This is a genomic window from Lysinibacillus sp. IITD104 (assembly GCF_036698265.2).
Lineage (GTDB): Bacteria > Bacillota > Bacilli > Bacillales_A > Planococcaceae > Lysinibacillus > Lysinibacillus boronitolerans.
The window spans coordinates 1,644,219-1,851,816 of sequence record NZ_JBAHYH020000001.1; the positions used below are offsets into that span (position 1 = coordinate 1,644,219).

Below are 207,598 nucleotides of genomic sequence, written 5' to 3' on the forward strand. Positions count from 1 at the left end.
AAAGCTTTCTCAGACCATGAGCCTGATAATACATAGCTAGCTTTTTGCTCAGTTGTTAAGAAGTTCATAGGCACCATTGTAAACTGAAGGCTTGCTCCACCCTGTAAGAATAGTACCTCATAGTTTTCTGGAATAGCATAAAGTTTTTTTAATAAAGTAATAGCTTCATTATGTACTTCATCGAAAATGGCACTTCGGTGACTCATTTCCATAATGGACATACCTGAATCACGGAAGTTTACTAATTGCTGTTGAGCATTTTCTAATACTTCTTGTGGTAGAGCAGATGGACCTGCGTTGAAATTGTATGCACGTTGTGTCAAAGTGGTACACTCCTTGTTTGGTTAATAACAGAACTTTACTGGATTATAACCTAATTTTCAAGAGAAAAAATAAAATTCTTAATATTTGAGCAGAATGGCGACAGGCTCGCAACAAAATGTACACATTTAAGCAGGTATTTTTCATTAAAAACGAACAAACAGAAGGATATTTTTGAAATTAAGTTATATTTTCCGTATATTAAATATTTTTCATTGCAATAAAAATGATATTGTTCGTGTTTTTGCTTGCAAATTTTTCCTTGGTAGAAGCGTGAAACGGACAGGCTAAAGCAAAACTATCCAATCGATTGTTAGAGAAAGTTCCTTATTACTTTACGAGAGGTAAGCAAGTTTTTGTATAATATTATTAAGAAAAGAAAAAGAGGTGTTCAGGATGTTTACTGTAGAGAAAGCTTGTTTAGTAGTTGTAGATGTGCAAGGAAAGTTAGCAACAATTGTTGATGACAGTGAAACGGTAATTGAAAATGTAGCAAAGCTAGTACAAGCGATGAAGGCACTCGAAGTACCTATTTTGTGGCTAGAACAAAATCCAAGTCGATTAGGCGGAACGGCACTTGATATTGCACAGCATTTACAAGGGCAACCTATTGCCAAAATGGCCTTTAGTGCGTGCCAAGAAGAGGCATTTGTAGAAGCGATGAAGGAAAATGGACGTTCTCAATTCATTGTCACAGGTATCGAAACACATATTTGTGTGTATCAAACGGCTAGACAACTGAAAGAACAAGGATTTGAAGTAGAGGTTGTTGTAGACGCCGTATCTTCTCGAACAAAGGCAAATAAAGAAATTGGGCTTACGAAGATGAATGCCCTTGGTATTTATCCAACTAGCACCGAAATGATCTTGTATGAGCTATTACAACGTGCAGATCATGAACATTTTAAAACCATTTTGAAGCTTGTTAAATAACGCAAATTAAAATTGAAACAATTGGTATGTTTATTCCATTCATTGTAATAACAATTTTGCTTTCAATAGAAATGTATAAAAATATATTGATTTTATATAAAAAATAGTAGATGTTTGATGGGTCAATAGACCTTTTTCGAGCATCTTTTTTTATTAAATCTGCATAAAGCGTGACATTACTCATATAAAAACTTAGCCATTCTAAATGTTGTATACTATAATAAAAAACCGGGATTCATTATAGGGAAATAACTATTAATGAGGATGATGACGATGATAAAAAATGTTAGATGGTGGCTGTTAATCGTGAGTGTAGTTTTTCTTTCAATCAGTTGTACAGGTAAAGAAGTAAAAGTAGAAAAAGATCCTCTTTCATCAACGGAACAATTTGTTATTGAAGATTTACTGAATGATAAGGGACTATTAAGGACAGATTTAACAAACCAAAAGGACATATTTTTATCAGAGTCGGTAGGGTTATGGTTGGCGTATTTATTAGAAAAAGATGATCAGGTTCGTTTTAATGAGCAGATAAATGTTATGAAATCATACTTTTTAGCAAATGATTTTATTGTCTGGCGTATAGAGGGGACTAGAAAGGCTTCTGTTAATGCATTAATTGATGATTTGCGAATCATTCGTGTTTTACTGTCAGCAGGTGAAAAGTGGCAGGATGCAACTTACTTACAATTGGGTAAAAAAATTGGAGAAAACTTAGTTCGGTATGGAATGAATAAAGAACTGTTTGTTGACTTTGTCGATGTTGACAGTCATGACAAAGCCAATACGCTAACGATTAGCTATATCATGCCTTCAGCTTTTCATGAGATGGAAGAAAACGGTCTTTTATCCCAACAGCAAGTCCAACATCAGTTAGCTATTATACAAAATGTGCCACGAGCTAACGCAGGGTTTTTTCCAAAATATTATGATATTACCACTGAAAAATATGTATTTGACAAAGAACTACACATGATTGATCAATTATATACAGCTTATCATCTTGCCTCTATCGATGGGGACACTGCAGTATTTAAAGACTGGCTATTAAACCTTCTGAAAAGAGACAATAAATTATATGGTCGTTATAATCCTCAAACGAATCAACCAACTGTTGACTATGAGTCACCAGCTGTTTACGCCATGGCAGCGCGATATATGCTTGCAATAGACGAACAGAAAATAGCACAGGAGTTTATTGAGAAAATGGAAAACTTAAAGGACCCTACAACAGGTTATGTTGATAAAAGGTCAACGCATAGTTTTGATAATTTGCTACCACTATTAGCCGAAAGGGAGGTAAAAAATGCACACAACAATGACTAGAAATAGAGCTATTTTTGTCTATGGAACCATCCTTATTTTACTCTTACAAATACCTACTTATTTTTTATTGCGTTTGGATGCTGACCTCATACATCTGAGCAGCTTATCTCACAAGGGTTTTTACCTGAGGCAATTGGCCAATATGTGTTTATAACCAAAAATTTCTGGCAGCTTAAAGAGCCTTTATTATGGATTCATTCATTAGAAAATACTTCTGTAAAAGGTGACTTTTATACTTACTTGAAGGAGACGAATTCACAGGCAGACGCTGCGATTGAAACAAAAGAAGGGCAATTTGTTGTAGCCGTAAATCAAAATGCTGATAAGGAAGATGGGAAAGTAGCGAAAAAAGGCGACATATCCTATGTTTTAATTGCAGAATTTGTTGGGCTCATCCTTGTCATCGCAGTCATATTGTTTATCATCCTTCGTAAACGAAAGAAAAATCAACTGAAACAATAAAAGCAAAGTCGCGAATGTGCGACTTTGCTTTTTTATGCAGGCATGTCCGTTGGTGTTGGTTTTGCATAGCCCTCTTTATACGTGTCATCAATGAACTGACGAATTTCTTTTAAGCTCTTGCCTTCTTTGTGCAGTTGTGCCGATTGGACAGCAATCTCTAAGCACACTAAACAGCGTGTCCCATGATCATCCCAAACAATCGAACCATCCTCACGTTTTTCCTGAATAAAGCAATTTAAATTACTTTTATGGCCAGCAGATTCACCACAGCCGCAGTAGCACGGCATCCATTCAAGAATCTCTGTCGATTGTCCAGCTATTTGATAGACCAAGCGAATATTTTCTTGTTTGCCCTCTAAAAAGGTCGGTAGGACATCAGCAGAAGCCGTTTCTTCTTGGATATCACCAGATGCCTCCGCATGGTCATGGCCTTCATGTGAAGCATCATTTGCTTTAGGAGTGGTTTCAGCACTGTTCTTATTTTCTCCACAAGCACTTAATAACAGTAACGCCAATACAACAAAAATAGTAATCGATTTCTTCAAAAATAGCGCCTCCTACATGTTTACAATGCTTCCATTATAACATCGTTTTCTTAAACATTTACAGGCACAACGTTGAAAATCAGTGAAATATATCTAATCCACGTGTTTTGTTCATGAAATGTTCCATTTTCTCGCTCAATAATTTTTTTAAGAAGAATCCGAACAGGATAAAAATGAACCAGAAACCTAATAGGAAGATGAGGTCCATCCAGACAGTTGACCAGATAATTCCACCGACTGCTTCACGCATCATTTCAATCGCATACGTAAAAGGTAAAAATGGATTGATTAGTTGGAAGAACCTTGGTAATAACTCGACAGGATAGGTTCCACCAGAACCTGCAATTTGTAACACAAGCATCACAATCGCTAATGCTTTTCCTACATTACCGAAAACGGCTACGAGTGTATAGACAACTGTTACAAATACGAGACTAATGAAAAGTCCAAATAAGATAAAGTAGGCAGGTGCTTGAATGGAGCCGTCTACTAAGAAAATATCTCCAATGGTAATAATAAGGGTTTGAATAAATGAAAAAGTTGCAAAGGTTAAGAGTCGACCAAAGTAAATTTCTCGAATACTATATGGCGTATCTCCATGAAGATTCACAGATAATAATGAAATTAATAATAGACAGCCTACCCAAATAGATAGTACTGTGTAAAACGGTGTCATGGCTGTTCCGTAGTTCGCAATAGGGAATACGCGATGTTCCTTCAATTTAATAGGCTCCTCAAAGAAATCACGTTCGGCATTGACATCATTTTTTAGTAATTGCACAATCTCTGCTATATCTGCTTCTTCTTCTAATGTTCGTAGCTTATTCGCTAATTCTTTGATTTTAGCACTTAAAGTTGGAAATTCAGTTTGTATCTTTTGAATAGCATGATTCGCTGTTCCTAGCGTGTTTTTGGCCTGTGTCAATTTATCTGTTGCCTGAGGTATGAATTGTTTTACCTTTGTCAGCATGGCAGAAGCGTTAGTTAAAGTTTGTTTCGCGCTCGATAGGGTGGAACGAATTTGTGGCTCTAGACTTTCGTTATAGTAGGATAAGAATTTTTGTAAGTTAGCTGTAGCATTTTGTGCGATTTGTTGTATAGCTGTAATATCCTGCTTAATGACATCTTTATCAATGGGCTTTAATTGATCCATTTTATTTAGTAAATCGTCATGTAGAGTCTGTAATTGTTGTAATGAGTTAAGCGCATTTGACGTTGAATCAATGAAGTTTGGAGGATGCTCCAAGGCTTCGCGAATGGCTGTAAGCTGTTCAATGATTGGCTGATTCGCTTCCGCATTACTTTCCTGCAAAGAACCGATAATGGTTGTTAAAGAGTCTTCTAATTGCTTACGAGTCGAAGCATCTGCCTGAATTAATTTTTGCAGTGCCTCCAGCGTCTGAATACTATTGGTTATGCTGTCTTTGGAAGTAGACAATTGATTTTTAAGTGCCTCTTTCGTTTGTGTAATAGAGGCAGGGTCAAAATTTATGCTATTGAGCTTATTGATGATATCTGTAAAATGTTGGGCAATATTTTGGACAGTTGTGACATCCTTTTTGATGACAGGAGATAGTTCATTAAATAAAGCATCTGCTTCATTCACTAAATGTAAACCCTTCTGAATGGTTGTTAAACCATCTGTTGTTAGTTGTTCCACCTGGGGAACTTGTGTCAGCGCCTGATTAAGTAATTGATTTGCCTCTTTTCCTTGAGTAGAGGCTTGAGTTAAAAATGAATTAATATCAGGTAAATGTTGTTCTATAGTAAAAACATAATTTTCGAATTTGCGGAAATCAGGAATGTCACGTTCCATTTCTAGGCCAATTGTGTTAAAAATAGAAAAAAGTGTCCCATTGACGGTCGATACAAATTCATTGGAAACTTGCTGTGTAAGTACGCTCGCTCCTTTACTTGTAATTTTAGGGGCTATAGGATTCTTTTTTTCGTTTACATAATAATCAATATGCGCCTTCGTTGGTTGATCGGTAAGAATGGATGTTAGTTTTTGCGAAAAATCATTTGGAATGACAATGACTGCAAAGTAATCACCATTTTTCAAATGCTCCTTAGCTTCCTTTTCCGTCTGTAGCACCCAAGTAAAGCTTTTATTCGTACGTAAAGTCTCAATAACCTCATTCCCGACATTAATTGCTTCATCTCTTACGGTGGTTCCCGTATCTTCATTGACAATTGCGATTTTCATATTAGAGGTGTGGGCGTAAGGGTCCATAGAGGCATAAATATTTAGCCAGGCATAAAGAGAAGGAAGAAAAATTAGTCCACCTATAATAACAGCTACGACCCAGTTTGTAACAATATTACGGATATCTTTTGTATAAATTTGAAAAACATGCTGGAACGAGTTTTTCATCATAATCACCCCACATTCAAATTTGCATGAACTCTCATTATGTATGTTCCCAAATATACTTAAAATTATGTTATAAATGTGAAATATCTTCATTTAAAGGCGAATTAGTTTACTAGGTTTTCAAAACAATTTATAATCAATCGCGAATGCACTAAAACTAGGGCTTTTAGTGTAAAAAAGGAGGTCACTGCTTTAGTGAAAAAACTATTAATTATTGGTTCAGTGATTGTTGTTTTATTTGCAGCAATTATTGTGCTTACCAACATCTCAAACAAAAGTAAATTAGAAAGCGCAAACAATCCTTATGGCGATAAAAAGCTAAAACAAGAAACAATTGATCAATTGGATGATGAAAACTATCAAAACATTATGTTACCAGACGAACTAGAAGCTAAAATTAAAGCGGGCGAACCGGTTAATGCTTACTTCTTCAGTCCAATCTGTGTACACTGTCAAGCATTTACACCAGTATTAATGCCAATTGCCGATGAGCTTGGTGTTGATATTGCTCAATTGAATGTCTATGAATACGATGATCTATGGGAAAAATATAATATTAAGGCAACACCAACATTCATTCGTTTCGAAGATGGTAAAGAAGTAAGTCGTTTTGTAGGAGCTCAAAAAGAAGAAGATTTACGAACGTTCTTAAATACAGTTGTGTTAAATAAATAGAAAAGGAAGAGACTGTGTCAAAATTATTTAGATACAGTCTCTTTTGTTTTTGTGGTGTATACTAAAAATACTGAATAGTTGTACACTGGAGGAATTCTGAATGTCAATGGATGATTATTTTTATAATGGTGAACTGATGAAATGCTATGAATTAGCGAAGCAGGTGAAAAACGAAGAGGACAAAGTATTGGCACAAAAATATATTCGATTATTAGAAGAATATGAATATGATCGTTATCCAAAGCCAACTGCTCATATCGAAGTACAGCATGTGGAACGAGCTGATGAAAGCTATCCAGAATCAGATCTAGTTGTAGAAATACGAGCAATAAAAGATGAAAAGGCATTTGCGAAGCGTATTCAGCAATTGGAGGAAGTCGCAAAAACTGGAGCATCAGCTGACAAAGCGCAATCCTTTTTTACACAAGGAGAGCTGTTCTTATTCGCACATCATTACAATGAAAGTGTTCACTGCTTTCAGCAAGCAGTAAAGGAAAACCCAAATAAGGCTGTCTACTGGGGGATAACAGGGCAGACGATGCACCGCTTTGGCTGGATGCCATTTGATGCCCTCGGTTATTTGGAGCAAGCGATTCAGCTAGATCCAACAAATCCTCGTTGGAAATGGAATAGAGCCCTCGTACTTATTCAATTGGCAAAAGATTTGCAAATGGCTCCATTTATAGCGAATGCTGCACTGACATTGGAGGATGCGCTAGCTTCTTGTGGTGAAGAGCAAAAATCGTTGAAAGCTGCTATTCAAAATACAATCGACAATATGGATAGCTATGTTTTCTCATAAGATAATTGGATGTCTCCAAAGTATATGGAGTCATCCTTTTTACTTAAAAATCTAGTGAGCGAGGTTCGTTGCCATATTTCACAATCATGGTATGATAAGAAAGAAATTGATTTGTTGATATAAAGGACGGATTTTTTATGGCACAAGAAGTGGCAAATAAGTTTATAGAAAACGTATGTAACCATTTAGTTCGCAATATGAATATTACAAAAGTGGAAGAGCATTTTAAGGAAACGATTGCCATGCAGCGACAATCAGCTTCAACATCTGTAGACTTTTGGGACATGTTGATGATTAATATGCTCTATTTTACTGAGAATGAACAGGCTTGGGAGCAAGAATTTCTAAAAATGCTTCGAGCTAAAGAGTGGCTAAAGCCATCAGCTCTTGAAGAGGAATTATTAATGCATCAGATGCGAATTCGTCAACAAGTAGCAGAGCAATCGGATGCTGCAAAGGATTTATTCCATCAGCAATATGAGTCAGAAGAGATGACAGAGGAAGCGATTATTTATGATTATGCCTATAGCTCTGCTGGGCATTCCATGCGCATGGATTTATTAACCGTGCTTGTTTCCACGCCAGAGCAATCAAAAATACTCTTTGACGCAGACCCTCAAGAAACGATACGAATTGTTAATGGCTATATTGCCTACCATACAGATGGATTAATTAATAGAACAAAATTATACTGATTTTGTTACGAAGCTTTACACGAAAGGAATTTGATTGAATGAATACACCATTTACTTTTAACCATACACAACCAACAAATATGGACCCTACGAAGAAATACCCCGCTATTTTTTTGCTTCATGGCATGGGCAGTAATGAGGATGATTTACCACAATTAGTGCAGGATTTTCAAGAGCAATGTCATATATTTAGTTTACGAGGGCCAATTACGCAACATCCTGGCTATGCTTTTTTTACCATTCAAGACGTAGGGCAACCAGATCGCGCTATCTTCGATAAAGTGTTGGTAGCCTTGCAACGATTTATATTAGAGGCCATCGATGAATATCAAATTGATCCTCATAAAGTATTTGTTTTAGGCTTTAGCCAAGGCGCGGTTTTAGCACAATCACTTGCCTTTGTCATGGGGAATTTAGTGACAGGGATTGTTGCATTAAGTGGGTATATGCCAAAGTTTGTGACAGAGGAATATGCTATTCGCTCTGTAGAACATTTACATGCTTTTATATCGCACGGCGATTATGATTATGTAATACCTTCTCAATGGGGTATGGAAAGTAAAGAGATCTTTGAACAATTTGGTGCTAAGGTGACCTTTAAGCAATACCCAGATGGACATGGTGTAACACCTGACAATCTTCGTGATCTAGTGGCATTTTTAGCCCAGCAACTACAGGAAGAAATTCAATAAAAGGAAATCCGAGGCAAAAATTTGTCTCGGTTTTTTTGGGTACTGTAATATGACCTATTATCAAATTATTTTTCTCCAATAGTGATTGGAAGAATCGAGGCAAGAAGGTTCAATTTCACGTCAGTCGGTGGTATCATAGAAGATGTTGTGAATGAGCGTGCTTGTTAGATAAAACATGTACTTTATGTGAAAAGAGAGACAGAACAGATCTAAAAGGGGTAAAATAATAATTTGATGTGCTAGATGCAAATTTTGTCGCTTTCTATCGATGGAAGCGTGTAGAAATTATGGAGAAAAGGAATTAAGCTGAATGGAACAAAATCTGAAAACGGAGCATAAACCACTAGCCTCCGAAAAAACAAGAGGGAAGTTATCACGTTCTTCTATTTTAGCGCAAACCGTCAAAACAGGGATTATCAAATCCAATTTAATACCTATGTGGGCTGGTTTAACGCTAGGCATGTACAAAAATAAAATGACGTTTGTAGACAATATACCTGAAATCATTTTTTCAACAATCGGTTCCGCCCTTGTCATTGGAGCTGCAGGGGCCTTTAATAATGTCTATGATCGTGATATTGATGCGATTATGCCTCGTACACAAAGCCGACCAACTGTAACAGGTGAAATGTCAGCGAAATCGACTTTATCATTAGCTGTCGTAATGTTAATTATTGGAGTAGCTGTGTTGGCACTTGCGTCACCTTTAGCAGCGGCATTTGGTTTATTAGGGGTATTCCTATATGTAGTCCCATATACAATGTGGACAAAGCGTCGTACGATTTATAATACAGAAATCGGTAGTATAAGTGGTGCGGTACCACCATTAATCGGTTGGTCTGCTGTATCTACAGATATTACACACCCAGCGATACTTGGATTATTTTTTGTGATGGTCATTTGGCAAATGCCACATTTCTATGCGATTGCTATTCGCAAACGTGTAGACTATGAAGCAGCCAGTGTGCCTATGCTACCAGTTATCAAAGGGATGCGTCGAACGTATTATCAAACCAACTTCTATTTAATACTATTGATTCTATCAAGCTTCTTATTTGGCTCGTTAAGTGTAGGGATCATGCTTGTGGCATTAATCTTAAGCGTTGCTTGGCTGGTGATGAGTATTTATGGCTATCATAGTAATACAGATCAAGTAAAATGGGCTACCAAAATGTTTGTTTTTTCACTATTCCATATGACGATACTATTCTCAACAGTCATTGTGTACTCTCTCGTAGGAGTTATCTTTAAGCTTTATTAATTATAATGACGAAAATAAAACCAACAAGTTTACTCGTTACTTGTTGGTTTTTTATTTTCGACTGAAACGATTTGACGACTTGGCCACTCGAATGCATGTAACTGTCCACCAAACACTGCTCCACCGTCAATGCCAATAATATTATTTTCTCCGAAATAAACACGATAATCAGTTGGATTATGATGTAGGTTAAAGGTAGGGGTATGGCCGAAGATTATTGTTTTTTCCCCTTGATAGCCTGCGTGAAATTCCTCGCGAATCCAAAGTAAGCGCATGGGGTCAGTTTCGGCTATTGTAACACCTGGTACAACGCCACCATGAACGAAAATAGCATCTTCTAATTCAATATATATTTCAAACGTCTCGAGTAACTGTAAATGTTCTTCGAGCTTAGGGAGCGTTTTAATAAAGCTAGGCAGAGTATTACTTTCGATAGCTTCCTCAAAGTCTTCCAATTGATAGCCATAGCTTGCTAATGTTGCCTCACCACCACAAAGCCCTACCCAATGGTTCCATGGTTTTGCAAGACCTGAACGGCATGCATTGAGCATGATCGCCTCATGATTACCTAGCAAAACGCGTGCACCCTTTGCCTGTAGTTCACTCACTAAATTTAACACACCACTAGAAGAGGGCCCTCTATCAATATAATCACCAAGAAGAAAAAGCTGGTCGTTCATTGGGTCATAGTTTACTTTTAATAATAATTCTTCCAGTAGCCCTAATTCTCCATGTATGTCACTAATTGCTAGTATTCGGTTCATTTACGAGCATCCTTTCTAATAGTACAGCTTTACCCTTAAGTATAGAGAATTATTCTACAAATTTCGACTTTTCCAGCTTCTTCTGGCCTTTTTCATAGGACTTTGAAAGAAACAATTCTCATACTACTCTTTTTATCATATGATAGGTGATTTTATATCTATATTCATTTGTCTAGAGAGGATGACTTATGAGAGGAAGGGAAAGGGAAACACAGCAGAAGCAAATAGCAATGCTCCTACTGTTTGATTGAAAGATTATAGCTGTAGTTTTTCCCATGCTTGCTTTGCTATTTGTTCATCAAATGTTGAAATGAGGCGAAAATTATTGCTGTCTAATATGCGATAATGCTGACTGATGACGTTTTGCTGTAGCCGAAAACCACCATATTCCTGAATGTTTTTCCACCATATGTATCCACCCATTGTTTTCTCTTTTGGCTGCAATGTTCCATTATTCGCGATTAAATCCACAACCTCTAATGGATCACCACCAAGTTCATGCTGTAATATCGTACTGTCTCGGCACAATGTGCAAACTGTAACAGTGGTTGTCCAGCCAGCTAGTATACGGCCTTTTTCAATTTGGACAAGTGTTTTTTTTGATAATCCTAGTAAATCACTCATTTGATCCTGTGTGAAAGCTTTTTCTGTACGGATTAATTTCAGCTTTTCTGAAACGAGTGTGATTAATTGTTCACGATTCATCCTAACACCCCTTATTTTCAGATTGTTAAGTTCCATTATACATGAAAGTAAAGAAGCGTGTTTTTCTTTCAACTTGGGAAAGGGAAGAGATCGTCGTGTAAAATTGAAACAGACTGCCCATAGTGGACAGTCTGTTCCATGTTAGATTTCATATTTTTTCGTATCAGAGATCACCCTGAAGTGGATGCCTTTAATCTGAGCGCTTACTTTATGGCGAAGTGTATCAATATCCACAAGCTCCTCTTTATTTTTAACACACACAGCAATCTCTTGTAATAGCTTTGTAAATGATTCTTTAAATAGAGAGCGCATATTATCGAAATCTAAACTACGAAAACTCCCATCAATATCGAAAGCTTCAACTGAATTTAATTGCTTGGAAGCTCCTGCAAAACGATCATCGTAGACTGTGTAATTTTCATCTGTGACCACGATAATAAATAGAACTTCCCCCGTGATTGTTTTTAACTCAATATTTGTTTTGTGTTTTTTTACATCAGTAATAATGTGAATACCATCTGAATGATATAGCTTAAATAATGTCATGTATATGGCCCCCTGCAACTAAAATCATTTTTCTCTATCATTATATAGTGAAATGGCTAATAATGGAATAAGGTTTCTTGCCTTTACGATTGAACCTCTGTTTGGAGAGGTAGACTTTTTCGAAGAGGACGAACCTCGATATAATGAATTTGATGACCTTGCTGCTCATAGATGCTAAAGATATAGGAGCCCAGCTCAATATTTTTTGATGCTTTAATACCGTTATTCACAGTTAAGAACCAACCACCTAATGTTTCCACTTCCTCAGCATCTAGTGTAATGTTTAATAGATTTTCCACATCTTCCACAAGCATTTTTGCATTTAATAAATAATGATGATCTGTAATTTTTCGAATATCCGCAATTTCATCATCATCAAATTCATCTCGTATTTCACCAACAATTTCTTCTAAAATATCTTCAACCGTTACAAGACCAGATGTACCACCATATTCATCCATTAGGATGGCCATATGGATTCGTTCCTTTTGCATGCGTACAAGTAATTCTTGAATTGGAATTGTTTCAATTACTCGAATGACAGGATTAATGAAATCTTCTAGAACTAAAGAGTCGTCTGTAAGTTGTTCAAGTAAACCGTGCGTTAATAGTTCTTTCGCATTGATGAAACCTAGTATATTATCTCGGTCCCCATCATAGATCGGGTAACGCGTATATTTTTCAGCAGCGATGTAATGAATAATGTTTGTAAAAGATTCATTTTGTTCAATTCCAACAATTTCTGTTCGGGGAACCATGATTTCACGAGCAATACGTTCGTCAAATTCAAAGACGTTATTGACATATTTGAGCTCAGATTTATTGATTTCACCACTTTTAAAGCTTTCAGACAGTAATAATCGCAATTCTTCCTCTGTATGAGATAGCTCATGTTCGCTAGCAGGTTTCATACCGAATATGCCAACTAACACGCGTGCAGAACCGTTCAAGAACCAAATAAATGGATACATGATCTTATAGAAAAACATAATCGGTTTTGCGAAAAGAAGTGTAATGGATTCAGCTTTTTGAATGGCAGCTGTTTTTGGGGCTAATTCGCCGACCACTACATGTAAAAACGTAGCGATGGCAAAGGCTGTTCCAATTGTAAAAATCGTCATATATTTATCAGAAATGCCGATCATCTCGAATAGCGGGTGAAGCATAAATTCAAAAGTTTTTTCACCAACCATCCCGATACCAAGAGCGGTTACAGTAATTCCTAATTGACAGGCTGATAAGTATTCGTCTAAGTGTTGAACAACATGTTTAGCAGCAATTGCTTTTTTATTGCCTTCAGCCACCAGCTGATCGAGTCTTGAGGAACGTACTTTTACAATGGCAAATTCTGTTGCCACGAAAAAGCCTGTTAAAGCTAATAAAATGGTAAAAATCGATAGGTTTATTATGGTCTCCAAATAGTCGTTCTGTAAAAACAGAACGTCACCTCCTAATTATGAATGAGTAATAATAAGGATTGCATTAATGCAATACTTTCGGGTGAAACATTTTTCTTAATCGTTTCAATTTTTTTATCATCTTGCTTGTTCATTTGTGCTAGCAGAGATGTAACATCATGCTCTAAATCTTGCATTTTTAAACGAAGCACCTGTACATCGATTTCTTCATAGGGTGTGATGTTTAACTCATGTTGGATTTGTACAAGTGAAAGCCCTTGTTGTTTGCGCTGTTCAATAAATTGAAGCCGTTTAATCATGGCTGGATCATAGTAGCGATAATTTGCTGCAGAACGTTCTGCATCTAGCAAACCAATATTTGTATAGTAATCGATTGTTCGTTTAGTAATGCCTGTTTTTTCTGCAAGCTCGCCAATTTTTAATTTTTCTGTCCCAATGCAAACACCTCCAAACCATCACGTGATACTTTGATTATAACGTGATGGTTTTAGTTTATTCAAATGATAGCCTTTGATATTTCGAAATGATAAGAATTTTTTCAAAAAAAAGAACGTTTCTGCCATTAATTAAATGGTAGAGACGTTCCTAGGTTTACGGAAGTAAATAAGTATCATATAGGTGATGGAGTGCTTCCTCACCATTTTTTTGTAAGAGAATTTCTTCATTATATGTAAGTGTTATGCTCGTTTGCTCGCTATCAATTTTGTCGTCAATTATTTTACAGGTAATAGTCACAAAGCCTGATTCAGCAAGCTTTTCTTTCATGTCTTCACGCCACGCCTGATCAGAAAATAGTGGGGGCTGCCAAGTACCTCTCACATGTAGCTCATTTTTTTCGGGGTCATAATCCCAGCGTATGTCACGTAAAATAGTTTTAAATAGGTCATTAACCGTAAACGACGTATCTTTATAGTTAATGTCTAGAGCACGTATTGCATGGACATCTCGGCTAACTGCACTTGCTGCGGAATTAGCAGCTGAATTGATGCCTGAAGCAGCATCTTTAATTTCGGAAAATCGATCACCACAGCCAGAAAGTAGCGCGCAGATGCATGTGATACAAGCAATCTTTGTCATCCATTTCACAAGTAGTCCCTCCAGTCTAGTAAGTTGTTATTACTATCTTATCGAAAAGAAAAATACGAAGAAAGGGCATGAAGGCGGCAGATTGTGACGGTTTTGCAACGATGCGACCTCCACTTGATTGTTCGGCATTTGGGAAGTATAGAAGTCTGAAAATTTAGTAAAATATTAAGAGAAGGGGAGCGGTTTGTGGTGAAAATTAATGATGAAATGCTTGATCGATTAGGAACATATTTTGTATATCATGCTGTTTATGATAATTATGGCATTACGTTTGAAAACTTTGTGGAGCGTTGGCTACGAGGCATACTTGACATATAGCGAGCTGGACTTTAAAAACTCCTGGAAACAGGAGTTTTTATCTATAAAAAAGACATTTATTAACCTTGTTTAGATACTTTATTCTTGATGACTGATGCAATATTACTTTCTATCTAAAGGGGATGAAGTATATGAAGAAAATTCTCGCACTGTCCAAACAAAAAATTTAACGATAGAAACAGCTCCAAAAATGGAACAGGCAAAGACATCTGATAAACCTACGATTCAAATTTAATAAACAAGCACTCGATGCCATCTTACAGCATATCGTTGATACTGTAGGGCAAAGTGACAACTGCCTCTTATTTAATTCAAAAGGGAAACAGTAGAGGTAGTACGAGCCATAGAAAACATGACAGCTGTAAGCGAACAGTCCTCACCAGGAACACAGGAGCTATTGGCAACGATGGAGCAGCGAAACATCGCGGTTCATAACATCAATAGCAAGACCCACAATGAGCAGCTATGACCGACTCTTTACAGGCAGCACTAGCTAAATTTCAATAGTAAATTAAAAGAGCTGTAGGGAAGGTGAAGTTTCCATCCAACCTTGCCTACAGCTCTTCTACTTATTTAAAAAATTGTGTAATAAATTGATTTGCTTCCTGCCAGTTATAGACCCTTACAACATTATTAGGAACGGCAAGCCGATTGTAAGGTGTATCAAATAATACAACAGGTATTTTTAACTCCTCTGCCAGCATCACTGCATTATCATGCTTATCCTCAAAAAAAGCTTCTACATGATGTTTTTTTGCAGCGGCTAGTTTATCATGGCTGCCGAGAAGCTCGATATGGTCGTACGGTATAGCTTGCGATTTAAACCAATTGACTGTGATGTCTGCTACATTTTCACCTCGTGCAGAAATATAATACAGCTCAAAGTTATTTTTCCAAGCGGTTAGAATATTTTTTGCATCTTTTGCGACCTCAGAGACCTCGTACATGTAAGGTTCATTTTCCTTAAACCAAGTATTAAAGGCACTTCGGTCAATAGGGTGTGGAAATGCAGATAAGAAATCATATTCACAAACATCATCCAGCGTAATATTTACATTGTATTGTTTATTAATATGTGGAATGAGTGTACTTGGACATGTCACAGTCCCATCAATATCAATACCAAAGCGGGGCTTTTTCATGCTAGCACCTCCTTAGGCATTCGCTTTTTGAGCTTCTTCCGCTGCACGTTTTTCTTCCATTTCTGCTGCTAATTTATCAATTTCTTTCTTCAGTTCTTCTACCATTGTTTCTTCTGGCACTTTACGAACTGTTTTCCCCTTCATAAATAACAATCCTTCACCACGAGCACCAGCAATCCCGATATCAGCCTCACGTGCTTCTCCAGGACCGTTTACTGCACAGCCTAGAACAGCTACTTTTAACGGTACATTTAATTTTGAAATATATTCTTCTACTTCATTGGCGATAGAAATCAAATCAATTTCAATGCGTCCACATGTTGGGCAAGAAATCAGTGTGGCCATATTAGAAGCTAGACCAAAGGATTTTAATAATTCTCGTGCTACTTTAATCTCCTCTACAGGGTCAGCAGAAAGGGAGATACGTAATGTGTTTCCAATACCTTTTGAGAGGATAGCTCCAAGACCTGCTGCTGATTTTACAGTACCAGCAAATAATGTCCCTGATTCTGTAATCCCTAAATGGAGCGGATAATTAAAGGCTTTGGCCGCTTTTTCATAGGCTTCAATGGCAAGATTAACGTCAGATGCCTTCATTGACACGATAATATCGTGGAAGTCCAAGTCTTCCAAAATCTTAATGTGGTGTAGAGCAGATTCTACCATCCCATCAGCTGTAGGATAGCCGTATTTTTCTAAAATATGACGCTCTAATGAACCGGCATTTACACCAATACGAATTGGTATACCTTTCGCTTTGGCTGCATTAACAACAGCTTCCACTTTTTCTTTACGACCAATATTACCTGGATTAATACGTACTTTATCAATACCATTTTCAATGGCTTTTAATGCTAATCTATAATCAAAATGAATATCAGCTACTAATGGAATATGAATACGTTTTTTGATTTCGGCAATCGCGTCCGCTGCGCGTTCATCTGGTACAGCAACACGAACAATTTGACAGCCCGCTTCCTCAAGACGAAGAATTTCTGCAACTGTTGCTTCTACATCATGTGTTTTGGTTGTACACATACTTTGAATGAATAATTCATTACTACCACCAATTGTTAAGTTACCGACACGCACAGGGCGTGTATTTGAACGGTGACAAATTTCACTCATTAACTTTCTCTCCTTTTCGGGCCTCTATTTTCAGCCGTCACTGTCATTTATTTTAGCAGTGTAAGAAAATAAGGACAAGGAAGAAACGCTAACTTTTCATTTTCCGCATTTGTTTTCAAGTTCAAATGAGAGAGGAAGCTTGATATTTTCACCTGGAACTAGTGCTTGTAATTGTAAGTGTGGGTTTAAGTTGTAAAAAAGTTGTAAGCGTTCTGGAAAGGTCATGGGAACTTTAGCAGGGTGTAGGGCAAATAAACTATGAATGGTATCTCCTTCAATCGTTTGTACGGTAATATAATTTGGCTCACGTTGTTTTTCACAAAGTCCGTTTTCTGAGCTCTTTGTGGATAAAGCCGCAAGTGGGATGGACCCTTCTGTTAAATCTACTTTGACGACAAAGGCAATTACGATGATGATCGTAGTTAAAATGAATGCTCGCAAAAAATCCCCTCCTTTTCTACACTATATTGAGAAGAGAGGGGATTCATGCACATTATTTTATATTTGGTTGTTTTGGATATTTTGTAAAGGCCACAATTAATAGAGTAATGGTTAAAAATAAAGATAGTACAGTGATAACAGTACTGTTAACGGGCAAATAGTCTGCTAGCATCGAAAGTAACGTAGCCCAAGTGATAGCAAAGGTAGTTGTTCTCCAGATGTGGCGATATTCACCACGACGCTTCATCGCTTTCAAGATAAATAAACCTGCTAAAGCATAAAGGGCAATTTGTGCAAAAATAAGCATTGTTGTCACAACGAAAAGCATTAGGAAAGTGAAAGGGTACAAGAGCCATTTAATGCCCTCTATGTAATCAGTTAAACCAGTTAAACTATCCATATCAAATGTATCAACTGACATACCTGCTGCAAAACGACCTAAAGAGAATACGGACACAATGGTAATCAGTAGAAAAGTATATTGAATAACCTTTCCAATAGGTAACAAACGATAGGCTGCTAGTTTTTTAGGATGTATAAGACTATCAATAAAAAGCTGTGAGTGTTTCATGCTATATCTCCTCCAATCGATATTTTAACATGTTCAAAGAGGACAAGATATGAAAGAAGTATAAATGAGGAGGGTCGTGATGTTAAAATGTTAACATTATGTAAAGAAGTTAAAGGATTTCTTTACTTTTTGTTTGGAATCATTTAATGATTAGAACAGTAGTAGAGATGTAGGAATTGGAGCGAAAACAATTGACAATAGATTGGCAAAGCATTCTCTTTCAGTTTTTAGGTGGGTTAGGGGTCTTTTTATTTTCCATTAAATTCATGGGGGATGGGCTTCAAAAGTCAGCGGATGATCGGCTACGCGAATGGTTAAATCGCTTTACCACAAACCCAATTATGGGTGTCCTGGTAGGTATATTTGTAACGATTTGCATACAATCAAGTTCTGCCACAACAGTCATCACTGTAGGGTTAGTGAGTGCTGGCTTTTTAACATTGCGTCAAGCAATCGGCGTCATTATGGGGGCAAATATCGGTACAACTATTACAGCATTTATTATTGGTATTAATATTGGACTCTATTTTTACCCTTTATTGGCAATTGGTGCGGCCTGTTTATTTTTCTTAAAGAAAGCAACGTATCAACATATTGGTCAGATTCTATTTGGCTTTGGCGGTTTATTTTTAGGGCTAGAGTTGATGAGTGCTAGTATGCAGGCGTTACACCAGCTTGCAGATTTTGCATCGTTAACGCTTCATTTAAGTAATCAGCCGATATTAGGCATATTTTTAGGAACCATTTTCACCTTACTTGTACAAAGCTCTACTGCAACAGTGGGGGTGCTGCAAGGTTTATATGCAGAACAGTTAATTGGTTTAAATAGTGCCTTACCGATTTTGTTTGGTGAAAATATTGGCACGACCATTACAGCTGTTTTAGCTTCTCTTGGAGCTTCTATTTACGCTAAGCGAGCAGCAGCGGCTCATGTACTATTTAATGTGATTGGGACGATTATTTTCATGTTATTGTTTACACCGTTTATGCAATATGTACAGTGGATCAGTGGCGTATTTCATTTGGAGCCTCGCATGCAAATAGCCATTGCTCATGGCTCATTCAATGTATTTAATATGATGATTCAACTGCCCTTTATTGCTGGACTCGCAGCATTGGTTACAAAGCTACTTCCAGGACATGATGGCAATATCAATGTAACAACAAAGCATTTAGATCCATCATTCATTGATTCCTCTCCTGCCATTGCGCTGGGGCAAGCTAAAGAAGAAGTATTACGAATGGGTGAACATGCATTGCGAGGGTTGGAAGAAACGTTTTTATATATGAAATCTGGAGAGGCACAGCATATTCCAACGGTGCTACAGCTAGAAGTCGGGCTTAATCATCTAGACAATGAAATTACTGATTACTTAGTAATGGTGTCTAAGCAGCCTCTTTCTCGTGCAGACTCAGTAAGACATCATACTTTATTAACAAATGTAAGAGACTTTGAACGAATTGGAGATCATTTTGAAAATATATTAGAGCTTTTACAGTATAAGGATCACCACGAGGTTAGCTTAAGTAAATCAGCGCGACAGGACTTGATAGGGATGTTTAGTTTAGCCATTGAGGCAGTACGTAAAAGTATAGAAGCATTAGATACGGCAAGTTTAAGCTTAGCTCAAGAAGTAACAGAGCTAGAAAGCCTGATTGATGATATGGAAGATAAACTACGTCAAAAGCATATTGCACGATTAAATACGAATGAGTGTAGTGGGGCTGCTGGGATTGTTTATATGGATATTGTGAGCAACCTAGAACGGATAGGAGACCATGCAGTAAATATTGCAGATTCTATTTTAGGTATTCGTCATTAATGAAACTTTTCACTTTGTTATTCCGTATGAAAGGCAATGCACGTTAAAAGGAGAGAAACTTTATGGAAGTTGTTGGCTGGATCTTAGTGATTGCCTGCTTTATTATTTCATTTGTTGGTTTAGTGTATCCAATCATTCCTGGTGTACTGTTTTTAGTTGGTGGATTTTTGCTCTATGGCTTATTTTTCTCATTCGCAGAGTTAAGCTGGTGGTTCTGGATTATTGAAATATTATTTGTCGTGCTGTTATTTGGTGCGGACACACTGGCAAATGCATTTGGTATAAAAAAATTTGGTGGCTCCACCGCAGGAATGTGGGGAAGTACCATTGGCTTATTATTCGGTCCATTTGTCATCCCTGTGGCTGGGATTTTAATTGGCCCATTTTTAGGGGCAGTGATCGCTGAATTAATTGTAGAGAAGCGAACATTTAGCGAGGCTGTGAAAAGTGGCGTAGGCTCATTAGTAGGCTTTTTAACTTCTACTATTGCAAAGGCTGTCATTCAAATCGTGATGATTATTGTATTTTTTATCGCCATTTAATGTCTCATTTTTAAGGTTTAGCGTAAGGGATGAAAGGGTAAGATAGTAAACGTATCGGTATTTCGGTCAAAAGGCTGAAATCTTCAAATTGAAGTATTTTTCGTTGAATGGTTTGACCAATTTTGATAATCTAAGGATGTACTAATTATTTCTTATTTTAGGGAGGAACTTAACAATGGCTTACGAATTACCACAATTAACTTACGCTTATGACGCATTAGAACCACATATCGATGCAAAAACAATGGAAATTCACCATTCTAAACACCACAATACTTATGTAACAAACTTAAACGCAGCAGTAGAAGGTACTGAGTTTGCAGAAAAAGACATCAACGACTTAATCGCAAATCTAGATGCTCTTCCAGCTGACAAACAAACTGCTGTACGCAACAACGGTGGCGGACATGCTAACCATACATTATTCTGGGAAGTAATCGCTCCAGGCGGTTCAAATACACCTGTTGGTGAAGTAGCAAAAGCAATCGATGCTAAATTCGGTTCTTTCGATGCTTTCAAAGAAGAATTTGCTAAAGCTGCTACAACTCGCTTCGGTTCAGGTTGGGCTTGGTTAATCGTTGATGGTGACTCAGTTGCTGTTACGTCTACTCCAAACCAAGACTCTCCAGTAATGGAAGGCAAAACACCAGTTTTAGGCTTAGATGTATGGGAACATGCATACTACCTAAACTATCAAAACCGTCGTCCAGATTACATCGGTGCATTCTGGAACGTAGTAAACTGGGATGTAGTAGAAGCTAAATTCCAAGCTGCAAAATAATAACGAATACTTGGCTATGCCTAAAGTGAGCAATCACGGAGGCATAGCCTTTTTTTATTGGATAAAACAGCAAATTAAGGGATGTGAGCTAGAGATTTATGGATAGAGAAGCCGAAATATATGGAGAGCATAAAATAGGGCAACCTTTCTACATAAAGTACCGTCAAATAAATGATGTTTTACATAAGAAATCGTAAGTGCGTGCTTTTCTGTCATACCGTCGAATGGTATACTAGGTATCGTGTATTGAAATGATCAGAAGATGAGGAGGGGAATACATATGCGCAAAGCACCCGGGAAAAATCGCGCGGCGAGTGTTAAAGCAAAACATCATTCTAATTTAACATTTCGTATGAATATCCTTTTCTTTGCAATATTTATCGTATTTTCAATGTTAATTTTTAGACTTGGCTATATGCAGATCGTCAAAGGGGAAGATTATGTACGTGATTTAGAACGTAAAGAAGAGGTACCTGTTAATACAAGTGTGCCAAGGGGACGTATGTATGATCGATACGGGCGTATTTTAGTAGATAATCACCCAGAGAATGCCATTACGTATACGAAGATGCAAACAACCACAACAGAGGAAATGCTTGATATCGCGAAAAAGCTGGCACAATTAATTGAACAGCCAACAAAGCGTGTCACATTGCGTGATAAACAGGATTTTTGGATACTACAAAATCACGATGCTGCCTATGAAAAGATCACCAAGGCAGAAGAGGATAAAATCCGAGCACAAGAAAATATTACAACAAGCCAAATCAATGCAGAGATTGATAAACTGGTACGCGAACGTATAACAAATGATGAACTTTTACAATTAACAGAGGCAGATTTAGAGGTATTAGCGATTTATCGTGAGATGGTATCTGGCTATAATCTATCTCCTCAAATCATTAAAAGTGAGAATGTATCAGCAGATGAATTTGCACGTGTATCTGAGCGTTTAACTGAACTACCAGGTGTTAATACAACAACAGACTGGAAACGCGTCAAATTATCGTCTTTATCTATTCTTGGCCGCACAACGGTTCCAACAAAAGGGATACCGAAAGAGAAGCTCAATTATTATTTAGCACGTGACTACTCGCGTAATGACCGTGTAGGAGAAAGTTACATTGAAGCACAATATGAAGAATTACTACAAGGTCAAAAAACCGTTGTTAAAAACATTACCAATAAAAAAGGCCAGGTAGTCGACACAGTAACAACCTATGAAGGGGAGCCGGGTAAAGACTTAATCCTATCATTGGATAGTGAGTTGCAAGCTGCAACGGATAAGATTGTAGAAGAAGAACTGCTTAATTTAAAGGCACTTCCTGGATCGTACTTATTAGATCGAGCCTTTTTAATTATGATGGACCCGAATACTGGGGACATCTTATCTATGGTTGGTAAGAAAATAGAAAAAGATCCTGACACAGGAAAAAATATGATCGTTGACTATGCTTATGGGTCATTTACAACGGCTTATGAAGCAGGTTCATCCGTTAAAGCAGCGACAGTTCTTACAGGTTACAATCAAGGTGTAATTTCGATGGGTACTTCAATGGGAGATGAGCCGATTATATTAGCTGGCACGGATCCGAAAACGTCTATTTTTAACAGGGGTGGATATATCCCGATGAATGACTTGTTGGCATTAGAACGTTCTTCCAACTCCTATATGTTTAAAATTGCGTTGCTGCTTAATGGAACACCTTATAGTTATGGTATGCCATTACGCTTAAAGGACGATACGTTCTCAAAAATGCGTAATAATTATGCGCAATTTGGTTTAGGTGTGAAAACAGGCATTGATTTACCAAATGAATTTAGCGGAGTGCGTGGTCCATCAGGTCCAACAATGGGTGGTAAAACACTTGACTTGGCGATTGGTCAGTATGATACGTATACACCACTTCAACTTGCGCAATATATTTCAACAGTTGCCAATGGTGGCTATCGTATTCAGCCACATGTTGTAAAAGAGGTTCGTGACCCATCGCAGGATGGCAAACAATTAGGCCAATTAGTGACAGAAGTAGGACCAACTATTTTAAATCAAATTGATAATCCAAAAGAGGAAATCGATTATGTAAAAAAAGGATTGCGTCGAGTATATACTGGTAATCAAGGTACAGCAAGAGCTCAATTTGCGGATACTCCATATACAGCTGCTGGGAAAACTGGTACTGCAGAGGTAGTATACTATGGTCCACTACGTGAATACTTTGGTACAAACACGATTAACTTAACGCATGTTGGTTTTGCACCATATGAAAATCCTGAAATTGCCTATGCAGTTGTGATCCCATGGGTTAATACAAATTTAGCTCCACACTACTATCAAAATAATGTCATCGCTAGACGTTCTTTAGATAATTACTTTGAATTAAAAGCAAAATACCAAGCTGAAAAAGTGACAGATAGTAATGTAAAACAGCCAATTTTACCAGCGATTACAGAAGAAAAAATTGGTGAGGATGAACAGGAATAAAGGGCATGGGGTATGCTCTAATACAAAAAACAGATTTGGAAAATTTATTTTCCAAATCTGTTTTTATTTTAACCTTTTCAAGACGAATCATTAATTTTAAATGATGGGCTAATTCATTAACTATAAAAACAACAAGGGTTGCTGAGATGAGGGGCGTATACAGAAAAAGATGACGCTCTACTTTTTTAGTAGTCTTCATTATTTCTATATTGATAGCATGGTCGACTTATCGTTCTTCAGTGTATTGAAGAATCTTTAAATGTAGCGGGAAAGACATTGTGCATAATTCAGAGGGACTTGTCAAAATTGATGAACTCAATCAGTCAGTTGCGAAATTTAAACTGAACTATGTAGTGAAAGGGGCGTTTGCATAGCAAAACGCCCCTTTAAGATATTAAGTGCCTTTATGCGGATAATTGCTGAATGGCTAATTCAAATTGCTCTCTTGGTTTTACCCCATAAAGTTCTATATTGTTATAGAAATAAGAAGCTAGCATAAAATCAATCGCCTCTTGAAGTGTGTAGTCCCGATGTTCCATTACTAATGATAAATATGTTTTAAAATAATCAGCATTTTGTACTTTTGCATGTTTCATGACAAAGGTCAAACTCTCCTTATCATTAAAATAAATATTTCCTGACACAATTGCTTATTATAACACCTTTCTAATAGGAAGCAAGTTTCTACAATTGTAAATGCATCTTTACAATCGTTTACAAAGCATTACATTCCTTTACATCTCTTTTACGAACCGTTTATACGACTTCAACATTCAGTCATTATAGTAAAGATTGTAAGACAAATAACTATAAAACAGTTCATGACGGAGGCAAATGAGATGAAAAAGTGGAAGTACTTAACGATGACAGCAGTAATGGGTTCTGCATTAATGCTAGGTGCATGTGGTAGCGATTCTGCACAAAACGGAAACAATGCAGAAACGAACGCACCAGCAAGCTCAGGACAAGAAGCTGCTGATGAAAAGCTACAAGGGGCTGTAGCTGGAGATGGCTCATCAACAGTAGCACCAATCATTGAGGCAGTTGTTGAAGAGTATGCAGGTACACAACCAGATGTCAAAGTATCAGTGGGGGTTTCTGGTACTGGTGGTGGTTTTGAAAAATTCATCGCAGGTGAAACAGACTTTTCAAATGCATCTCGTAATATAAAAGATGAAGAGAAAAAGAAATTAGAAGAAGCGGGCATTGATTTTACAGAGTTAGCTTTAGCATATGACGGATTATCAGTAGTAGTGAATCCAGAAAATGATTGGGCGAAGGATTTAACTGTAGAACAACTACAAAAAATTTGGATTGAAGATGGGAAAGAGAAAAAATGGTCTGATATTGATCCATCTTGGCCAGATGAAAAAATCGTTTACTATTCACCAGGTACTGATTCAGGCACATACGACTACTTTGATGAAGTGATTTTAGATGGAGCAGATCTAGTAAGCTCAGCAACATTATCAGAGGATGATAATATGCTAGTGCAAGGTGTGGCTGGTGATAAAAACGCTATCGGTTTCTTCGGTTATGCTTACTACCTTGAAAATAAAGATAAATTAAATATTGTAAAAATAAATGGCGTAGAGCCAACAAGTGAAACAATTGAAGGTGGCGAATATAAACCACTTTCACGTCCACTATTCACATACGTGAAAAATAGTGCGATGAAGGACAATGAGGCAGCATACGACTTCATTAAATTTACACTTGAAAACGCAGGTGATATGGCTGAAGCAGTTGGCTATGTTCGTTTACCTGAAGAAAAATATACTGAAGGCTTAAAAACTTTAGAAGGCTTAAAATAAGAAGACATGCATAGAGGGAAAGAGATGTATGCTCTTTCCCTCACTTATTTGAAAGGAGCTCCCAATGGTTTCTCAAAAGGAAGATAAGACATCATCTGTGCAGCAATTAATTGCAAATTCGCGCAATCAAAAAACGAAGAAAATAGTGGAAAAAGCCATGCCAGCTCTATTATTTTCTGCAGCTATTATTTCGATATTAACAACATTTGGCATTGTTTTCACCCTTATTTTTGAAACGTTTGAATTCTTTAAACGTGTGTCGATTACGGATTTCCTTTTCGGTACAAAATGGTTACCATTTTCAGGTAACGAACCGTTGTTTGGGATATTGCCATTAATCGCTGGTACATTAAAAGTGACACTTATTGCAGTTGTAGTAGCTGTACCATTTGGAATAGCTTCAGCTATCTATTTAAGTGAATATGCAAGTGAGAAGACAAGACGTACAGTGAAACCAATTTTAGAGGTATTAGCAGGTGTGCCAACAATTGTTTATGGCTTCTTTGCCTTAACATTTGTCACACCAGTTTTACAAGAAATTGTACCTGGACTCAAACTATTTAATGCCTTAAGTCCTGGTATTGTTGTAGGAATTATGATTTTACCAATGATTACATCTCTTTCAGAAGATGCCATGTCATCAGTACCAAATAGTATGCGTGAAGGAGCTTTAGCTCTAGGTGCGACGAAATTTGAGGTAGCAATCAAAGTAGTACTACCCGCTGCACTTTCAGGGATTGTGGCTTCTGTTGTGTTAGCTATTTCCCGGGCAATTGGAGAAACAATGATTGTATCACTAGCAGGTGGTTCGACACCGAAATTTGACCTCAGTGTGACAGACTCTATTCAAACAATGACTGCATACATTGTACAGGTTTCAACTGGTGATGCGGGCTATGGTACAACTATTTATTACTCTATTTATTCAGTAGGATTCACACTATTTATCTTTACACTAGTAATGAATTTACTTGCTCATTATATTTCGAAACGCTTCAGGGAGGTTTACTAGCATGCGCTATATGGATGACACGGTCGTCATGAAACGAATGACAAAGCGTATTACAGCAAATAAAGTTTGGAAAACCCTATTTTTCTTAGCTACTACATTTGCACTTGTTACTCTAGCTGTTTTACTGTACCGCATTGTGACACAGGGAATTGATTACTTAAACATCGATTTCTTGACGAATTTTGCATCACGATTTGCGGATAAGGCAGGTATCAAAGCTGCTTTAATCGGTTCGCTTTGGTTAATGGCAGTTGTGGCACCCGTATCGATTATTTTAGGTGTAGGTACTGCGATTTATTTAGAAGAGTATGCTAAGAAAAATAAAATCAATGACTTTATTCGTATGAATATATCGAATCTAGCAGGTGTTCCTTCCATTGTTTTTGGATTACTTGGATTAACAATTTTCGTACGTATGATGGGTCTAGGAAAAAGTATTTTAGCAGCTGGTTTTACAATGAGTTTGTTAATTTTACCTGTTATCATTGTAGCGGCTCAAGAGGCCATTCGTGCAGTGCCAAATGAACAACGTGAAGCTTCGTATGGCATGGGTGCAACGAAATGGCAAACGATTTTGCGTGTTGTCTTACCAGCAGCAATTCCAGGTATTTTAACAGGAAGTATTTTAGCCTTGTCTCGTGCCATCGGAGAAACAGCTCCACTAGTTGTAATCGGAATTCCAGTTATCCTGCAGTTTTTACCGAATGGTTTATTGAGTCAATTTACAGCACTACCGATGCAAATCTATGATTGGGCAAAACGACCACAAGAAGCCTTTCAGTATGTAGCAGCAGCAGGTATTTTAGTGCTTATGACAGTGCTGTTATTGATGAATTCTATTGCCATATATATTCGAAATAAATTCCAAAAACGTTATTAATGAGGTGACCTTATGGTACTAGATTTTAAAGAGGAAAAAACAATTGTCAAACGGAATCAAACAACGACGAAGTCTATAACAGATGTGGCGAAAAATATTGTCTACGATACACGAAATTTAAACCTATGGTATGGTGATCACCATGGCTTAAAAGATGTTAATTTAAGCATCTATGAAAATGAAGTAACGGCGATTATTGGGCCATCTGGCTGTGGGAAATCTACGTATCTAAAAACATTAAACCGCATGGTTGAACTTGTACCAATCGTTCGTACATCAGGAGAAATTTTATATCGTGAGCGTAATATTTTAGATAAAAACTATACGGTAGAGGAATTAAGAACACGTGTGGGAATGGTGTTCCAAAAGCCAAACCCATTCCCAAAATCTATTTATGATAACATTGCCTACGGACCAAGAATTCATGGTATTAAAAATAAAAAAATTCTAGATGAAATTGTGGAGAAATCACTAAGAGGGGCAGCCATTTGGGATGAGGTAAAAGATCGTTTGAATCAAAATGCCTACGGATTATCAGGTGGTCAGCAACAACGTATTTGTATTGCACGCTGCTTAGCGATTGAGCCTGATGTCATCTTAATGGATGAGCCAACATCTGCCTTAGACCCGATTTCTACGTTGAAAGTGGAAGAGCTTGTACAAGAACTGAAAAAGGATTATTCGATTGTCATTGTGACACATAATATGCAGCAAGCGGCACGTATTTCTGATCGTACAGCATTCTTCCTAAGTGGAGAGGTTGTCGAGTACGATAAAACGGATGTTATTTTCCAAACACCAGCAGATCAACGTACAGAAGACTATATTTCAGGACGTTTCGGCTAAGGAGGGCAATGAATGATCGTACGTGAACGTTTTGAACAAGAGTTAAAAGAGGTACAGGGGCAATTTCTTGCAATTGCCAACAGTAGTATCATAGCTTTAAAAACAGCGTTTGAAGCATTGGTGGAGCAGGATTTAGAAAAGGCCTTAAAAATTTTAGAAGACGATTTAATCATTAATCGGCTTGAAGAAGAAATTAATGACCATGTAATCTTAATGATTGCCAAGCAACAACCAGTGGCAACGGATTTACGCCGTCTCATGGTTCTTGTAAAGGCAGCATCGGATATGGAAAGAGTAGGCGACTATGCGGTTAATATAGCTAAAGAAGCAATTCGAATTGGCAAAGAACCGATGATTTTTCCTATAACGAATCTCCAAACCATGTGCAATAAAACAGTAGAAATGCTAGAAAGTATCATGAAGGCCTTTACTGAGGAAGATACGGTACGTGCTAAAGAGATTGCAGAATTAGATGATTATGTGGACGATTTATACGGGGCAACGATTACACTTTTACTTCGTGCTGGGGTAGAAAACCCATCCCATATTTCACAGATTACGCACCTAACATTTATTTGCCGCTATTTAGAACGTTCTGCTGATCATGCAACAAATATTGCAGAGCATCTATTTTACTTAGTAAAAGGCAAACATTATGAGTTAAATAATTAAGAGAGAAGAGCTGTTTTTTAGCTCTTTTTTTCATTTGCATAAAAATATTCCCTGAAGGAGCAACATTGTCTTTTGTTGTAGCGTCTTTATAGCGAGCGTTTTTGTATTGTCAAAAAAAAAATTTGGTTATACTATAGACATTATCCAAAAAATGTGGTGCTTAGGAGGTGCTGCTATATGAATGATGCAATGGAAACCCTCATCAAGCAATTTGACAAGCAGTTGACAATAGAACAACTTGACTATTTACGTTTTCTCTATGAAAACCTGCATATAGAGGAGTTAAGTGAAGGGGAACAACATTATTTTATCGATTATTTTTTCAAGAGTGAGCCATTACGAAATATGGCAGCATTTGCTCTAGAATTGACAGATATAATGCATGAAATCCAAGAGAATATCCCTGCAATTGAGCAGGCTGAACGCCTAGCAAACGGCAAAGAGCAACGCCAGTACTATGAACGAAAATGGTCAGAGCTCAGACGTCAAAAGCTCAAGCAACAGACAACAAAAAGCGGAAATATTTACTATGTACCCTTTCATGATTATCAACAAGACCCTGGTCCGATGATTATTTGTTTAGAACAAACGACAGGCATGGCTGCTTATTCTGAAATTTGTAAAAGTATGATTTTAGCGTTATTTATGAGTGCACATCGAGAAGGCCGTGATTTATATATCGTACCGTATGATCGACAAATTCATGTCCACTACCGCTTTGAAAATGGTCATTTAAATTTAGCTGATTTTAAAAGTTTTATCGAATATAAGGCAAAGGGAGAGGCAGCCATTTTACCTGTTTTACAGTTTGTGAAAGCATTGTTACAGGAAAATCAACTAGGCACAGAGGCAGATGTCATTATTTTTACAGAAGGAACACCTATTGATGGGCAGCATCTCGTTGGCAAGCAAGCTAAAAGTATGCTAAAGGAAATGAAGCAAAAATATCATGCTGAATTTTCGGTGATTGCCATGCATGAACATAATTTTAATAAACAGCAATTTTGGTTTGCTAGCAAGGCTTTTTTTGCAGATGATGCCATACAATAACAAAAAGGGGCTAACCATTACTGAAGGTCGGCTCCTTTTTGCTGGCGATACATAGGTAGTTAAAGGAGAAATACATGGATTCATTACATTGGTTATTACCTAAATTTACAGTCCCAACTTGGTTAGATGGCTTAATTGCCATCATTATTTGTTTAGTCGGGTGGCTTATTCAACGTTTCATTATCAAAAAAATTATTCATCGTGTCGTAATATTTTTAAAAGATCGTCAGCGCAATTTTCAGGCAAATGTCCTTGCGCAATTTAGTAAAGCAATTGGCTATGCCTTTATGACGACGGTCATTGTGCTAAGCTTATCTTATTTAATAAAAGTTCCTTTATTTACGCAGCCATCAACAAAGAATTTTGTATTGTCTATTATGGTGTTTTTTGCTTTTAAAGGAATTTATGATGTGTTAAATTTTTATACGAAACAACCATTTGAATTAACGAGCGAAGAGGATCAGAATGTTTTATTACCGTTTTTCCTACGAATCGGTAAAGTACTTATCATGATTTTTGCTATGTTTACCATTGCTTCCTTTTGGGATTTTAATCTGAATGGCTTTTTAACAGGCATCGGTTTAACCGGAGTAGCGATTGCCTTTGGGATTCGCGATACACTAGCGCATGTATTTGGTGGTATGTCCGTAGCCTTAGATAATCCATTCCAAATAGGAGATTGGATCGCGACAGAGGATCAAAAAATTGAAGGAACGATTGAGGATATCAATTTAAGAAGTACCTTAATTCAAACAGGAGACAAAGGGCTTGTGTATGTACCGAACTCCTATTTAGTGAATCGTCCACTGTATAATTTATCTAAACGAGAAAAACGGAAATGTGAGCAATTTTTATATGTCACTGCCGATAATGACGAGGACGATCTACGCAGCGCTTTAACGGCTATTCATAAGGAAATTTATTTACATGCTAAAACAGAGAAAGACATGATTCATGTATTTATAGATGAATTTCATCATGATTCGTATCGCGTGCTTGTTCGATTCTTTGTTGCGACAAATGATACCGCTGTTATGCTGGAAGTGCGGCAGGATATTTTATTTGCCATTCGTCAAATAATGGGGGAGTTATCGATTACGTTAGCTAGCCATCATGAAGATGAAAATCTACGAAAGAAATAAATTGAATTGTAAGATACTTTGCTTTACAATATTACCAAGAAATCAGCTTTGATGAAGAGTAGTAGCTAGTACAATTTGTCATAGAGAGCTAGTGGTTGGTGGAAACTAGTACAAATGTTTAGTGAATGGACTTCGGAGCTCTAATCCTGAAAACAGTATGGATTAGCGGATGCCTACGTTATAAGGCTTAAAGAGGGTCTTCATATCAGAAGACCAATGAAGGTGGCACCACGGCTTTTCCGTCCTTTTGTGATGGAAAGGCCTTTTTATATTTTTATCTTTAGACAGCAAATGTTTTAGCTGAATGAAGAGAAAGACTTTGGCAGATCACTGTTGCTAAAGATAGATAAGGTGTAGAAGAGCAGAGCTTAGAGAAGGAGAGAAGAGTATGACAGTTGAGCTTAGAAAGTATGCTATGAAAGTATTGCAGGGGGATATGATGACCCCAATCTCTGTGTATCAATCACTTAAAGGGCAGCATAAAATGTTGTTCGAATCATCAGCGAAACATGAGGAAAGTGGGCGCTATTCCTTTATCGCCATCAATCCAGTGGCTGAGATAAAAGGAAATAACGAAGAATTCGTTTTCTCAAAAGGAGCAGAAAATGACAAGGTTAAAGGCAATGTGCTTGATCGATTAAAAGCCATAATACCCTTTCATGAAGAAAACTATCCTTTTGCTTTCTTTGGAGGAGCCATAGGTTTCTTTGGCTATGAAACGGCATTTTACACAGAAAAAATTGGTGACTATTTACAGGATGATTTAGCGATGCCTGATGTTCATGTTTTTTTCTATGATACATTTATTGTTTTTGATCATGTAACACAGGAAATTACACTAGCTTCAATTGACCTATTTCAGGAGGGACGTTCCTTAGTGGAGATGGAAGCTGCTATTGCGACAATGGAGCAACAGCTTTGTGCAGGTACGACCTTTGAGGCATTAAAGGTGGATGAGCTACAGTTTAAGCCAATGATTTCAAAGGAGCGGTTCGTGACCTTAGTAGAACGTGCAAAGCGGCATATTTTACGAGGTGATATTTTCCAAATTGTGTTATCGCAACGCTTTTCAGCACCGTTTACAGGTTCGCCCTTCTCACTTTATCGTCAATTACGCACATCCAATCCGTCACCCTATATGTTCTATATGGATTATGGAGACTATGTTATTTTAGGAACATCCCCAGAAAGTCTTGTAAAAGTAAGAAATCGAAAAGTGACAACCAACCCAATAGCAGGGACAAAGCCACGTGGCACGACAACAGAACAGGATGAAGCAATCGCAAATGCCTTGTTAGAAGATAGCAAGGAAATAGCTGAGCACCGTATGTTAGTGGATTTAGGTCGTAATGATCTTGGACGTATTGCTAAAGTCGGTTCCGTCAAGCTAGTCAAATACATGAATATTGAGCGCTATAAATATGTGATGCATATGGTGTCTGAGGTTATTGCCGAATTACGAGATGACCTCCATGTACTGGATGTACTTCGCGCTTGTTTACCTGCTGGTACAGTATCAGGGGCACCTAAAATACGCGCCATGCAATTGATTAATGAATTAGAACCAGTAAAACGTGGGGTGTATGCGGGAGCAGTAGGTTATATTTCGACAACTGGTGATATGGACTTGGCCCTCGCGATTCGCACGATGCTCATCAAAGATCAAAAGGCACATGTGCAGGCAGGAGCAGGTATTGTTTACGATTCGATTCCATTGTCAGAATATGAAGAAACGCTGAATAAGGCCCGTGCCCTATTGGAGGTAAAAAAATGATTTTATTAATTGATAACTACGATTCTTTTACCTATAATTTATTTCAACAAATCAGTATGCTTGGAAAAAGCGTCAAGGTTGTGCGAAATGATGCCATTACTATAGAAGAAATTCAAAAATTATCGCCAGAAGCCATTATTTTATCACCAGGACCAGGAACGCCAGATGACGCAGGTATAACGATAGAGGTCATCAAGGAACTCTATCAAAAATTCCCTATTTTAGGTATTTGTCTTGGACATCAATCTATAGGGCAGGCTTTTGGCGCAAATATTGTGCAAGCCACAAACATTATGCATGGAAAGCTGTCCCCATTACAATATGAGAAAACTGGTTTATTTGCCCAATTAGATGGAGATATCGAGGTTATGCGGTATCATTCACTTATTATTGAAGAGCAAACATTACACAAGGATTTTAAGATACTTGCAACATCGGGTGATGACGGGGAGATTATGGCCATTCAACATAAAGATTATCCTCTCTATGGGCTGCAGTTTCACCCCGAATCAATCGGTACAAAAGAAGGCAGTAGTATGATGCAAGCCTTCCTAGAAAGTATAGCGTAATAAAAAAGCTGTCGCCTAATATAATGGGCGACAGCTTTGTAAGTTATTGTTTCTTGCCTGTAATTAAATTAGCTATTTCTTCTAAAGTCATGGAAGAATGGACCTCATAGGAGCCGATTTGTAAGCTTCTCGCATATTTAGGATTAGCGAGTAGTAACTCCATTTCCACACTATTGGTAATAATGCCACCGTCTTCAAGCTTTTGTGCCACACTATACGGTGTGATACCACTATAGATTTGCAGTGACATCGTTGTAACATTCGTATTCGTTTCTTCACCAGCTTGTTCAGTTGCATCTGTCGTAGAAGTTTTTTCAGTCGTATGTACTTGCTTTAATTGATCCTTTAACGAGGCAATTTCTTGATTGGCCTTCTTTAGCTTGTTTTGTAGTGCTTCTACCTGTTGTTGATTGGAAAATTCCTTGGTAGGAAGACCGATATTTACATCGAAGCGACTTGCGAGTGCGAGTAATGCCCCAACAAGAAAAATAGCTATGCCAAATGCACGAATGGCAGACTTATTCATCAATCAACGCCCCCCGTTTGCAATCACTTGCCGAACTTGCTCTTCTGTTAAATTTGAGCGTATGCTAATATCTGCTACAGAAAGACCCTGTTTATTTAATTCCAGTACCTGACTAATGATGATTTGATGAATCGGTTTTGCTGGTGCTGTTGTTTGTCCAACTTTTGAAGCCTGTGCAGCCTGTTGAACAGCCTGCATGACTTGGTGCACTTTAGGATCTTGACCTTTTGGAGGTATACTTGTTTTTGATTTCACTTGGAACTCGGGCTCTAGTAAAAGTTCTTCCTCGACAATCTTAAGGCGACGCTTTAAATTATTCGTTTCTTGGAAAATGGAGATAGATAATTCTTCGACATCTTGTTCGATTTTTTTCGAGCTATTTTTGAAAAAGAACGAAATAATAATCAGTAAAATGCCAATACTCATTAATACGATGGATAAATCCAATAGTTTCACCTCAATGTAGTATGTAATTATAAGATATTTTACCATATGCAAACTTAATATGAAATGAAGGTAGATTTTTTTTCAGTTTATGTTATAATAGGTTAGTCGTATAAATCATGCTCAAATTTAAATTCTTGATATAGAGTGGGAGGGTTAATGATGCGCGTAAATATTACTTTAGCTTGCACAGATTGCGGCGAACGTAACTACATTTCTAAAAAGAACAAGCGTAACAATCCAGAGCGTCTTGAACTTAAAAAATATTGCTCTCGCGAGAAGAAATACACTCTTCACCGTGAAACTAAGTAATCGCTCATTAAGCCAAAACCACAAGTGGTTTTGGCTTTCTACATTTTATGAAATCATTCGATGAAACGATTCCAAGAGGATATGAAGTTTTCCGATAGAGGAGGTAGCCTAAATGGATAAAACAACCTTACGAAACACGGTACGTCAAGCCCTTGCAACTATGACGGATGAAGACTATCATCATCAATCATTAGCTGTGTTAAAAAAGGTGCTACAGGAACCATATATAATAGAAGCAAAAACAATTGGCATGACTATTTCAAATATGCCAGAAGTCGACACAATTCTTTTAATTGAGGAATTATGGAAACTAGGTAAAAAGGTCGCAGTTCCTAAGTGTCACCCGAAAACAAGAGAAATGTCATTTTACGTCATTGAATCATTTTCACAGCTTGAAACTGTATATATGCATTTGCGTGAGCCCATTCCAGCAATATGTGAGTTTGTTGACGCAAATGAGATGGATATCATTGTTGTACCAGGCGTTGTTTTTGATCCATACGGTTATCGAATCGGCTATGGCGGTGGTTATTATGACCGCTATGTATTAAACTATAATAAGGGTAAGCTAATGTCGCTGCTCTTTGATGAGCAAATCATTGATTGTGTTCCTACTGAAGCACATGATTGCCCAGTAGATATCATGGTGACGCCCACAAAACGTATTGACTGTGTTGCACAACGAGGAGCGAATGAAAATGGATAAAATGCTAGATATTTATGAACTCTTGAAAACATATGGGACCTATATTTATACACGTGATCCAATTGGCGATTTGATGTTGATGGAGGATGAAATACGTGAGCTCTATAAAGCGAATGTACTAGATATAAAAGATTATCAAATGGCCTTGCTACTTATTCGACAAGAAACAACAAGACTTCGTATGGAAGAGCATAAAAAGTAATGTTTGAAATATAATGTAATTGGGTATTGTAAAATTAATGTAACATGTATGTAATATTCTGAAAAACAGTGGGTTTCCGCTGTTTTTATGTTTTTACGAAACTTTTTACAATGCAAAACGTATATATAGATATCTGGTGCATAGAAAGAGCAAAGAGAAAAAATTTTCCATAAGATATGTGTTGATTATCTGTTAAAAAAGGATTAATATATATTTTGTTTCCGTAACAAAATGTAAATAATTATTATTTTTTTGTAAGGAAGTAGGGAGGATGTTAGGAATGAAATCAATAAAGTGGCCTAAACATTCATTTATGATACTAGCAATTATAGCAACTTGGATCAAAACGGTCATTGTTTACCACACAAGCTTTGAAATGAAAATTGAAAATGCAATGCAACAGTTTATTTTATTTATTAATCCATTAAGCTTCTTGCTATTTACGTATGGTTTATCACTATTCTTTAAATCAGCAAAAGCTAGAAATCGTTATCTGATTACAGTCAGCGTTATTTTATCCATAGTTTTATACGGAAATGTAGCGTTCTATCGATTCTACAATGATTTTATTACGCTACCAGTATTATTCCAAACAAGTAACTTTAGTGACTTAGGAACATCAGTAGCAGCCATTGTTGAGCCTTGGGATGTATTATATTTCGTTGATGTCGTTATCTTAATCTTAGCGAATAAATTTTTACCGAGAATGAAAGATGCATTTAAAGTGAATATTGAATTCCGTCGTGCATTTTTTGTGCTTGCAATAGCAATGACATTCTTAAATTTAGGATTAGCAGAAACGGAGCGTCCACAATTACTAACACGTAGTTTTGACCGCGAATTATTAGTAAAAAACATTGGTACGTACAATTACCACTTGTATGACATTTATATTCAATCTAAATCATCTGCACAACGTGCGTTAGCCGATGGTAGTGAGCTAGTAGAAGTAAACAACTATATACGCTCTAATCAGGCTGCTGTGAATCCAGAGATGTTTGGCAAATATAAAGGTCGTAACCTAATTGTTGTGTCAATGGAGTCATTACAAAACTTTGTCATCAATAATGACATGAATGGTCATGAGATTACGCCATTCTTAAACTCTTTAACAAAAGATAAAGATACGTATTATTTCAGTAACTTCTATCACCAAACAGGTTTAGGAAAAACATCTGACTCTGAGTTTATTGTTGAAAACTCATTGTTTGGCTTAGGTCGAGGTGCTGTATTCTTCACGCATGGTGGAAATACGTATAATTCAATGGCTGAACGCCTTGGAGAAAATGGTTACTTTACAAATGTCATGCACCCTAATAATAAATCATTCTGGAATCGTGACATGATGTACCAATCGTTAAAAATTAATAAATTCTACGATATAGATTCATATACTGTGGAAGAGGGGCAAGCTGTAAACTGGGGAATGAAAGATGTTCCATTCTTAGAGCAATCAGCTGCTTTAATGAAAGATATGCCACAGCCATTCTACTCTAGACTTATTACATTAACGAACCATTATCCATTTACATTGGACCCAGAAGATATTATGATTCCTGAATATGATTCAAATTCAGGTACATTAAATCGTTACTTCCAAACAGTACGCTACATGGATGAAGCTTTAAAAGACTTCTTCCAACAGTTAAAAGATCAAGGTGTCTATGATAACTCTATTATCGTGATGTATGGGGATCACTATGGTATTTCTGAGAACCATAATAAAGCAATGGCACAATATTTAGGAAAAGATCAAATTACACCAATGGATAATGCAATGCTTCAAGAAGTACCTTTATTCATCCACATCCCAGGAGCTGGCGATGGAAAAGAAATGACTGAGATTTCAGGACAAATGGATTTACGTCCAACGATCTTACATCTTCTTGGCGTTGAAACGTCCAAAGATATGCAAATGGGTGCAGATTTATTCTCTCCAGAGCATGAGGACTTTGTAGTCTTCCGTGATGGACGCTTTATTACAGATAAATACGTCTATGCTGGTGAAGCTTGCTATGACAAAGCAACTGGCGAAGAAATAGATGTTGAGCCATGTCAGCCTTATGCTGATCGTGCCACTATGGAGCTAGAAAACTCCGATGCCATCATCAATGGAGACTTACTTCGCTTCTATGACGAAAAAACAGGTAATTTAAAGCAGGATTCAGTAAAATAATCAAAGAGAGATCTCGTGTAGAGATCTCTCTTTTTATATTGCAGATAAAAAGGAATTAGTCACATGCAACCATTTATAAAATTTATTTGTGAATCTTATGCTTAAGAAAACACCCTTCACAATGTTACTACGCTAGGCAAGTGAAAACACTTTATTGACCTTTCTCTATTGACAAAGAAAAAGAGATGATTATAATAAGTGTAAATATCTGCATAACGAAGATTTGTTTTTCGCATTTCGGAGTATAAGAGTGAAAGGCATCGAAAAGAACGAGTAACTTTAATGGAACTGACAGAGAGTAGCCGGTTGTTGAGAGGCGAAAGGGATATTAAAGTGAATACATCTTGGAGCTGCGTACCGAAACTTAAGTAGGCTACGACGGGGTTGCATCCGTAATCATTGCAGAAGTATCGCTACGGCTGTACTTGTTGAGGAGGGCTATGTGAATAGCTCTCGAAAAAAGGTGGTAACACGTTTATCTACGTCCTTTAGGAATTTCCTAAAGGCGTTTTTTTTATGCCTTTTAAGCAGTGGATTTAGATAAAAGTTAGTAAAGCCTTGTCAACAGTCAGTACCTCATGAACTCTTATAGAGCTTGCAATATTAATATTTAATATTACAAGGAGATGTTTCGTATGTTTTTAACACCAAAGGAGCAAATAGCAATTATCAAGAAAGGCGCTAGCAAGATCGTAGATGAGCAGGATTTACTTGGAAAATTAGAGCGATCGTATAAGGAACAGCTGCCTTTAACGATTAAGCTAGGGCTCGATCCGTCCGCACCAGATATTCATTTAGGTCATGCTGTTGTTCTACGAAAAATCAAGCAAATGCAAGATTTAGGCCATCAAGCAGTTATTGTGATCGGTGATTTTACAGGACGAATTGGCGATCCTACAGGTAAAGCAAAGGGGCGAACAGCCTTAAACGACGATACAGTAAAGAAAAACGCCCAAACATATTGTGAGCAAATTTTTAAAGTGTTAGATATAAACAAGACAACGGTTCGTTTTAATAGTGAATGGTTAGCAAAACTGTCCTTTGAAGAAGTCATCAAGCTAGCAGCCACAACATCTGTTGCTCGACTTTTAGAGCGCGAGGATTTTCAGAAACGTTACCAACAGCACATACCAATTGGCATACATGAGTTTTTCTACCCACTTATGCAAGCGTATGATTCGGTAGAGCTTGAGGCAGATATAGAGTTAGGTGGAACGGATCAGACGTTCAATATTCTAATGGGGCGCACCTTACAAAAGCATCGAGGATTAGAAAAACAAATTGCTATTTTTATGCCCCTACTAGAGGGATTAGATGGCATTGAAAAAATGAGTAAGAGCTTAGGTAATTATATTGGTATCAATGAAGCACCTGAGATTATGTTTAAAAAAGTGATGGAAATACCAGATACTTTAATTATCAAATATTTCGAATTAGCAACAGATGAGCATCCACTAAAAGTGCAGGCTATTAAAGAGAGACTACAAAGGGGAGAGAATCCCCGCGATTTGAAATTTCTATTAGCAGAAATTATAACGACTTTATATCATGGACCTACAGCAATGGAGGAAGCAAGAGCTTATTTTGAAGCAGCATTTCAAAGAAAGGAAATACCCAAAAACATTCCCATACTGCTCTTAGAAATTGATAAGGAAAGAATAATGGATATCATTCCACAACTAGTGGAAATAGGTTTTATTCATAGTAAGAGTGAGTTTTTGCGGTTAATCAAGCAAAATGGAGTCTCCTTGAATGGAGAAAAGATAGCGATGGATGATTTATCACAAGTATTAATGAATAATGATGTCCTACAATTGGGCAAGAAACGATTTCTTCAACTCAATAAGTAATAACAAACAAAAAAAGAGCAATCTCCGAGGAGACTGCTCTTTTTTTGTCTGAATTTTAGTGTAATTTTGGTGGGTAACCGCTGTGAACAATCGTCATGATGACGAACCATCCGAATACAGCAGCACTTAATAAGTTGAAAACAACGCTTAATAGGTTCTTTTCTTTAATTGCTTGGAATGTACCAACTACAGCTAAAATCGCTACTAGACCAAAAATAACCATTAATAAGTTCATTAAAAATAGACACTCCTTTCGACATCAGAAAATGAATGTCGCAAACAATATTCCTCCTTAATTGTAAACGTTCTACTTGTTTTTGTCGAGGACTAAAATACTGCAAACTATGAACATTTATCGTCAAATTGTGGCAAAGTCTGTATAATAGGAAGTTGAGGTGATAACTATGATGAACGTACGAAGTTATTCTCTTGGTCCCGTCCAAACGAATTGCTATATCGTATCGAATAAAGAAAAAGAATGTATCGTATTTGATCCAGGCGAGGAAGCGGAGCGTCTCATTAAAACAATCCGTAGCAACGGCTTAAAACCTCTTGCTATCTTTTTAACACATGCCCATTTTGATCATATAGGGGCAGTGGATGCAGTGCGTGAGGTATTTGATGTGCCTGTATGGATTCATGAAAAGGAAGTTAGTTGGCTAGCGGATCCAACGAAGAATGGCTCTAGTAAATATGCTGCATTACCAGATTATAGGGTAGCTGCACCAGCACAAGACACAATCATCAAAAAAGAACAGCAATTTGAAATGAGTAATTTTGTTTTTCAAGCCGTTTTTACACCAGGGCATTCACCTGGGAGTATTTCCTATATCTTTGAAAAGGACGGTTTTGCCATCGTTGGAGACACATTATTTGAACAGGGTGTAGGACGTACAGATCTATTAGGTGGATCAACCAAAATCTTATTGGAATCTATCCATAATAAACTGTTGACATTACCTGAGGATACTATTATTTATCCTGGACACGGTAATTATACTACTGTAGGCGCAGAAATGGAGACAAATCCTTTTTTAAATGGATTTTAAAATTTGACTAATAAACTGTTTTAGCACATAAAAAAGCGTATCTCACCGAAAGTGAGATACGCGATTTTGTTTGTATTAATGACCGCCACCAGGTACGTGAATGAATGTTGTATAGTACGTGAAGCCAGCGAAGAATACAGTTAAATATGCTCCGAAAATGTACATGTACATACGTTCTGAAAGGTTTAAGAAGCCTAATAATAAGAATAAACCTGTATTACCTAAGAATAATAGCGATACCTCGTTCATACCTCCAAGGTAGAACATAACGGCAAAAATACCTGTCCAGAATGCCATAACTTTATACATATTATCCATGAAATTTCCCCTCCTTTTGCCCACGACACAATAATCTCTTACTCATTATAAATGATATGAAAGGTGTCTGTAAACTGGAACTTCTCCATGTTTGTGACAAACAAATGGATTTTTAATCTAGCTATCGATTTCTGTCACGTTTATTTCATATTTACATAAATCGCAATTATGTATCATACTTTCCATTTGCACAAATTCATTGTTCGTAAACAATGCATCTAATTGCCCTTTTAAATAGGATTCATGTAATGAACAAACAATTTCAGAATAGGATGTCAGTTGCTCCTGGAATGGACAATTGAAAATGGAGAAGATTACTTTTTTTCCATGCTCAGTTTGTTGAATTTGTGGAATATAGCCAATTAATGCGGCATTGTCCGTTAATAGCTGAAGTTTTTCATCGAAGGAAAGAGAATTACTTAATGTCAATTCAGCACTCATATAATTTTTCATTTGCTGGTAGCCGTCTTGGTAGCTAATTTCCTGGCACTTTGTTAATGCAGATGGACCAAAGTCTTCAATTAATTGAATCGTCCATTTTAATAAACGATCTTCCTCACGTCTTGGAAAAGTGAGAGATACACCCTTTTCTGAAGCTTTATAAACACGTCCAGGTCTGCCACCTTTACCTGTTTTTACATAGTCAGCTGTAATAATGTTTATTTCTGAAAGCTTCGTTAAATGAAGTCGAGCAACGTTTGGATGGATACCGAATTTATCAGCAATATGTTGCACAGTAACTGTTTTTTTCTCTTGCAATATGTACTCATAAATAGAGTATCTTGTTTCATCGGCTAGTGTACTAGTAATTTTTAATGGATGGATCATGAGCTTCACCTCTTTAAATTATTATAAAAATTATGTTCGTCTACCAAGTGTTAGGAAAATAATCATGTTGATACTATTATATTGTATTATTGAAAAAGATACAGTTCATTTCGGCATAAATATTAATTTTTTCATGTATTTATATTCTTTTTTAGTGGAAAATTGCACTTTATCCACATTTTTATAGCAAAAAACATTATTGGTGGAAAATTATCTTATAAATTTTTATTTTCTGAAAAGGGCTTTTCTCGTGGCGAGTTCCTCCTTATACTAGGAAATAACGAATAGAGCGGTCCTATTCGAATGAACTAAAAGAGAGGTGCATATATGCAGAGTTTTGAAACAGTTGTCGAACAAAAATGTGAGCAACTTTTACTAAAGGCCTATCATTTTGGAGCATCCGATTTATTGCTGGTTCCAGGAAACATAAAGTATCGGATCTATTTTCGGAAATATGATAAACTTCTCCACGCGGGTGAGCTACAAAATGAACTTGCAGAAAGAATGATCTCTTATTATAAATTTCTTGCTCAATTAGATATTAGTGAGCGTCGTAAACCTCAAAGCGGCGCGTTTCAAAAAGCAATGGAGCAAAATTCATATTCGTTTCGAGTATCCACACTGCCTTCTGCATTTTTAAAAGAAAGCTTAATTATTCGTTTACTTCTCCAAAATCATGCATTTCCACTAACTTCCCTAAGCTTTTCCAAAAGCGCTGCTCACCAACTCATGGAGCTAGTACAAAACAGACAAGGTCTTCTATTTTTTACGGGAGCAACAGGCTCTGGCAAGTCTACTTCACTTTATTCCCTAATCCACTACTGTTCCACAGAATTGAATCGACATGTGATTTCTTTAGAAGATCCTGTAGAAAACAGCCAAGCGAATTTACTTCAAATTCAAGTAAACGAGCGAGCGGGCGTTACATATGCTACAGGACTAAAAGCCATTTTACGTCATTCACCTGATGTCATTATGATTGGTGAAATTCGCGATAAAGAAACAGCGAATATTGCCATCCAAGCCTCCCTAACAGGGCACTTAGTAGTCTCCACTATTCATGCAAAAGACTCCATTAATTGTCTCTATCGTTTAATGGATTTAGGTGTGTCGATAGATGAGCTTCGTCAAACGGTTATCGGCATAGTTGCCCAAATGCTTGTTCAGACTTCAGGTCTACATGAAGAACGTCGAGCTGTCTATGAAATATTACATGATGATCATCTATCAAGAGCCATCACCGCCATTCAGGATAAGGGAAATTACAAACTTCCTTATGACTTAACATTAAGGGGGCAAAAAGATTTAGTGGAGAGCCTATATGCAGTTACAAACATACATCGATAAAATTGTTCTTTTTTACAATCGGGCTACGAAATGGCGGGTAAAGGAGCAAGCTCAGCTTTTCAATCGATTATGTGTGTTAATGCAGGAAGGATATTTATTTCCACAAGCTATTTCCATGCTACTACCTCATCATATCGAAGCTCATGAGGACATACAGCTGCAAATTGATGAAAAGCTCAGACAAGGAGTAGGTGTTGCAGAGATATTTGAAATCTTACAGCTAGGGAATCATTATTTAATGGCAATTAAGGTGGCAGAAAACAATGGTCATATGATAGAAGCGTTTAAAGGTGTGGCTAAGCAGATAACAGTAAGTGAAAAGACTAAGAAAAAGCTAATCAAGCTGCTGATCTACCCTGTCACACTGATGTTCTTTTTATTGTTGTTATTTTTTGTGTTTCGTACATTTTTTTTACCGAACATTGAAAGAATGGTCGTCAGTCGTACCTCTGAAACAGAAGAGACAAGTATTGCATTGTCCAATATGTTATTACATGTCCCAGATGTAGTCATCTTGACCATGTTCATAGTAATAGGCAGCTTAATCATTTTTCGATTCTATCTCAAACGACAAGCTGTTGCGCATCAACTAACAATTTTATTAAAAATCCCCTTTATACAGCGCTATTTTAGGCTGGCATTGACAAGGCAGTTTGCTGCTTATTTAGGCAGCTTACTACAAAGTGGATTTTCATTACAAGCAAGCCTTCAGCTATTAGAGGAACAGCAGCTACAACCATTTCTCCAAGTTCTTTCACAGCGTATAAAAGAAAGAGTCATCTTTGGAGAATCACTGACACAGGCGGTAACGATAATGGCCGTTTTTCAAAAAGATTTTCCAATGTTCGTTGAGCATGGCGAGCACAGCGGATATTTAGGAAAAGAATTAGTATTGTATAGTGATTTATTAATGGAAAAGCAGGAGCAGCTTTTACAAAAAATATTAGCTTTTGTGCAGCCTAGCTTCTTTATCCTTATAGCTGCTTGTATAATAGCAGCTTATATCAGTTTATTATTACCCATCTATCACATGATTGAATTAGTTTAGGAGGTAAATGATGAAACGTATCAACCAACAAGCTGGTTTTACTTTAATAGAGATGCTTATAGTTTTGCTAATTATATCTATCCTCATTTTAATTACAATCCCAAATGTTACAAAACATTTCGCCACAATAGATAAGAAAGGCTGTACGGCTTATATATCCATGGTGCAAGGTCAAGTAGAGGCTTATCGTGTAGATAATATGGCCTATCCTACCTTAGATGATTTAGTGGCAAAAGGCTATTTAAAGGAAAATGAAACAACCTGCCCCAATAAAGAAGAAATAGTGATTACTAATGAGGGAGAGGTACGTCCAGCCAATGTCAACTTGGAAACAGGTACGGATAGCTAATGAATGTTCATAAAAATGGTGGTTTTACAATTCTTGAAATGCTGATTGTCTTATTTCTTGTTATGAGTTTAACAGCGATTGTTAGTAAATTTTCATTGAAAATAGCAGAAACCAAGGAAATAGAACGATTTTTTACGCAATTACAACTCGATATTCAATATATTCAAACCTATAGTATGAGCCAACGGCAATATATAGCCCTGAAGGTGGAAGGTTCAACAAATCGTTATAGTATTCAAAAAGATTTTTTTACCCATTTATATGAACGCTCTTTTCCGAAGGGGGTTGAATTTTTGCCCGCAGAGAGTTCCATTCAAACACTTGTCTATAATTACAGCGGCAATGTGATGTCCGCTGGTACTATGGCGTTTAAAACTCCACAGGGTAAGAAAAAAGTAATCATAACATTAGGGCGAGGGAGAGCTAGGATTGAATGAGTCAGGCTATTCTTTTGTAGAAACTATTTTAGGTGTGGGGATTTTAATGATACTTTGTACCTCGTTAATTCCCATTACCTATACGATGAAAACAAATCTTGCTAATAAAAAAATGGAGCTAGTTGCAGCTGAAACAGCATATGAAGGTTTAAAACAGTATCTTGCGATTCAAGTAACAGAGGGCACTCGGACCATTGAACAGGTTGCTTATCACTGGATAGTTGATGAACAACAAGTTTGTGTCGAATTTCAAAATTTACAGGAGCCACGCCAAAAATGTATCCAAGTGACAGGTGAAGTACATGAATGAGAAGGGCTATACATTAATAGAAGCTATGTTTCAATTAGTTGTTTTTGTGCTTATTTCTCATTTTTTTGTCCTTATCATGCTGTGGTTTGCTGAAATGAGATTCACTATGCTAACAGATGAACAAACAAAGTGGGAACTATTTGTTTCTGATTTAAATCTCTCTCTAAAAGATATTTCCACCTTTTCCGTTCGAGACGATCAAAAAAGAATGACTTTCCAAACAGCCGATACGCTCCATCATATTGATTGCTACTCGAATATTATTCGTGAGCAGGTAAAGGGTGGACATGTTCCCATGCTAATAGGAATCAATAAATGCCAATTTAGCTATTCCGAAAATAAGCTGACGGTGGCTGTAAAAATGACTAGTGGTATTCAAAAGGAGCGAACCTTTTATGTGCCAATTATTGAAAAATGACAGAGGGGCTATTTTTTTGATCGCAATTGCATTATTATTTTTTGTAACTACTTTTGTTCTTGCGTATTATATGTCTTATGAAATGCAGTATCGAACATATGATGGGCTAGAAAAATTGAATGTTCGAGCTACGATAAATTTATTGGGACAAATTTTGTCAGACAGTGTAGAATCGTAGTTATAAGAAGGTGAATCGAATTGCGAAAAATATATTTAGTTGGTTTTATGGGTAGTGGAAAAAGTGCGTTAGGAAGACGCTTAAGCTATTTATTGAAGATGCCATATTATGATATGGATCATGAGATTGTGCGACAGCAGGGGATGACAATTCCACAGATTTTTGAAAAATACGGTGAGGCCCACTTTCGAGAAATAGAAACAGAATTTTTGAAAAATTTTAGGGACGAGGCTTGTATTATTTCGACTGGTGGTGGCGTTGCCATCAATGCTGAAAATCGAAAAATTATGAGACGCAGTGGACTGGTATTTTTTTTAGATGCGTCGTTTGAGGATATTTATAAACGAGTTCAGCATGATCCAAATAGACCCATTGTACAGAGCTCTACAAAGGAGGAGCTAGAAGGTCTGTATCACTACAGAAGGAAGTTTTACCGTGATGCAGGTCATATTCAGGTACTGACAGAAGGTAGGACGATTCGCCAAATTCTAGAGTATTTAGTATTTCAAGTGAAAAGGTTGAAAAACGAACGATAATCATTTTTTGTTTCTTTAATGTTCGTCTTTTATTATCTTTTAAAAAATGATTGCCTTTCCAATGCATTTAATGTTAGGATATAGACAAATAAGTAACTAAATGTTCATTGAATACTAAATAGTACCAAGATTTATCTTGGGCGGATGATTGTGCGGGGAGAGAGCGTGGAGACGCCACCGAAGGAGCAAGTAGCAATGGGCTATGAATCTCTCAGGTAAAAGGACTCGTACAAGACGCAACTCTGGAGAGAGCTGTAGTATAACAATAACAGCCACCAAAGGGGAAAGCCGACTGATTGGCAATAGTGAAGCTTGCGAGCCAGTCTGGTGTAACTTTCAGGTGCAAGGACAGAGAATCCCGAAAAGGGGTTCGTCTGTCTTTTTTTATGTCTATAGCCTGTTTTATGCGATTGACTGTAGGAATACAAAAAGCAGACGAACTACTACCAGTAAAAATGTAACTAACAATAAGGGGGCAAAAAAGAATGGCGAATGAATTAAAACGTACACCTCTATTTGAAGAATACGCGAAATATGGTGCAAAAACAGTTGACTTCGGTGGATGGGAATTACCAGTTCAATTCTCTTCTATTAAAGAAGAACACGATGCAGTGCGTAATCGTGCAGGCTTATTTGATGTATCACATATGGGAGAGATTTTAGTAACTGGTCCCGATGCATTAGATTTTTTACAAAATCTGTTATCAAATGATGTCTCAAAAATTGTCGACGGTCAAGCGCAGTACACGGCAATGTGCTATGAAGATGGTGGCGTTGTTGATGATTTATTAACATATAAATTAGCTGACAATCACTATTTATTATGTGTCAATGCAGCTAACATTGAAAAAGACTATGATTGGATGATGGAAAATCAGCATCAATATGATGTGACGATTGATAACCAATCGGATGCCTACGCACAAATTGCTCTGCAAGGACCATTAGCAGAAGAAGTTCTTCAATCCCTTACTTCAACTGATGTAAGTGCCATTAAATTTTTCCGCTTCCAAGAGAATGTTGAGGTTGCAGGACATAAAGTATTAGTTTCTCGCAGTGGCTATACAGGAGAAGATGGCTTTGAATTATATGGCGCTCCAGAAGACATCAAAGCGCTTTGGGGGAAAATTTTAGAGGCAGGTCAAGAAAAAGGTGTTGTTCCAGCTGGACTAGGATGTCGTGATACACTTCGTTTTGAAGCGGGGCTACCACTATATGGTCAAGAGCTATCAGCAACAATTTCTCCACTGGAGGCTGGTATTGGCTTCGCTGTGAAATTAAATAAAGAAGACTTCATTGGTCATGAAGCGTTAGTAGCTCAAAAGGAAAATGGATTACCACGCAAACTTGTAGGCATTGAAATGATTGATAAAGGCATTCCACGCCATGGCTACAAAGTGTTTAAGGATGGTCAAGAAATCGGTGAAGTGACAACTGGTACACAGCTTCCTTCATCTAAACGTAATGTTGGTCACGCATTAATTGACAGTCAATTCGCAACAATCGGAACTGAGCTAGAAATCGAAATTCGCGGTAAACACTTAAAGGTAATAACAGTAGAAACACCGTTTTACAAGCGTTCAAAATAATAGTTGAAAAGAGGGACCTACATTTATGAAACATCGTTATTTACCTATGACGGAGCAAGATCAAAAAGAAATGTTAGACGTAATCGGTGTATCCTCAGTCGATGAGTTATTTGAGGATATTCCTGAGAAAGTCCGTTTTAAAGGCCTTTATGATATTAAAGAAGCTAAATCAGAATCTGCTTTATTAAAAGAATTAACGGCACTTGCTGCTAAAAATAAGGATACAAATGCCAATGTATCATTTTTAGGCGCAGGTGTTTATAACCACTATAAACCAGTGATCGTAGACCATGTTATTTCTCGTTCAGAGTTCTATACGGCTTATACACCATATCAGCCTGAGATTTCACAAGGTGAGCTACAAGCCATCTTTGAATTCCAAACGATGATTGCCGAGCTAACGGGTATGGATCTTGCAAACTCTTCTATGTATGACGGTGGTACAGCTTTAGCAGAGGCAGGTATGCTGGCAGCTGGTCATACGCGTCGCAAGAAAATTTTAGTGTCTGAAGCAGTGCACCCAGAATATCGCGATGTTGTTGCTACATATGCCTACGGTCAATCCATTGAGATTGTGACTATCCCGCAAAAAGATGGTGTGACAGATGTGGATGCATTAAAAGAGTTGATCGATGACAACACAGCAGCTGTTATTGCACAATATCCAAACTTCTTCGGCCAAGTGGAAGACATCCAAGTGATCGGGGATATTGCACATGCTGCAAAAAGCTTACTTGTTGTATCTTCTAACCCACTTGCATTAGGAATCTTAACGCCTCCTGGCAAGCTTGGCGCTGATATTTGTGTAGGTGATGCGCAAGTATTCGGTATTTCTGAAGCCTTCGGTGGCCCACACTGTGGTTTCTTTGCAGTAACAACAAAATTAATGCGTAAGGTCCCAGGACGTCTTGTTGGTGAAACTGTTGATGGTGAAGGCCGTCGTGGTTACGTTTTAACACTACAAGCACGTGAACAACATATCCGTCGTGATAAGGCAACTTCAAATATTTGCTCAAACCAAGCACTTCTTGCACTTGCAGCTTCTGTAGCGATGACAGCTCTAGGAAAACAAGGTATCCGTGAAATGGCTACTCAAAATATTGCGAAAACACGTTATGCAAAAAATGCCTTTGAAGCAGCAGGCTTTACAGTAGCATTCCAAGGTGCACACTTTAACGAAATCGTTGTGAAAACGAATAAATGTGTGAAGGAAATCAATAAAGGCTTAATCGAAAAGGGTATTATCGGTGGCTATCCTTTAGGTCAAAATTATGACTCTCTTAAAAATCATGTGCTAATCGCAGTAACTGAATTACGCACGAAGGAAGAAATTGATGCACTTGTTGCAGAAATGGGGGCTCTTAATGCATAACGAAAATCAATCACTCATTTTTGAAATTTCAAAAGAAGGTCGCGTTGGCTACAGTTTAGAAGCACTAGATGTGCCTGAAGTAGACCTAGCAGATTTATTACCTGCAAACCTAGTACGTTCAGAGGCAGCAGAACTACCTGAAGTATCTGAGCTTGATATTATGCGTCATTATACAGCACTTTCTCGTAGAAACCATGGGGTAGACTCGGGCTTCTATCCGCTTGGCTCTTGTACGATGAAATATAATCCGAAAATTAACGAAACAGTTGCACGTCTTTCAGGCTTTGCAAATGTTCACCCATTACAGGATGAATCAACAGTCCAAGGGGCAATGGAACTTCTTTATGATCTTCAAACGTCTTTAGTAGAAATTACAGGGATGGATGAAGTTACATTACAACCAGCAGCAGGTGCTCATGGTGAATGGACAGCGTTAATGATGATTCGTGCCTTCCATGAAGCAAATGGTGAAGGTCACCGTAACAAAGTAATCGTGCCTGACTCAGCTCACGGTACAAACCCAGCCTCAGCGACAGTAGCGGGCTTTGAAACAATCACTGTCAAATCGGATGAAAATGGCTTAGTTGATATCGAAGACCTTCGCAAAGTAGTAGGTTCTGATACAGCAGCACTCATGTTAACTAACCCGAATACACTAGGGTTATTTGAAGAAAACATTATCGAAATGGCAGAGCTAATTCATTCTGTAGGCGGTAAAGTGTACTATGATGGTGCGAACCTCAATGCTGTAATGAGTAAAGCACGTCCTGGCGATATGGGCTTTGACTGTGTGCATTTAAATCTACACAAAACATTTACAGGCCCACATGGTGGCGGTGGTCCAGGTTCTGGTCCAGTAGGTGTAAAAGCAGATTTAATTCCATTCCTACCAAAACCAGTATTAGTAAGAACTGAAGAAGGCACATACCACTTTGACTACGATCGTCCACAATCAATTGGACGCGTAAAACCTTACTATGGTAACTTTGGTATCAATGTTCGTGCTTATACGTATATTCGTACAATGGGTCCAGATGGCTTAAAAGCTGTTACAGAATATGCTGTATTAAACGCCAACTATATGATGCGTCGCTTAGAGCCATTCTACGATCTACCATATAACCGTCACTGTAAACATGAATTTGTCTTATCAGGTCGTCGTCAGAAGAAGCTAGGCGTTCGTACATTAGATATCGCAAAACGTTTGTTAGACTTTGGCTACCATCCACCAACAACATACTTCCCATTAAATGTGGAAGAGGCGTTAATGATCGAGCCAACTGAAACAGAATCTAAAGAAACATTAGATGCATTCTGTGATGTAATGATTCAAATTGCGAAAGAAGCAGAAGAAAATCCATCAATCGTTCAAGAAGCACCTCATACAACAGTCGTATCTCGTCTAGACGAAACACGCGCTGCTCGTACACCAGTGCTTCGTTATCAAAAAGCATAGTCTACAAAACCGTTCACGTTTAGGTGAGCGGTTTTTTTTGCACCTTAAATTACAGGCTAAACGAATCTTCAGTTGATTATGAAAATCTGAGTATCTTACAAGAGAAGTGCCAAGTAATGCAAACTTAAAAGTTGATGGAAGTTTCGTTGATAAGTATATAAGATTGGTGTTAAAAGACTCTGATCTTGATTTATTTCCATTAAACGATTTAAACTGGGTAGATACCTGTTTTGTTCAGAAAAATTTAAATCTGTGAAAAACTCCATCTTAAAGGGATTCAATTTAAGGACTTAGAGTTAGTGCCTAATTATCTACAATCGAAGTATAATTAATAAAATCTTTGCACCTTATTAAGCACAAAAATATGATAGGTTGGTTCTATTAAGGGGGTTAAAGTGGTGGAAGAAGATATCAAGTTTAGTAATAGTCTATTATACTATAAATGTGATAATATTGAATTTTTAAAAGGTTATGGACAATTATATACAGAATTTGATGATGGCGTTGCAACTAGGCAGATCAACATAATAAATAATGATATATATAGTTCTTCATCATTGCACGATTGGAACGAAGATATGGGATTTTTATTGTATGACGGACATATCGATAGTTTAGATTTAAGCGAGAGTGTACCTATTACTCAATTAGAATTTGAGAATAAATGGCAGGAAGGGATTGTAGCTAACAAATCCCACATAAACTACTTAAAGGGTGATGCTTCTCTTCCTTTCGAAGAACATACACTCATCATTCATGTTGTTAATATTTTAGGAAAATGGGGAAAAGGCTTTGTTTTATCTTTATCAAAGCAATTCCCTTTTGCCAAAAATGAATATATAAAATGGTCGAAGGATAAAGAAACTTTTGGGTTAGGAGAAGTTCAGTTTGTATGTGTAGACCAGCAGAAAGCTACTTTTGTTGCTAATATGCTCGCACAACACGGTGTGAGGAAAAATGATAAAGATCGTACAACCTATACTGATTATGATGCACTTCGTTTATGTTTAAGAAAAGTTGCGAGATTTGCATTAAAAAATAGATTATCGATACAGATGCCTAAAATTGGTTCAGGTTTAGCTGGAGGAGATTGGGAAGAGATTGAAAAAATAATAAATGAGGAATTGATTTATTATAAAATTAAATGTACTGTTTTTGAATTGTGATAAATTAAATAAAAGTTAGGGGTGGCATCAATGGTAGATACAAAATTGAGGGAGCGTGTGTTTGACACTTTATACGGTGGGATTATCGGTGATCTAATGGGCGTACCAGTCGAATTTAAACAAAGAGGAACTTTCCATGTGCAAGATGTGATGGGGTATGGTACTTACAATCAACCACCTGGTACTTGGTCTGACGATACTTCGCTAACTCTCTGCCTGGTCGAAAACATTATTGAAAATGGTAATACCAAAACATTGATGAACAAATTTGTGCAATACATGGAGCATGGCTATCTTACACCATTTGGCGAAATGTTTGATATTGGAATTACTACAGCGGAAGCCGTTTCCAACTATAAAAAAGGTGTTCCGCCAGCACAATGTGGTAAAACGGGCGAGTTTGATAATGGCAATGGTACGTTAATGAGGATAGCTCCTTTAGTATTCGTGGTCATGCATGAGTTAGATTTTGCTAAAAGAAAAGAATTAGTACATCAATATACAGAGATTACTCATGGTCATCCGCGTTCCATAGTAGGATCCGTTATTTACATTGAGCTATTATTAAGCTTATACCGAAATAATTCACTAGAAGTGGCCTTAAAAGAGGTTTTTGACTTACTGCAAAATCATTTACAACATGAAATGAAAGCGGAGTTAAATGCTTACACACGGATTTTTCATGAAAACTTTTTCAATACGCCTGAAGACGAGATTCAATCAAGCGGCTATATTGTTCATTCATTAGAGGCGGCCATTTGGTGTGTAGGTAATTCTACAACATTTAAAGACGCCATTCTGAAGGCAGTTAATTTAGGAGAAGATACGGACACAGTTGCAGCGATTACAGGATCGATAGCGGGTATGTATAAACAGTTGGATGAAATTCCAGAAGAATGGTTGGGTAAAATTGTCAATAAACAAAAGGTAGATGACTTAATCCTAGCATTTTATGAATTTTGTACAGCCCAGATGTGAAAAAAATATAGAGGAAAGGACGGTGACGAAATGTTACCTATACATAATAGCTATACGGCATATCCTCCAGCAACAGATCGCCAAATTTTACACATAGAAAATAAGTTGAATTGCCAACTTCCGAGTGCGTATATACTTGTATTAAAGGAAAGTAACGGTTTATCGTTTACGAATGGTGTGTTCATTTATGGCACGGAGGAAATTGTAGAAAGAAACGAGACTTGGGAAGTGGCGGAATATGCAAAAGGCTATATTGCTATTGGGGATGATAGTGGAGGAATGATCTTTTTAATGGCGATAAAGGCAGAGGATTTTCGTGTTTTTGCAGTAGATAGTGGAGATATGACCCCGGAGCATGCAACATTGATTACTTCTGATTTAAGCAAGTGGCTACAAGAAGGATGCCAATATGAGTAAGAGATATAAATGAAAAGCTTCTTCCTACTATAAGGAAGAGGCTTTTCATTTGATTTTTATGTCTACTCTTGGAGAAAAATAATTGAAAATAAAGCAAAATTATTACGTATTCTATTATTTTTTGAATTTTTTAGAAAATAATGTTGAATTATTGGAGAGTGGTAGTATAATGAAAATATAGTTACATATATGGTTAATAATTCCTTTATAGAAGGATTTATTGGTAATTTATAGTGACTATAAAATTACAAAATGAAGAAATGAGGCGATTTAATGATTAACATGATTCAATATTTAGAGCAAAATCCGACGTTGGTGACATTGTTAAAAGAAAAAAAAGCTTCTCTCATTGGTGTAACAGCATTAGAGCAAAAGGCAATTTTGGATTCGTTTGATGAAGATTTCTGTTCTCAAAGTTTAATTTGGTACTAAAATATTTTATAAATAAACCTATATGGATAGCTATAAGTTTATATTTATTTATTGGTTTATATTTAATTAATGTAACTTATAGCTCTCCTTCAATAAATATTGAAATTCAAGAAGAAGACGGCCAATGGTTCGTAAAGAAGCCATATTTTAAAAAATGGGCAGATAATCATCAAATAATGCTAGGGGATATTGTTTTAGAAGTTAATGGTACGCACACAGAAAATGTTTCTAATCTAAAATATGATTCTGTGATTAGAGCAGCAAATGAATTAGTAATAAAAAAGCCAGATGGCCAGATATTTGTGGTGAAAATAAGGCATTTAGATATTCCTCAACAATTCTATTATGTGTTAGTTATTCCTTCTTGTTATTTTCTACTCACTTTATTTATTACTTTATATATTAAATACAAACAAAAAAATTCTAACTTAATTAAATTACTTATTTTATTTATCCTTACTGTTTCTTTGGCATATGTTAGTAGCGGTGCTTCAAGCCGATTAGATCCTATTGGAATAATAGTAAATAGAAGCAGTATGTTGTTATGTTTAGTAATTTTAATACATTTTTTAAAAGAGTACTTTTATTTTTTGAATCTCAAATGGATATTTTTTGAAAATGTAAAAATACTTTATTTAATTCCTATATCTGCTGTTATACTTAGTTTTTTTAGTATAATAATTCCATATACACATTACTACCATTCTTATATTGTACTTGGTATTTTCTTTCTACTCTTGGTGAGCTTATTAACTATTATGATAGTGGGGTATCTAAAATATAAAATACCTCAACTAAAAGTTCTATTGAGTAGTGTTTTTATACCATTTTTGCCTTTTCTTTTTATGTACGCTTTACCTGTAATCGTATTTAATAGGTATATACTTTCTGCAGAAATTTGTTCTCTATTCTTAATGCTTATTCCTTTTAGTTTTATCTTTACACAACTCACTGAACGTATATTTGATATGGAGTATTTTATTTCACGATTACGATATTACTTCAATTTCTCATTTGGATTTACTATGTGGTTGTTAATAGGCCTATATTTGCTCACTGATCTTTCAATTACGCGCATGACGGAGATTTTCTTTTTTGCCTTTCTGTCGTTATTGGCGTTGTTCTACATTAAAGAGCGGATTGATTATCGTAAGCGGAAAATTTTATTTTCTACAAAAGGCGACTACATCCACCGCTTGTATACGACCGTTGAGAGTATTGGTAGAGTGGTGAAGATTGAGGATTTATTGGAGAAATTTGTACAGGAGGTTGTGGTTCAGCTTGAAATGGAAAGTGTGTATGTGCTCACTTACGATTTTCAAACACATCAAGTTACCTTAACAAATAAATCCAAAGAATATACACAGCATCAAATAGATGAGGTGCTAGTCGAACGCTTAGGCTTAGGGGATATTAAAAAGACAGATCATTTCTATATCGCCTTTATTCATCAGGATGTGAACTATAAACGGATCCTTGTTGTGGACCATAATAAAACAATTTATCTCAAGGATGAGGAGCTGCTATGGCTAGAATTATTGCTGCTCTATTTAAATAATTTTATCGAAAACACAAAAATGGTTGAGGAGCTTTTAAATCAGTTAAAACATATGAAAGAGGCCGATAATCGACAGCTACCATGGCTCAATAAATTACTCTGGCTACGGTTCGAGGAAGAAAAATATCAGTTAGCACAGGAACTTCATGATACGATTTTGCAAGAACAACTGCACATTGCAAGGGAAATGGATGTCCTCATGCATACCAAAGAAAAAGAGGAGATCCCATCTAAACTTATGAAGCTTCATGAACATATGATTATCTCACTGAATGACTTGAGGGGCTACTGCGAAAACTTAAAGCCACCTCTATTAGATACATTGGGCTTAAATGCAGCCCTTGAAAAATTAATCCAAAAAATTCATAAACGAGCTAATTTTGTTTTGATATATACGATTGACCGCCTCTATTTAGAGGATGAGCGTTTAAATTTAATGATTTATCGACTGTTCCAAGAATTATTAAACAATGCGTTAAAACATTCCTATGCTAATACAGTTGAAATCCATTTACTGGGTACTGAAGAGGGGTTCCAAATTTTGTATAACGATGATGGTGTAGGCTGTAATATAGATGATATTCTACTTGCTGATTCGATGGGCATACAAGGAATGCAGGAACGAGTTCAAGCTTTTAATGGAAAATTCGCATTAGATAGCAAAGTAGGAGAAGGGATGACGATTCGTATCCAAGTAAGTGAAACCCAACATACGAATCCCTATACCTATAAGACCCTGACCCGACCAACTTATATGATACGAGGATAACCAGATGAAGCGGAAGCATAAGTGCATACATTTTTTTAACACCTTTTAATCTCTTCGTAGATGCTACGAATGTGGATTAGAAGGCTTTTGTTTGAAATTGAGTTTATTTATATATATGAATAAATCAAAAATAATAAAATATTATCAAAAGTATATTATTTGATAAATAGTAAATCAGGAAGAAATACACTTTTTGGAGTATTTATCTAATATTCAAGGAAATTATGGCCATATGACCGATATAATTCATGAGAAGGATTGAGGAGGTCAATAGATTTGAATAAAAAATTATTTTTAACAGCAGCAGCCATTCCTGTTACACTTATTGTTCCCACTGTAGCAAGTGCGGCTGAAACAGTTTCAGTCACGGGAGATAATATTGTTAACGCAACATTAAAAGTGGATAAATTACCGAATGATACAATTGTCAATGCTTATCAATGGTATTATCTAGAGGAAATTACCGGTGAAGAGGGATCAACAAATAAGCCGATTTCTGGTGCAACATCTATTTCCTTAAAAGTACCCGTTGAAGCAGCTGGAAAAAGCATTTTTGTGGAAGCAACGACGACAGACGGTAAAAAATTTAAAAGTGAACCGCGCACTATTCAGCCATTAGAGCTTGATATCACCATTCCAACGTTAGAGGGTCAATCTGCTGGCTTTGTAGCACCTGGAGAAACAGTGAAAGTAGCTGGAATTACTGTAACTGATAAGAATGGTGCAAAATTGCAAAGTGATCAAATTACATATAGTTATCAATGGTTTTATAAATTAGGTGATAACTCCTTCACTATCATAGAGGGAGCTTCAGGTAGTACATATACGATTCCGAAGGATGCCATTGAAAAGGATATTAAGAATATTGCTGTCACAGTCAAAGCAAAAGTTGGTCTTTCTTTTGCAGAATCTAAACTATCGGATACCATCACTGTCTCTAAAGAACCCACTGATACTTTAACGAAAGAGATTAAAGATTTACTGGTCAATGATAATAAATACAATGTATCAAGCTTTGCAGAATTTGGTGCTAAAGTTGCGGAACTAGAAAAAAACTATCAATCTTTATCAACAGCGGCTAAAGGTAATGTGTCTAATTATGATGTCTTAAAGCGAGCACTTGCTGATGTTGAATTAATAACTAAGTTAAATGAAAAATGGAGCAAAATAGAGACTAGTAATGAAAAAGAAATAAAGGAACTAGAAGAGGCTTATAATAAGCTAGATCTGTTACAGCGTAGCTTAGATGTAGATGAGACCTTATATACGGGCATTAAAAACCTATTAAAAGAGCCAAATGATCTTGAAGAGATAAAAGAAGTGCGAAGACTCAATCAAGCTATTATTAATTTATTATCTTATGAGCATTCCCTTGTGAAATATGTTGCTTCTGATATTGATTCCTTACAAGAGGCAGTGAAGACAATCGAAGCAGATATTGAGAAATTATCACAAAGCTATCGAGCTGCTGTTCAAAATCAAGCAATTTTGACTGAGGCTAAATCAGATATTAAAAAGGTCGAGCAATTAATTAAATCATTTGATAAATTAGCTACAAATCTTACACCTAATAAGCAAGTGACAACTGCTAAATCTATTCGAACAGCCTATGAAAAATTGACGTATAAACAATTAAAATTAGTGCCAGATGTGTATGTGCAGCGTTTGACTACTGCAGAACGTGCAGAAGAAAGCCAAATTATAAATCTAAATAATGTCATAGATAGCTATATTGGTGATGATGTTTATCCATTCGATCCGTCTGCTAGTTCATGGCAAAGTCATGTCAATAATGTCAATCAAATAATCAAGGAATACAAGAGCTTAACGAAAGCCTCAGCAGCACAAATTATTGGCTACGATAATCTTGTTACCTTACAGAAAGATTTAAAAGCAGCTGAAAAAGTAATTAAAGATATGGATGCCTATCAAAAGTTATCTGCAACAACTGGTGTAACGGAAAGTAAACTTAATTCAAGCTATACAAGTACTTTAAAAGCTTATAATAATCTTACAAATTTACAGCAATCCCTTGTATATAATGCTGATGAATTTTTACTTAACACGCCAAAGATTTCAGTTGATGGCAATGGTAAAGTGCCTACTGATAAAGCAGCAGCAGAGGCGTTAAAGGCGGATATCGCCAAATTAGCGGATGTGACGAAATATTCATTCAATCAATTAGAAACCGCTGTTAATACAGCTTCAGAATCCTATAAAAAATTGTCTTCAGCTGCAAGAAAATACGTGACAAATTATTATTTATTAACAGCAGCAAATAAGGATATTACAGGTGTAAAATCATTCTATAAAAAAATACAGACCGCTAGAGAAGAAACAGATGCTGCAAAAAAGGCAAAAAAAATTGAAACAGTGCAAAAAGCTTATGCGAAATTACCTGCGAATCAGCAGCATTTAGCAAAAGAACAATATGAAGCTTTATTAAAAAATCAAAATATCGATGAAAATGCATCGAAAATTACACAGCTAAATAATGATATTGCCACAATTGTTTCCAATAATCACTATGTCGTAACAATTGAAAGTATTAAAAATCTTTCTACACAATATAGTAGCCTTAGTTCAAGTGAGAAAAAACTGATTACGAACTATGATATTTTAAAAACTGCGCTTGCAGACGTGAAAAAAGTGGAAAGCTTTATGAAGACCTATGAGAAATCCTTTGCTTCAAATCCAAGCACAGTGATCAAGGCATATGAAAAGCTTACATCGAAACAAGTGAGTCTAATTGATGCAGGAACTAGACAATTGATTATTGATAAGCAAAAAGGACAACAGCAAACGAATGAAAATGCGTTGTCGCTAATTGAATCCATCAATTCACTCCTTGTAAAAGGTGAATATATCGATGGTTTACAGGAAAAAGTAAGTGAAATCCGTAAAGCCTATGATGCTTTGAGTGACGCTGATAAAAAGGTTGTTAAAAATTATTCGAAGCTTACACAAGCAGAAGGTGACTTGAAAAAGGTTGAAGAGGTGCATGCTATATACGAACCAGCAGGGAGTAGCAATGATACAGCACGTAAAGCATGGCAAACTGCCTTTGGAAAGCTCTCTAAAAGATTAGAGTTACTCTATACAAACATGTACCCAACTGAGCAATAATATGACTTCCAGATGGCCTCGAACAGTTTTCGGGGCTTTTCTTTATCCAAAAAATTTGTCTAGTAATTTGATTGTCCGCTATACTAGGTATAACAAGGGAAGAAATATTTTACATAAGATTGAAGTTTCACAAAGAAGGTAGGAACAAAAGATGTATAAAATAGGTGTTGTTGGACCCATTCAATCCGTTGAAAGAATCATTGCCTTAGCACGTGAAATCGAACAGGATATGGAATTTATTCCGTATATATATGAAGTGGCGACAGAAACAAAGCATCTTGTGGAGACACATAATCAGGCTGTCGATTTCTGGCTGTTTTCTGGTTACATACCCTATAAGCTTGCTAGTCAAACGAATGTATCCAAAGATAAATTGACCCATATTATTTTTTCCGAAGCGGCTATTTATCGGGGGTTTTTAGAGCAGTCCTATCAGCAAAAAAAATTTATAGAAAATGTTAGTATCGATATTATTCCTTCGCCTTCTCAAATGGCTTCAGAAAGTCTTGCGGAGATTCAGCATAATGTCCATCATATGTATCTAAAAGAATTTGATGTGGCGATTGATCCACAAGAGCTATTTGATTTCCACTATCGTCTTTGGCAGAAGGGCAAAATTGATTTTGCGATTACTTGTTATCCTTCTGTTGATGAAGAGCTGAAGAAACGTGGTGTGCCATCTTATTGGGTTTCCCCGACAAAAACAGAAATTTATCATATGGTTCAGCTTTTTACTGAAAAAATCAAAACGTCCTATTATAAAGAAACGCAAATTGGTGCAGTCATGCTTGAAATAAAGGACTTCGATTCATTAAAAGAGCGCATGAAGCAAGGCTATCGTATTCAATATTTAGAGTTGCGTACAAAGGAAAATCTACTACAGCTCTGTGAACAGATTGATGGTTCTCTTATTGAAGAGGGGAATGGCAAATATACCATCTTTAGTACAAGAGGTGCGATTGAAGGACAAATACGATTTTTACAAGAAAAAATGTATCAGTTGTCGATTGAAATGGAGGCAAAGGTGACAGCAGGTATTGGTTTTGCTCAAACAGTGTTCAATGCTGAGTTACATGCCCACCGAGGACTAAGACAGACGAAGGAAAATGAGGCTATTGATATCGTAATGATACAGGATGATGGCACCATTATTGAATCGGTAGGGAATGTAGAAGAGCTATCCTATTCCTACCGAGCTGAAGACCCTTATATTTTAGAAAAACTAAAAAAAGGGAATATTAGTATTAAAACCTATATGAAAATCCATGCACTTGTACAAAAAATGCACTGGAAGCATTTTACGACAAAGGATTTAGCGACACAGCTGCAAATGAGTGAAAGAAATGCCCAACGAATCGTGGCAGATTTATGTAATGTAGATTTAGCGAGAATTTGTGGAGAAGAGTTGCAGCATACTCGAGGCAGACCGATAAAAATGTACCAACTTGTCTAAAAAATTATAAAAATGTCCCATGCCAATAAGTGGTGTGGGACATTTTTTTTTCTGCTATTTCTTAGAAGAATCTCTTTTTAAAAATACAGATAAATCAATGTTTTCATCGGTTTATTAGGTAAATAATATGGATTTGCGAACACGACTATTTATTAGAAATTTTCAAAAAAATATTGTCTTTTTATTGAACTTTGATTATTATACGAATATATAACGAAAATGTCGGTATATAAGAGGGGATTTGTTGGGGGGCATTGATAATCAAGTAAAGTCATGGCAATTAAGAAGGATTTTTATATATGGGAGGGATATGAATGACAACAAATGAAGTAACGAAGAAATCTAGAAATGTCATCCTTGCGCTTTTATTTTTAGGCTGGTCTTTAGGGAATTTGGATCGCTATATTATGAACTATGCAGTGGTTTCGATTACAGGGGATTTGCAGCTGGATGCATCTTCTACGGGTATTATTTTAAGCGCTTTCTTTTTAGGCTATGCCATTATGCAAATACCAGGTGGCTGGCTTGCGGATAAATTTGGCGCAAAACGAGTTTTATTAATGGCTGTTATCATGTGGTCTATTTTTACGGGCCTAACGGCTATTGCTTGGTCTTTAACAGCAATGATTGTGATTCGCTTCTTATTTGGCATTGGCGAGGGTGGTTTCCAGCCATCAAGCTCTAAAATTATTGCTACGATCTTCCCGAAAGAGGAAAGAGGCAGAGCGATGTCCATCATGCTTACTTCTGGTGGGATTGTTTCACTCATCGTCCCTTTGCTAGCTGCTTATTTATTAGGAACGATTGGCTGGCGCATGATGTTTATCATCATTGGGGCAATTGGAGCAATAATTGCCTTTTTATATTGGAAATACATTCAACTCCCGCAAGATGAGGCAGCTACAGTTGGAACAGAAGATACTTCGAACAAAGTGAATTTTAAAGAGTTATTGAAAACACCCCTAATGTGGAATTTAATCATTGCTTATTTCTGTATTTATGCAGTGAACTGGGGATTAGTTTCTTGGATTCCAACTTATCTTCAAAAAAACAGAGGCTTGGATTTAATGTCCATTGGTTGGGCACAAACAATACCTGCCATCACAACGATTATTGGTGTATACGGTAGTGGCTATATCATTGATAAGCTACCTAAAGGTATGGAGAAAGTGTTAGGCTCCATCTCCTGTGCAGTCATCGGTCTTTTATTGTATTTAATGTTTACTGCCAAAACAGTGACGTTATTTATTGGTTACCAAACAGTCGTTTCGATCTTTATCGCGTTCGTCATTACATTATTACCTGTTATTGTACTCAAGAAGCTACCTTCTTCTATCACAGGTTCTGCAATGGGGATTGCCAATACAGGTGGACAATTAGCAGGGTTTGTTACGCCAATGGCGATTGGATTTATGGTTGATGCCTTTAATGGCTCCTTTGATGCAGCCTTTTGGATGTTAATTGGCTTTGCGCTTATCTGTATTGTGTCGCTTGTCACACTAAACGACCAAAAAGGAACACTGTTAAAAGCATAATGAAATGGGAGGAACAAGAATGAGTTATCATGAAAAAATTTCGGCGTTAATTGAAGCAAAAAAGCAAGCTACGGTGGCATTAAGCGATGCGATTTGGGCTGTGCCTGAGCTTCATTTTCAAGAGAAGAAATCGATGCTATATATGAAAGAGGCACTAGAGAAAGAGGGCTTTCAAACAGAAGTCGGGGTGGCTGGTCTTGAAACGGCGCTTGTTGGAACGTATGGTTCTGGCAAGCCTGTCATTGCCTTTCTAGGTGAATATGATGCGCTTCCAGGCTTGAGTCAAAAAGGTGGGGCAACACAACATGAGCCTCTTGTGGATGGTGGAAGCGGTCATGGCTGTGGTCATAACTTATTAGGTACAGGTGCATTCGCAGCTGCTGTAGCTGTAAAGGATTATTTAGCGCAACATCATCAGTCAGCAACAATCCGTTTTTATGGTTGCCCTGCAGAGGAGAATGGGTCTGGTAAAGCTTATATGGCAAAGGCTGGACTTTTTGATGATGTTGATATCGCGATCTCTTGGCATCCAGGTACATTTTCAACTGTGATGACGTGTAGTTCTCTAGCAAACTATGCTGCAACGTTTAAGTTTACAGGCAAAAGTGCTCATGCGGCGGCTGCACCACATCTTGGACGAAGTGCTTTAGATGCTGTTGAGCTTATGAATGTTGGGGTAAACTACTTACGAGAACACATCATCCCAGAAGCGCGTGTGCATTATGCGATTACGAATTCAGGCGGAACTTCGCCAAATGTCGTTCAACCATATGCAGAGGTAACGTATCTTGTTAGAGCACCTAAAAAGCAGCAAGTACAGGAAATCTATCAGCGCGTTGAGGACATTGCAAAGGGTGCCACAATGATGACAGGGACGTCAGTGGACATTGAGTTTGAAGGTGCTGCTTCGAATCTTATTACAAATAAAACACTTTATGATGTAATGTATCAACAAATACTTGAAATTGGTATGCCAGACTATACAATAGAGGATGAACAGTACGCACAGGCTATTTTCGATACATTTACGCCAGAAGTACAAGCTGCTTCATTAGTGGGCTTACGTAAAGAAGATGCCAAGCAATTACAAGGAAAAGTGATTGCTGATCATGTTCCAGGCATGCTACCTGAATTTGTTATGGGTGGCTCTACGGATGTTGGAGATGTCAGCTGGAACGTACCAACCGTACAGTGTACAACGGTATGTATGGCATTAGGGACACCATTACACACATGGCAGGTAGTGTCTCAGGGAGTTACGCCAATCGCGCATAAAGGTATGCTACAGGCTGCTAAAATTATGGCTTGTACAGCTTTAGCGTTGCTGGATAATCCTCTATACATTGAAGAAGCGAAAAAGGAATGGCAAGAACGTCTTGATGGAGAAACATATCAATCTTTAATTCCAGAGGGTACACAGCCACCTAAGCGCTAACAGGATAGAGTCTTCATAGGAGAACTATGAAGGCTCTGTTTTTGCCTCATTTTGAAAGGAGAACGCGACATGTCAACACAACCCAATCACCAGCATCAACTTTTAGCACAGTGGGTAACACAGTATCGTGCTGCTGCCAAAGAAGGGGAATGCGCTAGTTATATCCCAGCTTTAGCCCAAAAAGATCCCAACCAATTAGCTGTGGCGATTATTGGGACTGAGGGCCACGAAATCAAAGCGGGAGATACTGCAGAACTATTTACCCTGCAAAGCGTTTCCAAGGTCATTACCTTTATTTTAGCCTGTATGGATCGAGGCTTACCATATGTTTTAGAAAGAGTAGATGTTGAACCAACAGGAGATACCTTTAACTCAATTATTCGCTTAGAAAGCCATCAGCCAGGAAAACCCTTTAACCCGATGATTAATGCAGGGGCTATTACGGTATCCTCCATGTTGGCTGGTCATTCTCCACAAGAGAAGGTCACAAAGATTCTACAATTTTTAGAACAAATCATCGGCAAGCAATTAAGTATCAATGAAGAAGTATTCGAGTCAGAGTGGCATACAGCTAACCGTAATCGAGCATTGGCCTACTACTTAATGGATTCTGGGTTTCTAGATTGTCCAGTAGAAGCGGCACTTGAGGTTTATTTGAAGCAATGCGCAATTGAGGTTAATGTATCGGATTTAGCTATGATTGGCTTAGTTATTGCCAATGATGGCTATCACCCATTGTTAAAGAAACAGCTATTCCCTAAGCAAGTGGCGAAATTAGCGAAGGCTTTGATGGTGACATGCGGTATGTATAATGCCTCTGGGAAATTTGCAGCATTCATCGGCCTCCCTGCCAAAAGTGGTGTATCAGGCGCGATTCTTGCGGCTGTTCCAGGACATGCAGGCCTACACTCGCCGTTTCCTACTGGCTGTGGCATTGGAATTTACGGACCAGCGATTGATCCAATAGGAAACAGTGTGGCAGGTGTAAAGTTGCTAAAACAGCTAGCAACAGAATGGGATATGACTATTTTTTAATGAGTAAAGATGATTTCAGCGCTTAGTCTGAAGTCATCTTTTTTTCATTTTATAAATAATAAATAAAGCGATAAACCAAATTGGTGTTAACAGCAGTGCTGTTCGCGTAGCCTCAGAAATAAACATCACAATTAATAAAAAGGCGAAAAATACAAGTATGACATAGTTGATAAAAGGTGTCAGCGGTGCTTTGAAGATTGAAGCTTCATGTAAGGCACGGTTTTTTCGTTTGTAGATAATGTGGGAAATGATGATAATGCTCCACACCCATATAAAACAAATCGCACTGATTGTCGTCACAATACTAAAGGCGTTCTCTGGCATCAACTTACTTAGCAGCGCACCAACTGATACAACAATAGCAGAAATAACGAGTGCATTACTTGGCACACTGTTTTTGTTGAGCTTTGCGAAGGCTGGAGATGCCTGTTTATTGTTACCAAGATTATAGAGCATTCGACTTGTGGAGAATAACCCGCTGTTACCTGCTGAAGCCGCTGAAGTAAGCACAACAAAATTTATAATACCAGCAGCAATCGGGATACCTGCTAATGTAAACACTTGGACAAAAGGACTGCTTGAAGCAGACATTTCATACCATGGGTTAATACATAAAATGACAAATAATGCCCCTACATAGAAAAGCAAAATGCGAAATGGAATTTTATTTATGGCAGAAGGAATATTTTTTTGAGGATCTGCTGTTTCAGCTGCTGAAACCCCCACTAATTCCACACCAACAAATGCAAAGACAACCATTTGGAACGCCATTAAAAAGCCGTATATACCATTTGGGAACATGCCCCCATGTGCCCACAGATTTTCAACCGATACTGTTCCTGAGCTAGTTTGAAAGCCAGTTATTAACATAATAAGACCAATAATAATAAGTGCTACAATCGTAATAACTTTAATAATAGCGAACCAAAATTCTAACTCACCAAAAAGTTTAACGGTTAATAGATTTAGTAGTAGTAACAAGACGAGGCAACCAATGGCTGGCACCCATTGTGGGATATCAAACCAATATTGTGCATAAACCCCCACCGCAATAATGTCCGCCATCGCCGTCATAATCCAACAGAACCAATAGGTCCATCCTGTTACATAACCCGCCCAAGGCCCTATGTATTCAGATGCAAAATCTGTAAATGAAGTGTAGCCTGCATTGGATAGTAACAATTCACCTAAGGCGCGCATCACAAAAAATAGCGCGGTCCCTACAATTAAGTAGGCTAGAATGATCGAAGGCCCTGCTAAGGCAATGGCTTTCCCAGAGCCTAAAAATAATCCAGTCCCAATTGTTCCACCAATGGCAATAAGCTGCACATGGCGATTTTTTAAATCTCGTTTTAATTGTTGCTGTTCCACGTTAATCCCCCTCAAAGATGCATAAAAAACTATGACTGGAAAAATAAAAAGAGACTAGTTGTGACACTAGTCTCGGAAAAACGTCAGAATAACAAATACCATTTATTCGCAGATGTCTACATGAAATAGTGTAGCATCGCTTATAAAAGCTGTATTACTCCTCTGTCCTTTTGCCTGAGATAGTGAACCCTTCGGCGACGCAATGTGCGCTCTCTCCAGAACTGCTCCTGCTATAGTTTGATCCATAGCATTCATAGCTTATTAACTTGATAATCAATTATTATTGTAAGATATTATACATCCTAACAGTGCTTAAAAAATTATTCAACAATAAATTTTAACTATTTTCAGAAAAATAGAAGAATAGGGTTCGTAACGGGTCTATCCCTAACGAAAAATAGTATTTTTGGTCATAGAAAGTGTTTCATGAAGGGGTTTTTAAAATATGAGGTGAATTGGCTAATTTTATGGAAGCAAATAGGGTGATAATGCGTAATCTTATGGGGGAATTAGTGTAAAGTGCTCTTTTTTATTGGAGGATTGCTCAACATAGCTGTCGAAGCGGTCATTTTATAAGGAACCTGCTCCAAAAGAAGATAAACGTGCTCAGCTGAAATAGATATAATATAGTAGAAACTCTGAATTTTTTAAAAAAGAAGCCGTCTCATAGTTCTTTGAGACGACTTTTTTTCGTGAGAGAATTAATATTTTTTTGCTTTTATTTTACCTGTCCAAGTTTTGAAGCCACCTTGTAGTTGGTAAATTTGGTTGTACCCACGTTTTTTAAGAAATAGTGCAGCACGTGAGCTACGGCCTGTATTTTGACAGTATAGATATACTGGTAAATCTGGGCGGATTTCTTTATAACGTTGACGTAATGTTGTCGAAGGAACATTTCGTGCACCAAGAATATGACCAGCATCAAATTCTTTTTGCTCACGAACATCGATCAGCTGGGCTTTACGATAGCCTTCTATGAATTGCTCTTGTGTTAGGTTGGTTACGGCTTTTTTGAGTCGTAGTGCATTAATTCCGATATATGCAATTGTGACTACTAAAACGACACCGATTGTGATAAGTATGTCCAAGATTTTCTTACCCCTTTCTATCTTCTCTATTATTATAAAAGATGCGCTAGCGATAGTCCAATGAGTTTGATAAAATTAACTAGGTTGTGGCGAAATCGTCTTTTTCGTTACAAAAGCAATCGTTCGCAACTTGAACAATAGCATAATATTCGTTAAAGTTGAACCACAGGTGGGGCCTGATGGATCATTTTATATTTGTAGGAGATGAACATATGACAACTTGGTATTTTTTAAATTCAGGGAAATGTAGTCCTTCTTTTAATATGGCACTAGATGAAGCATTACTTGATTGGCATAGTGAGGGGTTAATTCCACCAGTAATTCGTTTCTATGAGTGGGAGCCTGCGACATTGTCCATAGGTTATTTTCAACAAGCCAAAAGAGATATTAATTTAGATGCTGTACGTGAACAAGGCTTAGGGTTTGTGCGACGTCCAACTGGTGGACGAGCTGTCCTACATGAACATGAGCTAACTTATAGTGTCATTGTGACGGAAAGCTATCCGAATATGCCAGAGTCTGTGACAGAGGCATATCGTGTGTTAAGTGAGGGAATCCTGCAAGGCTTCCACAACTTAGGTATGGATGCCTATTTTAGTGTACCTGATACAGAGGAGAAAAGAGCTGACCTGAAGAGTCCGAAAAGTGCTGTTTGCTTTGATGCGCCAAGTTGGTATGAACTTGTCGTAGAAGGAAAAAAAATAGCGGGAAGCGCCCAAACACGTCAAAAAGGTGTCATTTTACAGCATGGCGCAATTTTATTAGATTTGGATCAAGAGAAATTATTATCCGTATTTAATTTCTCCAGTGAAGAAGCGAAGAATCGTATGCGTAGAAAGCTACCGGAAAAGGCTGTTGCCATCAATAGTCTTGTAAAAGAGCCAGTGACAGTTGAGCAATGTGTGACAGCTTTTAGAGATGGCTTTGCAAAATCGTTGCAAATTGAACTAAAACCATTTACACTTTCTGAGGAGCAATTAGAATATGTCCGCGCTTTAGAAGAAAAAAAATATGCTTCAGATGAGTGGAACTTTAAAAAGTAAAAAATGGTATGAAAAAAATATTTTTTAACGTTCAATCCTAGTCATAACAAGTAGTTCTGAATCTATTAAAAAAAGCAAGAGTTGAATTAAAAATCTATATATAGTATCTTTTTTAAAGACATATACACAATATGTAGTGTTTAACAACACAAGATATTGTGTATTTATTTTGTAATGAAGAAAACAAGGGAGGCAAAACGATGGTACTCACAAATCATCAACCCGAAGTAAACAATCAATTTGAACAGTTAAACAAAGATATTGAACAATTCCCGCAGGTACACCCCGTAACATCTGATATGCATATTACACACAAAGGTGTATCGAGACTTGTCATGATCGATCGCTATTCGTTTAAAGACACAGAAAAGAAAACATTGAAAGCCGGCGACTTTGTTGTATTAACGGTAAAAGCTGATCCGAAATTTCCTGCACGTGGTTTAGGGACAATTCAAAAATTGGATCTGTCCACAAAAACAGCAGAGATTTTAATTGAAGAGGATTATCGTAGCGCATTAGACGATCCGCAAGAGCAAGAAACGGGAGTGATTACGCGTTCAATTGACGTGTTAGAAAAGCCTCTTGAGATATTTTATGAACAAATTGCAAAACGAAATGCAACAGGCCTTGCTGCTGTTGAAAAAACACCAGAAAAACGCCAGGAGTGGTTTGAGAAATTTTATAACCAATTAGTCTCTTTAAAATTCATCCCTGCTGGGCGAGTGATTTATGGAGCTGGTTCTGAAACAGATGTAACTTTCTTTAACTGTTACGTGATGCCATTTGTCGCTGACTCTCGTGAAGGGATCAGTGATCATCGTAAGCAAGTAATGGAAATTATGAGCCGTGGTGGTGGTGTAGGAACAAATGGTTCAACATTACGTCCACGCAACACATTAGCTCGTGGTGTAAACGGTAAATCATCTGGTTCTGTCTCATGGTTAGATGATATTGCGAAGCTGACTCATCTTGTCGAACAAGGTGGTAGCCGCAGAGGTAAGCATAATCTAGGTGCTTCTGCGTAAACAAACCTCGTGAATTGCTGGGAACTCTTTAACGGAAATATTGTCACTTTAATCGAGGTGGGAAATATGGATGTTTATGATGCGATGCAACCACAAACTTGTATAATATGTGGTTTTACAATAAATCATAATAAACAAGGATGGTTTACGTCTCATTTGAAAAATGAGCATAACTTAACATTAGATAATTATTTAATATCTTATTTTTACCCAATAGAAATGGTGATCTGCCAATATATTTTATGTAATAAAAAGGTTAAACTGAGGCGAGGTATTCCAAATCAATTTTGTAGTAGAAGCTGTCGAGGAAAAGGTGAGCCATTAACTTGTGTAATTTGTGGAAAACTATTCGATGAAAAAAATCGGCAGACTAAAACTTGTAGTAAAGAGTGTGCAAGTAGACTTCGATCACAAAATACAGGTAAGTGGCATAATGACATGCCAAATGAACAAAAAAAGGTTCATTTTAAAAATATCATTTCAAAAACAGCTAAAACTAGAAAAATAAATGGAACGCCTTCATGGAATAGTGGTAAAACAGGAGTTTATAGTAGAGAAACCATTGAAAAGATTCGACAAGCTGCATTAAAGCAAATAGAGAGGGAAACGTTTAGAAAAACTAGTATTGAAAAAGCTTTAGAGAATTTCTTAGTTGAACAATCAATCACCTACAAATATTCCTTTATATTTGAAGGTGCGCAGTTTGATTTCTTACTAGTTGGGACAAATATTCTAATTGAATGTGATGGTGATTTTTGGCACGGGAATCCAAAATTTTATTCCTCTTTTTATGAAGTACAAAAGAGAATAAAAGCTAGGGATATCGAAAAAAATCAAATTGCAGCAGCTAATGGATACACTTTACTCCGTTTTTGGGAAGATGAGATAAAAAATGATTTTGAAAATGTTAAAAAACGCATTATAAATGCACTGCTAGCTACAACGTAATCGGAAACGGTAAACGTGAATGCTTGAAAATAGTAGTGGGATAAAGACAATCAGCAGCCAAGCTCCTTTTAAAGGGGAAGGTTCAACGACCATCGAAAACACGCTAAGTTAGCGGAAGTGAGTAGAGTAGGAGTGAAGCCACTCCGAAGTGCGAGGGCATCTAATAAGATGTAAGATATGGTCTCAACTTCTATGGTGACATAGAGAGTGGGTGTAGCGAACCCGCGTAAGAAATCGGCACAAATGATTATGCTAGCAGATTGGCATCCAGATATTGTGGAGTTTATTATTTCCAAAATGCAAAATCCACGTATTCTGCGTTACCTGATTGAAAATACAACGGATGAAACAATCATTCGTCTAGCCAAAGAAAAATTAAACTTCAAGCCACTTTCTATGCAAGAAGAAGCGATGTATCAAGGCATCGTGAATTATAAAAACATTGAAGGCTTAGGTGGATTTGATACAGCGATCATTCGTGAGGCTGAAAATAAATTACGTGATGGTGGCACGTACACTGTTCATAACCCAGAGTTTTTAACAGGTGCCAACATTTCTGTGACATTAACAAAAGAATTTATGGAAGCAGTTGAAAAAGACGCTGACTTTGAGCTTCGTTTCCCAGCCGTTGAAGAATATACAAAGGAAGAAATGAGCGTTTACAACACGAAATGGCATGAAGTTGGTGATGTTCGTGAATGGGAGAAAATGGGCTATAAAGTCCGCACATACCGTACAATTAAAGCAAAAGAGTTATGGAATTTAATTAATGTATGTGCAACATACTCGGCAGAGCCAGGTATTTTCTTTATCGACAACGCCAACGACATGACAAATGCAAAGGCATATGGTCAAAGTGTTGTAGCGACGAACCCGTGTGGTGGACTTCGCCTCACGTTAAAAATTGCGGGATAAAGCGGGAAGGCTGAGATGCTAATCCGAACCGAAGGCTAATGGTAAAGCTTTAGTCAGGGGCAACGCATACCCGGTGATCCTACTTAGTAGACTATAATCCGGGCACGAGACCGCAACATTACACATTCATTAAAATCCAAAATTGCCTAGTGTAAGAAAGGCTGTGATAGAAATGAATAGAGGTTATGCAGGCTTTTATAAATCATATTATTTAAGAAGTTCATATGAGTATGCATACGCCAAATTTCTAGATTATCATTCCATTTCTTGGGGCTATGAGGATAGAGTATTTAATATAGGATACAAATTTTATAAACCTGATTTTTTCTTTTATAACGATGCCGGCAATCTTGTAAAGATTGTAGAGATTAAGTCTCGCGATTACGAGGCGAAAGAGAAAGCTCTAAAGGACCTAAATGTTATTAAAACAACTTATGGTATTGATTGCGAATTGATTTCCTATGAAGAGTTGCTCGATATGTATAAATTTGTTCCATTTTCACTCACATCAACGATTACAGAATGGATAGAGTCGAATAATACAACAATAAACAAAGCTGTATTTGGTAAATACAACGGACATTTCAATCAAAAACATACTGACCAAACAAAAAGAAAAATCGGTCAGCACACTAAGAAGTTGTGGGAATCCAATAGTCCAGCAAAAGCTAGAATGATTGAAGGTTTAAGAAAATCTGGCTTGGTACAAAAAGGTAAGCAGAAGAAGCCCAGAGAGCAAAGAATTTGCAAAAGTTGTGGGCGTGAATTTGAAGTAATTGTTACTTCATCCAAATTGTTTTGTACTCAAGTGTGCGCTGGAAATTCAAATATAAAAATCGCCACACAAGTTTATGTTGAAAATCGAGCAAGTATACATCAAGAAATCAAACAAACTGTCATACAATGGGCAATCGATCATACTGAAATAATAACGGTAACACCCTTGAATAAAATAAAATCAACGCTTAATCCATTAATTGAGCATATTTATCAAGATTTTGGTGTTAAAGATTTTAGAGTAATTTCAAAAGCAGTCTTTGGTGAAGATAGAGGAAGAAAAGAATTATTAAGGTTTATGAAAAAAGTGTGTAATGAAAATGTATGCTGAACTTGCAGGAATTGAACTGTAAGAACTAAAGGATAAAAAGCCTTTAGGATAACAATTATTGGAACAACCACTTGCACCATATTCTGTGTGTAACTTAGCTGCTGTGAATTTAGCACAGTTTGCGAATAAAGAAAATCAATCTGTTGATTACGAAGCACTACGTGAAACAGTTCGTGTTGGTGTTCGTATGCAGGATAACGTGATTGATGCGACACCGTACTTCTTAGAAGAAAACCGTGTACAAGCTCTTGGTGAGCGTCGTGTTGGTTTAGGCGTTATGGGCTTAGCTGATTTGCTGATTTACTGTGAAAAAGAATATGGTTCAGATGAAGGTAATGCGTTAGTTGATGAAATCTTTAAAACAATCGCTGAAACTGCGTATGAGGCGTCTACAGAGCTTGCGAAAGAGCGTGGTAGCTTCCCATTCTTAGTAGGTGCTACAGACGAAGAAACAGCTCGTTTACGTAAAGCCTTTACAGAGACAGGCTTTATGCAAAAAATGCCTGCTCATATCAAAGAGCAAATTTTAGCGACTGGTATCCGTAACTCACATTTATTAACGGTTGCACCAACAGGGTCCACAGGAACAATGGTAGGGGTAGCAACAGGTCTTGAGCCATACTTCTCCTTCACGTACTATCGTTCTGGTCGTCTAGGTAAATTCATTGAAGTAAAAGCTGAAATTGTCCAAGAATATTTGAACCGTCATCCAGAAGTAAATGAGCAAGAGCTTCCAGAATGGTTCGTTACAGCAATGGAGCTAAAACCAGAAGCGCATGCGGATGTGCAATGTATTATTCAAAAATGGATCGATTCATCTATTTCTAAAACTGTAAACGCACCAAAAGGGTATACAGTACAGCAAGTTGAAAAAGTGTACGAGCGACTATATAAAGGTGGCGCTAAGGGTGGTACGGTTTATGTTGACGGTAGCCGTGATTCACAAGTACTTACACTAAAAGCAGAAGAAAATGATATGGATCAACTTTCATTTGAAGAGGAATTGGTTGAAGAACATACAAGACGTCCAGTCGTATTAGTAGATACGATTCAAGCGTTAGAGTCAACAACGGTTATTGGCTCAGACGTTGGGAATACATGCCCAGTATGCCGTAAAGGCACAGTCGAAGAAATGGGCGGCTGTAATACATGTACAAACTGTGGCGCACAGTTGAAATGCGGTCTGTAAATTAAATTTAATAACAGTTGTTGTATCTTTAAAACAAAGTTTAACCGTTTGTAATACAGTTGTACCGTTTTGAAAAAAGTTATACCGTTTTGAAAAAAGATGAACTGTTTTTTAGATCTTAGAATAATAATTTATAATAGTTTGATCAAAAATCCTGTTAAATGCAGGATTTTTTCCTTATTCAGCAATCGGACCAAATTGTTGAGGAACGTTTTCAATGGATTTATTGTTGAAATATAGAGTTAGATAAAGATAAACTCCATTTTGACCAATCTTTTTTCAAAATGGAGTTTTTGCATTTGCTGATAAATAAAGTCTGAAGGTAAATTTTTGATCAATATATATTCTGAAGCTATATTCACTTATTTTTTATTTGTAAGTAAATCTTTATTTGGTTGGGAAAATGAAGCAAGGAGGTGAAATAATCCAGGTAAGACAATTAACATACCAACAATCGCATATATTTGTCGCGTACTTAAATCTAAAAATGTTGAGGAAGCAAATAATATCCCTAATGGCATGGTAACTCGAATGAATAGTAATCGAACTGCACTTAGTTGGGTTAAACGATCTCTAGGTGCTTCACGCTGAAAAATTGCTGCACTTTGAGCATTGAATAAAGGAAATACCATTCCTCCAAGCAATTCACACACCCATGCAATAGGAACTGAATTTACAAAAAACAAGAGTACGAATGAAAGACCTCCTCCTATTAAACCTAGGTACATAGTTTGATAAGTTTTTGGTAACTTCGTAAGTAGTACCATACCTACAGCATAACCGACCGGGAAAGACCCAGAAAAGATCGCATATTCCCAAGAATGACCATTAAGGTCTCCTCGTATAAAAGGAATACTTAAAACCATCGTTGCTCCAACTGCAAACTGTACCGTGGAAGAAAGAATGGTAAGTCGAAAAAGATTTGGATATTTAAAGAATGTTCGATAGCCTTCCTTCATTTCTGCCCACCAAAATTTCTTTGTCCAAGTTGCCACTTTCTTCTTACTTGATTGAGGGATACGTGAAAGTGCGAGAAAACTGACGAGGAACAGTACAGATGAAAATCCATATATAAAATGTATAGGACTGACCAACAGCAATAATGAAGTTGCTCCAGGAGCGATAAAACTCATAAGTCGAATAGTTCCATCTAGTAATGCATTTGCTTCGACAAGTTCTTTCTCTTTACAAATTTCTGGTAGAAGTGAAAAAGATAGACTTGCGTAAATTGGTTGCATCAAGCCTAACAAACATTGTAAAACGACTAATCCTAAAATGGTCCCCACGTCTGTACCAATTAAATAACCAACAATTGGAAGGATGTAGGCTCCAGCACGAATCAACTGTATGTTTTGAAGCATTTTCTCCTTCACAACATGGTTTAGGAAAGGCGCACTAATGCCTTGCAAAATTAAAGAGGGGATAAAATATACAAGCCAAAGTACACCCATCCATTCCCTTGAACCTGTCAATTCATAAAGTAACAATCCATTCATGATTCCTCCAGCTGCTCCACCAAATTCGGATACAATTTCACCTATCCAAAGTGCTTTAAATGAATTAGAGAACTTATTCATTTGTGAACCCCAGGTACTGAGTGAGTCGTCCAGAAAAAGCGTTAATCTGCGTTAGATTTGCCGAATAGATACCTTTATCAACACGAATAAACTTTGCTGCTTTCAATATAGAAAGTTGGTGATGTAGTGTTGTTTTAGATGTATTAAACTGCACGCTCAACTCTTGAAGTGATAAAGGTCCCTTTAAAAGTTGATAAAGCAATTTCAATCGAAGTTCATCCCCTAAGGCCTTATGACCACGAATTAACTCATTTGATGGAACACCAGGCTCTATCAAATATTCTTCCTTTAAAGGATAAAAGAAAAGTTTGGTATCAGGTGTGCGTTTTTCTAAGATCCAAGGACGATAAGATACGTGTGGAATTAATTTGACATTCCAGACAGAAGGTTCAGGGAGATACTTGATTCCACCCGTAATTCGTTCGATTTCCTCAATAGGATTTGTTATATCCAATGATTTGTATTGTTTCTGTTCAAAAGAAAGCGCATGAGTCCATTTTTCCCATTCTTCTTGTTGACTTACCCACATGTACCACTCAACCAATGTATTGTTGAATAGGTCACAAATTTCTTGTTGTGTATAACGATTAAGATTACGCACATACTCACCTAAGTAATCGTGGCCTTCAAAATATGTCGCATACTTCTCAAATAATTCACCTCGATGATGTTCAGTGGCTGTCGCTTTTCTTATAGGTTCAGTATTCCGATCTTTGTACGGCAAAAGTATGTCATAAAAGCGAGCAATTGGAATTTCTGAAAGTTGATTCGAAAAATCTTGAACAGATAATGCAGATAGTTTATCTTGAAGCATAATCAGTCCATACCATAAATTGGTCTCCTCAATCACTTTTAAATGTTTTAATAATGATGAAGGCATTGAATCTTGCTCTGATAACCACTTTCCATCTAAATCGAATGTATGTCGAAGTTGCCTATGTGTGTAACCTGCAATACCAAGTATCACTTCCCAAACAGGTGAGGATTCTACTTGTAAGGAAATACTTTCAGCTGGATATGGGGAATAAAGGTGTTTCATAAAAGAGCCTCCTTATTATGTATTTCCTAAATTCTAATATAATAGAATTCATTATTCAATAAATTTAGAATAATAGTTTCTGCTCCTCCCTAAAGAAGATATTTGAGCATATTAAACTTATTCTATTAAATGGTGCGTTTATTTAGGAACGCGTCTTTTTCGTTTAAAGGGCCATTTGGTTGAATAACTGCCTCTAAAGAGATTTGTACATTTATGTTAAAATTTAGGGGTAGTTCTTGAAAACAACTTGGTTATTTAATAAGAGTTTTCCGTTATTGCAATAGATACTTTATTTATAGTAGAAGAAGTGAGGGATTAACATGTTCTTTGTTCAAATGTCTGGCTTTCCTGGGTCTGGAAAGTCTACACTTTCTCGTCAAATTGCTGAGCGTACAGGAGCAGTCATAATAGACCACGACATTGTAAAATCTGCTTTATTACAGTCAACAGAAGAAATTCAAATCGATTCAAAATTAACTGGTAAGATTTCATATAATATTGATTGGTCTTTAATTGAATTTTACTTATCACAAGGACAAAATGTAGTATTTGATAGCCCTTGCCTTTATCAAGAAATGGTAGATCGAGGAATTGCTATGTCAAAAAAATATAATGTGAAGTACAAATATGTTGAGTGCTACCTTGATGATCTTCAAGAGATTAATTTTAGATTGAAAAATCGAGAAAGAATGATAAGTCAAATAAGTGAGGTAACTTCCGAAGAGAATTTTAAATATACATTAGTCAATAGTAAAAGACCCACTGATTATCAGTGCATAGTTGTAAATACTGGCGAACCTATCGATAGTTATATTAATGACGTTGTAAATTACATAAAGAAATGAGTTGTAAATATTTTTATTCAATTAAAGGGCGCGATTGTGGAGCAACATAGGTTGAAAACAATCAAGCTTTTTTATAAAAACCTAACTTAAAACTGCTAAAGAGGTATTCCTTTTGATCAATCTTTTTTTCAAAAGGGTTTCTTCTTATTTATCATAAAATAAGGGTTTGCGAGGTATTTTTGCTCAAACTTTATTCCAAACCAACAAGTTGTAACTTTTTACCCCTTTAGATAAGATAAAATAAAGGGGTATTTTTGTTTAAATGGTAATATTTACTTATTAATTCGGATAAGAAGTTTTGAAATGAGAAGGGGGGATGTAAGTATAGATGTTTCACAAATAGTTGAAAGAATTAATGAACTTTTTAATGTAACGAATAAGGAAATCTATGCTAGTGAATCTGGGGTTACATACCATGCAGATAAAGAAGTGAAGAAAATAGGATACTGTGTTAACCTAACGCTTGAAACGATAGAGGAAGCAAGAATTCATGGAGTGGACATGATGATAACACACCATGATGCATGGGATGAAATCTATGGATTAAAAGAGGCATGCACTGAAAAACTAGCAGCGTATGGTATAAGCCATTACTATAATCACTTACCACTTGATGACTGTAACTTTGGCACAAATGATAGCTTAATAAAAAAATTGAATTTAGAGATTATTAAAAGAACCCATGAATGGGAAGGACTATTCTTCGGTAGAATTGCTCAATATGAGAAAGAAATTGAATTTAAAGATTTCGTAACAAAACTTGAATTTTTACTTGAAGAACCCGTTAGATTTTGGCAGTTCAATGACAAAATGGTGAATCGAGTAGGCTTAGTCTGTGGAAACGGAGGCACAACAGCTTGCCTGAAGGAAGCGGTTGAAAATAAATGTGATGTATACATTTCAGGAGAATGTAATTTATATACAATTCAATATGCTCAATTTAAAGGAATAAATCTTATCATTGGAAGCCATACCTTCACAGAATTCTTTGGCATTCAAAGTTTAGCATTAAAATTGAATGACAATAAAAAAGAACTTGAAGTAGTCAGACTAAATGAAGAACATTATGAAGCGAATATTAGAATAAAGCTTAAGGAGACAAGCATATGACGTTATATTCTGTCCTAGTGGCGAACAGTGCTTTACAAACAGTTGATTGTACAGGAATTGCTGAAATAACAGTAAGAGAATTAAAAAAATTATATCCAATTACAGAGAGTACACCAACACAGCCGTGGCATTTGATGGATGATGATGCACGAGTTTTACATGCAGCAGATGAATCGGCTTTTGGAAATTTGAATATATTCGAATGGAATAATCCACTTTACGACTTAGAGTTTTATAATGAAAAATCCTTTGTATACGGCATCGAGGGAAATTGGGGTCCTCAATTTTTAGAAGATTTTTTAAGTTATTTGAAGGAACATATACAACCAGAGCAAGGTGCTGAATTAATTAGGTTCTGGGCAGGGGATTATGATAAAAAACTAAAAAGCCGTCGTATCACGATGGAAGACCTTGAATTGCATCACCTTGAAAGCTTAAAGAACGAGGAATACATACGTGTCGCTTTTGTATAGCTACCTCTGAATGATGGAACTCCACATAATAAAAAGCAAAAACATAAAGCAATAGATGAAAAGGCAAATCAAGCACTATTTCCAAATTCAGAAGATGAGGTAGAAATTTTATCAAAAGAAGAAGATGAATTATTTCAGGATAATTAATCTTAACTATCTACATGTTAGCAAGACAAAATTGATTAACCTCATTCATAGAGTGGTAGAGGTTAGAAAATGGGATAGGTATAGTTACTCGCCATTATCAAATCCACCTCCAATAATATAGCGGTAGGTTTGAGGGAACAGATACCTAATCGAAAGCTGTCATTTTGTTTCAAAAAGGCAGCTTTCTTAGTGTTGAAAAATAAAACAGTCAATTGAAAGGTAGAAATGGATTTCGTTGCAAGCTACTTGCTTTACTGTGGGCGACCGCCAAGCCGCTTCCTCCACTACCGCTCCGTTTAGTGGCTCGCCTGTCTCTCTATCCCACGGGAGTCAAGTAGCCTTCCACTCCAACCCACCAAAGTGTTACCTTTTTAGCGAAAGTTTTTTAGTAAATTGAAGGTGTTCACTACTCTTTATGAAATGGTGTTGTCAAGCATCACATCTCCACATTGAAAATAACCGATTTGATCGCTCCACTACTATGAAAAAAGTAAAGACATTTTGCAGAATAGTTGATTGGAGTGGAGCCAGCGTCACAGATGAGACCCTGCAGCTCATCGGACGCCCCCTGGAAAGGACGCTGGCGGAACGGAAATCAACCTCTCACCTTGCAAAGTTACTTTTTCTGCTGTTGACATCATCTTTTTTCAACAACATGAAAGCTGTCATTTTGTTTCAAAAAGGCAGCTTTTTATATACAGCACAATCAATGCTCTTTACATTTAGGAATTACAACAGGAAGGTCTTTTTATTTGATGATAGATTTTAGAAGGAGTATTCTTCAAAATGTGGAATTAAAATAAAGTTCGCTAAAAAGATGCATTTTACTATTGTCGATACTCAGTTTTAGTGGTTTGGCACATCACTTTATTAATCATTACATGTTTGGAAACAGAATGAACAATAAAAGGAGAGAAAAACATGAGTATAGAAATTTTTAATGGAGAACGATCTGTAGAGAGTGTGCAATTTGAAAAATTATTGTTTTCACAAAGTAATAAAAAGAGCTTTTCTAGTATTGAAAATGCTCAACAATTTATTAAGCAAAGAGGAACAGAAAATATTCACCCCTATGTGATTGGGGAGGATGTCAATCTTTTAAGTGATTTGAAGGAGCAAACATTCGAGGATATGCAGGTTTTTATTTTAAATGACCAAAAGTCTTCATCACAAATGGTGATTCTTTATATTCATGGTGGAGCTTGGACGAATCAACCTTTAAATTTACACTGGTTGTTCATGGATAAAATGGCACAAGCCTTAAATGCAAAAGTTATTGCGCCTATCTATCCAAAAGTCCCTCATTTTAGCTATCAAGATACGTACCCAAAGATGCTCAGCTTATATAAAGAGATTCTAGCATCTATTGAAAGCTCCAATCAATTAACCATTATAGGAGATTCAGCAGGTGGAAATATAGCACTTGGTCTAATTCAACTGTTGAAGCGAGACGGTCTGCCTCAACCACAAGATATTATTTTATTGTCGGCATGTGTTGATATGAGTTTAGAAAATCCACTTATTCAGGAATATGAAGAAAACGATCCCATGTTAGCTAGTGAAGGAATGGAAGTCATAACAAAAATATGGGCAGCTGATAAAGCTCTAAAGGATCCAATAATTAGTCCAATTTACGGCGATTTTCAAGGAGTTGGCAAGATAACTCATTTTATTGGGTCCCACGAAAGCTTATATCCAGATGCAATACAGTTTGATGAAAAGCTAACAGAACAAGGCGTTGCAATCAATACCTTTGTTTATCCTAAGATGAATCATGTGTTTGTTGTGATGCCAATCCCTGAGGCAGTGGATGCGCAACAGAAGATTATCAATACCCTAAGTAAATAATTCACAGAAAAACGTGTTTTGAGCCATTCAAAATACGTTTTTTTCTATGTACATTTTTAGCAAGGTTTATTTATCTGTAGATGTTTGAAAAATAAAAGTGTCTCAAAACACTCAATCACTGCAATTGATTTGGGAAAATTTAATCAATCATTAGAGCTTACCTCCAATATTTTAAAAGCTCCTGAATATGATGGGTGTTTTTACAGCCCTACTAGTAAGTAAAAAAAGATTCTAAGTAAGCTAAGTTGTACCTTTAACCCCTTTGGATAGGCCTATCTAAAGGGTGTTTTTATTGTTCGCCAGAATCTTTGAGATTACCACTTATTCCTTGATAACGACCAGTTGTCGATAATCCATTTACAACATGTATGGAAAAATTTATAGTGAGGCGTAGAAAGGACAGTGATCATATGAAGGTGGAAATATCGATTGACCCTACATATAAAGAACCCAAAGTAATCATTCTCACAGATAAAATGACTGATGACATTGAGCATCTTATGCAAATTATTACTACGACAGCAGAAAGCACTTTATTAGCTTTCTCCCATAAAGGCGTTGAATTGATCGATAGTAAGGAGATTGTGCGTATTTATACAGAGCAAAAAAAGGTTTGTGTCCAGAGCATTCACGGTGTTTATACGGTACGTTTGCGTCTTTATGAGCTGGAGGAAAAGCTCAATCCTCAAATGTTTCTCCGTATTTCAAATGCTGAAATAGTCAATCGCTACATGATCAAGCATATGGACATTAGTAGAACAGGTACAATCGGAGTTGAATTGAAGAATGGCACGAAAACATACGCTTCTAGGCGTTATGTAAGCAAAATTAAGAAGCAATTAGGAATCTGAGGTGATAAATATGCGAAAAGACATTTTAACACGTATTATTGGTGGATTTTTGATCGGTATAGTGATGGGACAAATTGTGCAATTTTTTGTATCAATGGGCATAGGGCAAGGAAAATATGTTTGGGTGGTACCAGAATTTCGTGCTTACTTTACAGATGAAATAAGTGCAATAATTACTCAAATTCTATTAACGGGTGTTATTGGCATTACCTTTGCTCTTGCTGCACTTATTTTTGAAATGGCTAGCTGGGGAATGTTGAAGCAATATTTCGTCCACTTTTTCATAACGGCAATGATTTGGATACCGATTGTAACGCTACTATGGATGCCAAAAACGATGGCTAATATTTTTTCTCTCGTATCCAGTTTTCTCGGAACTTATATTGTGACATGGGTTTTACAATATAGATTTTCACAACGTGACATAGAAAAAATTAATGCGATTCTTACCAATCGAGGTGAAGAGCAGGATGATTAACATAAGAGATTTAACAAAGCTTTATAAAGAGCGTATAGTCGTTAATCAATTAAATTTACAAATCCATCAAGGTGAACTTTTCGCTCTTTTAGGACAAAATGGTGCTGGCAAAACAACCACAATCAAAATGTTGTGTGGGCTCCTTTCACCTACAGATGGGGATGCCACAATAGATGGAAAAAGCATTGTGCAAAATACACAGGCTGTAAAACAAGTTATTAATATTTCTCCTCAAGAAACGGCCATTGCGCCTAATTTAACGGTATATGAAAATCTATTATTATTCAGTCAGATTTATGGCTACGAAAAAGAAAAAGCACAACAACAAGTATATGACAAAATGGCCTTATTCGGACTGACACCATATCAGCATGACAAGGCTAAGACACTATCTGGCGGCTACCAGCGTCGTTTAAGTGTAGCAATGGCTTTAATGTCAAACCCAAAGGTATTGTTCCTCGATGAACCGACTTTAGGGATGGACATACGGGCAAGGAATGATGTATGGAACATATTGAAGCACTTAAAAGGACATGTCACGATTATTTTGACCTCCCATTATTTGGAGGAGATAGAGGCTTTAGCTGATCGTGTAGGAATTATGCATCATGGGCAAATATGTGCACTAGGCACGATCCAACAATTGATCAGTGAAACAGGCAAGCATTCTTTAGAAGAGGTATTCTTGGAAAAAACAGAGGAGGCGTTATTGTGAGGGTAGCTGCGTTTGCAACAAGGAATCATAAAGAGATTGTCCGTGATCCAATCACTTTATTATTTGGTATAGGCTTACCAATTCTTTTATTGGGCTTATTTTCTGTTATGCAAAAAAATATGCCATTTGCTTTATATGAAATGAATAACCTAACACCGGGCGTCATTGTATTTAGTTTTTCTTTTCTCACACTGTTTTCAGGAATGCTACTAGGAAAAGATAAAAGTTCATCCTTTTTAATGAGGATTTTTGTTTCTCCTTTGTCTGCCGCTGATTACATTTTAGGGTATATGATACCTTTACTACCAATAGCTCTGCTACAAATTTTTGTTTGTTTAGCTACCGCCATGTTTTTAGGGTTGCCATTTAATAAGTCTATCCTCTTTATGATTCTTGTACTTCTAATAATTTCACCACTCTATATTAGTTGTGGATTATTATTTGGGACATTATTTACAGATAAGCAGGTAGGAGGGATATTTGCCATCTTTGTTAATGTGACAACTTGGTTAAGTGGAACATGGTTCGAATTAGATATGATTGGTGGAACATTTCAAAAGATTGCGCAACTTTTACCTTTCATGCACGCAGTCAATGCAGCTAGGGCTATCTTACATGCAGAGTATGCTGATGTGTTTTATTCACTTATTGTTGTCATTGGTTATTCAATAATTATGACAATTCTCGCCATCTTTATGTTTAAGCAGAAAATGCAAGGTAGTACAACATGAAAAAAAGGCAGCTCCGACGTCGTTGGGCTGCCTTTTTTATTAATCATGATTTAATGTCGCAGCAATTTCAGGTTGCTGCTCTACTTGGCGTAGCATATTAAAGGAAGCAATCGCTACTTCTACTTGATCGTCCTTTGGTTCACGAGTTGTTAGTAATTGTAGCCATAAGCCTGGGTAGCCAAGGAAGCGTAGCACTGGAATATTACGACAAGCATTTGTTGCTTGTAAGACTTCAAATGAGATACCCAAAACAACAGGAATTAATAGAATACGATCTAAAATACGAAGCCACAGTGGATCTGTAGGCACAAAGAAATATAAAAACATGCCGACGAACACTGTAAATAGAATGAAGCTACTGCCACAACGATAGTGGAGGCGGGATTGAGCTTGGACGTTTTTTACGGTAATGTCTAAGCCAGCCTCATAGCAATTAATCACCTTATGCTCTGCACCATGGTACTGAAAAACTCGTTTAATGAGGGGCGTTAACGAGATAAAATATAAATAGGCTAGCAGTAATAATAGTTTAATACCGCTTTCCAGTAAAATTTGTCCCGTTTTTCCTTCAATCCATTTTGAGAAAAAATCAGCTATAAAAACAGGAATTAATGTAAAGGCAAATTTTCCAAATAAAAAGGAAAGAATACCTACTACAGCAACGCCCAGTATCATTTGAAGTTTAGAGCCTTCTTCTTTATGATCTTCCTCTTCCCCAGGTGTCACATCATAACGATCCCCAGCAAATTGCATGTGACGAGAACCTAAGCCAGCGGATTCAATTAGCGCGACAACGCCTCGTACAAATGGAATTTTTTTAAGCTTTTGTAACAAAGGTTTTTGTACTTTTTTGAAATGATAATAATCAATGGAATCATCGTTACGTCGAATGGCTGTAACAGTATGTTCCTTTCCTCCGAACATCACACCCTCTAATTGTGCTTGTCCCCCGTATACAGGTGAATTGCTCAAGGCTAACACCACTCTCTTTATATATTTCAACTGTACCATTGTACTAAATTTAGTGAAAAACCTCTACCGTTACGCATAGTAAATTTTCTATATGGCTACACTAATCGTACATTTTAGGAAATGATTAGTATGCATAAAGGAGGTATATAGTGAAAGTAGCGACGATTACAGCACTTGTCAACGCGCTTGTTTTAGCGCTGTGCTTAAAGGGTTTACATTATTTCCATCTCATTAAATGGCATCCGATAGGGTTTTATAAAAAATGGAATTGGTTTGAAGAAAGCTCCAAATTATTTCAATGGACCTTTTTTATTTTTCTACTATTTATTATCGGCTTATTTTTATACATGACTATGCGCTATGTATATATCATCCCGGCTGTCTTTTCTTCCCTTTTATTAGGTCTTTTGGTGACCATCACATTGGAGTGGATTGCTTTAGATTTGCCATTACAACTTACGTCTTTTAAAAAACTGTCGATTCCATTTATGGTGATCGTCATTTGTTTATTACGTTTCTTGCTGGAAACCGCCAATTTCCATCAGAGGGAACATACGGCACAAAAACAAAATTAAAGGTACAAAATATCCCCTTCGTTTAAGGGGATATTTATGGCACCACTAGTTGAAATTAGTTGCTGAATGCACGGTGTATGATAAAATAAATGGCAAGTACATAGAAAGAGGCGAATAGAAGCGTGAAGTTATTATGTTTGAATGGACCTAACTTAAATCGACTTGGTAAACGAGAGCCACATATTTATGGACATGAAACATTGGATGATGTTCGCGAAAATGTTCAAAATCTTGCGGCTTCTTTAGGTGCTACAGTTGAATTTCGTCAATCCAATCATGAAGGGGTACTAATAGATTGGGTGCATGAAGCAGAGGACGAAAAATATGATGGTATTATCTTTAATCCTGGTGCATATACCCATACAAGCATCGCGTTACATGATGCGATAGCAGGTATTTCTGTGCCGGTTATCGAAGTACATATTTCCAATATCCACAAACGTGAGGCTTTCCGACATCATTCCTATCTTGCTCCGGCCTGCCTTGGTCAAATTTGCGGACTAGGTACGAAAGGCTATGAACTGGCACTACGTACATTTATCGAGAGGGAGAATTGATTATGTTGAAATTACAAAAGCTACGTAAAGCACTTCAAGAACAAAGCATCGATGGTATTTTAATAACGAATGGGTACAACCGTCGCTATATGACAGGTTTTACAGGGACAGCAGGCGTAGCAATTGTGTCTCAAAATGATGCTGTATTTATTACAGATTTCCGTTATACAGAGCAGGCTGCTGCACAAATCCAGGACTTCCGTATTGTTAAGCATGAAGCCACAATTATTGAAGAAATAGCTACTCAAGTAAATAATATGGGTATCAAATTATTGGGCTTTGAGAAAGATACTGTAAGCTATGGCACTTATGAACTGTATAAATCGAAGGTCCAAGCAGATTTAGTGCCGATTTCTGGGCTAATTGAAAAAATTCGCTTGATTAAGACGGAACAAGAGATTAATATTATTAAGGCTGCGTGTGAAATTGCAGATCACGCATTTACACATATTTTAGGCTTCATCAAGCCTGGTAAAACCGAGCTTGAGGTTTCGAATGAATTAGAATTTTTCATGCGTAAACAAGGAGCAACTCAGTCTTCGTTTGACACGATTGTTGCGTCTGGTCTTCGTTCAGCATTACCACACGGCGTTGCAACGAATAAAGTGATTGAAAAAGGCGACTTTGTTACATTAGACTTTGGTGCGCTTTATAATGGCTATATTTCGGATATTACACGTACTGTGGCTGTGGGAGAACCATCTGAAAAATTGGTAGATATGTACAATACAGTCCTTGCTTCTCAACTGTTAGCACTTGAAAAAGTGGGTCCTGGATTAACAGGCATTCAAGCGGACGCGATTGCACGTGACTACTTAAAAGAAAAAGGATATGGCGAAGCATTTGGTCATTCTTTAGGACACGGTATTGGTCTTGAAGTACATGAAGGCCCTGGCTTATCGATGCGTTCTGATACAGTGCTAGAGCCAGGTATGGCCGTGACGATTGAACCAGGTGTTTACTTACCTGGAATCGGTGGTGTCCGTATCGAGGATGATATTTTAATCACAGAAACGGGTAATGAACTACTTACACATTCGTCAAAAGAACTCATTATTTTATAAACTTTGGAGGAACACAAATGATCTCAGTAAACGATTTCCGTACAGGTCTAACAATTATTGTTGATGGCCAATTATACCGCGTGTTAGATTTCCAACACGTGAAACCAGGTAAAGGTGCTGCATTCGTACGTTCTAAATTACGTAACCTACGAAACGGCTCAGTGAATGAAAAAACATTCCGCGCTGGTGAAAAAGTTGAAAAGGCACAAATCGATAATCGTAAAATGCAATATTTATATGCACAAGGTGACGAGCATGTATTTATGGACTTGGAATCATATGAGCAAACTGAACTAGCTTCATCTGCTATTGAGTATGAATTAAAATTCCTAAAAGAAAACATGGAAGTGCATATTCAATCTTACCAAGGTGAAATGTTAGGTGTTGAATTACCAAACACTGTTCAATTAGAAGTAACAGAAACAGAACCAGGAATCAAAGGTGATACAGCTTCTGGCGGTACAAAACCTGCTACTCTTGAAACAGGTCTAATCGTACAAGTACCATTCTTCGTTAACCAAGGTGACGTTTTAATCATTAACACAGATGAAGGTTCTTACGTTTCACGTGCCTAATGATCAGCCTACTCTTTTCATTAAAGAGTAGGTTTTTATTTTTTTCTTATACATATACTGTCAAATCGTTCATTTAATGTGATAATAGATAGAAGCACTATTTAATTTTTATTGAGGTACTATCAAGTTTCTATCATCAGATAGATGGTCATTACTGGTAGAATTGTTTACAATCAGAGTAAGGAGTGAAAGGTATGCTACAAACAACATTTGATATGCGATATCCAATTATACAAGCACCAATGGCAGGCGTGACATCACCTAAATTTGTGGCGGCTTGTGCTGAGGCAGGCCTATTAGGTTCAATTGGTGCAGGTTACTTAGATGGTGAACAAACAAAGCAGTTTATTCAAGAAGTGAAGAAATTAACGACAAAGCCCTTTGCGGTCAATTTATTTGTGCAAGAAGAACCCAAAATTGATGTCGAGGTTTTACAACAAGCCAGAATGGCACTGCAACCTTTTTACGATGAATTAGGATTATCCCCTGTACAGAGCGTAACATCAAAGGAAGTTTTTGCAGGACAGGTTCAAGCGGTGATTGAAGAAAAGGTAGCGATTTGTTCATTTACATTTGGGCTGCCATCTCCAGCTATTCTCAAACAATTAAAGGATCATGGTGTCTATACCATTGGTACTGCAACGACATTAGAGGAAGCTATACTAGTGGAACAAGCAGGTATGGATGCAGTTGTATTACAAGGGGGAGAGGCTGGCGGTCATCGAGGCTCTTTTATTGACCCTCTGCAATTAATTCCATTACATGACTTACTACAACAAGTAGTGGGAAAAGTTGCGATTCCGATTATAGCTGCGGGTGGCCTTGTGAACAAAGAGGATATTCAAAAGGCACTTGAAAGTGGGGCACAGGCAGTTCAAATTGGGACGGCTTTACTAGTGGCGGATGAATGCGAAATTTCACCGCTCTATAAAAATGCTGTATTGGCATCGAAAGAACAACAAACGACGATTACGCTTGCATTTACTGGGAAGCCAGCAAGAGGTTTAGCGAATGATTTCACGAAACGTATGGAGGATGCGACAGTAGCACCCTATCCACTACAAAACTATCTAACGACTACCATTCGTAAGGAAAGTGCAGAGCAGGGTAATGCTGAATATTTATCCATGTGGATGGGTGAAAATAGTCATCTTATACAGCAAACAGATACGGTCAAAAACATTGTGCGCAAACTATTATAATTTTTAATCATAGAAGAGCTCTATACATCTGTATAGAGGTCTTTTTTTTTGTAGAGCGACATATATTGCTGTACACGAGGGGGCGTAGGAATGGAATTACAAGACGTATTAAGAGTTGCTGGAGTGGGACTAGTCGTTGCGCTTCTTCATGTTTTCTTTGATCAAACAGGGAAGAAGGAGTTTTCATTTTTCCTCTTTTTCATTGCCTACTTATATATGACAGCAGAGTTACTTCGATTTTTACGTCTATTCTTTAATGAGATTTTAACATTCTTCCAGTGGCTTACCTCTTCAGGGTAATGTAAATGGAAATAGTCATCGTCGCTGTTGTCATGCTGCTTTTATTATTGCTGATAAAAGAAGTTATACAGCCACTCCATGCGCTAATCAGTGTGATGTTTTCTTTTTTGCTTTTTGGCATGTTGTTCTCGACACTTTTATTGCCTTTCGCCAAACAACTGTTAGAAACACTTGCGTTTTTACCTTATGCGAAGGCTATTTTAATCAGTGCAAGTATGTTCTATGTCGGGCAGTGGGTGGCATTGCTTCTGGCAGAACATAATTATAAAGTGCTCGGGAACATCGTTTTTGCTGCAGTAAAAATTGTAATTTTACTGTATTGGTTCAAAGAATTTTTGGCTGTTCTACAGGAGGTGTCGGCCATTTTAAAAAGGCTAAACTAAGGAGCGAAGCCATTGCAGGAGCAAATATTATCGTTTTTAATCGACCCATTCTTTCTCTTGCTCAAGATGACGCTCATGCTTTGTAGCTACGTCATCATCATTTTGATTGTGAACATGCTATTACCAGAGTTTGAAAAAGGGACAAGGATACTTTTTTTTCTTATCGTTTTAGCAACAATCGGTCCTGTTGTTGTCAACTCCTTTACATTAATTGATGAAATTGCACAAGGACTAGCCCATCTATTTACAGCATTTTATCCCATTCTTACATCAAGCTTTTTATTATCCAGTAGTATTACAGCGATTGCTTCCTGGCAGCCTTTTTTACTGTTTTTTGTACAAGTCCTCACCATTATCAGTAGTAAGTGGCTTATTCCTGGCGTGCTTTTGGCCATCGTCTTTGATGTATGCAGTGTGATCGTAAAGGAAATATCCTTTACTCGAATAGCTGAATTGATTCGATTTACAATTATGAGCATCGTGTCGGCCTCAGTTATTTGCTATGTCTTACTGATGACTGCAAGCGGTGTAGCAGCATTTAGTGTCAATGCGGCTGTAGCGGAGCCTGTGAAAAAGCTCATTGAAGAAAATATTCCAGTTGTTGGCTCCTTTATTGTGGATAGCTTTTCGATTTTTCAGCATATGACGCAATTTACATCTTCTCTTACAAGTATTAGTGCCTTTATCGCTGTCATTACGGTGTCTTTTATCCCAACCATGCAGCTTGTAGTCAGTGCCTATTCATTGAAAATGCTCGCTGCTATTTTAGAACCAATTGCCTTTGATGATATTTGTAGACTACTAGATCAAGTTAGCAAATCGCTATTTACTTTATGTGCTGTATCATTTTTAATTGCTTTTTCATTTATGTTTTCTTGTTTTTTCCTCATTGTGTTCGTACAAGTTATGGCAGGGGGTAGATAGATTGATTCTTTTATTGGCATTGCTCTTTGTCTGTCAGATTTTTGTGTTTCTAACGGATGATAAGGAAATAATTTCACTAACAAAGTTGGTCATCACGTTAGTATTTTTGCAATTGCTATTAAAGATTCCATTTATCAATTCATAGGAAGAAACAAGCGTACATACACTTGAAAAAGAGAAGATGAAAGGAGGCAATGTACAAGTGATGTGGAAAAGACACGCAAAAAAACAACGTCATTGATGGTTTTAATTTTAATAGCTGCCTCCGTGGGAATATTCATCATTTTACCTATGTATCAAACGAATTCAACAAGCGACAATGGTTCACCGCTCACGAATGAAGAAAAACTTGAGCAAACACTGAAGGCAATGCAAGGTGTTGGGGAGGTTAAAGTCTACTTTTATTATGGAGAGATGACAGATGATCAGGATGCCAATAAACTATTCAGCCAATATTTTCGAGGGACTGAGCAAGGCGCGAAAAACGTAACAGGAATGCTCGTTGTGTCAGAAGGTGCTTCCGATATCTTTGTGAAAAATGAAATTCGTGCTGTTGTCAGTCAAGTGATGCAATTACCGATTCATCGAATTATTATCGTTCCAATGGAAAATAAGGAGGAAAAGTAAATGCGCGTACGTAGAAGAACAGTTTGGTTTATGACATTATTAAGTTTAGTAGCAGTCATTTCAGTGTATTATTTGGTTGATCCAGCAAAGCAATTCAATGGTCTTACTATTTTTACAGATGATACACTACAACAAACAGCTGTCACAGGTGTTACAGATCAGAAAGCAACAAATGATATAACACAAGAAGTATCTTCACCAAGTCACTTATTCGAAGAAATGCGTATGCAGGTTAGTGATGAGAGAAGCCAGCTTCGTGAACAGTTAACACAAAAAATTGCTTCTCAGGAAGCTTCTGCTGAAGAAAAAAATGAGGCATTTAATGAAATGGATGGGCTGATTAAACGAGAATCAGCGGAAGCTATGCTGGAGATGCTCGTTAAATCATTAGGCTACTCGGATGCGTTTGTTCGTGCTGAGGGAGAAAAGGTGTCGGTGACAGTGATGGCAGAGGAATTGTCAAAAGCACAAGCAAACGAAATTATTTATCTGGTAAAAACAGAGATGGAAGGCGCAAATGATGTGAAAGTAAAGTTCAGTGCAAATAATTATTAAAAAATAGAGAAAAAAATAAATTTTTAGTTAATTCATAAAAGGTTGTTATATATCAGCTTCATGAAAAGGCTTTCGCTTAGTAAAGGAAAGCCTTTTATTTTGTTCATATTTACTTAATTTTCATTTAACTATTTCAAATTGATACGAAAAAATATAGAATAGTTATTGTAGTAGATTTTAATTCATAAGGAGAGTTAGAAATGTTCAAAATTCAAGAAATTCGTGAAATTATCAAATTAGTGGATTCTTCTTCAATTGACGAGTTTGTGTATGAAGTAGATGGCGCAAAAGTAAAACTTAAAAAGAATAACGTTGTTGTTACAGAAACTGTAGCACCTAAAAAAGAAGTAGTAGCCCCTGTTGTACAACAATCTGCACCAGCAGAAGCTCCAGCAGTAACACCTGCACCAGCGAAAGAAGAAGCGCCAGCACCAGCTGCAGCGGCACCATCAGTTAACGACCCATCGTTACATAAAATTGTATCTCCAATGGTCGGTACTTTCTATCAAGCACCAAACCCAGATTCTCCTGCTTACGTAAAAGTGGGTGACAAAGTAGGGGACGAAACAATCGTATGTATCGTAGAAGCAATGAAACTATTCAACGAAATCGAAGCAGAAGTGCAAGGGGAAATCGTTGAAATTCTAGTTAAAGATGGCGACTTAGTAGAGTACGGCCAACCATTATTCCTTGTAAAAGCTGAGTAAGGAGTGCAAAACAAATGAAAAAAGTTTTAATTGCAAACCGCGGCGAAATCGCTGTGCGTATCATTCGTGCTTGTAAAGAGTTAGGCATTCAATCGGTTGCTGTATACTCTGAAGCAGATGCTGACGCATTACATGTGAAGTTAGCAGACGAAGCTTATTGCATCGGACCGAAGCTATCAAAAGATTCTTATCTTAGCTTCCCAGCACTACTTAGCGTAGCTGAAAAAACAGGTGCTGACGGCATCCATCCTGGTTATGGCTTCGTATCAGAAAACGCTGATTTTGCTGAAGCGTGTGAAAACGCTGGCATTAAATTCATCGGTCCGTCATCTGATTCTATTAAAATTATGGGTATCAAGGACGTTGCACGTACAACAATGGAAGCAGCAGGTGTTCCACTTGTTCCAGGTACTGGTATTGTGCCAGATATCGAAACAGGTAAAGAATGGGCTGCTAAAATTGGTTACCCTGTCATCATCAAAGCAACTGCAGGTGGCGGTGGTAAAGGGATCCGTGTAGCACGTACAGAAGAAGATCTTGTAAAAGGTATTGAAATTACGCAAAAAGAGGCTGCTGCAGCATTCGGTAACCCTGGCGTATATTTAGAGAAATTTATCGAGTACTTCCGTCACTGTGAAATCCAAGTTTTAGCAGATGGCTACGGTAACGTGGTGCATTTAGGCGAACGTGACTGTACGGTTCAACGTCGTATGCAGAAGTTAGTAGAGGAAGCTCCATCTCCAGCCCTATCTTCTGAGCGTCGTGCTGAAATGGGTGCAGCTGCAGTAAAAGCGGCACAAGCATGTAACTATGAAGGTGCTGGCACAATCGAGTTTATCTATGACTATCAAGAGGACAAGTTCTACTTCATGGAAATGAACACTCGTATTCAGGTTGAGCACCCAGTAACAGAAATGATTTCTGGTGTAGATCTTGTACAACAACAATTAAAAATTGCATCTGGTGAGAAGCTTCCATTCACACAAGATGATATAAAATTAAATGGTTGGGCGATTGAATGCCGTATTAACGCAGAAAATGCCTATAAAAACTTCATGCCTTCAGCAGGAACTGTTGATACGTATATAACACCAGGTGGCTATGGTGTACGTATTGATTCTGCTGTCTATGCGGGCTATACAATCCCACCATATTACGATTCAATGGTAGCAAAACTAATTGTTCATGCGGATACACGTGAAGAAGCGATTGCGAAAATGAACCGTGCCTTAAGTGAATTCGAAGTATCTGGTCCTGGAATTAATACAACAATTCCATTCCACCAAGCATTGATGAACAACGACGTCTTCAAATCAGCACAATTCAATACGAAGTTCCTTGAGGAGAACGATGTATTGGGTGTAGCAGAAAAAGTGAAGTAAGCGTTCGCAAGTTTAAACCTCCTAGCTATTATTAGATAGGAGGTTTTTTATGTCTAAGCTTAAATAGATAGAGGACTTACTTGCAGGTAGGAAGATCAATCATAGAAGAAAGATTGACCGTTATAGAAGCTTAAATCGTTAATAATTGAAGTGTGGTGAAGTATATAAAAGTTCTATTTTATAGATAGAAGATCGTTATCAGGTGTTAACATACCATTCTTTGTTGAATAGTCTCCTATGTTTCTGTAAAGCACAGCTGTCTTTATCGCATGGCCTTCTTTCGCAAAGACAAGAAGGAAAATATCTTCCCGTACATCTAATCCACTAATACTACCTTTAAATTGAATGTCCAGTGTTTCTTCAATCACCTCTTTCGTTGTATAAGGTCCAAAAATTTGCGCTTTTTCCCAATCAAAATCCGTTAATTTATTTAGTGAAACTACTGTTGTACCACTATTTGCTTTTTCCATTATATTTTTCGCAAGCAATGTATCTTCACTAGCACTATTCCCCAAAAATAAAAAAAGCATTGTAAACATGAGGACAACCCCACCGATACCAAACAACCATTTTTGTAACATACTCTACCTCTACTTTATCTCAAATCAATTCTATATTATAGAAAGAATACTATATAATAGAAGAAAGAAATAGTCATCCCCCTGAAAAGGAGTGAAACAATGGATGCCAATATACAATAAGCTAGTGAGGGATAAAATTTTGGAAGTAATTGAAGCGAAGGGTTTATCCTATCATGCACACATTTTAGAACCTAGTGAGCTGGTAAAGGCGATAAAGGCTAAAATGATAGAAGAAGCTACAGAATTTTACGAAGCCCAGCACAAAGAAGATAGTGTTGAAGAGCTCGCAGACATACTGGAGCTTATTCATTCGGCTATCGGTGTGCTAGGTGTAAGCTTTGAGGAGCTAGAAGCGACCCGTGTACACAAGAGGAAAGCTCGTGGGGGATTTGAAAAGGGAATTTATTTAATCGATGTAGAGGATCTGTAAAGTCGGTTTTAAATTAAAACGGCTTTCGACAGCCAAACCTTCCTTTTTATAGTATAATAAATGTAAGTACAGCACTTGTTTGTGATGTGTAAGGAAAGGATGATATTTGTATGGCAGAGAAAGTAGGACAATCTTTCGTACAACCAACACCTTCTGGTAAAGAAGAGCTTGGAAAAATTGAGGTAGCGGCAGAGGTGATCGAAGTTGTGGCTGGGATTGCTGTTAATGAAGTAGAAGGCATTGCTGCAACTCGTGGAAATATTGCGACGGGTGTCGTGGAACGTTTCGGTAAAAAAGTACACAATAAAGGCATTAAATCAGGTGTAACGGAAACTGGTGAAATTGCGATTGATGTATTTTGCTCTGTGAAATATGGATATGCCATTCCTAAGGTAGCAAAAGAAGTTCAAACGCAAATCCGTCAGGCTATTTTTAATATGACGGCACTAGAAACAGCAGAAGTAAATGTGCATATTACAGGTATTCACTTTGAAAAAGAAGAAACAATAGTGCATGAATAAAAAAGAAAAGGATTGCCCGATGATGATTTGTTCATCAAAGGGCAGTCCTTTTTATATGGATTTCTCTAGGGTTCATGTGTGTATCGCTATTTTTATAATTCTATATGCTTTGGCTTTCTCCAGAATAACGCAAGTATCACGCCAAGCACCAATACGATTGTAGCAAAGTAGTATGGATAGTTCAGATTGATATCGAACAATACACCACCTAGGATAGGGCCAAAAATATTACCAAGACTTGTAAACATAGAGTTCATTCCACCAACAAATCCTTGTTCATTTCCGGCAATTTTCGATAAATACGAAGTAACGGCAGGTCGAATTAAATCGAAGCCTACGAAAATAAAGAATGTAACGAATAAGATGGCAAAATAATGACTCACAATCGTCATGGCGAATGTTAATACTGCGGAAAGGATTAGTGAGTAACGAATAACATTAATCTCACCCATTTTCTTTGTCAGCCAATCAAATAGTATTAATTGAGCTAGTGCACCAACAATCCCACTTCCTGTAATAATAATGGCAATATCCGATGGTGTAAATGCAAATTTGTGATCGACGAATAAGCTAAACAATGATTCGAATGCAGCGAGGCCAAATGATAACACGAAAATAAGAATGAATGGTATGAAGTAGAGTGGACTAAACACACGCTTGACACTACCTAACATGGATGGTGTTGCCTCTTCATTGTCTGTAGCACGTGTTGGCTCTTTTAAAAACAGGAATGACAGAATCGCTGCGAACAGACCAAGTACTCCAGCTGCATAAAATGGGACACGTGTACCAATTTCAGCCAAAAATCCACCGATCCCTGGGCCGATAATAAAACCTGTACTAATGGCTGCACTCATATAGCCAAGTGCCTTAGGGCGCTGTGCCAATGTCGTAATATCAGCTATATAGGCGGTTACGGCTGGCATAATGAAAGCTGCACTCACGCCACCTAACATACGAGAGACAAAAAGAATTTCAACAGAACGACCAAACCCAAATAAAAACTCAGAAAGTCCAAAAATAAAAAGACCTGCAACAATCATAACTTTGCGGCCAATATTATCAACAAGCTTACCTGCAATTGGTGATGCAATTAGTTGTGTAATGGCAAAGGCTGCCACCATATAACCAACAACAGAGCCTGAAATATGTAGCTCATTCATGATGGTTGGTAAAACAGGGATGACTAAACCAATCCCTAAAAAGGCAATGAAAAGATTAGATAATAAAATAGCTAAGGTTATATTTTGCTTCTTGCTCATAAACTTCTCCTTCGAATTGTTCGCGATACATGTTTTCAATCTACTAGAATATTTCCATGTAATACGATAAACCCTATAGTAACTATAGGGTCAAAAGATTTGTTTTTATTTTTTAAAATTTTTCTTAGTGTGGGAGTTCTGGTAAAGAGTTATACGAATGCGCCACTACTTTTTCGGAGGAATTTTGTGTCTCTTGTTTTTGCCTAATCTTTAATTCTACTATAAATTTCTTTTCTTGCTCCATAGTGAGCGTTGCTGGCATATATAGCTCATACACTTGCGACTCAAATAGCTCCTGCTGAGCCAATACATGATTTCTCAATTTTTCATAGTATAAAAAATAAGTATCAGGGTCGTAAATAAAGGCAATGCATACATATTTACCACCAGGAATAATAGTTTGTTGTATGTTTGGTGAAAGCTGCGAAAATGTGCGCTCCGTTAATAGGGGAGTGAAAATAGCATCATAAATGATGTCATTGACATCTTTATAAGGCTCTAGTGGATAAATACAGCCATAACGACTGTTTAAGACACTGCCTTCCTTTTCGATAATTTTAATTAAAGTGGCATAGTATGTACTCGTGCTCGATGTCGGTGTTAATTCAGTAGTGGTTACTTGAAGAACAGGCATTGCTTCCTCAATCTGCACATAAATCTCACCGAAGACTGGGATATCAATTTGCTCTTGTAATTGCTTTTTTGTTTTCAATAAAGTATTTTTTGCTTCGTTTAAACGTGAAATTTTTTCATTGATGCGTAGCTCCTGCTGAGCTAAAAAATCAAGCAATTCCTCGGAGGTTAATCTAAGTGCTTTTTTTATATCATCAAGCGTTACGCCGATATATTTAAGGGACTTTATAATGTCTAAATAGAAGAGCTGATTGCCTTTATAATACCGATAATTGGTGAAGGTATCGATATAAGCAGGCTTAAATAAATCAATTTGATCATAATAACGTAATGTCTGAACCGATAAGTTTGAAAGTTTGGCAACCTCACCTATCGTATAATAATGTTCCTTCATAAATGGCCTCCACTAATAAAAGCTAAAGACGTTTCGAAAGGCATCAAAACGAATTTTATGCTTGCAATCCTCCCAGTAAAATAGGAGCGGTTTGCGTTCCATCATTTGTTTACATTGTTCTTCACCTTCAACTGATTTAAATTTTTTATAGCTAGGGCATGTAGCTTCATGTTGCATAGTGAACACCTCTAAAGATTTTCATTTGCTTTATTATACCATTACGAACAAGAAACATTCATTTTTGAATACCACTATTCGATGAGAAGTAGGCTTAAACAAAAAGTTCCTTGAAAAAGGTTCAGATTATTGAAAACTTGCTTGAAATCGTGATTCTCGTGTGATTTTATGCTATTATAAACCTTAATGCCACTTAAGAAGGAGAGCTTTACATGAAACGACATGAAGCACGCGAAAAAGCGTTGCAAGTTTTGTTTCAGCTAGACAATACGGATCTAACAGTTGAAGAAGCAATGGGCCATATTAAAGGTCAACCTACCAATGCCTTCTACGAAAAGATCGTGAATGGAACAGCTGAACATTTGGAGGAAATCGATGCTACCTTAGAACAGCATCTTGAAAAGTGGTCACTTGCCCGTCTACCCAAAATTGAAAGAACGGTTTTACGTTTAGCTGTATATGAATTGTTATACATGCCAGAAACCCCAAAAAGAGTAGTACTAAACGAAGCAATCGAGTTATGTAAAACATTTGGCGATGATAGTTCATCTAAATTCGTCAATGGTGTACTTTCTAAATTTACAGAACAAGAATAATGTGTTGAATTGGAAGGAGTAACGAAGGTTTATGTCAAGTGCAATTATTAATGGTAAAGAGATTGGTCAAGAAATTCGTAATGCTGTAGCAGAGCGTGTCACTCGATTAAAAGAGCGAGGGTTAACACCTGGTTTAGCGGTTGTGTTAGTTGGAGACAACCAGGCATCAGCTACATATGTGAGAAATAAACAAAAATCTTGTGAAGCGATTGGTATGTTTTCAGAACTCATTAAATTACCAGAAGAAACAACACAAGAGGAATTACTAGCACAAATTGAGCTTTTAAATCAGCGTGAGGATATTCATGGTATTTTAGTTCAATTACCACTCCCAAAACATATTGATGAGGATACAGTCATTGCAACGATTGCTGTCGAGAAGGATGTCGATGGATTCTCACCTGTAAGCGTTGGGAAAATGATGCTTGGCCAAGAAACATTTTTACCTTGTACACCGTTTGGCGTGATGAAGCTTCTTGAGTATTCAGGAATTGAAATCGCAGGAAAACATGCTGTAATCGTTGGGCGTAGTCATATCGTTGGTAAACCAATGGGACAACTACTTTTACAAAAAGATGCAACAGTGACCTATACACACTCTAAAACACCAGATTTACCTTCATTCACAAGACAAGCAGATATTTTAATTGCTGCTGTTGGACGTGCAAATTTTATTACGAAAGAGCACGTGAAAGAAGGGGCTGTTGTCATTGATGTAGGTATTAATCGCGATGACAACAATAAATTATGCGGCGACGTAAACTTTGCAGAAGTGGATGGAATTGCGTCTCATATTACGCCTGTACCAGGTGGCGTAGGACCAATGACCATCACGATGTTACTATTCAACACAGTGCAAGCAGCTGAAAATACGCTTGTACAATAAAAAACCTTTTGAAATAAGTCATCTCAACATTGTGTGAGGTGACTTTTTTTGTTGTGTAAAATCCGAACTTTTCTTCGATTTGGTCGTCTAATGTAACGTTTGGGACATACATACTTAGAAGGAGGTTTTTATGGAAAATATCGATATAATGTTAATTGTCAAGCATATCATTATTGGACTTGTACAAGGCTTTACAGAGCCAATTCCTGTATCGTCGAGTGGACATGTGATGATTGCCAGCGAAATACTGGGACTAGGTGAACAAGGCTTTACTTTTGCCATCTTAACAAATACAGCTTCGTTACTCGCTATTATGTATATTTATCGTAAGGATATTGTTCGTCTAATCAGCCATTTTTTTCTTTACTTGAAAACAAGAGAAAAGCGGTATAACGCGGATTTTCGCTTTGCTCTCTATATTGTCATCGGTTCAATCCCTGCTGGCATTTTAGGGGTGTTATTAAGTGATGTTATTGCAGATAACGTAAGTATGACGACGATTGCGCTCATGCTATTTGTGACAGGGACTGCGTTATGGCTAATTCGTAATATGCATGGTAAGAAGCAAGATGCAGATTTGCGTGCAAAAGATGCCATCATTGTTGGGTTGGGGCAAGCAGTCGCTTTAACGCCGGGAATTAGCCGTTCAGGTGCTACGATTATTTCGGCCATAGCAGTAGGGATGAAGCAGGATACAGCCTTACGTTTTTCCTTTATGCTTTATATTCCTGTAAGTTTGGGTGGGGTAGTCCTTGGCATTACAGATTTTCTAGATGAGCCGAATAAAGGTGCCTTGGCTCTTCCTTATGCCGCCACTTTCTTGGCAACACTCATCATGACTTATTTCGCTATGCGTTGGTTTATGGGCATTATGAAAAGTGGCAAACTTAGCTACTTTACGTATTATTGTTTTATTGTCGGAACTCTTTTATTACTATTCTATTAAAATATAAAGTCTCATAACGTATGAAGTTATGAGGCTTTGTTTGTTATTTGTCATAATATACGGTTTCTAATAGTGAGAACGTGTAGGAATGTGTTATAGTTGTTTTTCGATAGAAGAAAGACAGTCATTTTTTCTAGCGAAACTGCATTTTAGCACGTCAACGACTGTAAAAAATGTTATGATAGGTGTAGTTTTGTGAAAAACTTGATTTTAGTAAAGGAGCCGAAAACATGTCCTCTGCTTCTTATTTAACAGTAAAAGCGTTAACGAAATATATTAAACGAAAATTCGATGCAGATCCACATTTGCGTGAAGTGTATGTAAAAGGTGAATTATCAAATGTGAAAATTCATCAATCCGGCCATATTTACTTTACATTAAAGGATGATGGTGCCCGAATAGCTGCTACGATGTTTAAAACAGCAGCTACCAAATTAGCGTTTGAACCAAAGGAAGGCATGCAAGTATTTATCCGTGGGGATGTAAACGTTTACGAAGGCTATGGAACCTATCAGCTATATGTACAGGAAATGCAGCCAGATGGCATTGGCAGCCTGTTTGTTGCCTTTAATCAATTAAAAGAGCAATTACAAAAAGAAGGTCTTTTTAAACCTGAATGGAAACAACCAATACCAAAATTTCCCGAAAAAATTGGTGTGCTTACTTCAACTACTGGTGCAGCTATACGGGATATTTGTACAACCTTAAAGAGACGTTACCCACTTGCTGAAATTTTGATTTATCCAACACTTGTGCAAGGAGCTCAAGCAGCACCGAATATTGTGCAAAATATTCAACGTGCTAATCAAGAGACAAGCTGTGATGTGTTGATTGTTGGGCGAGGAGGAGGCTCCATCGAGGATTTATGGGCATTTAATGAAGAGATTGTGGCACGAGCTATTTTTGAAAGCCGAATCCCTATTATAAGTGCGGTTGGCCATGAAACAGATACGACGATCGCCGACTATGTAGCTGATTTACGTGCACCTACTCCAACAGCAGCTGCTGAGATGGCTGTGCCAGATCAGGCGGAGCTCTACCAACGGGTGCTTACGCAGAAATCACAGCTTCATCAAATGGTTAGGTCGCAACTTATGGCAGAGCGACAGCGTCTAAATAAGCTCCAGCAGTCTTATCCATTGTCAATGCCAGAAAGACTTTATCGCCCTTTTACAGAAAGATTGGCACAGCTTGAATCAGGATTGCAGACAGCGATGCAAGTAAGCTTGATGAAAAAAACCGCCCAACTTCAACAATTACATAGTACGGTGGAGCAACATTCACCCAAAAAGGCACTTGCTTTTCATCAGAGAGAGCTTGAAGCGCGCGTCCAACAATTAACACGTGCGACTACGTATTATGTGGCGAAACAGCAACAACAATTTGAGTCAAACGTTAGAACATTAGAAGCTTTAAATCCACTGTCCATTCTAACAAGAGGCTTTACAGTAGCATATAAAGATCAGCAAATGATCAAATCATCCACTGAGGTGCAAAAGCAAGATCAACTGACACTGACCTTCCATGATGGAAAGGTTGTGGCTGAAGTGACGAATATCTTGCCAAAGAATGAGGGGGAATTGTTGTGACAGAAAAACAACAAACATTTGCAGAAGCCATGACGGCACTAGAAGAAATTGTTCGCCAGTTAGAACAAGGTGATGTGCCATTGGAAAATGCCATTGATTTATACAAGCAAGGAATGGAGCTATCAAAGTTTTGCCATAGTAAGCTGCAACATGCAGAGGAGCAGCTTGTATCAATTGTCCAAGAGACTGGTGAAACAACAGCATTTGATCCACTAAAGGGAGAGAATTAGGAAATGAATGAGCCATTAAAGTACTTTATTGAAAGCAATACACCACAAATTGAAGAGACGATGTTTGCACTTGTTGAACAAATTGATGCACCAGCAGATTTAAAGGAATCCATGCTTTATTCATTAAAGGCAGGCGGTAAACGAATTCGTCCACTTTTTGTGTTAGCGGTACTAGAGCTTTACCGTGAAAATCTCCAGGACGGTTTGATTGTCGGTTCAGTGATTGAAATCATTCATACGTATTCTTTAATCCATGATGATCTACCAAGCATGGATAATGATGATTTCAGAAGAGGCAAGCCAACAAATCATAAAGTTTACGGAGAAGCGCTGGCTACGCTTGCTGGTGATGCGTTAAACACACTGGCATTTGGCATTTTAGCACGCATGAATATCTCTGCTGAAAAGCGTATTGAACTTGTCCAATTGCTAAGCGTTGCAGCAGGTGCAGAAGGCATGGTTGGTGGTCAAGTACTAGATATGGAAGGGGAGCAACGTCAGCTTAATTTAGCTGAATTGGAACAAGTCCATGTCAATAAAACAGGTGCTTTATTGCGTTTTAGTATTGAAGCGGGAGCCGTACTTGCAGATGTATCAGAACAAGACCGTGCTACATTGAAGGAGTATGCGCACCATATTGGTTTAGCTTTCCAAATTCAAGACGATATTTTAGATATTGAGGGAACGACTGAAGAACTAGGAAAAACAGCTGGGAAAGATGTCGCTAGTGATAAAAGCACCTATCCAGCACTTCTAACATTAGAGGGAGCAAAAGAAAAGCTTGCTGAGCATTATCAACATGCCATTAACGCACTCGATCAATTACCAATAGATGTAAGCCTATTACGTGACTTTGCTGCTTATATAGTTCATCGTAAAAACTAAGAGAAAATCAAGGCGTTGAAGGAAAAGAATATGCTAGAATAGGTGGGAACGTTTGCAATATGCAAACAATGAAGTGCTCGTACTTTTAGCATATTGATAACACTGCTATAATGGTGGAAACACAATTGCGGTGAATATTTTATTGAAAAGGTGTGTGAGAAAGGTGGATTTAAATAAAATAACTAGTCCATCCTTTTTAAAAAACTTAAATAAGAAGGAGCTTGAGCAGCTTGCCCAAGAAATTCGTACCTTCTTAATCGAAAAATGTTCTGTCACAGGTGGGCATATCGGGCCGAATTTAGGCGTAGTTGAGTTAACGATGATGCTGCATAAAATGTTTGACAGTCCTAAAGATAAGTTTTTGTGGGATGTTGGCCACCAAGCTTACGTGCATAAAATTTTAACAGGTCGTGCGAGTCAATTTGACACACTACGTCAGTTCAAAGGGCTTTGTGGATTTCCAAAGCGCGTGGAGAGTGAACATGATGAGTGGGAAACAGGTCATAGCTCGACATCTTTATCAGCAGCCATGGGTATGGCTGCAGCACGTGATATAAAAAAAGAAAACAACTTTGTTATCCCTATTATTGGTGATGGGGCTTTAACAGGTGGTATGGCACTTGAGGCATTAAATCATATTGGCCATGCAAAAACAAATATGATTGTCATCCTCAATGATAATGAAATGTCGATTGCACCAAATGTTGGCGCATTACACAATGTTTTAGGTCGTCTACGTACAGCCAAGGAATACTCAAAAGCCAAGGAAGAGTTGGAATCACTTATTAATAAGATTCCAGTATTAGGTGGAAAGCTTGCCTCTACTGTTGAACGCGTAAAGGATAGCTTAAAATATTTAGTAGTATCTGGTGTGTTTTTTGAGGAGCTAGGCTTTAAATACCTTGGTCCAATTGATGGACATGATTTTGAAGCGCTTGAAATGACATTATCACATGCGAAAAAAGTAAAAGGGCCAGTCCTTGTTCACGTTATTACGAAAAAAGGAAAGGGCTATAAACCAGCCGAGGATGATACAATCGGGAATTGGCATGGAACAGGTCCTTATAAAATTGAAAATGGTGCCTTTGTGAAGTCTGAGACTACTGGACCAGCATGGAGTAGTTTAATTGCTGAGACAGTTCGTAAAATTGCTCATGAAAATGAGCGAGTGGTAACAATTACACCTGCCATGCCTGTAGGTTCAAAGCTGCAAGGTATTCAAAAGGACTTCCCAAATCGTTTCTTTGATGTAGGGATTGCGGAGCAACATGCGGCAACGATGGCTGCAGGATTAGCGACGCAAAAGATGAAACCATTTTTAGCGATTTATTCCACATTCCTGCAACGTGCATATGACCAAGTATTGCATGATATTGCTCGCCCGAATTTAAATGTCTTTATTGGTATTGATCGTGCTGGTTTAGTGGGAGCAGATGGGGAAACACATCAAGGTGTATTTGATATTGCTTTCCTTCGTCATATTCCAAACATGACAATCATGATGCCAAAGGATGAGAATGAAGGGCAACATATGGTAAAAACAGCGATTGATTATGATGGTGGTCCAATTGCACTTCGTTATCCACGTGGTAATGGAATTGGTGTACCATTAGATGATGAGCTTGTAGCTTTACCAATTGGTAGCTGGGAAGTTTTACGTGAGGGGAAAGACGCCTCTATCTTGACATTTGGAACAACGATTCCAATGGCAATGGCTGCTGCAGAAATGCTTGCGCAACAAGGGATCGATATTGAAGTAGTCAATGCACGCTTTATCAAACCGATGGATGAAGATATGCTCCACCGTATATTATCTAGCCAAAAACCGATTTTAACTATTGAAGAAGCTGTTCTACAAGGTGGATTTGGTAGTGGTGTATTAGAGTTTGCTCATGACCATGGCTATTTAAATGCGCTTATTGATCGAATGGGTATCCCAGATCAATATATTGAGCATGGCAACGTAGATCAGCTACTCGCAGAGATTCATATGACAGCGGAGGATACGGTTGCACGTATGCACGTATTACTTCAACAAAAACAGCAAGTGGGTTTAAATAAATAATGACAAAACAACCAAAAGAACGAGTAGATATTTTACTTGTAGAGCGTGGACTATGTGAAACAAGAGAAAAAGCAAAACGCTCCATTATGGCGGGCCTTGTCTTTTCGAATGAAATACGAATTGATAAGGCAGGCGAGAAAATTGCCATCGATGCACCGCTACAAGTAAAGGGCTCAGATTTAAAATATGTGAGTCGTGGTGGCCTTAAATTAGAAAAGGCGCTACAAATTTTTGATATGTCTGTAGAAGGGAAGCTGATGCTTGACATTGGCTCCTCTACAGGTGGCTTTACAGATTGTGCCTTACAGCATGGTGCAAGACATTGCTATGCACTAGATGTTGGTTCGAACCAACTAGCATGGAAAATTCGCTCAGATGAACGAGTGACAGTAATGGAGAAAACGAATTTTCGCTATACAACGGCAGCCGATTTATCAGAAGGTTTACCTGATTTTGCAACAATCGATGTCAGCTTTATTTCGTTATCACTGATTTTACCAGTATTAAAAACATTATTGCTGCCAGGCGGGGATGTTATGGCATTGGTAAAACCTCAGTTTGAAGCTGGGAAAGATAAAGTAGGTAAAAAAGGAATTGTTCGTGATAAAAAAGTCCATTTAGAAGTTTTGGAAAAAACGGCAGCAATGGCAACAGAGATTGGTTTTGTAGTGAAAGACGCTTCCTTTTCTCCAATCACAGGTGGAGAAGGAAATATTGAATTTTTATTCCATTTAGTGAATCCTATTGGACAAGAAGATCTACCTGCATATACAGCTTTTAATGCACTCGTTGAAGAAGCGCATAATTCTTTAAAATAACACGTGCTCGCTTATAGAGCCGTGTTTTTTCTTGTGCTTTTTTGTTGAAAATGGTAGTGTGATTATACACATATACAATTATTTATAAGAGGTGATTTCGTTGAATAAAGGACAACGACATATACGGATTCGGGATATTATCGCCAATCATGAAATTGAAACACAAGATGATTTAGTCGATTTTTTAAAAGATGCAGGCTATAATGTGACACAAGCTACAGTATCAAGGGATATAAAAGAGCTTCATTTAGTGAAAGTACCATTACAGGATGGGCGTTATAAATATAGCTTACCCGCAGATCAGCGTTTCAACCCAGTCCAAAAATTACATCGTGCATTAGCAGATGCTTTTGTAAGTATTGATGGAGCATCTCATTTTTTAGTCATGAAAGCTCTTCCTGGGAATGCGAATGCGATTGCATCCCTACTTGACCATTTAGATTGGCCAGAAATTTTAGGTACGATTTCTGGAGATGATACCATTTTAATTATTTGTCGAAATGAAAATGAGCGTGAAAATACAAAAAATCGCTTATTAGATATGCTTTAATTTGATTTAGAGGTGACATTTTGTGTTAAGAGAGCTTAGTATTCGAAACTTTGCCATCATTGAGGATTTGACTGTCAGCTTCTTAGAAGGCTTAACAGTTCTCACAGGGGAAACAGGTGCCGGAAAATCCATTATCATTGATGCGGTGCATTTACTTGCAGGTGGACGAGGCAACACTGAATTTATTCGACATGGCGCAAGAAAAGCAGAATTGGGTGGCTTATTTCAAATTTCGAGTTCAGCTCATCCTGTTCTGAAAAAGTTAGAAGAAGCAGGCATTGAAATTGAAGAAGATACGATTATTTTACGTCGTGATTTAAATGACACTGGTAAAAGTATTTGTCGTGTGAATGGAAAGCTTGTGCCCTTATCGGTGCTTAGAGACATTGGGGCAAGTCTCATTGATATTCATGGTCAGCATGAAAATCAAGAGCTAATGGATGAAAAGCAACACATCAATTTGCTTGACCAGTTTGCTGAAGAAGAGCTATTGCCCATTCAAAAAACGTATCGTGCCCAGTACGATGAATACCGCTTACTAAAAAAAGACTTAGCTTCTATATCCATTGATGAGCAGCTGATGGCACAACGTATCGATTTGTATCAATTTCAAATTAAAGAGTTGGACGAAGCTAATTTAAAGTTAGGTGAGGAAGACGAGCTTCTAGACGAACGCCGTCGTCTGATGAATTTTAATAAAATTTTTGAACGTTCTAGTGCAGCCTATGAGGCCATACAGGGCGAAACAAAAGGGCTTGATTGGATCGGAACAGCAATGGGTGCTTTAGAAGATGCTGCAATGGTTGATGAGCAATTCAAAGAATCATCGGAGGCAGTTACAAGTGCGTTTTATGCATTACAGGATGCAGCCTATCAGGTCAAAAATGTGTTAGATGAATTGGAATTTGACCCTGCACGTTTAAACGAGGTGGAGCAGCGTTTAGCGTTGTTGCAAACTTTAAAACGCAAATATGGTACGACAGTGGAAGAGATCTTGGCTTATTATGAAAAAATTAAAAACGAGTTAAATGAGCTGTTGAACCGTGATGAGATTTTGCAGGTGAAAGAACGACGTGTGTTAGAGATGGAAGCTGTACTCAATGAGCTGGCTAGTGAACTTTCAACTGTACGTAAAGCTGCGGCTCAACAATTGAGTGAGGCAATTATGGCAGAGCTACGTGAATTACATATGGAAAAAGCAAAATTTATTGTCAATTTCGATGAATTACCCTATTTCGACGCCAATGGGAAAGATCAAATTATCTTCTACATTTCCACAAACGTTGGGGAGCCACCAAAGTCTTTACCGAAAATTGCATCCGGTGGAGAATTATCACGAATGATGCTAGCGTTGAAAACCATTTTCTCTTCTTCCAATGGCATTACTTCCATTATCTTTGATGAGGTGGATACAGGTGTCAGTGGTCGTGTTGCGCAAGCAATTGCAGAGAAAATTGCTGCGATTTCAGTTAATTCTCAAGTTTTATGTATTTCCCATTTACCTCAAGTTGCAGCGATGGCAGATCATCATTACTTCATCAAAAAAGAAGTCGAGCATGATCGAACGTTTACTTCCTTATCAGAAATTGATCAAGATGCTCGTATAGAGGAAGTTAGCCGTATGATGTCTGGAACGGAAATTACAGCTTTGACACTTCAGCATGCGACGGAGCTTTTAAAAATGGCAGATGAACGAAAAAAACAAATGCGTTAACCATTATTCCAGAAACAGTTTCAGCTGTTTCTGGCTTTTTTCATTTTGCGCAAATATTTACCGCTTATAAGAACGTCACAACAACACATAGTAAAAAGACAAAAATGAAAAGGAGGTGTCGTATGAATCGTCATTGGCGTCAATTAGTCATTTTGCCTATGCTCATCTTTTTATTAGTAATGCCTATACAAGCTTTAGCCGCCAAAAAGCTTATACCAATGGGCGAAGCAATTGGAATTCAACTTCAATTGTCACATGTATTTGTCGCACACGATGTACTATTAGCTTCCAATCAGTGGATGAAAGGAGGCGCTGTTATTGAAAAAATAAACGATATACCAGTAAAATCCCTTGCTGAAGCCAAGCAGGCTGTGGCAAAAGATGGCCAACAAAAATGGACGATCAATAGTGAAGGCCAACAAATTACATTGGAATTACAAAACCAAGAAGCAGAGCATGTCATTTCCTTTTTAAAAGATGAAACAGATGGAGTAGGAACACTGACTTATATTGATCCAGAGACAAAAAATTACGGTGCACTAGGTCATCAAATTGTCGATTCAACCCTACAAGAAGCCCCTGTTTTTAGAGCTGGCTCCATTTTTTTAGCTTCTATTCAGCAAATCCGAAAAAGCACACCAGGCCAACCAGGCTATAAAATTTCCTCCATTGAAAAGCATCAAGAACGCCTAGGCAGTATAGATAAAAATACTATTTATGGTATTTTTGGCCGCTGGGAAGACGGTTATCAACAAAGATTACCCAAAGCGATAGAAATTATGCATGAAAAAGATATAAAAACGGGGAAAGCTGAAATCTATACAGCCATTGAAGGCAGTAAGGTGGAAACCTTTTCAATAGAAATTACCAAAGTGGAAAATGAACGCCTTGAATTTATAGTATCTGACGAGAAGCTCATTGAAAAAACAGGTGGCATTTTGCAGGGAATGAGTGGCAGTCCTATTATCCAAGACGGTCGTTTTGTCGGTGCTGTGACACATATGTTTGTGGAGGAGCCGAAAAAAGGTGCAGCGCTAACAGTAGCGGAAATGTTAAGAAGGTCTTCATAAAAAGGTATGAAAGGTAAAAATCCGTTTAATTTTCCCTAGGCAGGACAAAAGCCGCGGGAAACTACACGGATTTTTTACCTTTATTTCATCGAATCCAACATGTATTTCCGATAATTTCCTGAAGAAGGCATGATATTTAAAAAAACTGTAGTTTTATCTACTAAATTTATCTAAAATAAGTTATAAGAGCATTCGACAGGTCGCAGTTCTTTAGCATAACTTGTCGATATTAAAAGAAAGTATCGGACTACATACTCATTTTTGGAAATAGAAAAGGTTTTTAAAACAAAAATGTCGAAAATTCCACAGTGTGCCAAAAACGGCATTTAGGGGTTTAGGTTATCGCTTTGAGGTGTTCAAAGCAAGTCCAGAAGGAGGAATTGAAATGACAAAGGTAAAAGTAGCGATTGCAGATGATAATCGTGAGTTATTAAAAACAATGGAGCAGTATTTTCAAGGACATGCCGAAATAGAAATTATTGCAACTGCTTCAAACGGAAAAGTATGTCTACAAATGCTTGAGGAATTTACACCAGATATTTTACTTCTAGATATAATAATGCCTCATCTTGACGGTTTAGCTGTATTAGAGTCCATGTATCAAAATGAAAAAATGTCATCAATTCAAGTCATTATGCTAACGGCTTTTGGCCAAGAGGATGTCATGAAACAAGCGGTAGATTTAGGAGCTTCCTATTTCATGCTAAAGCCCTTTGAATTCGACCAATTGGTACAAAAGATTTTACATTGCGCTGGACAGAAGGCGACACTTCCGAAAAAGACAAGCGTACTACAACCGACAGTACCTCAAAAATTAAATCAGCATCAATTAGACAGTACGATTACTGCTATCATTAAAGAAATCGGTGTACCCGCACATATTAAGGGCTACTCCTATTTACGTGAAGCCATTCAAATGGTCTTTGAGGATATTGAATTATTAGGATCTGTAACAAAAATTTTGTATCCAGAAATCGCGAAAAAGTTTAATACGACACCATCTCGTGTGGAACGTGCGATTCGCCATGCCATTGAGGTTGCATGGAATCGCGGCAATTATGAATCCATTTCGTCGATGTTTGGTTATACTGTCCATCACTTAAAATCAAAGCCTACAAATAGCGAATTCATTGCCATGATCGCAGACAAAATCCGCATTGATATGATGGCTAGCTAGTACCAATATAATCATTAACATATACAGCAATTATACTTCGCATAGTATAGCGCCTTTTTAAATCATATTGTTTAAAAGGGCGCTTTTTTTGTTACTTCAACAAATACTATGGAAATTTCTGTGGCTGTCCTTTAACATTGAAACCGTTAAAAGAACGTCTAAATCAGATAAAAATACACGAAATACATGTAAGAAGGGCAATGGAGTTATTATTCTCATGGTAGGTGATCACAGTAAAAAGTGTAAATATTCAATTAGAGGGAATGAATTCGCTCGAAATCACTCAGATTGAGGAAGAGCTATTTGAGGTGCGTTTAGTATTCGATGGTAAAATAAGTATGCAATATATGAATCGACAGCAATTGAAACAACTAGGTTCTACTTTCCATATCGAAAGTAATATCAATAAAATAGTCTAAAATACCTAAATTACCTATAGTTTAGTGAGAAGCAATCCTCAATACCTGTCAATGGGAGATGTTTTATTTAAAATAGCCTAATGGAATTACTTTGGATTTATCGGTAATTTTAATAAAAAAACTCAAAAACAAACAATTAATTGGTATTAATTATCTATTTTTATTTATAAAAAATAAAATATTGGCTCATTTTTTAATGATTAGGTAGTACCATTTTCTTTCTCGGTAGTGACAATGGTCTCTAAACAAATGTAAGTGGATTGTATATACTTACATATAGAGGGAAGGAGGAGGTAGCTTGATTCTAGTTCGAAATGAAAACTTCGAAATTTCTGAGGAAAATGGCAAGGTATTTATGCTTACTTTTAGCCCTGGTTTCCCATTAAAAGAATTTGACAGCATCCTACGTAGTCATCCACGACTGAAATTATCTAATTTTTCAATTTTAAAAAATGTGTTATCAACCCAGAATACAAATCCTGTTGAAATTGGACGCTGGCTTCCGAACATTGAAGCAGAAGTGGCACGTGATAAGATGTCAGCCTCTGTTTTTATATATGAAACGCATGATTATATTCAAAATAATAAAGAAAAATTAACACAACAAATCCGAGAAACACTCAATGAAAATGGAATTGTACACGGAATATTGGATTTTGATATATTGAAGGCTGAACCAGGAAAAGCATTCTTAATTGCTCAAGGTGAGCAACCTATAGCGGGAATAGATGCACAAATTACATACTTACCTAAACCCGAGAGAAAGCCAGTCATTCGTGAAGACGGAAAAGCGGATTACTATGATATGAATTTTATTTCGGAAATTTCAGAAGGCTCTTGGCTAGGTGAAAAGATTCCTGCGACATTAGGTAAACCGGGGAAAAATGTGCTAGGTCAAGAAGTTGCTGCTGTACCTGGTCGAGATTATCCAATCAAATACGATACAAAATCGGCCTATGAAGTGGAAGAAGACGGAAAAATCGTCATTCGCTCGAAAATTGCTGGTGTTTTAGATGATGTCAAAGGCATGATTGGTGTAAACAGACACCTTCCTATAAATGGGGATGTTGGAGTGGAAACAGGTAACCTTGAATTTAATGGTTCACTTAGTATTAAAGGTACAGTAACAAGTGGCTATACGGTTATTGCAACTGGCGATATTTCCATTGAGGGAGCTGAGGGTGTAAGCGGTGCCAAGCTTATTAAATCCATTGAGGGTGATGTCTATATTCGTGGTGGCATCTTTGGACTTGGTTCAACAGTGGTAGAAGCAGGTGGCAATATATTTGTTAAACATGTGAATGAAGCAAATTTATTTGCAGCTAATAGTATTCATATTGGTTTTTACGCACTAGGATCACAGCTTTCTGCTCATTCGATTTATGTGGATGAACGAAAAGGTAAAATTATTGGGGGACGTGCAGTAGCCAAAAATACGATTGTTACGGCCATTTCTGGGAACCGATTAGAGCGACGAACAGATTTGATAATAGAAAGTATTAATAAGCAAGAGAATAACACCGTGATGCAGGAAAAAGCAGCACAGCTAAGACAATTGCAAACAGAGATTTCAGCACACGAGAGTAGCATGAAAAATTTATTGCCTTTTCTCAATCAAATGTCCAAAGAACAAGCAGCGTCCTTTGAAGTGACAAAGCAAGCCTTAACTAAATTAAAGGGCGAAGCGCTTACATTAGATCGTGAAATCAAATTATTAATGGATGAAATGCGTCATGTAGGGAAAGAAGAGATTATTGTGACAAAAGAGGCCCATCCTGGAACGTATATTCAAATTGGCAGAAAATCATCTTTATTAAGCAAAATGACGAATGGTAAATTCATCCTAGAATTTGGTGAGTTAAATGTCTAAGGCAGCTTTTATTCCTGTTTTTGCACATCGTGGTGCTTCTGCTTATGCATTAGAGAATACCTTTAAAGCTTTTGAAAAGGCATTAGAGCTAGGTGCTGATGGAATTGAATTAGATATTCAATTCTCAAAAGATGGTTTACCTGTAGTGTATCATGATCCACAATTATCGAGGTTAGTAGGCACCAATAAATTGGTAAGCGATTGTACGATCGAGGAGCTTCTGCGCTTTAAACTTGGTAAGCCTTGGAGACGTTTATTTTCGTCATATAAGATGCCAGCGTTTGAGGCAGTTTTAGCATGGGCAAATACACAGCAGATGCCGTTGAATATTGAATTAAAATCAACGATCTTGGACAATAAGAGTGGGCTAATTCATTTCCTTCGTGGGTTAGCTCTGCCAAAAGGTAGTCATTTTTCATCCTTTCACTATGAGCTTTTAGAGATCGTAAAAAAGCATAGACCAGAATTTGAAACGGCCCTTATTGCGACGAAAAAAATAAAATGGGATCTTCTAGCTGATTATAAAGCGGCTGATAGTGTGCATATGCATAAAAGGTACTACAAACCAAGATACTTGGAGGCCTGTGTTACAAGTGAAAAAGCATGTCGTTTTTATGCTATTGATGGTACAGAATCATTTTTAACCAATCCGCACCCTTCTGTCATTGGTTGGATTACGGATTATCCTGATAAAGTCCTTAGATCTCAGCAACGGGTATAAAAAGAGCTATCCAGTAAGTCTTTCCTGACTTATTTGGATAGCTCTTTTTATTTTTTTTGGAAGCGTGGTGCTACTTTTCCGTTTTTTCGATCGCGATGTAGTAAAAATCCAGCGAAAAACCCAAAGCCTATTACGAAGAAAATGACCCCAACGATAAATTGCAGCCATAAAAATGGGAATGGTGAAATGAGCTTACCAAATAATGTATCACGCATAAATTTAATGCCACCTGCAGCCATAAGACCTGGAATAAGCATTACAATAAATGCAGCTAAACGGGCCATGTATACCCCTCCTTATTCCTATGATTAATTTTACCTGTGGATGGTAGAATGTCAAGGAAGGGTATAAACCAATATAATATTTTTAGCTAAAAACGTAGCAGGACAGAAAGTAGCAATTGTAACTGAATGTTTAGAAAATTCTTACTTAAATAAGAATATGTAATAATAGTTGCGAAATTGTGAATTTGTCAGTATTGTAAAAATAAGTGGAGCAATATTATCCATTACTAAACAATTTCTTCTTTAAGTATTAGGGTCTAAACACCTACTGAATAATAGGAGCTCAGAATTTGCTGAGTGAGGACGCTACGAAGATTAGATTGTTAGATAAAACTTGATTGGATGGGCATTTGGGGATGCACTTTCCAAAGCAAAGGGGCGAGTTTCATGGAAATCTTCAAGTATATGGAAAAGTATGATTACGAACAATTGGTATTTTGCCAAGATGAAGCATCAGGGTTAAAAGCGGTTATCGCTATCCATGATACAACACTTGGACCAGCACTAGGTGGAGCACGTATGTGGACGTATGCGTCAGAAGAAAATGCAATTGAAGATGCATTACGTTTAGCACGAGGAATGACTTACAAAAATGCTGCAGCTGGTTTAAACCTTGGCGGTGGAAAAACGGTCATTATTGGTGACCCATTTAAAGATAAAAATGAAGAAATGTTTCGTGCGTTAGGTCGTTTCATCCAAGGATTAAATGGCCGCTATATTACAGCTGAAGACGTAGGTACTACGGTATCGGATATGGATTTAATCCACGAGGAAACAAATTATGTAACAGGAATTTCTCCTGCATTCGGTTCTTCAGGTAATCCATCTCCAGTAACGGCTTATGGTGTTTATCGTGGTATGAAGGCAGCTGCAAAAGAAGCATTCGGTTCAGACTCACTAGAAGGATTAAAAATTTCTGTACAAGGTCTAGGAAATGTAGCCTACAAGCTTTGCGAGTATTTACATAATGAAGGGGCAAAACTTGTTGTAACAGATATCAATCAGGCAGCAATTGATCGAGTTGTTAATGACTTTGACGCGATTGCAGTGGCACCAGATGAAATCTATGCGCAAGAAGTTGATATTTTCTCACCATGTGCATTAGGTGCAATTTTAAATGATGAAACGATTCCACAATTAAAAGCGAAAGTGATTGCTGGATCTGCAAATAACCAATTAAAAGATTCACGTCATGGTGACTACCTACATGAATTAGGTATCGTTTATGCACCAGATTATGTAATCAATGCTGGTGGCGTTATTAACGTTGCGGATGAATTATATGGCTATAATCGTGAACGTGCAATGAAACGCGTAGATGGCATTTATGATAGTATTGAAAAAATCTTTGCTATTTCAAAACGAGATGGCATTCCAACATATGTGGCAGCGAACCGCTTAGCAGAGGAACGTATCGCTCGTGTAGCAAAATCTCGCAGCCAATTCTTAAAAAATGAAAAAAATATTTTACACGGTCGCTAATTTACACGGTTGATACATGAAGAGAAGTCGCATTGTCGACTTCTTCTAATTTTCAACAAGAAATTAGGGCTTTCATGAAGTAAAGCTAAAGTTTCTAAAGCACTGACTGTTAAAAAATCACTTGGTTATTGTTTAATAGAATCCTTTAGCACTTTTCTCAATAGGGGGGAATAAACATGGCTCAAAATTATGATGTTGTCATTTTAGGTGGAGGTACAGGTGGTTATGTTGCAGCCATCCGCGCTGCTCAGCTAGGCTTGAAAACAGCCATTGTAGAGCGTGAGCGTTTAGGTGGTACTTGCTTGCATAAAGGCTGTATTCCAAGTAAAGCCTTACTACGAAGTGCCGAAGTATATCGTATGGCTAATAAAACAGCTAGCGAATATGGTGTCGATATCGAAGGTGTGACATTACAATTTGACAAAGTTCAAGCTAGGAAACAAGCAATCGTTGAGCAATTAAGTCAGGGTGTGAATACACTGATGAAAAAAGGAAAAATAGATGTTTATCATGGTACAGGGCGAATTTTGGGTCCATCTATTTTCTCACCTATGCCAGGTACAATATCTGTAGAAATGTCCAATGGCGATGAAAATGAAATGCTTGTGCCTACGAATGTTGTCATTGCAACGGGCTCAAAGCCTCGTGGTATGGCAGGGTTAACGATAGATGGGCAATATGTGCTGAATTCAGACCACGCATTACAGTTAGAAAGTTTACCAAAGTCACTGTTAATCGTTGGTGGCGGTGTTATCGGAATTGAGTGGGCATCCATGCTTTGCGATTTTGGTGTATATGTAACAGTTGTAGAATATGGTCCATCTATTTTACCAGCAGAAGATGCGGATATCGTTAAAGAAGTGACGAAACAACTTGAAAAACGAGGAGTTCGTATTGTTACGAATGCTCGCTTAGATACAAATACATTCAAAATCGAAAATGATAACGTTTTCATTTCTGCAAAAGTGAATGAAAAAGAAGAAATTTTTGAGGCTGATAAACTATTACTTTGTGTAGGGCGTGAGGCGAATACGCAAGGTATTGGTTTAGAAAATACAGAGATTGAAGTGGAAAACGGCTTTATTAAAGTGAATGATTCCTATCAAACGAAAGAGTCTCATATGTATGCCATAGGAGATGTGATTGGCGGCTTACAATTGGCACATGTCGCTTCTCATGAAGGGCTTTCAGCTATTGAGCATATAGCAACAGGGAAAACAGAGACATTGGATGCACTAAAAGTACCGAAATGTGTTTATTCCTATCCAGAGGTTGCTAGCATTGGATTAACAGAAAGTGCTGCTAAAGAACAAGGCTTTTCATTAAAGATTGGTAAATTCCCGTTTAAGGCCATTGGTAAAGCATTAGTAAATGGAGAAGCAGAAGGCTTTGTCAAAATTATTGCTGATGAAGAAACAGATGATATTTTGGGTATTCATATGGTAGGGCCTCATGTAACAGATTTAATTGGTGAAGCATCCTTAGCAAAAGTGTTAGATGCAACACCATGGGAAATTAGTCAGGCCATTCATCCACATCCATCCTTAAATGAGGTGTTAGTGGAATCTGCTCTCGCAGTGGATGATCGCGCTATCCATTTTTAATTTTCTGAATTTCATAACTAACATATCCAAAAGTGGGGATATAGGATAAGATAGTTATTTCTCTATAATACGAAAGGGGTGTTCGTATGCAAGATGTTCAAATCAAACATGAAGATTTAGGTTTGTCAAATGAAGATGTACTTGCTATGTTCGAAACAATGTTAATGGCCAGAAGATTAGATGAGCGTATGTGGTTATTAAACCGTTCTGGTAAAATTCCGTTTGTAATTTCCTGTCAAGGTCAGGAGGCAGCACAGGTTGGAGCAGCCTTTGCACTTGATAAAAATAAGGATTATATTGCACCATATTATCGCGATATGGGTGTTGTTTTACATTTTGGAATGACACCAAGAGAACTGATGTTATCTGCGTTTGCTAAAGCAGAAGATCCAAACTCTGGCGGTCGTCAAATGCCAGGTCACTTTGGCCAAAAGAAAAACCGTATTTTAACAGGTTCATCTCCTGTTACGACTCAAGTTCCACACGCAGTGGGTGTTGCACTTGCAGGACGTCTACAAAAAGAAGATTTTGTTTCTTTCGTTACGCTTGGTGAAGGTTCATCCAACCAAGGAGACTTCCATGAAGGAGCGAACTTTGCAGGTGTGCATAAGCTACCAGTCATTATTATGGTAGAAAACAATCAATATGCGATTTCTGTGCCAGTAGAGCGTCAACTAGGCTGTGCAAAAGTATCTGATCGTGGGATTGGCTACGGAATGCCAGGGGTAACAGTGGATGGGAAAAATCCGTTACAAGTGTATAAAGTGGTGAAAGAGGCCGCAGATCGTGCACGTAATGGGGAAGGTCCAAGCTTAATCGAAACGGTAACCTATCGTTTAACAGCCCATTCATCAGATGATGATGACCGTCAATACCGTACGGCTGAAGACATTGCAGAAGGTAAAGCAAAGGATCCAATTGTATTATTTGAAAAATATTTAATGGATGCTGGCGTAATGACAGATGCGATACGTACTGAAATCGAAGAGCGTGTCATGGCAGAAGTAAATGAAGCAACTGATTATGCTGAAGCGGCTCCATATGCACAACCAGAGCATGCACTTAAATATGTTTATGCACCAGTGGACGGAGGTGACATGTAATGGCAGTAATGTCTTATATTGATGCGATTACATTAGCAATGAAAGAAGAGATGGAACGTGACGAACGAGTTTTCATTTTAGGAGAGGACGTTGGTCGTAAGGGCGGTGTATTCAAAGCCACTACTGGACTATACGATCAATTCGGTGAATACCGCGTGCTCGATACACCTCTTGCAGAAAGTGCGATAGCTGGTGTAGGTATCGGTGCAGCGATGTACGGTATGCGTCCGATTGCTGAAATGCAATTTGCTGATTTTATAATGCCAGCTGTCAATCAAATCGTCTCTGAGGCAGCAAAAATTCGTTACCGTTCTAATAATGACTGGACTTGTCCAATGGTCATCCGCGCACCTTTTGGCGGCGGTATTCACGGGGCACTTTATCATTCACAATCCGTTGAAGCACTTTTTGCTGGTACGCCTGGTTTGAAAATTGTCATTCCATCAACACCGTATGATGCAAAAGGTTTATTGAAAGCTGCTATTCGTGATGAAGATCCGGTATTATTTTTCGAACATAAACGTGCCTATCGTTTAATTAAAGGGGAAGTACCACTAGATGATTACACATTGCCAATTGGTAAAGCAGATGTAAAACGTGAAGGAGATGACGTGACAGTCATTACCTATGGTTTAGCAGTCCACTTTGCTCTACAAGCGGCAGAACGCCTAGCTGCGGATGGTATTTCCGCTCATATCCTTGACTTGCGTACAGTTTACCCTCTGGATAAAGAAGCGATTATTGAGGCTGCAAGTAAGACAGGTAAAGTATTGCTTGTTACAGAGGATAATAAAGAAGGTAGTATCATGAGTGAGGTTGCTGCTATTATTGCAGAACATTGTTTATTTGAGCTTGATGCACCAATTCAACGTCTAGCGGGACCTGATGTGCCAGCCATGCCATATGCACCAACGATGGAGAAATATTTTATGATTAATCCTGATAAAGTGGAACGTGCTATGCGAGAACTTGCTGCGTTCTAATAGATCACAACAAGGCTGAATGAAAAATAAAAGCCTCAGACGGAACAACAGATTTTGACTTTGCACAGTTGAAAGTCAAAATCTGTCTAAATGCCTATCTACGTTTAATGTTTTTAGCGCTGCATCAGGTACAATGACGCCTAGGCTTAATTGATGGGAGGAATAAAGGATGTCGGTTCAAAATATTACAATGCCACAGCTCGGCGAAAGTGTAACAGAAGGTACAATTGAAAAATGGCTTGTAAAGCCTGGAGATACAGTTAAAAAATATGATCCATTAGCAGAGGTTGTTACAGATAAAGTAAATGCTGAAATCCCCTCATCATTTGAAGGGGTTATCACGGAGCTACTTGCGCAAGAAGGTCAGACATTACCAGTTGGAGCAGTCGTTTGCTCGATTGAAATAGCGGGAGAAGGTGAATTACCAGCACCGCCACCTGAAAAAAAATCAGCGGTAAGTACGGCTATTTTAAATGCAGGTGTTCAAAAGAAACAGGAGGCACCACAGCAGGTAAAAGCCCCTGTAGCTGCACCAAAAGAGGCACGTACAGGTAAAGTACGTTACTCACCAGCTGTTCTTCGACTTGCGCAGGAGCATGATATAGCTTTAGACCTTGTAACAGGTACTGGCGAGGGTGGTCGTATTACACGAAAAGACCTGTTAAAGCTCATTGAAACAGGTAATATCCCAACGGCAAATGATGTAGCACAAGCAGCTCCAACCGCTCAAACAACATCAGCACCTACAGCAGCTCCAGCACCACAGCAACAAGTGGAAAAAGCAGCTGCACCTGTACAACCTATTCATCCAGGAGATATCGAAATTCCAGTGACGAAGATCCGTCGTGCGATTGCGAATAATATGGTGAAAAGTGTACATGAAGCGCCACATGCTTGGATGATGATGGAAGTGGATGTAACAGATTTAGTGACTTATCGTGATAGCTTAAAGAATGAATTTAAGCAAAAAGAAGGCTTTAATCTTACATATTTCGCCTTCTTTGTAAAAGCGGTTGCTCAAGCTTTAAAGGAATTCCCAATGCTGAATTCGATGTGGGCGGAAGATAAAATCATTCAAAAACATGACATCAATATTTCGATTGCAGTAGCAACGAATGATGCCTTATTTGTACCTGTTATAAAACACGCAGATGAAAAATCCATTAAAGGAATTGCTAAAGAAATCCATGAACTGGCTATCAAAGTCCGTACAGGGAAATTAGCAATGGATGACATTACTGGTGGTACATTTACAGTGAATAATACAGGTGCATTTGGTTCTGTTCAATCAATGGGCATTATCAATTACCCACAAGCAGCGATTCTACAAGTGGAAAGTATTGTAAAAAAACCTGTTGTTTTACCAGGTGGAATGTTTGCTGCACGTGATATTGTGAATTTATGTTTATCATTAGATCATCGTGTACTTGATGGACTTGTCTGTGGTAAATTCCTAAATAGAGTGAAAGAAATACTCGAAAATACCAATAAATCTTCAACGTCAGTCTACTGATGACTTGTCGGAAACCTGCTGTATAAGGGTTTCCGATTTTTTTTATGCTTTTCGAGTCGCAATTTGTCATGTAGAATAACAAATAGAAACTACTAAGGGGGGAAGCTGATTAAGCGTCCGCATGTCAAACAACATGAAAAATATTGAATTTGAAATACCAGCCTATTCAGACTGGCAAGATGCAGCAATCAAAGCTTTAAAAGGGAAACCATTTGAGTCACTATTCACAAAAACAATTGAAGGTGTTACACTACAGCCGCTTTACACGCAAGAAAGTTTAGTAGCTAAGCTTGGAGAAGAGCTTGATTTACAAGTTGCCACAATCCGTTCCCTACAAAATGATCAAGTATTTCAGGTGGCACAACAAATTCACGCTGATTCAAGCGAAGCTTTTTTTGCACAACTTGAGGATAGCTTGGCTCGAGGCAATGAAGTTATTACGATAGATAGCCGAGTGAGCTTTGCTTGGACAGAAGAAGTATTGGTCAAATTAGCATCATATTTCTCAGAATATTCGTTTAAAATTACTATTGAAAATTCAAAAGACCCGTTATTAGCAGTATTCGACAACATTCCAGTAGATCAACAAGAAGCCATTAAAGGTTACATTATTTCAAAAGACCCTATCACTTTGACTGCATTTCCGAACGTGCGCTCAGTCAGTGCAGACACAACGGTTTATCATAATGAAGGTGCTAACGCTGTCCAAGAATTAGCCTATGCACTTGCATTAGCAGCCAAATTTGCAGAACAAGAAGAAAGCTTTGAAGCGTTTTCGAAGAAATTTTTTGTATCTTTTGCCATTGATACACAATTCTTTACGGAGATTGCAAAACTACGTGCTTTTAAAGTACTTTGGAAAGCGTTCTCATCCGCTTATGGCGTAACAGATCATATCAAAATCCCTACTGTTGCTGAAACATCATTAAGAAGTTTTTCTAAATTAGATGTGTATGTGAACTTATTACGTTCTTCAAATGAAGCGCTTTCTGGTTTAATCGGTGGTGCTGATCTCTTTACAGTTCATCCACATGACGTGCTAACGAAGCCTACGGATCAATCCGTTCGTATCGCCCGTAATGTGTCATTAATTTTAAGAGAAGAAACAAATGTCTTAAAAGTAAAAGATCCAGCAGGGGGCTCTTACTTTATCGAGTCGTTAACAGCAGATTTTGTGAAAGAAGCATGGGCACTATTTTTAGACATCCAGGCAGCTGGCGGTATCGATGAATATACAGCCTCTGGCAAGCTTGCAGAAGAAGTGGAAGCATCCTATCAAAAACGCATCAAAGCTGCCCAAACACGTAAGCAATCATTAATTGGAACGAATATTTATGCCAATCCAGCTGATATTCTTGAACAGGATACAAATCCATTATTTGCTGATATTAAGCGTATCGCTGCTCCATTTGAGGATTTACGTGCAGACATGACAGCAGGAGATGTAAAAACAGGTATTTTAGCATTAGGATCATTAAAAAGCTCTAAACCACGCGCAGATTTTGTAGCGGGCTTCTTAAACACAGTGGGTCTTGAACCAGAAAAAAGTGAGCCAGTGACAACTGTAGAAGAGGCAGTAGCTTGGCTGAAGGCGACAGAGGCTAAGTATGTAGTGATTGCAGGCAATGATGATGATACAAAAGCATTTGTATCAGCTATTTTAGCTGAAAAACCAGCGAATGTGCTTATAGATGTGGCGGGCAAATTTAAAGACGAAGAAGAAGCTTGGTTAGCAAATGGCTTAAACGGCTTTATTTTCGCCGGACAAAACATCATTGAAAAATTACTGTCCGTGTTTGCGAGCATGAAGGAGGTCCAACGATGAGCAAGCCAAATTTTAATGCAGTAGAAATAGAAAAGGTGTTAACAGCTGAAGCACCTCAAGCGTCTGAAGATAAGTTCATGACTAATGAGGGAATTGAAATTAAAGATATTTACACAAAAGAAGATATTAAAGAGGCTAAACATCTAAATGATGTAGCAGGGATTGCACCCAATACACGTGGACCATACCCTACTATGTATGTAGCACGTCCATGGACGGTTCGCCAATACGCAGGTTTCTCGACTGCTGAAGAATCCAATGCCTTTTACAAACGAAATTTAGCAATGGGCCAAAAAGGTCTTTCTGTCGCGTTTGATTTAGCAACACATCGAGGCTATGACTCTGATCATCCACGTGTAACAGGGGATGTAGGAAAAGCAGGGGTTGCGATTGACTCAGTTGAGGATATGAAAATCCTTTTCGATCAAATCCCGTTAGACCAAATGTCTGTTTCAATGACAATGAATGGTGCGGTATTACCCGTTCTTGCATTCTATATTGTGGCAGCAGAGGAACAAGGGGTAACGCCAGATCAATTAGCAGGTACCATTCAAAATGATATTTTAAAAGAATACATGGTGCGTAATACATACATTTACCCACCAGCTATGTCAATGAAAATCATCGCAGATATTTTTGAATATACAGCGAAGTATATGCCGAAATTTAACTCTATTTCAATTTCTGGTTACCATATTCAAGAAGCAGGCGCAACAAATGACATTGAGCTTGCCTATACATTAGCAGATGGCTTGGAGTATGTACGAACAGGATTAAAAGCAGGTATTGATATTGATGCATTTGCGCCTCGCCTATCGTTCTTCTGGGCAATTGGTATGAACTATTACATGGAAGTTGCTAAAATGCGTGCAGCACGTCGTATTTGGGCACAAATGATGTCTACGTTTAATCCGAAAAATCCGAAGACATTAGCGCTGCGTACGCATTCCCAAACATCTGGCTGGTCATTAACTGAGCAAGATCCATTTAACAATGTTGCACGTACATTAATCGAAGCAAATGCTTCTTCTATGGGACATACGCAATCCCTTCATACAAATGCACTGGATGAAGCAATTGCCCTTCCAACTGATTTCTCTGCACGTATCGCGCGTAATACACAGTTATTTTTACAAGAAGAAACAGCGATGACAAAAGTCATTGATCCATGGGGTGGTTCGTACTACGTAGAGAAATTAACAGAAGAAATTACGAAATCTGCTTGGGCGTTAATCGAAGAGATAGAAGCGCTTGGTGGTATGGCTAAAGCGATTGAAACGGGCCTTCCAAAAATGAAGGTTGAGGAAGCCGCAGCAAAACGACAAGCAAAAATTGATTCTAAAACAGAAACGATTGTTGGCGTGAATAAGTATCGCTTAGCAAAAGAAGAGCCGATCGATATTTTAGATATCGATAATACAATTGTTCGTCAAAAACAAATTGAACGTTTAGAAGCGATGAAGGCAGCTCGTGATGAAGCGGAAGTTCAAAAGCATTTAGCTCGCTTAACAAAGGCTGCTCAAGATGGACAAGAAAACCTGCTAGCGGTGGCAGTGGATGCAGCGCGCGCTCGTGCTTCTTTAGGTGAAATATCTGATGCAATTGAAGCTGTTTCTGGTCGTCATAAAGCGGTCATTCGTTCGATCTCTGGTGTTTACTCTGCTAACTTCTCTGATGAGGAGCAAATTGCGGAAGTGAAACAAATGACAGAAGAATTCCTTGAAAATGAAGGTCGTCGTCCACGTATTTTAGTTGCTAAAATGGGACAAGATGGACATGACCGCGGCGCGAAGGTTGTCGCAACTGGTTATGCTGATTTAGGCTTTGACGTAGATATTTCACCACTATTTATGACGCCTGCTGAGGCAGCTCAAATGGCTGTTGAAAATGATGTTCATGTCATTGGCGTATCTTCACTAGCTGCAGGACATAAAACATTGGTGCCTGAATTGATAGCTGAGCTTGAAAAACTAGGTCGTGAAGATATTATCATTATTGTGGGTGGTGTTATACCAGCACAAGATTATGATTTCCTTTATAATGCCGGTGCAGTAGCTATTTTCGGACCAGGTACAGTGATTCCTGTATCCGCACAAAAAATTATTGAAGAAATCTACAAACGTTTAGGCTATGAGGAAGTGTCTGAATAATGGACAAAAATAAAGGAATGGAAGAAAGTGCGCTATTTGTCATGGACGGAGTAGAGGCGACTCACGACGGGATGCAATATGGTACACCCAAAAAGTTCCGAAAGAAAAAGGCAGACACTCTAAATGTAGGAGAGCTTGCACAACAAGTATGTGCGGGCTCTCGCACACATTTATCAAAAGCCATTACCCTCATTGAAAGTTCAAACGCTACCCATAAAGTACAGGCACAAGAACTATTGCAGGAGCTTCTTCCACATACAGGAAATAGTATCCGAATTGGCATAACAGGTGTGCCTGGGGCAGGAAAAAGCTCATTCATTGAGGCTTTCGGTACAATGCTGTGTGACATGGGGAAACGAGTTGCTGTTCTTGCCATTGATCCAAGTTCTTCTCTATCAGGAGGAAGTATACTTGGCGATAAAACGCGTATGGAGGAGCTCGTTAAGAAGCCTAGTGCATTTGTGCGTCCATCGCCATCGGCAGGTACCCTAGGGGGTGTTCACAAAAAAACACGGGAAACCATGTTAGTTTGTGAGGCAGCAGGCTATGATGTGATTTTAATTGAAACAGTTGGTGTCGGACAAAGTGAAACCTATGTCCGTGGCATGGTTGACTTCTTCCTGCTTCTTGTTTTAACAGGAGCGGGGGATGAATTGCAGGGCATGAAAAAAGGCATCATGGAATTAGCAGATGCAATTGTCGTGCATAAGGCGGATGGTGATAATGTTCGTCTGGCTAAAAAAACGGTTGCAGAGTATAAACAAATTTTGCACTTTTTACAGCCAGCTACACCTGGTTGGATGTCAACTGCCATGCCTGTTAGTTCACTAGAAAAACGAGGACTTGATAAGGTTTGGGAAACAATTGGGGAATTCAAGCAAATCGTAGAAGCAAATCACTATTGGGCTACCCGACGCCAACAACAAACAAAAGAGTGGTTCCAATCGATGATTACCGATCATTTAATTGATCTATTTTATGGAAACCCGCAACGTAAAGCACAAGTACAACAGCTTGAACGTCAAATTTTAAGTGGACAGTTGACAGTTACACAAGGTGTTGATCGTTTATTTAGCGAGGAGCAGGAAGACAAGTAAACGAGTCATATTGAAATCGTAGTAATTTCAACTGAAATGTGTTGAGCAAGTAGGTGCACAAATTGCTTGCAAACTGCTATGATAAGAGATGGATAAGCGTCAAAAACCTACTATATGAAATAGAACTAAATTGGCGCAAACTTGAAAGGAGCTATCGCTATATGAATATGGATTACGATTTATTTATGCAGGAAATTTTAAAAACAGCACGTGCTGAAATTGAGGCAGCTGGTTATGAACAACTAACAACACCAGAAGCCGTGGAAGAGGCGTTTGCTCGTCCAGGTACAACATTAGTAATGGTGAACTCAGTATGTGGTTGTGCGGGTGGAATCGCTCGTCCAGCAGCGGCACAATGCGTTCATTATGATAAACGTCCAGATCATTTAGTAACAGTGTTTGCAGGGCAAGATAAAGAAGCAACTGCAGCAGCACGTTACCATTTTGGAGAAGATCATTTACCTTCATCACCATCATTCGTTCTATTAAAAGACGGACAAGTTGTCGCAGAAGTTGGACGTTATGAAATTGAAGGGCATGACCCAATGTCAGTTGTAACAAATTTACAAGCAAACTTTGAAGAATATTGTGACGAGCTTTAAGTCCATTCTTGCATAAGAAAAATCATTTTCAATCAAGTAGAAAAGCCTAAATAGATCATGCTATCTATGTAGGCTTCCTACTGATCCTCATGTATAGCTAGTTTCATTATTGTTAAAATTTTTGTAATATTGGCTAAATAATTAGCTGAATGCGTGAAGAGTACTAAAGGATGGGAGGCAGTCGGCCTGAAGAAGTTTTCAATCGGCTATCGAACTTTAAAAACAGCAATTGGTGCGGCCATCGCCATTGCCATTGCACAGTATTTTGATTTAGCCTCATATGCATCTGCTGGGATTCTAACCATATTATGTGTGCAGCCAACAAAAAAGAAATCCATTTATGCAGCCTATACACGATTAGTTGCAAGTATTGTAGCAATGCTTTTTGCCTTTGTAAGCTTTGAGTTATTTGCTTACCATCCACTTACACTAGCAGGCATGCTTATATTCTTTATACCTACCATTGTATCTTTAAAGGTTGCGGATGGATTTATCTCCAGTGTCGTGATTATTATGCATATTTACGCTGCTGAAGGGTACTCATTGACACTTGTTTATAATGAATTAGCGTTGATGGCTATCGGTTATGGAACAGGGATTGCCATTAATATGTATATGCCAGACATTCAAAAGGAATTAAATTACTACAGAGTCAAAATAGAGGAGCTATATAGTAAGATTTTTTTAGAAATTGCCAGCTATTTACGGCAAGGAGATACGTTGTGGAACGGTCAAGAAATTATCGATGCTATCAAAGCACTAGAAGAGGCAAAATCATTGGCGTTTAAAGATGTTCAAAACCATTTTACAAGACGTAAAAATGATTACTATGTATATTTCGATATGCGAGAGCAGCAGCTAGAAATTATCGAAAGAGTGCTACCAAAAGTGACGACATTACCTGTTATAGTACAAGAGGCTGAAATTGTGGCAGATTTTTTACAAGACCTAGGTGAGCATGTTCATTCGGGGAATACGGCTAGTCATTACCGCGAAAAGCTCGAACATGTTAAGCGCGATTTTTCTCAGCTTCCTTTACCACAAAGCCATGAGCAATTTATCGCTCAGGCAGCCCTCTATCAGTTTATAGAGGAAATGGACAGGTATTTAGAAATAAAGCAGTCATTTAAAGGGTTAAAGGTTAAAAAAGAGCGCCCACAGTAGTGTGGACGCCTCGTGCTTTGCCTTAAATTATCATAGATAATCCGAATGCTAGAGATGAGATTAGCATAATGGCGATCATACTATAAATAACGACTTTTTGAAATTTTTTATTACTCATATGCTCGTTCGCTCCTTCTTTTCTTATAAATAGTTTAGCAAATCTGAAAAATTTCTCAAGTAGTAGAGTTTTGACAAAAAAGTCTGTAAAATAGAGTATGTACCATAACAGAAGGAGATGTCACCATGGAGAAAGTAGATCATATTGGGATTGCAGTGCGCGATCTTGATGAACGCATTACATATTATACAGAAACTTTAGGCTTAAAGTTGATGAAAGTGGAAGAAGTAGAATCTCAACAGGTTCGTGTGGCATTTATCGATGCAGGGAACGTGAAAATTGAGCTATTAGAACCAATGAGTGATAAAAGTGCCATCCATGGTTTTATTGAAAAACGTGGAGAAGGAATTCACCATGTTGCGTTTGGTGTGACGGGAATTCGTGAACGAATGGCAGAGCTTCGTGAAAAAGGTGTACGTCTCTTATCCGAAGAGCCAGGGCCAGGTGCTGGAGGGGCAGAGGTTGCGTTTATGCATCCTAAATCCTCATTTGGGGTGTTATATGAACTATGTGATAAAAGTGGAAAAGGGGATAAGTGATTAGTATGGATATGTTCGACAAAATCAATGACTTGTATGACCGTAAAACGGTAATTGAACTTGGTGGGGGCTATGAACGCATCGATAAGCAGCATGAGAAGGGGAAACTTACTGCTCGTGAGCGTATCGACTTGTTGCTAGACGAAGGTACATTTTTCGAAATCAACCCATTTATTACACACCGTACAGTAGACTTCGGCATGGAAAAAATGGAGGGACCTGGTGATGGTGTCGTAACTGGATTCGGTAAAATTAACGGACGTCCAGTATACTTATTCTCTCAAGATTTCACAGTGTTTGGTGGGGCGCTTGGTGAAATGCATGCGAAAAAAATGGCAACAGTGATGGATCTAGCTGCTAAAAATGGTACACCATTTATCGGCATCAATGACTCAGGCGGTGCACGTATTCAAGAGGGTGTTCTTTCATTAGATGGCTATGGTCATATCTTCTACCGAAATGCCATTTATTCTGGTGTGATCCCGCAAATCTCTGTGATTATGGGACCTTGTGCTGGTGGAGCTGTTTATTCTCCAGCTATTACTGACTTTATTCTAATGGTGGATAAAACATCTCAAATGTTCATTACAGGACCTAAAGTAATCGAAACGGTAACAGGAGAGAAAATTTCCGCTGAAGATTTAGGTGGTTCGAAAGTAAATAATGCGGTTAGTGGGAATGCTCATTTCCGTGCTCCTTCTGAAGAAGCAGCGATTGATGAAATTAAAAAACTATTAAGCTACTTACCACAAAACAATAAAGAAAAGGCACCTCGTCAAGCTAGACCTGAAGGGGATGACTACCGTCCAGAAATCGTGGATACAGTGCCGATTGAAACAACACGTCCATATGATGTACGTAAAGTTGTTGAGCAAGTAGTGGATGAAGGTTCGTTCATGGAAGTACATGCAGAGTTTGCTAAAAACGTAGTAGTTGGTTTTGCACGTATTGCTGGTGAATCAGTTGGACTTGTTTGTAACCAACCAAAAGTTCTTGCTGGTGGCTTAGATATCGATTCTTCTGATAAAGCAGCTCGTTTCATTCGTACTTGTGATGCATACAATATCCCAATCATTACATTTGAAGACGTTTCTGGCTTCTTCCCAGGTGTTAAACAAGAACATGGTGGTATTATTCGCCATGGTGCAAAAATTCTGTATGCTTATTCAGAAGCGACTGTTCCAAAAATTACAGTGATTTTACGTAAAGCATATGGAGGCGCTTACGTTGCCTTAAACTCTAAATCAATTGGTGCTGACCTTGTATTTGCATGGCCAAATGCTGAAATTGCTGTTATGGGTGCTGCTGGCGCAGCTAACATCATTTTTGCCCGTGAAATTGCAAAATCAGATGACCCTGAAGCAACTCGTGCAGCAAAAATCGAAGAATATAAAGAAAAATTTGCTAACCCATATGTTGCAGCATCTCGCGGTATGGTAGACGACGTAATTGATCCACGAGATACACGTATCAAGCTGATTCAAGGACTTGATATGCTGTCCAACAAACATGAAACACGTCCAGAGAAAAAGCACGGTAATATTCCTCTATAATAGTCGTACAAGCCTAGCAGCTCAAAAGTTGCTAGGTTTTTCATTGCCAAAAAGTGAAACATTTTTGTTTGTCATCCGTACTGATAGATAAGAGGAGTTGAGATGAATGGAATGGCAGCAATTACAAACAGAGCAAGAAAAGATTCATGCACAACTTAGAAAAGCATCTAGATTAAACGAACAAAATCAGTTAATTGAGGGACAAATTAAACATACACAACAGGAAATAGACAACCATACAACAGCACTCCAACAAATTCGATCCAAACTGGATAAATTGGATGGTTTCTCATTTATGAATATGATTCGTACGTGGACAGGGCAACAAGATGAACTGAGGGCAGAAAAAATTGATAAGGCGGCAGTACTTGAATTAAAGCTGAATGAAGCTAAGAAAATGCAAACAGATTTAGCAGAGGACAGCGTGCAGGTGATGAACCAGCTAGCCCAAATTGATGAAATAGCGTTACAGCAATCACTTCAACAGGTTTATCTTCAAAAGAAGGCGTACTTACAGATTCATGATGCTGCCCAAGCAGAGAGGCTAGAGCATTTAGCACTTGAGGAAATGCTAACAAAACAGCTCATCACTGAAATTAAAGAGGCGGAGGAAGCGGGAGAAGTAGCCCTTACAAGGCTTGGGCAAGCAGCTGCTTCCTTACATTCGGCAAATGGGTATTCCACATGGGATACGTTTTTGGGTGGTGGGCTGATTGCAACACACTTAAAGCATAATGCACTCGATCAGTCAGAAAACTATTTACACAGTGCTCAAATTGCGTTACAGCGTTTTCACAATGAATTATTGGATGTTCAAGAAATGTCTACGAAATCGTTGCATGTTGAAACAGATGGCTTTGTTAAGTTTGCAGACTACTTTTTTGATGATATTTTTTCAGCATGGTCTGTTCATTCTAAAATTTCAACAGCAAGGGAACAGGTCTCACGTGTTCAGGATGATGTACATAATACGATTTGGCGCTTACAGGATAAACATAAGAAAGCAGTCAACTACCTACAATCATTAGAAAAAGAAAAAGAGCTTATTTTCAATCACTAAGGAAAGTCTGAGTTGTTCTCAGACTTTTTATTTTGGTCGTATTGTTCAATGATTTCAACTCTTCTGACGTTGTGCTAAAATAATACGTATACTATAACGTGGAAAAACACGTAAACTAAGGGAGTTTTACAACATGACAAGTCGTTTAGTAGAAGAGTTTTTTGAGCTCGTACAAATTGATTCAGAAACAAAACATGAACAACTAATAGCACCCATTCTTGTAGAGAAGTTAACTGCACTTGGATTTTCAGTGATTCAAGACGATGCACATACGCGTAATGGACATGGGGCAGGTAATATTATTGCCACATTAAAAGGTACATTGGATGTGGAGCCAATCTATTTTACATCTCATATGGATACCGTTGTACCGGGAAAAGGCATCAAACCGTCTTTGCGTGAAGATGGCTATATCGTATCTGATGGTACGACGATTTTAGGTGCCGACGATAAAGCAGGATTAGCAGCTCTATTTGAGATGGTCAAACGTTTGAAAGAGCAAAATATTGCACATGGCGATATTGAATTTATTATTACGGCTGGTGAAGAAAGTGGCCTTGTTGGCGCTAAAGAGCTAGATCCAGCTAACATTAAAGCAAAATATGGCTTTGCGGTTGATAGCGATGGCAAAGTTGGTGGCATCGTGACAGCAGCACCATTCCAGGCGAAAATTTTTACAAAGATTATTGGAAAAACGGCACATGCGGGGGTTGCTCCTGAAAAGGGGATTTCTGCCATAACAGTCGCATCAAAATGCATTGCTCAAATGAAACTAGGCCGTTTAGATGAAGAAACGACAGCGAATATTGGGCGTTTTGAAGGTGGACAAGCAACAAATATTGTTTGTGACGAAGTGACAATCCTGGCAGAAGCACGTTCTATAGACAAAGCTAAATTGGATGCGCAAACAAAGCATATGCAAGATACGTTTGAACAAGTATCTGCTTCTTTAGGTGCACGGGCAGAGGTTGAAGTGAAGCTGATGTATCCAGGCTTCCGTGTAACGGAATCTGATAAAGTTGTTCAGGTAGCTATGGCTGCTGCACGCAATATTGATCGTACTCCGACACTAGGTATTTCTGGTGGAGGCTCAGATGCAAACGTCATCGCAGGCTTTGGCATTCCTACAGTTAATTTATCTGTTGGCTATGAGGATATTCATACAACGAATGAAAAGATACCAGTAGAAGAACTTGAAAAATTAGCAGATTTACTAGTAGAAATCGTCAAAGAATCGGCGAAAAATTAACAGTCGAGTAAGGATGTGTAACCCTATGGAAAGTGTCAAAGCAGTCGTTTTTGCTTGTGGGACAGAGGAATACGCCGTACCTGTGGAACAAGCGATTTCAATTGAAAAATTAGAGCATGTAACACCTATTCCTCATTTACCTAACTATCTTCTAGGCTTTACAAGAATTCGTGGTGAGCTTGTACCTGTTCTAGATTTTGAGCGCATACTGTATAACCGCTTATCTAATCCATCAACCGCACGTATCATTGTGTTGAATACTGATGTGGTTAATTATGGATTACTTGTTACAGAAGCACGAGAAATTCTTGATTTCGATGAATCAGTACTTCAGCAATTGGGCCTAGTCAATTATAGTAAAACACGCTATTTTACTGCGGTAGCTAATCTTGAAAACCGAATGATTACGTATGTTGATCCCAAAATACTTGTCAATTCATTAGACGGCATTCGTGAGATTATCAATTATTTACACAAAATGCTTGAAAATGAAAAGGAAAATGTAGAGTCTTAGACACTCTACGTTTTTTTTATGTTTGAATAGTAAATTTAACCTGTATTTTGTCGTTTTTACCTGATCATACATGTGACAATTATGCATTATACCTACAGATAAACCATTGCTAACCGCGTATGATAATGATTAAGAAAAAACTGAAAAAGGCAAACTTCACCGAAAGGGAGGGACGCAAAGCCATGAGTCTAAACACTATAATTTCAGTGCAAGATTGTCAGGTTGCCAGGTTCTGTTCTAGGAGCCGTGGCGAGTAGAATGGAGTTAGTTCGTATGAAGAGACAATTAAAAGTATGGACCGCACTAATCGTCATCATAATTAGTTCATTAGCTTTATCAAGTGGAAAGGTTGATGCAATGTCTATACAGGAAAAGGCTACGTGGCTGTGGGATACATCCCTCATCATGGATGACCAAGAAAAAATATTATTATTTTTAGAACATAACGATGTCAATAAAGTTTATCTGCAAATCGATCAAGGCATAGCGAGCAATGACTATAAGCATTTTATTAGTAACGCTTCTGACAAAGGTATTCGCATTTATGCATTGGATGGTGCTGCAAGCTGGGTTTCAGCTGAGGGTAGTCAAAGCCAAGACGAATTGTTTAATTGGTTACATATATATAATAAGAATTCAACTGAATCTGAGCAATTTTCTGGAGTGCACCTTGATGTAGAACCTTATTTAAATAGTGGATGGAGCTTACATCAAGCACAAACGATAGAATCCTATCAAACACTAATAATGAAAGCAAGTGAGAAAGCAAGTCAGTTACAACTTACTTTAGAAGTAGACATGCCATTTTGGTTTGATGAAGTTCAGTATAATAACGAATTTGGAAAAGGGTTATTAGCTGATTGGGTCATTGACCATGTGGATAGTGTGACGATCATGGCCTATCGTGATGCTGCAAAAGATATTATCTCTATTGTAGAACATGAAATCGCTTATGCTTCCACTGTGAATAAATCAATTGTAATTGGTGTAGAAACAGGCGCTTCAGAGGAAGGGGAAAATATTACTTTTTATGATAATGGAGAAGCCTTTATGAATGAACAGCTTATACTTGTTCAGCAACATTTTTCAAATAACGATGCTTTTCATGGAGTAGCCATTCATTATGTGGAGAATTGGATGACCATGCGTCCATAAAAAAAGTCCTTCCAGTGTAAAACTGGAAGGGCTTTTCTATTGCTATTAAGACAGACGACCACTGTAGTCTTCAAATTTAAACTCACGGATCACTTTAATGCCTTCTTCATCGTTATACGAAACGATAGATGGTAAGTTGACACCGTTAAACATATGGTTTTTCACCATTGAATAATGAGCCATATCTGTGAATACAAGACGATCACCTGGTTTTAATGGCTGTTCAAACGAATAATCACCAATCACATCACCAGCTAGACATGTTAGTCCGCCTAAGCGATATGTGTGTGCTAATTCATTTGCTTGTCCAGAACCAATAATCATTGGACGGTAAGGCATTTCAAGTACATCAGGCATGTGACATGTTGCTGATGTATCTAAAATAGCAAGATCCATCCCATTTTCTTGAATATCAAGCACTGTTGCTACTAAGTAGCCTGTATTAAGGGCTACTGCTTCACCAGGCTCAAGATAAACAAGCAGGTTATACTTTTCTTGAATATAATTAATGATGTTCACAAGTTTTTCTACATCATAATCATCACGCGTAATATGGTGACCGCCACCGAAGTTTAACCATTTCATTTGGTGTAACACATCACCAAATTTTTCCTCAACTACTTCAATAATACGCTCTAATGTATCAGAATTTTGTTCACACATCGCATGGAAGTGTAAGCCATCAATACCGTCAAGCTGTGATTTATCAAAGTTAGCTAATGTTGTACCAAGGCGAGAGTTTGTGTAGCAAGGATCATAAAGGGCTGTTTCAATTTCAGAGTACTCAGGATTCACACGAATACCACATTCAATTGTTTTACCAGCAGATTTTACTCTGTCCTTGTACTGTGCCCATTGGTTAAATGAGTTAAAGACGATATGATCCACATAGCCTAGAAGCTCGTCCATTTCATGCTCAATATAAGCAGGAGCATAAACATGCACTTCCTTGCCCATTTTTTCATAGCCAAGTCGTGCCTCATGCAGTGAGCTTGCTGTAATGCCTGCTAAATATTCCCCGACTAAAGGGAATGTTGAATGCATTGAGAAGCCTTTAAGGGCTAATAAAATGCGGCAGCCTGTACGCTCTTGAATTGATTTTAAAAGCTCAAGATTCTTTGTTAATAATCGCTCATCCACTACATAGGAAGGGGATGGAACTTTTGAAAAATCAATTGGTTTCATCGGCTTATTTCCTTTGCATCTAAATCAAGGTCTAATAATTCTGGGTTATGGCTTTCTTGCCATGGTAGGCCCCATTTATTTAGTGCATCCATGAATGGATCTGGATTGAAATCTTCCACATTCCATACACCTGGTTTACGCCATTCACCGTTCATCACAAGCATTGCACCGATCATAGCTGGAACGCCAGTTGTGTATGAAATCGCTTGTGAACCAACCTCGTTGTAGCACTCTTCGTGGTCACATACATTGTACACATAGTACGTTTTTTCTTTGCCATCTTTTAGACCGCGAATGATACAACCGATGTTTGTTTTACCTTTTGTACGTGGTCCAAGTGAAGCTGGGTCTGGTAATACCGCTTTAAGGAAGTGGATTGGTTGAATCATTTGTCCTTCAAATTCGATTGGCTCAATTGATGTCATACCTACGTTTTCTAATACTTTTAAGTGTGTTAAGTATTTTTCAGAGAACGTCATCCAGAAGCGGATTTGTTTTAAACCTTTGATATTTTTTGCAAGTGATTCAAGCTCTTCATGGTATAGAAGGTAAATATCTTTTGGTCCGATTTCAGGTAGGTTATACACTTCTTTTTTCTCAAGTGGTGCTGTTTCAATCCACTCGCCTTCTTTCCAGTAACGACCATTCGCTGTAATTTCACGAATGTTAATTTCTGGGTTGAAGTTTGTTGCGAAATGATAACCATGATCTCCCGCATTGGCATCCACGATATCGATATAGTGGATTTCATCAAATTCATGTTTTTGTGCATGAGCTGTGAAAACGCCTGTTACACCTGGGTCAAAACCGCTTCCAAGTAATGCAGTTAAGCCAGCTTTTTCAAACTTCTCTTTATAAGCCCATTGCCATTTATATTCAAATTTTGCCGTTTCAGGTGGCTCGTAGTTTGCAGTATCCACATAGTGCACACCTGTCGCTAAGCAAGCATCCATAATCGTTAAGTCCTGATAAGGTAGGGCTACGTTAATCACTACATCTGGGCCGAAAGCTTTAATAAGCTCAATCACCTCTTCTGTATTGTCCGCGTCTACCTGTGCAGTATGAATTTTTGTTTTTCCGCCGTCTAGTTTTTCTTTTAGAGCGTCACATTTTGAAACAGTTCTACTTGCGATACAAATTTCCTCAAATACGTCCGAATTTTGAACACACTTGTGTACCACAACACTGGCAACACCGCCAGCTCCGATAATCAATGCTTTACCCAATTGTCTACCCCCAAGTTCATATAAAGTATTGTCAAACAAGCTGATTATACAGAAAATTGATATACTACTCAATCATTGTTTTAAAATTTTCTACAAAAAATTTTATTTTTCTACAACAATTAGACGTATACGGAGGGGAATGCCTCGGAAAAGAAGGGAATCGTGAATAAATCTAAGAAGCCATATTTGAAATAGCTGTTGTATAGACCCACATAATTTGTAAGGTTTAATCTCCATTCTTCCTACACTCTAGTATCTCTTCCGATTTGCTTTTTGATCCACGCTACTAAATCATTTCTACCGACCTTTACATAAAAAAATCCCTTGCATATAGAAAGGGAAGGAACCACAATAAACTTGCTACCTTTATCTTTGTAATGGCAAATGAGACATATTATTTCAGAAAACGATTGGATACTTGTTGTTTTTCTTCCCCCCATATATAGAAGAAAACCACAAGCAAAGTACTAAAAAAACCCATCACAAGAGCATACGTACTGAGGGCTACTCCCACTTGACTTTGCATGGCATAAATAAAAATGGCCCCTATTGTTAACAAGTTCCCTGTAACAATCGATACTAGATGAAAGCGTTTATTCATAGCAAGCCCTCCTATTAGATGAATTGGTAATGCTCAGGATTTAAGATAATTAACTTCAATTATCGCACAATTCAGAACTTTTTCCAATGTTTTTATCTTACTAGAATAATTAAAGATGCTTTTTTAATACATCTTTTTGTAGTATGATGAAACACAAAAGGAATATTCATAGATTATTACAAGAAAGGGGAGAGGATGGATCGTGAAATTACGCAATTCATTAACTTTTCAACTTGGGACGATTATCGCTGGTATTTTAGTGGTGATGCTAGGGATTACTTCGTTCGCTACATACATAACTGCTTACAATAAACTTTATGATGCTGCTGGTGTTGAGGCCTATGGCTGTGCCAATATTACGACAGGTTTGATCAATCCGCAACAATTGGACAAGGCCCTTCAAGGCGACAAGGCTGTACAGGAAAGCATCGGGAACGATTTAAACTGGACAACCGGTCATAAAGATATTTTCCAAACACAATATATATTATCATTGGATGGCACATTAATAGCGCTTGATGATCATTTGGCTGAGAAAGGCTATGCACCTGGTGATCAATTTTATTTAGACAAAGAAGCTATTGATATGTTGCTTACACATAAGCATCCGACATACTCACAGCCCTATACCTTTGCAGGGATGGACCGTTTATCTGGCTATGCCCCTATTTTTAAAGACCATGATTCCAGTAAAGAAATTATTGCCATTAGTGTCATTGACTTTGATGCCAATATTGTTAAGGAGCGAACATGGGATGTTGTACGAAATGGGATTTTAATTAGTATTTTCCCTATGCTAATTGCTTCCATCATTACAGGCTTTTTAATCCGTCGTAAAGTAAGACCGATTAGTGTGCTGATTCAGCAGGCGAAAGAAATTGCCAATGGTAATTTAGCTGTACCTGAAACAAAAATTAACAGTAAAGATGAAGTAGCGGATTTAGCGAACACATTAAATCGAATGACAGCCAATTTACAAAATATGATTATGACGATGCGTTCCACTTCTAATACGCTAACAAACAACGCGGATGAAACCGCTTCCACCTTGAACGATATGAGCAATACCATTCAAGGTGTCGCCAATAATATCGAAGAGGTAACAAGTGCCGTAACGGCAGGGATGCACCATGCTGAAAATGCGACAGATGTTCTTACTTCTTTAGCACAGGATCTTCAATTGATTCAAAGTAATGCCAATAACAGTGCTGATAATGCTCGACAAACAATGGCATTAGCAACAGAGGGTGAGCGACTAGCAAAAGATATAAGCAATGATATGGCATTAATTCACAGCGGATCAGGTGAGGTACGACAAACAGTAGAAAACTTGGTTGCATCTGCAACAAAAATTCAAACGATTACTACGTCTATTGCGAACATCGCATCACAAACAAATTTGCTAGCACTAAATGCTTCCATTGAAGCGGCTAGAGCAGGGGAGCAAGGCAAAGGCTTTGCTATTGTCGCTGAGGAAGTACGGAAGCTTGCTGAACAATCTAATCAAGAGGTATTGCAAGTTGAACAGCTTATTCAGGATATAATGAAGCATGTTCAGCAGGTCATGTCATCTACGAATGATAATACGCAATATATTGAAAAAGGAACAGAGACAGTGCGTCTAACAGCACAATCTTTAGGAAATATTTCGACAGCAGTGGCTACAACAGTAGAAGAAATGATTACCATTTCTAATGCTATGACCGCTGAAAACGAAAAATCTGCACGTATAGTGCAAATGATTCAACAATTAACAGAATCTATTCGTGATATAGAAGAAACGATGAATATGATTACCGTCGCAGCACAGCAAACAACTGCAAGCATTGATGAGGTGGCACAAGGCTCTAATGAAACAAATCATATGGCACACACACTCGAACAGCATGTAAAAGCGTTTAAATTAAAAGAATAATAAAAAGATTGGGACATGTTGGCTTTTGCTTATACTTCTTAAATGGTAAACTAGCAATAAGATTTTTCTTTTGCGAAGGTGAGGATTTTAATGGTGGTAAATCAAATGAACGAGCAAGTACAACAAGTCAATGACCTATTTTTGAGTGGTCAAGTAAAGGAAAGTTATCAACTAGCTAAAGAAATATTGGGCAATGATACAGCAATCGCAGAAGAGGCCTATCAAGTCATTCAGCAGCATGTGGCAATGCTAGAGGCAAATGGGTATGCAAATATGCCTCAGCCTACTGACGACAAAGTAAAGCAAAGTGTGGAACGTACAGATGGCTCGTATCCAGAACGAGATGTTCTTGCAGCTTATATAGGTAGTCAGGATGATGAGCAATTTGGTAAAGTGGTCGATGAGCTTTTAGCAGGGCCTATAGAGGCGCAGGCTAACGCCTATTATACAATGGCGGAATATTATGTCCTTGCAAAAGAACAGGACAAGGCATCAGTGCAGTATGCGGAGGCAATCAAATTGCAGCCCAATAAGGCATTGTATTGGGGAGCATTTGCACAGTTTTTAAATCGTCACGAAGGTAGCCCTTATTTGGCATTAAGACTGATTGAAGAAGCAATTCTCCTAGATGGAATGAATCCTCGTTGGCACTATATACAAGGTAATATATTTTTCCAGCTAGTAGCAGCGACAAAAAATTTAAGCTATTTACCTGCCTTGGAAGAAGCATGGGAGAAAGCTAAAAAACGTTGTACAGCTAAGCAAGTCACATTGAAATTGGATTTGGAGAAGTCAAAAGATTTGTTAGCGCAATGGAAAAAGCAAATGCTCTAACAGGTAAAAAGACATGAAACTATTAATAATTATTTCCTTTCAAGTATAATTATGCTATAGTGAAACCCTAAACGGACGTATGAAGCTTATCGATGACATGAAAGAAGTGTTTTTTTGAGTTTATATGTAGCGTATGTATTGGTAGGACTTGCCATTGCCATGCCTGTAGGAGCTATTACTGTAGAAATGACAAAGCAAGGACTCAAAAATGGTTTTATGCACGGCTGGGCAGTTGGGCTTGGTGGCATGACCATTGATATTGTATTGGTTTTTGCTTTGTATATGGGACTAGCCTCCATCTTGGCTATGCCTTTAATTCAACTACCTATGTGGATTATTGGAGCGGGCTTTTTATTCTTGTTAGGCTATGATTCTATCAAGAACGCTGACCATGATATTACATTGGCAGGAGAAAAAGTAACCAAATCGTTTTTTGCCTCTTATTTTAACGGCTTACTAGTGGCTGTTTCGCCAGGTAATCTTGTTTTTTGGGTCAACGTATTTGGTGTAGTGCTAGCAAAATCATATGGACAAGGGGAATCATCGAGCTTTTTAATTATTGCTGCTGGTGTATTAAGTGGAATTTTACTCCACGATATCGGTTTGCTCACCATTGTCTCGGTTACTCGTAAAGCTATGAATCGGAAGATGATTCGGACATTTACAATTGTCGCAGGCTTCTTATTAATTGGTTTTGCTTGTTATTTTATCTATGAATTTATACAAGGAATTAAGATTTATATATGAAAAGTGCGATCCCTAAAGATCGCACTTTTTTTATTGCGCAATAGCCTCAGTATGCTCTTTTATACAGGCTAAAATTTCTTCTGCTACTTCATGCGCTAATGCTAGTTCTGAAGTAAAGCCAACACAAGAACAATTCATCTCACCTAAAATATAGCAATCTTCTCCGACTTCATTGGTGTCTAGCATAAAGTCAGCCGTCCAGATTAGCGGTAAATCATAATTGCCTAGTAGGTTTGTTACTTGAGGGAGCTGCTTTAAAAAGTTTTGTACCAGCTCTTGCCAGTCTTCAGGTTTGTCATAGCGGTATTGAGCGCCAGAGAATAGAGTTGCACTAAAGGCATCCTCGGTAGCAGCTGGTTTTTTATGTACGACGTGTACGGGATGATCGCGCAACATGAATAAGCGGATTTCGCCTTCTGTAATCCTTGGAAGAAAGCGCATATCGATTAACATACCATTCGTTCCTGTAATATACTGCTCACAAAATGTCATAAAGTCGCCAAGCTGCCAATATTCTACATGATTATCTTTTGCTTCAGTACATTTAATTTGTGCATCAAGTGGCACTTCAGTGATACCCTCTGCTAGCGGTTCCACCAATTTTACACGCCAAATACCTTCTCCAGTTGAACCACGATTTTGCTTCAAAACACGCTCTGTTAAGGCTAAGGAAGTAGGGAATTGTGTTTTAAATGCTTCGATTGTGTAGTAGGCAAATGTATCGTCAGGTACTAAATTTGTTGTCGTCAGTTTTGATAATACATCTTTTGAGCCATAGCTAATCATCGCGTCTGGATGGGGCATTCCTATAACGCCAGCTTGGCATAGCTCTCGTAGCATAGCAAAGTACTCTTCCTCATGCTGTAAGTTGCCTGGGTTAATGCGAGATACATAGGCAACACCATGTTCCTTCACGTAGTGAAAGATTTCCTGCTTTTTTGTGATATCAAAGAAGAGTACCTCTGCATCCTGTCCACGTTGCTTTAGCGCTTCCACCATTGGCATTGTATCTGGGCGATAGCCATCTGGCCCTTTATCTGTGCCGCCTTCCACCTCGAAAAAAATAACTTTTTTATCCATAAAATACCTCCTTATATCTGTTATTATGTTCAGTATAGTAGACAAATAAGGAGAAAAGATAGATGAAATATGTAAATTTTATGTATAAATTCATATATTACTATCTCAGTAATAGGAGGTATTGACTATTAAAATCATAAATCTCTTAATTTTCTGTTTTCAAGGCTGCTTTTTCTGAAATACTGTGAGATATAAAATCATAAGTAGAATTAGCAATGTACCAATAAACTGATAGCCGCCAAAAGCAATTTTTAACCACCAAACACTTGTGATGACAGCCATTAATGGTTCAAGACTACCTAGTAGGCTCGACTCCTTTGGTGAAAGATAGTGCAAGCTAGCAATATAAAACCAAAAAGCGAGCATTGTCCCAAAAATAACAATAAAGAGAAAATAGGCAGTGGTTGAAAACGTCCAATCTGATAGATCGATAGCCCATGGTGGGTGAGCTATACTCATTACTATACCGCCGATGATCATCGACCAGCCGACAACTAATAATGAATGGAATTGCTGTAAAAGTGGAACGGCATAAATGGTATAAAATGCAACAGAGAGACCAGATAAGATACCCCACAACACAGCCATAAAAGGAACGGACAATGTTGAAAAAGAACCGTTTGTTAATAATAAAAAGGTCCCCACAAGTGTAAGTGACACAGCTATACCATCCTGCTTTGTCAATGGACTTTGCCTCGTTAGAAAATAATAAGCCATGATAAACAGTGGTGCTAAATATTGCAATAATGTGGCGACAGCTGAGTTACCAATAGCGATTGACATCATATAGGTGTATTGGACAGCAAGCATGCCGAGTAAGCTAAATAAAATTTGTCTAAAAGCATTTTGCTTTGTGCGCCACATGACGAAAATGGATTCATGCCGATGGGTTATTTTATAAATAGCTATTAGTAACAGACCTGCTAAAAGTAAACGACTAGAAACAAGCCAGCCGACCTCTAAATTGTCTTGCTGAAATAGTCGTTGGGCAACGGTCCCTCCGATTCCCCAGAAACTTGCTCCAAGAATAACTAGTAGAAAGCCCAGTGTACGTTTATTTTGGATAATTTGATTCATCTGTTTACATCTCCTAAACTATCAATATAAGATGATTATAAAGTGATTAAGTGGAAATAAATATCGATTTAATCCAATAAAATATCAATATATTGAGGTGTTATAGATGCCACTAACACATATTAAAGTTGCCAAGGATTTACAAGAGTTAACATTGCATGGAACAAAGGAATTTCCAGTTGCCTTATATGAAACGATTATGCGATTAGAAAGCATGGATTTTCTACCTCTCCATTGGCATAAAGAAATACAATTTGTTTTTATAAAAAATGGATGTGCACAGTATCGAGTGGGGACGGACGTTTTAGTATTGAAGCAAGGCGAGGGACTCTTTATTAATGCCTCAGGTTTACATGAAGCAAAGCCTTATCAAATTGAACAAGCGACCGTTTATTGTGTGAATGTAGATCCAAAGTTAATGGGGGGGCATGAGGGCAGTATCTTTTTCTCAAAATATGTAGAACCGTATATTACAAGAAATCGAATACCTTATGTCAAACTAACAGGAGAGTTAGCACAGAAAGTAGCAACGATTGCGGAATTAATGCGTGAGCAAGCTGCTTTTTTTGAGCTAAAGGTACGGAGAGAGCTTCTATTTATTTGGGAATCCATGCTAACCCAATCCTTGTTGACAGAACAAATAATGGATTCTGCCACTATTGTGCAGCATGAACGAGCAAAGGCTATGCTAGATTTTTTACACGCACATTATCAGCAGAAAATAGCATTAGAAGATTTAGCTAGCCATGTGTATATAAGTCGCGCTGAATGTAGTCGTTTTTTTAAGAAAATAGTGGGCATGACACCGTTTACCTATTTATGCCAATATCGATTGCGCAAAAGCATAGAATTATTGAAAGGTAATGAGCTATCGATAACAGAAATAGCTGTTGATACAGGCTTTAGTACTGTCAGTTATTATATTGAAAAGTTTAAAGAATACACTGGCTACCCGCCACATGTTTATCGTAAGAAGTTTTTAAGTGTGAAAAATAATTGAACGTGAATGGAAATAGGAACATCTTTTATACGCAAATTCTATACAAGATGAACCATTTGGCATAAAGTAAAATTAATAGTAGAGAGGGGGCGGAGTGAATGGTGGTCTTAAAAAGTAAGCAAAATATATGGCTAGTCTTATTATTAGTGGTATTAGCGTGTAACTATACACTCTATAACACAGGATTTGGCACATCTATTTTACCTATTGAAACAAATGGTGTTGTTATGGGTTCATTGATTGATTGTATTGTGGTGGTGCCTGTGCTATTTATGCTTTATAAAGGTAAATTTTCGTTCAAGCAAGCCATCCTATTAGCCGCAGCAGGCTGTATTGCTGCACGTTTGATCATTCCTATGGAGCACCTTCAGCCATATGTGGCAGTAACATGGGCTGGCTTTGCGATTGAAGGGTCTATTATTCTATTAGAAATTATACTAGTGGCAACACTTGTACGATACCTGCCAAAAATACTAGGAGAAGTGCGTAAAAGCTCTTTACCAGACCTCTTTTCATTTTCTAAGGCTGTAGAAAAACATGCACCCAAGCACCCAGTTATTCAGATGATCTGTGCCGATTTATTAGTGCTTTATTATGGTTTCGCGAGTTGGAAAAGACAAGAACGACAAGGCTTAACTTTGCATAAAAATTCCAGCTATATCGCTTTTCAGCTCATGATTATTCATGGGATTGCAATTGAAACGATCGGTATTCATTGGTGGCTACATGAAAAATCCATAATACTTTCCGTTGTGTTGCTTGTTCTCAATATTTATTCAGTAATCTTCTTTCTTGCGGATATGCAGGCTATTCGCCTAAATCCTGTTTATGTCACAAATGATACATTGTACTTATCTCTGGGATTAATGAAACGTACTGAAATTCGTTTTGATCATATTGCTGAAATCATCGAAGACAAGGAGCGGTTAGAGGGAAAATTATCAAAAGATACGATAGACTTTATAGCACGTGATTTTGGTGAGGCCTATCCGCATTTTATTTTGAAAATGAAGGAGCCTGTGGAAGTAACGTTTATGCTAGGAATCAAGAAGCGCTATAGTCACATAGCCATTAAAGCAGACCAGGCTCAAGAATTTAGACAAATGCTTGTACAAGGAATGGCAATGAGCCAACATCATTGACTATTTTCTTAGTGATAAAAAACAAAATAGTCAATTGAAAGGTAGAAATGGATTTCCGTTGCAGGCTACTTGTTTTCCTATGGGAGTCAAGTAGCCTTCCACTTCACCCCATAAAAATATTGCCCTGGTTTTCAAATAAAGTAAAGTGTTCGCAACTCTTTATGGAGAGGTTTGTCACGCATTACTTCTCTATATAAATAACACTTGTGCAGAATGGCTGAATGTAATGGAGCCAGCGTCACAGAGGAGTCCTTGGAGAGAATGGACGTGAGTGAAGCGGCATATCGGACGCTGGCGGAAAAGAAAATCAACCTCTCACCTTGCAAAGTTGCTTTTTCTGCCGTTGACATCAACTTTATTTAACAACATGAAATAGTCAATGTTTTGTGATCAAAACATTGACTATTTTTTTATTGATTGATTTTTAGCAATGCTTTCTGGATAAATTACTTCTGATTATCATCTCATCTGTTAGGAAAGGGAGTAATCCATTCCTTATAGTTTAATAAAATATTCAATTTACTTAGCTCGGAGATTGCATTTTAACAACAAAGGACCTAGTGATTCGTAATAGTGTGATTATTTTATCCTGCATTAGTAAAAGTGGTGAATACTATTTAACCTAATTTTAACCTTCGAATTTTATAGTTTTAATGTACTAAAATAGAAGGAGTGTTTATTTTGAAGGTAGTTCCAAGAAAGATTGCTGATTTACAGGAAGGCTTTGTTTTAGGGAAAGATTTATATGTTGAAAATCGTATGCTAATGAAAAAGGGAAGTGTATTAACAGCACGTATTATTACATTATTAAAAAACCGTAATGTTCAACATGTATATATTGAAGTGCCAATAGACAAAGAGGTTAATCAAATACAGTCTATTACAGTACAACCGCAACAAAATTCTTTGGTAAGTAGTGAATGGGATGAAATGCCTAAATTTCTGCAAGCACTAGCAGCATTGAGTACGGAGAGACGATATGGTCATGCTTTAAAAAATATGGCTGATATCGTATTTGTGCGAGATTTATTTGAAACGTATATGGAGAATCTAAGCTATCGAAGGCTATTGCAGACACTAAAAAAATATGATGAATATACTTATATGCATGCGCTTGACGTATTTACACTTGGTACATTATTTGCGAAAAAAGAAGGTATTTCTCATTTAGAGCACTATGCATTAGGCTTTTTATTTCATGATATTGGTAAATTAAATATTCCACATGAAATTTTATCGAAAGAGGAGAAACTAACTGTGGAAGAATTTACTATCATGCAGAAGCATACACAGCTTGGCTATGACCTATTAAAGGAACTTGGACTTGAATCCATTGCCTTTTTGGCAAAATTACATCATGAACGGATCGATGGCTCTGGTTATCCAGATGGATTAGCAGGAAAAGAGATTCCAAAGGTAGTATTATTACTACAGCTGATTGATATCTACTCGGCTATCACGATGAATCGCCCCTATAAACAGGAAATAGGGGCTGCAGAAGCTATAGCTACTATCTATAAAGAAAAGCATTTATTAGACGAAAAGCTTTTGGCTAAATTTGTTGATTTTATTGGTATCTATCCAGAAAAGTCCATTGTCCTTTTGTCAGATGGAACGCATGCTTTAGTAGAACATGTCAATCTTATGTTCCCGCTTCTTCCTACGGTTAGAAGATTAGATTCGAATACAATTTTTGCGTTACCAGTAAATCTTCAAATAAAAATTGAGAAGCTTATTACATATTATGTAGAAACACCGGATCAGTTGTTCCGAAAATTTTCTGAGTATTTAATAAAAGGCGAAGCGCATTTAATGGAGAAATATTATAATAAGCTAGTAGAACAACACACCATTTCTGAATGCATCACAAAAATTTATATCCCCGTATACCAAATCTTTGATGTGCTCAAAGAACAAGTAATGTTAGAAAATGTACGAGTAAAGTTAAGAGGGTTATTAAACAAGGCTATATTCCATTTACGAAAAGATACGAAAACAAAAAGCTCTGCCATCTTTCTAGTCGATCAAAATCTACGAGCAAGTATTCCTTTACTTTTACTAGAAGGTGTTTTTTATGTAAAGGGAATCTGTCCTATTATGATAGACACTACAACAAGCAAAGAGGAGTTATTGCGAATCGCAGACTATTGTGAAGCGACTGTCATCTGTTCATTTGAAGAGGAATATAACCCATTAATTGGTACAAACCGAAAATTGGAGCTCTATCATATTACACCAAAGAAGTTAGAGAGTCTCGTTTTTAGCTTTGCTGGACAATCAATTAAACAAATAAATCTAAAGGTAGCGTTGCAAAAATATAAAGCGGTTACAAAGATAATAAACAACTAGCATTGAAGAGGAGGGTTTGTGTGTGAATGATTGTATTCTTTTACAGTCTAGTCAAGATTGGCATCTACAAAGAATGTATATGAAGAAATTTAACAATCTGGTACTGGTAAAAAGTGTTCATCATAATTCAGCAGAGACAAGAGCCAAACTACAATATGAATTTTCTTTGTTTTCGAATGAGCAAAATCCTTGGTTATTAAAGCCAATTGCTATTGATTATATAGATGATCAATATGCCATCATCTATGAAAATTTTAATGGAGTCCCCTTAAAGCAATTCAGTAATAACTTGATTTCTTTGCATCAATTTCTACAGATTGCGATTGACCTTGTCAATATTTGTATGAAAATGCAACAAAGTGGTTTACTTTACCTACACCTACATCCTAATCAAATCTTAATCAATCCTAATTCTTTAAAAATAAAACTATTAAGCTCTGAATTTAGTACAAAATATGATGTAGAATCTCCAGTTGTGATTGAAAATCCCTATGAACGACTAGAACAGCTACCCTATTATGCACCTGAGCAAACGGGCAGACTTCATTTAGAGGTAGACTATCGGACAGATTTATATGCACTGGGCATCATTTTTTACGAAATATTGGGGGGGCAATTGCCTTTTCAAGCAAACGATGCCGTCGATTTGATTTATGAAATCATCACCAAAACACCAGAAGCATTGGTGAGTATAGACAGTCGCTATCATTCTTTGCTTTGGGAAATTATTGAAAAGCTATTAGCTAAAAATCCAGCTGATCGTTATCAAAGTGCCATTGGTTTGAGAGAGGATTTACTACATATCCAACAGAAACTTTTAGTAAACGAACCGCTTGAAAATTTCCTGCTTGGTGAACAGGATTTGCATCTGAATATGGGACTGTCTTCTAAGCTGTATGGGAGAGAATCGCAATTCGCAGAGCTTTCCTCTATTTTTCGTCAGGTTGCAAAAGGTGACAAAAAGATGGTTACTATATCAGGACAAGCAGGGTATGGAAAATCCAAGTTAGTTCAAGAACTAAAGGGTGAAATTGCGGCCGCAAAGGGCTATTTTATTACGACTAAGTATGAGCAATTGCAACTAGAAAATGATTATTCCATTGTCATCCATCCTTTAAGGAGCTTATTGAAATTTATTTATATGGAAGGGGAAAGGTCTGTCCATTTATGGAAAAAATTATTTCAAGAGGTTAAATTAGTTGTGACAGATGAACTTATCCATCTATTACCTGAACTCAAATGGTTTGTGAAGGAGGAAGTACACTTTCAAAAAGAAGTGCGCCAAAATACAAAACAGCTCCATTCCTATACGTTTATATCGATTCAAAAAATTTTATTAACATTTGCTATGCAGAAGAAACCAGTTATATGGTTTGTAGATGATTTGCATTGGGCGAATCAAAGTACGATTGAAATTATGACCCAAATTTTTGAGCAGCACCGAGCAGGATACTTTATGATGATTGGTACATTCCGAGTGAATAAGGACAGCGCTGAGGAAGAAAATCCGCAAAGAACTCCTAGTTTTTCGAACGGTCATCATATCCATTTACCCTTGCTTCAGGAGCAACATGTTCAACAATGGTTAGAGGCGTCTTTCCATGCAAAGCCACATACCATACAGATCATTGCCAAGCAATTATTTAATTTGACCAAAGGAAATCCGTTATTTGTGAAAGAAGTGTTTCGTTCACTCCAGCAAGATAACACGATTTATTTTAATGCAACAACAAAAGAATGGGAGTTTAATCGTAAGAAATTTAATTTATCGCGTTTAAATAACGAGCTACTTGCCTTTATTGAAACTAGAATGGCTAATTTAACAGCAGAAGCCCATGAGATTTTACGAATTGCTGCATGCTTTGGTCAGCGCTTTGAATTTACAGATGTCTTAAAGCTGGTGACCTTATCAGCTCAAGCGTTATTAAAACACCTGGAAACACTTGTTGAAAATGGCTTTATTATTCCATTAGATGCCCATTATAAATGGGCAAGTACATTAGAGCATGAAGGTATTTTGCATACATTTTCTACCAAATTTCGATTTGTCCATGATCGTATTCAACAAGTAGCTTATCAGGAATTATCAGGGCAATTGCGTGCAAAATTTCATTATCAAATTGGCCAGCTTTTAACAGATGACTCTCAAATAGCTGCAGATCATGATCGATTAAGCGAAATTGTCATGCATTTCAATTACAGTCGTCACTTATTGACTGGGGAAGAAAAGCAAAAGTTGGCTATCTGGAATTATCAACTCGGTATTGAGGCTAAAAGAATAGGGCTCTTTGATAATGCGCTAAAATTTTTTACAACTAGTAAAGAACTATTGACGCCTGATCATTGGGAGACTAGGAGAGAGCAGTCGGTTAAATTATATGCAAATTTAGGTGAATGTGAATATTTAACCGGCCACTACGAACAATCGGAAAGGCATTTAACAGAGGCTTTGCAGCATGTAGAGACAAAATTAGAAAAACTGATGATTAACAATTTGAAAACGGTATTATACATTGAGTCCGATAACCCTATTATTGGTCTAGAAGCAGGCTTGGCAGGTTTTCAAGTTGCGAATCTTAAAATTTCAGCTTATCCTAAAAAGTCACAGCTTCTAAGAGAGTATCTATTGTTGAAATGGGCATTGCGACATATGTCTGACGAAGACTTGTTGCAGCATCCACCAACGAATAGTAAAGAAATTGATATTTTGATTCATTTAATTATTAATATGACGGCAAGTGCTTTCCTATTAAATCCTAACTTAACAGGCATTCTTTTAATGAAAGGGCTGCGTTTACAGTTGAAGTATGGCGCTACATCGAAAAGCGGCATGGTATTGATTAACTATGCTATGCTTTTAAATGCAGGTTTTGCCAATATAAAAGAAGCCACTCGCTTTGGCAAACTTGCCATCATTGTTGCGGATAACCAAGAAAGCATATATATCAAGGGCCATACTTATTATGTGTATGGCGTGTTTATCAGTCATTGGACAGAGCCCTATGAAACCAGTATTCAATATATTAATGAGGCTCAAGCAAAAAGCCAAGAGCTCGGCTTATATCATTTAGTATCCTCAGCATCATGTTTTATTGTCACGATACGACTTATTCAGGGTGTTGTTACCCTAGAGGATTTGCAACAAGAAATTAAACGACAACAAGAGGAATTTTCTATTCATGCAAGTACCCTTTCGATTGACTTTTTAGCCGAAATGGGGAGATGGATGAATATCCTCCGTTCTCCACATCATCCTGTATATTGGGCCTGTCCCATCACAATACAGGATCAACCTGCTATTAAAATCATGCATTATACTGTGCGTTTACAAATGTCCTTTTTATTAGCGGATGAAATACAAGGGAAAGCGATTCTGGTGGAATTAAAGAAGCTAAGTAAGGACAGTTATACATTACCAATCACCACGGTCTATTATTTTTATCGAGCCATGTGGCAATTTCACTTTCTGCATAGTCAAAATTATCAGGTACAAGAGCAGAGGTTGTTTTTAACGGATATACGTCAAAGCCTCAAGAAATTTAAGAAATGGGCTGCTTATTCTCCAGAAAACTATGAGCATCTCTATGCTTTATTAATGGCAGAGAATTACCGTTTACACAACAACGACAATGAGGCAGAACTCTATTATGACCGAGCAATAAGATTAGCAAGTATGAATGGTTTTGTCCAGGATACAGCACTAGCATATGAACGAGCTGCAAACTATTATCTCGCAAAACAGCAAAAGAAAACGGCAAGACATTATATACTAAATGGTATTCAAAATATTGAAACATGGGGAGCAGAAACAGTTGCTAGAAGATGGGCAAGAGATTATCAAGTGCATCGCAAACTGGAAAATCAGAGCAGAGAATCACTCTCGTTTGATATGATGACGGTTTTTGAGACGACTCAATCTTTTGCAACAGCCATCCGTATGGAAGAATTACTGTATAAAATATTGTTTTCCCTGTTAAAGCACGTGGGGGCAAATAGTGGCTATTTCATTCATAAACAGCAGCAGGAATTATTGGTGTTAGCAAAGGCAGATGCTGCGGAAAAAACCTTTACGATGTATGATCAACAAAGTATGGAGAATTTTAATGCGAATATGCAATCGATTATACGCTATGTTTATAATAGTAAAGAGCATGTGATTATCGACAATGCACAAAAACCACAGCATCCTTTTTTCTCCTATTCAACGGCTAAATCTATTCTTTGCCTACCAATTATCCATCAAAATGAAATTATTTCGATATTGTATTTTGAAAATACCTTAATGACGAATGCCTTCCATCCATCTCATGTTCAGCTATTGAAAGTGATCGCTGCTCAAATTGCCGTTTCTTTTGAAAATGCAAAAATATATGGAGATTTAGAAAAACGTGTTCAGTTGCGTACTAGGGAGCTAGATGAGACGAATCGGCATTTGATAAAAATGAATGAACGTTTAGAAAAAAATGAACTGGAACGTAAAAAACTCTTGCATAGTATTTCCCATGAATTACGCTCACCGCTAACCTCTACATTAGGGTATATAGAACTAATGCTAGAGGGCGTGATAGTTGACCCAGTAGCCAGAAAGAAATATTTAATACGAAGCAAAGAAAGGCTACTATCATTAAATAGCTTAATACAAGATTTGTTTGATTTAGCAAATCTGGAAGCGGGTAGAGCAGAATTTTCTTTTACAGAGGTAAAGGCGAAGGAATTTTTACAAATGGCAACCCGTTATGAGGATGAAGTAAAACAATCAGGATTAACATACAGTGCGCACTTTTATGGTCATGAAGAAGCCCAGCTACTGATTGATAAAACGCGAATCAATCAAGTGATTGAAAATATCATGACCAATGCAATGAAATATACATCAAATGGTGGAATTCAAGTGTCCATCCATGTAGAGGACAAGCACTTGATTTGTTCGATAGCAGATAGTGGCATTGGAATTGCTGAGAGTGAACTTCCCTTTATTTTTGATAGCTATTATCGTGCAACTAACATCCATGAAGCACATTCGCACGGCATTGGCTTAGCGATCTGTAAACATATTGTTCACCAGCATAATGGTGAGATTTTTGTTGAAAGTCTTGAAAATGAAGGAAGCATATTTAGCTTTACATTACCACTAGTTAAGGTATTGGTAAAAAATTAAGAAGGGGTGGTGAGTGTTTTCTTACTTCTCACCACTCTCTTTTTTATAGACGAATTGGTAGCCAAAACCTCTCACTGTTTGAATCCATTTCGGCTTTGAGGGAATATCTTCAATTTTACGACGAAGCGTACTAATATGGACAGATACAGTTTTCAAATCAGTGACACCGTCATAGCCCCAAACATGATCAATGAGTTGATCAACACTAATCACTTGATTCGCATGCTCAATTAGAAAAAAGAGGAGCAGCTTCTCCTTCGTAAATAAATTTAAAAGCTGTCCATCCTTATAAACATTTTTCTCATCTAAATGTATGGACAAATTATCAATATGTACAATATTACTTTTCTTTGATGGGTTTCTCCGTTTTAAATTTGCTTGGATACGGGCCAATAATTCTTTTGGAATAAATGGCTTTGTCAAATAATCATCTGCCCCCACCTCAAAGCCCTCAAGCTTCTGTTCAATTAGATGATTGACGGTCACAAAAATGATAATGACATCCGACACATCCCGGATTCTTTTGGCTAACTCGAAGCCTGTTCCATCTGGTAGATTAACATCTAACAAGATTAAATCTGGCTGCTGCGTGACAGCGAGGTGCCAGCCACTGGATAGAGATGATGCCTTTAATACACTATAGTTAGCATTTGCTAGTGTGAGTGATAAAACCTCCATAATATCTATATCATCTTCCACTATTAAAATTTTCTCGTTCGACATATCTATCACCTTCCTATTTCAAATATACCAACTTTTGTCTAGGTTGGGAATTAGAAGACTTAGAAGTCGAATGATTTTAGAATCCCTCATAGCCCTAGTCAAAATAATCATGCGAGTTTACAAAATAAATAGAGACTTCTATTTCCATGAGAAAATGAAGTCTCTAAAAAATTAATCTAGGTGTGCGATAGCATGGAGTAGATCATCACGGATGGCCTCCCAAAATTGCTGTTGAACACTATCACTGTACATATAAAGCTCTTTATGTTGAACATGGTCATAGATGGCAGCAATCGTTTCTTGATGAAAAGAGAGACGATGGTTTAATAGCTCTCGTTCTTCTTCAATACAAAATAGTTTATAAATATCGGATAGGCGTTCAAACTTTGCTAATTTCTGTGACATCACTTCATATTGTGTTTGATGAAAACGTCCTACGGCAGAAGTCATTGAAATTTTTGCACGATGCTCTGCCTGTAATGTTCGAAACTCCTCCTGACGAATGGCCACACGATACCAAAATTCATAACGATTTGGTAATTCTCTTAGTTCATAGGTAAGTAATGATTTTAAAATTGAATGCACTTGTTCATATGTATCGATGATCTTCGCTGGTTCTTTAAAAATGCCAAACATACTACCACCCCCATGTAGTTTAATACTACGAGTGAAGATTAAAATCCTTTAAAATAATCATAATATTCAAAAGCGAGAACCTACTAATTATTGAAACCTTGACACAGCAGTTACGTAAAGATGTACAGGGGGTGAGTCAATGTATGCGTATAAATTTGTACAAACACAATTAGGCAGCCTTTTTCAGGAATCTACCTATCGGAAAACAATCGAAGAATACGCTAAGCAAGGTTGGCTTAGTGCAAGTATTGCCGATTGTTTATAATGGAAGGGGAAACCAACAGACTATGAAATCATTTTTGAGAGATTATTATCATAACAATCAATGAACGCTAGATTCTTGCCTTAAATGGTGGGAGTGTAGCGTTTTCTTATTTTAATACAAAGTTTGCTGTTTTTATTAACAAAAATAGTGTATTCAGAAAAATATAGAAATAGCATTTACAAAACAAAAATATATGTGTTAACTTAAATAGTGTTAATGGTTAACTTAAAAGAGGGAGGTTAACAATGCAACATTTTTGGGTTGTCGGTACAGATACGGATGTTGGGAAAACAATTGTCACCACCATGTTGATGTGTCATTTACAAAAACAAGGCTTGAAAGTTTCACCATACAAGCCTGTGCAAACAGGAGAGGTATACGAAAATGGTCGTGGCTATTATTATGATACAGCCATGTATGAAAAGTATTCCTTACAAAAGCTTCAACAAGAGCACCTTAATAGCTATTCATTTAGAGAAGCTGCATCGCCACATTTTGCTGCGCAACTGGAGGGGCAGCAAATTGATGCCAATGAGCTATTATTGCGTATTCAATTATTACAAGCATCCTATGATGTTGTGATATGTGAGGGAGCGGGTGGGCTTTTTGTTCCGCTTACTGCCCCCAATGGAATGACGCTGCTTGATGTCATCGTGAGTAGCAAGCTGCCAGTAGTGCTTGTTACAAGGACATCCCTAGGGACGATCAATCACACATTATTAACAATAGAGGCATTGCGCTTTCGTCAAGTTGACGTTCTTGGCATGGTGTTTAATGGGGACACGGGCAGCAGTATGGAGCAAGATAATATACAAACGATTTTACAGTACCATCCCTTACCCTATGCAATTATTCCACAGCTACAAAATTTGTCACAGCTAATGGATTATGCCATCACACACACCACACTGTTTGAAAGGCTATTTAACTATGAAACAAGCATTAACTGATTTACAGGTAAGAGATTTACGTCATGTTTGGCATCCATGCTCGCAAATGAAGGACTATGTAGCATTTCCACCAATCGTCATAAAAAAGGGGCAAGGTGTGTGGCTTTATGACGAACATGATCAGCGTTATTTGGATGCTGTCTCATCTTGGTGGGTTAATTTATTTGGACATGCCAATCCGCGTATTAGCCAGGCTTTAAGTGAGCAAGCATTTACATTGGAGCATACGATCTTTGCTAATTTTACACATGAACCAGCTATACAATTGGCTGAAAAACTAACCGCGCTAGCACCACAGGGATTACATAAAGTCTTTTTTGCCGATAATGGCTCATCTGCTATTGAAGTCGCATTGAAAATGAGCTTTCAATACCATATGCAGACAGGGAAACCAACAAAAAAGCGCTTTCTTGCCTTGACGGATGCCTATCACGGAGAAACCATTGGTGCTTTATCTGTGGGAGGGGTAGGGCTTTACAATGAAGTTTACCAGCCTCTGTTATTAGATACGGTGCGTGCCAAAGGGCCAGATTGCTTCCGCTGTCCATTTCAGGAAGACCCAGCAAGCTGTAAGGCACCATGTAGTCAATTTGTCGAGGAACAACTTCAAGCTCATCATGAGGAAATCACGGCAGTTATTATTGAACCATTAATTCAGGCTGCAGCAGGTATGAAAATGTACCCGCCTGTCTATTTACAGCGCTTACGGGCATTGTGCTCACACTATGATGTGCACTTCATAGCAGATGAAATTGCTGTAGGGTTCGGTCGGACAGGTACATTGTTTGCCTGCGAACAGGCGGATATCATGCCAGATTTTATGTGTTTATCAAAGGGGCTAACTGGTGGTTATTTACCTTTATCTGTTGTCTTAACGACGCAGCAAATCTATGACGCTTTTTATGATGATTACGGAACAATGAAAGCTTTTTTACATTCGCATAGCTATTCAGGCAATACATTGGCCTGTCGTGTGGCACTGGAAGTGTTAACAATGTTTCAAGAGGAACAAGTGATGGAGATGATTCAGCACAAGGGACAATACATGCGAGCGTTAGCCATGGAAGCTTTTTGTGATATGCCTTATGTGGGTGAATACCGACAAGTTGGTTTAGTGGGGGCGATTGAACTAGTGAAAAGCCGGCGGACAAAGGAAGCGTTCGCCAGTGAGGAGCGTATCGGCTATCAAATTTATCAACGGGCTTTAACGAAAGGCTTACTCATCAGACCGCTCGGCAATGTTCTGTATTTTATGCCACCTTATATTATTTCTGAAGAGGAAATGTCATTTATGATTCATACAACGAAAGAGACAATCGAACAATTTTTCCAGGACAGGGGGGCTAAGGTTGGGTAAGCGACATCAAACATTAGCGCTTGTTATGATTGCCATGTTTGCTGCTCTAACAGCAATCGGCGCTTTTGTTAAAATTCCATTGCCTGTCGTACCCTTTACATTACAAATTGTTTTTGTATTTTTAGCAGGCTGTTTATTGGGAAGTCGGAATGGTTTTTATAGTCAACTTGTCTATATCAGCGTGGGCTTAGTAGGCTTACCTGTTTTTACACAGGGTGGTGGTATCACATATGTCTTACAGCCAACTTTTGGTTATCTGATTGGCTTTGCCCTAGCCGCCTATGTGATTGGGTTCATTATTGAAAGGATTGAGACGCCGACGAAAAAGCATTTTATTGCAGCAACCATTATTGGGCTGGTTATTATTTATGCTGTGGCTGTACCTTATTTGTATGTAGCATTAAATTTCTGGTTAGATATGAAGTCAAGCTGGTCACATGTGTTTGTTGTCGGCTTTTTAAGTAGTATTGTCGCTGATTTTTGCTTAGCTATTACATCAGCGCTATTAGCTGAGCGCTTGTATAAAGTATTTCAGTCAGCAAGAAATGAGAAATTTTCACACGTAGAGGGGGAGAATGTAATATGAATTATTACCAATTAGCAAAAGAAGTAATTGCTGGGAAGGTTATTAGCAATGAAGAGGCACTCGCCATATTAAATAGTGAGGATGATGAGCTATTACAGCTTATGGATGGTGCTTTTGCGATTCGTCGTCATTATTATGGTAAAAAAGTAAAATTGAATATGATTATGAACGCCAAAAGCGGTTATTGCCCTGAGGATTGTGGTTATTGCTCCCAGTCCTCTAAATCGACGGCTCCTATTGAAAAATATCCCTTTATTACAAAAGAGGAAATTTTAGCGGGTGCAAAACGAGCATTTGACAATAAGATTGGGACGTATTGTATTGTAGCCAGTGGTCGTGGGCCAACACGTAAGGATGTCAATGTCGTGAGTGAGGCGGTTGCTGAAATAAAAGAAAAGTATGGCTTGAAGGTTTGTGCCTGTCTTGGCTTACTAAAAGAAGAACAGGCACAGCAACTAAAGGAAGCGGGTGTGGATCGCTACAATCATAATTTAAATACATCGGAACGTCATCATTCCTTCATCACGACCTCACACACATATGAGGATCGTGTCAATACGGTGGAGATCGTGAAAAGGCATGGCATTTCACCTTGCTCAGGTGCCATTATTGGGATGAAGGAAACAAAAGAGGATGTCGTCAATATTGCACGCGCCCTCCATCAATTGGACGCTGATTCTATTCCTGTAAACTTTCTAAATGCAATTGATGGAACAAAGCTAGAAGGGACAAAGGATTTAAATCCACGCTATTGTTTAAAGGTTTTAGCGTTGTTCCGCTACATCAATCCGACAAAGGAAATCCGTATTTCGGGTGGTCGTGAAATCAATTTAGGCTCACTTCAGCCACTTGGTCTCTATGCAGCTAATAGTATTTTTGTTGGGGATTATTTAACAACAGCAGGACAGGAAGCGAATAGCGATTATCGCATGCTGGAGGATTTGGGCTTCGAAATTGAATTAACACATAAACAAGAAGAAGTATTTTGTTAAACTTATGACATGTAAATCTACTACTACAGCAAAAACCGTACTTTTGTACGGTTTTTTGCTGTAGATGAAAAGAGACGGATAGGCTGTGAAATGTAGCGGATAAAAATTGAAAAGTGATGGATAGACCTGACATCACTGGCTGTTGATATACCTATAAAATCAAGGTTTTCACAAATTGTTCAATGAAAGCGTTTTGAAATTGAACAGTTTGTGAAGACCTTCACATAAAGCTTTCTTTTTGAAAAAATCAGCGTAAAATAAGAATCAAGTAAGGAATTGTTATAAAACAGTTGATGAGTCGTATCACAAATTTTGGTGGTTGTTATATTACAAAAATAATGAGTGAAGGGGGCTTTTCATATGTGGGTTATTACAGTTTTTGATAAAAAGGACGTTCGAATTTTTGAGTATGCAAGCAAGAATGAGGCAACAGAAGCTTTAGCAAAATTCAAGAAAAATGCCGTTTTAACGTATACAAAATAAGTTGCTGCTAAAGCAGCCCTCTACCGACAGAGGGCTGTTTTTTTAATGTACAACAATGGAAACAGCACTGTACAGTAATAATAGTGCCATGATGATGTTATACGGCTTTCGATATTGCTGTAGAACCTTTTGAAAAACGGAGCCACATAACGCCCAACTAAATGTACTGATTACACCAAATGGAACGTTAGACGCTGAGGCCCATAGAGAAGGAACGGAGGAATATATAACCGTTTTTGATGGGGAATTAATCATCCATATACAGGATCCGGATTATCGATTAACAAAGGGTGATGCCATACGATTTAAGGCTGACCGTCCACACACATACAGCAATCCAGGTAGTACAATAACACGACTTAGTATGACTATTTACTATCCACATTAAAAAACGTATAAACGCTTTTCACAGCGTTTATACGTTTTCGTTTTATAAAATACTAGCTAAACGTTTAATTCCCTCACGAATGACTTCAGGTGTTGCATTTGTATAGTTAAGGCGCATTGTATTCACATTCGTTTTTGATGTGTAGAATGGATCGCCAGGCACGAAGGCTACTTTTTGTTCCATCGCTTTATTGAATACATCAAGGGCCGGTGTACCGTCCTTCATTGTCGCCCAAATGAACATGCCACCCTCAGGTCGTGTGTATTCAACATGGGCAGGGAAAAACTCCTGCATCGCATCAAGCATCGCATCCGATTGATTTTTATATAAAGCAATAATTTTCTTTACATGTTCTGTATAATCATTACTTGCTAAGTAATCGTAGATAACATATTGTGAAAAAATATTTGTATGAAGATCAGATGCTTGCTTCGCTGTTTCAATATGCTGTAAAAGCTCTTTGTTTTTTGTGATAATAAAGCCAAGACGCATGCCTGGTGTGACCGTTTTAGAGAAAGAACCTAGTAAAATACTATTTTCTAATTTACCAGCACCGATATATGGAAGTGGCTCCCCTTGGAAACGTAGCTCCCCGTACGGATCATCCTCAATTAAAGCAACATCGTATTTTGCCACTATTTCGCAAATTTGCTCACGCTTTTCCTTCGAATATGTGAGTCCTGTTGGGTTTTGGAAGTTCGGCACCGTATAAATGAATTTTACATTTGGTTGTTGTAGAGCACGCTCTAACTCTTCTAAGTTAAGACCATCATTTTCTAGTGTAACACCATGGAAAGTTGGCTCTGTTAAAGTAAAGGCTTGGATGGCCCCTAAGTAACCTGGCTCTTCGATGATAATGCCATCGCCTTTATTGATCAGTACTTTACCAATAAGTTCAAGCGCTTGCTGTGAGCCTGTAGTAATAAAGACATCGTCAGCATGTACATCAAGTCCATGGAGACGTTGATATTTTGCGGCAATATATTCACGCAATGGTGCATACCCCTGTGTGGATGAATATTGGAATAACCTGCTGCCATTTACTGTAATAGCATGGTCTACCGATGTTCTCAATGCATCAATCGGGAAAGAGATAGGGTTTGGAAGCCCACCTGCAAAGGAAATAACGTCCTCTGCATCTGTCACTTTTAAAATATTTCGAATAAATGAGGATGGTGTTTTTAAGATTCTTTCAGAATATTGCATAATTATCGGTCCTTTTTTTCTGATTTTTTAAAAATTATATCATTGTCATCGTGTGCATACAATATTATCATTGTATGCAAGACAATTAAACTATTGTATGCAAATTAAGAGAAAGAAGGGCCTAGTGAATGCCTATTAATTCATTTGACGAGTATCCCATGAGTTGGAAGCCGGATATTAGCAATATATCTGCTCCGTTATATATAGCCATCGCACATCAGTTAGAACAAGATATTAAGGATGGAAAGCTAGTACCAGGCACAAAATTGCCACCGCAGCGCGAATTAGCTGATTTTTTAGATGTGAATTTGAGTACGATTACAAGAGCCTTTAAGCTCTGTGGCCAAAAAGGATTAATTTATGCCTCAATTGGCAGCGGTACATTCGTTTCAACAGATGCGGCTAGCAATAAAATGTTACTGCCAACCAACCATGCCACACCTATCATTGAAATGGGCTCTGTTTTACCAGACAATTTTGTTAATGATGATATTACACGCTTTATGAAGAAAATGATAAACGAACCTAGTTTTAGCATGCTATTTCAATATGGACGACCTGAGGGCAATGCGTGGCAAAACGAAGCCGTGATGAAGCTACTCGAACTAGTAAATTTTCAAACAGATCAGCCTATTCTTCTAGGAGCAGGCGGACAAAATGCCATTGTGGGAACCCTTGCAGCTTTATTTCAGCCAGGCGACCGCATTGGTACAGATCCAATTACCTATGCAGGCATTAAAACAGCTGCAAATATGCTTGGTATCCAGCTTGTGGCTATCCAACAATGTCAGGGTGAAATGACAAAAGAAGGATTACTATATGCGTGTAAAAATGAGCATATCAAAGGCATCTATGTGATCCCGGATTTTCATAACCCAACGACCCATACGATGTCAGTAGAAACAAGAAAAATGATTGCAGACGTGGCAAGACAGAAGGATTTGCTTGTGATCGAGGATGCTATCTATAGCTTTCTTAAGGAGCAACCGCTTGCTCCGATTGCTTCTTATGCACCTGATAAGGTTGTTTACATTGCTAGCCTATCTAAAACACTATCACCTGGTTTACGATTATCCTTCCTTGTGACACCACCTGCGCTACGTAAAAAAATAATGGAAACGCTCTATAATATCAACATTTCCGTTTCTCCTATCATGCTGGAGCTTGCAGCACGATTAATCCATGAAGGTGTTGCCCAAACGATATTAGAAAAACACCGAGCATATGCCAAGCAGCAAAATGCGCTTGTCGATCAGTATTTAGGGGATTATCACATATTAGGGGATGAGGAATGTATTTTTAGGTGGCTCCAATTGCCTGACAAATTTACGGGTGTTCAATTTGAATTGTTAGCTTCGAAAGCTGGTGTACAAGTCTATGCAGCGGAACGCTTTGCCGTAGGGAATACAAAGCCTGTCAATGCCGTTCGTTTAGCCATTGCAGCACCAGAATCTCAACTTGAGCAAGCGTTAATTATTTTAAAGGACCTCCTCGAAAGTAATGGTGATTATGCATTTGTTGATTAGAGGTTATGGGGCGTATAATAAGGCTAAGAAAGAAACGAGGTGATGAGCATGGCACATAAAGGGCGTGTTATTTTGCATGTGGATATGAACAGTTTCTATGCTTCTGTGGAGCAAGCACATGACCCAAGTTTAAAGGGGAAGCCTATCGCAATTGCAGGGAACCCAAAGGAACGGCGTGGCATTTTAGTAACTTGTTCATATGAAGCAAGAGCGCTAGGCATTTATACAACTATGACTGTTCATGAAGCGAAGCGTAAATGTCCTGAGCTATTGTTATTACCTCCAGATTTTCAAAAGTATCGTCATGCATCTAAAGAAATGTTCACCATTCTTCGAAGCTATACACCATTAGTAGAGCCTGTTTCGATTGATGAGGGCTACTTGGATGTGACTGAGCTAAGCAAGGAACGGCATGCCTTAAGTATTGCCCAGGAAATACAAGCGCGCATTTTAGCTGAGCTGGATTTACCTTGTTCCATCGGTATTGCACCGAATAAATTTTTAGCGAAAACAGCCTCTGATATGAAGAAACCAATGGGGATTACCGTACTACGAATACGGGATATTGAACAGCAATTATGGCATCGTGAGGTTGTCAACATGCATGGGATTGGAGCAAGTACTGCTAAAAAATTAAATGCACAAGGCATCTTTACAATAGGTGATTTAGCTAAGACAGAAGAATTTAAAATGAAGCAAATTTTAGGGAAGAATGGGGTACGGCTTCGAGCAAGGGCCAATGGGGTGGATCAGCGCATGGTCGATCCTGAGGCAATCTTTGATACGAAAAGCGTTGGGAATTCAACAACATTACCAGAAGATGTAACAGATGTTCGTACACTTCATAAAACAATCGAAGGTCTATGTAAAAAAGTGGTGGAGCGTCTTGATGCCAAGCGCTTAGCAGGTTCAACTGTGAGCATTCAAATTCGGGATGCTGATTGGCATAATCATACACGTTCGAAAACAATGTCCAATGTCCTGTATCGTTATGAAGAAATTTACGATATTGCTTGTACTTTATTTGATAAGCATTGGGATGAATCTCCTGTAAGATTACTTGGTGTAACGGTTTCCAATGTGGTGGATCGTAAAGATTATTCACAGCAATTATCGATATTTGATTTTCAGGAGCATGCGAAAGATGAACCGATTCTCAAGCTTGTCGATGAAATTGAGGGACGGTTTGGCAAGGGGATTATAAAACGTGGTGTAGATTTAGGGAAACGTTCCTCCTATCAATCACAAACAAGCTTTAGTAAAGATTTTTTAGATGACCATGAATGAGAAAGAATGAAAGTAGGTGTATCTATGCAATACAAGGAGTATGGGGATGCTAACAATCCTTTCATGATGTTTATTCATGGAGGGGGCGTTGGAGGGTGGATGTGGGATCAGCAAGTTCGCCATTTTTTCCATTATCACTGTGTTATACCTGAGCTAATGACACACAATCCATTTTCCATTGAACAAAGTGCGAAAGAGCTTCTTCTGCTTATTGAGAAAAAAGCCAATGGGAAGCCTGTTATAGTAATTGGTTTCTCTTTAGGAGCGCAAATCGCTATTCAAATGCTAAGTCTACAGCCTAGTTTAATCGATTTTACGATCATCAATAGTGCGCTCGTGATACCCTCTCCTACTGTGGAAAGGATGCTTCAACCTTTTATTCGGCTGTCATTTCCACTTATAAAAAATAAAACATTTGCGAAACTTCAAGCAAAAGCCCTGTACATTCAAGAAGACTATTTTGAGCGTTACTATCAAGAGAGTGCCACGATGAAAGTAGATACATTGATTCAAATTTTGCGAGAAAATATGTCGTTTTCCATCCCAGCTGACTTTAACAAAGCTCAAGGAAAGATCCTAATAACTGTGGGAGAAAAAGAGAAAAGCAACATGAGAAAATCCGCTAAAGCACTTGTGCAAAGTCATCCAAATAGCAAGGGTGTGTTATTGAAGAACATCGGTCACGGCGTCTCATTAGCCCAGCCTGCATTTTTTAATCGCTTTGTAGAGAATTGGATTAAGGATGGTCAATTACCTGAAGGGACAGTTATTCGGTAGGGGAACCCCATTACGAATCGTCATCCATAATGGAGTTGATGTATGGATCATTGAAAATAGTGAGGATATAAGTGTTTATGCTGCAATATCCATTCCTTCATCTCTATCATCATTTCTTCGTAGCTAGGGACAATAAATGAAAAGTCATTTCTTGTATTTATTAATGTTTTATTGATTTGAACAACGTGATGAGGAAGAATTTTTATACTGTTGTTCAGGAAGTGCTTATTAAATAGATGCAGTAGATCGTGTTTAGAAATATTTGTCGTATTGACGAGATGATAGAGTCCTGTTAAATCTTGTTGTGCAGCACGTTCAATGGCTTTAGCCAAAGTAAGTGTTGTCACTCCCGTCCAAATAGCACCCGAATAGCCATAGACGGGACTTTTTTGTTGCATAAACCAATTGAAGAGTCCGATGCCATCCTTTTTCAAATCAGGACCAATTATGGAATTACGAAATGTTATGTGCTTGTCGTTATTCACTTCCCCTATACCTTTGGTGCGGTCATAAAAGGTTTCCCCGTCTAGTACACTATTTTCATAGTAGGGAGCACTTTTGCCTGAAAATACGCAGTCGGTACTTAGATGAATAAGCTTTGTGTGACGATTTTCAAGGAGAGATACAATGGCATGTGGTAAATAGCTATTCAGTAAAACACTTTGGGCAGGATGAGCCTCACAAGCATTGTTTAAAACACCAATACAATTAATGACGACATCTACCTCATTGTCTAGTAGTAGCGACCTTAAAAAATGGGCGTCTGTCACATCACCTGTTCTATTATTGCCATAGGGAAAAGGGGTTCGAGAGTATGTTGTTACATCATGCCCTTGTTCACATAAATAGATGGCAATGGTATGACCAGCCATGCCTGTAGCACCGAGCACTAAAAATTTCATGGTTTTCCTCCTGTCCAATGAAGGAGCTCTTCTTGTATAAGAGGCAATGTTAATAGCTTTACTTTAATGTCAGCCACACTTAATTGTTGGGTATTGTTCGAGTTATATTCATCCGTTAATGTAATTTTTGGAGAGCCCTCATCGAGGTATTTTCCATAATTTAAATCCCGATTATCCGCAGGGATTCGATAGAAATGGCCCATATCAATAGCTTTTGCTGCTTCCTCCTTCGTACATAATACTTCATACATTTTTTCTCCGTGCCGTGTTCCGATAATTTGCATGGCGTTGTTTGCTTGAAAGATCTCAAGTAAAGCCTGTGCTAAATTTGCTATTGTGGCAGCAGGTGATTTTTGCACCATAATATCCCCGTTTTGAGCATGTGAGAATGCGTACAATACCAATTCTACCGCTTCCTCAAGGCTCATCATAAAACGTGTCATATGAGGGTCCGTAATCGTTAAAGGTTTCCCAGCCTTTATCTGTTCAATGAATAATGGGATAACCGAGCCTCGTGAAGCCATGACATTACCGTATCGAGTGCCACAAATTAGGGTATGGTGAGGGTCAACCATTCGTGACTTTGCAATAAACGTTTTTTCCATCATTGCCTTGGATATACCCATCGCATTGACAGGGTACGCGGCCTTATCTGTCGACAGGCAAATGATTTTCTTGACGCCAGCTTGAATGGCGGCTGTTAGTACGTGATCTGTTCCTAAAATATTGGTTTTCACAGCTTCTAAGGGAAAAAATTCGCAGGAGGGAACTTGCTTGAGAGCGGCGGCATGAAATACATAGTCAACATTATACATCGCATTGTGAATGCTTTGAATATCGCGGACATCCCCGATATAAAATTTAATTTTTGTATGCTGATAGTGTTTTCGCATATCATCTTGCTTTTTTTCATCCCTTGAAAAAATCCGAATTTCCTTGATATCTGTATTTAAGAATCGCTTTAATACGGCGTTCCCGAAAGAGCCCGTGCCTCCAGTAATCAATAATATTTTATCTGTAAACATTGTATAGTTCGTTACACCTCCTGCATGCTATTATTTCAATCCTCTTTGATGTAGGTCACATTCTGAGTTCTCCCTAGGGTAGTTGTACCAATAAGCAAATTCATTAGTATATTTACTTGTCGGATTTTTATCCATCAGGGCACAATTAAAATCCCAATCTCCTGCAATATCTTTGCGTATCGTAAATTTCGCATCTCCAATTAAACTTCTCCTGATAATCTTAAATTGCCCAGGTAAGGAATAGCGGTTGGATTCATCTTTAATAAAAGCAAAGCCATTTTTAATAATCATGTTGTAATAGTAAATATCAAATGTGCCATCCACCTGTGCTAGTACATTGCGAATAGCAGGTAAATAGTGGTCATCACTATCGATGATGGCTATATAATCTCCTGTTGCTTCTGCAATGCAGCGATTGTAGGCAACACTCGCACCTAAATTCGTTGGGTGAACGATGATTTTTAAAGCTGCACAGTTTTTCTGATAATCCTGTAAAATGGCTAGCGTTTTGTCTGTAGAGCCATCATCTACCACAATAATTTCATAGGCATATTCTTTAGGAATACTATCAAGCATCGTTACGATCCATTCTTCGCTATTAAATGCAGGTGATAAAAAACTAATCTTCATCTGATCCCTCCATTCTATGTTCATTAGTAGAGTTGTTCCATGTGACTGAGTAGATCCTTTAATACAATATGCGTAGACGTAGTGCTACTGTAGGCAATTGCTTATTTTAGGATGTTTTTAAGAGAGTGTTTTTAGATAGAATTTTTATGTTTACTAGAGATATGGCATAAGAAAGACGAAAATTTACTAACATAAGCACATTTAGCAAGAGAGGTCATAAACTAGCGAGAGCGCTTTTTTTAGAAAGAGGGATACGATGACAAAAAGAATAGCATTTATTTGTAGCGTGGAATCTTACAAACTTTCGGATGCCCATATTTTCAAAGATTTGTGTCTAGTGCCTATTTTATTGGGGGAACATTTAGGCTATGAGGTCACTATTGTCACGACAGAAATGAATGAAGCTCTACTTCAACAAGTCTTTCCCACTGTAAAATTTGAGTCTGTACCATTTGAAGATGATTATGTGGTGAATATGAATGCTTATTTAGCCCAGCATGCAAGGGACATCGACATTGCCTTTGCTATTGGACCCTATCCATCCTATTTAGCTATTTTGAAAACCTATAAGCATTTTAATCCAAATGGCAAAATTTATATGAAATTAGATGTTAATCGATTTTGGCTAAATCGATTAAAAACCTATCCCTATTTTTTAGAGTTGTTGCAGCTTTGTGATCTCCTTACCTCTGAATGCATATCTATTCAAACAGCAATCAAAGACTTTTCACAATTGGATGTGAAACATATACCCAATGGTTTTTATGAACATATTCCCACAGAGCCAGTGCCGTTTCACGAGAAAGAAAATAGAATTCTAACAGTTGGGCGATTGGATGCACCAGAGAAGCAAACAATTTTGACAGTCAAGGCATTTTTAGCAGCACAACTGCCAGATTGGGAGCTTCGTTTAGTAGGGCCGATGTCAGTCTCATTTCAAGAAGAGCTGAGACTATTACTAGATAGTCATCCGCTTGCCGCTCAAGTAACCATGGTAGGACCTATTGTTGATAAGGTCCAGCTAGAAGAGGAGTATCGTAAGGCTAAAATTTTTTGCTTAACGTCTTTAGTCGAATGCTATGCCCATGTCTTTGCGGAGGCAGCTAAAAATGGTTGCTATATCGTGACAACAGATGTGGATGGTGCTGCTGATATTACACAACAACAGCGTTTTGGTACAATCCATCCTACACATGATTGGGAGGCGATAGGTCAGACATTGCAACAAGTTGCAGCACAGGAATCATTATTGGCAGATACTTGTGTCCAGCTTCAAGCATTTGCCCGCAAGGAATTAAATTGGAGGCAGATCGTCAAGAAGGTTGCCAATTATTTAGGTGAATAAAAGTGAATCTTTTCTGGATTGAGAGGAGTATTCTTTTCTTTATACCAGTATTTCCTATATAATAAAAAATAGTTTTATAAAGCTAGACAATCATGGGTAGACACAAGGGGAGACTAGAATGGAAATACTACAAGCAACAATGGATGAACTAGAGGACTTAGCAAAACTGTTTGATGAATATCGTCAATTTTATGGAATTGAGTCAGATATAAGCAGTGCCAAGGCATTTTTACAATTACGATTGGCCTTGAAAGAATCCGTCATTTTTATCGCGCTGATGGATGACAAGATAATTGGATTTACACAATTATATCCAACATTTTCGTCCATTGCTTTACAGCGAGCCTATATTTTAAATGATATTTATGTAACAGAAGATGCTAGAGGCCTAGGGGTGGGCAAGGCATTGATGGAAAAGGTATTTCATTATTGTGAGCAACAGTATGCTCGCTATGTCACGTTACAAACGGCGGCTGATAATGTAAATGCACGTAAGCTTTATGAAAAGCTACAAATGAAGCAAGATGAATATTGTAATTATGTTAAATATTTTATGTAAGCCGAAGTGGTGAATCTCATCGTTGGATGAAAATGCTTCTTTCAGATCATAAATATCCCCTAGATCGTTTTGATCTAGGGGATATTTTTAATTCTAACTATTTTATTTCAAGCGTATAGGGTTGTGTGCTAGCTTTGCCATCAAACTCACTTACTTCAATATAGTATTTGCCTGCATCCAGCTCCACCGTACCAACCTCGGCATCACCAACACCGTAAAGATCGAATGTTTTGACGGTTTTTCCGTTTGCATCTAACACTCGAATAACACCATCCAACGCTTTTTCTGTTTGGAGTGAGAAGAAGACTTCGCGTTTCTGATCGTTATTCCATTCAAAATAGTCTTTATCACCAAATGGTATACCTGCATTTAAATATTGCGTTGCAACCCATTTCTCATCCTTTTTCACAAGAACAGATGGCTTGCTAGGTACTCCATTTACTAATTTTGAATCCGCATCTTCATCCACATGCTTATGATCAAACAATGTTAATGTATAAGGCTGAATCGATACTTGGCCAAGCCCCATGCTGTTGACTAGAATAAAATAGCCTCGATCCTTCTTCGCCTTAAACGATGTATTTACATCGTTTGTACCCATCATTCCAAGTAACATTTCAAGAATATTATCACCTAAGCCAAATGGAATTTCTGTCTCCATTTCTTTGGCATCAATCTTCATATTGCCGTTCGTATCTTCGATAATAGCTCCTGCAAATTTCAAGTCTTTTTGCAGTTCTTTAGGTAGCTGAGCCAATTGTTCATTAGTAAAAGGAACTGAAGAAAGAAGCAGACTCATGACCTCATCATTGCCTTGTTGCTTATAGTAGTAATAATCTACATCATCTTGATAAATCAGGTGGTCTCTATAAGTAGTACCTGGTTGAATTTTTAGCGCTTTTGCTTCCTCATGATTGTTTGGATTGTACTCTGCTGGAATATCGCCTATTTTCTTTGTTTTCAATGTATAAGGCTCAGCAGATCGTTCTCCAGCATTGACAACGGCTACCACGTATGTTTTGTCCTTTTTCAATGGTATGACCTTTGCATCGTCTTCGTTACCAGCTGAACCAAGTAGTAGTGCCAGTATACCAAGGTCATTAGTTAAGGAAGAAACGGGAATTAATTCTTTTGTTTCTTCATCATATTCAAACACTGTACCTGTCGGCATTTGGTTCATGCCTTTCAAAAAGCTGAAGCTATAAAGGGCGTCTTCCTTCGCTTTAAATAAGAAATAATCCTCATCATAATCTGTTTGGAAATAAGCTTTTTGATCGTCACCTATTTCAAAGCGGATTGCTTGCTTAATGATAGGGTCAACATTTTCTAGATTGCCTGAAGCCGTAGGATTCAATAACATACTCATCAGGCTGTCAATTTCATTACGTTTTTTTATGTTGTTTTCTATAAGCGGTAATGGGCTCTCTGGAACATTTTCTTCGATCATGGCTTCATCTACAGGTAGACCATCCTCATCAGGTGGGAGGGAAACTACTTCACCTTTTAATGTGTAAGGGATCATCGATTCACTGATCGTTTCTTCTTTTTCGATGCCGCCACTAAAGAACATCTCCATAGAAAACTCGCTATTACTTTCATTAGATACACTTAAAACGTACTCTTGATCTGGAACAGCGTCGATAATCATACGAACCGGTTCACCTTTTGCTGTACCATAAGCGGTCTGCATTGGATAGGCTTCTTCTTCACCTTCATCATTTTCAGCTTGATCGATTTCTTCTGGTGGCACAGGATTAAAGTCATCTTTTAGATAAAGCTCCATAGAGGCAGTGACACCAGGAATTCCCGATAGATCAAATTGTAACGTCGTCGGTTTTTTGACAGAGAACGTGAAGTAATCTTGATCTTGTTGTTGATCTTTTGACAGTAATGTATAGTTTTTACCTGCTGTACTATATGGGAACTTTTTAATAGGCTCCATCGTAGACTTGTCTATTGTATCAATTGGCAAGTCCTTCGTCGTTTGTGCTGTAAAAATGTAAGTAGATTTGCCTTTTAAACTATAGCTTCCATTATGATCTTTGACACCAATAACAAGCGTTCCCTTTTGATCTGCTTTAAATAGATAACCTTCTTTTTTTCCTACGCGAACATCATTGACATGGATAGGCTCTACATCTCCAATCCCGCTATTTGGGTAGAAATATAAATCAAAGGCATAGTCGTATTTGTCAGCGCCTTTTAATGTTAATTGAGCATATTCATTTTCTTCTAAATCGACTTTATACCATTTCTTTTCGTCTTGCTGTTCAAAAGCACCCTGTTCTGTATTTAGCTTATTTTTAGCAAGGATCTTGGCGTTCTTAATACGATCTTCCTTTGTCTCTGAATAATGCTTAGGCAATTTATTTAAATCAAATTGTAATGCTTTTACAGGATCAACTAATCCGTGACCATAAGTAAGATCATAGCCTTTCTCGCCCAAATCTTGTGCGGTCATTTCTAAAATCGCTTCTATTTGATGCGGTTTTAAAGATGGGTCTTTGGATTTAAGAAGAGAGGCGATACCTGCCACGACAGGAGAGGCCATGGATGTTCCACTAAACTTGACAAAAGATGATCCTTTCTTCGCATCATGAACGGTACTATAAATGTCTTCACCTGGTGCAACAATATCCACAGATGGTCCGTAATTGGAGTAGCTTGATAGTTTGTTGCGTTCGTTTGTTGAACCAACACTAATGACACCTTCGAAAGAAGCAGGGAAGGAATATTCATCTGTCGATTCATTTCCTGCGGCCGCCACAATTGTAATCCCACTATCAATCGCCTTCTGAACGGCTTCCTTCATCAGGGGAGATTCACCATAGCCTCCTAGACTCATATTAATGACGTCAACGCCCTGCTCAATTGCATAAAGAATACCCTGTGCAATGATGAAATCATTAGCACCTTCTTTGCCGTTAAATACATCAATTGGCAGTAACTTTGCATTCGGATTAATCCCATGCCCACCTACGCCATTATCTTTTGCTGCGGTGATAATACCTGCCACATGTGTTCCGTGATCGCCTGAATAGGTAGTATTAGCAGGTGCTGCTGCATTATAGGGTGGGAGTACTTGTGACTTTAGATCGGGGTGTTTAAAATCTACACCAGAATCAATGACAGCAACTGTGACATCATGGTTGCCTGCTAATTCTAGTGCCTTATCCATTTGCAGTAAGTTTAAATGATACATCTCTTGTTTTTTAGGATCAGCTTCTTTATTAAAAGAATGATAGATGTAACTAGGAGATACACTTGATATTCCGTTTTGCTTTAAATAGTAAGAGACGGCTTTTTCGATCGATACGCCTTTATTTAGTTGTACAACATCATACCCTAATGAAGGAATGGAGCGGATGACCTTGGAGCCAATTTTTTTATGTACGTTTTTATCAAGACCTGAATGCTTGATAACAATTGTATCCTTACTCATCCATTTTTCTTCATTCTTCTCTGTTTGTTTCGCACTGTTTGCCAGCATGTTTTTCGCTTTATGCTGAGGTGCCTCAGCAAAGGCAGAAGCAGCAGGAACCATGAGTGCAGCAGATGCTACAACAGCGACTGATTTTTTATACCAACTTTTCAATTGTTATCTCTCCTTGGTGTTATAAATTAAATCTCGACTATATTAATACGGACAAAGATTAGAAAAGTTTCGTAATGGAGGAAAATTTTTCTTTGCTATTTTAATTTTTGGTAGATATAACGAAAAAACGAACAGCTAAATACTGCTTGTTTTTCGTATACCTAGCATTGTTAAAAGCTTTAGATCTGTTCTATTAATTGTTGTAGCTCCTGCTTGGAACGAGGGATGTTGATATTTTCCTGCAATAGCTTCTTTTTTTGCAAAGCTATGACCATTTCAAAAATCCATGGACGTTCAAGATGCGCGCGATGTAACAATTCGTCTTCATAAAACAAGGTGATTGGATCACCGTTATAAATAATTTTTCCAGCCTCCATAACAATGATTAGATCTGCCCATTCATAGGCGAGAGGTATGTCATGGGTTGCTAGTAAAATGGTTCTCTCACCATCATCTAATTTGGCTAAGTATTGTAATACTTGTGTAGCATAATAATTATCAAGACCTGCTGTTGGTTCATCTAACAAAAGGACAGAGGGCTCCATCGCTAAAACACCTGCCATTGCTACACGTTTTTTCTGACCTACGCTTAAAAAATGAATAGGTTTATCAAGCAAATCTTTCACTTCGGTTTGCGCAACGGCCCATGCTATTTTTTCTTCCGTTTTTTCAGTAGACCAGCCGAGATTCAATGGGCCAAATGCTATATCTTGCTTGACGGTCCCTGAAAAAAGCTGATGATCTGCATTCTGAAAAACAATGCCGACTTTTTGGCGTAGGGCCTTTAAAGCTTTTCGACTATATTCCAGATCGTTGCCTTCGAATACAATCGTTCCAGCTGTAGGTTTTAAAATACCGTTAAGATGCTGAAATAAAGTCGATTTTCCTGCGCCATTATGTCCGAGTATGGCGATTTTTTTACCTTTTGGAATGTCTAATGTAATATCTGACAACGCCTTCGTACCATCCGCATAGGCATAAGATAATTGGTTGAGTTCAAAATAAAATGCTGTCATGTAAAATACCCTCCATATACGATGAGGACTAGTAAAATAGCTGCCATGCCTAGCCAATTTTTCTTGCTATAAGAGCCCATCTCTTGCCAGTAGACTGCATCGCCTCCACGTGATTGCATGGCATTGTTGAGCTCTCGGCTACGCTGAAACATTTCCACAAATAATGCCACAATAAGCATGGAGACAGAGCGTAGCCATTGCATCGGTGAATGATAGCCAAGACGTGCTTGCTGGGCGAGATGTATATTTTGCATACTTTCTAAAAACATAAAAATAAAACGATAGGTTAGTTCGACGAGCTCCACTAATAAAGAGGGGAGTCGCCATTGTCGTAGCACATAACATATTCCTTGTACGGAAGTGGTTAGAATTAAAAAGTATAAACAACTAATGCTGCCAAGGACAATAAAGAACAGCTGTTGCGCTGCTAACACACTTGCATTCCCAATAAAGACAGTCCAATTCCTAAATGTAAACGACCAAATATGGGCAGGGAGTGTATTCGTTGATGATGTAAAGGAAAGTAAAATAGATACGAGACTTGTTAATAAGAAAAAGCTAGGTAGCAATAATAATTTGCCGTAGTATGCAAGCGGAATTTTTGCACCTAAAATGATAAAAGCACTCATTACAAAAAATGTAATGAGTGAAAGTCGTTCATCTCTCATGATGAGCGTTATGAGAAGTAGTCCAAGTGAAAATATCATTTTTTCTAGCGGATGAACGGACGCTAGCTTATTCAGATAGGCATACTTATCAATGAGTAACATAATGGTTAACCTTCTTTGTGTTTGCCACGCATATAGCCGATGAAGTAGCCAATAAAGCCAGCTCCTATAGCTGCCTGTAGCACGAATAATAAGCTTTCGATTTCACCACTTGGTGGCTCCCATAGACTTTCAAACCATGGTTCATATTCCGCATTAATTTCACCAATAGCTGCTTCTGCTTCTCCATCAGCACCACCAAATTCAGCACCTTTTTGTATGAATAAGGGAATGATGGCTAACAACACAACAATTGCTAATAACAATAAATTTTTCTTCATTTGTTAATGTGCCTCCTTTGTTGAGAAAACACGTAACGTTTTTAATTCGCTAACATTGTATTTTTTCAAGAAATTCATCACAATGACCGTTAAAATTCCTTCACTCACTGCTAAAGGAATTTGAGTTAAGGCAAAAATACCTGCAAACTTTGTAAAGGATGCCATAAAGCCTCCAACCTCTGAAGGAAAGGCTAGTGCTAGTTGTACAGAAGTCACAATGTATGTACCTAAATCACCAAGCATAGCTGCAAAGAATATGGCTAGTGAAAATGACAACCCTACTTTTTGAGCCCCTTTAAAGACAAAGTAAGCAATAAAAGGACCAACAATAGCCATAGAAAAGGCATTAGCCCCTAAAGTTGTAATTCCTCCATGAGCTAATAATAAAGATTGAAATAATAAAACGATTGTTCCAATTACACTCATTGCTAGAGGGCCAAAGAGTACTGTCCCAAGTCCTACACCAGTTGGGTGAGAGCAACTACCTGTAACTGAAGGGATTTTTAGGGCGGATAGCACAAAGGCAAAGGCTCCTGAAAGCCCCAAAAGCATTTTTGTTTCAGGATTTTCATCAATGGTTTTTCGAATAGAACGCAATCCTAGAATGATAAATGGGATAGAGATCACCCACCAAAAAATAGCCCATTCGATTGGTAAAAAACCTTCCATGATATGCATGGCAAAGGCACGTTTTGGCACGATTAAAAAGGCCAGTAAAAAATAACTAAGTTTCCACCATGATAATTTCAAAAAGCTTTCCTCCTAACTAATTAATAGATTTTTAGAATATTGCGTGCGTAATTAAAAAAAGCACTTCTCCTTAGGTGGAAAAGTGCATAGCTAAAAAAGCAAATAACAGTCTCATCTGCTAAGCCGCACACCTATCCTCGTAGGTTGAAACGATCACTTATTTTTCGGCAGGTCTCCTGGCTCTAGTTCAATGCTTTATAGGTCTTCCCATCCGTTGGACAGTGACATATTCTATAAAGCTCCCTATTACAGTGGCGGGACCGCGCCGGACTCAAACCGGCTTCCCTTTTAAGCAAAATGACAAGCACTTTGCACCGAAAAACATTCAAATTGTGAGATTTCACGACAAAGTGTAACATGAATTTCCATAAATATGCTATACCTTTTATGAAATTTTTTAAATTAAAGGTCAACGGTGAATATTCTGATAAAATTTTGTGCGCAAATTATATAGATTGTATAAATTTCATACCTAGTTCCATTCAAAATTGATAAATTTGTCATAAATTTTTAAAGAAATATTGAAATTTTAAAATAATAAGATATGATAAAGACAGTTTTCTATTTAAAATTCTAATAAAAATTTCATATAAAACGTCAATAAGTGCTCGAATAGCTCGAGATAATAGGGAAATTGGTGAAAATCCAATACAGCCCCCGCTACTGTAATAGCTGATGAAATCGCAAAGCCACTGGTGCAAACTTGGGAAGGTGCGACAGTAAAATGAAGCTTAAGTCAGGAAACCTGCTTATTTGATTGTGCATGCAAACTTTTCGGAGGGAGAAGTTGAAGCGAAAGCGGGTACCTGTATTTCATTCTATTCGTTTTTATTTGGCTTCTACAAAACCTTTACTCTTCGTTATAGAGTAAAGGTTTTTCTTTTTCCAAAAAGCAAATGAGGGGAGACAGAAGATGACAACTTGGAATTTAGAGGGGATGAAAACACATCTCTTTATTTGCAATGGCAGTAGCTGCATGAAAAAGGATGGGGAGGAAATTACCTTAGCCATTCGAGATGAGATACAGCGGCAAGCACTCGATCAGGAAATACATACGACAAGAACGCGCTGTAATGGACGCTGCAAGGATGCTTGTGTGGTAATCGCTTATCCTCAAGGAAACTGGTATCGTGTGCCATCAACAGAGCATGCTAGAACACTAGTACAAGATTTACATCATGAATCCTTATACAACGAACATGTCTTTACACTTCGTGAAGGTACATTACAGCGTACTGCTCAAACAACTGCCATTAAAGGGATCGAAAAGGTGAAAGAGGGGTAACAACATGGCGCAAAAAGGAAAAATTTTCGTAGTAGGCTTTGGACCTGGAGATTTTAAGCATATTACGACACGTGCAGTAGAGGCTTTACAACAAAGTGATATGATTATAGGCTATAAAACCTATGTAGAGCTGATTCAAGATTTAGTAAGTGCAAAATCGATTGTTAGTACAGGCATGACAGAAGAAGTGTCGCGTGCACAGGAAGCCGTTCGTCAAGCCGAAGCAGGGAGCATCGTCTCAGTAATTTCGAGTGGTGATGCAGGCGTCTATGGCATGGCAGGATTAGTCTATGAGGTGTTAATTGAGCTAGGCTGGACAGAAGCAACAGGAATTGAAGTTGAAATTGTTCCTGGGATTTCTGCGATTAATTCATGCGCTAGCATACTTGGTGCACCTATTATGCATGATGCTTGTACAATCAGTTTGAGTGACCATCTAACACCTTGGAATTTAATTGCAAAGCGTGTCGAGGCAGCTGCAATGGCGGACTTTGTCATTGCTTTATACAATCCTAAAAGTGGACGTCGAACAAGACAAATTGTCGAGGCTCAACGAATACTCTTAGAATATCGTTCGCCAGACACACCAGTTGGGCTTGTGAAAAGTGCCTATCGAGAACGTCAAGAAGTGACCATGACAACACTAGCAGAAATGCTAGAACATGATATTGGTATGTTGACAACTGTCATTATCGGGAATTCGTCAACATTTTTCTATGACAATAAGATGATTACGCCCCGCGGTTACCAACGTAAATATACCCTGGGTGAAGAGAAACAGCCATTACGTCCACATCAACGTTTACGCGAAGAAAATGAACCTTGGGCAATGAACCAAGAGACAGGAACAGCGCGAAATGACTTTACGGCTGACCCTAATGCAGGGCGCTTTAATAAACCCAGTATAGCCGCTACGCCAAAGCCGAAAAAAACAGCTCTTGAAATGGCTACAGCGGCACTTGCAATGGTAAAAGGGACAAGCGCAGTCAAAGTAACACCGAAGCTTGTACAGCAAAAAATAGAATCTATTTTTGAATTAGCAGTAAGTCCTGGTGTAGCCAATAAGTTTTTTACTCCCCAGCAAATGATGATGTTAGCGGAGGTCGTTGGGGATGAGGGGACGATGGAATACACACCAGATCATCAAATTCATTTGAAAATACCAACGACTGCCCCTGAACAGATCACAGAGAAATTACAGGAAGTAGGGTTTTTATTAGCCCCGATTGGTGATGTGTTATCACTGAAGGCTTGTGATTTTTGCTACGGTGAAAAGGCTGATTCAATACCATATGCAGAGGAAATACAAGAAAAACTAGGCGGTATGTCCTTACCGAAGACATTAAATATTGGCTTTAATGGCTGTGGGATGGCCTGTTATCGGGCTGTATTTGATGATATTGGCATCGTCTACCGCAAAAGTAAATTTGATGTCTTTATTGGAGCAAAACCAGTCGGTCGTACAGCACACGCAGCACAGCCTGTTGTAGAAGGGCTGGAGCCTGAGCAGCTGATTCCACTCATTACAGATATTATTGAAGAATATAAAGCAAATGCTCATCCAAATGAACGCTTATTTAAATATTTTAAACGTGTGAAAAAAATACTGCATTTTACGTATCAAGATATGTCTTCCAAAATAAAAGTAGAGCCAGCTCCGTGCGGCGACTAGTAAGGAGTAGAGAGATGAAAGCTATTTTATTTGTCGGCCATGGGAGCCGTTTAGCAGCAGGAAATGATGAGGTTCGTACATTTATCGAACAAATGACACCGCGTATTGATGAACAATTTTTAGTGGAAACTTGTTTCCTTGAATTTGCTTCACCTAACATCGAAGAAGGTATTACAAACTGTGTGAAAAAGGGAGCTACAGAGGTACATGTAATTCCAATCATTTTACTGCATGCAGGCCATTCAAAGCTGCATATTCCAGCGGAAATCGAGCATGCACGTGAGCATTATCCAACGATTACCTTCACATATGGTCAAACAATTGGTATCCATGATGAAATCTTTGCCATTTTACAAGATCGCCTAGCTGAAATTGGCTTTAATTCAGAACAAGAGCAGGAAGACACAGCGATTTTATTGATTGCACGAGGTGGCAGTGATCCATCTGCTAATGGTGATTTTTATAAAATCACGCGACTTTTATGGGAAAAACTACCTGTGAAATACGTAGAAAGTGCTTTTATGGGTGTCACAGATCCACGAGTTGAAGAAGGAATTGAACGTTGTGTCAAACTAGGTGCAAAAAAAATCATCATGTTACCATACTTTTTATTCACAGGCATTTTGATGGAACGCATGCATGGCATGTGTGAGAAGTTTAATGAACTTTATCCAGATTGTGATATTCAAATTGCTAACTATTTTGGCTACCATGAACGGTTACAAAATGTTTTATTAGAGCGTATTGAACAGGCAATCAACGGTACATCAACAGGTATGCAAGATCTAGAAGATTATCGCGCCTATGCGGCAGTACATGGACATGCACATCACCATCACCATCATGATCACGATCATGGACATGCGCATCATCATCATCACGACCATCACCATCATGACCATCATGACCATCACCATCATGACCATCATCATGAAGAGGAGCCGGTAAAATGATTTTCATGTTAGCAGGGACAAGTGATGCAAGGGATCTAGCCCTTGCATTACAAAGCGCAGGTTATGCGGTAACCGCTACGGTCGTCACTGAATCGGCAGCCTCTAGTCTTGCTGACGTTGGTCTGCCACATTTAATCGGTCGACTGACAGCTGAGGAAATGGCGACCATCATGACAGAGCAGGGCTATCAATTGGTGGTAGATGCCTCTCATCCATTTGCGGAAGAGGCCTCTAAAAATGCGATGGCAGCGGCAGAGCAGGCACAGATTCCATATATTCGCTATGAGCGAGCTCATGAGCATTATGCCCATCCTTTAATTACTGTTGTAAAGGATTATGAGGAGGCAGCTCAGCTAGCTGCAGAAAAACGCGGTGTCATTATGCTAACGACAGGAAGTAAAACACTCGCTACATTTACGAAGGTTTTACACGGCTTAGAAAATACGAGAGTAATTGCTCGTATGCTTCCACGACTGGACAATATGGAAAAATGTGAGGCGCTCGGCGTGGCACAGCGAGATATTGTGGCCATTCAAGGTCCGTTTTCAAAGGAATTAAATGAAGCTCTATTTCGTCAATACGGAGTGACGTTGATGATTACCAAAGAAAGCGGTAAAGTTGGCTCAGTTGATGAGAAGCTAGAGGCAGCCCTTGCATGCCAGATCGAAACGATTCTTATTGCACGACCAAATATTCAATACGGCCAACAATATTCAACATTTGAAGAAGTATTACAGGCTGTTGAACATACAATTTAGGAGGCATTTTCCATGGATTTTAAAACAGATTTCAAACCATTAACGGTGGACCCAGATAAAATTTACGATTACAGTTTCTCGATAATTGCAGAGGAAATGGGCGAGCATGACTTCTCAGAAGATGAATGGAAAGTTGTACGTCGCATTATCCATGCATCCGCTGATTTCGAGCTAGGCCGTAGTGTCATCATTACACCAGGTGCTATTGAAGCGGGTATCAAGTCTATTCTTGCTGGACGTCATGTCATTGCAGATGTGCAAATGATTGAAAGTGGCTCTGGTAAAAAGCGTTTCCAAAAACATGGTGGCGATTTGCATTGCTATATTGCGGATGAAGATGTATCAATAGAAGCGAAAAAACAAAATACAACACGTGCCATCATTTCGATGCAAAAGGCTTCAAAATTACATGAAGGTGGTATTTATGCCATTGGTAATGCACCAACCGCATTACTGGAATTGATTCGTTTAATTAAAGAAGGGCTAGCAAAACCAGATTTAATTATCGGTATGCCTGTTGGTTTTGTGTCAGCAGCTGAGTCAAAAGAAGAGCTGCTTAAACTAGAAGGGATTCCGTACATTACAAATGTTGGTCGTAAAGGCGGTAGTACAGTGACGGTTGCTGCTTTAAATGCCATCTCACTTTTAGCGGACGAACAGGCGAAAAAATAATGGAGCGGAAGCCAAAAAAGGACCCCAAGGACATGCGTCACGGTTATACGACGGGAGCCTGTGCAACTGCTGTATCAAAGGCTGCACTGCTTGCCCTTATTACCAAGGAGGAGCAAGAGACAAGCACGATTCATTTACCTATTGGTCGAGATGCAACCTTTACAATTGAAAAATGCATATTTGAAGAAAATGCTGTCAGCTGTGAAACGATTAAAGATGCTGGTGATGATCCTGATGCGACCCATCAGGCACTCATCGTTGGCACAGTGAGCTGGGCAGATACACCTGGGATTCATTTAGATGGAGGTATTGGCGTCGGGCGTGTCACAAAGCCTGGCTTGCCAGTGCCTGTCGGAGAAGCAGCCATTAATCCTGTACCCCGTAAAATGATTTATAGCACGGTCCAAGGTGTGTTGGACGAATTTCACATTACACGAGGCGTGAATGTAGTGATTTCTGTCCCTAAGGGCGAGGAGATTGCTAAAAAAACGTTAAATGGACGACTCGGTATACTTGGGGGCATCTCAATCTTAGGCACTAGGGGAACCGTCGTGCCTTTTTCGAGTTCTGCTTATATGGCTAGTATTGTCCAAGCCATCAGTGTAGCGAAAGAGGCTGGCTGTGAGCATTTAGTGGTGACAACAGGTGGACGAAGTGAGAAGTTTGCGATGAAACAATACCCACATCTAGCAGAAGAAGCATTTATTGAAATGGGTGACTTTGTAGGTTTTACATTAAAGCATTGTAAGCGTCTAGGCATCAAGCAAGTTTCACTCGTTGGGATGATGGGGAAATTTTCTAAAGTCGCACAAGGAGTCATGATGGTGCATTCCAAAAGTGCACCGATCGATTTTAATTTTTTAGCACAATTGGCAGAGGATATAGGGGCAGATGAAGAAACGATAGCACAAGTTCTGGAGGCAAATACAGCTTCACAAGTAGGTGAGATGATGATGGAGAAGGGCTATGATGCGTTCTTCCATCGTTTATGTGAGGCCTGCTGCTATTCCTCTATCCATCATATTAAGGGCGGTTTAACGCTTTCCACATCGATCTATTCGATGCAGGGACAATTATTAGGAAGGGCTGATGACATTGCATCGATCGATGAAGTTGATTGGGATCGGGGATAACGGATTAGCAAGCTTATTACCCCAATACCTTCAGTGGATTGAGGACTGTGAGGTACTTGTTGGTGGTGAGCGAGTACTTGATTTTTTCCCAGACTTTAGAGGTGAAAAAATCCTGATAAAAGGAGGTCTTTCAACACTTGTTGAAAGATTGTCTGAAGAAACAAGAAATACCGTGATTCTTGCATCTGGAGATCCATTATTTTATGGCATCGGAGGCTATTTAGCAAAAAAGCTACAAATAGAGGTTTATCCATATATGAGCTCTGTCCAGCTTGCCTTTGCGAAAATGGGAGAGAGCTGGCAGGATGCTTACGTAACGAGTATTCATGGACGACCAATGAAGGGCCTGGCACAGCGAATTGATGGCAAAAAGAAAGTAGCACTTTTAACAGATGCAGAGAATAGTCCGAATGCTCTCGCTCAATATTTAAAGCATTTTGGTATGACGGAATATCGTGCGTTTGTAGCCGAAAATTTACAGGGCGAAAACGAAAAAAGTGGCTGGTACTCGCTCGATGAAATGGAAGTTACTCATTTTTCTCCTTTAAATGTCGTGATTTTAAAACAAACAATAGCACCGAAACGCTACACACTCGGGATTGATGATGAAGAATTTTCACAACGAAAGCCAGATAAAGGACTTATTACAAAGAAAGAAATTCGAGTTTTAAGTTTGCAAGCCATGCAGCTACAACAGGATAGCATTATTTGGGATATTGGCACATGTACGGGATCCATGGCCATTGAGGCAGGTAAGCTTGCGCCAGAAGGACAAGTATTTGCTGTAGAAAAAAATGCACCAGATTTAGAAAACTGTCTCCAGAATCAACAAAAATTCCGAGTTGATATGACAGCTATTCATAGTAAAGCACCAGAGGGCTTAGACAGCTTTCCAGACCCTGATGCCATTTTCATCGGTGGCACTGGTGGTGAAATGGTTGAGTTACTGCAATTATGCTGTCAGCGTTTAAAGCAAAATGGGCGCATTGTCTTAAATGCAGCGACTATTGAAAATTTATATAAAGCCGTTGAGGCATTTAAAGCTTGTGGTTTTGCTGTTGATATTTTGCAGGCACAGCTTGCACGTAGCAAGCCTATTTTAGACATGACACGCTTTGTGCCATTAAATCCAATATACATTATTTCCGCTTATCGAAAGGAAGAAAATTATGAGTAATCTAGGAATTTTATATGGCTTGGGCGTTGGTCCTGGCGATCCAGAATTAATTACAGTAAAGGCGTTCCGTGTGATTCAGGAGTCACCTGTTATTGCCTATCCAAAAAAGCTAAAAGGCAGTAAAAGCTATGCCCATCGTATTGTAGATGTGTATATTAATCCAGAAGAAAAAGATATGCTTGGTCTTGTATTCCCCATGACGAAAGATGAGGCTGTTCTAGAACGTGAATGGACAAAATCAGTAGAACTTGTCTACGAAAAATTACAAGAGGGGAAAGATGTAGCCTTTGTCACAGAGGGCGATCCATTATTGTATAGTACGTTTATTCATATGATGAAGCTAATGCAGGACAAGCATCCAGATGTCGAAATTCGAACGGTACCAGGAATTTCTTCGTTTAATGGCTCTGCATCACGCTTAGGCATTGCGTTAGCGGATGGTGATGATCGTGTTGCGATTATTCCTGCGTATGACAATTACGAAGCTATGCGTGAAGCGATTGAAACACATGATGCTGTTGTTTTTATTAAAGTGGCGAAAGTGATTGATTTAATGCTTGAAGTGCTACGCGGTTTAGATTTATTAGATAAAGCATCCGTAGTAACAAAGGTAACATCTGATGAAGAAATCATTTGGGATGTGCGTGAGTTGGATGGTGTCGATTTAGAATATTTAACATTAATGGTGGTGCGTAAATAATGAAGAAAATCTATATTGTCGGCGCTGGTCCTGGTGATCCAGATTTAATTACAGTCAAAGGTTTACATATGTTACAAACAGCGGACGTTGTCATGTATACAGATTCATTAGTGAGTGAGGATCTCATTGCGAAAGCTAGACCTGATGCGGAGGTCATTCGTACAGCAGGTATGCATTTAGAGGAAATGGTTGCCGTGATGGTGGACCGAGTCAATGCTGGGAAAACAGTGGCACGTATGCATACAGGTGACCCAGCGATGTATGGTGCCATTATGGAGCAAGTTGCGCTATTAAAAAAGGAAGGCATTGGGTATGAAGTCATTCCAGGAGTTAGCTCTGTATTTGCATCGGCCGCTGCAATCGGAGCTGAGCTAACAATTCCTGATCTAACACAAACCCTTATTTTAACGCGTGCTGAGGGGCGCACACCTGTACCAGAATTTGAAAAGCTACGTGATTTAGCGAGCCATCATTGTACAATTGCCTTATTTCTTAGTGCAACGCTGACGAAGAAAATTGTCAAAGAGCTACAGAGTGCTGGTTGGGCTGATGACACGCCTGTAGCAGTTATTCAACGTGCTTCATGGCCCGATCAAAAAATCGTACGAACAACTTTAATCGAATTAGATGAAGCGATGCGTGTGAATGGTATTCGTAAGCATGCGATGATTTTAGCGGGATGGGCATTAGACCCGAACATTCATGATAAAGATCAATATCGTTCGAAGTTATATGATGCAAGCTTTACACATGGCTTTAGAAAAGGTGTGAAGACAAGTGATTGAGTTACAAGAGGGTGTGTTACCAGAGGTTGATCAACGTAATCCTTATGCCGTTGTAGCCATTACGAAGCATGGTGTCCAAATAGGACGTCGTCTGCAGCAAACCTTTGCAGCAAGTGATTTATATTATATGAGTAAATTTGAACAAGGCGATGAAGCAGAAAAGCATATTCAACTATTTACAGGCTCAGTGCGCCTGCTATTGCCAACACTCTTTAAGCAATATAAAGGGTTGATTTTAATTATTTCACTAGGGGCAGTCGTACGAATGATTGCGCCGATTTTAAAAGATAAAAAGACAGACCCAGGTGTTGTGGTGATTGATGATCGAGGGGAAAATGTTATTAGCGTATTATCAGGGCATTTAGGTGGTGCCAATGAGCTAACACACGAGGTGGCAGCTGCACTTGGTGCAAATCCGATTATTACAACGGCTTCTGATGTGCAAAAGACGATTCCCGTTGATTTATTTGGAGCCCGCTTTGGCTGGGTATGGGATAGTGCGGATAAATTGACACCTGTTAGTGCATCTGTCGTAAATGAAGAACATGTAGCCATTGTACAGGAGACAGGTGAACGTGACTGGTGGATGCGTGATACACCGATGCCAGAGCAAATTAAAATCTATCCATCCACACAGGCAGCTATCCAAGCTGCTCCCCATGCCACATTATTAATAACAGATCGAATCATTGAACCTGAAGAAGAGGTTCTTCTAGAAAACGGTGTTATTTATCGCCCAAAATCCATTGTGCTAGGAATGGGCTGTAACCGTGGTACATCGTTAGAGGAAATTGAACAAGTAATCGATGAAACCTTGGCAGAGCTAAAGCTTTCGAAAAAAAGTGTGAAAGCCTTATGCACGATTGATTTAAAGAAAGATGAGCCATGTTTCCTAGAGATTACGAAGAAATATGATTGGGAGTTCGTTACGTATACACCAGATGAATTAAATGAAATCGAATTTCCATCACCCTCTGAAACAGTCTTTAAATATACAGGCGCATACGGAGTGAGTGAACCAGCAGCTATGCGCTATGCACAGGTACCATCACTCCTATTAGAGAAGAAAAAATCAGGTAATGCTACGATTTCAGTTGCTAGATACCTATTTTAAGGAGGAAGTCCATGCAAACAAATCGCTTTGTACTAGCTGGTACGGGTAGTGGTGTAGGCAAAACTACTTTTACCATTGGACTGATGAAGGCACTACAAAACAAAGGAAACGTGGTACAGGGCTTTAAATGCGGTCCTGATTATATCGATCCAACCTATCATACAGCTGTAACGGGCAGAGTATCACGTAATATTGATAGCTGGATGTTTTCGCACGAAGCAGTCCGTGATATTGTAGCACGTGCAAGTATGGATGCAGATGTGTCCATTATTGAAGGTGTGATGGGCTTTTATGACGGTAAAAGCCCTTTATCTGACGCTGGGTCTGCTGCTGATATTAGCGTAGTGACAGAGAGTCCTGTTATTTTAATTGTCAATTGTGCTAGCATGGCACGTAGCGTAGCAGCAGTTGTGAAAGGCTTCCAATTACTATCAGATAAGCCGAATATCGTTGGTGTTATTGCGAACCAGGTTGGTAGTGTCGGTCATTATGAAATTGCGAAGGCAGCTATTGAACAAGAATGTGGCATTCCTGTTATTGGCTACCTAAAGCGTGAGGAAGGGATTGATATCCCGAGTCGTCATTTAGGGTTAGTACCCGCTATTGAAAGAGGAGAGCTAGATTCATTTTTTGATAAACTAGGGAACCTTATGGAAGAAACGATTGATTTGGACCAATTAATACATTTAACAAAGGCTCCTATTTTGCAAGAATCAGGTCATTTATTCAGAGAGGAGCCTTCACGAAATATTTGTATAGCGGTTGCAAGAGATGCAGCATTTAATTTTTATTATGAAGAAAACTTGGCGTTGTTACGTGCGAAAGGTGCGACACTACAGTTTTTCTCACCGCTTGCGAATGAGCCTGTACCAGCTGAAGCAGATGGCTTGTATATTGGTGGTGGCTTTCCTGAGGAATTTGCAGAGTCACTTGCTACCAATACAGTCGTTAAAGACTCTATTCGGGAAGCTATTGCCAAAGGTCTTCCGACATTGGCTGAATGTGGGGGCTTTATGTATTTAACAGAGGCTATCACAAATAGCCATGGTGACCGCTATGCCATGGTAGGGGTAATTCCTGGAGAAGTGGCGATGCAAACAAAACTAGCAGCACTTGGTTATCGTGAAATTTTTGGCACAGCCGATAATTTCTTAATTGGTGCTGAGGAACAAGCGAAGGGCCATGAGTTCCATTATTCCAAATATAGTGGTTCTCACAATACAGCAGCCTATGAAACGATTGGTCGTTTTGGCAAAAAGAAAGAAGGCTATCAAGAAGGAAATTTAGTGGCTGGCTATACTCATTTCCATTTTGTATCAAACCCAAAGCTAGTTGACAATTGGTTAACAGCTTGTAAGAAGGTGAAAAGTAATGACTAATTATTTTCCTATTCATATCAATCTAGAATATAAAACAGTTGTGATTGTAGGCGGGGGTCACGTGGCAACGCAGAAGGTAGCATCCCTGTTACCAGCAAAGGCAAACATCGTGATTGTCAGTCCAACCTTACATAACACATTACAGTCACTTGCAGAGTCAGGGCAAATTACTTGGAAGCAAAAGGAATTTGAACCTCGTGATTTAGATGACGCCATTCTCATTATCGCTGCAACGAATGTGACAGCAGTTAACGAAGCCGTTCAAGAAGCAGCACAGCATTGGCAATTAATCAACCGAACAGATAAACAAAGTGAAAGTGATTTTATTACGCCTGCTACTGTTCGCCGTGGTCCGTTGGTGGTAACTGTTTCGACATCGGGAGCAAGCCCAAGTCTAGCCCGCAAGATTAAAGCAGATTTAGAAGAGCAATTCGATGATGCTTATGATGACTATGTATGCTTTTTACAGCAAGCTCGATTAATGATTGCTGCTAAGTATGATAAAGGTCCACAAAGACGTGCGGCATTACAAGCATTGCTAGAGCCAAACATCCTTGAATGGACACGTCATGGTGAGATCGATCGACGAGAAGCATATTTACAACAACTATTGATGGGAGCAACGCAATGAAGGATGGAATCGTATATATCGTGGGAGCAGGTCCTGGCGATCCGAAGCTCATTACTGTGTATGGACTGGAATGTATTCAAAAGTCTGATGTAATTGCTTATGACCGTCTTGTAAATCCTAAATTGCTTGATTTTGCAAAAAAGGATGCGGAGCTAGTTTATTGTGGCAAATTACCTGGGAAGCATCATCTCATTCAAGAGGAAATAAATGCATTACTCGTTGAAAAAGCACAAGAAGGTAAAATTGTTACACGCCTAAAAGGTGGCGATCCCTTTGTTTTTGGACGTGGCGCGGAGGAAGCTGAAATATTAAAAAATCATGGCATTGCCTATGAAATCGTTCCGGGGATTACAGCAGGAATTGCAGCTCCTGCATACGCAGGAATTCCAGTTACACATAGAGACTTCGCGACAAGCTTTGCCCTTGTAACTGGACATGGTCGTGAAGAAAAAGGACAAGATTTTTTGAATTGGCCCGCTTTAGCTACGGGTATAGATACCGTTGCCTTTTATATGAGCGTTGGTAATATTGCCTACATTGCTCGCAAATTAATCGAAAATGGACGGAAGGCAACAACACCAGTAGCGGTCATTGAGTGGGGAACAACTGCTCAGCAACGCACGATTACAGGGCCGCTAGATGAGATAGCCAGCATCATTGAGCGTGAAGGGTACCATAACCCTTCTATGATTGTTGTTGGCGAGGTTGTCAATGTACGGGAAAAAATTCAATGGTTTGAAGAGCAAGGTCTTACCTTTTCATAATCATTTCTTATAAGCGCACAAGGAGGAAGCACTATGACTGTCATTGAAGCATTAAAAAAACGTCGAGCAATTCGTAATTACACGACACAACCAGTAGAGAAAGAAAAAATTGAGCAAATTTTACAGGCAGCAACCTATGCACCAAATGACCGGATGCGTGAGCCCTGGCATTTTTATGTCATTCAAGATGAAGCCATGAAGCGTTATGAAGAAATGGCAAGTGCTTATTTACAAGAACGCTTTCCCACGAAGCCAAATTTAGTGGAAAGTTCATTAAAGGTTGTACAAACAACCCCTGTAGCCATTGTGGTGACAGCTGACATAGTAGAAGGGGACACAGATGCGACAGAAGATAATGTCTTTGCTGTATGTAGTGCCATTATGTCTATGTGGTTGACAGCAGAGGAGCTAGGTCTTGGCTTTGTTTGGCGTACACGTGGTGTTGGCCTCGTACATGATCCTCGTATGCATACGTTTATTGGTGCAAGCGACGCTCAAAAAGTAGTTGGTACAATATTTATTGGCTACCCACAGGAGCAAGAACAAACCGACAAGAAACGAACGCCGTTTGCAGAAAAGACAACATGGCTGTAAGGAGGCTATCAGTATGGCAAGAAAAGGCTTGTTTTTAGTATATACAGGTGAGGGTAAGGGCAAAACGACAGCATCTCTTGGCGTTACATTGCGTGCAGTTGGTCGAGGCTTAAATGTGCGTTATCTGCAGTTTATCAAATCCCCAGAACGTACTTATGGAGAGCAAATTGCCCTTCGTAAGCTAGGCGTAGAAATGGAACAAATGGGCATAGGTTTTACATGGACAAAAACACCTGAGGAGCATCGAGCTGCATTAGCCAAGGCTTGGAAAAAAACGAAGGCAGCTCTACAGGATGACAGCATTGATTTATTGGTCCTAGATGAACTCAACAATGCCCTAGCGATCACCAAGTTTCCAATCGATGATGTCCTTCCTCTAGCAGAAGTCATCGAGGCAATCCAACACCGCCCTTCTACAATGCATTTGGTTGTCACAGGACGAAGTGCGAATCCAGCATTACTAGCAATGGCTGATTTAGTGTCAACCATTGAGGCGACAAAGCATTACTATGATGAAGGGATTCCAGCGGTGAAAGGGCTCGAATTTTAAGGCCCTTTACAAGGCTGAATGAAAAATACCCGCGTTTCGCCATGGAATACCCGCGGAGTGAAGAGAAATACCCGCGCTTTGCCATGGAATACCCGCGGAGTGAAGGGAAATACCCGCGCTTCGCCATGGAATACCCGCGGAGTGAAGGGAAATACCCGCGCTTTGCCATGGAATACCCGCGGAGCGACGCCGAACATTACAGAGGAGAGTGACTATGCCAGCAAAATCAATCATGATTCAAGGAACAGCTTCCGATGTTGGAAAAAGTATGATTTGTACCGCACTATGTCGTATATTTTCAGATGATGGACTGAAGGTAGTCCCATTTAAATCACAAAATATGGCTCTTAATTCATTTGTTACGAAAGATGGCGGTGAAATCGGCCGCGCCCAAGGGGTACAGGCCGAGGCGGCTCGTGTTGTTGCAACGACTGATATGAATCCTATCCTGCTGAAACCGAAGCAAGATATGATGTCAGAGGTTATCGTTCATGGTAAACATTTTTTAAATATGGATGCCAAAAGCTACCGCAATAATTTTGTGCAAGAAGCGATGCCAATCGTAGAAAAATCAGTACGCACGCTACAAAATACATATGATGTCATTGTTCTAGAGGGAGCTGGTAGCCCAGCAGAAATTAACTTAAAGGATCGCGATATTGCTAATATGCGAATGGCTCACTTAGCAGATGCAGCGGTGGTCCTCGTTGCTGATATTGATCGTGGCGGGGTCTTTGCCTCGATTGTTGGGACACTGGCATTGTTAGATGAGGAAGAACGAGCACGTGTTAAGGGATTAATTATTAATAAATTTAGAGGCATGCGTGAGTTACTGGATGATGGTTTGGCATGGGTGGAGCGCGAAACGGGTATTCCAGTACTTGGTGTGATTCCTTATGTCGAGGTCAATATTGAAGCAGAGGATTCTCTTGCATTATCGTCACTACGTTTTAAAAAACCAAAGCCAGGCGAATTTGCTGTAGATGTAGCCATGATTCGTTTACCACGTATTTCAAACTTCACCGATATTGATCCATTTTTCGATGAGCCAGAGGTGGGTGTACGTTTAATTGGTCATGTCAATGAACTAGGTACACCCGATTTACTCATTCTGCCAGGAACGAAAAGTACAATGGATGATTTAGCTTGGCTAAAAGCACAGGGCTTCGATCAAGCCATTACACATTTACGTGAATGCGGTACTAAAATTATTGGCATTTGTGGCGGTTTCCAAATGCTTGGTGAAACATTACTTGATCCAGAAGCAGTGGAGGGGAATGGTGAATCTGCAGATGGTCTTGGGCTATTGCCGATGGAAACCATTTTTGTAGGCAATAAAAAAACGGTGCAAATGACAGGCGTAAGAGGGCAGGACACATTGACAGGCTATGAAATCCATCTAGGGCGTACAAAAATTTTACGTGATGCGGTATCACCGTTTTTACTGTTAGAGGATGGAAGAGAAGATGGTGCGGTTAGTCAAGATGAGCAAGTGATTGGCACGTATTTCCACGGCTTGTTCCATAATCGTACCTTTACCCGTCAACTTGTCAATGAAATACGAGTGAAAAAAGGGCTAGCAGCTTTACCAAGTGATGTGAAAAGTGACAAAGAACGAAGAGAAGATGCCTATAATATGTTAGCCGACCACGTTCGTGCAAATCTTGATATGAAAAAAATATATGAAATATTATCGTTAGAGGTATCTATATGACGAGAAAAGGACCGTTAGCCATTAACTATGAGGCATTATGGCAGGAAGGTATGAAGGACTGGCATGGCAATATGCCTGAACGAATGGTGAATGATCAGCTAGAGGAGCAATTTTGGGCCCAATCCGTGGCGCGAAAAAAAGTGGGACAAACAGATCCTTATGCTGCATTGATTTTTCAGGAGCTTCAAAAAAAGATTGAACCTCAGCATTCTGTATTAGAAATTGGTCCTGGGTGGGGCAATTATACATTTCCATTAGCTGATAAAGTAAGGAAGCTCACATGTGTGGATAGCTCTGAAAGCATTTTGAATTACTTACAACAGTGTATGCCGCAGGAGGAGCACGTTTCCTATATTCATGCGAAGTGGGAAAGCTTAGAGGATGATGAGATTGAACCACATGATATCGTCCTGGGCGTGAATTGTTTTTACCGCATGTATGAAATCAAAGCAGCTTTATATCACATGAATCGGCTGGCGAAGAAGCGGGCCATCATTGGGATGACGACAGGGCCCATCCAGCCACACTATGAACAATTGTATGAAAAATATGGTTATGACATTAAATTTCCCCGCAGAGATTATATCGAGTTTTTGAATCTACTCTATGAAATGGATATTTACGCGGATTGTCAGATTATCCCGCTCGAGCGTGTCTATGAATATGAAAGCTATGAGCAGCTTGTGGCAACACAGAGTAAAAAAATCCTAACGACTAATTTTCAGCGAGCCCATGTAGAGGAATCACTGCTACCTTTTATCGAAGAAAAGGATGGACGTTATTATTATCGTCATGATTTTCATGCAGCCCTTGTGTCATGGCAACCAAAATAATTAAGAAACCTTTGGAGAAACTGTACACCAAAGGTTTTTCTTATGGGAATGGATAAGGTACAATAAAACGATATAAATAAGAAGTGAGGTGGCATATGTGCAGCTACATTTTCTAGGGACAGGCGCAGGCATGCCTTCAAAAGAACGAAATACAAGTGCTCTGATGGTAAAGCTATTAGATGAAGTGAGTGAAATGTGGCTATTTGACTGTGGGGAGGCGACACAGCATCAAATCCTTCATACGTCGTTAAAGCCACGGAAAGTGACGAAAATTTTTATTACACATTTACATGGGGATCATATTTTTGGACTTCCAGGCTTTTTAAGCTCACGTTCCTTTCAGGGTGGAGATGAGCCGCTAACGATCTTCGGGCCATCTGGCTTACAGCAGTGGATTGAACAAACATTGGCCCTATCAAAAACCCATTTAACATATCCTTTGCGCTTTGTAGAAGTACAAGAAGGCATTATTTATGAGGATGCTCATTTTACAATTTATGCTAAGGAATTGCGCCATGTTGTACCTTGCTATGGTTATCGTATTGAACAAAAGGATTTACCAGGCGAATTATTAATTGACAAAGCGCAGGCACTTGGCGTTCCAAAGGGACCTTTGCTAGGGCAATTAAAAAATGGCCACGACATTGTACTTGAAAATGGTGATGTGGTACTGGCAAAAGACGTGGTGGCACCAGCCAAAAAGGGCTTTACGTTGTCAATTTTAGGTGATACGAAATATTGTGAAGAAGCGATCCAATTATCAATGGGTGCTGATATCATTGTCCATGAAGCGACTTTTGATGGTACAACAACAGATTTAGCAGCAAGCTATGGTCATGCAACAAATGTGGAGGCTGCAAAAGTCGCACAGCAAGCTGGTGCACACTATTTATTATTAAATCATTTAAGCGCACGTTTTCTCCCATATGACTTACCTCAATTTTTAGCTGAAGCACAGGAAATTTTTCCGAATACATTCCTAACAGCTGATCAAGCCGTCTATACATGGCAACACAATAAATTATTCTGATATAATTATAAAATAAAAAACATCTATTAGAGGAGATTCTTCTAATAGATGTTTTTAGTTTATCGTCCTAAAGGTTTATAGCTAATTTTGTTTAAATATTACTGTTCACTCATGAGAAATATCCTTTTTTGCATGCCTCTAATCGTACAAAATAGTTAAATTTTTCCTAAATGATCTGCTATTTCGAAATTTTTACAAATTAATGACAATTTAAACTACTTCAAAACTTATTATTTTATATTTAATAAATAGTTAATGAAATATATGGAAGTCATATTGTATGATGAAGTGGAAATAATCGTAATTTTTAGGGGGATCTCATCATGAGAAAGTCAATGAAATGGAAAATGCTTCTGGAGATTATGGGCATTGTGGTGTTCATTATAACGGCATTTTCTATTTATATTTATCAAGCTACATATAAAAGTGCAAAAAACAATGGAGAAGCAATCGCCAACTCCATTGTCATGGGGATGGAAGGAGCGATTCAATCTAGAGAAAAAGCGGAAGAAATCATGGAAAAAGAAATGATTGCCGAATCTGTAATGGCTTCTTACATCATTGACAAAGGTGCTACATATGAGGATTTAAAGGCCATTGCTGAGCGAGGTGGCATCGATGAGATTTGGAGTACAGATGATAAAGGGAATACAACGGTGACATCAGTAGCTCCAACTGTTGATTTTAACTTTGGCGCTGATCCAAACGGACAAGCGGCAGAGTATATGCAACTCTTAGACGGTAGAGCGAAAGAAATTATCCAAAAAGCACAGATTCGCGATGTCGATGATCAATTTTTCAAATTTGTCGGGGTAGGTAGCTGGAATCCAGCAACACCACAAATTGTACAGGTAGCTCGCCATGGACAGCAGCTACTAGACTTAGAAGCAAGTATCGGCAGTGAATCCTATATCGATCAACTGGATAACTATTTATCCTCGACCGTATTATTTGCTGCGATTGTAGATGAAAAAGGCCAAGCCATTGCCGCTACAGCAGATCAAGATTTAGCCGATATAGGTTTTGAGCCAGCCCAATTTTCAGCACAAAAGTCGACTGAATTTTCAGGGCGCTATGATGGCACACGTGTCACGCAATATGTGAAACCATTATCGAACGGTACATACTTAGCGATTATTGTATCCAATGCCGTCCTATCGCATATTTTAGTAGGTACAATTGTGGCTTCGTTGATCGTAATTTGTGTGATTTTCTTCACTACAGGCCTATCTATTTCCAAACAAGTAGCTCGTATTTTAAGCGTGCGAAATTCTTTAGAGGAAATTAGTAAAGGTGAAGCGGATTTAACGAAGCGCATTCCGATCAATGCCAAGGATGAAATTGGCCAATTAGTGACTTCATTTAATGGGATGATGGATAATTTCCAACAAATTATGTATGAATTAAAGCAAGGGGCCAATCAAATAAAAGAAGCTACCTATACGATTCAAGAAAATGCTCATGAAACACTTGAATCAGCCGCAATTATCCAAGGAGAATCAAGTCAGGTCGCTCAGGCCTCCTTTGCCCAACAGAATAATACGGCTGACAGTGCACACTCAATGGAGGAATTGGCACGCAGTATTCAATATATTTCGGAATCTATAGCAGAAATTTCTAGTATTTCGCGTAATACCGAGGAAAACGCAGATAATGGATTACAAATTATGCAGTCCTTACAAAAGCAATTAGTGACGATTCATGAGAAAACAAATTTTGCGGTGATTGGAACACAGGAACTTGAAAAATTATCTACTATGATTGGGGAATTTACCAATGTGATTACGGGGATCTCTGATCAAACGAATTTACTGGCATTGAATGCATCTATCGAAGCGGCGCGTGCAGGTGAAGCGGGGAAAGGCTTTGCGGTTGTAGCTGAAGAAGTTCGTAAATTAGCAGAAGATTCTAAGAGTGCGGCGGATAGAATTACACAGGTGGTGATAAATGTCCAAAAGGAAACAGCCAATATTGTAGCAACCATCCAAGCGACAGCAGATGTATTACATGCAGGACGTGCAATCGTACAACAAGCACAGCAATCGTTTGAAGGCATTCATAATGATGTACAGGTGTTAGCAACACAAGTGGATTTAGTATCAAGCTCCACCGAGGAAATTGCTGCAAGTACAGAGGAAGTAACAGCTACCATGGAAGATGTTTCACTCTTGGCTAAGCAAACATCTCAAAGTGTTGATGCCGTTGCCCAAAAGGCTAAGCATCAAGCGGAAAATATGGAAAGTATGACCGCATTTATCGATCAATTGAATACAACAGCGGAAAATCTCCAACTATCAGCAGGCAAATATAAAGTATAAAAGGAAAAATATAGTACGATAAATCACTAGATTCCCGTATAATTGAAAAAAGGGGTGTGGTTTAAATGAATCAACAAAAGATGCCGCCAGCATTATTACGATTAATCGTCATTTTTCCCAATGTGCTGAGCTATTTACTATTATTCGGTCTAATTATTTTTGTCATGACAAATTATGAAACATTAAAAGCAACAAATAATTTAACTGTGTGGATTATTTTTATTGTCGTATTAGCACCCGCTGCTGCCTACACGACTTTCAGCATCGTAAAGAAAATTCGAGCAGGGCATATGTAACTCACAAGTGTTGTTATTAGAGGATGTTCTAATAACAACACATTTTTTTTGACAAATTGGGTTCAATCCTCTATATTTTTGTTAGTCATAACTAACATTTAGAGGACGTGTAAAATGAAAAAAGATACAAAGGATAAAATTCTTGCTGCTGCAACAAGCTTAATGACTGAAAGGGGCTACTCCAATGTCTCTGTGAAAGACATTGCTTTAACTGCTGGAGTGAGTGAAATGACTGTTTTTCGTCATTTTGAAACAAAAATGGGGATTCTACAAGCTGTGCTAGATAGACATTCTTATATTCCATACTTTGAACAGTTATTTGCTCGAGATTTATCAGGAAATCTAGTGAATGACTTACAGCAAATTGCTAACGCTTATCTAGCTTTTATGGAAAAAAATAAAGCAACATTTCTCATTACTACACAAGATAGAAGTATACTACCAGGAGTAATGGAGCTTATTTCGGATAGCCAAACCAAACAATTACTAAAATTATTGGAAGGTTATTTTCAAGTCCAAATCCAACAGAGAAAGATGAAGGATATTGATACAAATGGGCAGGCCACTGTTTTTTTAACGAGCCTTTTCGGTTTCTTTGTATCCAATGCATTTTGGGATGATCATTTTTTAAAAAACCAAAAGGAAAGTTTTGTTGATCATTTAGTAGCTACTTTTGTGGGTGGAGTCTGTATTTAATGCTCTACCCACAAAGCTTTCATATATTTTTTAAATAAAATGTTAGTTATAACTAACTAACAAATTAAAGGGGATTCAAACATGAAGGAAAAAAGAAATGTTATAGTAGCAATTTTACTATCTGCAGCATTTGTGTCTATTCTCAACCAGACTTTATTACTCATAGCTATGCCGCCCATTATGGAAGATTTTAAGATTCATGCTAACTTAGCACAATGGCTCACGACGGTTTATTTATTGACGAATGGAATTCTCATCCCCATTACAGCATTTCTAATCGGTCGTTTTTCAAATCGATTGCTGCTAATCGTTGCCCTCACGTTATTTAGTATCGGTACATTTTTAGGTGCCTTTGCACCAACTTTTACAATTTTGCTTCTCGCAAGAATTATTCAAGCAGCTGGAGCAGGGGTGATTATGCCGTTAATGCAAACGATTTTATTAACGATGTATCCAAAAGAAAAACGGGGTTCGATTATGGGGCTAGCGGGTCTTGTAACAGGTTTTGCGCCAGCAGTTGGCCCAACTTTATCTGGCTGGATTTTAGAACACCTTACATGGCGACATTTATTTTTTACTGTCCTACCTGTTTCGGTCATTGTGTTAACAGTAGCGACGATTTTTATGAAAAATGTAACGACTACAAAAGAGGGAAAGCTAGATGCTCTTTCAATCGTGTTCTCTTCATTAGGGTGGGGAGGTTTGTTATATGGTTTTAGTATTGCAGGAACAGCAGGCTTCCAGTCAATGCAGGTTGGTGTCACATTAGGGATGGGTGGGACGATGTTAGCTTTATTTATTAGGCGACAGCTACGATTACCCAAACCCATGCTTGAATTTCGTGTCTTTCAATCTACTATGTTCTCTATCACAACCTTCTTATCAAGTTTGGTCTATGCCATTATGATTGGTACACAAATACTATTAACCTTTTATATTCAAAACGTGCGTCAACTTTCTGCACTTGAAACAGGATTAGTTTTATTAATTGGTGCTCTAGTGATGGGCTTTATGTCTCCAGTGACAGGGAAGATTTTCGATAAAGTTGGAGGAAAGGGCTTAGCACTAGTAGGATTCACATGTATTTTTATTGGAACAAGTCTGCTTACAGTGATATCAATGAATACGAACCTTTTGCTACTGGCAGGGGTGTTTACGATGATTTCATTTGGGATTTCAATGATTATGATGCCCCTAACAACGGCTGGCATGAATGCGTTACCTACATATTTAATGGCCCATGCAACAGCAATGACTAGCACATTGCGTATGGTTGGGGGTGCATTAGTGACGGCATTACTTGTAACGATCATGAGTACTGTGACTACTTTACAACATGAGTTGGGAGAAGCTGATGCGATGCTAAATGGTATTCGAACTGCTTTTATTGCCACAACGATTTTAAGTAGCATTGGACTACTATTGTCTCTATACGTAAGGAAAGGGCCAAGTACTCATTAACCTCTATTTCTAATACGCATAAAAATAGCCTAAATAGAGAAACTAAGGGGAGAAGAGGCTTCACGATTTTAGAAAAGAGGTGCTTTTTGTGGATCCAACAAATTGTGATTTTTCACCAATGAAAGAAACATTAAAAGATGAGCTTCTCCAAGTGATCCTGTCCTTACAGCACAGTGTGCAGGAAATGGATACAGATACAAATTGTCTCCTCGGTAATTTTGAGAAAATTAAAGAGAAGTTTATGACAATTGAAATGAAAGCTGCAACGTTCTATTTAAATTGTTATCTTTCCCCGTTTACTGAAAAGTATCCAGAGCTATCACACAGTGTGCAAAATATGTCTTTGAGAAGACATGGTGGTTTAATTGTCATCCAACGACAGGATACTTTAGAGAATCTGATTCAGCCTGGTATTCATATTGGGGCAGATTTAACCCATTCTTTATTAGAGTCAATTTTCTTCCCTGGTAATCCACTTCACGATGGCGCAGTACTTGTCAATCAAAATCAAATTGAGTCAGCAGCAAATGTACTGCCATTATCAGAGCGTTATACAGGGGAAAAGAAATTAGGTACAAGACATCGTGCTGCGCTGGGATTGAGTGAAGTAAGTGATGCACTGATAATGGTTGTATCAGAAGAAACGGGTAGAATATCTTTTGCTCTTAAAGGGAATTTATATCCTGTAACAACACCTGGCATTATATAGGGAGTCTCCCTATGTGAAAAAATATCTCGAATTCAAGATATTTTTCTTGCGGAAGTGTCACTTGCGTGGTAAAGTGATAACTGAAGGGAGGATGAAGTCATGAGAAGAAATCATACATTAGGTACCCTAACGTGGATTCGTATGATGCGTTTTACAACACAAAGTAATCAATTATCGAATGAATTTTTAAAGCGTTTCGACTTAACGACAGCTCAATTTGATGTGTTAATCCAAATCAAAACATATGCCCCGATTACACAGTGTCAATTAGCAGAAAAAGTAACTGTAACGCAAGGTGGCATGTCTCGTATGCTTGCCCGACTAGAAAAAGAGGGACTAATCGAGCGTAAACAAAATTGGAAGACAAAAACCATTTCGTTGACATCAAAAGGGGAGCAAATGATTGATGCGGCAACACCGAGTCAACTTCACTTCCAGTCTTCATTTTTTGAAGAAGTATTAACAGCTGAGGAAATAAAATCTTTATATATTGCGATGACAAAGCTTGAAAAACATAGCCGAGAAAAAAAATTGCCGCCCGTGTAATTTTTTTTGTGAAATCACTTGCTTAGTCAAGTGAAAATGATGAGGAGGAACAATTAGGATGAACAAATTAAGCGGACACCATCATATATCCATGCTAACGAAAAATGGTAAACAGAATAATCACTTCTACACAACTATTTTAGGGTTACGACGTGTGAAAAAAACGGTGAATCAAGACTCACCTTCCATGTATCACTTGTTTTATGGAGACTTAACAGGAGCAGCAGGTACAGAATTAACATTTTTTGAAATGCCTGTTGCAGGACGTACAGTGCGAGGGACGAATGCTATTACACGTATTGGCTTACTTGTACCTAGCTCCGAAAGCCTACTATATTGGAAAGAACGCTTTCAGCAGCTAGAGGTTAAACATAGCGATATCACTACTTATGCAGGCAAAGAGGCTTTATTTTTTGAAGATCATGAAGGTTTACGGATGGTATTGTTAAACCATCAAGGACAAGAAACGCCTGCTCAATGGCAACCATGGGATGGAAATGATATACCGGAGGAACATCGTATTTTAGGCATGGGAACGATTGAAATCACTGTGCGCTATTTACAAAGAACGGTCAATTTATTACAAGATTTATTTCACTATACAGTTATTGCAGAAAAGGACAAGGAAATGGTCCTACAATCGATAGAAGGGGAAGTGCTTGGCGAGATTGTTGTCAAAGAATTAGAAGGACCAAGCGAGAAACCTGGTAAAGGCAGTATTCACCATCTTGCGTTACGTGTTGCAACCGTTGAAGAATTACAGCAATGGGATACCAAAATTAAGGAGCTTGGATTGGATAGTACTGGTGTGGTTGATCGTTATTATTTCCAAAGTCTATATTTTAGAGATCGTAACGGTATTTTATTTGAAATGGCGACAGATGGGCCAGGGTTTACGGTAGATTCAGCAGTCGAAGAACTTGGCAAAGAGTTAGACCTCCCGCCATTTTTAGAAGAGAGACGTTCAGAAATTGAAGCTATTTTAGAACCGCTAGAATAAGGAGAGATAACACATGATGGAAAAATATCGTATTGATCAAGCACAAGGACTCGAATTCGGACTGTACTCTTTAGGTGATCATATCCCTAATCCACTAACGGGCGAGCGTATTTCTGCTCAACAACGACTAAAAGAGCTAGTCGAGGCAAGTCAATTAGCAGAGCAAGCTGGAATTGATGTATTTGGCATAGGTGAAAGTCATCAGTCTTATTTTACAACACAGGCACATACGGTCGTGTTAGGTGCTATCGCACAAGCAACTTCGACCATTAAATTGTCTAGCTCCGCAACCGTATTAAGTGTTTCAGACCCTGTACGAGTATATGAGGATTTTGCCACAATTGATTTATTATCAGATGGTCGTGCAGAAATTGTAGCGGGACGTGGTTCACGTGTAGGTGCCTATCACTTATTAGGTGTTGATTTACAAGATTATGAAGAAATCTTTGAGGAAAAATTAGAGCTTCTTATGAAAATCAATGACGAGGAGCTTGTGACTTGGGAAGGGCAATTTAGAGCACCTCTCCACCATGCACAAATTTTACCGCAGCCAAAAAACGGCTCGTTGCCAATATGGCGTGCGGTGGGTGGACCACCTGCCAGTGCCATTAAAGCAGGTTATATGGGCATTCCGATGATGCTTACAACATTAGGTGGACCTGCTATCAACTTTAAACCATCAGTGGATGCCTATCGCGAAGCGGCAGAGCGCAAAGGCTTTGACCCAAATGAATTACCTATTGCCACAACAAGCTTGTTTTATGTAGCAGACACAACAAAAGAGGCATTGCAGGGCATGTATCCACATTTAAACGGTGGTTTCCAAGCTATTCGTGGTGGGGGCTATCCAAAGCAACAATTTGCACAAGCGCCTGATACACGTGATGCTTTAATGGTGGGCAGTAAAGAGCAAATTATTGAAAAACTACTTTATCAATACGAACTATATGGCATGCAACGCTTTATGGCACAAATCGATTTTGGTGGCGTACCCTTCGAAAAATTGATGAAAAATATTGAAATCATTGGTAATGATATAATTCCAGCGATAAAAAAACACACAGCAAAATAAGGAGTGGCTCATTATGAAAATTGTCGCACTTGCGGGTTCTATTGTCGGCTCAAAAACAAGAACAGCTACGCAAAAAATTGTCGAGATGTTACAAGAAAAATACCCACAGCATGAAGTAACATTACTAGATCTTGCTGACTATCAGCTAGTTTTTAGTGATGGACGTAATTACTTTGAATATGAAGGCGATACAAAATACGTGACGGAAACCCTTATGGCTGCAGATGCAATCGTTATTGGGACGCCAACATTCCAAGCATCCATACCAGCTACCTTAAAAAATATTTTTGACCTTTTACCTGTCAATGCCTTCCGCGATAAAGTCGTCAGTGTTATTGTTACAGCGGGTACATCCAAGCATTATTTAATGGTGGAACAGCAACTAAAGCCGATCCTTGCTTATATGAAAGCGCACATCGTACCGACCTATGTATTTATAGAAGAAAAGGATTTTTTACGTAAAGAAATTGTCAATGATGATGTCCTTTTTCGTTTAGAACGGTTAGCGGAGGATACCGTGATGGTTACAGAGGCTTTTGCAGAAATTCGGGCCAAAAAAGATGCTGAATATGATTTTTAAAGATTAATAGAAGAAACGCTGTGAAGTAGTCTGACACAGCGTTTCTTTTTATGTCAAGGCTAGCTATTTGACCATTCAAACCATCGTGCATGCCCATCTGGACGCGCCATTGTACGAATGGATTCTATAGTGCCTTGATCTATAAAATCTTGATGAAGTTTTGTATCAAATAAATTGTTATAGCAATGATAAAGAGGTCGCTCTAGGCTAATTTCTTTTAATTGCTCTATTAATGTATGACGTAATTCAATTGGTATTTGATTTGCGACATGTGTATGATAAATCACTAACATCGCCTCTTGCTCTATTGTTCGACTGAGCTCTTTAATCAGTTGAATCGCATCCCCTTTTACCAACTGAATATCTAATTGATTGATGATGGGAAGAGCCTGATTGAATAACATTCTACGTTCATGATGTTCAGGCCAAATTAACGCTTGAAGCCATTGACTTTCTTCTTTATTACCAAGATCAATTGGGTGTAAATCGATTCCTATTCTCTGCCAAACAACAGGAGGCTTTGACAAAGAGGCAGGCAATGTTTCACCACGATTTTCTGAGATCAACACCATATCATTCTTAGTATTAGTAATCGCTACGTGTTGGTTATAGCAATAATTGTAGTGATCCATACCAAGCTGAAGACCTGCACTTGCGCCAATTTCGATGAAAGCCAATGGTTGTTGATGTTTGGCGTAGATTTCAGTCATCATTGGGTAGAGATACGCACAACGTCGAATTTCATTTGTTTGTACAAGCTTTTCTTGAAACAATGTCGTTAATTCATTTGTATGTGACAGTACAAATGCTTTAAAAATAGGGAACACCTCCTGTATTGGATGCGGGAAAGGTGTGAAAGATGCATAATAATTTGTCAAAGGATCATTGGATGTAGCTAATAAATAATGAACTGCTGCCAACAATAAATTGGGTGCAGGCTGACCCTGTGGGATCAAGGAGGCAATATCTAACAAATCTTCATCATCGGCAATTTTATTTGCTAAATGTTCATACAGCGGGCTTGAGCCTTGACATTCCTGTTGTGCAAACATCTGAAATTGACGACTTAATATCGTGTGCTGCATATGCTTCGCTCCTTTTGCATACATAATCTAGTTCATCATTAGTCTATTCTTATTGTATAATTTAGTAAATTAAATATATTTAATAAATTTAATTAAGATTATTAATCAATGAGGTGAGGTTTTGGAATATAAATGGTTACAGTCTTTTATCGTCGCAGCCCAGACCTGTAATTTTCGTACAGCAGCGGAACAACTTCATTTATCCCAGCCAAGTATAACGGTTCATATTCAGCAGTTAGAGGAATTTCTACATGTACAATTATTTAAGCGTGAAAAAAATCGTGTGCAATTAACAGACACTGGAAGGCTTTTTCAAGTAGAGGCACAGGAAATGGTCAAACAGTGGGAACTAAGCATTGAACGGATTCGATTAGCAAGTAAAGGTATTCAAGAAAAGGTTATGATTGCTATGACCCCGTTAATGGTTGAAACGATTCTACCACATGTGATCTATCAATTTATCAATGATAACCCTTCAATTGAGATCTCAATTTTAGTAGAGGATTCAGCTAAAATAGAGGATTTAGTCAATCAGGATCAAGCTCATATTGGCATTTCATTATTACCAACACGTTATCGACATTGGCATCAAGAACTGCTGATCGATAGCCCATTAGAGTTAGTAATTCCCCTTGATGCCTATGATGATGAAACAGGCACGTATATTGATTATGAGGAGTTATTTCAAACGTATACTTTATTTACGCACCATCATCCAACAATTTGGGGAGAGCTATTACGTAAATTACGAGAAAAATATGTTTTAACGAAGCAAGTATCCATTTCTCAATCCTATGTGGTGAAAAGGCTAATAAAGGATGGTTTAGGGTTGTCGTTTTTACCTCGTATGATTGTAAGAAAAGAACGCATGGAGGGCAGGTTTAATATAGTTCCTTTTGAAGATTTCCCATTACCGAGTGTACCCGTATACTTGTTTTATAAGGAATCTACACAAGTGCCAGATGGATTAGTAGATTTATTACAAACTAGAAATTATTTATAATTCACAAGATGGTCAAAAATGATAATGAAATGATGGTGTTCTGTGTAAGGGTTTTCATAGAGTTTATCGAATTGTGGTATGATCGTTTTTAGAGAGTAGGGGGGTCAATAAACATGGTATTTTCTCTTTTTAAAAAAAAGAAAGAGCCACAGCAGCTAAAAAATAGAGTGGAGTTTTGTATCACTAATTTAGCACTTGGTGCGGCAGATGCGTATGATGTATTAATAGAACGGGATGATATTGAGATAGAGGAGTCTGGTTGTACATCCCATTGTGAAATCTGTGAGCAAGGTATTTTTGCCATAGTAAATGGAGAAGTTGTGACAGCAGATGACGCAGAGACATTGGTACAGGCTATTGATGAAGAATTAAAACAAAATCCACTTTTCTAATGAAAAAACAGCTTGCTGGAGCACAAGCTGTTTTTTGATGGAAATGTAATTACCAACCACGAACGTATTGTACGGGAGGCTGCACGTCTTCTCCTAGCTCTTTAGCTGCATGTAGTGCCCAGTAAGGGTCTCGTAATAAAACACGCGCTAAGAATATTAAATCTGCACGATTATTTTGGAGTATCTCTTCGGCTTGAATGGCTGTGGTAATAAGACCAACTGCACCAGTAGGTAGATCGGCCCCATGCTTAATTGCTTCTGCATGTGGTACCTGATAGCCTGGAAAAACATTGATAGCTGCTGGTACAACGCCCCCTGTTGACACATCAACTAAATCAACACCCTGAGATTTCATCCAGCGGCTAAAAACAATAAAGTCATCCATTGTTGTACCATCTTCCGCATAATCTTCCGCAGAGACACGTACCAATAAAGGACCGTCCCATACACTGCGAACAGCATCGATGACTTGACGTAGAATGCGATATCGATTTTCCTGTGAGCCCCCATATTGATCTTGACGCTTATTCGTAGCAGGTGATAAAAACTCACTAATTAAATAGCCATGTGCGCCATGAATTTCTAGTACATCAAAGCCAGCCTTTGCAGCTCGAATAGCTGCTTGTTTAAATGCCTCGATGACATAGTGAATGTCCTCTTCTGTCATTTCTGTTGGGGTTTTATAGTCTGAACTAAAGGCAATAGCTGATGGAGCAAAAATTTCGCCATCTACTGTTGCTTTGCGACCAGCATGTGCAAGCTGGATGCCTGTTTTAGCGCCGTAAGCTTTCATCCCCTCAACTAATTGACTTAATCCTTCGATATGTGCATCATCCCAAATCCCTAAATCCTTATTTGAGATACGACCTTCTGGTACAACACCAGTAGCCTCTAAAATGATTAAGCCTACTTGACCAGCTGCACGTGTTGCATAATGGACGAAATGAAAGGGTGTCACCATGCCATCGTCTTGTGCTGAGTACATGCACATAGGGGCCATCACAACACGGTTTTTTAAGGTGATAGATTGCAATGTATATGGTTCGAATAATTTACTCAAAATAAAGCCTCCTAATTCCTAGTGATACACTCTATTTTGCACATAATGCTACCCATTTGCAAGTGAACGAGATCGTGCCTCCGCTTCTTTAATGCAGGCTTCGATGGCTTCATTAAATTGATATTGCTCTAATGCCTGTATGCCTGCCTCCGTCGTGCCACCAGGACTCGTCACCTTTTTGCGTAAGACATCTGGTTCATCTAATGACTGCTTGAGCATCTCAGCTGTCCCCGCAAGTGTTTGAGTCATAAGCAAGCGCACCGTATCTTTCGATAAGCCTACCTTCGTCCCTACTCGTTCAAAAGCCTCCATTAAATAATAGATATAAGCAGGGCCGCTACCTGAAAGGGCTGTGACAGCATGTAACTGATCCTCATCGACTTCAATAACAGAGCCAACAGCCTCTAATAACTGGAGGAAAAGGATACGCTGGTCTGCAGCTATCTCGTTATTGAATGCAATGCCACTTGCTGACATACCGATTGTAGCGGAAGTATTCGGCATCACCCTTGCTACTGGCCGACTCCCTAAAAATTCTGTGATCGTATCAATCGCAATGCCAGCTAAAATAGATAATACAGCCGTGTGCGCTGTAAGTTTAGGCTTTAAATCACACATAGCAGCAATAGCATCTTTCGGCTTCATTGCTAAAATAACCAGATCTGCCTGTTGAAAAATCGCATGATCAAACACACAATGGACACCATATGTTTCATGCAAGAAATGTAAGCGTTCTTTGTCAGAGCGATTGGTGACATAAATTTCCTGTGGTGTAAACACCTTTTGTTTAATCCAGCCTTGCATCAATGCTTCCGCCATTGAGCCTGCACCGATAAATAAAATTTTTTTCATGAACAATACCTCCAGTTCAAAATAAAAAAGCGCTCTCGTCCTTATCTAGAAGGACGAAAACGCTCTCGTTTCCGCGGTACCACCTTTGTTTGCCAATTGTTGGCACAACTCTTAGCCCTCTTATCGCAAGGGAAACGGTTATGTTTGCATAACTGCTCAGAAGTAGGTTCGGTAATGGGAGCGGGTGATGTTACTCTCAGCAAATGTAACACTCTCTAACACCTTCACCAGTTACGTACTCGTCTTCTTCAACGCACATAAATAATTAGATTATTCAAAATTATAGTGAGGAATAGGCAACCTGTCAACAGGAGGATGACGAAAACAGAAAAAACTTGTAAAATAGAATGAATCAGTATTCACAAGTGCGTGAAAAGGGGGAAACAACTTTGTCTATATACAAAATAGAAATACCAACACCCTATGCAGTAGGAGATGTCAATGCATTTATTGTAAAAGGCGATGCACTTAGCATTTTTGATGTTGGTCCAAAAACAATGGAAGCCTATGATGCTTTAAAATGGGGGATTCGAGCAGCAGGCTTTGACATGCATGATATTGAACAGGTTGTGTTAACCCATCATCATCCAGATCATGCGGGATGGGTCGATGCTTTTCCACATGCAGAAATTTTAGGGCATGCCTATAATGACAAATGGCTTCGTCACGATGAAGACTTTTTACGCTATCATGAACAATTTTACAGTGAACGTTTATTGGAGCATGGAGTACCACAAGAATATATTACAAAAAGTGTCCATGTTCGTCGTGAATTGGAGCTTGTAGGGGAACGCCCATTAACTCAAATTTTGGCAGATGGAGATGAAGTGCCTGGGCATCCAGGATTAAAGGCAATCGAAACATTAGGTCACGCACAAAGTCATTTCATTTTTTGGGATGAAAAAACTCATCATGTGATTGGTGGAGATTTATTGCTTGAAAAAATAACGCCCAATCCATTAATAGAGCCACCATTGGATCGTACTGTAGGACGTACAAAATCTTTACTACAATATAATGCATCCCTAGAAATTCTACGTCAATTACCTGTCAAAATGATGCATACAGGGCATGGAGCAGAGCTAGAGGATATTCCGTCGTTAATTGATAAACGATTAGAGCGACAGCACCAACAATCAATGAAGGTTTTTGAATTGTTAGGCGATGATCAATTAACAGTTGTCCAAGTAACAAAACGCTTGTATCCGGCTATCTTCCAGCATCAGCTTGGTTTAACTTTATCTAAAACACTTGGTCATTTAGATTATCTAGAGGCCAATGAGTATATTACGTCAACGAAGACAGAAGCAGGTATCTATTTATTTCAAAGGAAGTAGGTTTATACATGAAACATCCTAACAAAACGATCTTTGTGACAGGAGCTACAAGTGGGGTTGGCTTAAAAATAACTGAATTATTAGTAGCTCAAGGGCATACCGTTTATGCCACAGGTCGCAATGCCGTTGCACTAAAGGTGCTAGAGCGTTTAGGTGCTCAAGTGATCCAAGCAGATTTAACCAATCTACATACACTTGATGATGTTTGTGCCCAGCTACCACCGATTGATGTAGCGATTCTTTCAGCAGGTGTAGGAAAGTTTGCTGTAGCCCCTGCTTTACAGGATGAGGATATTGCGCAAATGATCGAATTAAATGTTAGTGTACCAATTTATCTTGCCAAACGATTAGCCTCTAAGATGATAGAGCGCAAACAGGGTCATTTAATATTCATTGGTTCTCAGGCTGGGAAGGTGGCTACACCAAAAGCGAGTGTCTATGCTGCGACGAAACATGCTATTGTCGGTTTTACCAATGGATTGCGTATGGAATTGGCTCCATACAATGTAAAAGTGACAGCCATCCATCCTGGTCCCATTGATACACCATTTTTAGATAAAGCCAATGATACAAGTGGCTACCGAGAATCCTTAGGGCGCTTTTTATTGTCAGCGGAGGAAGTAGCACAAGAGACAGTGAAAACGATTGATCGTCCTGTTCGTGAGATGAATCTGCCTAGAATTATGGGATTATCGAGTAAATTGTATGCATTAGCCCCAGCGACCATAGAATGGTTGGGCAAATCATTTTTTCATAAGAAATAGCAAACTGTAAACATGCTTCAAGGGCATGTCTACGGTTTTTTTTCATATTTATACATACGTGTAGATATAGTAGTGAAGAGGAAGCGATGAAAAGGAGACTTTGATGTATACAATTGGTCAAGTTGCAAAATTTTTAGGAGTTTCTAGAGATACCTTAAAATTTTACGAAGAAAAGGGATTAGTAAATCCCCAGCAAAAAAGTGAGAATGGCTATAGAATATACGATCATTTTGATATATACGATATCACAACAATCAATTTTTATAGAGAAATTGATGTTGAAATCAAAAAGATTCAGGAATTAAGAAAAGGCAAGAGTATAGATGACATCCAATCAATGTTAGTAGAAAAGGAACAAGAAGTATTAGAGGAAATAGCTTATAAAAAGCTCCAGCTTGTAAAAGAGGGTGGGAAAAACATCAAAAGGCCACGAATGTTGTGAAATTAACGTTTCGTGGCTGAATATTAGCTATATAGCTTTATATGTAGGAAACGCGAACACTTGATACATCTATATTTACGCGAATATGGCTTACCATTCAGTGTGCATGAAATCGTGTATATTTCGTGACATTGTAACTCCGTATTTTTCTAGCACTACCCCAATTAGATTATGTACTTGTCCCACCAGATGAAGTGCCACGACCTCAAGATCCTCTACATCGTCTATCATTGCTTCCTGCGCTTGATCTACTTGAGGGAGCTGGTTGAATTACACATAGAATTATTTTTACACCAAAACGTTCAGGCTGTCCTAATGTCCCATAATTAGATCTCCTTTTTAACTCCAGAGACATTGCATAAATATTTGATCCTCTATGTGTTTCTTTACAATCAAAAGGATATAGATTTTAATAAAGTACTAAGTATGCCACTATATTTAATAAACTTCGAAGTCCCAGCATATTACCCACATGTTCGATTTTTTGCTATTTCGACGTAAATGTAGTTTGAAATAAAGAATGTTTATACATACTGCAGTCAGTAACACAGCTAAAAAACGCTGTGAACTCATTTCATGAACTATTTTATTCCTTATTCATATACAAATTATTTATTACTTCATTAATATCTTTAACTAAATTTTCATTAATACTATAGGTTGTATGTGTATCACTGGCATCCATTATTACACCAGAATCATTATTAATCCAAAGATAAAATGTTTTCTTACCTAGTTTAACTTTATAATTAGGACTAGCCATATCTTTGATACCTTGGTTTTTACTTGCACTATTAAAAGCAGTTGAAAAAAGTTCTATATCTTTTAATTCTGTAATTTTCTTCATGGAATCCTTTTTAATTTCAGAAAAATTTACAGATTTATAAATTTTAATAGATTCATTTTTATTGCTTGAACATCCACTAATTAACGATATTGATAGTATAGTTATAAAATATAAGATTAAATATTTCTTCATTTTACGCCTCCTATGGATGAAAACAAATAAACAACAAAATTTATTCGAAATATGATTTTATTAAGTGAAAACAAGGTCATCATTATACTGATGACCTTG

The 207,598-nt window shown here is 38.1% G+C and carries 205 protein-coding genes, 5 pseudogenes, 5 riboswitches and 2 other annotated features (1 of these 217 running past the window's edge); of the genes and pseudogenes, 160 read left to right on the forward strand and 50 right to left on the reverse strand.

The features are described from left to right. Positions 1–323: the start of a 3-phosphoserine/phosphohydroxythreonine transaminase gene (serC, locus tag V1L66_RS08275; protein WP_333005803.1), read on the reverse strand. Its footprint begins 766 nt before the window's first position; 323 of the gene's 1,089 nt are visible here — the first part of the coding sequence; the start codon lies at positions 321–323; its stop codon lies off the left edge, out of view. 394 nt (positions 324–717) lie between these two features. On the opposite strand from serC, the gene V1L66_RS08280 reads away from it, so the two are divergent. The 3 genes from V1L66_RS08280 to V1L66_RS08290 all read left to right on the forward strand — a co-directional run bounded on the left by V1L66_RS08280 (position 718) and on the right by V1L66_RS08290 (position 3,042). After that, a complete protein-coding gene (locus tag V1L66_RS08280; protein WP_333005805.1) occupies positions 718–1,254 on the forward strand; it encodes a hydrolase in 537 nt (178 codons plus the stop codon). Positions 1,255–1,527: 273 nt separating this feature from the next. After that, complete coding sequence (locus tag V1L66_RS08285) at positions 1,528–2,580, forward strand: hypothetical protein (protein ID WP_333005807.1); 1,053 nt, start codon at positions 1,528–1,530, stop codon at positions 2,578–2,580. 144 nt (positions 2,581–2,724) lie between these two features. Beyond that, a complete protein-coding gene (locus V1L66_RS08290) occupies positions 2,725–3,042 on the forward strand; it encodes a hypothetical protein (RefSeq protein ID WP_333005808.1) in 318 nt (105 codons plus the stop codon). A gap of 32 nt (positions 3,043–3,074) precedes the next feature. Here V1L66_RS08290 and V1L66_RS08295 read toward each other — a convergent pair whose 3' ends face one another. Beyond that, the gene (locus V1L66_RS08295) at positions 3,075–3,587 is read right to left on the reverse strand and encodes a PCYCGC motif-containing (lipo)protein (protein WP_016993502.1); all 513 of its coding nucleotides are present in this window, start codon (positions 3,585–3,587) and stop codon (positions 3,075–3,077) included. 79 nt (positions 3,588–3,666) lie between these two features. Next, positions 3,667–5,961: a YhgE/Pip domain-containing protein gene (locus V1L66_RS08300; protein WP_333005809.1), complete on the reverse strand. Its 2,295-nt coding sequence runs from the start codon at positions 5,959–5,961 to the stop codon at positions 3,667–3,669. Positions 5,962–6,156: 195 nt separating this feature from the next. On the opposite strand from V1L66_RS08300, the gene V1L66_RS08305 reads away from it, so the two are divergent. The 5 genes from V1L66_RS08305 to cyoE all read left to right on the forward strand — a co-directional run bounded on the left by V1L66_RS08305 (position 6,157) and on the right by cyoE (position 10,086). Beyond that, on the forward strand, positions 6,157–6,636 hold the full coding sequence (locus V1L66_RS08305) for a thioredoxin family protein (protein ID WP_333005810.1): 480 nt from the start codon (positions 6,157–6,159) through the stop codon (positions 6,634–6,636). Positions 6,637–6,736: 100 nt separating this feature from the next. Continuing rightward, positions 6,737–7,438, forward strand: coding sequence for an O-linked GlcNAc transferase (locus V1L66_RS08310; protein ID WP_333005811.1), 702 nt, complete (start codon positions 6,737–6,739; stop codon positions 7,436–7,438). Between the two features lie 137 nt (positions 7,439–7,575). After that, positions 7,576–8,133, forward strand: coding sequence for a hypothetical protein (locus V1L66_RS08315; protein ID WP_333005812.1), 558 nt, complete (start codon positions 7,576–7,578; stop codon positions 8,131–8,133). 38 nt (positions 8,134–8,171) lie between these two features. Further along, entirely contained in the window at positions 8,172–8,825 is a 654-nt protein-coding gene (locus V1L66_RS08320; protein ID WP_016993498.1) for an alpha/beta hydrolase, read from the forward strand. Positions 8,826–9,135: 310 nt separating this feature from the next. Further along, on the forward strand, positions 9,136–10,086 hold the full coding sequence (gene cyoE / locus V1L66_RS08325; RefSeq protein ID WP_333005813.1) for a heme o synthase: 951 nt from the start codon (positions 9,136–9,138) through the stop codon (positions 10,084–10,086). 29 nt (positions 10,087–10,115) lie between these two features. Here the strand turns inward: cyoE and V1L66_RS08330 are convergent, their stop codons facing one another. The 6 genes from V1L66_RS08330 to V1L66_RS08355 all read right to left on the reverse strand — a co-directional run bounded on the left by V1L66_RS08330 (position 10,116) and on the right by V1L66_RS08355 (position 14,596). Then, a complete protein-coding gene (locus tag V1L66_RS08330) occupies positions 10,116–10,850 on the reverse strand; it encodes a metallophosphoesterase (protein WP_333005815.1) in 735 nt (244 codons plus the stop codon). 255 nt (positions 10,851–11,105) lie between these two features. Next, positions 11,106–11,555 carry a helix-turn-helix transcriptional regulator gene (locus V1L66_RS08335; protein ID WP_016993495.1) on the reverse strand — a complete coding sequence of 150 codons (450 nt, stop codon included), beginning with the start codon at positions 11,553–11,555 and terminating at the stop codon, positions 11,106–11,108. Positions 11,556–11,696: 141 nt separating this feature from the next. Next, positions 11,697–12,101, reverse strand: coding sequence for a hypothetical protein (locus V1L66_RS08340; RefSeq protein WP_004227282.1), 405 nt, complete (start codon positions 12,099–12,101; stop codon positions 11,697–11,699). An 83-nt stretch (positions 12,102–12,184) separates the two neighbouring features. Beyond that, positions 12,185–13,519 carry a hemolysin family protein gene (locus V1L66_RS08345; protein ID WP_036076200.1) on the reverse strand — a complete coding sequence of 445 codons (1,335 nt, stop codon included), beginning with the start codon at positions 13,517–13,519 and terminating at the stop codon, positions 12,185–12,187. Positions 13,520–13,551: 32 nt separating this feature from the next. Further along, a complete protein-coding gene (locus V1L66_RS08350; protein ID WP_026023436.1) occupies positions 13,552–13,956 on the reverse strand; it encodes a MerR family transcriptional regulator in 405 nt (134 codons plus the stop codon). Positions 13,957–14,110: 154 nt separating this feature from the next. Then, positions 14,111–14,596 carry a hypothetical protein gene (locus V1L66_RS08355; RefSeq protein ID WP_312126970.1) on the reverse strand — a complete coding sequence of 162 codons (486 nt, stop codon included), beginning with the start codon at positions 14,594–14,596 and terminating at the stop codon, positions 14,111–14,113. Between the two features lie 195 nt (positions 14,597–14,791). Between V1L66_RS08355 and V1L66_RS08360 the strand changes: the two genes are divergently transcribed. Next, positions 14,792–14,923 (forward strand): hypothetical protein, encoded by a 132-nt coding sequence (locus V1L66_RS08360; protein WP_016993490.1) that lies wholly within the window; start codon positions 14,792–14,794, stop codon positions 14,921–14,923. Between the two features lie 569 nt (positions 14,924–15,492). Here the strand turns inward: V1L66_RS08360 and V1L66_RS08365 are convergent. The 4 genes from V1L66_RS08365 to V1L66_RS08380 all read right to left on the reverse strand — a co-directional run bounded on the left by V1L66_RS08365 (position 15,493) and on the right by V1L66_RS08380 (position 18,205). Next, a complete protein-coding gene (locus tag V1L66_RS08365; protein WP_016993488.1) occupies positions 15,493–16,065 on the reverse strand; it encodes a 5' nucleotidase, NT5C type in 573 nt (190 codons plus the stop codon). A gap of 12 nt (positions 16,066–16,077) precedes the next feature. Next, positions 16,078–17,193 carry a flavodoxin-dependent (E)-4-hydroxy-3-methylbut-2-enyl-diphosphate synthase gene (gene ispG / locus V1L66_RS08370; protein ID WP_036076197.1) on the reverse strand — a complete coding sequence of 372 codons (1,116 nt, stop codon included), beginning with the start codon at positions 17,191–17,193 and terminating at the stop codon, positions 16,078–16,080. 96 nt (positions 17,194–17,289) lie between these two features. Then, a complete protein-coding gene (locus V1L66_RS08375; RefSeq protein WP_016993487.1) occupies positions 17,290–17,634 on the reverse strand; it encodes a hypothetical protein in 345 nt (114 codons plus the stop codon). A 52-nt stretch (positions 17,635–17,686) separates the two neighbouring features. Next, positions 17,687–18,205 (reverse strand): DUF1189 family protein, encoded by a 519-nt coding sequence (locus V1L66_RS08380; RefSeq protein WP_036076196.1) that lies wholly within the window; start codon positions 18,203–18,205, stop codon positions 17,687–17,689. Positions 18,206–18,396: 191 nt separating this feature from the next. Here V1L66_RS08380 and V1L66_RS08385 point away from each other — a divergent pair, with 191 nt between their 5' ends. The 4 genes from V1L66_RS08385 to V1L66_RS08400 all read left to right on the forward strand — a co-directional run bounded on the left by V1L66_RS08385 (position 18,397) and on the right by V1L66_RS08400 (position 23,836). Continuing rightward, positions 18,397–20,028 carry a Na/Pi cotransporter family protein gene (locus V1L66_RS08385; protein WP_333005822.1) on the forward strand — a complete coding sequence of 544 codons (1,632 nt, stop codon included), beginning with the start codon at positions 18,397–18,399 and terminating at the stop codon, positions 20,026–20,028. Positions 20,029–20,090: 62 nt separating this feature from the next. Beyond that, entirely contained in the window at positions 20,091–20,570 is a 480-nt protein-coding gene (locus V1L66_RS08390) for a DUF456 domain-containing protein (protein ID WP_016995357.1), read from the forward strand. A 175-nt stretch (positions 20,571–20,745) separates the two neighbouring features. Next, entirely contained in the window at positions 20,746–21,351 is a 606-nt protein-coding gene (locus V1L66_RS08395) for a superoxide dismutase (protein WP_016995356.1), read from the forward strand. A gap of 280 nt (positions 21,352–21,631) precedes the next feature. Next, positions 21,632–23,836 carry a penicillin-binding protein 2 gene (locus V1L66_RS08400; RefSeq protein WP_333005824.1) on the forward strand — a complete coding sequence of 735 codons (2,205 nt, stop codon included), beginning with the start codon at positions 21,632–21,634 and terminating at the stop codon, positions 23,834–23,836. Between the two features lie 404 nt (positions 23,837–24,240). Here V1L66_RS08400 and V1L66_RS08405 read toward each other — a convergent pair whose 3' ends face one another. Continuing rightward, on the reverse strand, positions 24,241–24,432 hold the full coding sequence (locus V1L66_RS08405; RefSeq protein ID WP_131520597.1) for a hypothetical protein: 192 nt from the start codon (positions 24,430–24,432) through the stop codon (positions 24,241–24,243). A gap of 243 nt (positions 24,433–24,675) precedes the next feature. Here V1L66_RS08405 and V1L66_RS08410 point away from each other — a divergent pair, with 243 nt between their 5' ends. The 9 genes from V1L66_RS08410 (at position 24,676) to V1L66_RS08450 (ending at position 33,595) form a co-directional block, all read left to right on the forward strand. Then, positions 24,676–25,650, forward strand: coding sequence for a PstS family phosphate ABC transporter substrate-binding protein (locus V1L66_RS08410; RefSeq protein WP_036076192.1), 975 nt, complete (start codon positions 24,676–24,678; stop codon positions 25,648–25,650). A 64-nt stretch (positions 25,651–25,714) separates the two neighbouring features. Next, positions 25,715–26,662 carry a phosphate ABC transporter permease subunit PstC gene (pstC, locus tag V1L66_RS08415; RefSeq protein WP_016992373.1) on the forward strand — a complete coding sequence of 316 codons (948 nt, stop codon included), beginning with the start codon at positions 25,715–25,717 and terminating at the stop codon, positions 26,660–26,662. A gap of 1 nt (position 26,663) precedes the next feature. After that, positions 26,664–27,542 (forward strand): phosphate ABC transporter permease PstA, encoded by an 879-nt coding sequence (gene pstA, locus V1L66_RS08420; RefSeq protein ID WP_016992372.1) that lies wholly within the window; start codon positions 26,664–26,666, stop codon positions 27,540–27,542. A gap of 12 nt (positions 27,543–27,554) precedes the next feature. Next, complete coding sequence (gene pstB, locus V1L66_RS08425; RefSeq protein ID WP_333005828.1) at positions 27,555–28,388, forward strand: phosphate ABC transporter ATP-binding protein PstB; 834 nt, start codon at positions 27,555–27,557, stop codon at positions 28,386–28,388. 12 nt (positions 28,389–28,400) lie between these two features. After that, positions 28,401–29,060 (forward strand): phosphate signaling complex protein PhoU, encoded by a 660-nt coding sequence (gene phoU / locus V1L66_RS08430; RefSeq protein WP_036076190.1) that lies wholly within the window; start codon positions 28,401–28,403, stop codon positions 29,058–29,060. A gap of 177 nt (positions 29,061–29,237) precedes the next feature. Then, positions 29,238–30,110: a hypothetical protein gene (locus tag V1L66_RS08435; protein WP_333005830.1), complete on the forward strand. Its 873-nt coding sequence runs from the start codon at positions 29,238–29,240 to the stop codon at positions 30,108–30,110. Between the two features lie 74 nt (positions 30,111–30,184). Continuing rightward, on the forward strand, positions 30,185–31,252 hold the full coding sequence (locus V1L66_RS08440) for a mechanosensitive ion channel domain-containing protein (protein ID WP_333005832.1): 1,068 nt from the start codon (positions 30,185–30,187) through the stop codon (positions 31,250–31,252). Between the two features lie 39 nt (positions 31,253–31,291). Further along, positions 31,292–31,502: a binding site (T-box leader), on the forward strand. 138 nt (positions 31,503–31,640) lie between these two features. Beyond that, the gene (trpE, locus tag V1L66_RS08445) at positions 31,641–33,026 is read left to right on the forward strand and encodes an anthranilate synthase component I (RefSeq protein ID WP_016992367.1); all 1,386 of its coding nucleotides are present in this window, start codon (positions 31,641–31,643) and stop codon (positions 33,024–33,026) included. Then, on the forward strand, positions 33,023–33,595 hold the full coding sequence (locus V1L66_RS08450; protein ID WP_036076186.1) for an aminodeoxychorismate/anthranilate synthase component II: 573 nt from the start codon (positions 33,023–33,025) through the stop codon (positions 33,593–33,595). The genes trpE and V1L66_RS08450 overlap by 4 nt, the downstream gene beginning before the upstream one ends. 43 nt (positions 33,596–33,638) lie before the next feature. Here V1L66_RS08450 and V1L66_RS08455 read toward each other — a convergent pair whose 3' ends face one another. Together V1L66_RS08455 and V1L66_RS08460 are read right to left on the reverse strand one after the other, a co-directional pair. Then, positions 33,639–34,121 (reverse strand): hypothetical protein, encoded by a 483-nt coding sequence (locus V1L66_RS08455; protein ID WP_333005835.1) that lies wholly within the window; start codon positions 34,119–34,121, stop codon positions 33,639–33,641. A 3-nt stretch (positions 34,122–34,124) separates the two neighbouring features. Beyond that, the gene (locus V1L66_RS08460; protein WP_258859755.1) at positions 34,125–34,577 is read right to left on the reverse strand and encodes a hypothetical protein; all 453 of its coding nucleotides are present in this window, start codon (positions 34,575–34,577) and stop codon (positions 34,125–34,127) included. Between the two features lie 150 nt (positions 34,578–34,727). On the opposite strand from V1L66_RS08460, the gene rpmG reads away from it, so the two are divergent. The 5 genes from rpmG to tyrS all read left to right on the forward strand — a co-directional run bounded on the left by rpmG (position 34,728) and on the right by tyrS (position 39,811). After that, a complete protein-coding gene (gene rpmG / locus V1L66_RS08465) occupies positions 34,728–34,877 on the forward strand; it encodes a 50S ribosomal protein L33 (protein WP_008408521.1) in 150 nt (49 codons plus the stop codon). 112 nt (positions 34,878–34,989) lie between these two features. Further along, on the forward strand, positions 34,990–35,583 hold the full coding sequence (locus V1L66_RS08470; RefSeq protein WP_312124280.1) for a 5-formyltetrahydrofolate cyclo-ligase: 594 nt from the start codon (positions 34,990–34,992) through the stop codon (positions 35,581–35,583). Beyond that, complete coding sequence (locus V1L66_RS08475) at positions 35,576–35,785, forward strand: YqgQ family protein (protein ID WP_004231021.1); 210 nt, start codon at positions 35,576–35,578, stop codon at positions 35,783–35,785. The genes V1L66_RS08470 and V1L66_RS08475 overlap by 8 nt, the downstream gene beginning before the upstream one ends. Positions 35,786–36,065: 280 nt before the next feature. Beyond that, positions 36,066–37,961: an LTA synthase family protein gene (locus V1L66_RS08480; protein WP_036076177.1), complete on the forward strand. Its 1,896-nt coding sequence runs from the start codon at positions 36,066–36,068 to the stop codon at positions 37,959–37,961. Between the two features lie 251 nt (positions 37,962–38,212). Next, positions 38,213–38,453, forward strand: a binding site (T-box leader). A 143-nt stretch (positions 38,454–38,596) separates the two neighbouring features. After that, complete coding sequence (gene tyrS / locus V1L66_RS08485) at positions 38,597–39,811, forward strand: tyrosine--tRNA ligase (protein WP_333005839.1); 1,215 nt, start codon at positions 38,597–38,599, stop codon at positions 39,809–39,811. A gap of 55 nt (positions 39,812–39,866) precedes the next feature. Here tyrS and V1L66_RS08490 read toward each other — a convergent pair whose 3' ends face one another. Next, entirely contained in the window at positions 39,867–40,046 is a 180-nt protein-coding gene (locus tag V1L66_RS08490) for a DUF2759 domain-containing protein (RefSeq protein ID WP_016993959.1), read from the reverse strand. 169 nt (positions 40,047–40,215) lie between these two features. On the opposite strand from V1L66_RS08490, the gene V1L66_RS08495 reads away from it, so the two are divergent. Further along, positions 40,216–40,860, forward strand: a complete 645-nt coding sequence (locus V1L66_RS08495) for an MBL fold metallo-hydrolase (protein WP_016993960.1) — start codon at positions 40,216–40,218, stop codon at positions 40,858–40,860. Between the two features lie 75 nt (positions 40,861–40,935). On the opposite strand, the gene V1L66_RS08500 is transcribed toward V1L66_RS08495, so the two are convergent. Both V1L66_RS08500 and V1L66_RS08505 read right to left on the reverse strand, forming a co-directional pair. Beyond that, the gene (locus V1L66_RS08500; RefSeq protein WP_004231035.1) at positions 40,936–41,178 is read right to left on the reverse strand and encodes a DUF2626 family protein; all 243 of its coding nucleotides are present in this window, start codon (positions 41,176–41,178) and stop codon (positions 40,936–40,938) included. A gap of 117 nt (positions 41,179–41,295) precedes the next feature. Then, positions 41,296–42,006 carry a metalloregulator ArsR/SmtB family transcription factor gene (locus V1L66_RS08505; protein ID WP_036076172.1) on the reverse strand — a complete coding sequence of 237 codons (711 nt, stop codon included), beginning with the start codon at positions 42,004–42,006 and terminating at the stop codon, positions 41,296–41,298. 327 nt (positions 42,007–42,333) lie between these two features. Here V1L66_RS08505 and comGA point away from each other — a divergent pair, with 327 nt between their 5' ends. From comGA to V1L66_RS08610, 21 genes are all read left to right on the forward strand, one after another. Next, positions 42,334–43,353: a competence type IV pilus ATPase ComGA gene (gene comGA, locus V1L66_RS08510; protein WP_016993962.1), complete on the forward strand. Its 1,020-nt coding sequence runs from the start codon at positions 42,334–42,336 to the stop codon at positions 43,351–43,353. Continuing rightward, positions 43,328–44,401: a competence type IV pilus assembly protein ComGB gene (gene comGB / locus V1L66_RS08515; protein ID WP_036076168.1), complete on the forward strand. Its 1,074-nt coding sequence runs from the start codon at positions 43,328–43,330 to the stop codon at positions 44,399–44,401. Before comGA ends, comGB begins: the two co-directional genes overlap by 26 nt. A gap of 10 nt (positions 44,402–44,411) precedes the next feature. Then, a complete protein-coding gene (gene comGC, locus V1L66_RS08520; RefSeq protein WP_016993963.1) occupies positions 44,412–44,750 on the forward strand; it encodes a competence type IV pilus major pilin ComGC in 339 nt (112 codons plus the stop codon). Next, positions 44,750–45,187 (forward strand): competence type IV pilus minor pilin ComGD, encoded by a 438-nt coding sequence (gene comGD, locus V1L66_RS08525; RefSeq protein ID WP_036076166.1) that lies wholly within the window; start codon positions 44,750–44,752, stop codon positions 45,185–45,187. The genes comGC and comGD overlap by 1 nt, the downstream gene beginning before the upstream one ends. Further along, the gene (locus V1L66_RS08530) at positions 45,180–45,497 is read left to right on the forward strand and encodes a hypothetical protein (protein WP_036076164.1); all 318 of its coding nucleotides are present in this window, start codon (positions 45,180–45,182) and stop codon (positions 45,495–45,497) included. The genes comGD and V1L66_RS08530 overlap by 8 nt, the downstream gene beginning before the upstream one ends. Next, the gene (gene comGF, locus V1L66_RS08535) at positions 45,490–45,915 is read left to right on the forward strand and encodes a competence type IV pilus minor pilin ComGF (protein ID WP_016993967.1); all 426 of its coding nucleotides are present in this window, start codon (positions 45,490–45,492) and stop codon (positions 45,913–45,915) included. The genes V1L66_RS08530 and comGF overlap by 8 nt, the downstream gene beginning before the upstream one ends. Positions 45,916–45,931: 16 nt before the next feature. Continuing rightward, positions 45,932–46,093 (forward strand): hypothetical protein, encoded by a 162-nt coding sequence (locus V1L66_RS08540; RefSeq protein WP_225340350.1) that lies wholly within the window; start codon positions 45,932–45,934, stop codon positions 46,091–46,093. A 20-nt stretch (positions 46,094–46,113) separates the two neighbouring features. Then, positions 46,114–46,629 (forward strand): shikimate kinase, encoded by a 516-nt coding sequence (locus tag V1L66_RS08545; RefSeq protein WP_016993969.1) that lies wholly within the window; start codon positions 46,114–46,116, stop codon positions 46,627–46,629. A 144-nt stretch (positions 46,630–46,773) separates the two neighbouring features. Further along, positions 46,774–46,866: riboswitch (glycine riboswitch) on the forward strand. A 248-nt stretch (positions 46,867–47,114) separates the two neighbouring features. Beyond that, positions 47,115–48,218, forward strand: a complete 1,104-nt coding sequence (gene gcvT, locus V1L66_RS08550; protein WP_036076160.1) for a glycine cleavage system aminomethyltransferase GcvT — start codon at positions 47,115–47,117, stop codon at positions 48,216–48,218. 25 nt (positions 48,219–48,243) lie between these two features. After that, entirely contained in the window at positions 48,244–49,590 is a 1,347-nt protein-coding gene (gcvPA, locus tag V1L66_RS08555; protein WP_016993971.1) for an aminomethyl-transferring glycine dehydrogenase subunit GcvPA, read from the forward strand. Further along, positions 49,583–51,046, forward strand: a complete 1,464-nt coding sequence (gene gcvPB, locus V1L66_RS08560) for an aminomethyl-transferring glycine dehydrogenase subunit GcvPB (RefSeq protein WP_016993972.1) — start codon at positions 49,583–49,585, stop codon at positions 51,044–51,046. The genes gcvPA and gcvPB overlap by 8 nt, the downstream gene beginning before the upstream one ends. A 398-nt stretch (positions 51,047–51,444) precedes the next feature. Further along, on the forward strand, positions 51,445–52,212 hold the full coding sequence (locus V1L66_RS08565; RefSeq protein ID WP_333005840.1) for a macro domain-containing protein: 768 nt from the start codon (positions 51,445–51,447) through the stop codon (positions 52,210–52,212). A 30-nt stretch (positions 52,213–52,242) separates the two neighbouring features. Then, the gene (locus tag V1L66_RS08570; RefSeq protein ID WP_333005841.1) at positions 52,243–53,190 is read left to right on the forward strand and encodes an ADP-ribosylglycohydrolase family protein; all 948 of its coding nucleotides are present in this window, start codon (positions 52,243–52,245) and stop codon (positions 53,188–53,190) included. Between the two features lie 30 nt (positions 53,191–53,220). After that, on the forward strand, positions 53,221–53,607 hold the full coding sequence (locus V1L66_RS08575) for an SMI1/KNR4 family protein (RefSeq protein WP_333005842.1): 387 nt from the start codon (positions 53,221–53,223) through the stop codon (positions 53,605–53,607). 273 nt (positions 53,608–53,880) lie between these two features. Next, positions 53,881–54,039 (forward strand): competence pheromone ComX, encoded by a 159-nt coding sequence (gene comX / locus V1L66_RS08580; protein ID WP_009370188.1) that lies wholly within the window; start codon positions 53,881–53,883, stop codon positions 54,037–54,039. A 1,031-nt stretch (positions 54,040–55,070) separates the two neighbouring features. Next, positions 55,071–56,366 (forward strand): ATP-binding protein, encoded by a 1,296-nt coding sequence (locus V1L66_RS08585; RefSeq protein ID WP_333005843.1) that lies wholly within the window; start codon positions 55,071–55,073, stop codon positions 56,364–56,366. Positions 56,367–56,642: 276 nt separating this feature from the next. Then, positions 56,643–59,492, forward strand: a complete 2,850-nt coding sequence (locus V1L66_RS08590) for a hypothetical protein (protein ID WP_333005844.1) — start codon at positions 56,643–56,645, stop codon at positions 59,490–59,492. A gap of 151 nt (positions 59,493–59,643) precedes the next feature. Then, positions 59,644–60,945 carry a hypothetical protein gene (locus V1L66_RS08595; RefSeq protein WP_333005845.1) on the forward strand — a complete coding sequence of 434 codons (1,302 nt, stop codon included), beginning with the start codon at positions 59,644–59,646 and terminating at the stop codon, positions 60,943–60,945. Between the two features lie 314 nt (positions 60,946–61,259). Next, complete coding sequence (locus V1L66_RS08600) at positions 61,260–62,480, forward strand: MFS transporter (RefSeq protein ID WP_312124267.1); 1,221 nt, start codon at positions 61,260–61,262, stop codon at positions 62,478–62,480. A 19-nt stretch (positions 62,481–62,499) separates the two neighbouring features. Further along, positions 62,500–63,915: a M20 family metallopeptidase gene (locus tag V1L66_RS08605; RefSeq protein WP_016992021.1), complete on the forward strand. Its 1,416-nt coding sequence runs from the start codon at positions 62,500–62,502 to the stop codon at positions 63,913–63,915. Positions 63,916–63,984: 69 nt separating this feature from the next. Continuing rightward, positions 63,985–64,950: a glutaminase gene (locus tag V1L66_RS08610; protein ID WP_036076526.1), complete on the forward strand. Its 966-nt coding sequence runs from the start codon at positions 63,985–63,987 to the stop codon at positions 64,948–64,950. A 33-nt stretch (positions 64,951–64,983) separates the two neighbouring features. On the opposite strand, the gene V1L66_RS08615 is transcribed toward V1L66_RS08610, so the two are convergent. Both V1L66_RS08615 and V1L66_RS08620 read right to left on the reverse strand, forming a co-directional pair. Next, positions 64,984–66,321 (reverse strand): amino acid permease, encoded by a 1,338-nt coding sequence (locus V1L66_RS08615; RefSeq protein ID WP_312124265.1) that lies wholly within the window; start codon positions 66,319–66,321, stop codon positions 64,984–64,986. 152 nt (positions 66,322–66,473) lie between these two features. After that, positions 66,474–66,550: riboswitch (glycine riboswitch) on the reverse strand. 472 nt (positions 66,551–67,022) lie between these two features. Continuing rightward, on the reverse strand, positions 67,023–67,409 hold the full coding sequence (locus V1L66_RS08620; protein WP_004231073.1) for a rhodanese-like domain-containing protein: 387 nt from the start codon (positions 67,407–67,409) through the stop codon (positions 67,023–67,025). A gap of 263 nt (positions 67,410–67,672) precedes the next feature. Here V1L66_RS08620 and V1L66_RS08625 point away from each other — a divergent pair, with 263 nt between their 5' ends. From V1L66_RS08625 to V1L66_RS08650, 6 genes and pseudogenes are all read left to right on the forward strand, one after another. Continuing rightward, positions 67,673–68,452 (forward strand): biotin/lipoate A/B protein ligase family protein, encoded by a 780-nt coding sequence (locus V1L66_RS08625; protein ID WP_004231074.1) that lies wholly within the window; start codon positions 67,673–67,675, stop codon positions 68,450–68,452. A gap of 200 nt (positions 68,453–68,652) precedes the next feature. Continuing rightward, a pseudogene (locus V1L66_RS08630) lies at positions 68,653–69,450 on the forward strand (ribonucleotide reductase N-terminal alpha domain-containing protein); the annotation flags it as partial. 93 nt (positions 69,451–69,543) lie between these two features. After that, positions 69,544–70,425, forward strand: coding sequence for an endonuclease domain-containing protein (locus V1L66_RS08635; protein ID WP_258859891.1), 882 nt, complete (start codon positions 69,544–69,546; stop codon positions 70,423–70,425). Between the two features lie 207 nt (positions 70,426–70,632). Next, positions 70,633–71,307 (forward strand): annotated as a pseudogene (locus tag V1L66_RS08640) (response regulator SirA); the annotation flags it as partial. A 205-nt stretch (positions 71,308–71,512) separates the two neighbouring features. After that, the gene (locus V1L66_RS08645; RefSeq protein WP_036076534.1) at positions 71,513–72,448 is read left to right on the forward strand and encodes a hypothetical protein; all 936 of its coding nucleotides are present in this window, start codon (positions 71,513–71,515) and stop codon (positions 72,446–72,448) included. Between the two features lie 61 nt (positions 72,449–72,509). Next, a pseudogene (locus tag V1L66_RS08650) lies at positions 72,510–73,637 on the forward strand (hypothetical protein); the annotation flags it as partial. 362 nt (positions 73,638–73,999) lie between these two features. Here V1L66_RS08650 and V1L66_RS08655 read toward each other — a convergent pair. Further along, positions 74,000–75,214 carry an MFS transporter gene (locus V1L66_RS08655; protein WP_333005846.1) on the reverse strand — a complete coding sequence of 405 codons (1,215 nt, stop codon included), beginning with the start codon at positions 75,212–75,214 and terminating at the stop codon, positions 74,000–74,002. Further along, positions 75,207–76,253 (reverse strand): ArsR family transcriptional regulator, encoded by a 1,047-nt coding sequence (locus tag V1L66_RS08660; RefSeq protein ID WP_333005847.1) that lies wholly within the window; start codon positions 76,251–76,253, stop codon positions 75,207–75,209. Before V1L66_RS08660 ends, V1L66_RS08655 begins: the two co-directional genes overlap by 8 nt. 320 nt (positions 76,254–76,573) lie before the next feature. Between V1L66_RS08660 and V1L66_RS08665 the strand changes: the two genes are divergently transcribed. The 8 genes from V1L66_RS08665 (at position 76,574) to V1L66_RS08700 (ending at position 83,451) form a co-directional block, all read left to right on the forward strand. Further along, positions 76,574–77,098 (forward strand): ATP-binding protein, encoded by a 525-nt coding sequence (locus V1L66_RS08665; protein WP_237898227.1) that lies wholly within the window; start codon positions 76,574–76,576, stop codon positions 77,096–77,098. Positions 77,099–77,401: 303 nt separating this feature from the next. Next, a complete protein-coding gene (locus V1L66_RS08670) occupies positions 77,402–78,208 on the forward strand; it encodes a Nif3-like dinuclear metal center hexameric protein (RefSeq protein WP_333005848.1) in 807 nt (268 codons plus the stop codon). After that, positions 78,205–78,681, forward strand: coding sequence for a hypothetical protein (locus tag V1L66_RS08675; RefSeq protein WP_333005849.1), 477 nt, complete (start codon positions 78,205–78,207; stop codon positions 78,679–78,681). Before V1L66_RS08670 ends, V1L66_RS08675 begins: the two co-directional genes overlap by 4 nt. 1,068 nt (positions 78,682–79,749) lie before the next feature. After that, positions 79,750–80,676: an alpha/beta hydrolase gene (locus V1L66_RS08680; RefSeq protein WP_333005850.1), complete on the forward strand. Its 927-nt coding sequence runs from the start codon at positions 79,750–79,752 to the stop codon at positions 80,674–80,676. A 410-nt stretch (positions 80,677–81,086) separates the two neighbouring features. After that, on the forward strand, positions 81,087–81,527 hold the full coding sequence (locus V1L66_RS08685; RefSeq protein ID WP_048392281.1) for a LytTR family DNA-binding domain-containing protein: 441 nt from the start codon (positions 81,087–81,089) through the stop codon (positions 81,525–81,527). Positions 81,528–81,537: 10 nt separating this feature from the next. After that, entirely contained in the window at positions 81,538–82,005 is a 468-nt protein-coding gene (locus V1L66_RS08690) for a DUF3021 domain-containing protein (RefSeq protein ID WP_333005851.1), read from the forward strand. After that, positions 81,998–82,720, forward strand: a complete 723-nt coding sequence (locus tag V1L66_RS08695) for an ABC transporter A family member (RefSeq protein ID WP_333005852.1) — start codon at positions 81,998–82,000, stop codon at positions 82,718–82,720. The genes V1L66_RS08690 and V1L66_RS08695 overlap by 8 nt, the downstream gene beginning before the upstream one ends. Continuing rightward, a complete protein-coding gene (locus V1L66_RS08700) occupies positions 82,717–83,451 on the forward strand; it encodes an ABC transporter permease (protein WP_333005853.1) in 735 nt (244 codons plus the stop codon). Before V1L66_RS08695 ends, V1L66_RS08700 begins: the two co-directional genes overlap by 4 nt. A 39-nt stretch (positions 83,452–83,490) precedes the next feature. Here the strand turns inward: V1L66_RS08700 and V1L66_RS08705 are convergent, their stop codons facing one another. Then, positions 83,491–84,462 (reverse strand): DUF1385 domain-containing protein, encoded by a 972-nt coding sequence (locus V1L66_RS08705; RefSeq protein ID WP_048392285.1) that lies wholly within the window; start codon positions 84,460–84,462, stop codon positions 83,491–83,493. Positions 84,463–84,572: 110 nt separating this feature from the next. Between V1L66_RS08705 and V1L66_RS08710 the strand changes: the two genes are divergently transcribed. From V1L66_RS08710 to accC, 13 genes are all read left to right on the forward strand, one after another. Further along, a complete protein-coding gene (locus tag V1L66_RS08710; protein WP_036076551.1) occupies positions 84,573–84,998 on the forward strand; it encodes a hypothetical protein in 426 nt (141 codons plus the stop codon). 122 nt (positions 84,999–85,120) lie between these two features. Continuing rightward, positions 85,121–85,555, forward strand: coding sequence for a type II 3-dehydroquinate dehydratase (gene aroQ, locus V1L66_RS08715; RefSeq protein WP_016994744.1), 435 nt, complete (start codon positions 85,121–85,123; stop codon positions 85,553–85,555). A 2-nt stretch (positions 85,556–85,557) separates the two neighbouring features. Next, positions 85,558–86,619: a Xaa-Pro peptidase family protein gene (locus tag V1L66_RS08720; RefSeq protein WP_016994743.1), complete on the forward strand. Its 1,062-nt coding sequence runs from the start codon at positions 85,558–85,560 to the stop codon at positions 86,617–86,619. A 17-nt stretch (positions 86,620–86,636) separates the two neighbouring features. Next, positions 86,637–87,194, forward strand: coding sequence for an elongation factor P (gene efp, locus V1L66_RS08725; protein WP_004231115.1), 558 nt, complete (start codon positions 86,637–86,639; stop codon positions 87,192–87,194). A gap of 194 nt (positions 87,195–87,388) precedes the next feature. After that, entirely contained in the window at positions 87,389–88,396 is a 1,008-nt protein-coding gene (locus tag V1L66_RS08730; protein ID WP_333005269.1) for a nitronate monooxygenase, read from the forward strand. A 90-nt stretch (positions 88,397–88,486) separates the two neighbouring features. Continuing rightward, positions 88,487–88,696, forward strand: a complete 210-nt coding sequence (locus V1L66_RS08735; protein WP_012295089.1) for a hypothetical protein — start codon at positions 88,487–88,489, stop codon at positions 88,694–88,696. Positions 88,697–88,701: 5 nt separating this feature from the next. Continuing rightward, positions 88,702–89,079 (forward strand): hypothetical protein, encoded by a 378-nt coding sequence (locus V1L66_RS08740; RefSeq protein WP_016994741.1) that lies wholly within the window; start codon positions 88,702–88,704, stop codon positions 89,077–89,079. A 12-nt stretch (positions 89,080–89,091) separates the two neighbouring features. Further along, positions 89,092–90,003: a stage III sporulation protein AE gene (locus V1L66_RS08745; RefSeq protein WP_036076558.1), complete on the forward strand. Its 912-nt coding sequence runs from the start codon at positions 89,092–89,094 to the stop codon at positions 90,001–90,003. A 1-nt stretch (position 90,004) separates the two neighbouring features. Beyond that, the gene (locus V1L66_RS08750) at positions 90,005–90,148 is read left to right on the forward strand and encodes a hypothetical protein (RefSeq protein WP_004231124.1); all 144 of its coding nucleotides are present in this window, start codon (positions 90,005–90,007) and stop codon (positions 90,146–90,148) included. A gap of 62 nt (positions 90,149–90,210) precedes the next feature. Then, positions 90,211–90,630 (forward strand): hypothetical protein, encoded by a 420-nt coding sequence (locus tag V1L66_RS08755; RefSeq protein WP_036076559.1) that lies wholly within the window; start codon positions 90,211–90,213, stop codon positions 90,628–90,630. Then, complete coding sequence (locus tag V1L66_RS08760) at positions 90,631–91,185, forward strand: SpoIIIAH-like family protein (protein ID WP_258859901.1); 555 nt, start codon at positions 90,631–90,633, stop codon at positions 91,183–91,185. 200 nt (positions 91,186–91,385) lie between these two features. Further along, a complete protein-coding gene (gene accB / locus V1L66_RS08765; RefSeq protein ID WP_004231133.1) occupies positions 91,386–91,892 on the forward strand; it encodes an acetyl-CoA carboxylase biotin carboxyl carrier protein in 507 nt (168 codons plus the stop codon). 14 nt (positions 91,893–91,906) lie between these two features. Continuing rightward, entirely contained in the window at positions 91,907–93,274 is a 1,368-nt protein-coding gene (gene accC / locus V1L66_RS08770; protein ID WP_004231135.1) for an acetyl-CoA carboxylase biotin carboxylase subunit, read from the forward strand. Positions 93,275–93,447: 173 nt separating this feature from the next. Here the strand turns inward: accC and V1L66_RS08775 are convergent, their stop codons facing one another. Next, the gene (locus V1L66_RS08775) at positions 93,448–93,855 is read right to left on the reverse strand and encodes a hypothetical protein (RefSeq protein WP_016994737.1); all 408 of its coding nucleotides are present in this window, start codon (positions 93,853–93,855) and stop codon (positions 93,448–93,450) included. Positions 93,856–93,958: 103 nt separating this feature from the next. On the opposite strand from V1L66_RS08775, the gene V1L66_RS08780 reads away from it, so the two are divergent. Both V1L66_RS08780 and V1L66_RS08785 read left to right on the forward strand, forming a co-directional pair. Next, on the forward strand, positions 93,959–94,285 hold the full coding sequence (locus tag V1L66_RS08780) for a nucleoside triphosphate pyrophosphohydrolase (RefSeq protein ID WP_333005261.1): 327 nt from the start codon (positions 93,959–93,961) through the stop codon (positions 94,283–94,285). A 110-nt stretch (positions 94,286–94,395) separates the two neighbouring features. Continuing rightward, positions 94,396–94,806 carry an Asp23/Gls24 family envelope stress response protein gene (locus V1L66_RS08785; protein ID WP_016994735.1) on the forward strand — a complete coding sequence of 137 codons (411 nt, stop codon included), beginning with the start codon at positions 94,396–94,398 and terminating at the stop codon, positions 94,804–94,806. Positions 94,807–94,898: 92 nt separating this feature from the next. Here the strand turns inward: V1L66_RS08785 and V1L66_RS08790 are convergent, their stop codons facing one another. The 3 genes from V1L66_RS08790 to V1L66_RS08800 form a co-directional block, all read right to left on the reverse strand. Beyond that, a complete protein-coding gene (locus tag V1L66_RS08790; RefSeq protein WP_036076564.1) occupies positions 94,899–96,068 on the reverse strand; it encodes an MFS transporter in 1,170 nt (389 codons plus the stop codon). 124 nt (positions 96,069–96,192) lie between these two features. Next, the gene (locus V1L66_RS08795; protein ID WP_333005256.1) at positions 96,193–97,095 is read right to left on the reverse strand and encodes a MerR family transcriptional regulator; all 903 of its coding nucleotides are present in this window, start codon (positions 97,093–97,095) and stop codon (positions 96,193–96,195) included. Between the two features lie 12 nt (positions 97,096–97,107). After that, positions 97,108–97,272, reverse strand: coding sequence for a DUF2197 domain-containing protein (locus tag V1L66_RS08800; protein ID WP_333005254.1), 165 nt, complete (start codon positions 97,270–97,272; stop codon positions 97,108–97,110). 212 nt (positions 97,273–97,484) lie between these two features. Between V1L66_RS08800 and nusB the strand changes: the two genes are divergently transcribed. The 15 genes from nusB (at position 97,485) to V1L66_RS08875 (ending at position 112,808) form a co-directional block, all read left to right on the forward strand. Next, entirely contained in the window at positions 97,485–97,868 is a 384-nt protein-coding gene (gene nusB, locus V1L66_RS08805; protein ID WP_004231146.1) for a transcription antitermination factor NusB, read from the forward strand. Between the two features lie 31 nt (positions 97,869–97,899). After that, positions 97,900–98,754 carry a bifunctional methylenetetrahydrofolate dehydrogenase/methenyltetrahydrofolate cyclohydrolase FolD gene (gene folD, locus V1L66_RS08810; protein ID WP_016994733.1) on the forward strand — a complete coding sequence of 285 codons (855 nt, stop codon included), beginning with the start codon at positions 97,900–97,902 and terminating at the stop codon, positions 98,752–98,754. A 130-nt stretch (positions 98,755–98,884) separates the two neighbouring features. Further along, a complete protein-coding gene (locus V1L66_RS08815) occupies positions 98,885–99,700 on the forward strand; it encodes an undecaprenyl-diphosphate phosphatase (protein ID WP_016994732.1) in 816 nt (271 codons plus the stop codon). Between the two features lie 230 nt (positions 99,701–99,930). Further along, complete coding sequence (gene xseA, locus V1L66_RS08820; RefSeq protein ID WP_016994731.1) at positions 99,931–101,289, forward strand: exodeoxyribonuclease VII large subunit; 1,359 nt, start codon at positions 99,931–99,933, stop codon at positions 101,287–101,289. Continuing rightward, entirely contained in the window at positions 101,286–101,519 is a 234-nt protein-coding gene (gene xseB / locus V1L66_RS08825; protein WP_008179899.1) for an exodeoxyribonuclease VII small subunit, read from the forward strand. Before xseA ends, xseB begins: the two co-directional genes overlap by 4 nt. Before the next feature lie 3 nt (positions 101,520–101,522). Beyond that, positions 101,523–102,404, forward strand: a complete 882-nt coding sequence (locus V1L66_RS08830) for a polyprenyl synthetase family protein (protein WP_016994730.1) — start codon at positions 101,523–101,525, stop codon at positions 102,402–102,404. Positions 102,405–102,567: 163 nt separating this feature from the next. After that, complete coding sequence (dxs, locus tag V1L66_RS08835) at positions 102,568–104,469, forward strand: 1-deoxy-D-xylulose-5-phosphate synthase (RefSeq protein WP_016994729.1); 1,902 nt, start codon at positions 102,568–102,570, stop codon at positions 104,467–104,469. After that, entirely contained in the window at positions 104,469–105,287 is an 819-nt protein-coding gene (locus tag V1L66_RS08840; protein WP_016994728.1) for a TlyA family RNA methyltransferase, read from the forward strand. Before dxs ends, V1L66_RS08840 begins: the two co-directional genes overlap by 1 nt. Before the next feature lie 100 nt (positions 105,288–105,387). Next, positions 105,388–105,837: a transcriptional regulator AhrC/ArgR gene (gene ahrC, locus V1L66_RS08845; RefSeq protein WP_016994727.1), complete on the forward strand. Its 450-nt coding sequence runs from the start codon at positions 105,388–105,390 to the stop codon at positions 105,835–105,837. 22 nt (positions 105,838–105,859) lie between these two features. Beyond that, positions 105,860–107,551, forward strand: coding sequence for a DNA repair protein RecN (gene recN / locus V1L66_RS08850; protein WP_036076572.1), 1,692 nt, complete (start codon positions 105,860–105,862; stop codon positions 107,549–107,551). Positions 107,552–107,673: 122 nt separating this feature from the next. After that, positions 107,674–108,621 (forward strand): SpoIVB peptidase S55 domain-containing protein, encoded by a 948-nt coding sequence (locus V1L66_RS08855; RefSeq protein WP_016993891.1) that lies wholly within the window; start codon positions 107,674–107,676, stop codon positions 108,619–108,621. Positions 108,622–109,006: 385 nt separating this feature from the next. Continuing rightward, positions 109,007–109,798, forward strand: a complete 792-nt coding sequence (spo0A, locus tag V1L66_RS08860) for a sporulation transcription factor Spo0A (protein ID WP_016993890.1) — start codon at positions 109,007–109,009, stop codon at positions 109,796–109,798. Between the two features lie 263 nt (positions 109,799–110,061). Next, positions 110,062–110,217, forward strand: a complete 156-nt coding sequence (locus tag V1L66_RS08865) for a hypothetical protein (RefSeq protein WP_333005236.1) — start codon at positions 110,062–110,064, stop codon at positions 110,215–110,217. Between the two features lie 298 nt (positions 110,218–110,515). Further along, entirely contained in the window at positions 110,516–112,087 is a 1,572-nt protein-coding gene (locus tag V1L66_RS08870; RefSeq protein WP_312124230.1) for a FapA family protein, read from the forward strand. After that, positions 112,080–112,808 (forward strand): glycerophosphodiester phosphodiesterase, encoded by a 729-nt coding sequence (locus V1L66_RS08875; RefSeq protein ID WP_036076577.1) that lies wholly within the window; start codon positions 112,080–112,082, stop codon positions 112,806–112,808. Before V1L66_RS08870 ends, V1L66_RS08875 begins: the two co-directional genes overlap by 8 nt. A 47-nt stretch (positions 112,809–112,855) precedes the next feature. Here the strand turns inward: V1L66_RS08875 and V1L66_RS08880 are convergent, their stop codons facing one another. Further along, on the reverse strand, positions 112,856–113,092 hold the full coding sequence (locus tag V1L66_RS08880) for a DUF2627 domain-containing protein (RefSeq protein ID WP_016993886.1): 237 nt from the start codon (positions 113,090–113,092) through the stop codon (positions 112,856–112,858). 387 nt (positions 113,093–113,479) lie between these two features. Between V1L66_RS08880 and V1L66_RS08885 the strand changes: the two genes are divergently transcribed. The 10 genes from V1L66_RS08885 to V1L66_RS08930 all read left to right on the forward strand — a co-directional run bounded on the left by V1L66_RS08885 (position 113,480) and on the right by V1L66_RS08930 (position 126,615). Beyond that, a complete protein-coding gene (locus V1L66_RS08885) occupies positions 113,480–114,574 on the forward strand; it encodes a Glu/Leu/Phe/Val dehydrogenase (protein ID WP_036076580.1) in 1,095 nt (364 codons plus the stop codon). A gap of 176 nt (positions 114,575–114,750) precedes the next feature. Further along, the gene (lpdA, locus tag V1L66_RS08890; protein ID WP_036076583.1) at positions 114,751–116,178 is read left to right on the forward strand and encodes a dihydrolipoyl dehydrogenase; all 1,428 of its coding nucleotides are present in this window, start codon (positions 114,751–114,753) and stop codon (positions 116,176–116,178) included. Positions 116,179–116,264: 86 nt separating this feature from the next. Beyond that, positions 116,265–117,281, forward strand: a complete 1,017-nt coding sequence (locus tag V1L66_RS08895; protein WP_016993883.1) for a thiamine pyrophosphate-dependent dehydrogenase E1 component subunit alpha — start codon at positions 116,265–116,267, stop codon at positions 117,279–117,281. Next, positions 117,281–118,264, forward strand: coding sequence for an alpha-ketoacid dehydrogenase subunit beta (locus V1L66_RS08900; protein ID WP_016993882.1), 984 nt, complete (start codon positions 117,281–117,283; stop codon positions 118,262–118,264). Before V1L66_RS08895 ends, V1L66_RS08900 begins: the two co-directional genes overlap by 1 nt. 169 nt (positions 118,265–118,433) lie before the next feature. Then, complete coding sequence (locus V1L66_RS08905) at positions 118,434–119,777, forward strand: dihydrolipoamide acetyltransferase family protein (protein ID WP_333005228.1); 1,344 nt, start codon at positions 118,434–118,436, stop codon at positions 119,775–119,777. 121 nt (positions 119,778–119,898) lie between these two features. After that, the gene (locus V1L66_RS08910; protein ID WP_333005227.1) at positions 119,899–121,602 is read left to right on the forward strand and encodes a methylmalonyl-CoA mutase family protein; all 1,704 of its coding nucleotides are present in this window, start codon (positions 119,899–119,901) and stop codon (positions 121,600–121,602) included. Continuing rightward, complete coding sequence (gene scpA, locus V1L66_RS08915; RefSeq protein ID WP_333005226.1) at positions 121,599–123,752, forward strand: methylmalonyl-CoA mutase; 2,154 nt, start codon at positions 121,599–121,601, stop codon at positions 123,750–123,752. Before V1L66_RS08910 ends, scpA begins: the two co-directional genes overlap by 4 nt. Then, positions 123,752–124,849, forward strand: a complete 1,098-nt coding sequence (gene meaB / locus V1L66_RS08920) for a methylmalonyl Co-A mutase-associated GTPase MeaB (protein ID WP_333005225.1) — start codon at positions 123,752–123,754, stop codon at positions 124,847–124,849. The genes scpA and meaB overlap by 1 nt, the downstream gene beginning before the upstream one ends. A 161-nt stretch (positions 124,850–125,010) precedes the next feature. Continuing rightward, entirely contained in the window at positions 125,011–125,451 is a 441-nt protein-coding gene (locus V1L66_RS08925) for a BrxA/BrxB family bacilliredoxin (RefSeq protein WP_004231203.1), read from the forward strand. A 153-nt stretch (positions 125,452–125,604) separates the two neighbouring features. Next, positions 125,605–126,615, forward strand: a complete 1,011-nt coding sequence (locus V1L66_RS08930; RefSeq protein WP_333005223.1) for an aromatic acid exporter family protein — start codon at positions 125,605–125,607, stop codon at positions 126,613–126,615. Positions 126,616–126,637: 22 nt separating this feature from the next. Here the strand turns inward: V1L66_RS08930 and prli42 are convergent, their stop codons facing one another. Then, positions 126,638–126,733, reverse strand: coding sequence for a stressosome-associated protein Prli42 (gene prli42, locus V1L66_RS08935; protein ID WP_009370219.1), 96 nt, complete (start codon positions 126,731–126,733; stop codon positions 126,638–126,640). Positions 126,734–126,858: 125 nt separating this feature from the next. On the opposite strand from prli42, the gene mce reads away from it, so the two are divergent. The 6 genes from mce (at position 126,859) to V1L66_RS08965 (ending at position 132,803) form a co-directional block, all read left to right on the forward strand. After that, the gene (mce, locus tag V1L66_RS08940) at positions 126,859–127,272 is read left to right on the forward strand and encodes a methylmalonyl-CoA epimerase (RefSeq protein ID WP_004231207.1); all 414 of its coding nucleotides are present in this window, start codon (positions 126,859–126,861) and stop codon (positions 127,270–127,272) included. Positions 127,273–127,277: 5 nt separating this feature from the next. After that, positions 127,278–128,825: an acyl-CoA carboxylase subunit beta gene (locus tag V1L66_RS08945; RefSeq protein WP_016993877.1), complete on the forward strand. Its 1,548-nt coding sequence runs from the start codon at positions 127,278–127,280 to the stop codon at positions 128,823–128,825. Between the two features lie 106 nt (positions 128,826–128,931). Further along, complete coding sequence (locus tag V1L66_RS08950; RefSeq protein WP_333005218.1) at positions 128,932–129,885, forward strand: hypothetical protein; 954 nt, start codon at positions 128,932–128,934, stop codon at positions 129,883–129,885. A 133-nt stretch (positions 129,886–130,018) separates the two neighbouring features. After that, positions 130,019–131,134 (forward strand): M20/M25/M40 family metallo-hydrolase, encoded by a 1,116-nt coding sequence (locus V1L66_RS08955; protein WP_036076594.1) that lies wholly within the window; start codon positions 130,019–130,021, stop codon positions 131,132–131,134. Between the two features lie 25 nt (positions 131,135–131,159). After that, positions 131,160–131,648: a chemotaxis protein CheW gene (locus V1L66_RS08960; protein WP_333005216.1), complete on the forward strand. Its 489-nt coding sequence runs from the start codon at positions 131,160–131,162 to the stop codon at positions 131,646–131,648. A gap of 138 nt (positions 131,649–131,786) precedes the next feature. After that, positions 131,787–131,878: riboswitch (cyclic di-GMP riboswitch) on the forward strand. A 43-nt stretch (positions 131,879–131,921) separates the two neighbouring features. Then, positions 131,922–132,803 carry an amidase gene (locus V1L66_RS08965; protein ID WP_333005215.1) on the forward strand — a complete coding sequence of 294 codons (882 nt, stop codon included), beginning with the start codon at positions 131,922–131,924 and terminating at the stop codon, positions 132,801–132,803. Positions 132,804–132,848: 45 nt separating this feature from the next. On the opposite strand, the gene nspC is transcribed toward V1L66_RS08965, so the two are convergent. From nspC to V1L66_RS08980, 3 genes are all read right to left on the reverse strand, one after another. After that, entirely contained in the window at positions 132,849–133,988 is a 1,140-nt protein-coding gene (gene nspC / locus V1L66_RS08970; protein WP_016993872.1) for a carboxynorspermidine decarboxylase, read from the reverse strand. Then, entirely contained in the window at positions 133,985–135,214 is a 1,230-nt protein-coding gene (locus V1L66_RS08975; protein ID WP_036076596.1) for a saccharopine dehydrogenase family protein, read from the reverse strand. The genes nspC and V1L66_RS08975 overlap by 4 nt, the downstream gene beginning before the upstream one ends. 394 nt (positions 135,215–135,608) lie before the next feature. Next, a complete protein-coding gene (locus V1L66_RS08980) occupies positions 135,609–135,815 on the reverse strand; it encodes a hypothetical protein (protein WP_004231223.1) in 207 nt (68 codons plus the stop codon). 202 nt (positions 135,816–136,017) lie between these two features. On the opposite strand from V1L66_RS08980, the gene V1L66_RS08985 reads away from it, so the two are divergent. The 3 genes from V1L66_RS08985 to V1L66_RS08995 all read left to right on the forward strand — a co-directional run bounded on the left by V1L66_RS08985 (position 136,018) and on the right by V1L66_RS08995 (position 139,311). Beyond that, a complete protein-coding gene (locus tag V1L66_RS08985) occupies positions 136,018–137,730 on the forward strand; it encodes a methyl-accepting chemotaxis protein (RefSeq protein ID WP_258859916.1) in 1,713 nt (570 codons plus the stop codon). A gap of 105 nt (positions 137,731–137,835) precedes the next feature. Then, the gene (locus V1L66_RS08990) at positions 137,836–138,564 is read left to right on the forward strand and encodes a hypothetical protein (RefSeq protein WP_333005213.1); all 729 of its coding nucleotides are present in this window, start codon (positions 137,836–137,838) and stop codon (positions 138,562–138,564) included. 114 nt (positions 138,565–138,678) lie between these two features. Continuing rightward, entirely contained in the window at positions 138,679–139,311 is a 633-nt protein-coding gene (locus V1L66_RS08995) for a LysE family translocator (RefSeq protein ID WP_016993869.1), read from the forward strand. 30 nt (positions 139,312–139,341) lie between these two features. Here the strand turns inward: V1L66_RS08995 and V1L66_RS09000 are convergent, their stop codons facing one another. Together V1L66_RS09000 and V1L66_RS09005 are read right to left on the reverse strand one after the other, a co-directional pair. Then, positions 139,342–140,391 carry a Cj0069 family protein gene (locus V1L66_RS09000; RefSeq protein ID WP_258859918.1) on the reverse strand — a complete coding sequence of 350 codons (1,050 nt, stop codon included), beginning with the start codon at positions 140,389–140,391 and terminating at the stop codon, positions 139,342–139,344. 159 nt (positions 140,392–140,550) lie between these two features. After that, a complete protein-coding gene (locus tag V1L66_RS09005; protein WP_258859919.1) occupies positions 140,551–141,468 on the reverse strand; it encodes a DMT family transporter in 918 nt (305 codons plus the stop codon). Between the two features lie 106 nt (positions 141,469–141,574). Between V1L66_RS09005 and V1L66_RS09010 the strand changes: the two genes are divergently transcribed. The 4 genes from V1L66_RS09010 (at position 141,575) to V1L66_RS09025 (ending at position 151,117) form a co-directional block, all read left to right on the forward strand. After that, complete coding sequence (locus V1L66_RS09010) at positions 141,575–142,468, forward strand: AraC family transcriptional regulator (RefSeq protein WP_333005211.1); 894 nt, start codon at positions 141,575–141,577, stop codon at positions 142,466–142,468. 98 nt (positions 142,469–142,566) lie between these two features. Further along, positions 142,567–143,610 (forward strand): beta-carotene 15,15'-monooxygenase, encoded by a 1,044-nt coding sequence (locus V1L66_RS09015; RefSeq protein ID WP_333005210.1) that lies wholly within the window; start codon positions 142,567–142,569, stop codon positions 143,608–143,610. Between the two features lie 681 nt (positions 143,611–144,291). Then, positions 144,292–145,959, forward strand: coding sequence for an HD domain-containing phosphohydrolase (locus tag V1L66_RS09020; protein ID WP_333005209.1), 1,668 nt, complete (start codon positions 144,292–144,294; stop codon positions 145,957–145,959). 22 nt (positions 145,960–145,981) lie between these two features. Further along, positions 145,982–151,117 carry an ATP-binding protein gene (locus tag V1L66_RS09025; RefSeq protein WP_333005208.1) on the forward strand — a complete coding sequence of 1,712 codons (5,136 nt, stop codon included), beginning with the start codon at positions 145,982–145,984 and terminating at the stop codon, positions 151,115–151,117. Between the two features lie 21 nt (positions 151,118–151,138). Here the strand turns inward: V1L66_RS09025 and V1L66_RS09030 are convergent, their stop codons facing one another. Both V1L66_RS09030 and V1L66_RS09035 read right to left on the reverse strand, forming a co-directional pair. Further along, positions 151,139–151,840 (reverse strand): response regulator transcription factor, encoded by a 702-nt coding sequence (locus V1L66_RS09030; protein WP_016993859.1) that lies wholly within the window; start codon positions 151,838–151,840, stop codon positions 151,139–151,141. Between the two features lie 171 nt (positions 151,841–152,011). Beyond that, complete coding sequence (locus V1L66_RS09035) at positions 152,012–152,476, reverse strand: hypothetical protein (protein WP_036076613.1); 465 nt, start codon at positions 152,474–152,476, stop codon at positions 152,012–152,014. A 139-nt stretch (positions 152,477–152,615) separates the two neighbouring features. Between V1L66_RS09035 and V1L66_RS09040 the strand changes: the two genes are divergently transcribed. The 7 genes and pseudogenes from V1L66_RS09040 to V1L66_RS09070 form a co-directional block, all read left to right on the forward strand. After that, positions 152,616–152,741, forward strand: coding sequence for a DUF4177 domain-containing protein (locus tag V1L66_RS09040; protein WP_312125400.1), 126 nt, complete (start codon positions 152,616–152,618; stop codon positions 152,739–152,741). 245 nt (positions 152,742–152,986) lie between these two features. Further along, on the forward strand, positions 152,987–153,691 hold the full coding sequence (bioD, locus tag V1L66_RS09045; RefSeq protein ID WP_312125398.1) for a dethiobiotin synthase: 705 nt from the start codon (positions 152,987–152,989) through the stop codon (positions 153,689–153,691). Continuing rightward, the gene (gene bioA / locus V1L66_RS09050) at positions 153,672–155,048 is read left to right on the forward strand and encodes an adenosylmethionine--8-amino-7-oxononanoate transaminase (RefSeq protein WP_312125396.1); all 1,377 of its coding nucleotides are present in this window, start codon (positions 153,672–153,674) and stop codon (positions 155,046–155,048) included. Before bioD ends, bioA begins: the two co-directional genes overlap by 20 nt. Beyond that, on the forward strand, positions 155,041–155,634 hold the full coding sequence (locus V1L66_RS09055) for a biotin transporter BioY (protein ID WP_312125394.1): 594 nt from the start codon (positions 155,041–155,043) through the stop codon (positions 155,632–155,634). Before bioA ends, V1L66_RS09055 begins: the two co-directional genes overlap by 8 nt. Next, positions 155,631–156,626 (forward strand): biotin synthase BioB, encoded by a 996-nt coding sequence (gene bioB / locus V1L66_RS09060; protein WP_258859929.1) that lies wholly within the window; start codon positions 155,631–155,633, stop codon positions 156,624–156,626. Before V1L66_RS09055 ends, bioB begins: the two co-directional genes overlap by 4 nt. A gap of 360 nt (positions 156,627–156,986) precedes the next feature. Next, positions 156,987–157,109, forward strand: coding sequence for a hypothetical protein (locus tag V1L66_RS09065; RefSeq protein WP_004231260.1), 123 nt, complete (start codon positions 156,987–156,989; stop codon positions 157,107–157,109). Positions 157,110–157,272: 163 nt separating this feature from the next. Then, positions 157,273–157,497, forward strand: a pseudogene (locus V1L66_RS09070) (cupin domain-containing protein); the annotation flags it as partial. 42 nt (positions 157,498–157,539) lie between these two features. Here V1L66_RS09070 and V1L66_RS09075 read toward each other — a convergent pair. After that, on the reverse strand, positions 157,540–158,703 hold the full coding sequence (locus V1L66_RS09075) for a PLP-dependent aminotransferase family protein (RefSeq protein WP_333005202.1): 1,164 nt from the start codon (positions 158,701–158,703) through the stop codon (positions 157,540–157,542). A 128-nt stretch (positions 158,704–158,831) separates the two neighbouring features. On the opposite strand from V1L66_RS09075, the gene V1L66_RS09080 reads away from it, so the two are divergent. From V1L66_RS09080 to V1L66_RS09090, 3 genes are read left to right on the forward strand one after another with little or no spacing between them, the layout of a single operon-like run. Further along, positions 158,832–160,229 (forward strand): PLP-dependent aminotransferase family protein, encoded by a 1,398-nt coding sequence (locus V1L66_RS09080; protein WP_281216235.1) that lies wholly within the window; start codon positions 158,832–158,834, stop codon positions 160,227–160,229. A 48-nt stretch (positions 160,230–160,277) separates the two neighbouring features. After that, on the forward strand, positions 160,278–161,516 hold the full coding sequence (locus tag V1L66_RS09085) for a DNA polymerase IV (RefSeq protein WP_004231271.1): 1,239 nt from the start codon (positions 160,278–160,280) through the stop codon (positions 161,514–161,516). Positions 161,517–161,540: 24 nt separating this feature from the next. After that, a complete protein-coding gene (locus V1L66_RS09090) occupies positions 161,541–162,293 on the forward strand; it encodes an alpha/beta hydrolase (RefSeq protein ID WP_333005198.1) in 753 nt (250 codons plus the stop codon). A 47-nt stretch (positions 162,294–162,340) separates the two neighbouring features. Here the strand turns inward: V1L66_RS09090 and V1L66_RS09095 are convergent, their stop codons facing one another. From V1L66_RS09095 to V1L66_RS09105, 3 genes are read right to left on the reverse strand one after another with little or no spacing between them, the layout of a single operon-like run. After that, positions 162,341–163,195: a sugar nucleotide-binding protein gene (locus tag V1L66_RS09095; RefSeq protein WP_333005196.1), complete on the reverse strand. Its 855-nt coding sequence runs from the start codon at positions 163,193–163,195 to the stop codon at positions 162,341–162,343. Continuing rightward, complete coding sequence (locus V1L66_RS09100) at positions 163,192–164,220, reverse strand: polysaccharide biosynthesis protein (RefSeq protein ID WP_054549192.1); 1,029 nt, start codon at positions 164,218–164,220, stop codon at positions 163,192–163,194. Before V1L66_RS09100 ends, V1L66_RS09095 begins: the two co-directional genes overlap by 4 nt. A 30-nt stretch (positions 164,221–164,250) precedes the next feature. After that, the gene (locus V1L66_RS09105; RefSeq protein WP_312125385.1) at positions 164,251–164,850 is read right to left on the reverse strand and encodes a glycosyltransferase family A protein; all 600 of its coding nucleotides are present in this window, start codon (positions 164,848–164,850) and stop codon (positions 164,251–164,253) included. A 256-nt stretch (positions 164,851–165,106) separates the two neighbouring features. Between V1L66_RS09105 and V1L66_RS09110 the strand changes: the two genes are divergently transcribed. Both V1L66_RS09110 and V1L66_RS09115 read left to right on the forward strand, forming a co-directional pair. Further along, positions 165,107–166,195, forward strand: coding sequence for a glycosyltransferase (locus tag V1L66_RS09110; RefSeq protein WP_333005194.1), 1,089 nt, complete (start codon positions 165,107–165,109; stop codon positions 166,193–166,195). A gap of 118 nt (positions 166,196–166,313) precedes the next feature. Beyond that, positions 166,314–166,754: a GNAT family N-acetyltransferase gene (locus V1L66_RS09115; protein WP_048392339.1), complete on the forward strand. Its 441-nt coding sequence runs from the start codon at positions 166,314–166,316 to the stop codon at positions 166,752–166,754. A 97-nt stretch (positions 166,755–166,851) separates the two neighbouring features. Here V1L66_RS09115 and V1L66_RS09120 read toward each other — a convergent pair whose 3' ends face one another. From V1L66_RS09120 to V1L66_RS09140, 5 genes are all read right to left on the reverse strand, one after another. Beyond that, positions 166,852–170,349 (reverse strand): S8 family serine peptidase, encoded by a 3,498-nt coding sequence (locus V1L66_RS09120; protein WP_333005192.1) that lies wholly within the window; start codon positions 170,347–170,349, stop codon positions 166,852–166,854. 179 nt (positions 170,350–170,528) lie between these two features. Next, entirely contained in the window at positions 170,529–171,365 is an 837-nt protein-coding gene (locus tag V1L66_RS09125; RefSeq protein ID WP_333005191.1) for an ATP-binding cassette domain-containing protein, read from the reverse strand. Next, a complete protein-coding gene (gene cbiQ, locus V1L66_RS09130; protein WP_333005189.1) occupies positions 171,362–172,135 on the reverse strand; it encodes a cobalt ECF transporter T component CbiQ in 774 nt (257 codons plus the stop codon). The genes V1L66_RS09125 and cbiQ overlap by 4 nt, the downstream gene beginning before the upstream one ends. Positions 172,136–172,140: 5 nt before the next feature. Beyond that, the gene (locus V1L66_RS09135) at positions 172,141–172,413 is read right to left on the reverse strand and encodes an energy-coupling factor ABC transporter substrate-binding protein (protein ID WP_009370241.1); all 273 of its coding nucleotides are present in this window, start codon (positions 172,411–172,413) and stop codon (positions 172,141–172,143) included. Positions 172,414–172,416: 3 nt separating this feature from the next. After that, on the reverse strand, positions 172,417–173,163 hold the full coding sequence (locus V1L66_RS09140) for an energy-coupling factor ABC transporter permease (protein WP_048392343.1): 747 nt from the start codon (positions 173,161–173,163) through the stop codon (positions 172,417–172,419). 148 nt (positions 173,164–173,311) lie between these two features. Further along, a riboswitch (cobalamin riboswitch) is annotated at positions 173,312–173,497 on the reverse strand. A 251-nt stretch (positions 173,498–173,748) separates the two neighbouring features. Further along, positions 173,749–173,931, forward strand: a riboswitch (cobalamin riboswitch). A 145-nt stretch (positions 173,932–174,076) separates the two neighbouring features. Here V1L66_RS09140 and V1L66_RS09145 point away from each other — a divergent pair. From V1L66_RS09145 to V1L66_RS09275, 27 genes are all read left to right on the forward strand, one after another. Further along, positions 174,077–174,448, forward strand: a complete 372-nt coding sequence (locus V1L66_RS09145) for a ferredoxin (protein ID WP_004231296.1) — start codon at positions 174,077–174,079, stop codon at positions 174,446–174,448. Between the two features lie 4 nt (positions 174,449–174,452). After that, positions 174,453–176,120, forward strand: a complete 1,668-nt coding sequence (cobJ, locus tag V1L66_RS09150; RefSeq protein ID WP_281216242.1) for a precorrin-3B C(17)-methyltransferase — start codon at positions 174,453–174,455, stop codon at positions 176,118–176,120. A 14-nt stretch (positions 176,121–176,134) separates the two neighbouring features. Beyond that, positions 176,135–177,073, forward strand: coding sequence for a sirohydrochlorin chelatase (locus V1L66_RS09155; protein WP_259419668.1), 939 nt, complete (start codon positions 176,135–176,137; stop codon positions 177,071–177,073). Next, the gene (cobK, locus tag V1L66_RS09160) at positions 177,070–177,831 is read left to right on the forward strand and encodes a precorrin-6A reductase (RefSeq protein ID WP_333005184.1); all 762 of its coding nucleotides are present in this window, start codon (positions 177,070–177,072) and stop codon (positions 177,829–177,831) included. The genes V1L66_RS09155 and cobK overlap by 4 nt, the downstream gene beginning before the upstream one ends. Positions 177,832–177,843: 12 nt before the next feature. Next, on the forward strand, positions 177,844–178,503 hold the full coding sequence (locus V1L66_RS09165) for a precorrin-8X methylmutase (protein WP_004231303.1): 660 nt from the start codon (positions 177,844–177,846) through the stop codon (positions 178,501–178,503). Further along, positions 178,503–179,636, forward strand: coding sequence for a cobalt-precorrin-5B (C(1))-methyltransferase (locus tag V1L66_RS09170; RefSeq protein WP_333005182.1), 1,134 nt, complete (start codon positions 178,503–178,505; stop codon positions 179,634–179,636). The genes V1L66_RS09165 and V1L66_RS09170 overlap by 1 nt, the downstream gene beginning before the upstream one ends. Continuing rightward, positions 179,593–180,813 carry a bifunctional cobalt-precorrin-7 (C(5))-methyltransferase/cobalt-precorrin-6B (C(15))-methyltransferase gene (locus tag V1L66_RS09175; protein WP_036077437.1) on the forward strand — a complete coding sequence of 407 codons (1,221 nt, stop codon included), beginning with the start codon at positions 179,593–179,595 and terminating at the stop codon, positions 180,811–180,813. The genes V1L66_RS09170 and V1L66_RS09175 overlap by 44 nt, the downstream gene beginning before the upstream one ends. Then, entirely contained in the window at positions 180,806–181,513 is a 708-nt protein-coding gene (cobI, locus tag V1L66_RS09180) for a precorrin-2 C(20)-methyltransferase (protein ID WP_312125362.1), read from the forward strand. Before V1L66_RS09175 ends, cobI begins: the two co-directional genes overlap by 8 nt. Further along, complete coding sequence (gene cobM / locus V1L66_RS09185; RefSeq protein WP_004231312.1) at positions 181,513–182,298, forward strand: precorrin-4 C(11)-methyltransferase; 786 nt, start codon at positions 181,513–181,515, stop codon at positions 182,296–182,298. Before cobI ends, cobM begins: the two co-directional genes overlap by 1 nt. Beyond that, complete coding sequence (locus tag V1L66_RS09190) at positions 182,291–183,412, forward strand: cobalamin biosynthesis protein (protein WP_333005179.1); 1,122 nt, start codon at positions 182,291–182,293, stop codon at positions 183,410–183,412. The genes cobM and V1L66_RS09190 overlap by 8 nt, the downstream gene beginning before the upstream one ends. 11 nt (positions 183,413–183,423) lie before the next feature. Further along, a complete protein-coding gene (locus tag V1L66_RS09195) occupies positions 183,424–184,791 on the forward strand; it encodes a cobyrinate a,c-diamide synthase (protein WP_333005177.1) in 1,368 nt (455 codons plus the stop codon). Then, positions 184,784–185,422 carry a bifunctional precorrin-2 dehydrogenase/sirohydrochlorin ferrochelatase gene (locus tag V1L66_RS09200; RefSeq protein ID WP_009370253.1) on the forward strand — a complete coding sequence of 213 codons (639 nt, stop codon included), beginning with the start codon at positions 184,784–184,786 and terminating at the stop codon, positions 185,420–185,422. The genes V1L66_RS09195 and V1L66_RS09200 overlap by 8 nt, the downstream gene beginning before the upstream one ends. Next, positions 185,419–186,186, forward strand: coding sequence for a uroporphyrinogen-III C-methyltransferase (gene cobA, locus V1L66_RS09205; protein WP_054549204.1), 768 nt, complete (start codon positions 185,419–185,421; stop codon positions 186,184–186,186). The genes V1L66_RS09200 and cobA overlap by 4 nt, the downstream gene beginning before the upstream one ends. Before the next feature lie 33 nt (positions 186,187–186,219). Then, positions 186,220–186,780 (forward strand): nitroreductase, encoded by a 561-nt coding sequence (locus V1L66_RS09210; RefSeq protein WP_048392353.1) that lies wholly within the window; start codon positions 186,220–186,222, stop codon positions 186,778–186,780. 13 nt (positions 186,781–186,793) lie between these two features. Then, entirely contained in the window at positions 186,794–187,330 is a 537-nt protein-coding gene (locus V1L66_RS09215; RefSeq protein WP_048392354.1) for a cob(I)yrinic acid a,c-diamide adenosyltransferase, read from the forward strand. A 214-nt stretch (positions 187,331–187,544) separates the two neighbouring features. Further along, entirely contained in the window at positions 187,545–189,044 is a 1,500-nt protein-coding gene (locus V1L66_RS09220) for a cobyric acid synthase (RefSeq protein WP_333005173.1), read from the forward strand. After that, positions 189,041–189,877, forward strand: coding sequence for a class I SAM-dependent methyltransferase (locus V1L66_RS09225; protein WP_312125354.1), 837 nt, complete (start codon positions 189,041–189,043; stop codon positions 189,875–189,877). The genes V1L66_RS09220 and V1L66_RS09225 overlap by 4 nt, the downstream gene beginning before the upstream one ends. Positions 189,878–189,974: 97 nt before the next feature. Next, positions 189,975–190,907, forward strand: coding sequence for a ribonuclease Z (gene rnz, locus V1L66_RS09230; RefSeq protein WP_312125353.1), 933 nt, complete (start codon positions 189,975–189,977; stop codon positions 190,905–190,907). Positions 190,908–191,230: 323 nt separating this feature from the next. After that, positions 191,231–193,225, forward strand: a complete 1,995-nt coding sequence (locus V1L66_RS09235) for a HAMP domain-containing methyl-accepting chemotaxis protein (protein ID WP_333005171.1) — start codon at positions 191,231–191,233, stop codon at positions 193,223–193,225. Positions 193,226–193,290: 65 nt separating this feature from the next. Then, complete coding sequence (locus V1L66_RS09240; protein ID WP_009370265.1) at positions 193,291–193,521, forward strand: hypothetical protein; 231 nt, start codon at positions 193,291–193,293, stop codon at positions 193,519–193,521. Between the two features lie 114 nt (positions 193,522–193,635). Next, positions 193,636–194,217 (forward strand): TetR/AcrR family transcriptional regulator, encoded by a 582-nt coding sequence (locus V1L66_RS09245; RefSeq protein WP_333005169.1) that lies wholly within the window; start codon positions 193,636–193,638, stop codon positions 194,215–194,217. Between the two features lie 81 nt (positions 194,218–194,298). Further along, positions 194,299–195,678 carry an MDR family MFS transporter gene (locus V1L66_RS09250; protein WP_103118378.1) on the forward strand — a complete coding sequence of 460 codons (1,380 nt, stop codon included), beginning with the start codon at positions 194,299–194,301 and terminating at the stop codon, positions 195,676–195,678. 88 nt (positions 195,679–195,766) lie between these two features. After that, complete coding sequence (gene cdaS / locus V1L66_RS09255; protein WP_312125347.1) at positions 195,767–196,387, forward strand: sporulation-specific diadenylate cyclase CdaS; 621 nt, start codon at positions 195,767–195,769, stop codon at positions 196,385–196,387. 99 nt (positions 196,388–196,486) lie between these two features. After that, positions 196,487–196,933, forward strand: a complete 447-nt coding sequence (locus V1L66_RS09260) for a MarR family transcriptional regulator (protein WP_312125345.1) — start codon at positions 196,487–196,489, stop codon at positions 196,931–196,933. Between the two features lie 58 nt (positions 196,934–196,991). Next, a complete protein-coding gene (locus V1L66_RS09265; protein ID WP_333005167.1) occupies positions 196,992–197,933 on the forward strand; it encodes a ring-cleaving dioxygenase in 942 nt (313 codons plus the stop codon). 16 nt (positions 197,934–197,949) lie between these two features. Further along, complete coding sequence (locus tag V1L66_RS09270; RefSeq protein WP_036218710.1) at positions 197,950–199,005, forward strand: LLM class flavin-dependent oxidoreductase; 1,056 nt, start codon at positions 197,950–197,952, stop codon at positions 199,003–199,005. A gap of 13 nt (positions 199,006–199,018) precedes the next feature. Next, positions 199,019–199,585, forward strand: a complete 567-nt coding sequence (locus tag V1L66_RS09275) for an NADPH-dependent FMN reductase (protein WP_333005166.1) — start codon at positions 199,019–199,021, stop codon at positions 199,583–199,585. 59 nt (positions 199,586–199,644) lie between these two features. On the opposite strand, the gene V1L66_RS09280 is transcribed toward V1L66_RS09275, so the two are convergent. Further along, the gene (locus V1L66_RS09280) at positions 199,645–200,670 is read right to left on the reverse strand and encodes a DUF2332 domain-containing protein (RefSeq protein WP_016995069.1); all 1,026 of its coding nucleotides are present in this window, start codon (positions 200,668–200,670) and stop codon (positions 199,645–199,647) included. A 121-nt stretch (positions 200,671–200,791) separates the two neighbouring features. On the opposite strand from V1L66_RS09280, the gene V1L66_RS09285 reads away from it, so the two are divergent. Both V1L66_RS09285 and V1L66_RS09290 read left to right on the forward strand, forming a co-directional pair. Beyond that, positions 200,792–201,673, forward strand: coding sequence for a LysR family transcriptional regulator (locus V1L66_RS09285; protein ID WP_016995068.1), 882 nt, complete (start codon positions 200,792–200,794; stop codon positions 201,671–201,673). A gap of 113 nt (positions 201,674–201,786) precedes the next feature. Further along, a complete protein-coding gene (locus tag V1L66_RS09290) occupies positions 201,787–202,065 on the forward strand; it encodes a DUF1450 domain-containing protein (protein ID WP_081977492.1) in 279 nt (92 codons plus the stop codon). A gap of 49 nt (positions 202,066–202,114) precedes the next feature. Here the strand turns inward: V1L66_RS09290 and namA are convergent, their stop codons facing one another. Both namA and proC read right to left on the reverse strand, forming a co-directional pair. After that, positions 202,115–203,125 carry an NADPH dehydrogenase NamA gene (gene namA / locus V1L66_RS09295; RefSeq protein ID WP_052125366.1) on the reverse strand — a complete coding sequence of 337 codons (1,011 nt, stop codon included), beginning with the start codon at positions 203,123–203,125 and terminating at the stop codon, positions 202,115–202,117. 48 nt (positions 203,126–203,173) lie between these two features. After that, positions 203,174–203,977, reverse strand: a complete 804-nt coding sequence (proC, locus tag V1L66_RS09300) for a pyrroline-5-carboxylate reductase (protein WP_333005164.1) — start codon at positions 203,975–203,977, stop codon at positions 203,174–203,176. A 347-nt stretch (positions 203,978–204,324) separates the two neighbouring features. Here proC and V1L66_RS09305 point away from each other — a divergent pair, with 347 nt between their 5' ends. From V1L66_RS09305 to V1L66_RS09315, 3 genes and pseudogenes are all read left to right on the forward strand, one after another. Continuing rightward, entirely contained in the window at positions 204,325–205,314 is a 990-nt protein-coding gene (locus tag V1L66_RS09305; protein ID WP_176408510.1) for an MBL fold metallo-hydrolase, read from the forward strand. Positions 205,315–205,322: 8 nt separating this feature from the next. Next, a complete protein-coding gene (locus tag V1L66_RS09310) occupies positions 205,323–206,078 on the forward strand; it encodes an SDR family NAD(P)-dependent oxidoreductase (RefSeq protein WP_333005162.1) in 756 nt (251 codons plus the stop codon). 103 nt (positions 206,079–206,181) lie between these two features. Then, positions 206,182–206,481, forward strand: a pseudogene (locus V1L66_RS09315) (MerR family transcriptional regulator); the annotation flags it as partial. Between the two features lie 625 nt (positions 206,482–207,106). Here V1L66_RS09315 and V1L66_RS09320 read toward each other — a convergent pair. Continuing rightward, complete coding sequence (locus V1L66_RS09320; protein WP_312125331.1) at positions 207,107–207,499, reverse strand: hypothetical protein; 393 nt, start codon at positions 207,497–207,499, stop codon at positions 207,107–207,109. Between the last annotated feature and the right edge of the window lie 99 nt (positions 207,500–207,598).

What these genes read in the sequence shown, in the direction of transcription:
- V1L66_RS08280 (WP_333005805.1), top strand. Translation starts at nt 718, where the DNA reads ATGTTTACTGTAGAGAAAGCTTGTTTAGTAGTTGTAGATGTGCAAGGA.
- V1L66_RS08285 (WP_333005807.1), top strand. Translation starts at nt 1,528, where the DNA reads ATGATAAAAAATGTTAGATGGTGGCTGTTAATCGTGAGTGTAGTTTTT.
- V1L66_RS08300 (WP_333005809.1), bottom strand. Translation starts at nt 5,961, where the DNA reads ATGAAAAACTCGTTCCAGCATGTTTTTCAAATTTATACAAAAGATATC.
- V1L66_RS08310 (WP_333005811.1), top strand. Translation starts at nt 6,737, where the DNA reads ATGTCAATGGATGATTATTTTTATAATGGTGAACTGATGAAATGCTAT.
- V1L66_RS08315 (WP_333005812.1), top strand. Translation starts at nt 7,576, where the DNA reads ATGGCACAAGAAGTGGCAAATAAGTTTATAGAAAACGTATGTAACCAT.
- V1L66_RS08320 (WP_016993498.1), top strand. Translation starts at nt 8,172, where the DNA reads ATGAATACACCATTTACTTTTAACCATACACAACCAACAAATATGGAC.
- cyoE (WP_333005813.1), top strand. Translation starts at nt 9,136, where the DNA reads ATGGAACAAAATCTGAAAACGGAGCATAAACCACTAGCCTCCGAAAAA.
- V1L66_RS08330 (WP_333005815.1), bottom strand. Translation starts at nt 10,850, where the DNA reads ATGAACCGAATACTAGCAATTAGTGACATACATGGAGAATTAGGGCTA.
- V1L66_RS08335 (WP_016993495.1), bottom strand. Translation starts at nt 11,555, where the DNA reads ATGAATCGTGAACAATTAATCACACTCGTTTCAGAAAAGCTGAAATTA.
- V1L66_RS08340 (WP_004227282.1), bottom strand. Translation starts at nt 12,101, where the DNA reads ATGACATTATTTAAGCTATATCATTCAGATGGTATTCACATTATTACT.
- V1L66_RS08355 (WP_312126970.1), bottom strand. Translation starts at nt 14,596, where the DNA reads ATGACAAAGATTGCTTGTATCACATGCATCTGCGCGCTACTTTCTGGC.
- V1L66_RS08365 (WP_016993488.1), bottom strand. Translation starts at nt 16,065, where the DNA reads ATGAAAAAGCCCCGCTTTGGTATTGATATTGATGGGACTGTGACATGT.
- ispG (WP_036076197.1), bottom strand. Translation starts at nt 17,193, where the DNA reads ATGAGTGAAATTTGTCACCGTTCAAATACACGCCCTGTGCGTGTCGGT.
- V1L66_RS08380 (WP_036076196.1), bottom strand. Translation starts at nt 18,205, where the DNA reads ATGAAACACTCACAGCTTTTTATTGATAGTCTTATACATCCTAAAAAA.
- V1L66_RS08390 (WP_016995357.1), top strand. Translation starts at nt 20,091, where the DNA reads ATGGAAGTTGTTGGCTGGATCTTAGTGATTGCCTGCTTTATTATTTCA.
- V1L66_RS08395 (WP_016995356.1), top strand. Translation starts at nt 20,746, where the DNA reads ATGGCTTACGAATTACCACAATTAACTTACGCTTATGACGCATTAGAA.
- V1L66_RS08400 (WP_333005824.1), top strand. Translation starts at nt 21,632, where the DNA reads ATGCGCAAAGCACCCGGGAAAAATCGCGCGGCGAGTGTTAAAGCAAAA.
- V1L66_RS08405 (WP_131520597.1), bottom strand. Translation starts at nt 24,432, where the DNA reads ATGAAACATGCAAAAGTACAAAATGCTGATTATTTTAAAACATATTTA.
- V1L66_RS08410 (WP_036076192.1), top strand. Translation starts at nt 24,676, where the DNA reads ATGAAAAAGTGGAAGTACTTAACGATGACAGCAGTAATGGGTTCTGCA.
- pstC (WP_016992373.1), top strand. Translation starts at nt 25,715, where the DNA reads ATGGTTTCTCAAAAGGAAGATAAGACATCATCTGTGCAGCAATTAATT.
- pstA (WP_016992372.1), top strand. Translation starts at nt 26,664, where the DNA reads ATGCGCTATATGGATGACACGGTCGTCATGAAACGAATGACAAAGCGT.
- pstB (WP_333005828.1), top strand. Translation starts at nt 27,555, where the DNA reads ATGGTACTAGATTTTAAAGAGGAAAAAACAATTGTCAAACGGAATCAA.
- phoU (WP_036076190.1), top strand. Translation starts at nt 28,401, where the DNA reads ATGATCGTACGTGAACGTTTTGAACAAGAGTTAAAAGAGGTACAGGGG.
- V1L66_RS08435 (WP_333005830.1), top strand. Translation starts at nt 29,238, where the DNA reads ATGAATGATGCAATGGAAACCCTCATCAAGCAATTTGACAAGCAGTTG.
- V1L66_RS08440 (WP_333005832.1), top strand. Translation starts at nt 30,185, where the DNA reads ATGGATTCATTACATTGGTTATTACCTAAATTTACAGTCCCAACTTGG.
- trpE (WP_016992367.1), top strand. Translation starts at nt 31,641, where the DNA reads ATGACAGTTGAGCTTAGAAAGTATGCTATGAAAGTATTGCAGGGGGAT.
- V1L66_RS08450 (WP_036076186.1), top strand. Translation starts at nt 33,023, where the DNA reads ATGATTTTATTAATTGATAACTACGATTCTTTTACCTATAATTTATTT.
- V1L66_RS08455 (WP_333005835.1), bottom strand. Translation starts at nt 34,121, where the DNA reads ATGAATAAGTCTGCCATTCGTGCATTTGGCATAGCTATTTTTCTTGTT.
- rpmG (WP_008408521.1), top strand. Translation starts at nt 34,728, where the DNA reads ATGCGCGTAAATATTACTTTAGCTTGCACAGATTGCGGCGAACGTAAC.
- V1L66_RS08470 (WP_312124280.1), top strand. Translation starts at nt 34,990, where the DNA reads ATGGATAAAACAACCTTACGAAACACGGTACGTCAAGCCCTTGCAACT.
- V1L66_RS08475 (WP_004231021.1), top strand. Translation starts at nt 35,576, where the DNA reads ATGGATAAAATGCTAGATATTTATGAACTCTTGAAAACATATGGGACC.
- V1L66_RS08480 (WP_036076177.1), top strand. Translation starts at nt 36,066, where the DNA reads ATGAAATCAATAAAGTGGCCTAAACATTCATTTATGATACTAGCAATT.
- tyrS (WP_333005839.1), top strand. Translation starts at nt 38,597, where the DNA reads ATGTTTTTAACACCAAAGGAGCAAATAGCAATTATCAAGAAAGGCGCT.
- V1L66_RS08490 (WP_016993959.1), bottom strand. Translation starts at nt 40,046, where the DNA reads ATGAACTTATTAATGGTTATTTTTGGTCTAGTAGCGATTTTAGCTGTA.
- V1L66_RS08495 (WP_016993960.1), top strand. Translation starts at nt 40,216, where the DNA reads ATGATGAACGTACGAAGTTATTCTCTTGGTCCCGTCCAAACGAATTGC.
- V1L66_RS08500 (WP_004231035.1), bottom strand. Translation starts at nt 41,178, where the DNA reads ATGGATAATATGTATAAAGTTATGGCATTCTGGACAGGTATTTTTGCC.
- V1L66_RS08505 (WP_036076172.1), bottom strand. Translation starts at nt 42,006, where the DNA reads ATGATCCATCCATTAAAAATTACTAGTACACTAGCCGATGAAACAAGA.
- comGA (WP_016993962.1), top strand. Translation starts at nt 42,334, where the DNA reads ATGCAGAGTTTTGAAACAGTTGTCGAACAAAAATGTGAGCAACTTTTA.
- comGB (WP_036076168.1), top strand. Translation starts at nt 43,328, where the DNA reads ATGCAGTTACAAACATACATCGATAAAATTGTTCTTTTTTACAATCGG.
- comGC (WP_016993963.1), top strand. Translation starts at nt 44,412, where the DNA reads ATGAAACGTATCAACCAACAAGCTGGTTTTACTTTAATAGAGATGCTT.
- comGD (WP_036076166.1), top strand. Translation starts at nt 44,750, where the DNA reads ATGAATGTTCATAAAAATGGTGGTTTTACAATTCTTGAAATGCTGATT.
- comGF (WP_016993967.1), top strand. Translation starts at nt 45,490, where the DNA reads ATGAATGAGAAGGGCTATACATTAATAGAAGCTATGTTTCAATTAGTT.
- gcvT (WP_036076160.1), top strand. Translation starts at nt 47,115, where the DNA reads ATGGCGAATGAATTAAAACGTACACCTCTATTTGAAGAATACGCGAAA.
- gcvPA (WP_016993971.1), top strand. Translation starts at nt 48,244, where the DNA reads ATGAAACATCGTTATTTACCTATGACGGAGCAAGATCAAAAAGAAATG.
- gcvPB (WP_016993972.1), top strand. Translation starts at nt 49,583, where the DNA reads ATGCATAACGAAAATCAATCACTCATTTTTGAAATTTCAAAAGAAGGT.
- V1L66_RS08570 (WP_333005841.1), top strand. Translation starts at nt 52,243, where the DNA reads ATGGTAGATACAAAATTGAGGGAGCGTGTGTTTGACACTTTATACGGT.
- V1L66_RS08575 (WP_333005842.1), top strand. Translation starts at nt 53,221, where the DNA reads ATGTTACCTATACATAATAGCTATACGGCATATCCTCCAGCAACAGAT.
- comX (WP_009370188.1), top strand. Translation starts at nt 53,881, where the DNA reads ATGATTAACATGATTCAATATTTAGAGCAAAATCCGACGTTGGTGACA.
- V1L66_RS08595 (WP_333005845.1), top strand. Translation starts at nt 59,644, where the DNA reads ATGTATAAAATAGGTGTTGTTGGACCCATTCAATCCGTTGAAAGAATC.
- V1L66_RS08600 (WP_312124267.1), top strand. Translation starts at nt 61,260, where the DNA reads ATGACAACAAATGAAGTAACGAAGAAATCTAGAAATGTCATCCTTGCG.
- V1L66_RS08605 (WP_016992021.1), top strand. Translation starts at nt 62,500, where the DNA reads ATGAGTTATCATGAAAAAATTTCGGCGTTAATTGAAGCAAAAAAGCAA.
- V1L66_RS08610 (WP_036076526.1), top strand. Translation starts at nt 63,985, where the DNA reads ATGTCAACACAACCCAATCACCAGCATCAACTTTTAGCACAGTGGGTA.
- V1L66_RS08625 (WP_004231074.1), top strand. Translation starts at nt 67,673, where the DNA reads ATGGCACTAGATGAAGCATTACTTGATTGGCATAGTGAGGGGTTAATT.
- V1L66_RS08635 (WP_258859891.1), top strand. Translation starts at nt 69,544, where the DNA reads ATGGATGTTTATGATGCGATGCAACCACAAACTTGTATAATATGTGGT.
- V1L66_RS08645 (WP_036076534.1), top strand. Translation starts at nt 71,513, where the DNA reads ATGAATAGAGGTTATGCAGGCTTTTATAAATCATATTATTTAAGAAGT.
- V1L66_RS08655 (WP_333005846.1), bottom strand. Translation starts at nt 75,214, where the DNA reads ATGAATAAGTTCTCTAATTCATTTAAAGCACTTTGGATAGGTGAAATT.
- V1L66_RS08660 (WP_333005847.1), bottom strand. Translation starts at nt 76,253, where the DNA reads ATGAAACACCTTTATTCCCCATATCCAGCTGAAAGTATTTCCTTACAA.
- V1L66_RS08665 (WP_237898227.1), top strand. Translation starts at nt 76,574, where the DNA reads ATGTTCTTTGTTCAAATGTCTGGCTTTCCTGGGTCTGGAAAGTCTACA.
- V1L66_RS08670 (WP_333005848.1), top strand. Translation starts at nt 77,402, where the DNA reads ATGAGAAGGGGGGATGTAAGTATAGATGTTTCACAAATAGTTGAAAGA.
- V1L66_RS08675 (WP_333005849.1), top strand. Translation starts at nt 78,205, where the DNA reads ATGACGTTATATTCTGTCCTAGTGGCGAACAGTGCTTTACAAACAGTT.
- V1L66_RS08680 (WP_333005850.1), top strand. Translation starts at nt 79,750, where the DNA reads ATGAGTATAGAAATTTTTAATGGAGAACGATCTGTAGAGAGTGTGCAA.
- V1L66_RS08685 (WP_048392281.1), top strand. Translation starts at nt 81,087, where the DNA reads ATGAAGGTGGAAATATCGATTGACCCTACATATAAAGAACCCAAAGTA.
- V1L66_RS08690 (WP_333005851.1), top strand. Translation starts at nt 81,538, where the DNA reads ATGCGAAAAGACATTTTAACACGTATTATTGGTGGATTTTTGATCGGT.
- V1L66_RS08695 (WP_333005852.1), top strand. Translation starts at nt 81,998, where the DNA reads ATGATTAACATAAGAGATTTAACAAAGCTTTATAAAGAGCGTATAGTC.
- V1L66_RS08705 (WP_048392285.1), bottom strand. Translation starts at nt 84,462, where the DNA reads ATGGTACAGTTGAAATATATAAAGAGAGTGGTGTTAGCCTTGAGCAAT.
- V1L66_RS08720 (WP_016994743.1), top strand. Translation starts at nt 85,558, where the DNA reads ATGTTGAAATTACAAAAGCTACGTAAAGCACTTCAAGAACAAAGCATC.
- efp (WP_004231115.1), top strand. Translation starts at nt 86,637, where the DNA reads ATGATCTCAGTAAACGATTTCCGTACAGGTCTAACAATTATTGTTGAT.
- V1L66_RS08730 (WP_333005269.1), top strand. Translation starts at nt 87,389, where the DNA reads ATGCTACAAACAACATTTGATATGCGATATCCAATTATACAAGCACCA.
- V1L66_RS08735 (WP_012295089.1), top strand. Translation starts at nt 88,487, where the DNA reads ATGGAATTACAAGACGTATTAAGAGTTGCTGGAGTGGGACTAGTCGTT.
- V1L66_RS08740 (WP_016994741.1), top strand. Translation starts at nt 88,702, where the DNA reads ATGGAAATAGTCATCGTCGCTGTTGTCATGCTGCTTTTATTATTGCTG.
- V1L66_RS08760 (WP_258859901.1), top strand. Translation starts at nt 90,631, where the DNA reads ATGCGCGTACGTAGAAGAACAGTTTGGTTTATGACATTATTAAGTTTA.
- accB (WP_004231133.1), top strand. Translation starts at nt 91,386, where the DNA reads ATGTTCAAAATTCAAGAAATTCGTGAAATTATCAAATTAGTGGATTCT.
- accC (WP_004231135.1), top strand. Translation starts at nt 91,907, where the DNA reads ATGAAAAAAGTTTTAATTGCAAACCGCGGCGAAATCGCTGTGCGTATC.
- V1L66_RS08775 (WP_016994737.1), bottom strand. Translation starts at nt 93,855, where the DNA reads ATGTTACAAAAATGGTTGTTTGGTATCGGTGGGGTTGTCCTCATGTTT.
- V1L66_RS08780 (WP_333005261.1), top strand. Translation starts at nt 93,959, where the DNA reads ATGCCAATATACAATAAGCTAGTGAGGGATAAAATTTTGGAAGTAATT.
- V1L66_RS08785 (WP_016994735.1), top strand. Translation starts at nt 94,396, where the DNA reads ATGGCAGAGAAAGTAGGACAATCTTTCGTACAACCAACACCTTCTGGT.
- V1L66_RS08790 (WP_036076564.1), bottom strand. Translation starts at nt 96,068, where the DNA reads ATGAGCAAGAAGCAAAATATAACCTTAGCTATTTTATTATCTAATCTT.
- V1L66_RS08795 (WP_333005256.1), bottom strand. Translation starts at nt 97,095, where the DNA reads ATGAAGGAACATTATTATACGATAGGTGAGGTTGCCAAACTTTCAAAC.
- V1L66_RS08800 (WP_333005254.1), bottom strand. Translation starts at nt 97,272, where the DNA reads ATGCAACATGAAGCTACATGCCCTAGCTATAAAAAATTTAAATCAGTT.
- nusB (WP_004231146.1), top strand. Translation starts at nt 97,485, where the DNA reads ATGAAACGACATGAAGCACGCGAAAAAGCGTTGCAAGTTTTGTTTCAG.
- folD (WP_016994733.1), top strand. Translation starts at nt 97,900, where the DNA reads ATGTCAAGTGCAATTATTAATGGTAAAGAGATTGGTCAAGAAATTCGT.
- V1L66_RS08815 (WP_016994732.1), top strand. Translation starts at nt 98,885, where the DNA reads ATGGAAAATATCGATATAATGTTAATTGTCAAGCATATCATTATTGGA.
- xseA (WP_016994731.1), top strand. Translation starts at nt 99,931, where the DNA reads ATGTCCTCTGCTTCTTATTTAACAGTAAAAGCGTTAACGAAATATATT.
- V1L66_RS08830 (WP_016994730.1), top strand. Translation starts at nt 101,523, where the DNA reads ATGAATGAGCCATTAAAGTACTTTATTGAAAGCAATACACCACAAATT.
- V1L66_RS08840 (WP_016994728.1), top strand. Translation starts at nt 104,469, where the DNA reads ATGACAAAACAACCAAAAGAACGAGTAGATATTTTACTTGTAGAGCGT.
- V1L66_RS08855 (WP_016993891.1), top strand. Translation starts at nt 107,674, where the DNA reads ATGAATCGTCATTGGCGTCAATTAGTCATTTTGCCTATGCTCATCTTT.
- spo0A (WP_016993890.1), top strand. Translation starts at nt 109,007, where the DNA reads ATGACAAAGGTAAAAGTAGCGATTGCAGATGATAATCGTGAGTTATTA.
- V1L66_RS08865 (WP_333005236.1), top strand. Translation starts at nt 110,062, where the DNA reads ATGAATTCGCTCGAAATCACTCAGATTGAGGAAGAGCTATTTGAGGTG.
- V1L66_RS08875 (WP_036076577.1), top strand. Translation starts at nt 112,080, where the DNA reads ATGTCTAAGGCAGCTTTTATTCCTGTTTTTGCACATCGTGGTGCTTCT.
- V1L66_RS08880 (WP_016993886.1), bottom strand. Translation starts at nt 113,092, where the DNA reads ATGGCCCGTTTAGCTGCATTTATTGTAATGCTTATTCCAGGTCTTATG.
- V1L66_RS08885 (WP_036076580.1), top strand. Translation starts at nt 113,480, where the DNA reads ATGGAAATCTTCAAGTATATGGAAAAGTATGATTACGAACAATTGGTA.
- lpdA (WP_036076583.1), top strand. Translation starts at nt 114,751, where the DNA reads ATGGCTCAAAATTATGATGTTGTCATTTTAGGTGGAGGTACAGGTGGT.
- V1L66_RS08895 (WP_016993883.1), top strand. Translation starts at nt 116,265, where the DNA reads ATGCAAGATGTTCAAATCAAACATGAAGATTTAGGTTTGTCAAATGAA.
- V1L66_RS08900 (WP_016993882.1), top strand. Translation starts at nt 117,281, where the DNA reads ATGGCAGTAATGTCTTATATTGATGCGATTACATTAGCAATGAAAGAA.
- V1L66_RS08905 (WP_333005228.1), top strand. Translation starts at nt 118,434, where the DNA reads ATGTCGGTTCAAAATATTACAATGCCACAGCTCGGCGAAAGTGTAACA.
- V1L66_RS08910 (WP_333005227.1), top strand. Translation starts at nt 119,899, where the DNA reads ATGTCAAACAACATGAAAAATATTGAATTTGAAATACCAGCCTATTCA.
- scpA (WP_333005226.1), top strand. Translation starts at nt 121,599, where the DNA reads ATGAGCAAGCCAAATTTTAATGCAGTAGAAATAGAAAAGGTGTTAACA.
- meaB (WP_333005225.1), top strand. Translation starts at nt 123,752, where the DNA reads ATGGACAAAAATAAAGGAATGGAAGAAAGTGCGCTATTTGTCATGGAC.
- V1L66_RS08925 (WP_004231203.1), top strand. Translation starts at nt 125,011, where the DNA reads ATGAATATGGATTACGATTTATTTATGCAGGAAATTTTAAAAACAGCA.
- prli42 (WP_009370219.1), bottom strand. Translation starts at nt 126,733, where the DNA reads ATGAGTAATAAAAAATTTCAAAAAGTCGTTATTTATAGTATGATCGCC.
- mce (WP_004231207.1), top strand. Translation starts at nt 126,859, where the DNA reads ATGGAGAAAGTAGATCATATTGGGATTGCAGTGCGCGATCTTGATGAA.
- V1L66_RS08945 (WP_016993877.1), top strand. Translation starts at nt 127,278, where the DNA reads ATGGATATGTTCGACAAAATCAATGACTTGTATGACCGTAAAACGGTA.
- V1L66_RS08950 (WP_333005218.1), top strand. Translation starts at nt 128,932, where the DNA reads ATGGAATGGCAGCAATTACAAACAGAGCAAGAAAAGATTCATGCACAA.
- V1L66_RS08955 (WP_036076594.1), top strand. Translation starts at nt 130,019, where the DNA reads ATGACAAGTCGTTTAGTAGAAGAGTTTTTTGAGCTCGTACAAATTGAT.
- V1L66_RS08960 (WP_333005216.1), top strand. Translation starts at nt 131,160, where the DNA reads ATGGAAAGTGTCAAAGCAGTCGTTTTTGCTTGTGGGACAGAGGAATAC.
- V1L66_RS08965 (WP_333005215.1), top strand. Translation starts at nt 131,922, where the DNA reads ATGAAGAGACAATTAAAAGTATGGACCGCACTAATCGTCATCATAATT.
- nspC (WP_016993872.1), bottom strand. Translation starts at nt 133,988, where the DNA reads ATGAAACCAATTGATTTTTCAAAAGTTCCATCCCCTTCCTATGTAGTG.
- V1L66_RS08980 (WP_004231223.1), bottom strand. Translation starts at nt 135,815, where the DNA reads ATGAATAAACGCTTTCATCTAGTATCGATTGTTACAGGGAACTTGTTA.
- V1L66_RS08990 (WP_333005213.1), top strand. Translation starts at nt 137,836, where the DNA reads ATGAACGAGCAAGTACAACAAGTCAATGACCTATTTTTGAGTGGTCAA.
- V1L66_RS09000 (WP_258859918.1), bottom strand. Translation starts at nt 140,391, where the DNA reads ATGGATAAAAAAGTTATTTTTTTCGAGGTGGAAGGCGGCACAGATAAA.
- V1L66_RS09005 (WP_258859919.1), bottom strand. Translation starts at nt 141,468, where the DNA reads ATGAATCAAATTATCCAAAATAAACGTACACTGGGCTTTCTACTAGTT.
- V1L66_RS09010 (WP_333005211.1), top strand. Translation starts at nt 141,575, where the DNA reads ATGCCACTAACACATATTAAAGTTGCCAAGGATTTACAAGAGTTAACA.
- V1L66_RS09015 (WP_333005210.1), top strand. Translation starts at nt 142,567, where the DNA reads ATGGTGGTCTTAAAAAGTAAGCAAAATATATGGCTAGTCTTATTATTA.
- V1L66_RS09030 (WP_016993859.1), bottom strand. Translation starts at nt 151,840, where the DNA reads ATGTCGAACGAGAAAATTTTAATAGTGGAAGATGATATAGATATTATG.
- V1L66_RS09035 (WP_036076613.1), bottom strand. Translation starts at nt 152,476, where the DNA reads ATGTTTGGCATTTTTAAAGAACCAGCGAAGATCATCGATACATATGAA.
- V1L66_RS09040 (WP_312125400.1), top strand. Translation starts at nt 152,616, where the DNA reads ATGTATGCGTATAAATTTGTACAAACACAATTAGGCAGCCTTTTTCAG.
- bioD (WP_312125398.1), top strand. Translation starts at nt 152,987, where the DNA reads ATGCAACATTTTTGGGTTGTCGGTACAGATACGGATGTTGGGAAAACA.
- bioA (WP_312125396.1), top strand. Translation starts at nt 153,672, where the DNA reads ATGAAACAAGCATTAACTGATTTACAGGTAAGAGATTTACGTCATGTT.
- bioB (WP_258859929.1), top strand. Translation starts at nt 155,631, where the DNA reads ATGAATTATTACCAATTAGCAAAAGAAGTAATTGCTGGGAAGGTTATT.
- V1L66_RS09065 (WP_004231260.1), top strand. Translation starts at nt 156,987, where the DNA reads ATGTGGGTTATTACAGTTTTTGATAAAAAGGACGTTCGAATTTTTGAG.
- V1L66_RS09075 (WP_333005202.1), bottom strand. Translation starts at nt 158,703, where the DNA reads ATGCAATATTCTGAAAGAATCTTAAAAACACCATCCTCATTTATTCGA.
- V1L66_RS09080 (WP_281216235.1), top strand. Translation starts at nt 158,832, where the DNA reads ATGCCTATTAATTCATTTGACGAGTATCCCATGAGTTGGAAGCCGGAT.
- V1L66_RS09085 (WP_004231271.1), top strand. Translation starts at nt 160,278, where the DNA reads ATGGCACATAAAGGGCGTGTTATTTTGCATGTGGATATGAACAGTTTC.
- V1L66_RS09090 (WP_333005198.1), top strand. Translation starts at nt 161,541, where the DNA reads ATGCAATACAAGGAGTATGGGGATGCTAACAATCCTTTCATGATGTTT.
- V1L66_RS09095 (WP_333005196.1), bottom strand. Translation starts at nt 163,195, where the DNA reads ATGAAATTTTTAGTGCTCGGTGCTACAGGCATGGCTGGTCATACCATT.
- V1L66_RS09100 (WP_054549192.1), bottom strand. Translation starts at nt 164,220, where the DNA reads ATGTTTACAGATAAAATATTATTGATTACTGGAGGCACGGGCTCTTTC.
- V1L66_RS09105 (WP_312125385.1), bottom strand. Translation starts at nt 164,850, where the DNA reads ATGAAGATTAGTTTTTTATCACCTGCATTTAATAGCGAAGAATGGATC.
- V1L66_RS09110 (WP_333005194.1), top strand. Translation starts at nt 165,107, where the DNA reads ATGACAAAAAGAATAGCATTTATTTGTAGCGTGGAATCTTACAAACTT.
- V1L66_RS09115 (WP_048392339.1), top strand. Translation starts at nt 166,314, where the DNA reads ATGGAAATACTACAAGCAACAATGGATGAACTAGAGGACTTAGCAAAA.
- V1L66_RS09125 (WP_333005191.1), bottom strand. Translation starts at nt 171,365, where the DNA reads ATGACAGCATTTTATTTTGAACTCAACCAATTATCTTATGCCTATGCG.
- cbiQ (WP_333005189.1), bottom strand. Translation starts at nt 172,135, where the DNA reads ATGTTACTCATTGATAAGTATGCCTATCTGAATAAGCTAGCGTCCGTT.
- V1L66_RS09135 (WP_009370241.1), bottom strand. Translation starts at nt 172,413, where the DNA reads ATGAAGAAAAATTTATTGTTATTAGCAATTGTTGTGTTGTTAGCCATC.
- V1L66_RS09145 (WP_004231296.1), top strand. Translation starts at nt 174,077, where the DNA reads ATGACAACTTGGAATTTAGAGGGGATGAAAACACATCTCTTTATTTGC.
- cobJ (WP_281216242.1), top strand. Translation starts at nt 174,453, where the DNA reads ATGGCGCAAAAAGGAAAAATTTTCGTAGTAGGCTTTGGACCTGGAGAT.
- V1L66_RS09155 (WP_259419668.1), top strand. Translation starts at nt 176,135, where the DNA reads ATGAAAGCTATTTTATTTGTCGGCCATGGGAGCCGTTTAGCAGCAGGA.
- cobK (WP_333005184.1), top strand. Translation starts at nt 177,070, where the DNA reads ATGATTTTCATGTTAGCAGGGACAAGTGATGCAAGGGATCTAGCCCTT.
- V1L66_RS09165 (WP_004231303.1), top strand. Translation starts at nt 177,844, where the DNA reads ATGGATTTTAAAACAGATTTCAAACCATTAACGGTGGACCCAGATAAA.
- V1L66_RS09170 (WP_333005182.1), top strand. Translation starts at nt 178,503, where the DNA reads ATGGAGCGGAAGCCAAAAAAGGACCCCAAGGACATGCGTCACGGTTAT.
- V1L66_RS09175 (WP_036077437.1), top strand. Translation starts at nt 179,593, where the DNA reads ATGACATTGCATCGATCGATGAAGTTGATTGGGATCGGGGATAACGGA.
- cobI (WP_312125362.1), top strand. Translation starts at nt 180,806, where the DNA reads ATGAGTAATCTAGGAATTTTATATGGCTTGGGCGTTGGTCCTGGCGAT.
- cobM (WP_004231312.1), top strand. Translation starts at nt 181,513, where the DNA reads ATGAAGAAAATCTATATTGTCGGCGCTGGTCCTGGTGATCCAGATTTA.
- V1L66_RS09195 (WP_333005177.1), top strand. Translation starts at nt 183,424, where the DNA reads ATGCAAACAAATCGCTTTGTACTAGCTGGTACGGGTAGTGGTGTAGGC.
- V1L66_RS09200 (WP_009370253.1), top strand. Translation starts at nt 184,784, where the DNA reads ATGACTAATTATTTTCCTATTCATATCAATCTAGAATATAAAACAGTT.
- cobA (WP_054549204.1), top strand. Translation starts at nt 185,419, where the DNA reads ATGAAGGATGGAATCGTATATATCGTGGGAGCAGGTCCTGGCGATCCG.
- V1L66_RS09210 (WP_048392353.1), top strand. Translation starts at nt 186,220, where the DNA reads ATGACTGTCATTGAAGCATTAAAAAAACGTCGAGCAATTCGTAATTAC.
- V1L66_RS09215 (WP_048392354.1), top strand. Translation starts at nt 186,794, where the DNA reads ATGGCAAGAAAAGGCTTGTTTTTAGTATATACAGGTGAGGGTAAGGGC.
- V1L66_RS09220 (WP_333005173.1), top strand. Translation starts at nt 187,545, where the DNA reads ATGCCAGCAAAATCAATCATGATTCAAGGAACAGCTTCCGATGTTGGA.
- V1L66_RS09225 (WP_312125354.1), top strand. Translation starts at nt 189,041, where the DNA reads ATGACGAGAAAAGGACCGTTAGCCATTAACTATGAGGCATTATGGCAG.
- V1L66_RS09235 (WP_333005171.1), top strand. Translation starts at nt 191,231, where the DNA reads ATGAGAAAGTCAATGAAATGGAAAATGCTTCTGGAGATTATGGGCATT.
- V1L66_RS09240 (WP_009370265.1), top strand. Translation starts at nt 193,291, where the DNA reads ATGAATCAACAAAAGATGCCGCCAGCATTATTACGATTAATCGTCATT.
- V1L66_RS09245 (WP_333005169.1), top strand. Translation starts at nt 193,636, where the DNA reads ATGAAAAAAGATACAAAGGATAAAATTCTTGCTGCTGCAACAAGCTTA.
- V1L66_RS09250 (WP_103118378.1), top strand. Translation starts at nt 194,299, where the DNA reads ATGAAGGAAAAAAGAAATGTTATAGTAGCAATTTTACTATCTGCAGCA.
- V1L66_RS09260 (WP_312125345.1), top strand. Translation starts at nt 196,487, where the DNA reads ATGAGAAGAAATCATACATTAGGTACCCTAACGTGGATTCGTATGATG.
- V1L66_RS09265 (WP_333005167.1), top strand. Translation starts at nt 196,992, where the DNA reads ATGAACAAATTAAGCGGACACCATCATATATCCATGCTAACGAAAAAT.
- V1L66_RS09270 (WP_036218710.1), top strand. Translation starts at nt 197,950, where the DNA reads ATGGAAAAATATCGTATTGATCAAGCACAAGGACTCGAATTCGGACTG.
- V1L66_RS09275 (WP_333005166.1), top strand. Translation starts at nt 199,019, where the DNA reads ATGAAAATTGTCGCACTTGCGGGTTCTATTGTCGGCTCAAAAACAAGA.
- V1L66_RS09280 (WP_016995069.1), bottom strand. Translation starts at nt 200,670, where the DNA reads ATGCAGCACACGATATTAAGTCGTCAATTTCAGATGTTTGCACAACAG.
- V1L66_RS09290 (WP_081977492.1), top strand. Translation starts at nt 201,787, where the DNA reads ATGGTATTTTCTCTTTTTAAAAAAAAGAAAGAGCCACAGCAGCTAAAA.
- proC (WP_333005164.1), bottom strand. Translation starts at nt 203,977, where the DNA reads ATGAAAAAAATTTTATTTATCGGTGCAGGCTCAATGGCGGAAGCATTG.
- V1L66_RS09305 (WP_176408510.1), top strand. Translation starts at nt 204,325, where the DNA reads ATGAATCAGTATTCACAAGTGCGTGAAAAGGGGGAAACAACTTTGTCT.
- V1L66_RS09310 (WP_333005162.1), top strand. Translation starts at nt 205,323, where the DNA reads ATGAAACATCCTAACAAAACGATCTTTGTGACAGGAGCTACAAGTGGG.
- V1L66_RS09320 (WP_312125331.1), bottom strand. Translation starts at nt 207,499, where the DNA reads ATGAAGAAATATTTAATCTTATATTTTATAACTATACTATCAATATCG.